The sequence below is a fragment of the Mucilaginibacter mallensis genome, assembly GCF_900105165.1.
GTDB classification, from domain to species: domain Bacteria; phylum Bacteroidota; class Bacteroidia; order Sphingobacteriales; family Sphingobacteriaceae; genus Mucilaginibacter; species Mucilaginibacter mallensis.
The window spans coordinates 4959748-5190433 of sequence record NZ_LT629740.1 but is presented as its reverse complement, the minus strand read 5'-3'; the positions used below and the strand labels follow the sequence as shown (position 1 = coordinate 5190433).

The following is a 230686-nucleotide window of genomic DNA, read 5'->3' as shown; positions in this document are numbered from 1 at the left end:
AAGAAATTATTATGTGTGATCTTGTAATCAATATAATATTCTATGCTTTAGGAATAGTTTTGACAACACTACCAATTACAATAGAATTTTATCTGAAAAAATCTCAGCAAATTAAAAAACCAAACTGGTATAGGTGTTTAATATTTATTATTGTTTTTTGTTTGTTTGGCTTGGGTGTTTTTAAAATTGTTAAAGATAACGATAGTCAACAATCTGAAATTAGTTACAAAAAGACAAATAAATTAAAGATTGATAGCTTAGAAAAAGGTATAATACACCTAACAGTCTCCTTTAATAATTCTAAAGATAGCACAAGGAAATTTCAAGATAGCTTATTGAAAGATTTCGGAATAATAAGAAATTCAAAAAATATGCCGGTTAAAAAAATCTTTAATAATAAAATGAGAGATGTTGGTACTCTTATTGAGCAATAGATAAAATGCCATCTACTCCCGAAACCTCAGTCGTAATTCTCTCTTTGCTTTTTATAATAAATGTTATTATAACGTGATTGTCTGGGTCTCTATTTATTTGTTGAGCTTTAAATACATAAGATGTTTTATCTGCTGAAATGCCAAAGCCCATTGCCGTTGCCGTAGAAAATCCTCCAAAATTTACAAACAAAACAGGCTTATTGAACTTCATAGTAATTTTTGCTCCAAATAGAGCAACTGATTGATTGTTTCCGAAGTTGAATTTAGTAACATAATAATTAGAATCGTCTTTTAATTGAGTCGAATTAATGAGATACAATTTAGTTTCTAAAGTTTCGTTTACAATAATTTTTCCAATTACTATTTTTGCATCACTTCCATAGATTTTTAGTTCTTTTACCTCGCCTATTTTATTGTTATAGGTATTTTGTGCACTTGCATGAAAAAGAAAGGCAGACAACATTATTGTGAAAAATGATCTCATTTTTGGTTTAAAGGTTTTATGAAAATACTAAAAATTATTGAGATTTTAATAAAATATTTTTTGCGCACTTTTACCTAAAGGATGGCGCACGAGTGCCGCGTGTGCAAATGAAGTTCCAATCAAGCCAATCCTTAAATCCGTTTAATCAAGGTTCAGACTAAATATGTTAGCGATGGCAGCGGATACCGGCCCCGCGCCTAAGGCCTGCAGCCGTATGAGCGTACAGCGCGGCCCGCAGGGAAACGCCCAACATAATTTTGTAATCAAGATACCTGGCTACCCAGCAGGTGGGATGCTGAAACAAGTTCAGCATGACGGGATTTATTTAAAAATCACATCCTATAAATCCTCAAAATCCCTCCAATCCCGGTTCAAATCCTTATTTTAGCTGCCAATTAACCCCGCATAATTAATTGCTAATACACGGGCAAAAAATGCCCGCCCTATATGAAGTTTAAAATACCCCAACTCCTCGCCGTTTGTACAATTTCCCTGGTTTTTTATTCCTGCGCCGTAGTAAAACCACCCGCGCCAACTGATGCCGGGGTTGATATTCCTAAGATAGTTCAGCCTGTATCAAACGTGGAAGTGCCCGTTACCGCTGAACTGAAAAGCTATTTTGTACAGGCCGAAAATTCGGTGCCCAATAAATATTCGGATAACCAGCAGCCCTGCGAGGGATTGCGCTATAACTATGTGTTTACCCGTACTCCATTTGCTATTACGGGCAGCAACAATGTGGTGAACCTGAAATTTACCGGCAGCTATGGTTTCACGGTATCGTATTGTGCCAAGTGTACCACATTTTTAGGTGCGCAGCAGTGTATTGTGCCGGTAGTTTCGGCGCAATGCGGTATGGGGGCTGAGCCGCCGCGCAGGATGGAGATCTTCTACCAATCCACCATTAACGTAACGCCCGATTACCACTTACGGTCCAAAACTATTTTATACCCGGCCCCAAATCCTATCGACAGGTGTAACGTGCTCATGGGCAATATTGACATTACCGACCGCCTGATCCAGTACATCAGCGGCCCGCTTAACGACCTGGGCAAGCAGGTGGATGCCCGCATTGCTACCTATAACGTAAGGCCGATGGTTGATCAGCTATGGAAAAACATAGCCACCGAAATTAAACTGAGCGATATCGGCTACCTGAACATTAACCCGCAAAGCGTGCGCCTGAGCAATTTTAGTTTAAACGGTTCGCAGCTTAATTTTTCGGTGGGCCTATCGGCAAAACCGGTGGTAACTGTGATGAGCAACCCGTCGCCGCCAAAGCCGCTGCCAAATTTATCGGCCTATACCCCGGCTAACGGCTTTAATATTTATCTCGATCTGCTAGAAAATTACGACCACCTCACCACCATAGTAAACCAGCAGGTAGTTGGGCAGCAAATGGATGCAGAGGGTAAGCATTTTGTTGTTGCTGCTACCAAAGTTTATGGTATAGGCAAAAAAATAGTGATGCAGGTTGATTTTACCGGATCAAACACCGGTACCGTTTACCTGGTGGGCACACCAACCTATAATGCAGCCACGCACGAGCTGTCGTTCCCTGATCTTACCTTCGATCTGCAAACCAGGGCGTGGATACTGAAGGCGGCGAAATGGATGTTCAACGCCAGGATAACTGAGATGATACGCGAGAAGGCTGTTTATAACTTCTCTTCATTTATTACCCAAAACAAAGCTAAATTGCAAGGCGAATTAAGCCGCGATCTGGGCAATAACATACACTCGGATGTAACTATAAAGGATATGGATATACAGGCCATATATCCAACCAGCGAAAAACTGATCATACGCACCCTGTCCGACGGGCAGATAAAGATAAAGGCGGTAATGTAGCAATACATTCTGGGCCGCCCCGTCATCCCGGCTTGATCCGGGATTTCATTATATATGTAGCCCGCATGCTGTTAACTTGGCGTGCGGGTTGCTGAAACAGGTTCTGCAACTGGTTTTTTCAATCGTCTTCACGTAATTTCAACGGTCCGTCATCCCAGGCATGCTTCGTGATCTCGTCATACAGATAATCTTGGTTACGCTGTGCGTACCTTGCCGTATTAGCATCTGTATACCCTGTATATCCGGAAGACGCTACCTTAACCGTCGCCACTTTTTTCTTACGCAGGCTGCTGTTCTGGCGGATGGCTATTTTATCGGCCCAAAAGTCGAGGTGCTTATCCCAGGCATGGCAGGCAAAGGGCATGCGTTGCCCGGTTAGTTCAAATGCCTGCTCAGGCTCATTTTCAATCGAAAAGAATACCGCGGTTTTATAACCAGGCATCTTCAATATATTTTTATGGCGGTTCAACTCAATGCTCCACCACACATCCTCATTAAAATAATGTTCGGGCCTATAAAGGTATTTTGCTGTTGATTGCTTGTGATTTTTTAGGGCATGATAAAAAGTGTGCACCTTTCTTAAGGATAAGCCACCATTGCCCACCTTATTTTCAAACTGTATGTCGGTAGGCAGGTCGGTGCCGGGTTGCGTGCGGTTAAAATGGGTATGTATAAATATTTTCAGTTTTGATTTAACGGCCTTAAACGTGTCGATATATTTAGCGCCCCTTAGCCATGGCGCACCAATATAATCATAACCCATTTTACACCAGTGCAGCAGCAGATCATTAAACACAAAGGCATCAAGTTGGTAAATGAGTATGTATTCGTAGGTAAAGAACCGGCCGTAAAAACCTTCCCAAAGCATCAGTCGGTTATAACCGCGCATATCATAAAAATAGGCGTCGTCAAAATCCATGTATTCAATGCCACTATAGCCATCAAGCACTGTTAAATGCAGTGATCGCGGTTTTATAACAATAATGGGGTATTTGCCCAGTACTGTAAAACATTGGTTTAATGATGCCGCCTCATAGTCTGATAGCTCATTTTTGTACATTGGTATCACAATGGCTACCCTTTCGGTAAAATCCTTTATTAAATACATATACTTTTCAATTTAGCTTCCAGCGCTTTTGCCGTTTGTAGCAACGCGTCGTCCTTTACAAAATGGTCTATATTATCAACCTGACTCATTAGGGTTGATTTGAAAATTAATTTGAAGTCACAATATTTAAGTTCAATCCTCCAATTATTAATCAGGGAGTTAAAAATTTGTTTATCGTGGTCCACCAAACTTAAGTGATCTATCGTCAGGTGCTTATCAGCAGGCAGAATTTCAATATTGTTAAGTATCTCCTGGTTATAGGCAACCCATATGCGCAAATAATAAGCGGTAAGCTGCCTGAAGAATTTGCGCCTGCGGCCTGCTTTTTTAAAGTGGGTCCATATAAACCGTTGCAGCCAGCCGCGTGTAAGGTATTTGGTTGCATGGTGATCAAAATCCCGCCTTACGAGTGAGCTTACGGTTGAAGTATAATCCCGGATGACATTCAAATAAAAAGCATTGGGCAGCAATTGCCTGTAGGTAGCAAAAAACAGGCAGGTACGTGGGTCTTTCCATCCCCACTGCGGGCTCATCTTATTTTTAAAGCTGATGATGCTCTTTAGCTTTTCCTGCTGGTAGTGATTAAGCGCCGGGGCAGCATGACTTATAAACCCATAGCGCGAAAGATTATTAGCAGCCAGCGTATCCTCATGAAAACGGTAAAAATCCACATCTTCATAATGTCCTTCAATATTACCGATATCAGGCCCCAGCAGTGTTTCGCCCAGGTTTAGCCCGCAGCTATCAAGCCAGTGGCTAATGAGCGATGTGCCCGAGCGGTGCATACCTGCAATTATCACTACACGATTATCCATTTAAGCGGGTATTAATTGGTTGGTTATTAAACTAAACAACAACTCTGTGCTTTCAGTAAGTGTTTGTATGCCGGTAAGTATATGCAGGTCGGGCTTAAGTACCACATCAAAGCGGTCATTAACGCCTGTAAGGTTATGTAATTTATTGGGGTGATTATCCGGGAGCTGCGCCCGGGCGTAAAGGCCTTTGGTATCGCGCCGGGTTAAAATATCAATGGGGCAGTCAACAAACACGGTTCTTACATCGTGGTAGGTATTAACCAGTTCATTTCTTATTTCCTGGTAAGGGTTTATGGCGCTGATAATGGTAATAATACCATGTTTTGATAGCTTGCCGGCAATAAAACCCAGGCGGCGTATATTCTCCATCCTGTCATGCTGCGAGTAGCCCAACTCTTTGAACAGCATTTTACGGTATTCGTCACCATCGAGTATTTCGGTGTGTTTTCCCAGCTCGTCAAGCTTATTTTTTACACTGTAGGCAAGGGTTGTTTTTCCAGCTCCCGATAGTCCGCATAGTAGTATTATCATAACAAATATTTTTAAATACGGATGTCATGATTGTCCATCTCAGTTAATAATTTCCCCTATTAAACAATAAAATAAGTGCTTTTTAACGAGGTTTATTCCTCCGGATTATAGGTGAGATGGCTATGTATCGATGAACGATGTATATGTATCGATGAATGATCAATTGTAATGGTATTGTTACTTTTTGTGTTGTAATGGGTTAACTATCATTGGATTGAAAAATGATTTGTGTTTGGGAGAACCGGGTAGGTAACAAATCCGAAACGACGGAGCCCTCTTGAACACCTTTGAAAAAAAACAAATTGTGAAAAATCGAAAATCCCACATCCGAAATCAAAGTATTACCTTTGCACCCGCATATGAGCAGGAACAAAGCCAACTACAATAAAATTTTTGAGGACGTTGAGATAATCGATATTGCCGAAGAGGGCAAAGGTGTGGGTAAAACAGATGATTTTGTATTATTTGTTGATAAGGCCATTCCCGGTGATATTGCCGATGTACAGGTATACCGCAGCAAAAAGAATTTTGGCGAGGCAAAGATCGTCAACCTCAAAAAACCATCCGAATATCGGGTTGAAGCTTTCTGTGCGCATTTTGGTACCTGTGGCGGCTGTAAATGGCAGCACATGACCTATGAGGCGCAACTAAAATTCAAGCAAAAGTCGGTAACCGATGCGTTGGGCCGTATAGCTAAAATTGATGTAGAAGGCATGATGCCTATAGTAGCATCGCCTGCCGATAGATATTACCGCAATAAGCTGGAATTTACCTTCAGCAATAAACGCTGGCTGATGGACGGCGAGAATCGTACTGATGAGCCGGCCGAAATGGACGCCCTGGGTTTTCACATTCCCGGCAGGTTTGATAAGATACTGAATATTCAGCACTGCTACCTGCAAGCCGACCCATCAAATGCCATCCGTAACAGTATTGATGAGTTTGCTAAACGCGAGGGCTACAGCTATTACGATTTGAAAGGCCATGCGGGGGCTTTGCGCAACCTCATCATCCGCACCTCATCAACTGGTGAACTGATGGTAATCGTAGTGTTTGCCTATGTAACTGAAGAAGAGATCAGCAAGATGATGAATTTCATTGGCGATACCTTTTTGCAGATCACCTCGCTGCTGTACATCGTAAATCAAAAGAAGAACGATACTATTTTCGACCAGGATGTGGTAGCATTTCGCGGCCCGGAGTATATATATGAGGAGATGAACGGCATCCGCTTCAGGATCGGCCCGAAATCATTCTATCAAACCAACTCCGAGCAGGCACTGCGCTTGTATGAAATAACCCGCGACTTCGCCGGATTTAAAGGTGATGAACTGGTTTATGACCTGTACACAGGTGCCGGTACCATAGCTAATTTTGTGGCCGGGCATGTTAAGGAAGTAGTAGGGGTAGAGTATGTGCCTACAGCGATAGAGGACGCGAAGATCAATTCGGCCATTAATAATATCACCAACACTAAGTTTTACGCCGGTGATATGAAGGATGTGCTAGTGCCGGAATTTATTGCCGAACATGGCAAGCCGGATGTGATCATCACCGATCCGCCGCGCGCAGGCATGCACCCCGATGTGGTTGCCCGCTTAATGGAAATTGAAGCCCCTAAAATTGTATATGTAAGCTGCAATGCCGCAACCCAGGCCCGCGATTTGCTGGTGCTAAAGGAAAAATACGACACCGTAAAAATACAACCGGTTGATATGTTCCCTCATACTCAGCACGTGGAAAATGTGGTGCTATTAGTGCTGCGGAATAATTAATGTGCTAATTTGAAAATTTGATGATTTGAAGATGTGAATATCAATTCACTAAATCACTCATTCACTAATTCAATAATTAAAATGGAACCCGAAGAACTTTTAAACGAATATAATAACGATAAAAAGCAGAGCCCGCTGTTGAGCCTGGAGACTGACCTCAGGTTTTTTAATGAATCAATAAAAGAAGTAGCTATTGAGATAATGGTTGAAGGCTTATCGTCATACCCTATTTTTATCGCGCACCAGCATGAGATAGCGCTGGGCGAGGTGATCCTGGACAGGCACGATATCAACAGCGAATGGTCTATCCACGCCTCAACCCTCGAGGAATTTATTGAGCGCGGCGTAATAAAAAAAGAGCTAAAACAACGTTTTATTGATACCTATAAAAACCCGCACGATTTTATGTGCGTATTTGTTATAGTACCTGAAGGCGCCAACTTTGTTTTCTTCCCATACGTTAAGGATTAGTTGTACGTTGAAGGTTAAAAGTTGAAAGTATTTTTTGTTTGATGAATTCACTTTTAACTTTATACCTTTAATTTGTAATATATAATAAAGAGGATGATAGCCACTTTCAACTTGTAACTTTCAACCTTCAACTCAAAAAATATGTCAGCAAAAAAACTCCTTATATTAAATCAGCAGCAGATACAGCAAAAGATTGATCGTATTGCCTACCAGATACTGGAAGACAATTTTGATGAGGAAGAAATACTGATAGCCGGTATACTGCCCCGTGGCAATCGCATTGCCGAGCGCCTTAAAAAGATCCTCGACGAGATTGCCCCCTTTAAAAGCAGACTGCTTACGATCGAACTGGACAAACAGAGCAGTACGCTAAAAGCTAAAATTGATTTTGATGTAAACGACTGCCGCGATAAGGCAGTTATTTTGGTTGATGATGTATTGAATAGCGGCAAAACCCTGGCCTATGGCTTTGGTGTTTTTATTGATGTGCGCCTTAAAAAATTGCGCACCGTTGTATTGGTTGACCGCAACCACAAAAACTTCCCCATGACCACCGATTATGCAGGTGTAGCTCTGTCCACAGTATTAAAGGAACGCGTTGATGTTTCGTTAATTGAAAATGATGCTGAAGATGCGGTTTATCTGATTTGATTTTTTATTTCCCCGATCCAGCTATTTTCCCAATAAAATTCCATCGATTGCAGACGTGTGTGTAATTTTTACCCGTAATTTGGGCAAGGAGTTCCACAAATAGAAAATGGCCTAATTTTGAACACTTAACTTTTAGCTTAAATTATAGTGTTTCAACAATTGGCATTGCTTTTGACTATACGATAATGCCCTTACTCAAAAAGGGTTGTTTTCATAGGTAGATGTAGGCCGAAAAACTGCGAGAGTCTTTTCGGCCTTTTTTGTGCAATCAACTTTCGTTTTAAATATTTTCGTTATACAGAATATCATCATTGTGCTTACCCTCTTTGCGCCCAGCGAAGAGAGGGTCGACGATCTGCTGGCTAGCGGAGTAGTCGGGGTGAGTCAAACGGAGCGCCGCAAAGTCAAATACAATGTCATGCTGAGGGACGAAGCATCTATTCTACAAGCGAAAGATCATCGCTTGTATATGAACGTGGGTAGGCTCTTCGCTGCCGCTCAGAATGACAAGAAAGAAGTATTACGTAAATCATAAGCATAGAGATTGAATTAGGTTAATATATGGGCGTTGCCTGCGGCCCGGGCTTTCCACTCATACTGCACAGGCCTTAGCCACGGCCAGCACTGAGGCCCTCTCCTGGCCGGTATCCGTTCCAATCCCTAACGCAAATTCCTTGCAGTAAAAACCTAATAGTCAGAAATAATAAAGGCAACTAATCACTAAATAGCGCTACTTTTTTTACTCAATCCCTGTTTACCAAAATCCAGCAGATCATTCACGCCCATATATCCGGCGGTACCTAAAACTGGTCTGCCTTTAGCGTCAAAAATAATTAATGTAGGATAAGCCTGTAATCGCCATGCAGTAGCCAGGCTGGGCCCGTCACCTTTCTCCATGTCAATAGATACGTTTACAAAATTGGCGTTAAAAAAGTCGGCCACCTTTTGATTACTAAACGTGTATTTCTTGAGCATTTTGCATGGGCCGCACCAACTGGCATAGGCATCAACAAAAATATATTTGTTTTGTAACGCAGCCTGTCGTAAGGCTTCATCCCATGAATCTTCAATAAAAACAATATTATGCGGGTTTTTGGTGTGCGTAGTTTTAGTCTGGGCATTGCATATAAAAGCACAGGCGGATATTATCAACACGAGAAATAGCCCGGCAATCTTGTTTGGGAATAGTTTAAGCATAATCAGTACACAAAAATAGCACATATAATTTTATTTATATGTGCTATCAATTAAAAAAGGTAATCAGCAATAATGCTATTGTTGCCCATCATGGGGCTGTGGCTTAGGCTGTTGCTTCTGCTGCTGTTGTTGTTTTTGTTGCTGCTGCCTTTGCTGCTGCCTTTGCTGAGCCTGCTGTTGCTGACGAGCTTGATTCTGCTGAGCCTGCTGCTGCTGTCTTTGTTGAGCTTGTTGCGCCTGCTGTTGCTGGCGTTGCTGCGCTTGTTGTTGAGCTTGTTGCTGCTGTCTTTGTTGTGCCTGCTGTTGCTGCTGGCGTTGCTGCGCTTGTTGTTGAGCCTGCTGTTGCTGCTGGCGTTGCTGCGCTTGTTGTTGAGCCTGCTGCTGCTGGCGTTGCTGCGCCTGTTGTTGAGCTTGTTGCTGCTGTCTTTGTTGTGCCTGCTGTGCCTGTTGCTGCTGCTGACGGGCCTGGTTCTGTTGTGCTTGCTGCTGTTGTTTTTGTTGCGCTTGCTGAGCCTGCTGCTGCTGGCGTTGCTGCGTTTGCTGCTGCTGACGGGCTTGATCCTGTTGCTGTTTTTGCTGCGCCTGCTGTTGTTGTTTTTGTTGCTGCTGGTGCGCCTGATTCTGTTGTGCCTGCTGCTGTTGTTTTTGTTGTGCTTGCTGAGCTTGTTGCTGCTGACGGGCTTGATCCTGTTGTGCCTGTTGCTGTTGTTTTTGTTGTGCTTGCTGCTGCTGGCGGGACTGATCCTGTTGCTGTTTTTGTGCAGCATTATTATCAGTTGCAGGCGTTTTTGGTACTACAGCCCCCGGTCCACGGCGGTCATTAGTATTTTGCCTGTCTAATTTATTTTGAGTATTTGGATTACTGCCCGGTTGTGCCGGGCGGGTGCCTGTAGCGGGGTTTGTGCCGGCATTTGGCTGGCGGTTATGCCCGTTGTTAGCACCACTAGCAGGTTGTTGCGGATTCGGTTTTGCAGCCGGTTGCCCCGGGCGGTTATTATTCGCAGGCTGGCCTGGCCTTTGATTATTTACCGGGTTTACCCGCACTACATTGTTATTAGGGTTATCGGTACGTGCTGTAGTGGCCAGTCTTTGTGCATTAGCGCGGTTATATGCGCCTGAGCCCGGCCTGCCTATACCCTGGTTAGGGTTGGCTTGTTTATATGCCGTTGCGTTTACAACCCTTGCAGGGCGTGCATCCGCCGATTTTCTAACCGCAGGTCTGTAAATATTCAGGGTATTATTTTGTACAACATTAGCACCCGGTCTGCTGGCATTATTAATTTTATACACTTGTACCCGCTGGCGTGTGATCCGCTGAATATCCTGCGGACGGGGGCCGGTTACATAGGTGCGGTTATTATATACATAGGTATTATTTATAATAGTTGTTCTGTTTATAATAGTTACTACACGTGTAGGCGGTACATAATAATTATAAATATTTGGCCTGTTTATATAAGCCTCCGGCGCGCATACCCAATAGCTATTTGGTACGCGGTAACTGCTGCCAAATGAAATAGCAATAGTTATGCCCGGCCCTAATGGCGCCCAGCCATAATAGCCACCACCATGGCGCCAGCTTACCCAGGCGGGTGCCCACTGATGGCCCGGTACCCATTCCCAACCATAATAATCATCATAGTGCCACCTGCCATAGTGAAAGGTTGCCCATCCCCACGGATAGTCTGATACCCATGTGCTGCCGTACTCAGTTTGTACCCAGTGCCCGCGTGAGGCATATGGCCTGAAATCGCCATCCACATCAGGTACCCAAACATTGCCGTAATTAGGGTCATCAACCCAGGTGCCGTATTGCTGCAGGTTGTCATAAAAATCCTGGTCAGATACGTAGCCCCCCTGCGCCATACTTTTATGCGGGGCCATTATAGTAATGAAAAAAGCCATAAGGCCAATTCCAAATATTTTTTTAAGCGTTTTCATAATATTTTTATAGATATATAATATATGTTTCGACTGAACATGATATAAATCGTTTAAACTAATAATTGTTTTATTCATTATAATAATTTATAATTCCTTTAATTTACAATCCGCTGATTAAATTTGAACAATTTCCTATCTATCATTTAACTGACCATGAGTAAAGTAAATATTCCACGTCTTGATCTGAACACCTATATACAAGGTAACGCCGATGAACGTAAACGCTTTTCGGACGAAATTGGCAAAGCTTTTAATGAAACAGGTTTTGTAACCATCACCAATCACGGCCTCAGCAAAGTATTAATTGATAAGCTGTACGAGCAGGTTAAAGAATTGTTCACCTTACCGGAGGATGCTAAGCTAAACTATGAGAAACCGGAACTTGCAGGCCAACGTGGCTATACCGGCAAAAGCAAGGAAACCGCTAAAGGCTTTAAAACTCCCGATCTGAAGGAGTTTTGGCAAATAGGGCAAACCGTTGCCGCTGATTCACCGCTTAAAGCGGATTATCCCGACAATATTATTGTTAATGAACTGCCTGATTTTAATACAACCACACAGGAAGTTTATAAAAAGCTGGAGCAAGCCGGTATCCATTTGTTACGTGCCATAGCCGTATACTTAAACCTGCCCGAAAATTACTTTGATGATAAAGTGCATGATGGTAATTCCATATTACGCACACTGCACTATTTCCCTATAACTAACCCCGATTCGATTCCTGATGATGCGGTACGCGCAGGAGCGCATGAGGATATTAACCTCATCACCCTATTAATAGGAGCCAGTGCCGATGGTCTTGAACTATTAACCCGTGAAAACGAATGGTTCCCGGTTAAAGCTTATGGTGAGGACCTGGTAGTAAACGTAGGCGATATGCTGCAGCGTTTAACCAATAACAAGCTAAAATCAACCACACATAGGGTAGTAAATCCACCACGCGACCAGATGAAGAATTCCCGCTACTCGGTGCCATTCTTCCTGCACCCGAAACCGGATATGGACCTTACCTGCCTGGAATCATGCATTGATGCCACTCATCCAAAACACTACACCGACATCACCGCCGGCGAATACCTGGATGAACGTCTCCGTGAGATTGGCCTGAAAAAATAAAATCTTTGGTTTGAAGATTTGAGGATGTGCTGATTTGAAGATGATAAATTCATTTTCAGATCAGCATTTTTTGTTCTTACCCTCTTTGCGGCTTGCCGCAGAGAGGGTGGTCGAGCGAAGCAAAGACGGGTGAGTCAACGGAGCGCGTTTTATGTGTTACAAAAACATGTCATTGCGAGGAGGAACGACGAAGCAACCTCGTCGCGTTCAATATGCAAGCGACGAGGTTGCCACGCTATCGCTCGCAATGACATGTTTAATAAATGCATGTCCTACCTCCCCTCATTAGTGCAAGTCTTGTGCTGTGGAGTGTGAGCGCGCTGACTTGTGCTTCTCCTTACCTCCGCGGCGTATAAATAATCACACAAACCCCAATCAAGGCTATAAGCGCACCGATAATATCATACTTATCGGGCTTGAAATCATCAACCTTCCATGCCCAAAGCAGGGCCATCACTATAAATATTCCGCCATAAGTAGCATACACCCGGCCGAAATTATTAGTTTGCCAGGTAGCCACCACGCCGTAAAAGGCCAGTACCACAGCGCCCAACGCGGCATACCACCAGGGTTTATCCTCTTTAAGGCAAAGCCAGATCAAATAACCGCCGCCAATTTCGCATAAGCCGGCAAGTATGAAAATAGAGAGAGATTTTAGTATGGCCATGTTATATTTATTTATAAAGAATTGTCATCTCGAACGATAGTGAGAGATCTTCTGCTATATGCAAAGCGAACTATGCAAGATGAAGAAGATTTTTCGCTCACACAAGCCAGGCACGTCCCGCTCAAGAGATAGTTTCTCCTCGTACCTCGTTCGAAATGACACTGTTGATAAGACAAAATTATCCTAAAACAACTCCACCAACCGCTCCAAAGCCATACCCCTCGAACCCTTTATTAGCACCGTTGAATTTTTTACCGGATGAAACTTTAAAGCCGTAATCGCATTCTCAACAGTAGCATGAAAGGTGGCATTTTTTAGCTTATCACCCTTAAATTTCCATTTCTGCGCTAAAAAGTCCTTGCCGATGAATATGCGCTCATCAACTTCAGTAGCTAAAGCCTTTCTGATAATCGCTTCATGTTCCGCGGCAGATTCATCGCCCAGCTCAAACATATCACCCAGTATCAATACTTTTCTATCGGCAGTAAGTTTGCCTATGTTTTCAATAGCCACAAACATGCTGCTGGGATTGGCATTATAGTAATCGCAGATAAGGGTATTGGTTGCAGTTTGCTTGATCTGCGAACGGTTGTTTTGCGGCTGATAGCCCTCCACACCTTTATTAATAGCATCGGCATCCAGTTCAAAATAAGTACCTATGCAGATAGCCGCTAATATATTATCAAGGTTATAAGCCCCGGTAAGCTGTGTTTTGATGGCATGACTTTCGCCGGATGAATTATTGGTCCATTGTAAAGACAGGAGCGGGGAGTTCTCGGTTAGTTTACCAACGATAGTATTATCCCGGTTATTGGTGCCATACATTACCACTTTTTTTAAATCCCGGGCCTGCTGCATCTCCATTAATACCTTGTCATCACCATTTACAAAGGCAATGCCCTGCTCTAAACTTCCGTCTTCCCGACTCAAGAAATCATACAATTCACCCTTACCTTTCTTAATCCCCTCAACTCCGCCGAAGCCCTCTAAATGCGCCTTGCCAATATTAGTAATAAGCCCATGTGTAGGCTGCGAAATACTGCAAAGTAGCTCGATCTCTTTCTGGTGATTAGCGCCCATTTCAATAACCGCCATCTCGTGTGTGCTGTTAATGCTTAAAATAGTAAGCGGTACGCCTATATGGTTATTCAGGTTACCCTGTGTAGCCAGGGTATTAAATTTCTGAGATAATACGGCGTTGATCAGTTCTTTGGTGGTAGTTTTACCATTGGTGCCCGTCAAGCCTACAACAGGTATGATTAATTGTTTGCGATGATAACGCGCCAAATCCTGCAAAGCAGTGAGCCCGTCATCAACCAAAATATATTTTTTATTAAGCTGATATGCCGGGTTATCTATAATAGCATAGGCCGCGCCTTGCTCAATGGCTTGCTCAGCAAAGGTATTGGCATCAAACTTATCGCCCTTCAACGCAAAAAACAGGCTGCCCGGCACAATCTTGCGGGTATCGGTGCTGATAACCGGGTGTTGTATAAAAAGCTGATAGATGTCTTCGGTATTCATTGGTGTAAATTTCAACAAAACATTTTACTTTTTGATTTGTCATCTCGAACGATAGTGAGAGATCTTCTGCTATATGCAAAGCGAACTATACAGAGTGAAGAAGATTTCTCACTATCGTTCGAAATGACAGGTGTTATTGAGTTGACGAGCTTCCCTTCATCCACGCAATCACCGCCTTTATCTCTGTATAACTATAATCCTCGCCCAAAATTTCTTTTAATGGCGATAACTTCTCATCGCCATAGCTTTCCACCGTATCCTGTATCACCGTTAACTTATCCTTGGTCACAAATTCCGATACATCAATATCACCGGTCTGCACATAATAGGTGAGGTGGCTCTCCACTGTCATTGGCGATAGTTTTCTTTCCTGGGCTATCTCCGCAATGCTTTTACCTCCTTTAAATAAGGTAAGGCTTGCCCGCCTTGTATCGCTCGATCTTTCGGGTCTCGGCTTGCGCTCGCGTTTCTGCGCTTTCTGCTTTATTTTGGATGAGAGGCCTCGCATACTGCAATAGTTTTTTACAGGCGCCAGCATTTCACGGCCATAACGCGCCAGTTTTATATCACCAAAGCCGGAGATCATCCTTAGCTCATCCAGACTTTGTGGCAGGTAGGTGGCTATCTCCACTAAAGTAGCATCAGATAATATTACGTAGGCGGGCACATTTTCATGCATGGCTATATCTCGCCTTACATTCTTTAACTCAGTCAAAAGGTCAACCTCAAAAGGTAATGCTTCAACAGTGGTATGTTTTTCTTCAACAGTTTCAGCAGCAATGAATTCTACTTTTTGCAGTCCTTTTAATACCGCTTCACTTTGGTGCGTTAATTTCAGGACCGGATATTCACCACCGTCAACCTGTAGATAACCCATAGCGCTTAGTTCACGCAGGTAACGCTGCCAGTCGGGTTTGCTGATATCGGCACCTACGCCATAAGTTTTCAATTGCTTATGTTCTTCCCTTATCTTCTCACTTTTCGATCCCCGCAAAAAATCGATCACATAATTACTGCCGAATCTTTCTTTTAACCTGTATACCGCCGACAATGCCTTTTGGGCGATCAGCGTACCATCAAAGCGCTCAAATTCCGTTAAACACACATCACATGATCCGCAGGTAGCATCCGATTCTTCGTCAAAATACTTTAACAAAAAATGCCGCCTGCAGGTTTGCAGTTGGCAATAATTTACCATATCATCCAGCTTTTTAAGCATGATACGGCTTTGCTCTTCATTATCCTCAACCTTTGCAAAGCCTTTAAGCTTCATGGCATCGCCCGGCGAGTAATATAATATAGCATCAGACGGCAAACCATCTCTGCCCGCTCTGCCTGTTTCCTGGTAATAACCCTCAATGTTTTTAGGCAGATCCATGTGCACCACATAGCGCACATTTGATTTATTGATGCCCATGCCAAAAGCGATAGTCGCCACAATGATCTTTACGTCATCACGCAAAAAAGCTTCCTGGTTGCGTGCCTTGATGGCGTTATTCAGTCCGGCATGGTAAGCCTCGGCTGAGTAGCCTTCTTCCTTCAGATCAGCTGCTAATGCTTCCGTTGATTTACGCGACAAACAATATATAATGCCCGATTCCTCCTTGCGTTCCTCCAAAAAATCAAGTAGTTGGTTAAAGCTGTTCTTCTTAGGGGCAACCGTATAATTTATATTCTCCCGGTTAAAGGAGGATATAAATATGGCAGGGTTTTTAAGATTTAATTTTTCGAGGATATCCTTTTGGGTGAGCTTATCGGCTGTTGCTGTTAAGGCTATAACCGGGATATTCGGGAAATAATCCTTCAACCCTGCCAGCATCAAATACTCCGGCCTGAAATCATGCCCCCAATGAGAGATACAATGCGCCTCGTCAATAGCGATCTGTACAACCGGCAGCGATTTTAAAAACTCAACCAGCTTATTTTCTGATCCAAACAAACGCTCGGGAGCAAGGTATAATAACTTGATCTCATTGTTCCTGAGTTTGCCCATCAGCCTTTGCTGCTCATCGGGGTTTTGCGCCGAGTTGAGGAAAGCGGCAGGTATGCCGTTAACATTCAGGCTGTCAACCTGGTCCTTCATTAAAGCGATGAGCGGGGAGATAACGATGGTTAGCCCATCTAGCAAAACCGCGGGCAATTGGTAACATAATGATTTACCGCCACCCGTAGGCATCAGCGCCAAAACATCTTTCTTATCTAAAACATGCTGAATAATAGCCCCCTGCTGGTGCCTGAATTCGCTGTATCCGAAATATTTTTGCAGGGCCTGTATAGGTGTCATAGCTATGCAAATATATTATTAGTTTGCTGTTTGCAGATAGCAGTTTACATTTAAAACTTTTCTTTTAGCGTCATTGCTAGGAACAAAGCAATCCCCGACTGTACAGGGCGAATTTGCAAGCGTGAGTGTCGCGCGAAGCCGCTCATGGGCGCGGAGCCCTAGTTCTTTTGTCTTGACACAAAAGAACCAAAAAGTCAAGACAAAAAGATCCTTCCACCCACAGGCAAAACACCCAGGCCCGCGCTTTTTGTCAGGCCATTGCCCGCTTTTGATTACGTTTCAATTAAAGCCCTCTCCCTTGGAGAGGGTTGGGTGAGGTTCGTCAGTAGAACAGCTTCGGGTGAAATCAGGCAAAACAATGGTGGGCTTGTGCGTAATGGCAGGGCATAGCAGATTTTTACAGAAGCGCAAAGGCCAGGTGCGTAGCGAAAGCAGGGTAAAAATATAGCAGCCCAGGTTTTGCCTGATTTGCGGGGCAAAGGCCCTGTGCGGCAAAGAAGCATTTCTGCTGACTTGATTTTTTGCTACCTTTTGTATCAAGACAAAAGTAGTAGCCTCCGCGGCAATGAGCGGCTTCACATGATAAGTATACTCGCGCATAGAGGGTCTGCATAGTAGGGGATTGCTTTGTTCCTCGCAATGACGCTCGGTGAAAAACTCAATGACGCTTGGTGAGAACGCGCTCCGCCAACTCACCCCGACTACGTTTCACTTGTCGCCCCTCTCTCCGCTGCGCGCAAAGAGGGGAGGATAGGGATTTTTAATTTCCTCCTTTTACCCTTCCACTTTCATCCTCAGCACCAGTCCTGTGCTCACGGGCTTTTATTTTATCGTTACCAAAATTATAAGTAAGCGTTAAACGGGCTATGCGTGTTGTGCTTTTTTGGTGAATGCTGAAATCATCAGTCTGGTAATTGGCGCTTAAGTTATTGGTGCGGGTATTAAATATATCGCTGACAGCAAATTTTATGTTCAATTTTTTATTGTCAAACGAGTGGCTGATACCGGCATCGGTTGAGTAGCGTGGCCTTAAGTGGTAGATACCGTAGGTCATCGCCGATTGGTAATTAGAGTATAGTTCAGCCTTAAAACCTGCGAACGTAAATGTTTGCTGCAGCTTTAAGTTGTATGCAAGCTGCCCGGTATTCAGGTTGCCGCCAAACAATGAATCCGACTTGAATTTCATATCAAATAAATAGCCCTCGGCATTACCAGTCCACCATTTGGCAATAGTAAAAGGGGAGTTGATATCTATGCTATAAGAATCCTGTGTTTGCAGGTTAAGATTGGTTTGGTAGGTCGCTTTGCGGGCTACGTCTGTTAGTATTATTTCAGTTATAGCATCGGTAGTATGGGCGTAGTTTAAGCTTACATTAATGGTTTTATTGTAAGTGTAGTCCAGCTCAAAATTATTGGTGTATTGTGGCTTTAAGAATGGATTACCTTTTGAATAAGTATACTGATCCAGATAATAGATAAAAGGGTTCAGATCCTGGTAGCTTGGGCGGTCAATACGGCGGCTGTATGAAAAGCTTACCTCATTCTTATCAGAGAAGGTATGGTTCAGAAAAAAGCTTGGGAACAGATTGAAATATTTACGTTGTGCAACGGAATCTTCTGTAACCAGGTCGCCTCTTGAGCTGGTGTATTCGCCCCTTAAACCCAACTGTACCGATGTTTTTTTATAGGTTTTACTTAAAGTAAAGTAAGCGGCATCAATCTTTTCATCATAAACAAAACGATTGGTACGGGTAGTATCGTTAACATATTGACCATTTTGGAGTGTTTGCGCTTGAAGGTCGTTGTCAGTTTTTACATCGCTGAATTTCACACCTGTTTCCAGTTTCAGCGTTTTTGTAAGCGGTTTGGTATAATCCAGCTTGGCGGTTTTTATATTAATGGTTGATGGTGTTTGTTCCTGCAAATATTGTGTCGGATGTTGTTCAGTTCCATCGGGCAATAAAAATGTAGTATTATAATAATTAAGGCTGTTATTGGTAAACTTTGAATAATCAAGATCAACGCCAATTTCCTGGCCAAGCGTGTCGATTTTCCAACGGTCGTTTAAGTTTACCGCAAAGTTTTTGTACGACTGGTTGAATTTACCCGGCGTTTTCTGTAACGAATCGTTGGCGGCAGGAGTGGAGCCTATATGAGTATCATCTGTATTGTTATCCTGTTCGGTATTGGAATAACCATTTACAATAAAACCTAATGTATTGGTTGGCGAGGTATCATAATCAGCGCCGAAACGGTAATTGTTCCAGTGCGAATCACTCTTCATGTAATTGTACTGATTAAAATAGGTTGATTGGTTGTTGGCATCGGTGACGGTGCGCATGATATCCAGGTTGCGCCCCTGCTCGTAATCGCCATGGGTAAAGCTGCCGAATACGTTAAGGTTACCTTGTTTATGATTTAAGGTAAGGGTTGAGTTATCATTAGGATAAGCGCCAAAACCACCGGTAGTTATTATACTGCCGTTAGTACCCGATTGGCTATTCTTTTTCAGTTTTATGTTGATAATCCCCGAGTTACCGGCTGCATCGTATTTTGCTGATGGATTGGAGATAATTTCAATTGATTGGATGGTATTGCCATCTGTTGATTTTAACAGTGTCGCCAATTGTTGTGATGACAAATAAGTAAGCTTATCATTTATCATTACCGTAACGCCCTGTTTGCCTTTAAGGCTGATGTTGTCATCCTTATCAACAGTAACACCGGGCGCGCGTTCCAATATATCCATGGCGGTGTTCCCCGCGGCAAGTACACTACCGGCAACGTTCATTACCACCTTATCAGCCTGGTGCTCTATCAGTGGTTTTGCAGCTGTTATATTTACTGTACCTAAGGTGCGGTTGGCAGCGGCCAGCTTTAAAGCAGGAACGTTATGAGTTGCTGTGCCATCGTTAATGGCAAAGGACTGGCTCAATGCCTTTGTGTATCCCACAGCTTCGGCCTTAACTATGTAGCTGCCTGCTTTTATACGGTCGAAGGTGTATAGCCCGGCCTCGGTGCTTAACGTGCCCATAACAACGGTTGAGTCCTTGGTGCGTAATAAGCTCACTGAAGCATAATCCATGGGTGCGCCCTGGCTGTTTACCAATGAGCCGGATACTTTTGCGCCATTGGCAGTTTGTGCAAATGTTATAGCTGAGCAGCTTATGGTTAAAATAGCTGTAAAAAATATTTTATATATAGACGATTTCATGATGTGTTAAAATTTTGGCAATAGTTCTCCCATTAAAGTTTCTTCATCTTTTTAAAAGATAGATCGGGAAAATTGGAGCTTGCCGGTTATTAGCCGTTATTTATTATAGATAGTATAGTTGTTGTATATAATTCAGTTATTAAATTGTTGTTTGTGTATAAGATGCACAAACCAGGGGTAAGGTTACAATTTAATTTAAATTTTTTAACACCGGGAAGAGGTTTTTAAGGATGTGCTTGTAGAAGAAAGGGGTATTTGTTGTGTGTTTGTGTGGTTTTTCGGCAGTTGTTTTCAGGAATACGGTTTTTACCGGCGCTGTTATATTTATATAAAGCGGAATAATGAGCCCGCTGAATATCAGCAGGCTCAGGTATTTTATCAGGAGTTTCATTATTTATGTTTTAACACGCTATCGGCCTTGCGGGTCGAATCAATTTGGGCCTGTAGTTTTGCAATAGTTTTTGCGCTGGTTGCTTTACGGGCAGAGTCGATCTGTGTTTGTGTCTTCACAGTTACAACGGTATCAACCTTGCATTGCAGGCCATTATCCGTCATAATAAAGGCTGCTGAGCTTGCATTATACTGTTTGTTCAGGTTTTTGCAATCATTAACGCTAACATTATTAAGGTTGATGCGGTTATTCAGTTCCTGGTCAATTATAACCTTTGAATTTAAAGGCAGCTTTATGGTAATATCCAAATATTCTGCATGCCATGATGAATTAGGGCTTCTTCGTAGCTTGTCGTCAAGTTTTAAAACCGAATCTTCCTGGATGTATATGTATTTGGTGTCGCGTGCATTTAACAGCGCATTTTCATAATTATGTCCCTTTGCTGTAAATGACTCTATCATAACAGGCTGGCTGATGTCACTGCGCTCAATACTAACGCTGATGTTGCGCGGCTCCGGATCATCCTCAAAATCATTAGTCAGTATCATATTGCGAAAATTGTTTTTCACATCCAGGCGCAAACTGTCATCGCGTGTGAGGTATTTAACGTTATCAAGTTTTAAGTAATAAACATTGTTGGGCGTAGCTTTTAAATTTACGGTTTGTGTAAAGCTGGCTGATTCCCTGAAATTGGAACCTACCTTGGCAATATAAAATACCAGTACGCTCACAGCACATATCCAAACTACCAATATAGTAGTACCTGTTGATCGGCTGATGGATGCTGTATTGAACACCGCGCTTATCAACATTAATATAATTGTAAGCACAGGTATAAAGGCGGTTAAGAACGCTGCTATATATATCCTGTCTGCATGCTCATTTACCCATATCGACATTGGGAACATGCCATTGCCATGCCCGGCGCCAAAACCTAAAAATGCCACCAATGTTACCACTAAGGCTATAGCGCCTGCAAAAAACGCCAGCAATATTATAACACCCAGTATCTTAATTAAAATTTTACCTGCACCATTAAAAAATAAGCCCAGGTGATGCGCAAAATCTGTTATAAAATCGCGCAGTTTATATACAAACGGGCGGGCCTCCTGGCCTAAATTGTTCAGGTGATTACGTACAGAGCTTAACTCTTCTTCAAGGTTATTTTTAAAGCCTTGTAAGTTCAGCTTTTCGCCTTTCATGGCCATGCGGTCGGCGCGGGTTAATGCTTTGGGTATCACTATCCATAGTATTATATATAGTAGCAGGCCCGATCCGGCAAAAAAGAATGATAAGGCAAATGCCAGTCTTATCCACACCGGCTCAATGTTAAAGTAATTGGCTATACCTGCGCAAACGCCGCTCACCAGGTGATCGTCCGGATCGCGGAATAACCTGCGTTCGCCGGTAGCATAGGTGTTAGTGCTATTGGTATCGGTTTTGGCGTCCTCGTAAATTTCGTCAAACTCATCTACGGTACCCATTTGCTCAATAACCGATTGTACATCCTGCTCAACAACAACCTGCTTATTCTCATGCGTTAATATTTCAGAGAACATTTCGGCAAGGCGGTTTTCAATGTCAGTGGTGATCTCCAGGCTATCGGCCGAGTTAAGGAAATGACGCTTCACATTCGTCATATACTCCTTTAGTATTTCGTAGGCATCCTCTTCTATATGGAATACGGTGCCGTTTATATTTATGATGATAGTTTTATTCATGATTGATAATTATTTATCGGTTTAGTCTTGTTATGTTAATATGCCGTGTAAGGCTGGTTAAATTTCAGGCTGATTTTTCTCATTATTCGCTTCCGGCTCATCTGGTTTATTCCTGTTGCCTATTGCGGTATGAACGGCAAACTCCAGCTCCGTCCATGTCTTATCCAGCTGTTCCAAAACCTTTTTGCCCTCATCAGCAAGTATATAATACTTGCGTGGCGGCCCCGATGTCGATTCTACCCAATTATAAGTTAGCAGGCCATTATTTTTTAGGCGCGTTAATAAAGGATACAGAGTACCCTCAACTACAAGCAGTTGGGCTTTTTTAAGTTCAGCAATAATGTCTGACGCATAAGTTTCGCCCTTGGCTATTATGGAAAGTATGCAATATTCTAATATGCCTTTCCGCATTTGGGTTTGTGTATTTTCAACAATCATACTGCAAAGATATATGTTTAAAAATGTATTATGCAATACATAGTACTATATTTTTTAAGTTTTTTTATGCAAATGCTTTTATTTTTAAAAAAAAGTCTTTTTTCTTGACTATTTGAAAATCTAACATTACTTTTATAATTAATTAACTATTAACTGATCTTATTATTAACAAAATGAAAAAACTTCTACTAGTAAGTTTGTGTTTCCTGATGTTAAGTATTACACAGGTGTTCGCACAAAACCGTACAGTTACTGGTACGGTTACGGCCAAAGACGATGGCTTACCCATTCCGGGAGTAACAGTAAGGGTAAAAGGCTCAACTGGGGGTGTAGTCACCAACAGTGCGGGTAAATACTCAATCAGCGCACCAGCAGGTGCAACTCTTCAATTCAGCTTTATTGGTTACAATGCACTGGCAGTTGCCCCTAAAGGCGGTGTACAAAATGTGTCACTTGAACCTGCTAGTACCCAGTTGGGCGAGGTTGTGGTAACCGGTGCCTTGGGTGTTAAAAAAGAAGCTAAAGAGTTAGGTTACTCAGTGGCTACCATTTCAACGAAAGAGCTTACCCAGGCTAAAGTTACTGACGTAGCTACAGGCTTGGCTGGTAAGGTTTCTGGTTTACAGGTAAACCTGGCCGATAACGGTGTTGACCCGCAAGTACGCGTTGTATTACGTGGTAACAGGTCAATCACCGGTAATAACCAGGCTCTTATAGTTGTTGACGGTGTGCCAATAGATGATCCTAACTATTTGAACACGATCAACCCTGAAGACATTGAAAGTACAACTGTATTGAAAGGTGCAACCGCTGCCGCTATCTATGGTTCAAAAGCATCAAACGGTGTATTGATCATCACTACCAAGCATGGTTCAAAAGTTGCTCCATCAATTACCGTAAGTAATACTACTTATTTACAACAGCTTTCTTATTTGCCAAAATTACAAAACCAGTTTGGTGGTTATGGTGGTGAAGGCGGCTCGTATGTAAATGCTAACGGTACGGTTAACCCGGTTGGTTATGAGAACGAAGCATATGGCCCCGCATTTGACGGTCGTCAGCTTTTAATAGCATTATCACCTATTTTTGCTGCTGACGGTACTACTGTTACCGGTTATGATTCATTATACTCTCCTTATACTTACAAAAAGAACGCGGTAAAAGATTTCTTTAAAACAGGCTTACAAAACCAGTTCAATGTTTCATATTCAGCAGGTACCGACCACGGAACATTTTATTTAGGTTTCCAGGATGCTACAACTGATGGTATTGTTCCTGATGATCATTCAAGAAGAGATAACATTACTATTTCAGGTAACCAGGATTATGGTAATTTCCATGCTGATTACAAAGTTTCGTATGACCAAAACAATGTTAATGTAGCTGGTAACAGTTACAACCAGGCAACTACCTCAGGTGGTTTAGAATCTGCTGGTGTATTCTCAGGCAGGCCTTTATATTTTGAGATAATTAATACGCCTCCAAATATTCCGCTTGAAGATTTTAAAGATCCAACCAGCCAGTATGGTAATCCTAACTCATATTACAGTGCATACTCAACAAATCCTTACTGGACTATTGCTAACTCAAGAAGGAAGCGTGATACTTATGACCTGTTAGGTACATTAAACCTTGCTTACAAAATAACTCCATGGTTGTCAATTGCTGACAGGATTGGTATTACACAAACTACCGAGCAGTTTAAGTACACAAGAGCCGGTATCACATTTGCTCCATGGGCAATTGCCGATCCGCAAAGTGCAGGTAACGTTCCTTCATCTCAGGGATACCTTGCTCCATCAGAATTTGATGAGACATATTTTGAGCAAAGACTTAATAATGACCTTTATGCAACCTTTAACAAAAAATTTGGTGACTTTAGCGTAAACGGCTTAGTAGGTTATAACATGGAACAACGTTACCAAAGAGGTATCCAACTTCAAGGTGATGCCTTACAGTTCCCGAATGATTATAACATTGGCAGCGTACTTGGTGTGCCTGATTATGCTGAGTTTAGCTATACACAAAGAGATTACTCTTTTTATGAGCAGGCAACTGTTGGTTATAAAGATTTCTTATACTTAACCGGTACAAACCGCGATGAGTGGAACTCAGTATTAGCTGCAGGTCACGACCATTTTGAATATCCATCTGTAAACGCATCTTATATTTTCACAAACAATATAAAGGCGTTAAAGGATAACAAAGTATTAAGCTACGGTAAGTTAACCGCTGCTTACTCAAAGGTTGCCAACATCAACATTGGCGGTACCAACGGTAACCCTTATGGTGCTTACTCTTTAATTAACCCTTTTGTTCCGCCAACAGGATATCCTTATGGTTCAATTGGTGGTTATTCTCAATCAACGCTATATTTAAATCCAGATATTCAGCCTGAAAAAACAACTGAATATGAGTTTGGTACTGAGTTAGGATTTTTGGATGGCAGAATCAGTTTAAAAGCTGATTACTATCAAAGTAAAACCAGGAACGAAAGCTTAACTGCTGACGTATCTGCTGCAACAGGCTTTACTCAAAAATTAGTTAACGCCGGTTTGGTTACCAACACAGGTGAAGAGTTTGACCTGAACGTGATCGCCATAAAATCAAGATCAGTTACCTGGGATATCGGTGCTACTTATTCACATTATCATAACCTGATTAATCAGTTACCTGGTGGAGAAGTTCAGTTGAGCTCATTCTCTGATGGTGTAGGTGGTGGTATATATGCTATACAAGGTCAGTCATTCCCTGTTATTAAAACTAATGATTGGACAAGAGACCCTGCAACTGGTAAGGTTATTGTTGACCCTACAACAGGCCGCCCAACAGTTGACCCTACTGAAAAAACGTATGGAAATACAACCCCAACACAAATCTTAGGTTTAACCAACTCAATCAGCTATAAAAACTTCACATTCTCTTTCGTGCTTGATTACCGTGGTGGTTACTCTATCATGAATGATATCGGTGCTTACCTTAACTTTACAGGTATTGGTGCTCAATCAGCTGAAAATGGTCGTCAACGGTTTATATTCCCGAATTCAGTTGTATCTCAAGGTGGTAAATATGTTACAAACACAAGCGTAGCTGTTAACAACGGTGGCAACATCGCAGGTGATGGTTTCTGGCCATTAGTTTACGGTAGCAACTTAGGTAGTATTTATGTAACTAGCGCGGCTTTCTGGAAAGTAAGAGAGGCTAACCTTACTTACGACGTTCCAAAGAGCTTTTTAGCATCCAATTTGCCGTTTATTAAAAGAGCCAGTGTGAGCTTGATAGGAAGAAACTTATTAATGTTTACGCCTAAATCAAATATTTATACTGACCCTGAATTTAGTGAATCAGGTAATGGTAATGCGGTTGGTGCTACATCTGATGGCCAGTTGCCTCCTACCAGATTTTATGGAGCTAACTTAACAGTTACATTTTAATCGCCTGGTTTAACAGAATATTAAAAATTACGATTATGAAAAAAACTATAATATTACTTTTTATTACCTCGGTGTTTGCATCGGGTTGTAAAAAATATCTGGATGTTAACAATAACCCTAACCAGCCAACAGTGGTTACGCCAAACGTGGTGTTGTCCGCAGCCTTAACAGGTTCGGCAAACGCGATGGGTACAGATTTTCTGAACGTTAACAGATATATGGGTTACTGGTCACGTAGTGGTAACTATGTAAGCGACCCAATAAATGAGCAATATCAGTTCAATAATAGTATGACTGATAATGATTGGGCAACTGAATATACTACATTAAACAGATACCATTACATTGAAACTGCTGGTACTATTAACGGCCTGCCATTTTATGTGGGTGTTGCCAAAGTTATGGAAGCACTTCATTTTTCAAGGTTGGTTGATATTTATGGTAATGTGCCATACTCTCAGGCATTTAACCCTACAAAATATCAAACACCTAAATATGATGATGCAGCTACTATATATGGCGAACTGATCACTAAGCTTGATAGCGCGGTAACCGTTTTCCAGGCTGCAACTGCCTATTACAAAATAGCTCCGAAAACACAGATTACTACTGATGACCAGTATGACCTTATTTTTGGTCGCGGTGCGGGCGTTGCGCCGGCAACACGTATGACAGAGTGGATACAGTTTGCAAATACACTGAAATTGAGTTTATTGTTACATGAAAATGCCATAATCACTACTGCTTATCGCACAGCGGAGATCGCAAAAATTACCGCAAATGGCGCAGGTTATTTACCTGCGGGTTTAAGCGCTGCTGTTAACCCAGGCTATTCAAATACCAGCAATAAGCAAAATCCTTTTTATGCCATATTTGAAACACCAACAGCTGTAAACGTTCAGCAAGGTTATTTCCGTGCAAATACATACGCTATAAATTTTGGTATCAATACCGGTGATGAAAGGCAGAACTTCTTTTATGGAGCGCCTTACGCTAGTACAGGATTTCCAGAAGGTAACTATGATGGTGACCCTAAATCTAATTCCAATTCATCTACCTCGCAAATTAGTGGTGATGGTAATCAAGCTGCGTTTGGTGTTACAATAACTGGAGCCACAGGTACATTGAAAAGCTCTTTACAGGATCAATTAATACTTTCAGATTTTGAAAGCTTATTTATACAGGCTGAAGCTGCACAAAGAGGTTGGATAACAGGTGATGCTGGAACATTCTATAAGGAGGCTGTTGAGCAAAACTTTGTATACCTGAATGCTCAATTATTCGAGGGAAGCCCGATTGCAGAAGCAGATTATTATTTACAAGGAACACACAATGCAAACCCTGGGCTAATTGGTAGTGTAAATGATGATACCTATTCTTATTTTCCGGGTTCAAGCAATCCTTTAGGTGTTATTCTAACACAAAAGTGGGCTGCACTAAACAGTATTAACTGGGTTGAAGCATGGACAGGTTACCGCCGCAGTGGTTACCCTGTAAAATCAATACTTGATATATCGCATGCTACAACACACGTACAAAACGCGATACCTACCAGGTACCTGTATCCTCAATCAGAACTAAACACCAATGCGGCTAATGTGCCGGTTATAACCGCACCTGCGCAGTATGGCAAAATTTTCTGGGATAAATAATTAAACGATGATTCACTCATTAAAGAAAAAGAAAATGAAAAGAAATAAATTTTTTAAAACGGGAGGATTTCACCTTGCATTAATTATGCTGGTTGCATCGTTTTCCCTTACATCTTGCCTAAAGGATAATGGGCCAGGATCTGTAAATTTTGGAGACAGTCCCGCGTTGGTAGGTTTCCAGTATGCTGGTATTGGCCCAGTACCTATGGTTACCAAAATATTGGGTAAATCAACAGATGCTTCTGATATAGAAGTAACATTATCAGTAGCTTCTTTAACGTTAAAAACACCAGTTACAGTTAATGTTGTTCCTGATCCTGCTGGGTTTAATACTTATAAAACCAATGTTGATACAAATGCTGTTCTATTACCAAGTACCCAATATGCTTTAGCTAATGGCGGTAAGGTAACTATTTCACCAGGGCAGCAAATAGTAAAATTGCATATAACTTTTACAGGTGATCAGATTAATTTTAATAATGATAACACTTTAGCTTTCAAGCTTCAGGATGCATCAGGCGCAACTATTGCCAGCAACTTATCAGAGATCATTCTGAAAATTTTATTGAAGAGTATTTATGAAGGTGCTTATACCAACAACGGTACTTTCTTTGATACTGGTGGTGCAATTACCCAGGGTGTTTATCCTGAAAAGATCGAATTGCTGACAGTTAGCAAATATGTGGTTGACTTTTATGATATCAGCGCTAACGTTGGTTACGGTCACCCTATATATTTAGGCGGCGCAAGCTACTTTGGTTCTTTCTCGCCAGAGTTTACAATTGACCCAACAACCAGTAAAGTAACCGGAGTTACTAACTATTATGGTCAAAACTCGGGAGCTCACTCCAGGTCAGCAGTATTGGACCCTACAGGTATTAATGCAACAAGCGGAACACCGGGTACTGTTGGATTTAAAATTTCGGTAAAATACATCATGGTTCAGGCCGGTACACCACGTGTTACATTTACGGAGGTATATACCTTTACAAATCCAATATAATCGTATAATACTTTTAATTAAAAAAGCCGCTCAAATACTTGAGCGGCTTTTTTGGGTTTAATTTTTTGTGATAATAATTATTCCCGATTTTTATATAAAAAAATTAGACTTTGCTGACGATAAAAATTTGCTAAATAATAATGAAATATTATCTTAGAGCTAAATATATATTTATGAAAAAAATATTTTCAATACTGCTTTTAGTAGTATCAATAGCCCAATTTGCAACAGCGCAAACTATTACAGTAACAGGTACCGTAAAAAATAATCTTGGCGATATACTGCATTATGCATTTGTGCAGGATAAACAACTTAAATATGCCACCTATACCGATTCATTAGGTAATTTTAGCGTTAGTGCCGGCCCTCAATCAAAGCTTGCCATTAGCTGCTATGGTTATAAGGATACCCTTGTAAATGTTGATAATAGTGCTCATTTTGATATTGTACTTTATCCAAAATCTGGTGAAGCTATTGCATCAACCCCAACAGTAGCTGCCGGCGGTACTGAGATGAGCAAACGAGCAAGTTTGGAGGAAGCATTTAGCCCAAGTACAAATAATGCTAATGGTGCTGGTTATAATCTTACGGCTGGTGCAACATTCCCGTCGTTTAGCCATAAGGACGCTACTGAAGGTAGCCGGTATTTGTTATCTGCATGGTCGCACGGATATGTGGTAAATGCGCAGGATTCCATCATTCAAAATCATACATTCTACTTTAATTATGATAAAATGGGAGGTGGCTTATTATTATCGCAGGATAAAAAATCAGCAATTGAAGTTGATAAAGGACTTGTAAAATCATTCACGTTAGTTGACGGGGCAAATGTATCATATACTTTTGAACGCATGCCTGATGTTGACCCAACCCATTATGTACAGATCCTGTCAACAGGCAAAAAATACAAGATATTCAGAACAGTAAAAACTAAGTTTGTAAAGGCTGATTACACCACAAACGGTATAGCTAGCACAGGCAATAACTATGATTCATACCAGGATAGCTACGAATATTATGTATTAGACCTGCACAATAACAGCCGCCAAAAACTTGATTTAAAAAAGAAATCGATAAAAGCCGATTTTGCTGCGGACGCCGATAAAGTAAATAAATTTCTAACAGATCATTCAGATGATACTATCGACGAAACTTATTTAGCTAGCTTAGGCTCATACATGAACGAATAATTCATTTAAAGCTTTACGAAGAAATGGCTTGCAGAAATATCTGCAGGCCATTTTTGTTTACAGCCTAAGTTTTAATTAAAAAATGCAACAATTGTGGAAAGTTTCCTTGATTAACTAATGGCTTAAACCTATCTTTAGTTAAACTTAAAAACCAATCCATATGAAAAATGTATTATTATCCTTAATTGCGGTTTTAATAATGACCGTATTATTTTCTTTTAGGAGCAATTCCCCTGTTCTTATAAAAAATAGAAGCACGAAATTTAAAGGGTCACCTGAAGAATTAGGTGATTTTCAATTAAAAGGCGTAGACTATGCTGTATATGGTGATCCAACTGATGGTATTACCTCGATAACATTTTTAGGTGGACCTGCAGTATATTCATTTTCCGGAACCTGGAGTGCCGGGGGCGGAGGCAGATCGGTGAATGTTACTTTTGAACCAACCAGTGGAGTAGGTCCTTATTCATATAATGGTCCAATTGTATATTATTGAAAATTATAAAGGGGCATCCCAATTAAGGGAATGCTCCTTTATTTCTTATCCACACTATATTTCCCCGGCCCTACAAACAACAGGCCAGCAAACATGATGCAATCCTCAATTGCATGTGCTGCTTCGCCTAAGCCACCGCCGGTACGTAAATGAAATAATGCCGCTACAATCAAATTTATCACCAGTAGTATGCACACTGGCCTAAACTGTAGGCCAATGATCAATAAAAACCCGCCAAAGGTATCAACAGCCGCAGCCAAAAAGCCCCATACTACCGGCCAAAAATGGATACCCACATATTTCATAGCAGCTCCAACACCTTCCCATGATTTTACCCCACCCATCAACATAGGGAAGCCATGGTAAATGAACATAATGCCCAAGCCAATGCGAATAATTAATAAGCCAAAGTTTTTGTAGTTACCTAATTTACTGAAAAGTGCCATGCTGCTGATTAGAGATTGATTTTAGTAATTTGTTTTTTTATTATAGATATTTTATTTCTACGTGTTCATTTTTTACTGATAGGCTGAGCATCCTGCCCAAAATAAGGCTATGGTTGTCGGGTATATGCCCGGCAGGGAAATCAAAGCATACGGGGTAATCGTACTCCTTTACAACATCCATAATAATTTCGGCTATGGTTTGCCCAAAGGGGATGTCGTTATCTTTGATCTCGGTAAAGCCGCCTACTATCAGGCCTGCCAGGTTTTTAAGCTTACCGGCGCGGTCAAGCGTGCGGATCATGCGGTCAACACTGTATAAATACTCGCCTACGTCCTCAATAAATAAGATTTTCCCGCTATAATCCATGTCGGATACAGAACCTGCCACAGCCGCTAATAAGGACAAATTTCCTCCAATTAAGACGCCCTTAGCATTGCCGCTCCGGTTATCGTTATGCGAATTAAAATGATAGCTGATATTCTCGCCAAACAAAGCCTTTCGCAATGTTTCCAATGATTTCGCGGATGCATCCTGAATATTTACCGGCATTTGGCCGTGGATGCTTTGAGTATTATAGTTGCTATATAAATGCGCGTGTAATATAGTGATATCGCTAAAACCCACTACCCACTTAGGGTGCTCAGCAAAGCGAGTAAAATCAACCTTGTCAATCATGCGGATTGTGCCATATCCGCCACGTGCTGCTATAATGGCTTTGATGCTGTCATCATCAATAAATTTTTGCATATCCCTGGCCCGCAGCTCATCGTCGCCTGCAAATTGGTGATAGGATGCCTCAACGGTTTCACCCAAAATAACCTCCAGCTCCCATGATTGCAGCAGGCTGATGGCATCCGCCATAGGATGAGGCAGTTTTTTTGCAGGGCAGGTAATGGCTATCTTGTCGCCCTTTTTTAGGTAGGGAGGCACTAGTCCGGAAGTAGTCTGAACTGCGGTTTTGTCAATCATCAACAATAAAAATAAAAAAACTTTCTTAGTTAGCTCCACTTTCAGTCTTTCCGTCTTGCCGACTTCCGGTCTTTCTAACTTAAATAAATTATCTTTGCCAAATTATTAATAAGGATGCATATTAATGTCACAACTTAATAAATTTAAACGATACACGATTACCTCGGCTCTGCCTTACGCTAATGGGCCATTACATATTGGGCACTTAGCGGGGGCATATATACCCGGTGATATTTTTGTGCGCTACCTGCGCCTTAAAAAGCAGGATGTAGTGTATGTATGCGGCTCTGATGAACATGGCGCTGCCATCACAATAAAGGCTAAAAAAGAAAATACCACACCGCAGGCTATCATTGATAAATACAACGCCCAGATAAAGACCAGTTTTGAGGAGTTCGGGATCTCTTTTGATATCTATCACCGTACCTCATCAGCTATTCATCACGACCTATCGCAGGAGTTTTTCCTGAACTTGTATGAGAAGGGTGAGTTTGTTGAGAAATACTCAGAGCAATATTATGATGAGGATTACGGGCAGTTTTTGGCCGACCGCTACATTGTAGGTACTTGCCCTAACTGTGGTTATGAGCATGCCTACGGCGATCAATGCGAGAACTGCGGCACTTCATTGAACCCTACCGACCTGATCAGCCCGATATCAACACTGAGCGGTAAAGCGCCTATTTTAAAGCTCACCAAGCACTGGTATTTGCCGCTGGATAAATATCAGCCATGGCTGGAGAAATGGATTGATGAGAAGGATGGCGAGTGGAAAGTGAATGTATTTGGACAGTGCAAATCATGGCTGAAATCGGGCCTGCAACCCCGCTCCATGACCCGCGACCTTGACTGGGGTATTGATGTACCCCTAGAGGAAGCCAAAGGCAAGAAATTGTATGTTTGGATGGATGCGCCTATCGGCTATATATCAGCCACCAAACAATGGGCCATTGATAATAATAAAGATTGGAAGCTATACTGGAAAAAGCAGGAGAACGAAGCGGATGAATCATGCCTGATCCACTTTATTGGTAAGGATAACATTGTGTTCCACTGCATAATTTTCCCGGCTATACTAAAAGCGCATGGCGAATACATTTTGCCACAGAATGTACCTGCTAATGAGTTCCTGAACCTGGAAGGGGAGAAGCTATCCACGTCACGTAACCACGCTGTGTGGCTGCATGAATATTTGGAAGAGTTCCCCGGCAAACAGGATGAATTACGTTATGTACTGACATCAATACTGCCCGAAACCAGCGACAGTGAGTTTACCTGGAAAGATTACCAGGCGCGCGTAAACAATGAGTTAGTAGCCATTTTAGGCAACTTTGTGAACCGCGTAATGATACTGATGCACAAGTTTTACGAAGGTAAAGTTGAAAGCAGCAGCGATGTAATTACATTAAACGATAACATTCTGAATGCGCAGATCGGCGAATTTTATGACGAGCTGGAGCGCAATTTAGAAAGCTATAAATTTAGGGCTTCCCTGCAAAACGTAATGGACATTGCCCGCTTAGGCAATAAATACCTTACCGAAAAAGAGCCCTGGAAAACCATCAAGACCAACCCCGATGATGCTAAGGAAGCATTGCATAACTGTTTGTTTATAATAGCACATTTAGCAACCTGTTTGCAGCCGTTTTTACCGGGCACAGCCAAAAAGATATTCGGTATGCTGAATGTTGAGGCGCTTGATTTTGGTGCGGATATTAAACTTGCAAACGGTCACCAGTTAAATCCTTCAGCTTTATTGTTTGCGAAGGTGGAGGATGAGGTGATAGGTCAGCAGATACAAAAACTGGCGGATAAAAAACAGGCCTCGGCCGCTGCAAAGCAACTGGCACTGGTGCCGACCAAAGAAAATATCGACTTTGATACGTTCGCTGCTTTGGACATCCGCACCGGCACTATTTTAACTGCCGAAAAGGTAGCCAAAACCAAAAAGCTGCTGAAACTTACTATTGATACCGGTATTGATCAACGTACAGTTGTGTCAGGCATAGCTGAATTTTATGAGCCGGAGGCCATTATTGGGCAGCAGGTGAGCATACTGGTAAACCTGGAACCGCGCGAAATAAAGGGCATACTATCACAAGGGATGATACTAATGGCCGAGACTGCCGATGGCAAACTCAGCTTGGTATCGCCGGTTGATGCCTTGCACAATGGCTCGGTAGTACGGTAATTTTGATGTTTTAGGATGTGCAGATTTGCGTATATGCAGATGTGCAAATGTTTTTGACTAACTCAAGGATAATTTGCACCTTTGCACTTCTATAATTTGCAGATCTGTATATACGCAAATCTGCACATTAAAAAAAGGTCCCGTAGTTCAACGGATAGAATAGGAGTTTCCTAAACTCTAGATATGAGTTCGATTCTCGTCGGGACCACAAAAAAGTTCGGTAGTACCCAATATTACTGAACTTTTTTATTAAATTATTTTATACGGTGAAATTCTGTAGTAATGGCCTAAAGTCTCGTGATTATAGCTGATGTAAGCCTTTGAAACCTAGCAGCAGGAGCGCCTTTTTATAATTTTCGCCAATCCGGATTTCATACTTCCCAATAAATACCCTGTTGACCTTGATATGTAATAGGACGCAATGTCACCTGGAGCCCCCCTATGAATTCCTGACCCGTGTCAATGAGATAACGCTGGATAAAGCGGTATTAGACAAGGTTTACCAGGACTATATCGGGAAGCAATTATATCTATCTGAGAGAATTGCCCTTCATTAGCGCTGAATACAGCCAAAACCGGGGCAACAAAAAAACTGGATCACATCATGTCCCAAAATGGTAGGCTATTTTGACGAGGAAGTTAAGAAAGTAGGAAAGAAAGTTTATTAACCCTTTAAGATGAGAATATTTTCCTTTTGTAACTTATTTGTGGTTCACATTGTCTTATGGTTATGAGGCAACTGAAAACGGGCGAGTTTTTTGGAGAGACTGATCAAACTTTAAAGCTGGATGGCCTGATATTGACCGATACCGTTTATACCCATTCATATGTCGACTGGCATTATCATGAACAAGCTTATTTTACCTTTATTTTGCAAGGCTCTGTGCTGGAGGGTAACCGCAAAGACGTCTTTCATTGTTCGCCTGGAAGCTTACTGTACCACCATCACCAGGAGCCCCATTACAATATCAAACCCGAGGGATTCACGCGTGGTTTTCATCTGGAGCTAGAGCCGGCCTGGTTCAGCCGGTTTGACTTGCATAGTCCGGAGGGCAGCTTGAATATCAAAAGTCCCGATGTAAAGATCCTATTGTACAAAATGTTCCAGGAAATGAAGCTGAATGACGGCTTTAGCAGCTTATCCATCGAGTGTTTACTACTGCGTTCATTTGGCAAGGACGAAGGCAAACCCCAATGGATGCCGCGGTTAAAAGAAATCCTTTACGAGGAGGCAATCATATCACTGGATTATTTGTCAAAAGAATTAGAGCTTCATCCGGTGCATATCTCCAGGATGTTCGCGAAATACTTTAACTGTACACTGGGCGAATATTTAAGAAAATTAAAGGTCGAACGTTCCATGAAGCTATTGCCGGATGCGGAATTATCCATAACAGAGATCGCCTTCAATTGCGGCTTTGCGGATCAGAGCCATTTTATCCGCTGCTTCCGGTCCCTTTTTGGCACTACGCCTTCGGTATACCGCAAATTGTTCGCATGTTAATCCTGTTCTATTTTATCAAACTTTTCCTTTTTACCTTTGCTGCATGAAAAGAATTTACACCCTAATTTTATTAATATATACCTTCCAATCCTTCGGACAGACCAAGGATACGATTACGTTAAGCAAAACTGACCTCACAGATACCACTGCTTTTGATATGCAGATAAAAATGGAAAAACCGCTGACGGCATATTTACAAGCCCTGGCCCCGGCCATGGCTCTGGACGGATTGGTCAGCAAAGGGAACTTCCAGTTTGTCTTTTATGTGGACGGGAAGCTGCTCTATACCGAAAACTTAAATGCAGGCGCCGGAACGCCGGAACAAAAAAAGACCAGGACCAGCTTTCGCGTCCCATTGGTTTCCAATACGAATGAAGATTCCTGGGGAAGGTTCCTCTGGATGCGTTTCACGCTTCGGGGCGGCGGCGAGGCTGCACTCACAGAAGGAAAACATGATTTCAGGATTGAAATGCGCCCCTACCTTCGTCTGGATTCCGTGATTACCGGCCCGCTGATCGCATCCGCGCACACGAAACTAAACATCATTAAGCCAGCCATTACAGATGCGCAGACCGCCATACAGCAGATCGGTGCCGGAAGCGGCTGGCCGGTTTCGGATGAAAAATATGACCAGGGGCTCATCAAACAAATGAACCGGGAGATCCTGCACCATGATTTTAAAAAGATCACCAGTATCGTCGTGATCAAAAATGGGAAACTTTTACTGGAGGAATACTTTAACGGTGCTGACCGTGCAACTTTGCACGATACCCGCTCGGCAAGCAAATCCTATACCTCGGCCCTGATAGGGATAGCCATTAAAGATCATTATATAAAAAACGAGGATCAAACCCTGAAGGACTTTTATGGCTTGAAAACTTATGCTAACTATTCCGCTAAAAAGGATAGCGTCAAGCTCCGGGACCTGCTAACTATGAGTTCGGCCTTTAACGGCTCCGACCAGAACCAGGACTCGCCAGGTAACGAGGAAAATATGTACCCGACCGATAATTGGGTCAAGTTCGCGCTGGACCTGCCGATGGACAGCGCCAAAATCAACGGCAAGCAATGGGATTACTTTACTGCGGGGGTCGTTTTGCTGGGGGATATCCTGAACAAGGCGGTACCCGGGGGCCTTGAAAAATTCGCCGACCAAAATCTATTTAAACCAATGGGTATCGCTAAATACCAGTGGGAATATACGCCGCAAAAAGTCGTTAATACCGCAGGCGGGTTACAAATGACCGCTTTGGATAATGCAAAATTTGGCCAGCTTTATAAAAACGGGGGGTCTTGGGAGGGTAAACAATTACTTCCGGCTCAATGGGTGGCCAGATCGCTCAGCAGGCAATTGCCGATCCCGGATAAAGACAATGAATATTACGGTTACCTGTTCTGGGATAAAACTTACACAATTGCCGGCAAGAGCTACGAAACCTGGTATTGTGCCGGTAATGGCGGCAGCAAGGTCTATATTTTCAAGGACCTGGCGCTGGTTGTTGTCGTTACAGCAACGGCCTATAATATGCCTTATGCGCATCCGCAGGTCGACCGCTTAATGAACAATTATTTGCTCCCGGCAGTGATCAAATAGCTATATTTTAGTGATTCATAAGCGGACGCCTATCGTTCGTTTTCGATACAATACGAAAGTTTTTTTGATTGCATATTACTGATATTCAATAAATTAAATATTGGCACCAAATTTACCCGTTATTTAGGCCGGTGTTTATTTAGGCCATTCACTTAAAGCGATCCAAATGTTCAAGAACTATTTTAAAACCGCCTGGCGCATCCTTTGGCGCAATAAAATTTATACTTCAATTAATATCCTTGGACTGGCTTTAGGGATATGTGCTTGTATTGCCATTTACCTGATCTCCGGTTACGAACTGAGTTTTGATACTTTCCATCCGGACAAGGATCGCATCTTCCGTGTAATGACCACCTCCCATTTTGCTGCCGGCGATCAGGATGTCATGAGTAAAGTGCCCTATTCTTCGGTGGCTGCTGTACGCAGGGAACTTCCAGGTGTGGAAGCGATCTCCGCGATCTATATGTATTCCGCAAAAGTAAGTGTGCCTGATGTGAATAAGCAAGCCAAAAACTTTGACAGTTCCATCGACGGTGCCTATTATCCGGGTACAGTCGTGGCAGAGCCGCAATATTTCAAAATATTTAGTTACCGCTGGCTTGCCGGAAACCAGGAAACTGCTTTGAACCAGCCTTACAAAGTAGTGCTTACCCTGAGCCGGGCACAAAAGTATTTCGGCAATGTTGATCCGGGAAGCTTGCTTGGCCGGGAAATTGTTTATGACGATTCGCTCCGTGTTCAGATTTCGGGAATTGTTGAAGACTGGAAGAAAAATACAGATTTCGCTTTTACCGACTTTATCTCTTACAGCACTGTTCAAAACAGTTTCTTAAAAAAAGCTTTTGCAGATGACTGGAACCATATGTCCACCCAGGCTTTTGTTAAATTGGCTCCGGGTACAGGCCCGGACAAGATCAATGCCGGGTTTGCCGCTATCGTTAAAGCCTATGCACCAAAAAACCCGGATGTCAAACTTAACCTGTGGCTGGAAGCCATTACCAAAGTGCATTTTGATGCGGATGTTGTGGAAAATCCGATTCGTACCGCTGACCTTCCCATTGTATATGGAATGATCGGTACTGCTGTATTCATCCTGCTGCTGGCCCTGGTCAACTTCGTCAACCTGGCCACAGCCCAATCCATTCAGCGGACCCGGGAAATGGGGGTCAGGAAAATCATGGGGAGCAGCAAGACAGGTATCATGCTGCAGTTCCTGATAGAAACATTCCTGGTGACTTTTTTTGCCCTGATCCTTGCCCTGTTATTGGTTAACCCTGTACTTTCTGCCTTTAAGGCATTTATCCCCCAGGGGGTCACCTTCAGGTTACTCGAAACCAATACCCTGCTTTTCATATTGTCGATAACGCTGATCACTTGCTTATTTGCGGGCCTGTACCCGGCAAGGACTTTAGCGGTTTACTCGCCCGCGCTGAGCCTGAGAGGAACGGGAACCCCTGGTGGTGGACATTGGTGGCTGAGAAAAGGACTAATTGTTTTCCAGTTCACCCTTTCGCTGGTTTTTATTGTCGGCAGCCTGGTCGTCCATCAGCAATTAAGCTATACCCGTGGCAAAGCGCTGGGTTTCAATACCGATGCCATTGTTATATTGCCAACCAGCCGCAAGGCTCCTGTAAAACAAATGAATGTACTGGCGCAGCAACTGAAACAGATCCCTGGCGTCAGCATGGTAGCCAGTGAACAATACACGCCTATGGACGGCAGGGATGGCAACATCGCGCTGAAATTGAATGGGATAAACGGAACGGAAACCCGCATACCTGAATTGTCGGGAGATGAGCATTATTTGTCCCTGTATGGTATGAAGCTGCTTGCCGGACGAAACCTTTTACCGGCAGACAGCTTAAAGGAGTATGTTATCAATGAAACCTTTTTGCACTTGCTTGGGCTTCGTGAACCACGGGAAGCTATCGGCAAAATGCTGCTTTATCAAAACAAGCCGTACCCTATTGTGGGTGTAGTTGCCGACTTTCATGAAAAGTCCTTTCACGAAACCATCAAGCCGGTTTGCATCGTGAATATTCCAAAGATGCAGCAGGATCTTACCGTTAAGTTGGCAGCCAGTGGCAAACAGGCTGCTGCGCTGAAGGTAACCCTGGCGCAGATAGAAAAATCATGGAAGGCTATGTATCCGGGAGAGGTGTTTGACTTTCGGTTTTTTGATGAATCGATAGCGCTTTTGTATGAAAAGGATTACCGGACAGCAAAACTGATTAACGCAGCAACATTCATCGTTATCTTTATTTCCTGCATTGGGTTATTTGGACTGACCATATTCACTACCAAAAGAAGAACGGCTGAGATCGGCATAAGGAAAGTACTTGGCGCAAGCGTAACTAATATTACCCTGATGCTCTCCAAAGATTTCGTCGTCCTGGTGCTGGCGGCATTGGTAGTCGCCTCTCCCGTCGCCTGGTATTTGATGGATCGTTGGCTGCAAAATTTTGTTTACCGCATTGCGATAAGCTGGTGGATGTTTGCTTTATCGGGTATCGTGGCAGTTGTTATTGCCTTATTGACCATTAGCTTCCAGTCGATCAAGGCTGCCATGATGAACCCTGTTAAAAGTTTGAGAAGTGAGTGATCGGCGGTAAACAGAATGAGCATAACAATAGTTTGAAACACTTCTCGTCGCCATTTTCCAAATCGGCCTTTATTGTGCCGCCAGGTCAATTAATAACTGTAAATTCTCAACAAAATAGTTTGAGATCGGAGCCTTTGAGACCACTAAATATCCCACCGTATGCCAAGCATAGGAACGTTATTCAAAAGCCTTTAGATGGAAATCTAAGGGCTTTTTTTTAGTTTTAACCCATAAATAATTGTAATACAGATAACACTATAATGGAAAGAACTAATGAGGCAAAAGATATTGAAAACATAATTGGCGAGATGGTGTCAATACCCGAAGGGGAAGTTACCTTAAGAGATGACCGTATAAAATATATCTGGAGTGTTAAAATACAACCGTTTTTGTTAGCCAAATATCCGGTAACACAAGCGCTTTATTATAAAATTACGGGCGAATGCCCCAGTGAATTTAAAGGGCAGGAAAATCCGGTTGAAAATGTATCATGGCGAGATGCTGTGCTGTTTTGTAATAAGCTTTCATTAAAAATGGAGCTTGAACCTTGTTATGCTATAGGTATATCGGGTGATATAGTATTTAACTTAAATACCAATGGATATAGACTTTCTTCTGAAGCTGAATGGGAGTATGCTTGCAAGGCGGGAACAACCGGGCCAAGATACGGCGAGATTGATGACATTGCATGGTATAAGCAAAACTCGGAACAAAAAACTCACAAGGTTGGAATGAAGACCCCTAATCCATGGGGACTGTATGATATGCTGGGTAATGTTTGGGAGTGGTGTTCTGACATATATGATGAGGCGGCTTATGGATCTTATCGTGTTTTCCGTGGTGGTGGCTGGTGCGATGAGCAAAGGGGCTGTATGGCAACAAATCGCAGGCGAAGTCATCCAACAAGTTTTAAAATTGACGATCTTGGATTTCGTATTGCGCGATCCATCAACCAAGTGTAGTGTTTTAGTTCTGTTAAAGCGGGAAATGAATCATCGAGAATTTTATATAGATCAATTATCCGCTAAATCCGCCGCACACTGTAAATCATCCATAAAAGAGTTCGAGTTTTATATCAGTATTCTTATCTGCGACAATATAGTTTGAAATACTTCTCATCGGCACCAAAATAGTAAAATCTAATTATACGATTATAATGTTTTCATTTTACGGATACAACATACTCATGAGCAAATTGTCTTAAGTTATATAAAGCAAGGTTGCTTCTTTTTAAAGGAATAACCAATGAGATTGGTTAGTTTGATGATTAACAAGGCTGACTTCGGCTGGTCTCATTTATGGAGTGCAGTTTCTATTATGATTAATTCATGCAAATGGCAACTATTTAAGAAATGGAAAGAATAGTAAACTAAAAAATTGAATTGTATGAAAAAAAAATACGCCACTATTATCACTATAAGTTTATTACTGCTGAGCCTTTCTGGTTTAACAGCCCATGCTCAAAAAAAGCCCAACATTATATTTATTTTGACGGATGATATGGGCTATGGGGATGTAGGTGTATTTTTTCAAAAACAACGGCAAGAATCAGGCGATAGAAGCAAGCCTTATGAGCTAACTCCTAATTTGGATATAATGGCAAAGAAGGGAGCCAGGTTTACCCAGCAATATTGCGATGCCCCCGTATGTGCGCCGTCAAGGGCGTCTTTATTAACGGGTGTTAACCAGGGGAATGCGAACGTTAGAGATAATCAATTCGATAAAGCGCTGGAGAATAACCATACCCTGGCAACTGTATTGAAACAGGCAGGCTATAATACGGTAGCGATTGGGAAATGGGGGCTGCAAGGCGTTAAGGAAGAAGGCCCCTATTGGCCCGCGCATCCTCTAAAAAGAGGCTTTGATACTTATTATGGGTATATGCGCCATATGGACGGGCATGAGCATTATCCGGTTGAGGGCGTATACAGTGAAAAAAAACAAGTATGGAGTGATTATAAAGAAGTATCGGCAGGTTTAAGTAAATGTTACACAACTGATTTATGGACTGCTGCTGCAAAAAAATATATAATAGCACATGAAAAAGGTAAGGATGCTGCAAAACCTTTCTTTATGTACCTGGCCTATGATACCCCGCACGCCGTTATAGAGCTCCCTACACAAGCCTATCCGCAAGGCGGGGGATTAAAGGGTGGCCTGCAATGGCTGGGCGAGCCGGGGCGCATGATTAATACAGCAAGTGGTCAGGTAGATTCATATACCTATCCCGAATATGCCAATGCTACTTATGATGATGATAATAATCCCGCCACACCCGAAGCGGCGTGGCCCGAAACCTATAAAAGATATGCCACAGCTACCCGCAGAATAGACGATGCTGTTGGAGATATTATGCAATTACTGGTCGACTTGAAGATAGATGATAATACCCTCGTTATTTTTACTTCTGATAATGGCCCATCTATTGAGTCATATCTGCCAGCCGCTTATATTGCCAATCATCCTACTTTTTTTGGAAGTTACGGCCCTTTTGATGGTATAAAAAGAGATTGCTGGGAAGGCGGCTTGAGAATGCCAACCATAGCTGAGTGGCCCAATCACATAACTCCCGGAAAAACGATCGCCACGCCCAGTATGCTGTCAGACTGGATGGCAACTTTTGCAGATGCAGCACATATTCAGCCTCCGGCCAGAACGGACGGCGTTTCTTTATTACCTGATTTAACAGGCAAGGGTAAACAACAAAACAGTTTGGTATATGTAGAGTATTATGAAGGTGGAAGGACCCCGAATTTTAAGGAGTTTGAAACCAGTCGTAGAAACAGGAAAAGAGACCAGATGCAGATGATACGGATGGGCGGCCTGGTTGGTGTACGGTACCAGGTTAAATCGGCTGATGATGATTTTGAAATATATGATGTAGTTAAGGACCCCAAAGAAGCTGATAACCTAGCCCTGAAACCGGGGTATGAAAAGATACAAGCGCAAATGAAAACTAAGGTATTGCAGGTACGCCACCCTGATGCTGAAGCACCTCGTCCTTATGATAACGTCCTGATTCCAGCAGATACAGTTGCAGGCGAATTAATATCAGGTGTTAGCTGGAAGTTTTACAAAGGGAATTTCCCCTGGGTAATTTCTGAAAAGAATTTGAACCCGAATGAAAAAGGTAAAAGTAAAAGTGTAAGCGGGCAAGAAGCCGACAATAAACCTGGGATGATCTGCTACGAAGGATTTATAAAAATCCAGGCTGATAGCAAATATACTTTCTCCATGCAAACAACTGGAAATGCCTATTTGCGCTTACATCAGGCGACATTAATTGATGAGGATTTCGGCTATCAACCTAATACAGAACTTACACGTGATGTTTATTTAAAGGCAGGTTATCACGCGATAAAACTAAACTATTTGTTGCAAAAAGGAATATCGCCACAATTGAAACTAAAATGGAAAAGTGATAAAGGCGATTGGACTGATATAGATGGAAAAGTCCTGTATCATTTGCAATAAACAAACACTTATTTAATACTAACTGATATAAATGGAAAAGCCAGGTTTGATGGTTATGAAAAAGGGCGTATTGCTTTTACTTGTTTTTTGCTTTCTTGTATTTACAACTAACGCACAAGATTTTGGTGGCATACAATCTTTAATTTCCCGTAGGCTTCCAGGGCTAAAAAACAAGGTCGTTTTTGAAAAAATACCCGGGGAAACTAAAACAGATACGGCAGTTTATTATACAAAAGACGCTAAACTGTTTATTAAAGCCAATACATTAAATGCCGCCTCATTTGCACTAAATGATTATTTGAAAAAGTATTGCAACAGCAGTTTCTCTCATACCGGTGATAATATACATATCCCTGAAATATTACCACAAGCTAATAAACCGTAACGCTCTCGTTAGCGATCTTTTCGGCCTACATGTATATCTGCACCTATCAATACGAGGTAGCATACCTCAAGGAGTTTAACATAGCAGATAATGTTATTACGTTGGATTTGAATACGATTTTGAAAGATGCCGTACATGTTTTAAGTTGTTTGGTTCTGTTTTTCATTACTTATTTTTTGATATTATCTCTATTTAGCGGCTTGTCAGCCAAGTCATATCGTCATAAGGCGTTTACTACTTTGATTGCACAATTAGTTGCAGCAGCAGCCGCGGCGAGAATTTTTCTTCCTTTTTCGATTAAAAATTTATCCTACATGGCATTCGGTATCATTGGATTTATTGTTTTGCTATTTGTTATTTGGATTATCGTGGCGTTGTCACACAAACCGAAGCCTGAAAAAACCGATGTTCAAATTAAACACCAAGCCGAAAAAGATCGATTATCAAACAATTATATTTCTCGGATGACTTACCTTATATCTTATCCATTAATGTTTTGTCAATGGTTTGGTGCCGGCGAAGCGTATCGTCAAACAGATTTCGCGGTTGTGCAAGACACCCTTAAATATGCGGTCGTTAGAAAATATGGCGAGCAACTGATTTGCGTTGAAATTGACAGTAACAAGATGCTGGGAAAGAAAATGGCAATTTATAAATTACCAATTGTCAGCCCAATCATTTTAAAGCATGAAACATTCGGGCCAATCAGCGCAATGTATCTTAACGATAATCCACGGTTCATTCCCCAAAAAAGAGCAATCCATAGATAATAAGTTATTTACCTATAGTCGATGTTGTTACCGCACCAGATGTTTACTACAAACTGGAAGCACAATGCAAATTAGCCATAAAAGAGTTCAAGTTTTGTAGTCTAAGGACCACATGATAAATCAAAAGCCTCCAGATGAAAATCTGAAGGCTTTTTGATTGTCAGGCAACGCCACACGAGTTGGTTAATTTAAAAGTTGGCTATATTTAGCATTCAAAGAAACATAAGAAATCAATCCGCTAAAATGGCCATGACGTTTTTTAGAAACATATTCCTCAGTATGAATGATAAAATAAATTGCGCACAAGAGTATCAACCTAACTTGATTAGGCTGGCAAGCAAAGCCATAGGCATTGTTATTTTTTTGTTTCTGCTTCAAAACGGTGTTGTAAAAGCCACTGACAGGCAATTTAAAATTGAAAAAAAATACCTCAACATCCCTGTTGGTAACCGGGCGAGGATGAAGCTTTTTAAAATAAACATCAATGGCTTAAGCAAACGGGAGTTCCCTGTTCAACTGGCAGAAGATGCTGTGAATTATTGGATTTTTATTGATGTCACTGAATTTAAGGGCAAAACAATTACGCTGTCATGCCCCACCACTGAAAAGGCGTTAAGCCGTATCTACCAGGATGACAGGATCAACGGGGAGGACAGCCTGTACAAAGAAAGTTTAAGACCCCAGGTCCACTTCACAGTTAAAAGAGGTTGGAGTAATGATATCAACGGCCCCATTTATTTTAACAATCAATATCATTTGTTTTGGCAGGCATTTCCGTTCGGCAAGTCATGGAATACGGGTTATATGTATTGGGGGCATGCTACCAGTAAGGATATGCTCCATTGGACCGAACATGAGCCCGCTTTGATGCTTGATAGTTTAGGTTCACCCTGGTCTGGAACAGCAGTTATTGATAAAAATAATGATGCGGGCTGGGGTAAAAATACCATGATATTATACTATACTGCTTTCGACCTTACTTCCTTTAAACAGGTGCAATGTATGGCCTACAGCACGGATGAAGGCAAAACATTTAAGAGGTATAGCGGAAACCCCATCATTGACAGCAATTGGGAGATGCAAACCAATGATACAAGGGACCCGAAAGTATTCTATTATGAGCCGGCTAAAACCTGGGTGATGGTATTGTTTGAAAGGGACGGGATGTCGTTCTATAACTCTACAGATATGAAGAAATGGCAAAAGCAAAGCCACTTCATGGGCCTGCATGAGTGCCCTGATTTCTTTGAATTACCTGTAGATGAGAATACAAATAATAAAAAATGGGTGTTACATGGCGGCAGTGCAGATTACTTTATCGGCAGTTTTGATGGAAAAACGTTCACGCCCGAAACGCCCAGAATGCGGTATGCCGTCGGTAAATCGGATCCGGATATTTTATATGCGGCCGAGTCTTTTGCTAACATGCCGGATAACAGGCGGGTACAAATTGCCTGGGGAAGGATAGCGCACCCCAATATGCCTTTTACCCAAATGATGTTATTTCCTACAGAATTTTCATTGCGCACAACTGCAGAGGGGATCAAGCTTGTGGCCAACCCTATCCGCGAAATAGAAACTTTGCACACCACATCCAATAAATGGGCATCATTAAAAGCAGGTGAGGCTAACGATAAGCTGGCAAAATTCATATCCGGTGCATATCATATCAAGGCAAAATTTACGATTGGTCAAAACGATAGTTTGCGATTGAATTACAATGGGAACGAAATTTTGAGTATTGCCGGTAATGAGTGTAAACCGGGTGACAACACTATTGAGATCATAATCGATAAAACTTCCTCCGAGATCTTTATCAATGGTGGCGAGCATTACGTTGTTGAAAGACTTTCAATATTTAATAAGCAAGGGTTAACATTTACCTGTTCCCAAAACTCTATCAATATTTTACAATTGGAGTTGTATGAAATGAAGTCTGTCTGGAATATCACAAATAAATAACGCGCCTGGTAGCCCCGGTCAGGCCAGCACGACTCGTTTAAGAGAAGCTTCAACGTGAATTTCAGCCTATCGTCAGTGTTATCACCGAACCATATCTACCCCACAGCATAATGCAACTCACCCATAAAAGAGTTTGAGTTTTGTAGTATAAGCACCACATTATTTAAAAAGCTTTTGGATGAAAGTCTAAAGGCTTTTTTGTACAAGTAGAATGCATGCAATATTTTAGGTCGAAGTTTACAAACTTCGACTAGTCGGGGGACAATGTCGCTCCATCCAAAACTGGGATAATAAAAATTAAGCCTACCTTTGATTAGATGACAAACAGCCGGAATATCAAACTCAAAGCGCTGATGGCAAAATGGTTGCTTATCTCAACCCTTGTCGTTAGTCTTTTTGCTGTTTCGGGCCCTGTTGGCCAGTCTATCTTTCAGTCACAAAAATCACGAACTGAACTTGTATTTTCCAATAATGCGAAGCCTGGTTACCGGGCCATTGCCTATCAAATACGGAGAGAACACGCTCGGCCCCAATTCATTTACAACGCCAGCCTGCTTCATTCGTGCCATTTATTAGCTTATGGCAGACTATCTAAGGTTAAGCTTGACCAGTTATTGCGGCAGGCCGATGGTTTACAAATCTGCCGGAGATCCCATCATCTCAAAATCATTCCTCAAAATCCAGGTGAAGACCCTGCTGATTGCTTTATAGCATAATTCTCCCAACAGTTTAAGCAGCTTTGACGGCCTTAAGGCAGAGCTGCGACCATTCATAATTTATTAAAAACATGAAAAGTTTCAAAAAGGCATTGAAGCTGGCATGCCTGGTGCTGATGATCTGTTTAGCAAGTATCGGTATCAGTATTGCCGGCGGCGCTCCTGTGCCTCTTTCCCGGAGAAAAGAAAACGACCCGCAAATCAAAATAGAATTGGTTGAATCAAAAGAAGAAACAACTGATTCAGTACAAATTGACATTAAATTATAAACAAAGTGCCCAGCATGAAGATATTAATCGAAAGGTATCAAGGTATATCGTAAATTCATGGATTTTGCAGTCTAATGATCACTTGAAAGCGGAGCATTAAAAATATGCTTCGCTTTTTTGTTTTTTATCCCTAAATATGTAACGAAACCAGATAAACCAGTGTCTTATGGTCATGAAACTGATCCGGATATTTCTTCCAGCCTTATTCACACTATTCCTAATCAACTTTGCCGGTGCACAAACAAGGGGCGGTAAAATTTCGGGCTTGGTTTTAGATAATACCAAAAAACCGCTCGACGGCGCGACCGTGATTTTGCTTGTCGCGAAGGATTCGACAGAGGTAAGTACCCAGCTTGTTAACCCGGATGGCAGTTTCACCTTTCAAAATCTAAAAGACAATACTTATATACTAAAAGTGACCTATATAGGCTATAAGGATTACCGTAGCAGCAATGTGGTAATCAGTCAGCAAAAACCGGTTGCTTTGCCGCCGTTTATTTTATCATCAACCGGGAAAACGTTGAATGAGGTAGCCGTGACCGCTCAAAAGTCATATGTACAGCAAAAGATCGATCGCACGGTAGTTAACGTAGGCGCGCTGATATCCAATACCGGCGCCAATGCTTTGGAAGTGCTGGAAAAGTCGCCCGGCGTACAGGTAGATGCCGATGGCAATATTACATTTAAGGGTAAAAGCGGTGTATTGGTGATGATTGATGATAAACCTACTTATCTTTCGGCTGCCGACCTGGCTACTTACCTGCGCTCGTTACCGGCTTCGTCGTTAGATCAAATAGAGCTGATGGATAACCCGCCGGCCAAGTACGATGCTGCGGGAAACGCGGGTGTGATCAATATCAAAACTAAAAAGAATTCCATCAGGGGATTTCATGCCGTGGTATCGGCAGATTACGCGCAGGGCTTTTATGGCCGCACTAATGAGAGCATTAACATGAATTACCGGGTAGACAAGGTTAACCTTTTTGCCAACATTGCTTACAATGGAAACCAGACTTTCAGGAGGCTGGAGATCGACCGGAATTATTTTGATGCGAACGGCGATCAAACCTCTTCGCTAAAAGATATTTCGTATTTCAGGCCGGTAAATAACAATACAAATATTAAGGCAGGTATGGACTTTTATGCATCGCCGAAAACAACCTGGGGCGTAGTATTTACCGGTACCATAGCACCCGATCATGACAATAGCCCGGTATACAGCTTGCTCTATGGCAAAAACGGCGAACTGGATTCAACCATCAATACCCAAAATACATCTAAAGATAAGTTTAACAGCAAAGGCATAAACCTGAACTATACCCATAAGTATGATAGTACGGGCAGGCAGCTAAATTTCGACCTGGACTATATCCGTGATGTATCAAACAGCAACCAGTTGTTTGTAAATAATACCTTTTTACCCGATGGTACTTTAACAAATTCGCAAACCCTGAGTGATAATTTGCCATCAACCATCAATATCTATTCTGCCAAGGCCGATTATGCCCACCCGCTTAAAGGCAAAGCAAAGCTGGAGGCCGGTGTTAAGAGTAGCTATGTAAACACGGATAACGCCGCAAATTACTATAACGTGGTTGATGGCGTAAGCACCATTGATTATAACAATACCAACCGCTTTTTATATAAGGAGAATATAAACGCCGCCTATGTTAATTTTAATAAGGATTTCGGCCGGTTCTCGTTACAAACAGGTTTGCGGGTTGAGAATACCAATGGCAATGGGCATCAGCTGGGGAATGCCGAAAAGGCTGATTCATCATTTGCTAACCATTATACAAACCTGTTCCCGACCGCGTATTTTTCCTATAATCTGGATACAGCGAAGCATAACGTGTTGGTGCTTTCTTATGGTCGTCGCGTAGGCCGGCCTAATTATAGCAGTTTAAACCCTTTTACTTTTTTTGTGGATGAGTTCACCTACTTTTCGGGTAACCCCTTCCTGAAACCGCAGTTTACCGATAATTATAAACTGGCCTATAGCTTTAAAAGCCTGTTTACAGTTGCGGTTGCCTATGATTATACAACCGATGTGCAAGGTGAAACTATACATAACGATGGCAACGTGTTCATCAGCACCACCGGCAACATAGGGCAACTGAAAACATTAGATTTTTCAATAAACACAAATTTGCAGCCTGCCAAATGGTGGACGGTTAACCTATATGCCGAATTCTATAACAATACTTACCAGGGGCAATTTTATACAGGCTACCTCAATCAATCCAAAAATACATTTGATTTCAATGGCAGTAACCAGTTCACGATATCAAAAACCTGGAGTGCCGAAATCAGCGGCTTTTATGATAGCGGCGGGGCTTATGGTCAGTTTATTACCCTACCCAAGGGCATGCTGAATGCAGCTATTCAGAAAAAAATATTGAATAACAAAGGCTCCATCAAGTTAAATATGCGCGATATCCTGCACACCTTTAGCCCGAGCGGCACTATCACCAATATTGAGAATGCAACTGCAACGTTTCACAACTTTGTGGATACGCAGGTGGCAACCCTGGCATTTACCTATAGCTTTGGCAAATCAACCAACAACCCTCCAAAACGGGAAACCGGCGGGGCGGATAGTGAGCAGGGGAGAGCACATTAATAAGTTTTTTGCTCAAGCAGGATGCTTGTAGTATTTTAGGTCAAAGTTTTTAAGCTTCGACTCTTTGTTCATACAATCTTTTAGGCTACAAACGCTTATGCTATATTATTATTTTTTGTGTAATATTAGAAGAAATTAATAATTTATCATGGCGAAGAGAAAGCTTCAAGAAAATAACCTGGCAGATATACTTTTTCCAACTCTTTCGGAAGAGGAGCTAAGTGAGTCGATAATCAATATTCCTCCTGAGCAGAGACGTCTACACACTGAAACATTGGATTTCTCTATATCTACGGTTATTGATTCATTAACAAAAGGAGATATGTTTATTCCAGAGTTTCAAAGGAGATATGTATGGAGTGAGGCTCAAGCATCAAGATTGATTGAATCATTAATTATACAATGTCCAATTCCTGTTATTTATTTAAATCAAGAGAAGGATGAAAAACTATCGGTTATAGATGGAAATCAACGTTTATTGAGCCTTCAAAAATTTATAAGAAATCAATTCGGATTAAAGGGATTAACAGCTTATCCAGAACTTGAGGGTAATAAATTTTATGATTTAGATCCTAGATTTCAAAGACACATACTCAATCGTACCTTGAGATGTATTGTAATAGCTAAAGACACCCATCCTCAAATAAAATTTGATGTTTTTGAAAGACTTAATTCCGGTTCTGTCAAGTTAACTGCACAAGAATTACGCCACGGTCTCTACCACGGTTCCTTTATGAAGCTTGTTAATGAACTGGCGAAAGATAAAAATTGGCAGAAGTTAATTAATCTAAGCGCTAACAAAAGAATGAAATCCGAAGAGCTCATAATAAGGTTTTTTGCATTTCATTACAATCTTGAGAATTATAAAAAACCATTGGCTAATTTTTTAAATGAATTTTGTGATGCTAATAAAGAATTAACAGAGGATAAGAAATTAGAATATACGTTATTATTCAAAAGGACCATTCAAAACATTCTACTTTTATTCGGAAGTCTAGCTTTTAAGATATTTGACAAGCAGTTAAAGCCTGTTAATAATTTTAACGCGGCACTTTTTGATGCTGAAATGTTATCAGTAAGCTCATATTCAGAGGCATTGGTGGTAAAGCCTAGCGTTAGTAAGATTTTAATAAAGAATTTAGGAGAAAAATTCGATGAAGAAGAATTTATCAAAACCTTAAGTGTTTCAACAAGCGATAAAAATCCTATAAACAAACGAGTATCGATAGTAGATGAATTAGTAAAAGCAGTACTTTAATGCCATATACAAAAAGCTTAGCTAGGAAAACCATCGATATTGAAATTGTTAAGATGATTTCGATAATTAAGGATACATTAAAAAATAAATCAATCAGTTCTGATACAAGAGATTATGTGTTAAGTTGCTGCATTATGCTCGGTTCTGCAAAAATGGAGGTGTATTTCGAGGACTTTTTCGATTCTTGGATACAAAAAGTCAATGCACTCAATTTGACTTCAACACAATTACCTAAAAACTTACGGGCAGTTTATCTGAATCAACTGTTTTTAGTCAATGGTTTTAAAAAATTACTTTTTGAAAACAACGAACCTAATTATATCGAGCTTATTTCCAATGGACTTTCTGATGTACACTTTCATTTGACTGATGAATCTAAATGTCTTCCAAGATTAAGTGCAAAAAAGATTTATCAAAATAAAAAGTATCCTTCACCAGATAATTTAAATACAATGTTCAAAAGAGTAGGAATTAATAAGGTATTTAATGAATTGAATAAGAGTGCAAAGTTGGATATTAAAAATTTACTTCAATCATATAATGATTTTCGGACTGCAATAGCACATAATGGCATTCCAACTGGGATAAATCAAAGAGATGTTATTGATAAATTAAAGGATCTTCAAATCATCGTTTATCATATAGATAAAATGCTCTTCAGGCACTTGATTAAGTATACTACAATGGCTTCATGGACAATCTAATTTGTCGTTCACTGTACTCATTCATCCTCATGCTGGCGCACGCATATCGCATGTGCTTAAACTTACAATAACTCAAGGTTTCCCACCCGTCTGCATCTTCTTTATCATATCCGTAGCATTAGTATTTTTAGGATTGAGCTTTAGCGATTTTTCATAATTCTTGATCGCCTGTTTATTATCACCCATATCCATATAACCCTCGCCCAAACTGTCATACGCGTTGTATGATTTTGGGTATAGCTTCACATTCAGTTTGAACAATTCCACGGCATCAGCCGGGTATTTCTTAATGAGCTCATAGCCTATACTATTCAGATCATCTTCGGATACGTACAGGTCCTTAAACTTTGCTTTCTTTAGCGTATTAAAAGTTTTAAGCACGGTATCTATTTGCGGCTTCGAATCTGCGGTAACCGGTTTTGCAAAAAGTATGCTATCCAAAACCATACCTAATGATTTTGCTTTGGTATCCAATAAGGTTATGTCAAAAATGAGTGTCGAGTTTGGTGGGATTGTGCCGGTGCCTTTTTCGCCATAAGCTATATTTGATGGTAGTATAAATACGGCCCTGTCACCAATATGCATTAACGGTATGGCTTCATTAAAGCCCTTTATGAGTTTACCTGGCACCTGCGCTGCAAATGGTGTCCCGCGATCTGCGGTCGCGTCTATTTGTTTGCCATCGGTCAGGGTTAAAATGTAATCAACTATGGCCAGTTGCCCGGGGATAAATGCGGCCCCGCTGCCTTTGGTTTTAAAAAAATATTTCAAGCCGGATGCTGTCGTAATGGTATCTGTTTTTTGTGCGAATGCGATGCCGCAGAAACAAACGGTACAGATAAGGGTGAGTAGGTTTTTCTTCATCAATTTGGTCAATTAGGTATAACTCAAATATAATTATTTAGCCTGAATACCATTGAATTACTTGATGGCAAATTCTGTATTCCACTAAAGGATTTCCACTCTTAATTATTGATAATTCACCTTAAAATATCATATGATAGTAAAAAACAAATCTTAAACATCTGATGTTTAAATAAAACATCGTATGTTTGTAATGGAAATTAAGACAATGAAACAAAAGAAATTATCGCATAAAGCTTTGGCAAGGATCAGGCAGGATAGAAAATACGCGGGTATCATCAGGGATATTTTAGAAAACATTTATTAATACCATATATATCATGACAATTCTAACATTCACATTAATTTTGCTTGCCGGGGCATACCTGGCCGGGTTGGTGGGCTCGCTCACCGGCTTAGGGGGCGGGGTGGTAGTTATACCTTTGCTCACCCTGGTTTTTCATGTCGATATCCGTTACGCTATAGGTGCCGCCTTACTGGCATCAATTGCCAACTCATCGGGCGCGGCAAGTGCTTATGTTAAGGAGGGCATCACCAACATCCGTTTAGGTATGTTTCTTGAAATTGCTACCACCGCAGGCGCGGTTGCGGGAGCTGTAATAGCCGTATACACACCTACTAATACTATTGCTATACTTTTCGGGGCCATATTACTGTTCTCTGCCGCCATGACCATCCGCAAGAAAAACCAGGAGGCACTAACAACCGGCAGCGCTCTATCCTTAAAATTAAAACTCGATAGCAGTTACCCCACTAAAGAGGGCCCGGTAAGCTACAAATTAAAAAATGTTGGTGCAGGCTTCTCCATCATGGCCCTTGCAGGCATCATGTCGGGATTATTGGGGATAGGTTCGGGGGCGCTAAAAGTGCTGGCTATGGACTCAACTATGCATATCCCTTTTAAGGTTAGCACCACTACCAGCAATTTCATGATCGGCGTTACCGCCGCTGCGAGCGCGGTTGTTTACCTGCAAAGAGGGTATATGGACCCTGGCATTGCCTTTCCGGTGGTTCTGGGGGTTCTGGGTGGTGCATTCACCGGGGCGAAATTGTTGAAAAGGCTCGACCCTAAAGTATTAAAATACATCTTTTGTCTTGCTATTTCTTTTGTAGCGGTTGAAATGATCTACAACGGTTATAACCATCAATTTTAATAACAACAGCCATGAAAAAAATTATTTCGAAACATTTATTTGCCGATCGGGATATAGAACAATTTATCGGGTTGCAGCTCAGGTATGGCGTAATTATTTCCAGCCTGATAGTGCTTGCTGGTGGATTAATTTATCTGCAGCAGTCGGGCGGATTGGCTTTGCCGGCATATAGCCAATTTATTGGTACAAAAGCCGGGTTTACCAGCATTGGCCAAATTATAACAGGTTTAGGCACATTAAATGCCCGGGGTATTATACAATTTGGCGTGGTAGTACTTATTGCAACGCCCATATTACGCATTGCGTTTTCTCTTGTGGGCTTCGTAATTGAAAAAGACAGGCTTTATATTTTAATAACTTTAATCGTGCTATCTGTTATGATGATAAGCATTTTCGGTGGATTAAAAGTTTAGCTTACAGATCATCTAAAAATAAAAATCTATTACCATGAAAAAATCAATTTTAAAAATGGGGATCGCGCTGCTTTGCGCCATCATCTTTAGTTCAGTCATTACTCTTACTGCTGATGCACAGCAACCGGCAGGTATCAAAAATATTGTTCTGGTTCACGGTGCTTTTGTAGATGGATCGGGCTGGAAACCGGTGTACGATATTTTAGTTAAAAAGGGATATCATGTTAGTGTAACCCAACAACCGCTCACCTCATTTGATAATGATGTTGCCGCAGTAAAAAGGGTATTAGCTATGCAGGATGGCCCGTGTATTTTAGTTGGACATAGCTACGGAGGAGCCATTATTACAATTGCCGGTAACGACGACCATGTTGCGGGCCTGGTTTATATAGCTGCGCATGCACCTGATAATGGTGAAAGCGAGGGCGGCAATGGAAAGCTTTATCCATCTGCCTATAAATCACTTCAAAAGGGTGCCGATGGGTTTGATTATATAGCTCCGGCAAGTTTTTATGCTGATTTTGCCGCTGATCTTCCAAAATCAATTGCTGAGTTTACAGCCAATGCGCAAATGCCGGTAGCAGATGCCGTATTCCATGCTATTATCCAGAATCCCGCCTGGCGAACAAAGCCAAGCTGGTATATGGTAGCCAAAGCCGACCGTATTATTAACCCTGATCTGGAACGTATGTATGCCAAACGCGCTAAAAGCACCACCGTGGAAATTGAAGGTGCCAGTCATTCAGTTTATGAATCGCACCCTGAGGATGTAGCAAAGCTAATTATTGCCGCAGCTACAGGCGCCACAGCTAAAAAGTAACACAAAGATCACAAGATAATCAAAGCCTTTAGACGAAATTCTGAAGGCTTTTTTATGTGAGGATATTTATTGATAACTTGGCAGCATGCACAATCATTTACTAAATATCATATCTCAAAAGGTACCGTTAACTGAGTATGATATTGATTTGTGTAAACTATATTTTGAACCGGTACTGTTTCCAAAAAACAGGATTATTGAAGAAGCCGGCACGGTGCCCCAATACCTATACTTTGTTGTAAAAGGCTTTATGCGCCTGTTTCATTATAACGAAAATGGCGACGAGGTAACCACCCACATCAATTGCCCGCCAGGATTTTTAACTTCTTATTCTCATTTTATCAATCCAACAAAAGCAGATGAAAATGTAGAATGCATAACCGAATGTGAGCTACTCAGGATCACTAAAAATAATTTAGACCTATTAACCCAAAAAAGTGCCGCGTTTAAAGATTTCAGTATCGGCGTGTTTCAGCAGTCTATCGCTTATAACGAGAACCGTTCAAAAGAACTGGCGACATTAAGCGCAGAACAGCGGTATAAAAAACTGATCGAAAACTACCCGGGTATTATACATCATGTGCCGGTTCAATATATCGCATCTTTTTTGGGGATGAAACCGGAAAGCCTGAGCCGGATACGCAAGCGGATGAATTCCTAACATTTGTCAAGTGGTTTCGGTGCAATAGTCGGGAGATTTGTGCCATTAATTATTAAAAAAATAAGCAAATGGCAAATCAGCAATTATCACTCGTTAATGGTGCAAACGGGCACCTCGGCAATAATTTAGTAAGGCTACTGATCAGTAAAGGTATCCTGGTACGGGCCGCCGTCAGAAATATCGGCAACAAAGAACCTTTTGCAGGTTTGGATTGCGAAGTTGTTCAATCAGACATTACCGATAAGCAATCATTAATAAAAGCATTACAGGGTGTTGAAACTTTTTACGCAGTAGGGGCCGCGTTTAAACTTTGGGCAAAGGATCCTCAAAAGGAGATCTATGATGTGAACATCCAGGGCACCCGAAACATGATTGAAGCAGCCGCGGAGGCGGGAGTGAAAAGGATTGTATATGTGAGCTCGATAGCTGCCTTAAATTATACTGCTATACCGGCTAAAGAAAACTATGGGTATAACCCCGACCGGAGGGATACGTATTACAACTCAAAAAACGATGGCGAAAAGCTGGCTTTTGAACTGGCTAAGAAATATAATATTGAGTTGGTAGCAGTTTTACCTTCAGCCATGATAGGGAGCGAGGCCTTTGCGCCATTAAATGTATCGTACAATATCCTGAAGCTGATCCTGCAAAAGGAGATCCCGGTTGAAACAAATATTGCACTTAACTGGGTTGATGTGAAAGATGTTGCCGAAGGCTGTTATTTAGCAGCAACAAAAGGGATCAGCGGAGAGCGGTATATACTGGCCAATGAAAAATGCACCTCTATTAAGGATACCACTAAAATTGCACAACAGCTTTTCCCCGGGTTAAAGATCAAATTGCCGGTTGCCGTACCAAAGCCTGTTTTATTTGTTATTGCCTGGCTAATGGAGCTGGGCAGTAAAATAAGCGGCAAAGCACCTTTACTAAGCACTAAAGACATTGCCATGTTTTCGGGTTTACAACAGGACTTTGACCTGTCAAAATCAAGAAATGAGCTGGGCTATAATCCTAAAAACCCAACCATGGCTGTAGAAGAGGCGCTGGGATATTTGATTGAGCATCAATTAGTGCCATTAAAAAATCCTGACAAGTAATTACGCTCGTTTGCAACGAGTGCTTACATGGGTTAGCGATTGCATCGCCCTCGTCTACTGACGTACCTGCTGCGCATTTTAACGCAAATTCTTCCGCAATAAAGGCAGCACCAATAGCTTTACGATTAAATGCGCGGTTAACGAAAGGGCAAATGTAAAAACCAGGATCATCGCCTTTTTCAATGGGGTGTTGAAATAATCTAAAAAGGCTGACTGGCCGGAACCGGCGTACAAAACGGCCAGTATAAATACAGTTATACCGGTGATCCATAAGGTTAAGTGCGAATAAAAATAACGGGTGCGGGCCAGTTCTGATTTAGGGAATGCAGTAAGCAATAATGCCACATGTGTAATAAAAAAGATGATTGCGATAATAATTAGGCTATAAAACATTGGTTAAGGGGGTTTAAACCGGGAAGATAAAAAATCTTTATGAGAAAATATCCAGAGCAATAATTAATTTTTTATCAATTCAATCTTTCAACCTGACCCGTATATATCGATTGGCTTTTATTTTAATGGTCGAAAGTGTTTCGTAGCTTTATTGCAGTAAGATGGTCATCTCAGCAATACAATCACATATCAGGTCAATAGAAAAAAACGAGGTCCTTTACGAAGAAAAGAATTTCGATAAGCGTATAGAGGCTATCGACTTTATTGAATTTCATATTATTGATCAGCTGGAAGATCTCCTGCAAAAAACAACTGCACCTGATGAACTGCATTTACTAAAAGATCGCGCTGAAAAAATAAAAACTAAGCTCGAAGAAATTGATAGTAAGCTTTTTCAAAAATTGCGGGCAGATATCCGGTCGGTCGGGTGTGCGGGAAATGAATTTAAAGCAATGATCAATAAATACATTGATCTGGATTTAAGTGATAGTCAGCACCAGCAAGAAGCAGGCTATGATAACCTTGATATCTTTATCAATGGCTTATTCTCGCTGCAAGCTATGCCCGAGCAGACCAAAGAGCTGGAACTGGAAATGGTGTATTATCAGAAAACGCCAGCCCGGGTAGTTTTTGAAATGGCAGAACAGGTTTCCTTAATGCAGGAGGATATTTTTTTCGATTTAGGATCAGGATTAGGCCAGGTAGCTATATTGGTAAATCTGCTCACCGGGGTCACCGTAAATGGTGTAGAATTTGAACCTGCTTTTTGCGATTATGCAAGGGATTGTGCCACGGAGCTTAATTTACCGGAAGTAAAATTTATAAATACTGACGCCCGGCAAGCCGATTATTCTGAAGGGACTATATTTTTTATGTTTACGCCCTTTAGGGGTGAAATAATGCAGGAGGTTTTGGCGGCTTTGAGGAAAGAGTCGCTTCTAAGAAAAATTAAGATCATTACTTATGGGCCCTGTACTGCTGAAGTTGGTTTACAGGGCTGGTTAAGCCCTGTAAGTATGAAAGATGATAATATGTATAAGCTGACTGTTTTTACCAGTTGTTAACCGCACATTTTTTTATCGTAATTTAGTGATGTATCCCTGATTAATAACATCAATGAATTTTAGGCATCTCTCAACCAAATATCTATCTGTTTTATTATTAGGATGCCTTGCATTAAATAGTTTTTCTCAAGGTAAACCTGCCATATCGCATGGCTCCATCCCAAAAACTGATGATGAATTTGTTGGCCCATTTAGCAGCTGGTTAAATGCAAAAACAGGGTTTGGCGCCAAAGGCGATGGTGTAACCGATGATACCCGTGCCTTGCAAGCGGCGCTTGATGCAGTGGCAACATGCGTTGTTAATAATACGCTTTATTTGCCCGCAGGTACCTATTTGATCAGTTCAACATTAACCATCAACCATCACATTAATGTTTCTGTTATTGGTGCCGATCCTGCCAATACCATTATAAAATGGGGAGGAGTCGCTCATGGTACAATGTTACAGGTTAATGGTACGGCGTATTCAAAGTTTGATCGCCTTACCTGGAATGGGAACCGCATTGCCGATGTGGCCGTAGAGCAATCATGGGATGGCAACCAGCCGCATTTTGATACCGGTAATGAATATGCCGATGACGTTTTTATTGATGTGGCGTTCGGTATTCACGGCGGCTCGCTGGGCCATGGCTTTGCCGAAACATCCATTCTGCGCGATCATTTTATACGTAATACAAAGGCTGGTGTTAGCCTGGGTAATTTTAACGCGCTCGATATTTGGGTGCGTAATTCATCGTTTCAGGATTGTGGTGTTGGGGTAACGAATACCTATGGCGCGGGCAATTTCAAGGTATATAACTGTGTTTTTCGCAATTCGGCCATTAGTGATATGTCCATGAACAATACCGGCGATTTTTCTGTTCGCGGCAATACTTCCATTAATTCCAAACAATTCTTTTCTGCCGCTAGCAGCCGTAACCCATCATCTATAATTATTGAAGGGAATACCATTATTGACCCTGTAAATACCCAGGCGATAACCACAGGCAATCAGGGGCCAATTATTTTTATAAATAATATTGTCAGGTCGCGAAATTCGGCAAATGGTACGGTAGCTGCATTCAGTTCAAATGCTTTCTGCATGGGTAATGAATTTACTGTTGCTGATCCGATTTCTATAGGTAGTAATAGTAATACCTATAATAATAAAACAGCTTCCCGGGCCAGCCTTATAAATCTTTCGGCACCAATACTCTCGGGTGCAGAACCAAATCTTAAGCGCCGGGTGTTTGAGGTGCCTGTTGGGGCTGGTTATTCCGTTATTCAGTCTGTAATTAACCAGGCGGCTAAATTTTCCGGAACGCGGCCCGTTGTTCATTTTCCTTATGGTAATTATAATATTTCGGGTACTATCTTCATCCCTGCCAATAGCGATATCCAGCTTGTGGGCGATGGATTTGGTGATCGGTATGCCAGTATGTTAACCTGGAGTGGTACAACAGCCGGGCCTATAATATCTATTGCAGGTCCATCAAAAGCAACCATACGCGATATAACATTTAAAGGGAATACGGTAAGCACTAATATCCTGATCACAAATGCTGATGAAAAAGGGTCAAGAATTTTTATGCAGGAATTTCACCAGGTTGGCGGGCAAACAGGCTTATTGGTAAACCAGCTTGATCATACGGTCATATTCGCTTATGACACCCAGTTTTCCGGTTTAAAAAAAGCGGTGAGTATTATTGGTGGTCCGCTAGCCGATCAGGGAAAACCCGCTGAAGGCAGAACAATTATTTATAGCGGGGCATCATCAAATAACGATCTATCCAACGAAATAATAAACGGTAACCTGATGGTGCAGGATTTCTGGTACGAAGGGAGTATTAAAAGCACCTGGACTAAACTTTCAGGTAAGAGTGTTTTTATAGGCGATGGCGATCATATTGCTACGCCACTGCATGTCGTGCTGCCTTCGGTTATGATGAATGATTTTACAGGTGAAGCATTATTTATAGCCGGTGACATAACCGGCCATTTTTTAATAAGCGGCAAAAGTGCGCAGGCAAAAATACTGGCACTGGGTATTATGGCTGAGAATGATTCTGTGCTTATGGATACATCCTCCCCTAAAGCGGATGGCAGATTGCTGACGAGTCGTACCCGTAATTATAGCATGCAATGGCTTAAAGGCGGCAGCTCTGCCATGCCCGATATTGGTACTTATGATCCTCAATTTATAAGTAATATGATGGCTGATATGCTAAAGGTACGCCCTATTATACTTACAACTTTACCACACAGCGTGAGTGATATTCGCTTATACAGGGTAATGTCGATTAATGGTGCCAAAGGTATTGATATTGAGGTTGATCCGGGAGTGTCTTCAAAAAAATCAAAATCAAATTGATCGTATTAGTTGTTCATTTACAAAAATTTCAGAATTGTAGTTGTGACGCTTTTTAAGTTGGATAAATTGCTATAACTTTAAGAAACCAATTTATCAATCAAGATGAAGATATCTACCGAACCTATAGGCAGCATCCCGAGATCTCCCGAATTATTAGCAGCTATTACTTCAGCAAATGGTGGAGCTGATCTGCCAAAACAATATGAAAAAGCCATTCGCGAAACGGTAGCAGCGCTTGAAAAAACGGGCTCCCCGGTTATTACCGATGGTGAACAAACCAAATCGAGCTTTGCAACCTATCCGCTTGAGGGCCTCACCAATTTAACAGCTGAGGGTATGAAAATTAGTTTCGAGGACGGGCATTTTCGTCAATTGCCTTTCTTAACTAAAGGGCCTTTTAAGTATGGCAACTATGCCGTAAAGTACCTTGATGCAGCTAAGAAACTAACCGATAAGCCGGTTAAGCAAGCGGTCATTTCTGCATCAGCATTAAGTTTGATCTATCCGCCGAACGGCATTGAAGGTTATACGCAGGAGCAATTTATAAGCGATCTGCTAAATGAGTGTGAAAAGGATATCAGGCAATGTTTACAGCAGGGAGCCTATAAGGTTCAGATGGATTTTACTGAGGGCCGGTTATCGCTTAAGCTAGACCCATCGGGTGGTGTATTAAAGCATTTTATTGATCTGAATAACCAGGTTTTTAATCGTTTCACCGCCGAAGAACAGCAAAAATTAGGGGTTCATGTATGCCCCGGTGGCGACCATGATTCAACGCACAGCGCGGATGTTGATTATGTTGATCTTTTACCGCATCTTTTTGATTTGAACGTTGGCAGCTTTTATTTACAATTAGCCAGCGAGCCAGACAGGGTAAAGGTTTTAAAAACCATAAAACAATATCTTAAGCCCAACCAAAAGGCATTTATAGGTGTTATAGATGTACTTAACCCGGCAATTGAAAGCGCGGAAGACGTTAAGGAAAGAATATTGGAAGCAGCTGAATATATACCATTAGCGCAGTTGGGTACAACCGATGATTGTGGGTTCTCGCCTTTTTGCGATGATGTTTCAACAACTCGTGAAACAGCTTTCGCTAAAATAAAGGCCCGGATAGATGGTACCATACTTGCGGAAAAACAATTGTCGGCTTAAAACATAGCGTACTTAAATAATAGTGGCGCTGGTATAATATTATGGCTTACTTATGATAAGTGCCTTGCCTATGGTACGTATGATTAGTTTTATATTTGACTGCACGCGGTACTAGTATCGAAGTTATATAACTTAATAATCATAGCGTGATGAAAGCACTAACCTTTTCAACATTCGGTAATTCAGATGTACTTGAATATCTGGATATTCCGGAACCTGTATTAAAAACTAATGAAATTCTGGTTGAAACGGAGGCAATAGGATTAAACTTTGCAGATATTTATCGCAGAAAAGGCAACTATCACCTGCTTGGGCAGCCACCCTATATTGCGGGCTATGAAGGTGCGGGTATTATAATAGACGCAAATAATAATGAGGGCTTTAAACAAGGTGACAGAATTGGCTTTGCTGATGTTCCATTTGCTAATGCTGAAAGGGTAGCCGTGCCTGCTACTCATGCCATTCCATTGCCTGAGGAGATTAGTTTTGAAACTGCTGCCTCTGTTTTATTGCAAGGCCTCACTGCTCAGTACCTTGCAACGGATAGCCATAAAACTAAATCGGGAGAAACGGTACTTATACATGCCTGCGCCGGTGGTGTTGGGATTATATTAACTCAAATAAGTAAGTTATTGGGCGCTACAGTTGTTGGCTTAACATCATCTGAAAGTAAAGCGGCCATTGCATTAAAACATGGGGCCGATCAGGTATATTTATATACAGATGATTGGAAAAAAGAGGTGCTGTCTTTCAGCCTTGGCGGTGTTGATGTAGTTTATGACAGCATTGGGAGTACTTTAAAAGATAGTTTTTCCGTAACAAAAGACTGCGGACAAGTGGTGTTTTTTGGCATGTCGGGCGGGATGCCGGATTTAGTAGACCCGAGAATGTTAATGGATACCTCAAAAACAATTACAGGCGGCGATTTATGGAGTTATCTTACCTCAAGGGAAGAAAGACAAAAAAGAGCGGCCCAGTTATTTAATTGGATAATTAATAAAGATATCATGATTCCATCCCCGGCTGTATTTAGCCTTTCAGAAGGGAAGCTGGCGCATGATTATTTGGAAAGCAGAAAAAGTTCAGGAAAGATAATTTTAATTCCGTAAGTGAATCAATTGTATAAATACGCGGTAAATATAATAGTCAATCTAACATTAAAACTATGGCATTAAATTACGGATTATTAAGAGGTGAAGTAATTAACTCCATCCCCTACAAAAATACCGCCGATCATTACCAGATTGAAGTTAAAGCCGACCAGTTATACCGTTTGGCTATTGATGTTTATTCAGAGATAGCAGGCGCGCAGGTCCATTATGCTAATGGGGGCAGTACAAAATTGGATACCGACAGGATATTGCTGTATTACAAGGATGAGAACTTCGTTCATCCCTTAACAGCGCAAATGTTGCAGGCGAAGGTTGGTTTTACGCCAAAAACAGCTCTGCCCGGCGGGTTAGGGCTTGATTATTTGCGTACAACACCGGCGCTGTTCCCCATAGGGGCAATGACGCTGGTGCCGCCTGCAGCTATAGGTACTAATGGTAGCGACCTGAATGATGATCTCAATCCCTGGGTATTAAAGGCAACCAATAATCCCAACGCCGAGGTTTTTGCTTTTGGCTCGGGCTGGGATGATAATACCTCGGGCAGTATAAAAGATAATACCCAATATTTTAACCCCGACCCGGCTTTGGGCGTGCATGATGTGCACATGAACCAGGGCGATTCGGGCAAAGAGGCAGCAAATAATGGTGTATACCAGGATGGCGCGCTTTTCTTTTATTTTAAGGATACCGATCTCTGGGTAGCAATGTTTTTCCGCTTTCAGAATCAAAGCATTAAAACAGATAATAACGGGAACCCGGTTTAATAATTTACTAAATATCTTTCTGAAAAAGATGAAGCCTTGATTATATAATTCGATATTAAAAATTCGTTTTATTTTTTGAGATATCTCAATTATGAAAAAAGCACTGATTTTTGATCTTGACAATACAGTTTACCCTGTGGCTTCTATTGGGGCGCAATTATTTGAATCGGTATATGCCCTGTTGGAGCAAAAGCTGGATAGCGATACTTATAAAAAGGTTCAGGAGGATGTTACCAGGATGCCTTTTCAAAAAGTTGCCAAAATTTATGCCTTTAGTGAGGACTTGAAACAGGATAGCTTACAATTGCTCCGCGGGCTGCGATGTGATGAAGCAATTGAACCTTATGAGGATTATCTGCAAACTAAGGACCTGAAAATCGACAAATTCCTGGTAACTATAGGTTTTACCGAGCTACAGCTAAGCAAAATAAGACAGCTACAGATTGAAAATGATTTTAAAGAAATTTACATAGTAGATCCCGATAAATCGGCCATTACCAAGAGGGATATCTTTCAGCAGATCAAGGAAAAGTACAATTATACTTTTGATGAAATGCTGGTAATAGGCGATGATCCAGAATCTGAAATTGCTGCCGCGACAGTACTTGGGATTGATACTTATTTGTATGATCCCGAAAAAAGGCATTCAGCCACTAATGCGGTTCACCATAGCGATAGTTTTACCGGGTTAAAGGATATTTTGAATTAGTAGATTATAATTAATTGATGTATGAAGAATCAATGTGTTAAAAGCTTTGTCCTATTGAAAGATAGAATGTAATGGTTTTAAATTCGCTCACATCATAGCCAGTGTTATTTTTTTGCAGGATGTTGGTAAAGCCCCAGTCAAGATTACCGCTTATGGTCCATCCCGCTGCACCCTGAAATCCCAATACGCCGGTCGCGCCAACATCGGTTGATTTAAAATCGCCATTTTTTCCGTAGGTGATCTTCTGCTTTACGGGATCATCCGTGTAAAGCGTTTGGTTATTTGTACCATTTAAACCCAGCGAAAAATAGGGGCCTGCACCTAAATAAATATTTGCACCATCTCCAACTGGTAAATGCCCAATAAAGGCAATCGGGATTTCAAGATAATGCAATTTATAGTCGTCGGTAACTGAAATATTGTTTTCTTGCTGGTCGACATATACAGCGTTCATAGTTCCACCCTTGCCCGCATAAAGTATGCCGGGCCTTATAGAAAAGTAATCGTTGAATTTAAAATCGGCATTAAAACCTAATGAGAAAGGTGCTTCTGAATTCGTATATACCTCGTCTCTGTATGGCGATTTTACTTGTATAAACGCAAAGCTGGTCCCCCCGGCTAATCCAAATGTTATAGTACCGTTATTAGTGTTGCCATAACTTTGTGCAAAAGCAATAATAGTTGAAATCGTAAAAAGGGTGGTAAGTAGTAGTTTTTTCATATTATGAATAAGGTGCCGCGAAGATAGAATTATCCCCCTTATTTCTTAGTTATAAGAACTACAAAAATACAAATCTTATAAGGTCTGCTTTTGTAATTAAAATGCCGACCTTCGCTACAAAGATATCAGCCTTAAAATGCCATCAGAACCAAAACAGCCTGCTGCCGAAAAAGAAAACTTACATCCGCGTAATTTACACCGGCAAGGGTATGATTTTGAACGGCTTATTAAGGCTACACCAGCGTTGCGGCCATTTGTAAAACCCAATAAATTCGGAACAGAATCTATAAATTTTAGTGACCCGGATGCAGTAAAAACGCTGAACAGGGCCTTGCTAAAGCAGTTTTATGGCATTGATTACTGGGATATCCCGGCAGGATACCTTTGTCCGCCAATACCCGGTCGGGCTGATTATATTCATTATATGGCCGATCTGTTGGGGGAGAGCAATAAAGGCGCTATCCCGACAGGCGAACAGGTAAATGTATTGGATATTGGTACCGGCGCTAATTGTGTGTACCCAATAATTGGTAACAGCACATACGGCTGGCAGTTTGTGGGTACTGATATTGACCCGGTGGCTATACAATCAGCGAATAAGATCATTACTGAAAACCCGAAGCTGAAAGATAATATTGTGTGCCGGTTGCAAACCAATAAGGCCGATGTTTTTAAACGCGTTATTAAGCAAGGCGAAGTTTTTGATCTCAGCATGTGTAACCCGCCTTTCCATGCATCATTGCAGGAAGCGCAATTGGGTACCAACAGAAAATGGGATAATTTGAATAATACCAAAGCGCCTAAAGCGGTGCTTAATTTTGGCGGAAAGAACAATGAGCTTTGGTGCCCCGGTGGCGAGGCCATGTTCATCAGGCATATGATTGAGCAAAGCGCTTTATTTACAAAAAGTGTGCTTTGGTTCTCAACGCTGGTATCAAAAAAAGATACCCTGCCCGGTGTTTATAAGGCTTTGAGGAATGTATCGGCTATTGATGTTAAAACCATCAGCATGTCGCAGGGCCAAAAAGTAAGCCGCATTGTTGCCTGGACCTTTTTGAATGAACGGGAACAGGCTGCGTGGAGAGCAAGTCATGGGAATAAATAAACACGAATAATACCAAGAATTTTAAGCCTGCGATAAATCTATTGCAGGCTTTTTTGTGTTCTCATCAAAAGAACAATAAAAACATAGCATTGCTATTGTACATTGTATTGCTATGTATTATATTTGTTATATGAATAATGAATTTGTGCAGAACTGGTTCTCCCAGGTAAAGAAAGGGACACTATCCTATATCATCCTCATCATACTTGATGAAAAGGAGTATTATGGCTATGAACTGGTGCAGGAGATAAAAATTCATACCACGCTTGAGGTAGCGGAAGGTACCTTATACCCTTTATTAAACCGACTGAAAACCGAAGGCATTGTCGACGCCAAATGGATAGAGCAGGAATCAGGTATACCACGTAAGTATTATACATTGAGCAAGGAGGGGAGAGAAACTCTAACTGAAATGAAGAAGATCTGGTCGGCATTAGGAACCGCCATTCAAAAAATACAGAAATGAAGAGAATAATTTTTAATAACCCAACCGCACAGCGCATTTATGATGATTATTTTGTCCGTGTTAATCGCTGTATAAGCATATTATCAGCCGAGGATCAGCGGGAATTGCTAATGGAATTTAACAGCCATATTTATGAGGCCACGCACACAGCCACACCCGAAAATGAGGTTGACGTATTGATGGATACCCTCGATAAATTAGGTGCGCCCGAAGTAGTATTGCAACCCACTGTTGCTCATAAAAAAGTGCGGCAGGCCGCGCGTTCCTTCAATCCTAAACATGTGATACAAGCTATATATCTTAATATTTTTAATGGATTGGGTTATTTTATCCTTGGTTTGATCTATCTGTTGATCTTAGCTTTTGGATCGTTGGCTATCATCAAACTAGTTGCGCCAGATCATACCGGCTTTTTTGTTAAAGACGGGCATTATTTTGTTTTCGGTTACACCAGCAATTTACCATCAGGAACTACCGAAGTATTGGGCGACTGGTTTATCAGTACAGTTATCATCTTAATGTGTATGTTCTACTTTTTTAACACCTTGTTGTTTCGGTTGTTGAAAGGGAAATAGCTTATTTCGCAAATCCATTATAAGATTTATTCCGGAGCATGGCCCAAGTCCTGTCGTATGATACCGCGTAATGCACTATCACAATTGCGGCTATGATATAGCTTAAGGTGATGTGATTCAGCGTAAATAATATCCACACGGTTAGGGCAAACAGGCTCAGTTCCATCAATAACCTGATCAATCCCGGTGTTTTTACCGGGGCAGCTCCGGGGTCATTCGGTATTCTGAAAACGCCCCATAATGTTGCAGCTATTGCAGGGAGTATGAGTGCTGCTGCATATTGTTCCCATCCCACAAATAAATGCCAGCCCCACATGCCGAGTGCGGCTAATATCACCAGCTCTAATAAAAATCGTACTGCAAGGTTTATCGGGTTTTTGTTCATATGGGTGTTTAAATTATTCCGCTTACTTTTTTAATTGCCTTGCTAAAAATAGCCACGGCATCTTCCAGTTCCTGTTCGTTTAATGATGCAAAGCCAATGCGTACCGAGTTGCATTTATTGCTCCTGTCGTGATAATAATCCTGACCAGCGCTAATGGTAAGTCCCAACTCCGAGGCTTTTTGTGCCACTTTTACCGGGTCGATACCCTGTTTATAATTTACCCAGATAGCAAAGCCACCATCAGGAACCTTGAATGTAATATAGTCGCCCAGGTGCGCATTTAGAAGCCCGCAGAGAATGTCACGCCTTTCGTGGTATAGTTTGTTGGCTTTTTTCAGATGGCGGCTTATATCGCCGTTCTTAAGTAAATTAGCCATAGCTTCCTCCAGTAAATGCTCTCCCTGCCGGTCTATTAGTTTGCGCAGCTTTATTGCCTGTAGTAAAAAATTTGGCGGGGCTATCATAAAGCCAATGCGGATACCGGGTGCTATGGTCTTACAAAAAGAACCAACATATATAACATTGCCGCAGGTATCAATACTGGCTAAGGGCAATATGGGGCTGCCTGAGTATTGAAAATCGAAATCATAATCATCCTCAATAATGGCGAACTTATATTTTTTGGCCAGTTCCAGCAATCGGATGCGCCTTTCGGAACTCAATGTAGCCGTTGTAGGGGTATGGTGATGGGGGATCACATACAGCATCTTCACCTTTTTACTTTTACATATTGTCTCAACCGCATCCATATTCAAACCATGTTCATCAATGGGAACTAATTCAAGTTTTGCACCGCTATGCTCAAATATCTCGTTAGCGCCCGAGTAGCCGGGATCGCCCACAATTACTACATCATTTTTTGATAACAGCACCTGTGCTGTGAGGTATAGCGCCATCTGCACGCCCTTTGTGATCAATATATCAGCAGCCGTAACATTTAATCCCCGCGTGGCCGACAGGAATTTAGCTAGTTCGGTTCTGAAATTTAAAGAACCCTGCTCGAGACCGTACATCAGGTAGGTAGGGGTAAAGCGGTAATTGGCAAACCTGCGGTATTCCCGCACCATTAATTCAACCGGGGCAATGCGTGTATCGGGGAAACCATCATTAAAAATAAGATTGCCATCGGCAGGTTTATTAAACAAACTGGCAACATGTATTTTATCAGGAACGGGGAAGGAAGTCTCCGAAGCCAGTGCATGGCTCTGAATAGTAGCAGCCAGGCGCCTTGGTACAACATCAGGCAGGTTTTTAGCTACAAAAATTCCCTTGCGGGGATAAATATCTATCCAGCTTTGCGCGTATAATTCATCGTAGGCTGATACCACGGTTTGCCGGTGTACATGTAAATTTTTTGCAAGCACCCTGCTGGCCGGTAATGGTGCTCCCGGTTTTAAGATCCCCTGGCGTATATGATTGATTATGCCGTTTGAAACCTGCAGGTAAACAGGTACGGCAAGTGTTTTATCAATGGTTAGGGAGTTTTCTATCAATGCCATATCATACCGGAATAATTCATTTATGCTGGCTATAGTTTAGCTTAAAGTCAGCGTATTGTAAATTGAAATACTAAAGTATGTATAATATTTATTTCCTGCATGCTGGACTATCTGCTTTGTTGTTTCTGGACTAGTTGTATAGGCCAGCCTATGCCTAACTTTATACTAACAAAAAGAGAAATATTATGATTAGTCAGCAATATAAATATCAATCGGTATACCTGAGGTTAGCTATAGGCAGCGCCTATTTATGGGAAGTAGCCGACAGGCTTGGGTTGTTAGGTGCCCACGGGCAACCACATGTAGGCTGGGGCGATTGGCAGCATTTCCTGGACTACTCAAAACAGGTGATGGCATTTTTACCTGTTAGCATTATCCCTTTCCTGTCAGTTTTAGCCACTCTGGGCGAGGCCACTTTTGGCATATTGTTAATTATCGGCCTGTTTACCCGTTTCGCGGCTATAGGCAGCGGAATATTGAGCTTTTGTTTTGCCGTATCAATGGGTATCTCATTTGGTATCGATTCGCCATTGGGTTATTCGGTTTTTACGCTGAGCGCAGCCAGTTTTTTACTCGCAGGTGTGCCAAATTACAAATGGAGCATTGATGCCTGGCGCTCATTAAGATCATTGAATAATCAATTGGCTGATTACCAGCAAAACGCCATATTAAATTAAATCTTAACCTTAAAATTATCATCATCATGATACAGTCTTCAAATAAAACATCAGCACTTTTAGTAATTATAGCCTTTGCCATTGTTTACGTGGTATGGGGCTCCACTTACTTTTTTATACAAATGGCCATACATGGCTTCCCGCCAATGCTTATGGGGGCCTTCCGTTACTTTACAGCCGGCATTTTAATGCTGATATGGTGTCGTATAAAAGGCGACAAACTTTGGGTGTGGAAAGATATAAAAACATCGGCCGTTTGTGGTTTGCTGATGCTGTTTGTTGCTACCGGCGTAGTTATTTGGGTTGAACGTACCTTGCCCAGTGCCATGGTCGCCATAATGGTTTCGGCCAACCCCGTATGGTTTGTAATACTTGATAAAGCAAACTGGAAGATCAACCTAAAAAACAGATCAACCATAGCGGGCATCATCCTGGGCTTTTCAGGCGTACTTTTACTTTTTGGCGAAGCTATTGAAAGATCATTGAACGGCTCATTAGGTCAGGCGCAATTAATAGGTTTATTTTTATTGATCCTGAGCCCTATCGCATGGTCGGCAGGTTCATTATATTCAAAAAAGAATGCCGTTAATGCCCCCGCACGTTTAAATGTTGCATGGCAAATGATCATTGCCGGGTTAGCGTTTATCCCGGCAAGTGCTTTGCATAATGAATACAGCACATTCCATTTTAGCCAGGTGCCTGCACAGGCATGGTTCGCGTTGGTTTACCTTATTTTGTTTGGGTCGATAGCTGCCTTTAGCGCTTATGTATGGTTGCTGGGTGTAAGACCAGCCACACAGGTAAGTACGCACTCTTATGTAAACCCTGTTATTGCGGTATTGCTTGGCATGGGCTTTAATAATGAGCACATCACGATATTACAGATATTCGGTCTGCTGGTGATATTGGTGAGCGTGTTACTGGTTAATCTGTCGAAATATGGCCCGGCCTTTAAAAACCGGATCTCAAGTATTTGGGTTTCTATTAAGGGCTTAAATCCATTCGCGAAAAAAGATAAAATGGCGGATGTATGCTGCCAGTCGTAATTACCAGGCAAAACTAAAATAGTTCACCATGACTGTAAATAACTTATGTAAAACCTGCGGCACGGAATACCCGCAGGCAGATGGATCGCCCAAAACTTGTCCGATCTGTGATGATGACCGCCAATATTTACCTGAGGATGGCCAGCAATGGACTAATTATGGCGAGCTCAGCACTAATCATAAAGTTGTAATAACTGAATTAACTCCGACATTATACGCCATTAAAATAGAACAGGCATTTGCTTTGGGCCAAAGAGCTTTGCTGGTACTGAGCGAGCATGGTAATATTTTATGGGATTGCATACCATTGTTGGATGAAAAGGCAATTGAGTTTATCAGGTCAAAGGGTGGGTTAAAGGTAATCGCTTTTTCGCATCCGCATTATTACAGCACCATGAACCGCTGGGCCGAAGTATTTGATTGCCCTGTATATATTCACCATTTAGATGATCAATGGGTATTTAATAAGGGCAGCCATATTGAATTTTGGCAGGGCGATGAAAAGCCTTTGTGGGATGGTATGAAGATAATTCATATCGGCGGCCATTTTCCCGGTAGTTGCATTTTAAAGGTGGATGGGCTGTCAGAAAAAGGAACTTTGCTTTGTGGCGACAGCCTGTACCTAGCCCGGAGCAAAAGGCATATTGCTATTATGTACAGTTATCCCAATCAGATACCATTACCGGCGAATGAATTAAAGGAAGCTATAAGAAAAGTTTCGGAACAGGAGTTTGATACCATTTACGGGGCATTCGACTGGCAAAACCTGCGTGGTAATGCAGGAGAGGTATTTAAAAACTCGGTTGAGCGCTACCGGGAGAGCTGTTTACAATATTCATAATACATGTTAAACCATTTATATTGCTTTCGGTCATAATATTATAGCATTTATACTAAATATTAAGACCATGAAAGCGATATTAAACAACATAAAAGAAAACCTTTATAACGTATTTATAATGGGTAATGCCAGCAATATGCAAATAGTAAAAGTTTGGGCCTTATTGGCCGTTCCGATGTTAACATTATACGTAGCTGTGGGTCATTTCCCCCGCTAATTGTTAAAACCATTTGAGTGATTTGATATAAGCCTTTGGATGAGAAATCCGAAGGCTTTTTTGTTTGCGTTCTTTTTTTAATGGGTGATAATACCGTGTTTTAACGGTAGCTATTTCAATAATAAACATTTAACTTTCAGTAATATAAGCCTAAAAGTAAGTCTGGTTCATCACGATTTCAAAAATCTTACGGATCATGAAAAAGCAACCAAATAATGATGAGCAGGATATGGTGATATCCTACCTAACCATCAGAAAAGCCGTAGGCGTATTAGGCATTGCCCTGCCTGTTGTTTTACTCCTGGGCACATGCCTCATTAGTCATTGCCCTTGCATAAGGGGGGCTATAAGTGATTACTATTATAGTATGATGAGTAGTTATTTTACGGGCACTTTGTGTGCTGTTGCCCTGTTCCTTTTCAGCTATAAGGGTTATGATAGTGCCGATCAGATATCTACCAATATAGCAGGCGTTTTTGCGCTGGGAGTAGTTTTCTTTCCCTCAAACATGGGTAAAAACTGTACGGAATGTAATTTACTATTCCTGCCTGATAATTGCTTAAGAAACGTTGTTCATTATGGTTCTGCAGCAGGATTCTTTTTTACACTGGCTTATGTGTCAATAATATTGTTCACCAAAACAAATAAGGATAAGCCCACACCTCAAAAATGCAACAGGAACATCATCTATAAAACATGTGGGTATGTGATAGTTGCAGCTATGGTTTTGATAGGGATTTTGAAAGCCACCGGTATTGAGAAGGTATTAAATGCTTACAGACCTACGTTTTGGCTGGAGTCGCTGGCGCTTTGGGCATTTGGTTTTTCGTGGTTAATAAAGGGCAAAACAATATTGCAGGACGAATAATTACCTGCCGAAATTGTAAATTTGCTAAAGCCCGATTAATAAAGTGCCAGATACAGCCCGTCAATATACTCAAACCCGTATAGCACCAACCCCCAGTGGTTTTTTGCACCTGGGTAATGTACTGTCATTTTCAATCACCGCGGCACTGGCCCAAAAGCATGGCACCAAGATATTGCTACGCATAGATGATATTGACCGCGCCCGGGTTACACGGCAATACTTACAGGATATTTTTGACACCCTCAATTTTTTAGAAATCCCATGGGATGATGGCCCGCGGGATGTTGATGGGTTTGAAAAAAACTACTCGCAACTACAGCGCATGCCTATTTATATGGAAGCATTAGAACAACTGCGCAGTAAAGGACAAGTTTTTGCCTGCACTTGCTCGCGTAAGCAGATAAGTAACATTGATGGATCATATGATGAGTCGCTTTGTACCTGCTTTGATCAGCAGATACCTTTATCAACTGAGCATGCAAACTGGCGGCTGATCACCAATAATGAAGAACTGGTAATTAAAGATTATTCAGGAAAAGATATCCGCGCCACCCTACCTGCCGAAATGCATAATTTTATAGTGAAGAAGAAGGATGGTTCGCCGGCTTATCAGCTTACGTCGGTAATGGATGATCTTTTATATGGTGTTGATCTGATAGTGAGGGGGGAAGACCTGTGGCCATCAACACTGGCGCAGCATCAGCTGGCCGCGACATTAGGAGAAAGCGATTTTAATGATATTGTGTTTTATCACCACCCTTTAATGATGGAACCATCCGGCAAAAAATTGTCAAAATCTGCAGGGTCAACCTCTATAAAATACCTGCGCGAAAACGGTAAAAGCAAGGCTGATGTTTATACTATAATTGCTGGTATGTTGGGAAGTAAGGAAAGTATTAGCAACTGGCAGGAGTTGGCTGAATTAGTTAACTTGTAATGACATATCCCCAGGCGTCATTGCGAGGGGGTTTACTGACTTCAGTTTGCAACTTAAGCCTTAGGATGACGATGTTTTCGGGTACTGAATGATCATTTAGTTTGCAACTGGATAGCGGTTTCTTTTCGCATGGTATCGCTCATAGCCGCTAGGCCTAGTCCTTATTGTCTTCGACACAAAAGGACCAAAAAGTCAAGTCAGTAGAAATGCTTCTTTGTCGCACAAGGCCATTGCCCTGCAAATCAGGCAAAACCTGGGCTGCTATATTTTTGCCCATTGCTTCGCCGCGCATGGCCCAGGCTTCTGTAAAAATCTGCTATGCCCTGCCATTGCGCACAAGGCCACCATTGTTTTGCCTGATTTCACCCGAAGCTGTTCTACTGACGGAAGCTACATAACTTATTAGAATGAGAAAACTTTAAATGAACCGCGATTAAAAGCGGGTAAATGCCCGACAAAAAGCGCGGGCCTGGGTGTTTTGCCTGTGGGCGGAAGGATCTTTTTGTCTTGATCTTTTGGTTACTTTTGGATCAAGCCAAAAGTAACTAAGGCTCCGCGCCTATGAGCGGCTTCACGCGATATTCACACTTGCAATTCGCTCTGTATAGTCTAGAGATTATTAATATTGTGTTTGTTTTTCAATGGTATTAATGAGCTCCCTCCGGTCGGTTGTCTTCGTTCCTCGCAATAACGCTTTTTAATAACGAGTTTACAACGGCAACGTAAAATAAAAAGTCGAACCCTTGCCCGATTCACTTTCCACCCATATCTCCCCATCATGCCGGTGAATGATCTCGGAACTTAAATACAGGCCTATGCCAAAGCCCGATATGTGACGGGTATGAGCAGTTTCTACACGATAATAGCGGTCGAAGAGTTTATCAATATCCTGTGGTTTTATGCCCATGCCTTCATCCTTCACACTCACCTGTATATTATTGCCGGTTACCACGCATTTCACCTCGATATGTTTGCCTTTGGGCGAATATTTAACGGCATTGGTAAGCAGATTGGAAATAACAGAACCTATCTTATCACGGTCGGCATACACCTCAACATGCTCATGAGGGGCCAGACTGATGTTATGGCTCGACACGGTAAGCTTCACTTCGTCCATCATCTCGGTTAACAGTAGCACCATATCGAAATGCTCTTTTGCAACATGGATCTTACCAGATTCCAGCCTTGAAATATTCAGGAAGCCGTTGATCATGGTCCCCATTTTTTTTACCTGTATATTAGCCTTATCCAGAGCACCGGCAATGAAGCTATCCTCGCTGTTTTTAAGCTTCATGTTAAGCACCTGCACAATGGCCGTAAGCGAGGTAAGCGGCGTTTTTAGCTCATGGCTAACCATACCTATAAAATCGCTCTTGCGCTGCTCGTCCTGCTTTTGTTCGGTAATATCCATTACCACACCCGAAAAGGTGGTAAACTCATTTTCATGATCCCTGGAAAGTTTACCTAAGGACCGGAGCCATATCAGTTGGTCGTCATTAAACCGCCGCATGGTGTAGGTAAAATCATAGTTGCCGCCATTTTCAATGGCGGCGTTAATTTGTTCTAAGATCTTATCCCTGAAATCTTCGGTTACCTGGCCAATCGCCTCATCAAAGGTCATTTCCTTATTTACATCGTAACCAAATAATTCTCTGAGGCGGGGCGTAGTTTTTAGTTCCCTGGTGTCGGAATTTATATACCAGGTTCCTATATTGGCAGCCTCTAAAGCAAAACGCAGCATTTCTTCTGCCTGCTCTACCTTTTTGCGGGCGTTAACCTGCTCCGTAACTTCAATGGCCACAATCATTACAGCTGTAGTTATACCATCTCTGTTTTTTATAGGCTGATAAATAAAGGTAAAGTAACCGTTTATCAGCTGCCCCTTATGATTAATAACAGCAGGGGTTTCATTGCCATAATAATTTTCGCCGGTAGTGAATACATCGTCAAGCAATTTAAAAAATGGCTGTCCTTTTAATTCAGGAACGGCTTCTTCAAAAGGTTTGCCAATAATGGCTGCATCCTTACCCAACATAAACTGTATTTTATCATTAGCAGCTTCAAATACCAGTTCACGCCCGCGAAGCAGGCAAATAGCAACTGGTGCCTGCTGTACCAAATTGCGGAAACGGGATTCACTTTTCTCTATCTCAACAACTAATTGCTGAAGATGCCATTGCGTTTCCGTTAATTCTTCATTAGTGGAGGCCAATTCCTCGTTAGCGCCAACCAACTCTTCGTTAATAGCCTGAAACTCTGTTGCGCTTTCTTCAATTCTTTTACGAGTGAGTACTTGTGTTGTAACTTCGGTACCAATAGTAATAATGCCATTAATATTGCCTTCGGCATCATATAGGGGGTCATAAACAAAATCAATATAGGCGGTTGTCATTTTCCTGTTCCGGAACAGTTGAATAGGTAGTTCTTTAACCGAAAAAACTTCACCTGTATTAAAAACATTATCAAGCAGTTGTTTTATGCCCTGATCAAGCAGTTCGGGCATGGCTTGCAGTATGGGTTTGTTCAATACCTGGGGAAGTCTTCGGCCCCAAAGTTCCAATGCGCGGGCATTGGCGATCTCCACCACGTACTCGGGCCCTCGGAAAATAGCGATGGCAACCGGTGCCTGTAAAATAATAAGGCGCAGGTTGTTATCATTTTCCTGTAGCTTTTTTTGAATAAGCCTGTCGGCCTCACGCGCTGCTTTTAAATGGCGGTTTGTTTCTTCGAGCTGTTTATTTGCTACTATTTTTGCAGTGGTTTCGGTACAGGTTACAAATACACCGGCTACTTCCCCTGATTCATCAGCTACCGGACTATAGCTAAATGTCCAGTAAACATCTTCTATTTTACCGTTACGGTATATGGGGATCAATTGGTCCTCACTCCAGGTTGATTCTCCTCCTGCAAGCACCTGGCTTATAAGTGGTTTAATAGTATTCCATATCTCCGACCAGGCCAAATGGGCAGGCATGCCTAAAATAGACGGGTGTTTGCCATGTTGCCCCAAACTAGGGCGGTAAGCATCGTTATAAAAACAAATAAGCTCAGGGCCCCACCATAAAAACATAGGGAACTTTGAGTTTAAAATAATACTGAGCGTTGTTCGTAAGCTTTGCGGCCAGGTATCAGGAGTACCCAAAGCAGTAGCCGACCAATCGGTGGTTCGCATTAACTCACCCATTTCGCCGCCCCCTTTCAGAAACGGATAGTCCTTATTTTTTGGTTGATCTGCTTGCTGCATGGAAAATATAAAGCTATGATAAACATAGGCAGAATAAAAGTACTGATTTACAGAGAAAACACGGATTTGTATAACCAATAAATTAATTTGATTGTTTAGCCGGGAAACAGTTTTTATAATTACGGGGACTTTCAAATTATAGGACAGCGGGGTTAATTTATTTTGCTAATTTGATCGCATCAAACATTCATCTATGATAAAGAGGAGCTGCCTGCTTATTTTACTTATTTTTCCCCTGTTGCTGCAGGCACAAAGTAAACTTCCCGAGAATATGTTCTATCGCACGCTGCCTAACGGGCTTGCTGTGCTGGTGATTGAGGATAACAGCGTACCGCTGGCCACAATAATGATCACTTGTAAAAACGGCGCTTATACCGAAGCCCCGGAGTTTAACGGGCTGAGCCATTTATATGAGCACATGTTTTTTAAGGCCAATAAAAACTATAAAACAGTCGACGATTTTTTGCAACGAATGAGCGAATTGGGCATAAGATCAAACGGTTCCACATCATTTGAAAATGTGAACTATTACTTTACCCTGCCCGATTATAATTTAAAGGATGGGCTGGATTTTATGAACTCAGCTATTCGCTACCCTAAGTTTGATAAAAAGGAGATGGCGCATGAAAATGAGGTGGTTGATGCAGAGTTTCAACGGAATGAATCAAACCCGGGCTATGCACTCTCCAACGCGATGGATCACCATATGTGGGGCGACCTATTCAGTCGCAAAAATCCGATTGGCGATCACCAGGTAATACGTTCGGCCACGCCGGCTATGATGGATTCTATCAAGAACAAATACTATTTTCCCAATAATTGCCTGCTGACCATTGCCGGCAATGTTGAACATGATGATGTATTTAAGCAAGTAGAGCATATATATGGCAGCTGGAAACCATCAGGCTTCGATCCGTTCCAAAAATGGCCAATACCGGAGTTTAAGCCGCTACAAAAAACAGATTATTTTATCGTGGAATCGCAGTTATCACGTGTACCATTGCTTATGCTGGAGTGGCAGGGGCCCGATACCCGTAACGATGTGCATTCAACCTACGCGGCAGATGTGTTCTCTTACATAGTAAATCAAAATTCATCAAAATTAAAAAAGGCACTCGTGCAATCGGGGCTGGCCTTGCAATGTAATATTGGCTATTTAACCATGAACCACGTGGGGCCAATCAGCATAATGTGTGTGCCAAACCCTATGAGGGTTAAGGAATGTATAGCAGAGCTGAAAAAACAAATTGATATGATGGACAGCGATGATTATGTAACCGACGAACAGATTGAAACAGCCAAACGAAAACTGGAAGTGGCCCAGATAAAGGAGAAGGAAGTTACCTCTGATTTTACAGAAGTAATGTCGTTTTGGTGGGCATCATCGTCTATTGATTATTATACCGGGTACCAGGATAATCTTAAGAAAATTACCCGTGCCGATCTGCAAACTTATGTGCGCAGGTACATCAAAAATAAGCCTTACTGCGCCGGTTTACTTATCAGTCCGGAGTTAAAGGACAAGATACACCCTGAAGATTTTTTTACAGCATCAAACTAAATAACCGCATGAAAAAAATATTTTTATTAATAAGTATGCTATGCCTGGTGATGCCGGGGGTATTTGCGCAATCGGCTACTACTTCGTTTGATGTAGATGGTATAAAGGTGATATTTAAGCCGACTGTAAAAGAGATCATCAATGTACGTGTATTTTTCAGAGGAGGTGTAAGTAATTATAAACCGGAGCAGGCTGGTATTGAGAATTTTACCCTTGCCGCCATTACACAATGCGGCACTCAAAAATACAATGGCAATGCCTTCAGGAATATGGCCGATACGTATAGCATAGATATTGGTTCCGCAAGTAATTATGATTATGGTGATATAGATATGGAATGTATTTCCAAATACTTTGACCAGGCCTGGGACCTGCTTGCTGATGCCATAGTTACCCCCACTTTTGATAGTAATGAAATAGAATTGTTGCGGAATAAATTAATTTCAAGGGTACGGCAGGAAGAATCAGATCCCGACAATCGCGCCGAACAACTGTTGATGCAAAATGCTTTTGAGGGCACGCCCTATGCTATAGATCCCAGTGGTGATGAGGCCAAATTATCTAAATTTACTGCCGATGACCTTAAAGCTTATTACAAAAGCATCCTCAACAAAAATCAACTGTTTATAGTAGTGGCAGGCAAAATAAGTAAGGATGAACTGGTAGAAAAAATACATGCATCATTTGCTGCGCTGCCCTCAAAGCCATATACGCAGGTTAATTACAAAGAACCCATTTGGAACGATAATAAGGTTGTTGTTGAAAGCCGCAACCTATCAACCAATTATATTAATGCGATTATGAATGCCCCGCCTGTTTACAGTGCTGATTATGTGCCTTTCAGGCTCGGTGTTTCTATACTGGCCGGGGCTTTGTTCAGCGATTTGCGTACTAAGCTCAACCTCTCATATGATCCGGGTGCGGTTAGCGAGATGCGGCAGATGCCATTTGCACGTATGTATGTAAGCACTAATCAGCCAAAAGTGGCCGTAGAGGAAATGACCCGCATGCTTAACCTGGTGAGGGTTTATGGTGCAACAAAAGAGGGGCTTAAGCACCTAAAAAGTGGTTACATAGTTAGCAATTATCTGAAACAACAAAGTACAGCGGCAATTACCGGCAGCCTGGGTATTGCCGAAATTTTAGGCGACTGGCAGATGGACGAAAAATTGCCCGAGCTGATCAATAGCGTAACTGTTGACCAGATAGATATAGCGCTGAACCAATATATAGTTGGCCTGCGCTGGGCATATTTAGGGGATGCCGACCAGGCTAAGGACGCGGAGGAGGCTTTTAAACAAAAGATAAGGTAAACAAATCACCTTTAGACACCCACAAAATAACGGGCCAGGCCAAATAAAAGGCTCAGTAAAATCAGGTAAACTACATTCATCCTAAATTTTAACATCAGCAATAAGGAAGCGCATATGCAGCTGAGGGAAACGATGTTAAGGTTTTCTAACAATACACCGCCCGGGAAAACGATGTCTTTACCTAAAAAGAAAGTAAGGTTAAGGATAACGCCCACCACCGCAGCTGTAACTAATGTTAAAATTGCACTGATAAGGGCATTGCCGTGGGTTTTTTCAATAATAGGGCCGCCTGCAAAAATAAACAGGAAACAGGGTAAAAAAGTGTAAAAGGTAGTAGCAATAAGCCCGATGCTCCCCATCCACAATGAGGCGTGAAAATGATTATAAGCGGCCATAAATCCTACAAAACCTACTACAATAATTAAGGGGCCGGGTGTGGTTTCTGCAAGGGCAAAGCCATCAACCATTTGCATTTTTGATAACCAATTTAGTTTGGTAACGGCAAACTGTGCTACATAAGGTAAAACGGTATACGAGCCGCCTATGGTAAAGAATGCTGTTTGTGTGAAAAACAGTATCAGGCCCTTCCAAAATAAATGATCATGTGAAAACAAATAAAACAATAGGAAAGGAATCAGCCAAAAAATAGAAAAGGTGGCCAATTGCTTTAATAATTGTTTAATGCTGAAACCTGTACCCGGTATTGTTGAAACACTATTGATATAGTAATCCTGCTCATCATCATATTTATTGTCATCCTGTTTGTTTTCAATGTTTAATAAAGATGGTTTAACATACCTGATAAATAAAGCCAGCACTATTGTACCGGCAATAATGGCGGGCAAAGAGATATTGTAAAAAAAGATGCATATGAAAGCTATGGCAGCTACAACGTAATGCAACAAACTATGCAATGCCTTTTGCCCAACTTTAAACAACGCGATAATGATAATAGCAATAACGGCTGGTTTTAACCCGTTAAACATGGCATATATCCAGGGCAGGTTGCCGTATGATACGTAGATAATGCTTAATGCAAGCAATATGAACATGGATGGCAGAACAAACAATATACCGGCTATTAAGCCACCTTTTTTGCCATGCAGTTGCCAGCCAATATAAATGGCTAATTGCTGCGCTTCGGGGCCGGGCAAAAGCATACACAGGCTAAGCGCATGAAAAAATCGACTGTTGCTTATCCACTTCTTTTTGTCCACCAAAAAATCATGCATTAAGGCGATGTGCCCGGCGGTGCCGCCAAAACTTATCCAACCTAGTTTAAACCAAAATTTTAATGCTTCTTTAAATAGGGGGTTTTCCGGCAGGTTGGTGTTATCCATATAAATCTCTTTATCACAATACAGACTTCCGCTCTTCATGGGTGCAAAAGAAGTTCAGTTACATCCAAATGAATGTATCAATTATTTGGCAATAAACCGGGGTGAAATCTGTAAGGTCTGTGTTCTTTTCTACTTAAATAAGCTTATAATCAATGCTATAATACAGCTTTGTAAAGCTATTAAAGATACAAAAACAGCAGGATTTTATCAAATTCCGGTTGAGAAAAACAGTGATTAAATGGTGCTTTTTGAGGCGATTTTGCCTAGATCTCCTTTACATCTGTAGCTGCTATCCAGCCGGCATTACCGTTGGGTAACTCAACCTCTATCCACTGGCCGTTATCCTGCACCACGTTTACTTTAGTGCCCTCATGCACCACAAAAATTGGTTTTGAGGTAGGATTGGGTGAACCTGTAGCCGTTACTGAATTGCTGAATACTATGGCCTGGTGATGATTATCAAAATAACTTACCTGCCTGTTGGCAATAAATATGGCTATCAGCCCTAAAACCAGCATGCTGATACCTGTAAAGAATGATGCCTTTTTAAGCAGCATAATATGGGTAAAAAGGTATAGCACCAGCACTAAAAAGCCAACAATAAAAAGTAAAACACTCGCTACTGATAGGGTACTCGCTGAATAATACAGGATGATATTATGCCACCATTGGGTAGCAAAAAACTCCGGTTGCGGCTCAACTTTATCGGTAGTTTTTGAGTTGGCGAAGTAGATGTTAAAGTTGATGTCCTCATCGCCGGGCGAAAGCTTATGCGCCTTTTCATAATACAGCAATGCAGATGGGATATCGCCTTGTTTAAAATAGGCATTGCCCAAATTAAAATACAGCACGGTTGATTGGTAGCCGCCATAAACTATTTGCTGATAGGCTTTTATGGCTGCCGGGTATTGTGCTTTTGCATAGGCTGTGTTGCCTTTTTCAAAAAGCGCGCTGTTGTCATCGGCCAACGAAAACAATGGCAAGGCAAGCAGCAAAAGTAGGTACAAGCCGCGCTTTACGGGGTTATATCTTGTCTTCAATTTCATTGATAATGTTTTTTGCGTTTTCAAATACTTCCTGTTGTGCAATGCTTGTTGATGGCGCGAAACGGGCCATCTCGCACATATCCATCGTGTCTTCTAATTTTTTGATCAGTGTGCCATCCAGCGATTTGGCCTTCATCTTATCAGCAATGTTTTCCCTGTTCAGATCAGCTGCCGGGATGTTGAGCTTATCACTCAGATAACCAAACAAACCTTTGGCAATAGCTTCATAAAATGCTTGTTTATTGCCTGTAGTTAATTCCTTTTGGGCAGCGGCTAAATGTTTGGCAGCAATTTTATTGGCCAGCCTGCTTTTTACCAATACCGCATCACTATTATATTGGGTGAGCCAGCTTCGGTAAAAGAATGCCCCTGCAAAAAGGGTAGGGCCTAACAACAGCAATACGTAAAACAATGCTGAATTATAAAAGCCATCGCCCTCTTTGTATAAGCCAGGTGATGATGATTTTATATAGCGGATATCATTGCCCAGCATCTTAATATCCTGCTGATCTGCCGAGTTAAATGCCGGGACATTTACCTGCACATCGCCTTTATTAACTTTTATGCTGAAAGCCTTTGACGGTAAGGTTACATACCTTTTTGTAGCCGGGTTAAAGTACGAGAAATCAACAGAGTTAAGCGTATAATCGCCCTGGTGCCTTGGTATCAGCAGGTAGCTGTATTTTCTGCTGCCTGAAACGCCGGTAGCATCAACCGTAATATGATCGTCTGTTTTTGGATCATACTTTTCAAAATCAACGGGAGGGTTAAGTTTTGGCGCGTTTATGAGGTTAAGGTTACCCTTTCCTGTGATCTCAAAAGTGTAATTAAGCGTTTCGTTGGCTTTCAGCTCTCTCTTATCTGCATCAGCATAAACAGCGAACTCGCCTACAGCGCCACTGAAATTTGCGGGTTTACCAGCCTCAGGTAATGGGTTTACGTGTATAGTGAGCGGAGTGCTTTTAGCCTGGTACTTCACATTTTTAACATTGCCATACATATCATCAAGCATATTGCGTGATGGCAGTTGTATCTGCGCTAAAAAGGTAATGGCAAATGGGTCAATGATCAGATCGCCGGCATGTTCAGGGAACAGCACGGTTTGTTTGATTACAACGGTATTATATTTAAGCCCCTTGTACATTTCTGTTTTCCACACCGGGTGCTGCTGGTCTTTATTTACCACATCCTGGTTCCAGAAACCGTTCAGGTCAGGCGCTTTATCCGGCTGACTGGCCAATATGCCTACACGGGTATATAATTTATAATCAAGGGTGATTTGCTCACCTACATAAACATTGCTCTTATCAACCTCGGCCCTTATAAATAATTGTTTGGACAGATCCTGCGTGGCCGGTTGCGCGTCATCAGCCGGGGCAGATGCTGCAGGTTGTATACCCTGTTGTTGCTGCGCTTGCTGCTGGGCCTGTGTAAACTGCCCTTTTACTTTTATTTTTAAGGAGTTTGTGGTTAATGTATGCCCTGCGGATATAATAGCTGCTGCATCAATAGTCAACGTTCCCTCTTTGGTGGCAGTTACAATATAACCATAGGTGGTATTGTAGGTAGTAACACCATTGATGGATGTCATACTGGTTGACGGGTTAGGGCCCGACAATACCTGGAATCCACGAAAGTCAGGCGGTATAAAATGCTCGCCGCCTCCATCTAATGAAAAATCAACCTCGAATTGCTCCCCTACGGCTACCTCGCTCTTGCTTGCGATTGCTGTAAACTTGGGGTCGGCAAACAGCAATGTTGTCCATAACAGTAGGAAAGATAATATGTAGTATCCCTTTTTCATTTATTGGTACAAAATAATAAGATTACCAGTCTTTATCAATATGCGCTTTACCGCCTTTTAGTTTTTTATTTTTCAGTTTATCCTGCGTGCCCTGTTCCTGGTTATTCAGGGCATCCAGCATGCGTTGGGCATCATCTTTTGATACCTTATTGGGCTGCTGCTGATTTTGCTGGTTCTGCTTGTCCTGCTGATCTTTATTTTGCTGGTTCTTGTCCTGATTGTTCTTATCCTGATTGTTCTTATCCTGGTTCTTTTTATCCTGGTTGTTCTTATCGTTCTTGTTTTGATTCTTGTTATTCTGATTGTTTTGGTTGTTCTGGTTATTTTGATTGTTCTTATTTTGTTGCTGTTGTTTTTTAAGCATTTCCTGCGCATAGGCCAGGTTATAACGGGTTTCGTCGTCCTTTGGGTTGTTGAGCAGCGCTTTTTTATAGGCATCGATACTCTCATCATATTTTTTGCCGGATAGTAAAGCGTTACCCAAATTATGATACGCCCCTGCCTTAACTAACGGGTTTGCGTTTGTGGCGGCGATATTGTTAAAGTTCTTTACCGCGTCGTCATACCTTTTTTGCTTGTACAGGGCATCGCCAAGGTTAAAATTACCCTCCAGGCTCTGGTTCTTTTTTTCTACCGATTTACGGTAATCTGCTTCGGCATCCTTGTATTTTTTCTGACTATACAATTCATTACCCTCGTGGATATATGTTTTCGCATCCTGCGCAAAAAGTGCAGAACCGGTAAATAACAATAATATGGCTATAATAAACTGCTTCATGGTTTTTTCACTTCAAACAATTTCAACCTGCTTAACCTTAAACTTTTCCTGTTGGAGATAAAGAACTCCGCAACCAGCAACAGCATCGCTATCGCCAGGAAAAACTGGAAACGGTCCTCAAAATCCTTAAACTGTTTGCTGTCATAAGTTTTTTGCTGCATTTTACCTATCTGGTCCATCACAATGCCCAAACCACTGTTGGCACTGGTGGCCCTGATATAGATACCATGGCCTGCGGTAGCAATTTCCTTACACATATCCTCACTCAGCTTGCTTATAACGGTGTGGCCCGCACTATCAGTATGGAACCCGATTTGTTTTCCGTTATCATAAATCGGTACAGGTGCCCCCTGCGGCGATCCAAAGCCAACCACATGTATAACTACAGCTTTATCGTGGGCGCTTTCAGCAGCTACAACGGCATCATCCTCATGGTTTTCACCATCTGTCATGAGTATCATGGCTTTGCTGGTGTTATCCTTAAAGTCGTATGATTTCATGCCCATATCAATAGCCGCGCCAATGGCTGTGCCCTGCACGGGCACTATATTGGTGTTGATGGTATTTAAGAATAATTTGGCTGCCGAGTAATCGGTAGTCATGGGGAGCTGTACGTAAGCCTCGCCCGCGAAAACGATGATACCTATACGATCATCATGTAAGTTATCGATCAGCTGGGATAAGGCCCTTTTTGCGTTCTCCAAACGGTTTGGAGGGAAGTCCTGTGCAAGCATACTGTTTGATACATCCAGCAGGATCATAATATCGGCGCCCTTGCTCTTTTTCTCCTCGGTACGTGTACCTATCTGCGGGTCGGCGAGGCCGATGATGAGCAAAGCATAAGCGACGATGAAGAAAATGAATTTTAACGTCGGCCGTGAGAAAGATACCTCGGGCATGATGCGCCCGATAACGGCTCTATCGCCAAAAGCAGCAAGCGCTTTCTTTTTCCACCTGCGCATCAGCATAAACAGCACCACAAATAGCGGTACCAATAGGAGGGCCCATAAAAAATAAGTATGTGCGAAACGTAGCATCAGGTTAAAGCTCCTTTAAAAATTGTATTACTTAATAAAAACTCAAGCGATAACAGTATGAGTGCAATTATGGCAAAAGGTAAAAAGCGTTCGGTTTTTTTATGATATTGTGTAACCGCTATTTTAACTTTTTCCAGTTTATCTATCTGCTGATAGATCTGCGATAGCTCTGTATTGTTATGCGCCCTGAAATATTTACCGCCGGTTATGCTGGCGATTTTTGAAAGCGTACCCTCATCCAGATCAACCGGGATCATCTGATAATGGGTATTGCCAAACTGATCTTTAAACGGATACGGCGCCGAGCCATTGGTGCCCACACCAACGGTATAAACCCTTACACCAAATTGTTTGGCAATTTCTGCACCTGTTAATGGCGGGATAGAACCAGTGTTATTTACACCATCGGTAAGTAATATAATTACCTTGCTTTTTGCTTCGCTATCCTTTAAACGGCTAACCGCTGTGGCCAGACCCATGCCTATTGCTGTACCATCGTCGATCATCCCATTCTTGATATCGCTGAATAAATTGATCAGCACATCATGATCGATAGTTAAAGGGCATTGCGTAAAGCTTTCACCACTGAACACCACTAGACCAATACGGTCGTCCGGACGGTTTTTGATAAAATCAATGGCGATATTTTTACCGGCTTCCAGGCGGTTAGGCTTAAAATCCTCGGAGAGCATACTGCCCGAAATATCGGTGGCGATCATAATGTCGATACCCTCGGTAGTTTCATTATCCCAGCTTAAGGCGGTTTGAGGCCTCGCCAGCGCAAATATGATAGCTATAAATGCCAGCGACCGCAGTACAATGCCATAATGCCTGAAAATACGCATGGAGCTTTTGGGCGATACACCAAAACTTTTGGTTGTGGACATGCCCAGTGTGCCCTGTAACTGCTGGTTGCGCCACCCATAATAGGCTATCATTAAAGGGATGATGAGCAGCAGCCAGAAAAAACCGGGGTATGCAAATTCTATTCCGCTAAACAAACTCATTTCGGCAAGTCCTCCTTATTATCAACAGGCTTAGGCTGTGGCTTTGTATGCACAATAAAGCCGATAGCATCTTCCATGCTTTTTTCGTTCTCGGCAGCAATAGGTTTTTCCTTGGCGAATTTCACCAGGTCGGCAAGTGTTAATATTTGCTTTAATGTGGCCCTGCTGTCCTTAGGGATATCGCGGTTCTTCAAGCTGATAAAAATTTCATCAGTAGTTTGCTCATGGGCTGTAATCTGGTACCGTTTTTCAAGGTACTCGCGCAGCACATCGGTTAGCTCGCTGTAATATTGTTTTACCTCGTTCTGTTGCCAAAGCTTTTTATCGCGCAGCGCCTGTAATTTATTCAGGATGAGGGTATCCAGCGGCAGTATTGGCTCGGGTTTTACATATACTTCGGCCTTAGGCTTGTTTTTGATGTAGTAAATAATGCCCAGCACCAATAATATGATCGCTAGTATTATGGTTACCAAAAGCCAATGCTGTTTCAGCCAATCCAAAAACGTCCATGATACAGCAAAGGGCTGCTTAATGTCATAGAATGCTTTGGTGGTATCAACAGGTACTGCTTTTATCTGCAAGGTTACAGTGCCTGTTTTAAAATCGCCTGATGGGGTATGGATGGTAAACTCGGGCAATGTATACACGCCGGTATCAAACGAGGTAACAGTATAGCTGTGAGTTATAGTTTCCAGGCTGGCGTTATTCTTGTCGACAACGGTATCAGGCTTTAACGCTTTTACGATCTTTACCTTGCCAATACTATCAACCAAGGCCTGGAAAGTGGCGTCAGTTTTAACCGGCATATGCGCGCTGATATGCAGCACGGTTTGATCGCCGATAGGCATGGTAGATTTATCCAGCCTTGCTTCAGGCTCGATGGTTTGTGCGCCGGCCTTTAAGCAGAAAAGGGCCAGTGCTACGGTTAAAATTATAGTGAAATTGAAATATCGTTTCATATTACCGCCTGCTCTCACGTTTTTTAAATAGTGTCATAAGTGGTTTAACATATGATTCATGGGTGCCGATGCTGGTATAATCAACCCCGGATTTTTTGAAGGTATTAGCCAGCTCAGCGTTTCTCTTTAGCGCTGCTGCCTTGTAAGCCGTACGTATATCTTTATTGCCCGTATTTATCCAGTGCAGCTCGCCGGTTTCTTCATCACGCATCGGTACAAGGCCCAGGTTAGGGAATTCCTCCTCATGCCTGTCATATAATTTAAGGGCGATGATATCGTGCTTTTTGTTGGCGATCTTCAGCTCATCATCAAACTTAGGACTGATAAAATCTGATATAATAAAGGCCGTGCTCCGTTTTTTGATAGCGCTGGTAAAATAGCGCAGTGCCTCGGCTACGTTGGTGCCTTTATTTTCAGGCTGAAAATCTATCAACTCACGAATGATCATCAGGATATGGCTGCGGCCCTTTTTGGGTGGGATAAATTTCTCTATCTTATCGCTAAAGAAGATCACACCCACCTTGTCATTATTCTGTATAGCTGAAAATGCGAGTACGGCGCAAAGCTCGGTAGCGATATCCTGTTTTTGCTGGATGATGGTGCCAAAGTTTTCCGATCCGCTCACATCAATCAATATCATTACGGTAAGCTCGCGCTCCTCATCAAATACCTTAACATAAGGGTGGTTAAAGCGGGCGGTTACGTTCCAGTCGATAGTGCGGATCTCGTCACCGATTTGGTACTCGCGTACCTCGCTAAAAGCCATACCACGTCCCTTGAAAGCCGAATGATACTCGCCCGAAAATAAGTGATTGCTTAATCCCCGGGTTTTTATCTCGATCTTCCTTACCTTTTTTAGCAGATCCCTGGTATCTTTTGCCATTTTTATAAGCTAAAAGCTAAATGCTCAAGGCAAAAAGCTTTTTTGTGGTTCGAAATTAAATTAATGATCTATGGAACTTCTACCGCGTTTAAGATGCCAGTGATGATATCCTCTGAGGTGATGTTCTCCGCCTCAGCCTCGTAGGTTAAGCCAACACGGTGCCTTAACACGTCATGACTTATCGCCCTCACATCCTCAGGAATTACATAACCGCGCCTTTTAATAAAGGCATAAGCCTTTGCAGCCAGCGCCAAATTTATACTCGCCCTTGGCGAAGCGCCAAAGCTGATGAGGTTTTTATATTTTGCTAGTTTGTACTGCTCCGGATAACGGGTGGCAAAAACTATATCAATAATATATTGCTCAATCTTTTCATCCATGTACACTTCACGTACCACCTTGCGCGCCTTTAGTATCGCATCAGGATGTACTACAGGATTGATCTTTGGAAAGCCTTGCGGCGATATGCTGGCACGAACAATTTTCTTTTCATCTTCTTTGTTCGGGTAACCGATAACTACTTTCAGCATAAAACGGTCGACCTGTGCCTCTGGCAGCGGGTAAGTACCTTCCTGTTCAATAGGGTTTTGGGTTGCCAGTACCAGGAAAGGTTCAGGCAGCTTAAAGGTAGTATCACCAATGGTAACCTGGCGCTCCTGCATGGCTTCAAGTAATGCACTTTGTACTTTAGCAGGTGCACGGTTAATCTCATCCGCCAAAATAAAGTTGGAGAATAACGGGCCCTTGCGCACCACAAATTCTTCCTTCTTTTGGTTATATATCATTGTTCCCAGTAAATCGGCAGGGAGCAGGTCGGGTGTGAACTGTATGCGGCTGAAACCGGCATCAATAGCTTTTGAAAGTGAGTTGATGGCCAGGGTTTTTGCCAGGCCCGGAACACCTTCCAGCAGGATATGCCCATCAGCCAGTAAGCCGATCAGCAAACGCTCAACCATATTTTTTTGGCCAACGATCACTTTATCCAATTCCATTTTTAACAGGTCGATAAAAGCGCTCTCCTTTTGGATCATCTCATTTATAGCGCGGATATCTGTCCCGTATGATGAATTCCCCGGCAGTGCGTCGGGCGTAACAGGCTGTGTGCCACTATTTATTTCTTCCATGCGTATACTTTTTTTGAGGGGCGAAATTTAAAAAGACAATGCCCTTTCCGCAACCTTAAACGTTAAGTTTTTTGTTAAATTTTGTTAAATATGTTTTGAATCTAAAATTTCCGGAAGCTACCATTTTTATAGAGGAAAATAAGCAGGGTTTGTGTAATGATTTTATTGCAGAATACACCTATAAGGAAATTTCTTTGTTAAGAATTATGTTGTTGGATGAAATTAGTATGTTTATACAAAAATTATCAGACCATTAAAATGAAGAAAGTAATTCTGGTTACGGGAGCCTCATCAGGTTTAGGTTTAGCTACGGCAAAAGCGCTGCAGGCCCAGGGCCATACGGTTTACGGAACCTCCCGCGACGCGAAAAAAATTAAAGACGTACCGTTTAAACCACTTAGCATGGATGTTACCGATGATGCATCGGTACAAACAGCCATTGATACTATTATTAAAGCCGAAGGTAAAATTGATGTACTGGTTAACAATGCAGGTAATGGCATAACCGGTCCGCTATATGCTATGCCTGTTGATATTGCTAAAAAACAATTTGAGGTTAACTTTTTTGGCGTAGTGCGTGTAAGCAGCGCGGTATTACCGGGGATGATTGAAAAGAAACAGGGGTTAGTTATAAACATAGGTTCATTAGCAGGTTTATTTGGCCTGCCTTACCAGGGGTTATACAGCGCGTCGAAATTTGCTATTGAAGGTTACTCTGAAAGCCTGCGTATGGAGCTGCAAAATACAGGTGTTAAAGTGGTAGTGGTAAATCCGGGTGATTTTAAGACTGACTTTACCGCCAGTCGCGAAAAAGCACCATTCCCATTAAAAAACGAGCAGCTAAATAAAGAATACGATGCAGCCGTGGCAGCCATGGAAAAAGATGAAAGCATTGGTGCTGATCCATCAAAATTGGCTGACCAAATTTGCAAGATAGTTGGCAAATCAAGCCCTAAACATAGTTACTTAGTTGGTGCTATTGGTCAAACCATTGTGCCCACGTTAAAAGCAATTTTGCCTGGTGGTGTGTTTGTTAAGCTGATGAATGACCATTACGGTATAAAATAGTTACAGATGACTTTGCAAACTGTCATCATCTTTAGGCTTCAGTTATAAACTGAAGCCAGTGAGTGAGAATAATAAAAGAAAAAAAGAAATACTGGTTTCAGTTTATAACTGAAACCCCCGGATCAGGGCAGTTTGTAACTGCCCTTTTTTTTTACCTCAAATTCTAATAGAGTAAATTCTTAACTTAGACTGTTAAATAGAGTATGTACTTCATCCTTTCCAAAGTTTTACTTTTCCTGCTTTTTCCTTTGTTATGGGTTTTCGCATTGGTTATTGCGGGGCTCGTAACTAAAAATAAGAAACGCAAAAAGCGATTGTTTATATCATCTGTTGTTTTACTTTTTCTGCTTTCTAACTCCTTTTTATTTAATGAATTTGCAACACTGTGGGGTTACCAGCCTTATTCCGGAAATGAAAAATATAGTTGTGCCATTGTATTAGGTGGCTTTTCATCGGCGGATAAAAACGGTAACGGTTATTTTAATGAAAGCGCCGACCGATTTATACAGGGTGTGAGGCTGCTGGAAACAGGCAGAGTAAAGCGGATACTAATAACGGGCGGCAACGGTAATCTGATCGCAGGTAATTACCGTGAAGGTACCTGGACAAAAGAGCAATTAAAGGATCTTAATATTCCTGATAGCAGTATACTGATAGAAAGTAATTCACGGAATACCATTGAGAATGCAGATTTTTCAAAAAGAATACTCCTGGCAAATCATGTGCAGCCACCTTATTTATTGGTTACTTCTGATTTTCACATGAGGCGCTCCATGATGATATTTAAAAAACACGGATTAGATGTAGTGGCCTATCCATGCAATTACATGGCTGGGCATGGCGATATTAGTATAGCCAGTTTCCTTATTCCGGATGCCAACGCCCTGGATGGGTGGAGCATCTACCTGAAAGAAATAGTAGGCTATGTGGTTGATTATTGGAAATAGTCCTTTATGTCATTGCGAGCGATAGCGCGGCAATCTCGTCGCTTGGATATTGAACGCGACGAGATTGCCACGTCGTTCCTCCTCGCAATGACATAAGGATTATTTCATCTTAATGTACCGGTTCCAAAGTTACCGGGTCAACTCTTTTTAGCAGGATGTTGCTTACCGGTTTTACTACTAACGGAATCTTCTCAACATAAGTTTCGCTGGTATCCAAACCGAATGCTTTTGCTTCGCTTTGGGCCAGTTTCTTAATACTGAAATAACTGTTCAATATAAACGATTCAGATATACTGAACAGGTTATTGTATGACAGGAATTTCTCCAGTATCACAAAACGGAAGTCGGAAACTACTTTAAACTGCTTAAGTGATTCGTACTTGCTGGTAATATCCAGTTCGCCGCGGGCAACCATATCCTCAACTACTTTTCTGAACAATACGTTAACCCTTGGCTGTATACGGAAACCGAGTCGGAAATCAACCCTGATGATCTTGCCGTGTTCTACCTGGTCAACACTGTATTCCATGGTATAAGGCTCATCTGTAGTGTCAATATGGATAAACCAATAAGTATCGGCACGTTTTGGGCTCCGGCTCATGATAGAGTAAATTACCTTTTCCTCTATCTGCCTGCTGTTGTTTGCCTTGGTTAAATAAATAAGCTGACTTGAATATTTAGGGATAGTTTCATCAGCGCTTAAGGCGTTCAGCATCGGGATCTGGTCTTTAAGATCGATAAAATGCAAGAAACGGTTATTGATCTTACGTGCCCTGAACCAAACATACATGGTAAATATCAACCCTATTTCAAAGAAGACAAAGAATATACGTTTCAATAATTTAGCTGCGTTTGTTATAAAGAAACTAAACTCTACACATAAAAACACGCACAGTATAATGGTTACCAGCCATATAGGCCAGTGTTTTACATAGCGCATAAAGTAATACATTAAAATAGTGGTCATGAGCATGGCTATGGTGATGGAGAAACCATAGGCAGCTGTCATGTGCTCTGATGTTTGGAAGTACAATGTTACGGCCACACAACCAAAACACAGTAACCAGTTAATGCTGGGTATATAAATCTGCCCGCGAACGTTTGATGGATATTTTATGGTGATACGCGGCCAGAAGTTCATGCTCACTGCCTCACTAATTAAAGTGAATGATCCGCTGATGAGTGCCTGGCTGGCAATAATGGTGGCCAGGGTAGCTAAAGCAACGCATGGAATCATTAATAGATGCGGGTTGGGCACTATCTGGTAAAATGGGTTAATGCCCGAGTAGTTTGTATTGGCCGGTTGTGTTAAAACCCAGGCCGCCTGCCCCATGTAATTTAATAATAAGGTGATTTTTACAAATATCCAGCTCATCTGGATGTTTTTGCGGCCGCAATGCCCAAGATCCGAATATAATGCCTCAGCACCAGTGGTACATAAGAATACCGCGCCTAAAAGCCAGAAACCATGCGGATGTTCAATCAGTAATTTTGCACCATAATAGGGGCTTAGCGCCTTTAAAATAGAAAGATTATGCGCCAGTTGTAAGGAGCCTAAAAGACCTATCATTAAAAACCACATCAGCATAACAGGGCCAAAGGCCGAGCCTACTACCTTTGTGCCAAATTGCTGGAAGAAGAACAATAGCAGTATAATACCAATAACAATACCTATAATAAGGGTATTGCCCGGCACAAATTTGGATGCTAATGACGGTACGTTGCTTAACCCTTCAATTGCCGAGGTAACGGATATTGGGGGAGTGATAATACCATCGGCCAGTAATGTACCTGCGCCAATTATTGCGGGTATAGCCAGCCATTTACCATAACGCCTAACCAGGGCATATAGTGAAAATATACCACCTTCACCTTTGTTATCGGCTTGTAGGGTGATGAAGATATATTTAAAGGTGGTTTGCAGGGTTAGTGTCCAGAATATACAGGAAATACAGCCTAATACAAAGGCCTCGTTAATTGTGCTGTCCTTCGCGCCCTCCGTTAACAGGGTTTGGAAAACATACAGGGGCGATGTTCCTATATCGCCGAATATGATGCCTAGGGTGATCAGCAATCCGGCCGCCGTGACTTTCTTAAGATGGGGGTTCATTTTTTTACTTTTTGTTTGTTTGAATTGTACTTACTTTTTGTTGATGTTACTTTTTGTTTTATGCTTTTTATTAGGTGTTGTTAATATTAAGGCTGAAGTAAAAACGGCTTCCTTCGCCTGCTTCGCTTTCAACGCCTATGGTACCGCCTTGCGCCTCAATAAAATCTTTGGCTATAGCTAAACCTAAACCAGTGCCGGTTTTGTCGGCCGCGGCACCGGGGATCCTGAAATAGCGTTCAAAAATTCTGGCAAGGTATTTTTCGTCAATACCCTGACCTGAGTCCTTCACTGAAAATTCTATAATGTTGTTCTTACTCTTTTTAACGTCGAGGTTAATGGTCGACTTTGTTGGGCTGTATTTTACTGCGTTTGATAACAGATTGATGAGCACCCAGGTGGTTTTATCCAGGTCGGCCATAACATTTGGCAGGGTATCAGGGCAGTCAATGGCTATGGTGAGTTCTTTTTGGTCTGCCAGCGATTTGATGGCCTGCACGGCATAACTTACAATGTTTTTTGGATGAGTGCTGCCAAAATTCAGATTAATCTTGCCTGTTTCAACCTGCGCCGCATCCAGCAGTTCGGCTGTTATGTGCAGCAGGCGGTGCGTATCATCATCAATGTTTTTTAATAATTGTTTTTGCTCAGTGTTGATCTCGCCTACACGTGCATCCTCCAATAATTTAAGGCTCATCTTAATTGATGACAACGGAGTCTTTAGCTCGTGCGAAATAGTGGCTATAAACGTTGTTTTTGCATCGTTAAGCTGCTGAAAATCAGTTATATTTTTAAGGATAATAACCTTGCCTATAACCTTGTAATCATTGGTTACCTCCAGCACTTCCTTTTCAAAATAACTTTCGCGGTTATCAGCAAATATTTTCATCTTATGCTGATCTACAAATAACATATTACGTAGCAGATCATTTTCCATTGCTATGTTTGGCGCATATTGCGCCGTGAGCTTATCTTCAGGCAAACCAATTAGGGTACAGGCCACTTTGTTGGCAAAGATAATAAACATCTTATCATCAATGCCGATAATAGCATCATGCATTGAATTGATAATGGTTTCTATCCTTCTTTTCTCAAAAATGATACTGGCCAGGTTGCTGTTTTCATATTCATTAAGCTTGCCTGCCATCTGGTTAAAAGCATCGGCCAGGTCACCAAATTCATCCTTGACAGGAAAAATAAGACGTTTGTTATAGTTTTTGTTGGCAATCTCTTTTATACCCTGTATCAGCTCCTTTACCGGGTTAGCTATGTAACCGGGGAAATTCCACACAAAGCTAAAAGCTATTAAAAAACAAAGCGAGCCAATTAGCGATACCAGTATGATGCCTTTATCTGCCGTATCCTGTGCAATAGCATTCCTGCGTTCAATACCGGCCATGTTTAATTGCATAATGTTGTACAGCACATTACGCATCTTGATGTTTAGCCCGTTAATAGCTTGTTGATTGTTTAGCGAGAGCTTGTATTGTTCAAAATTACCGCGCAGCGAATCAGCCAGCTGCCCTTCACCAGGTTCGGTAATGTTTTGCTCTTCCTTGCTTACGTTGGCTTCGATGATTTGCAATTTGGTAGCTGTATTTACCGACGTTGGATAATCAAGCGCCTGCTGAATATTTTTAGCATAGACAAGTGAGCGGTAGTTATCTTTTAAAATAGCTTTTGAATCGTTGGAGAGGCGGGTTAAATAATAATCGGCCATCCCCGAACTAATAAGCGCCATCAGGAAAAGGAAACCTATGCCGGCGCGGAGTTTATTTTTTATATTCATGATAGTATTACCAGGTCGATATTTGTTTTCGACATTTTATTTAGTAGTTGAGTAAATACAGCGGTACGCATTACCAGCTGGTAGAATTTAAAGCGAGGCTTACCAATACATATGGTGGTGATATCGTATTTTTCGGCGGTTTCCCATATTGATTTTGCTATTTCATCGCTTTTTACCTTGATAACCTCGCCGCCTAACTGGGTGGCCAGTTTCATGTTATTAATGAGGTGTCGCTGTGATGCCAGGTTGATCTTATCACTGCTCTCGTTGGAGCGCTGTACATACAATATATACCATTTTGAGCGGTAATAAGAAGCCAGCCGGGCAGTTTTACGAATAATTATTTTAGCCGATTCCTCGTTGGTACTGATGCAGCCCAGGAAAAGTTCGGGGCGTAATTTTATAGTTTTGGGTACCTCGATATCAATTTTTCGCTCCACCTGGTGTGCCACTTCGCGCAGGGCCAGCTCACGTAACTGCAATATCTTTTCAGATTGGAAGAAATTGTTCAGCGCCAGCGGCACTTTTTTCTCGTCGTATATTTTACCGTCTTTTAAGCGGGTTATCAGTTCATCGGCGGTAAGGTCAATGTTCACCACCTCATCAGCCATTTGCAAAACCTTATCGGGGATGCGCTCATTAATGGCGGTACCGGTAATTTCCTCTACCTCTTCATTCAGGCTCTCAATATGCTGAATATTAACCGCGCTGATCACATTGATGCCCGCATTTAAAATGGTCATCACATCCTGCCAGCGTTTTTCATTCTGGCTGCCCTCAATATTGGTATGGGCCAATTCATCAACCACAACAACTTCTGGGCGCAGGTTCAGGATGGCGTTGAGGTCCATCTCATCCAGCTCCTTGCCCTTGTAAAACAGTTTGCGGCGGGGGATAATGCTCAGTCCCTCCAGTTGCTCTTCTGTTTCCTTACGCTTATGGGTTTCAATATACCCAATTTTTACATCAATACCACTACGCATTAGTGCCTGTGCCTCCTGGAGCATACGGTAGCTTTTACCTACACCCGCACTCATGCCAATATAGATCTTGAATTTGCCCCTGCGCGATTTTTTGATCAGCTCCAGGAAATGTTTAACCGATTGCTCTTTTTCTGGTATCATATCTTTTTAAACGACATATCCGGCTGCCGTCTTTTTATGGACAACAGCCGGAATATTTATATTTTTTCTTTAAAGTTCCCCTCTTGAGAGGGGGCGCGTGGCTACTGTGGTTGGAGGGGTGTGTTTATTCGCTTTTCATGTCGACGAACACACCCCTGCCCCCTCTCGAGAGGGGAACCGCACGGGCCTTTGCTCTTTTTTCTATTTCAACTCGTCCAATGCTACATTCATTTTTAATACGTTAACTTTTGGCGGCCCGAACAAGCCAAACAATGGTTGCTCAGTATTTGCTGCGATTATCGCATTAACCTTATCTATAGAAATATTCCTGATTTTGGCTATACGTGCAGCTTGTATTTGTGCCCCGGCTGGTGAAAGGTCGGGGTCTAAGCCACTACCTGATGAAGTAACCAGTTCGGCAGGGATCTGCTCACGGGTTATACCCGGGTTGTGCTTTAAAAATGTATCGATTTTGGCATTCACATCCTTTAAATAATCAGGATTTGACGGGCCCTTGTTTGAACCAACACCACCATCGGCCTGGTAATTAGCGGCAGATGGGCGTGAGTAAAAGTATTTATCCTTGGTAAATTTTTGGCCGATGTTGGCATAACCAACCACGCGGCCTTTATACATAACAGTTACACCATCACCGTTACCGGGAGCAAATTTGCCTATACCGGCAATGGCTAAAGGATATATCCCTGATAACAATACTATCAGTATAAGTGATATTTTAAGGGATGGTAATAGATACGTTTTCATTTTATTTGATTTTAATATTATTATATAAATAGTGATACGGCAAGATCAATCAATTTGATGCCTACGAATGGGATCAATACACCACCTAAACCGTAGATCAACAAGTTGCGGCGTAATAATGCGCTGGCACCAATCGGTTTGTATTCCACACCGCGTAAAGCAAGTGGGATTAGCATCGGTATAATTATCGCGTTAAAAATAACGGCTGATAATATAGCTGATTCCGGGCTATGCAGATCCATGATATTTAATGCCCTTAAGGCAGGAATTGATACCATAAACAATGCCGGAACAATAGCGAAGTATTTAGCCACATCATTAGCTATAGAGAATGTGGTTAAAGTACCACGGGTCATCAATAATTGCTTACCAATTTCCACGATCTCGATCAGCTTGGTAGGGTCATTGTCAAGATCCACCATATTACCAGCCTCTTTTGCAGCTTGCGTACCACTGTTCATGGCCACACCAACATCGGCTTGTGCAAGTGCGGGGGCATCATTTGTGCCGTCGCCCATCATGGCTACCAGTTTACCACCTTGTTGCTCTGCTTTTATATAGTTCATTTTATCCTCAGGCTTGGCTTCGGCAATAAAATCATCCACGCCAGCTTTCTCAGCTATAAATTTAGCAGTTAAAGGATTATCACCGGTAACCATTACGGTTTTTACACCCATTTTACGTAGGCGCTCAAAACGCTCATATATGCCCGGTTTAATGATATCCTGTAACTCAATAACACCCAGTATCTGCTCGTTTTGTGATACTACCAGCGGTGTACCACCATTTGATGCGATAGTTTTTACATTCACTTCCACATCAGATGGGAACTCATTGCCGGCTTTCAAAGCCATGTTGCGGATAGAGTCAAACGCACCTTTACGGATGCGTAAGCCATCAGGAGTATCCAAACCGCTTGAGCGGGTTTCGGCAGTGAACTTAATGAACACTGAATCAGCAGGTGCTTTAACAGATACTTTAATTTTACCTTCCTCGGCCAGTTCAACAATTGATTTACCTTCGGGAGTTTCATCGGCCAGTGAGCTTAATACGCAGGCGGTGATGAAATCCTTTTCGTTAATACCGGCGGTTGGGTAAAAGTTGGTAGCCTTACGGTTGCCTATGGTGATGGTACCTGTTTTATCTAATAATAGAACATCAAGGTCACCGGCAGTTTCAACGGCTTTACCTGATTTGGTGATCACATTGGCACGTAATGCCCTGTCCATACCGGCGATACCGATGGCCGACAAAAGGCCACCGATAGTCGTCGGAATCAAACAAACAAAAAGTGAGATGAAGGCTGCTATGGTTATAGGGGTGTTAGCATAGTCGCCGAATGGTTTTAAGGTAACGCAAACAATCACAAATATTAAGGTGAAGCCTGCAAGCAATATGGTTAAAGCAATCTCGTTAGGTGTTTTCTGGCGTGATGCACCTTCAACTAAGGCAATCATCTTATCCAAAAAGCTTTCGCCGGGCTGGGTAGTAACCTGTACTTTAATACGGTCGGATAATACTTTGGTGCCACCTGTTACTGATGATTTATCACCACCTGATTCACGGATAACCGGGGCAGATTCACCTGTAATGGCTGATTCATCAATGGTAGCAATACCTTCGATGATCTCGCCATCGGTAGGGATGGTATCATTGGTTTCGCAGATGAATACATCGCCTTTTTTAAGTTGTGACGACATTACCTGTTGTTCCTTGCCATCAACCAGTAAACGGGCTGGTGTTTCTGAACGGGTTTTGCGCAGGCTTTCAGCTTGTGCCTTGCCACGTGCTTCGGCAATAGCCTCAGCAAAGTTGGCGAATAGTACAGTTAAGAACAGTACAAAGAATATAGTGAAGTTATAGCCCCAGCTTCCTTGCCCTGTATTGGAGAAGGAGAAAATAGTTACGATAAGCATTACTACGGTACCGATCTCAACAGTGAACATCACCGGGTTGCGGACCAATATGCGGGGATCAAGTTTGATGAACGACTGCACAAATGCATCCTTCATTTGATCGCCCTGGAATAACGTGTTTTTATCAGATTTCATGATTGAATTCTATATAATATTATTATTTGATTGAGAAGTGTTCGGCTATAGGGCCAAGGGCCAGTGCAGGGAAGAAAGACAGTGCTGCGATAATAAATATCACCGCGAATATCATCACCCCAAAGGTGGCGGTATCTGTTTTTAATGTACCTGCCGACTCCGGCACAGTTTTTTTGCTGGCCAGTATACCTGCAATGGCTACCGGGCCTATGATTGGTAAGAACCTGCCTACAAATATTACAAGGCCGGTAGTTACGTTCCAGAAAATGTTGTTGGCTGTTAAACCACCGTAACCTGAACCATTGTTGGCCGCGCTTGATGCATATTGATACAGCATTTCAGTAAAGCCGTGGAAGCTTGGGTTATTTAACCATGCTGATGGTTTTGTACCCCAGTTTGCATTTGGGAAATGAACCAGTACGTATGAAGCTAAAGATGTACCTACCAATATGATGAATGGGTGCAGCAAAGCTATCAACGATGCGATCTTCATTTCACGGGCTTCAATTTTGTGGCCCATGAACTCAGGCGTACGTCCTACCATCAAGCCGGAAATGAATACAGCTATGATAACAAAGATGTAGAAGTTTAGGAAACCTACGCCTATACCACCGTAAAAGGCGTTGATCATCATATCAAACATTTGCGCTAAGCCCGATACCGGCATCATGCTATCATGCATGGCGTTTACCGATCCGTTTGAGGTTACAGTAGTTGTGATACCCCAGTAAGCAGATGCTGCGGGCCCGAAACGCACTTCCTTGCCTTCCATTGAACCGCCGGGCTGACTGATGCCCATGTGTGCGATGTTAGGGTTGCCACCAACTTCAGCAGTTACCGATGGGAACAGCATGATGAGGAAACCGATCGTCATCACCCCGAAAACTACCAAGGCCAGTTTCTTTTTATTGAGATAGAAACCCAATGCAAATACTAAGGCGATAGGGATAATGATGATGCTGATGTTCTCAACTATGTTGGTTAAGTAATTAGGGTTTTCAAAAGGGTGTGCCGAGTTTACGCCAAACCAGCCGCCACCGTTGGTGCCTACCTGTTTAATAGCGATCATGGCTGCAGCAGGGCCGCGTGATACGTGTACGGTATCGCCCTGTAAACCTATAACCGTGTCTTTACCTTTATAGCTGGTTGGTGTGCCGTTAAAGGCTAATATAACAGCTACTACAAAACTGATTGGCAATAACACCCTGGTAATAGATTTCAGGAAGAAATCCCAGTAGTTACCCAATTTCTCGGTAGTCTTATCCTTCATGGCTTTAAATACAACCATCATAGCTGCAAAACCAGTCGCGGCACTCACAAAGTGCAGGAACATGAATACAAAGTGCTGTGTAAAGTAGGTAGCACCCGATTCGCCTGAGTAATCCTGTAAATTGGTGTTGGTTAAAAAGCTAAGGGCTGTATTAAATGCCAGATCCGGGGTTTGGTTAGGGTTTGCATCCGGGTTAAGCGGAAGGTGACCCTGGAACAACAGGCAAAAGAAAGCATAAAACAACCACAGTAAGTTAATAGTTAGCAATGCTTTTAAATGCTGTTTCCAGTTCATCTCGCGATGAGTGTCGATGCCACTGAATTTAAAGATGAACCTTTCAAGCGGTGCCATAAAGTCCATCCATGTTTTTTCACCTTTAAATACTTTGGCTATGTATTTTCCCAGTGGGATGGCCAGGGCTATGGTAGCCAGGTACATGAAAATTATACCTATATATTCTGTGTTCATGGTTTAATAATTAGAATTTTTCGGGTTTAAGAAGCACATAAACCATATAGAAGAATACGGCGATGGCTACGATGAATAATGCGATCATGATGATTATTTAAATTTTTTCGAAGTAATTAACACATTTGAAAAACAGCCAAAACACGACTGCGAAAATGATGAGGTAAACGATGGTGAGTATGGTATCCATAACATTGTTTGATTTGCGATGGGGTATACCAAGGAGATGCCAATAATTTGACATGATTATTAATTTCTTGTAAATCAGTATGTTAAATTGATTTTGGATAATCTTAGTGTATGTTTTACACTGGCGATGCTATCATTTTGATAGGGTGGATTATCATTATGATTGGTGGGGAAGGTATTCTAAAATCGTCATTGCGAGGAACGAAGCAATCTCTATGCGATACAGAGCGAATCTACAATCGTGAATATCGCTTCAAGCCGCTCATAGGCGCGGAGCCCTAGTTCTTTTGTCTTGACACAAAAGAACCAAAAAGTCAAGACAACAAGGATGCTTCCCCGCTCCCTGCCGGTTCTTTACGCTTTTTTCGCTGTTCGGTACTTCGTACCTTACATCATCCAAAAAGCTAAACCGGCATTCCCGCCAACGCTGGCCCGCCCTTGTTGTCAGGGCCACGCTTTTTATTTACGTTATTTAAAAATGTCATTGCGAGGAGGAACGACGCAGCAACCTCGTCGCGTTTAAATATACAAGCGACGAGGTTGCTGCACTAACGCTTACAGCAATGATATGTAGGATATATTGCTTTCTTTTTCTTTCACCGTCAGTAGAACAGCTTCGGATGAAATCAGGCAAAACAATGGTGGCCTTGCGCGTGGCAGAGCATAGCAGATTTTTGCAGAAGCGCAAAGGTCAGGTGAGTAGCGACAGCAGGGTAAAAATATAGCAGCCCAGGTTTTGCCTGATTTGCAGGGTAATGGCCCTGTGCAGCAAAGAAGCATTTCTACTGACTTGACTTTTTGGTCCTTTTGTGTCGAAGACAAAAGGACTAGGCCTTAGCGGCTATGAGCGATACCAATGATAGGTAATCATTACTCTAACCCATATTCCTTTAACTTCCTGTACAGCGTAGCAATCCCAATATTCAACAGCCTTGCAGCTTCGGCGCGGTTGCTTTGGGTATGGTTGAGTACACGCTGAATATGCAGTTTTTCAACTGATGAAAGATCAAATGCTGATAAATTACCATTGGATTTGGCTGGGGCTGAGTCGAACTCATAAGGCAGAAGCGAAGCATCCAGCTCATGAGTATCGCACAGGATAACTGCACGCTCTATAATGTTTTTCAACTCACGCACGTTGCCGGGCCAGTTGTAGACTTCAAGTTTATGCAAAAAATCATCGGTAAAACCTGTTATTTGCTTATTAACTTTTGCGGCGAAATACTGTACAAAGCTTTTAGCTATCGGGCCGATATCCTGTTTGCGGTCGCGAATAGCAGGCAGCATGATCTGGAAAACAGAGAGGCGGTAAAACAGATCAGAGCGGAAATGCTCTTTCGCTACTTCATCCTGTAAATTACGGTTGGTTGCGGCCAGTATGCGCACGTTTACTTTGGTGGTCTTGGTATCGCCGAGCTTAATGAATTGTTGAGATTCCAGCACCCGGAGTAGCTTGGCTTGCAGGTCATGGTCCAGTTCGCCCAATTCATCCAGAAAAATAGTGCCGCCGTTGGCTTCTTCAAAAAGACCTTTTTTGTCTTTAACAGCCCCGGTAAATGCCCCGGCTTTATGGCCGAATAATTCGCTCTCCAATAACTCCTTACTAAAGGCACTGCAATTGATAGCCACAAATGGTTTATTACTGCGCGGACTAGCCTGGTGGATAGCCTCGGCAAAAACTTCCTTGCCGGTACCGGTTTCGCCCAATATCATTACGGTAGTATCAGTAGTAGCCACCCGTTGAGCCAGTTTAATAGCCGCTGTAATAGCCGGTGATGTACCGATAATACGGTCGAACCCAAATTTGTTGTTCAGCTTGCTTTCCAGTTCGAGTACACGGCGTTGCAATATGGCCTTGTCCATAGCCTTGTTTACCAGCGGGATTATCTTTTCATTATCGTCACCTTTGGTGATATAATCGAAGGCGCCGTTTTTAATGGCAGTTACGCCATCGTTAATAGTACCATAGGCAGTTAGTACAATAATTTCTATTGCGGGATAGGATGCCTTTATTGTTTTTGTAAGTTCGATGCCATTAGCATCGGGCAGTTTTACATCGCTGATGACCACATCAACTACCTCATGATCCAGTTTGCGCAGGCCATCTTTGGCATTTGCGGCTTCCAGTACCTCAAAATCTTCCAACTGTAAGATACGGGCCAGCAGCTTACGTAAGCGCTCCTCATCATCAATAACCAGTAATTTACCTTTCGACATGGTATAGATCTTTCTGCAAATGTGAGAATTTAATTGGGGATTGGAAATAAAGCAGGATGCTTTATCATTTTGGGTCTAAGTTCGCTTCGCTAAACTTAGCCAGTAGGAGTCAGAAATGGTAGATTGTCAATCTTTAATACATAAACTATTTTATTAATTGAAGTAGGCCCTGATAATAATTATCAAAGCCATGTTCATGGCAGTTTAAAAATAAATATGGCTCAATAAGCTCAAGCTCCATTAAAACAAAAGTTCCATTTGATATTATTCCATCTACCCTGGCGTATAAGGTAGCTCTACCATACTTTTCAACGTATTTGCTGACTGCTTGTTGATGAGCAATATCTGTGGTTATTTTTTGAACGGTACCGCCATGTTCACTTTGAACTCTAAAATCCCCTGTTTTAGGAACTTTCAAAATACTATGACTAAAATTGCCGTTAAAAAATATAAAAGAGAATTCACCGTGTAAAATTTCTTCCATGAACGGTTGAACTAAAAAGCTTTCATTAGCTAAAAGGCCATTAATTTCATTCTGTATTAATGAAACATTATCAAGTGTAAGTAATATGGTGTTTTTAGCGCCTGCACTTATGCATGGCTTAATGATCAGTTTTTTGTATAAGGATTTATTAAGTAATTCTGCCAGGTCTGCTGCAATTCCTTTCTCCAGAAATACAGATTCAATCACAGGCAGGCCATCGTCTGCAATTTGTTGTAAATAATGCTTATCACTATTCCATAATATTGTTTTGAACGGATTTAATATCTTGATTCCAGCCTTATCCAAATCACTTATCCACATTATAAATGAATCAAAATTATCATGGTAATCCCAGGGTGATTTCAATATGACAACATCAAATTGTTTCCAATCAATTTGCAAATCGTTCCATGCTGCTCTCTTAACAATCAAACCCTTGTTTTCAAGGAATTTAGACAGCTGAAAATCTTCTTCTAAATGCGATTGAGTTAATTTTTTATTTTGGTAACTGACTAAGGCTATGTTCATTTTCATCAAGAAATAAGGCGTAAACTTAGGATGATCTTTAGCGATCTGCCGATAAAGCATTTACAAACGGAATTATACATTTTGCGGTTAGCAAAGTACTGATTGTAATCAGTAATAAATCAGCATAACATATTTGATACGTATTACATAGTTCATCCTGCAAGCGATTGCCTGTTGGTGGTACAATAGATGCTTAGTTCAGCATGACAATATGGATCTAGGAAAAGGCCTTACGAAGTTTTTAAAACTTCGTAAGGATAAAATATGCTAACTACTGCCAACGGAAACCTATCCCCAAACCGTATCAAACCCATGCGATTTTAGCACATCGGCGGGTACGCCTTCCCATTTGTTGGGGGCATTTCCTACATAGCCAATGTCCTTCATGCCCATTTGTGAGCTAAAGAAGCCGGTGGCGGTAAGGTCGCGCATGCGGTTAAAGAAGCTTACGCCCTGTGCCATTTCGGGTGTGGCTTTTTTGGGGTAGGCTATCAGGGTAACCATATCTATTTGCTGTTGCGATGATGATTCTCTGAAAGTATTGTTATAACGATTTAAGCATTGCAGATCGAGCCAGCGCAGACCGCCGCGCAGCGGGGTTTGGTGCTCGGGCATATCTTTTACAATAAACTCAATAAAATCGGGCACCTTAGCATCCGATGCGCTGCCTGATTTATCGTCCTTGGGGATGATGATATCAACCAAAACAGTAATGGTTTTCATCTCATGCTCGTTGAAGAATTTTTCGGCGTTCAGCTTTTTCTCACGTTCAAGTTCGTAAGGTGTACGGGCAGGATCGGCAGCCGCAGTTTCCTCCGGGGTGGTAACTTCACCACCTTGTTTTTTGGTATCCGTTTTACAGGATGCATCAAGCAATAAACCTGTTGCAAGTGTGCCTATACCAATAGTTCTTAGGGATTCACGTCTGTTCATGATGCTAAACGTTTAATTTTTTTCTTTGAGATAAAATATATTCCGCGGTGCGCATGGATAGCGCAAGGATGGTCCATGTGGCATTTTTATCGCCCTGCTGTACAAATGGCGCAGCATCAACCACAAATAAGTTGTTGCAGTCATGCGCCTGGCAGTATTTATTCAGTGCTGATTTTTTAGGATCATCGCCCATGCGTACGGTACCTACTTCGTGTATAATAACGCCTGGTGCTTCCAGTCCGTAATTGGTATCTTTACCCGCAGGAGCATCAGCAATGGCGCCCATGTGGTGCAGGATCTCCTGAAAGGTATCCTGCATGTGCTTGGCTTGTTTGATTTCTTCCGGAGCCCACTTGTAATGAAAGCGCAGTACCGGGATACCAAATTTATCAACCACATCAGGGTCTATCTCGCAATAATTATCCTCGCGGGCTATTGCGGTACCACGACCGGCCATGCCTACGTTAACGCCATAAAAACGACGGTAATCGTCTTTTAATCCTACGCCAAAACCTCCGGCTTCTTTCATTTTACCATCGCGGCCAGGTATCATGCCGTTCATTTGCTGTATGCCGCCACCAAAGCCGTAACCTGGCATGTGCAGCCCGCCGCCGTACTCAATATGGTATCCACGCGGGAAATCCAGTTTCTTATTATCAAGCCACCATGGCGAATAGATGTGAACGCTGCCCACACCATCCTCATTATAACGTTTGCGGTCGATTAGTTGCGGCAACCAGCCGCTGGCCCCTGAGCCGGTTGAATCATGCAGGTATTTACCCACTATACCGCTGCTGTTAGCCAAGCCACCGGGATGTGCCGCTGATTTAGAGTTAAGCAACAAACGAGCAGATTCGCAGGCACTGGCACCAAGAATAACTATCTTGCCGTTTACCTGGTACTCCTGCATATCATCTTTACTGATATAAGATACGCCGGTGGCTGTACCTTCCTTATTCGTTAACACTTCGCGCACCATGGCGTTGGAGATCACCGTTAAATTGCCCGTTTTCATGGCCGGGATAACCAGGCATGATGATGATGAGAAATCACCATAAATTTTACAGCTGCGGTTACATTGTCCGCAAAAGAAACAAGCGCCACGGTCTTTATTACCCGGCAACGCTTCGGTTAAAACCGAGCCGCGGCCTGCAATTACAGTAACACCGGCCTTTTTAGCACCGGCTTTAATATATAGTTCATTTAGTCGTGGTTTTGGTGGAGGTAAAAAGATACCATCCGGTTCGTTTTCCAAGCCCTCAACCGTGCCGAATACGCCTATCAAGCGGTCAACCTTATCATAAAAAGGTTTCATGTCATCATAAGTGATGGGCCATTTTTCAGTCAGCCCGTCTTTTGGCTGAAAATCATGCGGACCCATACGTAATGAAATACGCCCCCAGTGATTGGTACGGCCACCCAGCATACGCGAGCGGAACCATTGAAAGTCTGTATTATCCTTTGTGGTATAGGGCTCGCCCTCCAAACTCCATCCGCCGAAGGCTGCATCAAAATCGCCAAAATTACGGGAGTCGGTGCTTGCACCGCGTCGTGGTGATTCCCATGAGAACTTTAACTGCGCCGAATTTTTCTGCGGGTCGAAGAACGGGCCCGCTTCCAGCATTAATACTTTTAAACCTGCATGGGCTAAAACATAGCCGGCCATGCCGCCGCCTGCACCCGAACCTACAATTACTGCATCGTAGGTGGTTGATGATTTCTTGATTTGCAAATCGCTCATACGTATATGTATGTACTTAAATTACTTTAAATAAGATGGAAAATGGAATAAATGGATTGATGCTAAATATATTGAAGGAAATTGTTATTCCAGCAAATAATAGTAAAAATTACAATTGTTTTATCCGGATGTTACGGAAAGCTACTGCCGCGCCATGTGCCTGCAGCGAGATGTGCCCCGTTGAATAAGTGGCAAATGCTTTCCATGTTTTAAACTTACTTTGCTGGAGCAGATCATTCCACTCTTTGCTGCCAATTTGTGTCTCCACAACTTTTTGGCCGTTCATGTAAAAAGTAAGGTGATTGTTTAGTTTACGGATGATGATGGAGTTCCATTCGCCAGCAGGTTTTGCCGGGTGTGCAGGAGCCATCAAGTCATATAATGAACCGGCCAGGTGGTTTGCCTTTTTGTTATCTTCAGCACCCTTGTCATCAAGTACCTGCATTTCAATGCCGGTTAAGAAAGTATATGCAAATTGCGGGTCTTCATGGATATCAAAAATAACGCCGCTATTACCGCCAACAGGTATTTTCCAGTCGAGTTTTAATTCAAAATTTGTGTATTCCTTATCGGTTAGCAAGTCTGCCTGGCCTTTAGCCGCGGTATCTAGTTGTAATGCGCCACTAGTAACGTGCCATGCCCCGGCATCCTTGCCCAGGTAGGTGTGCCAGCCATCAGTGGTTTTGCCATCAAAAAGCAGGGTATAACCGTCTTTTTTTTCGGAGGCAGATAAAGTGTTTTTTGTTTGCGCTAAAAGCGGAGAAGATAGTGCGGCCATTGCTGCAGTAATCAGAAAGATTTTTTTCATTAGTTAAATGTTTAGAACAATATAATTGGGAGTATAAATGTATTGCTTTTTTATGTCTGCACATAGTTAAAAAAAATCTTGCAAAAACGATTAACCTATTTGTATTAATCTTATTACGATTTTAATAAACATCTGTTATTGTATTTTTTTCATTTTGCTTTATTGATTTTGTATATTTGGTATAACCACTATTAACCAAATGATTGCCTGTAGATTATGAAAAAAGTTTCGGATATCCTTAACCGTAAAGGTGTCAGTGTTGTCACAATTAGTGCAGATACCACTGTTTTAGATGCGTTGAAGCTGATGGCCGATAGAAATATAGGCTCAGTAGTTATAATGGAAGATGGCGAATACCTGGGCCTGCTTACTGAAAGAGACTATGCCCGCAAGGTGATACTGCATGGCAAATCATCACATGAAACCCCGGTACGCGAAATTATGAGCACCGGCCTGCCACGCATCGTACCTGAAAGCTCGATAGAAACCTGTATGCATATTATGAGTGAAACCAATATCCGCTATTTACCGGTATTTGTTTCGGATCAGTTATCGGGTATTATTTCTATCAATGACCTGGTTACCGAAACCATTTTATCGCATTTGGAAACGATTGAGCATTTGAAGAGTTATATACAATCGTAGACGAAAAGAGGATCTTTCTCCGAGCGTCGTTGCGAGGAACGAAGCAATCCCTTACTGTGCAGAGCGGTTATGCTTATCGTAGACTTGTCTTGCGCAGCCGCTCATTGCCGCGGAGGCTACTACTTTTGTCTTGATACAAAAGGTAGCAAAAAATCAAGACAACAAGGATGCTTCCGCCCGCCCTGCCGGTTCTTCACGCTTTTTTCGCTGTTCGATACTTCGTATTCTCACATCACACAAAAAGCTAAACCGGCATTCCCGCCTCTACGCTGGCCCGCCCTTGTTGTCAGAGCCCACGCTTTTTTGATTCATTGGTTAAAAATAATGCCTGTTCTTCGTCAGCCGGGAAGCTTCGGGTGAAAACGGACAGAACTATGGTGGCCTTGTGTGGTTGCAGGGCATAAGGAAATTTTGCAGAAGCGTAAAGGCTAGGAGTGTGCGAAGCAGGGCAAAAGATTCCAGCCCAGGTTCTGTCCGTTTTGCAGGGGTAAAGGCCATGAGCGCAAAGAAGCATTCCGGCTGACTAGCCTTTTTGGTCCTTTTGTGACGAAGACAAAAGGACTAAGCCTCCGCGGCTATGAGCGGCTTCATGCGATAAGGAAGCCGCTCTGCACAGTAGGGGATTGCTTCGTTCCTCGCAATGACGCTTAGAAAGAATTATAGATAATACCCCCAAATCACATTCATGTAAATTATTTACCCTTATTTGGATTTAATTTAAATAAGCGTACATTTGCTTAGGTATTAGATAATAAACATGAGGCTGTCACAACTTGAAGTAGGCGAAAAAGGGATCGTAAAGGAGTTTACTGATCTGGAAATGTCGGTAAAGCTAATGGAAATGGGTTGTTTACCCGGTGAAGAGATAAAGGTTGAACGTATTGCCCCGCTTGGCGATCCAATTGCCATTAAAGTTTCAGGTTATCAGTTAAGCTTGCGCAAACGCGAAGCATATACCATTGTTTTGCAGTAGTTTTTTTAGCAATTGAAAGCTGATATAAGAGTTGCGCTTGTAGGAAATCCCAACACCGGTAAATCAACGCTCTTTAATGTTCTTACCGGTTTAAATCAGAAAATAGGAAATTTTCCCGGAGTTACCGTTGATAAAAAGGTAGGTTACTGCACTTTGCCTGATGGCCGCCGCGCCGAAATCATTGATCTTCCCGGTACTTATAGCATCTACCCAAAAAGTCAGGACGAATCTATCGTTTTTTCTGTTTTGGCTGATAGGTCGAACCCGCATAGCCCCGATCTGGTGGTTGTGATCCTCGATGCATCAAACCTTAAAAGAAATTTACTGCTCTACTCGCAGGTCGCCGACCTTAAGATACCCGTTGTTATTGCCCTCAACATGATGGACCTGGCAAAGAAAGCAGATATCAATATTGATGTTAATCTGTTTGCCAAAAAGCTTGGCGTTCCTGTAGTACCCATTTCGGCCAGAAAAGTTGATGGCATTGATGGGCTTAAAAATGCTATATCATACGCCAATAAAATTGCTTTGCAGGAAGACAGCATTGATGTTGCCTCCATCGCTCCCGAACTGGTTGAAAGCATTGGCAGGGAGTTAAATATTGACAATCCATACCTTGCCCTGCAGCTTGCCCATCAGCATGAAACCTTAACATTTTTAACCCCCGAGCAAAGTAACCGTGTTGAAGAACTTGAAAAAGAGTTTTCTTTCAACTCACAAAAAGCACAGGGGGCTGAAACCATTGCCCGTTATAGTTTTATTAATGACCTGCTTTATGATACGGTAAGTAAACCCGTTACTGCTCATGAAGAAACCGTCAGCAATAAAATTGATAAGGTATTAACGCATAAAGTATTTGGCTTCATCATATTTTTCGCGGTATTGATGTTCATGTTTCAGGCGATATTCTCCTGGTCGTCATACCCAATGTCATTAATAGCCGATGCCTTTGTATGGATCCAGGATTCATTGCACCATGTTCTGCCTGCCGGGCCGCTTACCAGTTTACTGGTTGATGGTGTGATAGCCGGACTAAGCGGCGTAATGGTATTCATTCCGCAGATCGCTATCCTGTTCGCCTTTATTTCCATATTGGAAGATACCGGCTACATGTCGCGCGTTACATTTATGATGGATAAGCTGATGCGCAAGGTAGGCCTTAATGGAAAATCAGTTGTACCTCTTATTGGTGGTTTCGCCTGCGCCGTACCTTCCATCATGAGCACCCGCACCATTGAGAACTGGAAAGACAGAATGATCACCATAATGGTTACCCCACTGGTAACCTGTTCGGCCCGTTTGCCTGTTTATACTTTACTTATAGCGCTGGTTGTACCTAACCGTAATGTTTGGTGGCTATTTAACCTGCAAGGTTTGGCTTTAACAGGGATGTATGTTTTCAGCCTGATATCAGCCATTGTGGTAGCATGGGTGTTTAAATTTATATTAAAAGCCAAGGAACGCGGCTACTTTATTATGGAGTTACCTGTTTATCGCATGCCTCGCTGGAATAACGTATTATACTCCATGTATGAGCGATCCAAAGCATTTGTTTTGCAGGCGGGAAAGGTAATTATAGCTGTATCTGTAATATTATGGGTAATGGCCTCTTATGGCCCGGGCGACAGGTTTGCAAAGATCGACAAGCAATATAGTCAGCCGCAATACGCACAGCATATGAGCGCCGATAGTTTGAGCAGAACCATCGCGTCAGCAAAATTAGAAAACTCTTATGCCGGGGTATTGGGCCATTCCATTGAGCCAGTTATCCGTCCGTTAGGATTCGACTGGAAAATAGGCATCGCCTTGATTACCTCCTTTGCTGCCCGCGAAGTATTTGTGGGCACTATGGCTACTATCTATAGTGTAAACGGCAGCGCCGAAAAAATGGAGTCGGTATATGAAAAAATGCACCAGGCCAAAAACCCTAATACCGGGCAGCCCGTGTTTACCCTCGCTGTCGCCTTTTCACTCATGATGTTCTATGCCTTTGCCATGCAATGTGCAAGTACGGTAGCGGTAGTATATCGCGAAACCAAAAACTGGCGCTGGCCCGCCTATCAGTTCGCCTATATGACAGCGCTGGCTTACCTGGCTAGCTTCATAGCTTATCATGTTTTGAAGTAGAGCTGAAAGCGCAAGGCAGAAAGTCCAAAGCTTTTCTTTTATCGTTAGCTTGTAAAATCTTACATGAGCACGTTCGCCTTTCAGTTTTAGCCTTTTACCTTTCAGCCTAAAACACCTATATTTGTAATAGAGGTAGAAATTGGATAAAGTAAAAGTTTTAGAAAAGTATCTTCCGCCTGAGGCTGCTCCCCTGATCGGCCGCTGGATTGATTACTTTAAATGTGAGTTTAAAATTTCACGCAACCGCAACACCAAATTTGGTGATTATCGTGCGCCGCATGGCGACAAGGGGCATCGCATCTCCGTTAATTTCGATTTAAATCCATACGCATTCCTGGTAACCACCGTACACGAATTTGCACATTTGCATACCTGGAACGAGCATAAGCACAAAGCCAAACCGCACGGCACTGAATGGAAAAACAATTTCAAAAAAATGATGCAACCTTTCTTTGAAAAGGATGTTTTCCCGCCGGACATAAAGCATAGCATCACCAACTATTTAAATAATCCAGCAGCATCCAGTTGCTCCGATCTGTCGTTATACCGGGCATTGCGCCAATATGATGCGCCCAAAGAAGACGTTTATACCGTCGAGAAGCTACCGCTTAAAGCCCTGTTTAAATTAAAGGATGGCCGTATTTTCCGCAAGGATGAAAAGCTGCGCAAACGTTACAAATGCACGGAAGTGAAAAGTAAGCGGATCTATTTGTTTAGTCCGGTTGCTGAGGTGGAGTTGATTGAGGAGTAAGAAAGTTTCAAACTTTCTTTGATCAATAGGCTTCTTTGCAAACTGAAGCCAGGCGCAGGGAGGCTTAGGGAGTAGTAATGTATAATTTTCATTACACCACAAACTAACATTCTCATTATCAAAGCGCTATGAAGTAATGTCGTTTGTAAGCGAAATGTTGCTAAACTTTTCGCATTTCTGCAATATCTTACCAATAAATATTATTCAACTTAATACTTTATCACCATGAAAAAGCTACTCGTTCTGGCGCTTATTATTTTCGTTAAAAGCGCCTTCGCACAAAAAGATACCGTCGGTTTAAACGTTCCATTTGTTAATAATACCGTTGTTTATGAAAAGGTGTTCGATGTACCAACGGCTCCTAAAAATCTGCTCTATAGCAATGCCGGGCTTTGGTTTGCAGAAACTCATCCTTATGTGCAAGATACCCAGCTGCAATTGGTAGACCCGGTTTTATCGCGGGTTGTAGGCAGGGTAAAATCTTATACTGTTGTTGTGACCGATAAAGTTCTTTGGGACACTTATTATGGTAACATCACCTATAATTTTACGCTGCAAGTAGATTGCAAAGACAATAAATACAGGATACGTATTTATAATATCCAGGATGTGCTCGGTAACACGTATACACCGGTAGACAACCTGATGTTCGCGCTCATCAGCTCAAAGTCGTATACCTTAGCTAATGCCGCTGTTTTAAAAGTGCCGGATTTGAAGCAACGTTTCCAGGCGTTAAATACAATTGTAAACAATGTTATAGCCGATCTCACCAAAAGCATGTTAGTAGATAACAGTTTTTAAATGGCAGCACCACACTGGTTTCCCTATACTGGTTTCAGTTTATAACTGAAACCAGTGATAATGACAGTTTGTAACTGTCACGTTACCCAATCACTCACAATTTTAGCTGATAGCAAACAAAGCGGTATCCCACCACCCGGATGCACACTCCCACCGCAAAAATACAAACCATCAATTTTTGATGATTTGTTAGAATGCCTCAAAAATGCTGCAAATTGACTGTTTGAACTTGTGCCATAAATAGAACCCTGGTATGAAGATGTTTTATGCTCGATTCCTCGCGGGTCGAGGATAGTTTCGCTGATGATGAGCTGACTAATATCCTCATCCAAACTTTTACTGAGTTTAACTATAATGTTTTTACGGGCATCTGCTATCAGCTTATCCCAATCCTGGCCGGTATTTGCAGGCACGTTGATCATTACAAACCAATTTTCGCATCCCATAGGTGCATCATCTGGTTTATACTTTGAGCTGATATTAACATAAACCGTTGGGTCATCATAAATATCCTTTTGCTGCCAGACATGATCGAACTCCGCTTTATAATCGGAACTAAAAAAAATATTATGCAGATCGAGATCAGGGAACTGCTTACTGACCCCCCAATAAAATATCAGTGCCGAACTGCTCCGCTCCTGTCGCAATATTTTTTGAGGGTGAAGTTTGGGATGATCTTTCAATAGCTTGTGATAAGTGAACCAAACATCCATATTGGAAACTACGGTATCAGCTTTATGCAATTCACCTTTTACCTTTATTCCCTTAACCTTTTGCCTATCCAAAACTGCCTCATCAACAGGGGAATTATAATGAAAACTCACCCCCAATGATTCCGCCAGTTTAACGAGGCTACTAACAATGCTGTACATTCCCCCATCAGGGAAATAAGCGCCGAAATACTGTTCAATATGCGGTATAACATTCAGCGTGGCGGGGGCAGCATAAGGGTTTGAGCCATTGTAGGTAGCATACCTGTCGAAGAATTGTACCATACGCTCATCATTAAAAAAGCTGGTGTTTGCCTTATGCATGGTACGCATGGCATCAATTTGAGGCAGGCTGAATATGGATTTTATCGCGTTCCAATTCAAGTAAGTTTTGAGCTGATGCAATGATCGCTCTAAAAACACATGATTGGTGATATTGTATATTTTACGACTATTTTCCGCATATTTTTTGATAGCTTTTTCAGACTCACCTGTTGCTCGCGAGACTTCAGTGGCAAATTTACCCTCATCAGCATAAGCCTTTATACGGCTGCCGTTTTCAAAAAAATAATTGCAAACCACATCCAGCTTCTGGTAGTTGAAATAGTCGGATGGTTGTTTTCCTGCCAGCGTGAAAAGCTCATCAATATATTGCGGCATAGTAAGCAGGCTCGGCCCTGCATCAAATCTAAAACCGTCCTTTTCAAATTCGGATAGTTTACCGCCGGGGTAAGTGTTCGCCTCAAAAACCTCCACATTATGGCCCTTAACCGCCAGTCGGATAGCCGTTGCTATCCCGGCTATCCCGGCACCTATAATAAGAGCTTTCTTTTTTGGCATCGGGTAAAGATAATGGCTATTCAACAAAAAAGCAGAACTGCTTTTTGCATAGTGTCATTCTGAGCAATAGCGAAGAATCTTTATATCGGTTAACCACCGGACAGATTCTTCGCTATTGCTCAGAATGACAATTTGTTTTTTAGAGACATGCCAAAATATGTTTTCAATTTTTAAAAGTTTTTTGTTTTTATATTTGACGCATGGCCCGCAAACTCATCATCGCTTATTTTGTATATACCGTACTGATATTTTTATCAAACACCTACATTTTTAAAGAGGCCTATGCTGATGCCATTATAAAAGCAGTGCTCTCGGGTGTAGTATTTACCGCGGTATACGCTTTTATTATTATCAGGAATGAGAAAAGGCAGAATGATGAGAAAGCCGCTGAGACTCCGCCAAAGAAAAAGCGTTAAGATTTGGGCCCCCAATAAAATAAAAATAGGGATAATCTCCCGACCATCCCTATTCAATAATTCTATAATTCAGTAAATCAATAATTGATTTACGCTTCTACAGTCTGCCCTATCAAATGATTTGCAGCTAAATACTCAGCTATCTGCACGGCATTGGTAGCGGCACCTTTACGCAGGTTGTCGGCTACTATCCAGCAGTTTAAAGTATTGGCCTGGCTCTCATCACGGCGCAGACGGCCTACAAATACTTCGTCCTTATCATGCGCGTCAAGCGGCATTGGGTATTTTAAGTTAGCTACATCATCAGTTACGATAATGCCTGGCGCTTTTTCTAAGATCGCTCTTACTTCAGCCAGGTCAAAATCCTCAGCAAATTCAATATTTACCGATTCAGAGTGGCCACCCATAACCGGGATACGTACAGTTGTTGCTGTAACCTTGATGCTATCGTCGCCCATTATTTTTTGGGTTTCTTTAATCATCTTCATTTCCTCTTTAGTATAACCGTTTTCGGTAAACACATCAATATGAGGCAATACGTTCAGGTCTATCTGGTACGGGTATGCTTTAGGGCCGTCAATACCTTTACGCTCGTTAAATAACTGCTCAACAGCTTTAACGCCTGTACCGGTTACTGATTGGTAGGTTGATACCACTACCCTTTTAATTTTATAACGATCGTGCAATGGTTTTAAGGCCACTACCATTTGTATGGTTGAGCAATTTGGATTAGCTATAATTTTATCTTCGGCAGTTAATATGTTAGCATTAACCTCTGGCACAACCAGTTTCTTGGTTGGATCCATGCGCCATGCTGATGAATTATCAACTACGGTAGTACCTGCTGCCGCAAAAAGCGGAGCCTGCTCCAATGAAGTGCTGCCACCCGCTGAAAACAAGGCCAGATCAGGCTTCATCTTAATCGCATCCTCTACAGAAACTACCTTGTATTGCTTACCCTTAAAAGTGATCTCTTTACCAACACTCTTAGCTGAAGCTACCGGAATTAATTCTGTTACGGGGAAGTTGCGTTCTTCAAGAACCTGCAACATTTTGGTGCCCACTAAGCCTGTGGCACCTACTACTGCGATTTTCATTTTAATAATTTGTTTTTGATTTGTAATGAATCTTCCTTGCGGAGGTTCCATTTTTTTAAATTGTTATGTATAAATAAACTAAACCACAAATATGCGATTTTTTTTAATTTTTTAAGCCCATTATTTCTATCAATCCGGTATACAAATATTGTCCTCCTTAAACAACATTTCATTTTGGTTAATGCCTGATGGTCAGTATTTAACCACGAATGTTGTTCTATAGGGTATTATTATTTAAATACATATCTATTAAAATAAATATTTTATATTGGCGTAACCATTTATTAAACTTAACAATTACTAACACAATTAATGAATGTAATGAACATCGTTATCTGTGTTATAACCAGTTAGCTTTATATTTAAAAATAATTATTACATGGCGTATTTGTTACTCTTATTGCCTCTTTTTTTATTAATATTATCCTATAAAAAGAGGCAGCAATTCAATAAGTTAAAAGGCACCGGACGTGTGCCTGATATTATGAGTGCACAACGGCAAATGACACTATTTACAGTATTGGCTGTACTATTTCTCATTTGCATAGTCTTTTTTATAGCACAGCTGGAATTTTGAATCAAACGTTTGTGCGGTAAAACATTAATTGATTTCGCTCAAATTTTTACCTTTGCAGCTTAACTGCACCTCCGCATGAGCGAAAAGATATTAGTAATTGGCGCCAACGGCCAAATTGGGACAGAACTGGTAAGTTCTCTGCGTAATATTCATGGATCAGAACAGGTAATCGCCTCTGATATTAATGAACCTGCCAAAGCTATCAAAGATACCGGGCCCTTTGAATTTGTAAACGTACTTGATAAGGAGAATCTGCACCAGATATTTACAAAACATCAACCTACTCAAATCTATTTACTCGCCGCTATACTATCTGCCGTAGGCGAACAAAAGCCTAAATTAGCCTGGGACTTAAACATGATTGGCCTGATACAAGTGCTTGATCTGTCTGTTGAGTTTAAGGTTTCAAAGGTTTTTTGGCCAAGCTCTATTGCTGTTTTCGGGCCGCATTCACCGGTTTATAATACACCGCAATATTGTGTGATGGACCCTAATACCGTTTACGGCTTTAGCAAACTGGCAGGCGAACGCTGGTGCGAATATTATTTTAACAAACACGGGCTTGATGTACGCAGCATACGTTACCCCGGCCTTATAGGCTGGCGGGCAGCACCGGGCGGTGGCACAACTGATTACTCGGTACATATATTTCACGAGGCATTAAAAAGTGGCAAATATGAAAGCTTTCTTTCTGCGGATACTGCCCTGCCCATGATGTATATGGATGATGCCATACGTGCAACATTAACACTAATGGATGCACCTGCGGAGAAATTGAGCATACGGTCGTCATATAACCTGGCGGGTGTAAGCTTTACCCCGGCACAACTGGCCGATGAGATAAAGAAAATATTGCCTGAGTTTGAGATAAGCTATGCTGATAATGACTCGCGACAAGCCATTGCCGATAGCTGGCCAAAATCAATTGACGATAGCTATGCGCAAAAAGACTGGGGCTGGAATATAGAATATGACCTTGCTGCAATAACGAATGATATGCTTACCAACCTTAAAAAGACCATTTAAGCTGAAAGGCAAAAGCAAAAAGGCAATAAGATTACTACATCTCTGAAACAAACATTATATTTAACGGCTCGTTAACAATGGTTTTTACCATGAACTGCGAGCCATTAAAACCATGAACTAAAAAGATATGGGAAGAGCATTTGAGTTCCGTAAAGAGAGAAAATTTAAGCGTTGGGCCAAAATGGCCGTACAGTTTACCCGTTTAGGTAAGGAAATAGTAATGGCCGTTAAAGCAGGCGGTGGTGATATTAATACCAACTCGCGCCTCAGGACTGCCGTACAAAACTCCAAGGCAGTAAATATGCCGAAGGACCGTGTTGAAGCTGCTATAAAAAGAGCAACCAGCAGGGATGAAAAAGATTACGAAGAACTGGTATATGAAGGCTATGCGCCTTACGGCGTTGCCGTACTGGTTGAAACAGCTACCGACAACATTAACCGTACAGTAGCTAACGTGCGCAGCTATTTTACTAAATATGGTGGTTCATTAGGTAAAACCGGGTCGCTTGATTTTATTTTTACCCGTAAATCTGTTTTTACATTTGAGCCCGGCAATCGCGACCTGGAAGAACTGGAATTTGAACTGATTGATGCCGGCCTGGAAGATCTTTTTGTGGAGGCGGATGAAGAGGGCAATGATATTGCGGTAATTCACACCGCATTTGAAGATTTCGGCAAAATGCAAAAGATGCTGGAAGAGATTGGCATCGAAGTAAAATCGGCCAAACTGGAGCGTGTGCCGCAATCATTTCATGAGGTAACTGAAGAACAGGTTACCGATATCATGAAACTAATTGACCGTTTGGAAGAGGATGACGACGTGCAGGCGGTTTACCATAATATGGCGGAATAAATAGATTTCGGAATTCGGATGTTCGATTTCGGATTTATCCAAGCGTCATTGCGAGGAACGAAGCAATCCCCGATTAGCAGGTCCGCCTTGTATCGTTTGGGAATGCTGCGTTCCTCGCAATGACATAAAGAAATACCCAATGGCACAATTCACATCACGCAAGCAGGAAAAAAAAGTTAAGGTAACATTTGCCAACGGTTTGCTTTTTGTTGAAAAAGCTGATGGTAAGCAACAGGTATTCCCGCTGGAATGGTTCCCGAAATTACTGAACGCTACCGAAGAAGAACTGGAAGACTGGGAACAAACCGGCAGCGGTATACGTTTTAATAAGCTGGATACAGATATTCCGATTTGAAGATTATGCACATTCATTTTCAAATTTTCAAATCACCAAATTTTCAAATTAATGTTGTTCGAGGAGTTTTTTAAGAAGAAAAGAGTTGACATGGATGCCCTGCAAAAGGGCAGGCCTGAGCTATTTTCTGAATTTAAAACACACTATGAGCAAATGGGCGAAAAAAGCTTTGATCACACCAAAAAATACTGGTTCAATAAATTAAGGCACGATTATCCTTTGGCTGTTGAGGCAAAAACTGAGAAAGTAAAGATAGATAACCCCTTAGCAGAGCAAACAGTTACTGAAAGTTTGGTTGAAAATGCTTCACTAGCGCCTAAATTAGGTTTTGTGCCGAAGTTCAAAGCTACATCGGCTCCAAAACCTGCAGGTGAAACTCCTGAAGAAAATAAAGCTACAGAAGCATCTGGAACTACACCTGCACCTAAATTAGGCTTTACGCCCAAATTTAAAGCGGCAAGTATTCCCAAACCTGCGGAAACTGAACCAACAGAAGAAAACAAGACGACTGCAGAGCCTGCACCGGCTCCGAAATTAGGTTTTACACCGAAGTTTAGAGCAGCCAGCATGCCAAAACCTGCTGAAACCCCTGAAGAAACTAAAAGCGAAGAAACACAGGCACCCCCTGCGCCAAAGTTAGGTTTCACCCCTAAGTTTAAGGCTGCTAATATGCCGCCAAAGCCTGCGGAAACTAATCCGACTGAGGAAGATAAAAAAGAGGAGGCGCCCGAAACACCTTCCGCACCTAAATTAGGTTTTAAACCCAAATTTAAAGCGGCTAACATGGCTAAGCCTGTTGACGCTACCGAATCAGCGCCATCAGAAAAGTCCGAAGAAACACCGGCATCTACTGAAGAATCAGCCCCAAAGCCCGCTTACAAGCCGCGCTTTAATATGAAAAATTTGCCGAAGAAAGAGGAAGAGTAAAACCCCAATTTCACCACGCGTCATTGCGCATTGCCTGTCCTGAACTTGCTTTGGGAAAGTCCCTGACTGTGTAGATACGCTAAGTGAGCCGCATGGTATCGCTCATAGCCGCTAAGGCCTATTTCTTTTGTCTTGACACAAAAGAAACAAAAAGTCAAGTCATTAGAAAGGCTTCTTTGCCGCACAGGGCCTCTGCGCTGCAAATCAGACAAAACCTGGGCTGCTATATTTTTACCCCGCTGTTGCTACGCACTTAGCCTTTACGCTTCTGTAAAAATCTGCTATGCCCTGCCACGCACAAGGCCATCATCGTTTTGCCTGATTTCGCCCGAAGCTGTTCTACTGACGGGAAGAAAAAAAGAAAAAGCATGGGCCCTGACAACAAGGGCGGGCCAGCGTAGGCGGGAATGCCGGTTTAGCTTTTTGTGTGATGTGAGGTACGAATGTACCGAACAGCGAAAAAAGCGTAAAGAACCGGCAGGGAGCAGGGAAGCATCCTTGTTGTCTTGATTTTTTGGTTACTTTTTGTATCAAGACAAAACGGCGGAGCCCTCTTGAGCGCCTTAAAAAAACAAACAACTTGCGAAAAAAGTGACGTCTTAGCGACAAGCGATACCATAGGATAGGTATTCGATCTGCATAGTAGGGGATTGCCTAATGCCTTACAGCATTGATTGGGGGGCTATTATTGACTACTATTCCCATCCCACAAAAAAACACTAAATTTATTGTAAGGAATCTGCCGTACCATCGTCTAAAAATAAAATTCACATTTAAATTAGATATAATGAGTTCTGTAAGATATATGGCTTTAGGGTGGCTAGCAGTTACCATAATAGCGGTTACCGCGGTTGTATGTAAAGCGCATACAAAAAAGATTACTGATAATGGCAAAGGTTTTGCCGTAGTTGAATTATTTACATCTGAAGGCTGCTCAAGCTGTCCGCCTGCTGATGCGGTTGTGGCAAAGATCCAAAAAGAAAGTAATGACAAACCTATTTACATATTGGCCTTCCATGTTGATTACTGGAACCGGTTGGGCTGGAAGGATGTTTTCAGTAGTGCCGATTATTCGCACAGACAAAACCAATATGCCAGCTGGTTAAACCTTAGCGAGGTTTATACCCCACAAATAATTGTTAATGGTAAAACAGAATTTGTTGGATCGGAAGAAGGTACGCTGCGCAATGCCATAAAAGCAAACCTGCAAAAAGATGCAGTTGCCGGGATAACTTTGAGCGATATTAAAGTTGATGGGGACAAAGCCAGCCTAAACTATCAAACAAAAGGGAACATAAGTAATACTGCGCTATTAGTTGCTGTGGTTCAAAAATCGGCTCAAACAAAAGTTGAGCGTGGCGAAAATGCCGGGCACACCCTATCACATGTGCAAATCGTTCGCTCACTACAGAGCCTGAGTTTAAAAAACAGTAGCGGCACAGAAAGTATTATCTTGCCAAAAGGCTTTGCTGCAAAGGGCTCTGAACTGGTTGCCTTTTTACAGAACACCTCAACCGGGGCAATTATTGGTGCTACAAAAGCGGAGTTTTAACAAACATTTGATGAACCATTCCAGGTAATTTCACGTACTTATTATTATGAAAGTAATTAAAGAGAAACATTCATTAGCCATGCGGTGGTGCCATTGGGTAAACTTTCCTATACTCACCATTATGATATGGAGCGGAATGTTCATCTACTGGGCCAATGACGAATATAGTATCACTCTCTTCGGCCATACTTTTGTGCGCTTTTTCCCCGACTGGTATTATAATCTGCTGCATATCCCCAGTCGCTTAGCGGAGGGCATGGCATGGCATTTCCTGTTTATGTGGTTCTTTACTTTAAATGGGATATTTTATATCCTGTATACCCTGATCTCAGGAGAGTGGCGGGAACTCGTTCCGCAGAAAAAATCATTTAAGGAAGCTTTCCTGGTGGTACTACATGACTTGCATATCCGTAAAATGGCGCCGCCGCAAAACAAATACAATGCCGCCCAACGCATAGCCTATACCGCCATTATTGTTATGGGCATTGGCTCTGTAATAACCGGGCTGGCCATTTATAAACCTGTACAGTTTTATTACTTGACATGGATATGCGGCGGCTATCATTTTGCCAGGATCATACATTTTGCCCTCACATTGGGCTATGTATTTTTCTTTGTGATACATATTGTACAGGTAATATTAGCCGGCTGGAATAATTTCAGGTCGGTTATCTCAGGTTTCGAGGTAGTAAATAAGCAGCCAAAAATGGTAACACAACCCGTGGTTGAAATAAAAGACGAAGATGAAAAAGCCAGTCCAAAAGAATAAAAAACCGAAGAAAGAGCTCACCATTGATCAAAAGATCAACAGGCGCAACTTTATTTCCTTTACCACATTCGCGGTATTGGGCGGAGCTGCTTTTGGCGGATGGCGATGGTTATATAATTCGCCATTGGAAACTCCCGGCATTACTGCCGGAACAAGGGCTCCCTTACGACGGGCGCTCAATAAAACGGAGTTGGCTTTCAGGCGGATATTCAGCAATAATAACCTGGTTAAAACCTATCCAAAATCAATGGCGGCTAAAAACGTGCGCCATAATACGGATATAGGCTCCGACAGTAAAATTGATATGGATGCCTGGCGCTTAAATGTAAACAAAAGCACCGGCGAAAAGCTGCAATTTACCATCGATCAAATAAAATCCTTGCCTAAAACCGAGCTGGTGTTCAGCTTTAAATGTGTGGAAGGCTGGGACCAGATACAATATTGGGGCGGTGTGAAGTTTATTGATTTCATTAATCATTTCGGTCTGCAGGACCAAACTCAGCTTGGCTATGTAGGCATGGAAACGCCTGATAAGGGGTATTACGTTGGCCTCGATATGTCCAGCGCCATACACCCGCAAACCCTGCTGGCTTACGAGCTTAATGCAGAACCAATACCCTTTAAGCACGGGCAACCATTAAGGCTCATTATCCCGGTTAAATACGGCATAAAAAACCTGAAACGCATTGGTACCATCAATTTCAGCAACCAGCGCCCGCGCGATTACTGGGCCGAGGAGGGATATGATTATTATTCGGGACTGTAGGTGTTCAGTTGGAAAGTTTAAAGTAGAAAGTTCAAAGTGTTTGAAAAAACGAAGTGGCTATCTAGCATCAAATCACTCCTGGAACCACAAAAGCTTACAATATTTTACTAGCTTGCTTTATATTCATATAATTTAATGACATTTCAGTTCACTAAGTATAGTTTAGTTAATGCACTGTTAAGCCTGATACCTATTTTTCCTATTTGGACTTTATTTCCCATAATAGGTATCGAATCAGGCATTGAAAATTATACGGGAGATTGCATACTCAGTTATAAAATAACCTTGGGTATATGTATGCTTTTAATTGCTGTTTCTATAATAGTATATTTATTCAGCATCAAAAAAATCTTACTTAAAGAACCTAAAGTTATTAAGCGAAACTTCAGATGGTTCAGTCTCCTTATTTATACATTTATCAATTGTAGTGGTTTGATAATTATTTTGGGGCCATACCTTGCATGTAATGGTAGTAGCATGTCAATAATGGTTTGTATATTTTCAGGACCAATAGCAAGTGTTGTACTTATAATCTTAGGCCTTTTAATAGACTTAAAAGTTAAACAGATATCGTCAAATAAACTTTAAACAGTTTTGGGCTTAGAGCAATTCTCTCATCCAATTTTCATCTAATATTTTGCATATTGCAGGTAAATGCCTGCTGAAAGATTCCCGCTCAGAAAACAGATAGCTTATGCCTGCGGTATGATAGGGTGGAGTATGATGACCAATATTATCATCGTGATGCTGCCTTACTTTTACCTGCCGCCAAACAATGCCGGTTTAAAGCCGCTCATTCCGCAACTGATGCTTTTCGGTGTATTGAATATCATGTCGGTTATTGCAGCATCAGGCAGGTTTGTTGATGCCATTTTTGATCCTTTCATCGCTTCGCTAAGTGATAAGAGCACCAACCCCAATGGCAGGCGCATCCCTTTCATGAAATGGGCCATTTTGCCCGCTGTAGTGTTTTGTTGCTTAACATTTTGCCCGCTTACCAAGACCGAAAGCACCCACAATGCCATATGGCTAACGTTTACGCTCATTTGCTTTTTTATGAGTGTAACCAGCTATATTATCCCATATAATGCTTTATTACCAGAAGTTACCGAAACCGCTGCAGAAAAGGTAAAGCTATCATCATTTCAGCAGGTTGGCTTTGTGTTGGGGATGGTAATTGCCGGACTGGTAAATAATTATGCCGATTTGGTGCAGCATTTTCTTAAAGTACAAAGCAGGGATTCTGCCGTGCAATACACTATTTGGGGTCTATGTACTTTCGCCGGACTGGCAATGCTGGTGCCGGTGTTTTTTATTGATGAAAAGAAATATTCCGCAGGTAAACCTTCACATCTGCCTTTGTTGCCTGCCGTGCGTGCTACGTTTAGTAATCGTAATTTCAAGTATTACCTTATCTCTGATTTTTCGTTCTACATGGCACTCAGTATCATATCAAGCGGACTGCTGTTTTTTGTGACGGTACTACTTGGCTTACCTGAATCAGAAGGCGGCCCATTATTGGGTGTAATGGTTATTATATCACTCATGTTTTATCCGCTCATCAATTACTTGTCGAAAAAGATTGGCAAAAAACCTATTGTGTTATTCTCTTTTGGCTTATTGAGTCTTGTTTTTGTTACCATTTATTTCCTGGGAAAATTCCCCATATCACCACATGCACAGATCTATTTTTTGTTGATCGGTGCCAGTTTCCCGCTGGCGGCACTTGGCATATTACCCAACGCCATACTTGCCGAAATAGCCCAGGATGATGCCAAACGCACCAAGGAAAACCGCGAAGGTATGTTCTTCGCTGTAAAATACCTGTTTGTAAAGCTGGGGCAAACATTAGGCATTGCCCTATTTGCATTGCTTACCGTTTATGGTAAAGATCCCGGCAATGATTACGGCCTGCGCCTGAACGGCATCTGCGGCTTCGCACTCTGCCTGCTGGCAGTAATTTTCTTTACCCGTTTCAGGGAGAGAAGAAGGGCGTAAATTTGCAGTTCTCAGTGGGCAGTTCGCATTCTCTGAGTATTGAAAACTATTTAGTGGTTGTATTTAAAAATTGCAATACCGCGTAAGTTGATAATTGTCCGCCCGGCCCATTCAAGGTAAAATCAAAGCCATGAGTGGCCCAGGGTAGTTTGAGCCAATAGTGTTTTATGCCGTTCTGCTGTAGTTTCTCGTTTAATCTGCGGCTGTGCTCGTAAGCTACCAGCACATCATTTTCACCATGCAGGATGAGTGTAGGCGGTGATTGCCTGTCAACAAACTCAATTGGAGAGCAGGCTACATACTTCTGCGGCACCTGTTCATAAGTACCGCCAATATAATTCACCATTACCTTGCGTGAATCCATCACTAACGGGTTTGAAGGGATGGAATAGCCCCAAACCATATCGGCAGGGCCGTAAAAATCTACCACCCCTTTAATTGAACTATCATGCAAAGTATATGCAGCCAGCAATGCTATCTGTGCCCCGGCTGAACGGCCCAGTAACACAAATTGGTTGGTATCAATATGCAGTTCAGTTGCATGTTGTTTCAGGTATTTAATGGCATTGGCTACATCTTCAACAGGCGCAGGTGTTTGCCATTTCAGTGCCAGGCGGTAATTGATAGCAGCTATGTTATAACCGTTCCAGGCCAAAAAACTGTTCAGCTCAGGCAATTGCTTGCTATCGCCACTGCTCCATGAACCACCGTGAATTACAATAACACATGGCCTGTTGGGAGTTTCTGTTGGATAATAATCCAGTGTCAGCGAAGTATCCTGATAAGTAACGTACTTCAAGATGCTCATTGAAACAGCATCATGTGATTCAATTTGTTTAGAGAGATTTAACAGATTCCAGAAATCAAATGGCTGCAAGGGATTGACTCTTGCCACTGATCCTAATGATTGCTCCATATCAGCTTTTAAATTTGTGGCAATGATGTACGCCCGCACAATTGGCGACAGGAAAAGTACAACACTAACAAACCCGATAACTGTACCTGCCAACTGGTATTTGTGCACCCATTGCCCGCTGCCTATCAGCAGCAAGGTTATAAATGCAAAAACTAACGGAAACTCCGTTACACCAATAGCCAGCAGCCAGAAATAATAAGCCGGGGCCCTGAAAATGGCCAATAACGAAATCAAAAAGAAAATTACAATGAATACTAAACGGATCATGCCTGTTCTTTATAAATAATGACTTACCATCGGGTTTTGACCGTAAGTATGTCCAAATAACGGCATAATTTCCGCTTTGCTGGCATCAATATTTAAGTCATGTCTCAGAAATGCGATCATTACTGTTTGGCATTGGCTGCTTTAACAAATTGCAGGGCATCATCGGCATGCTCCTTGCCCTCAAGCATGGCTTCATGGGTATAAACTATTTTGCCGGTCAGGTCGATCACAAAAGTTTCACGACCGCTGAAGAACATTTTACCTTTTACGCCAAATAGGTTGTACACCTTGTTATCCGGATCGCTTAATAAAGTGAAAGGTAGTTTATAGTGCTGCTGAAATTCTTTATGACTAGCAACGGTACCTCCATTTACACCAATAACCATCGCACCGGCTTTGGTGAACTGGTCAAAACTATCGCGGAAAGCACAGGCTTCCTTGGTACAAACCATGCTTTCATCCTTGGGATAAAAATAAATTACCAGCACTTTTTTGCCGATATAATCATTCACAGTAAATGATTTTCCATCTTGGTCGTACAAAGTAAATGCGGGAACATGGTCGCCCACGTCAAGCTTTTTACTGCTTTGCGCATGGCTGCAGCTGCAAAAAAGTACCAGCATACAAGCCAAGGCCATGAAAGAATTTTTAAGGTTGATAGTTTTCATATACACATATACGATAGATTTAGCCTGTAGGTGATTGATTTATTAAAATATTTATTGGACCAATTGTCATTTCGACCGGAGGGAGAAATCTTCTACAACCTGCATAACCGCTTTGCAAATCGAAGAAGATTTCTCCCTCCGGTCGAAATGACAATGAGGATAAAACTATATCTGCGAATAACCTGCCGGCACCAGCATGGTTGATGTTATGTGCGATACAATCTCATTGGGATACTCGGGCGAGGTGCTTATCTTTTTCCAATCCGGGTCATTTCCAAAGGCTTTCCATAAATGATCGTGCGCATCCATATCATCAAAGGTGATCATATAAACCAAATTCGGGCGGAAAGTTCCTATTAGTGTTTCACTGTAGAAAACTGGTTTAAAGCCAAGTCGTTTAAATATGCCTATTTCACCTGCTTCATTAAACATCTCTATTTTCTTTTTGCCCGATGCCTCGGTGGGGCTCTCATAACGGCGCAATTCAAATATCCGCTTTTGCTGTCCGGGTGTTTCCAGCTTGGGCATATCTTTAAATGCCTGTAGCAATGAGCTTTCAATACGATCATAAGCCGGGGCGCTTAACGGCGCATTCAGGTAGGCCGATGCTTGCTGCAGATATGTACTATCGGCCATTAGCTTGTCCTGAACTTTCAAAAAATCATCAGCTGATTTATAAGGAATCAGCACAAATATCCTGGTTTGCACATCGGGTTTTAGCTCAGTAAATACACCTATGGGGTTACTACCTAAACGGTTCAGGGCCGGTATGGCGGCGTTTTGCAGATAATCTTCCACAAGCTTTTGCTGTGTGTCAGTTTTCAGGGTATATACCCGCAGCTCATACAATTGCTGACCTGATTTTTTGCTGCTGTTTGCTGCCATTGTGATACCGGGTAATACAGTGCTTGCTGCGCCGGTTAATATAGATGCCTTTACAAATGAACGCCTTTTCATGGTTGGGATAATTGGATGCTCTAAATTAAGTATCAAGTAGCTAGTATCAGGTATCAAGACAAAAAATAATAGCAGAATCGTTATCTGTCAGTTCAAAATAAAAAAATCTTGATACCTGATACTAACTACTTGATACCAAAAAAGTATTTATACTTTTTTAAAAAGCTACTGACATACTGCTGTCACTAGCCCATGGTTTATTTGTATTGTAAAACTTAAACAATTAAAATTATGGAGATCATCAAGATGTTTTTAAAGGAATTTGACGAAGAAGCTCAAACCGTTCGCAAAATGCTTGAACGCGTTCCGAATGACAAATATGACTGGCAGCCACACCCAAAAAGTATGACCATCCGTCGCCTTGCAACCCATATTGCCGAGCTGCCGGCTTGGGTGACTATGGCGCTTACCACTGATGGACTTGATTTTGCCAACAACCCGTATGAGCCTGTAGTAATAAATAACAACACCGAACTATTGGCTTATTTTGAAAAGAATTTTGCAGATGGAAGGGCGCAATTAGCGGCCACCAGCGAAGAAGTTCTGGAACAAAAATGGGTGTTACGCAATGGCGATGCCGTATATATGACCAATACTAAAGCCGAAGTAGTAAGGGTGTCCATAAGCCAGATAATTCATCACCGGGCGCAATTAGGCGTATTCTTAAGGTTATTGAATATCCCTATTCCCGGTAGTTATGGTCCAAGTGCCGATGAAGTGGAATTTGAATTGCAGGAGCAGGAGTAATGTTTGAACATGCTTACGAAGTTTCGAAAACTTAGTAAGCCGGGTTTTAGCCCTTGTCATTTCGAGCGATAGAGAGAAATCTTCTACGCCTTATATTAACGCAATTGCATAAGGAAGAGGATTTCTCCCTCCGGTCGAAATGATATTTTGTCGGAAACACTACTGTTTCCTCGGACCGCCCTTACGCCTGTTTTTACCACCACCACCGCCACCTCGTGGTTTATGCGGGGCTTGTTTTATCAGCGTAGGATCACCCAGCACTTCGGGTAATGGGATGCGACGGATTTGTTTATCAATCATATCCTCTATATTTTTCAGCTTACGCTGGTCGCGGTCATTTACAAAAGTAATGGCAGTACCTGTAGTTTCGGCACGCGCAGTACGGCCTATACGGTGGATATAATCCTCCGGATCGGATGGCGCGTCATAGTTGATCACCAGGTCGATACCTTCCACATCAATCCCTCTTGAAAGCGCGTCGGTACCGATGATAACCGGCAATAACTTATTCTTGAATTTCAGGAGGATCTCTTCACGTTCGTTCTGCTCAAGGTCGGAGTGGAAAGCATTTACTTTTATATGCACAGCCTTTAGCTGTTTATAAACCTCTTTTACCTTGTCCTTAGTCGATGCGAATATGATGGCGCTAACATAGCCGCCTTCTTTTAAAAGCAACTGTATCAAAGGCGTTTTCTGGTGATCGTTCACCAGGTACACCTGTTGATCGATACCTACTGCGGGTTGTGATATCGCGATATTTATTTGTTGCGGATTATGTAATACAGCCTTTGCCATATTGCGGATACGTCCCGGCATTGTTGCCGAAAACAGCAGGGTTTGCCTGTGCTTTGGCAGATAGCTTACAATACGCATAATATCGTCAGAGAAACCCATATCCAGCATGCGGTCGGCTTCATCCAATATTAGATATTTAATATGGTTAAGCTTTAACACACCCGATGTTAGGTGGGCGATCAGTCTGCCCGGCGTAGCTATAATAATGTTCACATTATTCTGTATGCCACGGCGCTGTTGTTCATAAACTATACCATCGCCACCGCCAAAAACTGCTATGGAGCTGATGCCGGTAAAGTAGGCAAGCCCTTCAACCTGCTGATCAATTTGCTGGGCAAGTTCGCGGGTTGGCGTTAATATAAGGGTGCTGGTTTTTTCTTCGTGATTATTGCTGATCATGTTCAAAACAGGCAATAAAAATGCTCCTGTTTTTCCGGTGCCTGTTTGCGCGCAGGCTATAAGGTCGTCGCCTTTTAAAATAGCCGGGATGGCCATTTCCTGTATAGGAGTAGGGGTGGTGTACCCCATGCTTAGAACGCCTTCTAATAAATGTTCGTTAAAATTGAAATCCTGAAATGTCACTGTCTTTTTAAGGTGAGGTAGGCAAGATAGGAAAAATTGTTGGGTTGGTAGTAATGTGTGGTAGTTAAGTTGTTGGAATGATGATGGGTTTGAGTGATAAGTTTGTTGAGCTTGCTTATTAAGTCGCAAGGTATCGCTCATAGCCGCTAAGGCCTATTTCTTTTGTCTTGATACAAAAGAAACAAAAAATCAAGTCAGTAGATTAGGCTTCTTTGCCGCACGGGCCTCCCCTGCAAATCAGGCAAAACCTGGGCTGGAATCTTTTTGCGGCCATATTGCGCGCACGGGCCCATGCGCTGCAAATATTTCCTATGCCCTGCCGCCCACAAGGCCACCATTGTTTTGCCTGATTTCGCCCGAAGCTGTTCTACTGACGGGGGAGAGAAAGCAAATATACCCTTTTGTCATTGCGAGCGATAGCGCGGCAATCTCGTCGCTTGCATATTGAACGCGACGAGATTGCTTCGTCGTTCCTCCTCGCAATGACAATTTTAAGTGAACCGTGATTTAAAAAACGTAGGCCTCTGACAACAAGGGCGGGCCAGTGCAGGCGGGAATGCCGGTTTAGCTTTTTGTGTGATGTAAGGTACGAAGTACCGAACAGCGAAAAAAGCGTGAAGAACCGGCAGGGAGCGGGGGAAGCATCCTTGTTGTCTTGATTTTTTTGGTTACTTTTTGTATCAAGACAAACGGCGGAGCCCTCTTGAGCGCCTTAAAAAACAAACAACTTGCGAAAAAAAGTGACGTCTTAGCGACAAGCGATTCGAAGCGATAAGGCAACGGCATGCAAATTCGCCCTGTACAGTTAGGGATGACTTCGGTCCTCGCAATGACACTTGGGAAGAAATTTCAAATTACATCACTTCCCAAACGTTGGACAGCCGCAGCCTTTAAATATACCGCATGATGACAGGCCTATTAAAAGCACGATGAGTAGTAAAAATATGATCTTATTTTTTGACATGATTATTAATAGCTGCTGCTGTAACTAAAACACTATACATCCCCATTAAAACACCAACGGTATCGGCAAAAAGGTCATCCCAACTGCCATCACGCCAGGTAAATACATATGCTTGTAGTAACTCAATCCCACCACCAAAAAGTATGGCGGCTACCACAATAAGTAATGCGTATTTAAACGGTAAAAAGGGGTAATTATGTTGCCTTATGATAGCAGTACTAAAAAAGACAACAAAAACAAAGAAAAAACCGCAATGTACCAGTTTGTCAAACCCGGGGAAGAAGAGGGAGGATTCCGAGACCTTCCCCATTTTTATGGAGCACATTAGTAAAACAAATAGGGCCCACAAAATAGTGAGCCCGTAATATTTGAAAATGCGGTTCATTTATTCGCCAATGATTGCTTTGTATTCATCGGCAGATAAAAGAGCATCAACATCGGCAACATTTTGCAGGCTGATCTTCACCATCCAGCCATCACCGTAAGGGTCGCTGTTTACCAGCTCTGGCTGGCTGTCAAGCTTAGGGTTGATCTCACTGATAGTGCCGGTTATAGGCATAAATAGGTCTGATACTGTTTTCACAGCTTCAACTGTACCAAAAACTTCTTCCTGGGCAACCTCTTTTCCTAATGACGGGATATCAACATAAACAATATCGCCCAGTTCGCGCTGTGCAAATTCGGTTATGCCTATGTAGGCGTCGTTACCTTCAACTTTTATCCACTCGTGGTCTTTTGTGTATTTTAATGCTGCTGGGAAATCCATATCGTTTATTTTATGCGGTCAAAAATAATAAAACTTAATTGAACAGAATAATTTAAGCTATATTATGGCTCAATTAATTAATAAAAACCTAATACTCCGCTGACTGTTAATAATTAATCAATATTAGTCTAAAAATGAAAGGTTTACGGATAATAATACTTGTTTTATTTACTGTCTGTGCATTACAGGCTTGTAATCATGTTGCAAAAAATTATAATTCAAAGAGTGCGGATAGTGCTACTGTAGAGGAGGATACTTCGGATGATGATGCATCAGCAGATACTTCCACCACATTAAACCTGGCGGTTGATAAGGAAGATTCGCAATTTGCTGTCGAAGCCATTAATGGGGGTATGACCGAAGTTGCCCTGGGTAAGCTGGCCATACAAAAAGGCAAAAGCAAAAAGGTAAAGAATTTTGGAACGATGATGGTGAAAGACCACAGCAAAGCTAATGATAAGCTGACGGCTCTTATAAAATCAAAAAAAATAGATTTGCCCATGACTCCCGATCCCGCGCAGCAGAAAATGATTCAGGATCTGTCGCGAAAATCAGAGAGTGATTTTGATAAGGCTTATATTAAAGCCATGATTGATGATCATCAGGAAGATGTGAAAACCTTTGCAGAGGAAGCCAAAAAGCTGCAGGACCCCGACTTAAAGGCTTTTGCCATTAAAACGCTGCCCGTTTTGCAAAAACATCTGGATGACATAAACGCCATACACGATAGTATGGGTGATAATTAATAGATAGGTTGATACTTATTTAAGTTAAAAGACAGCTATTTTTACCGCTATATTAAGCATCCATCTAAAAAAGAAAACATAATGTCAAAACCTATAGTAACCGGTATATTGGCCTACGGCATGTCGGGCCGTGTGTTTCATGCGCCGTTTGTAGCCACCAATCCTGCATTTAAATTTAAAGCCGTAGTTGAGCGGCATGAAAAGAAAGCCGCGCAGCGCTACCCGGATATTATCAGTTATAATTCTATTGATGAGTTGATAAACGATGATGAAATTGAACTGGTAATAGTAAATACGCCCAACTACATGCACTTTGATAATGCTAAACAGGCATTACTGGCAGGTAAACATGTATTGATAGAAAAGCCTGCAGCAGCAACAAGTGCAGAGGTGAAAGAGTTATTTGATTTGGGTAGAAAAGTTGATCGCCATGTAATGATCTACCATAACCGCAGGTGGGACAGTGGCTTTGTATCGGTAAGGGAAGTAATTGAAAGCGGCCGCTTGGGTGAGCTGATAGAGGTACAGTTTAGGATGGACAGGTATAAAGCCGCCATTGGCCCTAAACAATTTAAAGAGAAGAAGGATATGCCGGCTAATGGTATTGTTTATGACCTGGGGTCGCATTTGGTTGATAATGTGATCAGTTTGTTTGGTAAGCCATTGTCGTTTGATAAAGTAACAGCTACGCACCGCGAAGGATCAGAGGTTGCGGATTATTGCAGTTTCAGGATCTCGTACCCCAATCAGCTGAATGTTTATTTATCGGCAAGTTTACTTAGCCTTGAGCCGCTTGCCGGTTTTGTGGTGGTAGGTACTTTGGGCACTTATATTAAAAACCGGAGCGATGTGCAGGAAGATCAACTGGTTGCAGGTATGCTGCCAACCGACCCCGGTTATGGCGTTGAGCCGGAGGGCAGTGAAGGTAAGCTGGTAACCATTGGGGTAGATAATGAGAAGATTGTAGAGTGGATGCCATCGCACAAAGGTGATTATACCCTTTTATTTAACGATGTGTATCATACAATCCGCAATAATGCGTTATTCCCGGTAACGGAGGAGCAGGTTGCCTGGCAATTGGAGTTGCTTGAAAAATAAAAATATCGTAACTATGCTTGTTATATCATTAAACAGATAATGCATTACCTCAACACAATGAAAAAAATACTCCTTTTTTTAAGTTTAATTATAGCTGTTGGCTGCACCCAGGCACAAACAACACAAGCACCTGCCAAGCCCAGTATTGATAATATACCCAACTTCAAGCTTTTAAGCCAGGATAGTGTTTACATCACGAATGCCAACCTGAAAAAAGGTAAAGGCGTAGTGATTATCTATTTTTCGCCGGATTGCAGCCACTGCCAGCACATGATGACGGAGCTGAAGCCTGACATGAAAAAATTCTCGAACGTAACCGTAGTAATGGCAACTTTTATCCAAACCAGCATGCTTAAAATGCTGCGCGATTTCCGCAGGGATTATAAGCTGGATGAGTATCCAAACTTCATTACCGGTACCGAATTCCCTAACTACATTTTGCAGCGCTATTACCAGGTAGCAACAACGCCATATATTGCTATATACGACCGCAAGGGCAAACTGGTAAAAGCCTACGACAAAGCACCAAAAGTTGCCGAGTTGTTAGAAACAGTTAAGAAGATCTGATTTTTCCTAGTATCAAGTAGCTAGTATCAAGTATCAAGATTTGAAGCTTCGCCCTTTTTGTCTTAATTGATAATCCAAATAATCAGACATCAGATTTGAAGCCATGTTTTTATTTTGTCTTGATACCTGATACTAGCTACTTGATACCAAAAACCTATTGCTGTTGTTGCTGTTGAATCATTTCCATATAGCGCTGGTAGCTGTTTTTTGAGATCTCGGTTACATGGCTGGCGGTGGTTACTTCAATAACCTGTTTGTCATTACCATAATAAGTGTCTTCTTCATCAACAGTTACGGCAACCTCCAGTTTATGGTGAGCTGAGCCTTTGTATACACCTTTTACTGGCGAACAATCGGAAAAATTACGACCAACAGCTAAACGTACATGCGTTTCATTGGCTATGCAATTATTGGTTGGGTCGAGGCCGAGCCAGCCGTAGTCGGGGATATAAGCTTCGGCCCAGGCATGGGTAGCGCCTTCGCCTCGCATCCCGTTTTGCCCGGTGCAAATATATCCACTCACATAGCGCGATGGGATGTTGATGATCCTTAGCATCTCCATTAAAATATGGGCAAAATCCTGGCATACGCCTGCTCTTATCTTCCATATCTCGTCGAGGGTGGTATCCACAGTGGTTACGCCTTTTATGTATTCAAAATTATCGTAAACATACTGGCAAAAGCGCAAAGCCACCTGGTAGGGGGTATCATCTTTTGCTTTTTCTGATTCAACAATAGCTTTTAATTCTGCCAGCCCTTCAAAATACTCCTGTTTCAAAAAATCAATATAAGGAACTATATTTTGCAGGCGTTTTAGGTCTTCCCATTGGTGCGATGGAAAAATATCATTTACGGGCAAGGATCTATGGCGCGTATTAACCAGTATTTTTGAACTGATCATCATCACCATATGTGGTTCTATATAAGTAAAGCTACCCACCTCATTGCCATAATAATCAACATGTTTGTCAACAGCCGGGTTGCCGGTTATGGTTATTTCCTGCTTCAGCACATCCTGGTATTCATCCTGTATGGGGAATAATATGATCTGGTTTGCGCTGTCGCGCACCGGGCTGTCATAAATATATTTGGTGATGTGTTTTATCTCTATCTCTGGCATAACAGTTCAATTTATTGATTTGGCGATTTGAAAATTTGAAGGTTCGTTTCGCTGGTGGTTAAAGGTTTGGATGCATGATATGTTTTATATTAATTTTCAAATCTTCAAATCACCAAATTTTCAAATCAGGAATGAGCAAAATAATATTCATTTAATTTGTTGGCTATACCATAAAGCTCGCTGCGTATTTGTGTAAGAAAAGTGTGTAACCCTTCTTCACGAATACTTTTTACCGAACTATATTTAATACGGCTCTGCAGTCTGCCTATCTGGAACGACATTTCCCTGAAATCATCCACATTGCTATCGTTCTTCAACCTTTCAAAATAGCGGTGGATGTTGTTTACCGAATAAATAACCGAACGCGGGAAATCATTGTTTAAAACAACTTGTTCCAGGATGTTTTCAGCCTCAAAACCTTCACGATATGTTTTAAGATATAGCTCATAACCACCTAATGATAGCAATAAATGTTTCCAGTAAGTGGTATCGGTTAACAGGTCGGGGTTATCATCTATCGAACCAAATTTGGTATCCAATATATCTACCGACTGTATAGCGCGCTCCAAATATTTGCCGATATTCATAAAGCTGCGGCCTTCTCCACGTTCCATGGTAATTTCAACAGTACCATAGTATAGCATTGCCTGTTTTATAAGGATATCCAATATACCTATAGGGTCTTCACGCTGCAATGCTTTTTCAAGTCTTGGATCTTTTACGGTATGGTAATACTCATTCAGGCATTGCCACAGGTCCTTTGTGATATGCTCCTGCACCCCGCGGGCGTTTTCACGTGCCAGGGTAATAATGTTTAAAACAGAGTTACTGTTGGTTTTACCCGTAACCATATATTTTAATACCGCGCGACTATCATTATCCAGCCTTGTGCTTGCATCATCTTCCAAACCTGCAAATATCCGGATCACCGGTTCCCAGGTAAATTCCTGTACCGTATCCTGCGATGAAGCATAGTTTATTTTGAGCATCCGCAGCATACCATCACTGCGCTCAATATAACGGCTTAACCAATAAAAACTTGCTGCTACCCTGCTTAACATATGCCCCCTAACCCCCTGAAGGGGGAATTATTTTGGTTTACTTTTTTTGTTAATTCTCTCATGTGCTATAATTATTGCATACTCACTCCCCCTTCAGGGGGTTGGGGGGCTCTACGCCAACACCCACGTATCCTTACTGCCACCGCCTTGTGAACTGTTCACCACCAGCGATCCTTCTTTAAGGGCCACCCGTGTTAAACCGCCCGGTACTATTTCAATACCATCCGGTCCGTATAAGGCGTATGGCCTCAGATCAATCCTTCGTGGTTGTAATGAACCCTGCATATAGCATGGTGCTGCCGACAAACTGATAGTTGGTTGCGCGATGAAATTGCGGGGGTCCTTTAATACCTCAATTTTGTAATCCTCAATTTCCTGCTCCGTTGCCGCGTGACCCATCAGCATGCCGTAGCCACCACTGCCATTGGTTTTTTTAATTACCATTGTGTTCATGTTTTTGAAGACATATTCACGTTCATCACGGTTGCCCAGTTGCAATGTTGGCACGTTTTTAAGGATAGGTTCTTCGTTCAGATAATACCTGATCATATCCGGTACATAAGTGTAAACCGCCTTATCATCGGCAACGCCATTGCCAATCGCGTTTACAATAGCCACATTACCTTTACGGTATGCACCCATTATGCCTGCTACACCCAGCATACTGCCCGGGTTAAACACCAGCGGATCGAGGTAATCATCATCAACCCTACGATATATAACATCAACCTGCTGTAAGCCGGTGGTGGTTTTCATGTATACTTTGTGGTTATGCACCACCAGGTCGCGCCCTTCAACCAGTTCAACACCCATTAAACGGGCCAGCGTGGTATGCTCAAAATAAGCCGAGTTGTATATACCCGGACTGAGTAACACAATTGTAGGGTTGTTTATTTGCCTTGGCGATAATGCCAGCAGGTTTTTATACAATATGGTTGGATATTCTGTAACGCTGCGCACCCCGCATTGCGGCAGCAGATCGGGGAATAAACGTTTGGTGATCTCGCGGTTCTCCAGCATATAGCTCACGCCAGATGGTGTGCGCAGGTTATCTTCCAATACATAAAAAGTACCGTCGTGATCACGGATCAGATCGATGCCTGAGATATGGATATAAATATCATAAGGTACCTGCAACTGGTGCATCTCGCGCAAAAAGTGTGGGCATGAGTAAATAATATCAATAGGTACTATGCCATCCTTTACGATGAACTGGTTATTGTAAACATCTTTAAGAAACAAATTGAGCGCGGTTAAACGCTGCTTGATGCCTTTCTCCACAAAAGCCCACTCGCTCGCGGTGATGATGCGGGGGATAATATCAAAGGGGAATATCTTTTCAATTCCCTCGCCGCTATTGTAAACCGTAAAAGTAATACCCTGGCTCATAAAAAGCCTTTTGGCCAATTCTTCCTTCTTGTTCAGATCATCGGCAGATTCTCTTGAAATATATTCAATAACCTTGCGATAATGATCCCTTATTTGAGAATCTTCACCGTACATTTCATCCCAAACGCCATTAATTGGGGAATATTTATCAAAATAAGCTGATTCCTGCATGTAAAATTGCCCTCTAAACTAAAAATATGTTAACCAGTTATTTTCAGAAAGGTAATTTATGAAGTGTTTTTGATAAAAAGGCTAATTATTTTTATTTTTTTTTGAAATAAAGAGATGTTATTATGAAAATACTTTATTAAATGAGGTTTTTTAATCAATAATTTATAAAAAATGCCCCAAATTTTCAATTTCGACAAGTATCGATTTGAAAATTTGAGGCATAAAGATTGTGAATCAGCCGGTAGCGACTACCGCTTTAAAATACTGCTGAATTTACTTTCGTAATCCGTTACCTGTGCAATCAGTTTGCTGTTTAGTTCGGTTTGGTTATTATCCTTGGCAACTCCCGCCATCCCGTTTAAAAATTGCAGGCCGATCTGCACATCGCGGTAGCTTAACTGGGCCGTGTTGTTTTGCAGCAGGTAATAGTTGTAATTAAGCTGATCAGTAATATAGCCATCAACACTATTAATTAAGCGGTTGCCCAAGGCAATGTCATTCAGCTTAAACGAGGTATCGGCAATAGATACTTTGCCTTGCGCGGCCGAATAGTTAGGATTGATATTTGGCGCTACACTATCAAACTTGTGGATGGTTTGCAGGGCCAGGTCATTACGACCATCCTTCATCAGTCCAACAGCCAGATCGGCAAATGAGTTAACCAGCTGCGGGAAAAATACCTGTGTTGATTGCTGATCAAGATATTTTGCTGTTTTATAATTACCCCATTTAAATTTATTCATCATGTTGGCATACATCACCAGGCTATTTGTTTTTGATTGCTGGTCGCGAACAGATGGCTCTGGTTTTAGCGGCATCAGGTGATAAACAAACCCCTCCTTGTATAGGTATTGATCTAAGCCGAACAGGTTTTCCTCGCCAATTGACGTAGTAAAGCAGATGGGCCTTTTCCAGTGGTTATGCGTTATCATATCCAGTATGGCCAGTTTCTCCTTGGTAACATAATTACCCGGGAATTTCCATTTAATGGTATCGGCAATCATATTTTGCTGCGCTGTGGGCACTACGTTATTTTTAATAACCTCGTCAGCATTCACGGTAAGCTTCAGGTTTTTTGTAGGCAGATAATTGCTGCTGGTACCGTCCTGGTATTCAACCTGTGTACGTTTATCATCTGATGTTAAAAAATCAAATACATCCTTAACCTCCACAAAGCCCGGAATTTTAGCATCGTTATAAGGTAGCATATCGCGCACGCCTGCTTTATATTTATCATAAGGCATGGTGATAGGTAATGCATCGGCTTCATTAATTTTCCGTTGCATCTGTTTTATCGACCAATCGCCGCTCAGCAAGCTCAAATTAACAATACGCACGTCAGGCCTAACGTTTAATACTTCCTGGTCGGCCCATAGCGAGTAGGTGTCATTATCGCCAAAATCAAACAAAATAGCATTCTTAGGGCAACTCATCAGGTAATCATAGGCCATATCGTGCGCGGTAAGTTTGGTTGATCGGTCGTGGTCTTTCCATTCTTTGCTGGCCAATAACACAGGGCCAACCAGCAGGCATATAACCGTAGCGCCAATAGTAGCATATTTTAAGCTCATTCTTTTTTGGGCGATATTAGCTAACGCGATAACCCCCAAACCTATCCATATAGCAAAAGCATAAAACGAACCTACATAAGAGTAATCCCGCTCGCGGGGCTGTACGCCAGCCTGGTTCACATATAATACAATAGCCAATCCTGTGAAGAAGAACAACAGCGCAATGATCAATGCGTCCCTTTTACTGCGTTTAATATGGTAGGCCATACCCAGTAAGCCTAATATTAGTGGCAAAGCATAAAGCGGGGTATAGGTGGTGCCGTGTAATATGTATTGCGGCAGGTTTTTAGCGTTATCAAAAATGCCGGTGGTCCAGTTGCCGCCAACACCGTTCATATTGGTTTGGCCCTCAATATCATCATCACTGTAACGGCCAGCAAAGTTCCACATAAAGTAGCGCCAGTACATCTGGTACATCTGCCAGCTGAACATAAATTTCATGTTATCAGCAAACGTAGGCGCTTGTCCATCGGCTAATTGCAGCCAATCCTTATAAAACTGTGAATCCTGCTCAAAGCCTTCGCTGCCCTGTGTGGTCCACATGCGGGGCAGTAGGGTATTATGGTCATATATATAATTCTGCTGTTTGCCTATAACTTCGTAATTGGTTTTGCCCTTGCGGTAAAGATTGCCGCTTTCTTTTTCATCAATTATTTTGGCATCAAACAGTGGTCCGTATAATAAAGGTGTTTCGCCGTATTGTATGCGGTTTAAATAGCCATAAAGTGTAAAGGCGTCGCTGGGGTGCGCGTTATTAAGATTGGTACCGGCTGTGGCCCTGATGGGTATATATATAAAGGAGCTGTAGCCGAAATAAATAAACACCACGCATAAAAATGCCAGGTTAAGCATCGGCTTTTTGTGGCGGATACTGTACCAGATGCCAAATGCCAGCAGACTTATAAGTAACACCAGGAAGAAGATAGCCCCGCTACCAAATCCAAAGCCTAAAGTGTTCACAAAAAACAGATCCAAATTGGCTGCTACTGCAACGGTATAACCCCTTATACCATATTGTACCAGTGCCAGTATACCTATGCTGATTAAAAATGCTACAATACCTGTTTTCAGGTTGATGTTTTTATACCTGCGGAAATAATATACCAGCACCAACGCAGGTATGGTTAATAAGTTAAGCAGGTGTATGCCTATTGAAAGGCCCATTACATAAGCAATAAATATGATCCATTTATCAGCGCCGGGTTCATCGGCATGGGCTTCCCATTTTAATATCGCCCAAAAAACTAAAGCGGTACATAATGACGACCATGCGAACACAATATATTCTACTGCCGAAAACCAAAAGGTATCGGTATAGGTGAATGCCAGCGCGCCAACCAAGCCTGCGCTCATGATCAGCCCGGTGCGGGTTTCATCTAAAGCTTTATTGCCGGCTGTCAGCATTTTTTTAGCCATCGCTGTAATGGTCCAAAACAGGAACATAATAGTTGCCCCACTAGCCAGCGCCGATCCCATATTAGCAAAATACGGCACTTTATTCCTATCGCCTAATGATAGCAGCGAGAATGCTTTTCCCAGCATAGCAAACAGCGGATAGCCCGGCTGGTGCGAAACCTGCAGGCGATAGGCGCAAGCAATAAACTCGCCGCAATCCCAAAAGCTAACAGAGCGTTCTAAAGTTAAAATGTAAGTTGCTGAGGCTATAACAAAGCAGAGCCAGCCTAAAAGGTTGTTTATTCTATTGTATTTCATAACGGAAGGAGTAAGGTTTTTACCATATTTTGTTGGTTAAATTTCAGGCTAATATTTTGTAAATGACTGATGCTTAACATCTTTTAACAAACATTAACATTTGCATTTAACACGTAATTTTTTGCGTAATTGGCTGATAATCTTTATATAAACCATTGAGAAGGCTCGAATTAAGGCGTTTTTAACGATTTAGCGTTGTAATTTATTTGTTAATAAACGTTAAACATGTTGCATACCTAAAAAGTTAGTTATACTTTAGGATCACTAAAACCTAACAATGAAACTTACCATTATCCTAACCTTGTTTTGCTTAAGTTCATTATCATTATTTGCACAAAGCCCCTATTCAATTAAAGGAGCAATTACTGATACTACTGAAAAAGTTAAGCTTACTAACACAACTGTGGCGGTATTAAACGCCAAAGACTCCATCCTTCGCAAATTTGTTTGGACAGGTAAAGACGGCAGTTTTGCCATGACTAACCTGCCTAAAGGCAAATTTATTTTATTGGTAACCTATCCTGGCTATGCCGATTATGTAGACAATTTTTCGCTGGATTCACTGCACAAATCGGTTGATTTCGGTAGCCTGAACATGATCCTTAAATCGCGACTTTTAGAGGGTGTGATCATTAAAGGCCAGGTAACCGCCATAAAAATAAAAGGCGATACCACCGAATATAATGCCAAGGCTTATAAAATAAACCCGAACGACAAGGTGGAGGATCTGTTAAGGCAGCTGCCCGGTATTGAGGTGGATAAGGACGGGAAGATTACCGCGCAGGGGCAAACCGTAAGTAAGGTTTTGGTTGATGGGGAAGAGTTTTTTGGGGATGATCCCACATTGGTAACCAAAAATATCCGTGCCGACATGGTTGATAAGGTGCAGTTGTATGATAAAAAGAGTGATCAGGCTGCCTTTACCGGCATCGATGATGGTGTAAAGACCAAAACCATAAACATCAAGCTAAAAGAAGACAAGAAGAACGGCTACTTCGGCAAAGTTGATGCTGGTGGCGGCACCGACGGTTATTATGAGGAACAAGCTTTATTTAATAAGTTTACGGCTAAAACCAAAGTATCCATATATGGTACATTAAGCAATACCGGCAAAACAGGTCTCGGCTGGCAGGATGCCGGTAAAGCCGGTACAACCAATCTGCAATCTGATGATAACGGAGGTATATATTTTAGTAATGGCGGCAGTGACGAACTAGATTCATTTAATGGCCAATATAATGGGCAGGGCATACCGGTTGCACGCTCAGGTGGTGTACACTACGATGGTAAATGGGATGCCGATAAGCAATCCATCAATGCCAATTATAAAATTGGTTCCATCGGCATCGACGAAAAGGATAGCACATTAACTCAGAGTAACCTGCCCGGTAGCATTATCAATACAAATACTGATGCAAATTCGCATAAATACCTGTTCAGGCAAAAGGCAGATCTGACCTATAGTGTTAAATTAGATACCACGCAAACGCTAAAAATTGCTGTTGACGGTACTGATAAACACTCAAATGTTTTGGAGGATTACTCATCAGTAAGTAAAAGAAATATGGATACGTTACTAAACCGTAACAACCGTACCGTAACTAATGATGTGTACACCAAAATATTTGATGCGAGCGCTTTCTATACCAAAAAGTTTAAAAAGGTTGGTCGTACATTGTCATGGAATGTTAGCGAATCTATTAATAACAGCAATTCAAAAGGTTACCTGAGATCCAATACTGATTTCTTCAATAGTAGCACCGGGGGTTTAGATAGTTCACAAAGGATCGATCAATATAAAACTACCAATATTAAAAGCTCGGTACTCAACTCAAATATAACCTATACTGAACCCCTTTCAAAAAGAGTTGCCGTTGTATTAAACTATGGTTTGAGTGTAAGTAACGGCGAGTCGGATAGGGTATCATATGATTCAACGGCTGTAGGCAGGTATGATCATATTGACACCGCGCTAAGTAACGATTATAAATTAACCCAGCTCTCGAACCAGGTAGGCGCGGTATTTAATTATAAGAAAGATAAAACTATCATTAATTTCGGCACAAAGGTTGCCGATGTTACTTATCGCCAAAGTGAGGCCTTTAGTGGTGATATATTTAAGCGGCACTTCATTAACTGGGCGCCACAGGCAAATTATCAATATAAATTCTCGCAGCAGCAATCCATAAGCGTTAACTATAATGGTACAACCACGCAGCCCACTATTGATCAGATACAGCCGGTAGTAAACAATAGCGATCCATTGAATCTTACCATTGGTAATCCTAATCTTAAACCATCGTTCAGCAATAACATCAATTTTAATTATAACTCGTATAAAGTTATATCGGGCCAGAACCTATATGCTTACGGAGGCCTGCAATTTACTAATGACCCGATAGTAAGCAATACTGCGACAGATAATACAGGTAAATCAATATTTCAATCAGTCAACCTGCCGGGCAAAATACCTTATAACTTTTATTTCGGAGCTTACTTTGGGCAAAAGATAAAAGGTGATTATAATGTAGGCTTTGAGCCGAATATTAACGGCAACACCTCATATAATTATACCAACGAGGCCTTAAACACTACCGACTCCTATACCTATGCCGGGCGCTTAACCTTGTCAAAGTATGTAGCCAAAAAGTATAATTTCTATGTCGGTTTTGGTCCAACCTATACTGTTCAGAAATCATCATTACAGCCGTTGATAAATAATAATGGTTTAGGTTATACAGGTAACATTTATTTAAATATTTATCTGCCGGGCAAATTTCAACTGGGATCAAATTCTGATTACCAGTATAATCCAAAAACAGCATCGTTTAACGAATCACTTTCTAAATACATCCTTAACGCATCGCTCATAAAATCCTTCTTTAAGGATGATAACCTTAAGTTATCCGTCAGCGGCAATGACCTGCTTAACCAGAATATAGGTTTCAACCGGAATGCTGGCGGTAATACCATTACGCAGAATAGTTATACTACTATTAAAAGATATTTTATGTTCTCAGTTATATGGGATTTCAACAAATTTGGCACCACTAAATCAGCAAAATAATAGCCATGAAAAAGATACTGTTTACACTTACCTGTTTATTATTTAGCACCAGCTTATTGCTTGCGCAAAACGTGCGTTTCCCTTCATCAGGTACTATTGAGTTTAATAAAACCGTAAATATTTACGGCCTTATTAATAAGCAAATGAATAAGAATAACGAGGATTTTTGGATGCAAATAATGGATGCTTACAAAAAGAACCATCCGCAATTCAAGGTTCTGAAAAGCGTCCTCACTTTCTCGGGCAATAAAACATTGTATGCACCACTTGAAGACACAGAGCCTACAACTGATTTCTTCGATTTCCCTATGGCCGATCAAAACAATACTATTTATACTGATCTGGCTGCCAGCCAAAGCATCATACAGAAAAAAGTATTTGAGGATGTGTTTTTACTGAAAGACAGTACCCGCAAAATAAACTGGAAAATAACCGATGAAACCCGCGAAATAGCAGGCTACCCATGCCGCCGCGCCAATGCCATAGTGATGGACTCTATTTATGTGGTAGCATTTTATACCGATAAGATCCACATTTCCGGCGGCCCGGAAACTTTTACCGGCCTGCCCGGTATGATATTGGGCGTGGCCCTGCCGCATGAAAACGTTACCTGGTTTGCTACCAAAGTTAATGATATGAGTATTGAAGATAAGGCTCTAACGCCACCTAAAAAAGGGAAACCGGTAACTAATCAAACTTTCCAAACCACGCTACAGCCTGTAATGAAAAATTGGGGAGATTATAAACAGATCTATTTAAAGGCGTTTTTGCTGTAGCTAGAGAATTTCAATCATTCCATTTAACTAAATCTGAAAACACATGAATTTTGTGATTTCAGATTTAGTTTTCTAAATTTGCGTAATTGATTACGTAATTAATATTGTATTATGGAATTTTATAATAAAACAGGCAAAATGGCTTTAGGTAGCAGGCTCAGGAGGTTGAGTGAATTAATCACAGAACAAGCGGGCAAGGTATATGGGTATTATGATGTTGATATGCAGCCCAAATGGTTCCCCGTGTTTTATGTGCTGTCGGCAGGTGAAGAAAAATCAATTACACAGATAGCGCAGGAAATAGGCCATTCGCACCCATCAGTAAGCACCATTGTAAAGGAGATGATGAAAAGAGGTTTGGTTCAGGAAAGCCCGGGTAAAACTGATGGTAGAAAGAATTATATTAAATTATCAGTACAAGGCCTGGCCATAAATGATCGTATACGGGATCAGTATACCGATGTAAATGCTGCTATTGAAAACGCGTTGAATGAAACCCAGTATAACATATGGAAGGCGATTGAAGAATGGGAGTTTTTATTGGAGCAAAAAGATCTGCTTAGCCGTGTGCAGGATGAAAGAAAGTTGAGGGAGCGCAAAGATGTAGAAGTAGTTGCTTATGAGCCCAAATATCAAACGGCATTTAAACAGCTTAATGTGGATTGGATCAGCCAATATTTTAAAATGGAGGAAACTGACTATAAATCGCTGGATCATCCCAAGGAATATATTTTAGATAAGGGCGGACATATTCTTATTGCCTTATATAAAAATGAACCAGTGGGTACATGCGCGCTCATTAAGATGGATGACCATACTTTTGAACTGGCTAAAATGGCTGTGGGTGCTAACGCTAAGGGTAAAGGGATTGGCTGGATATTGGGCAACGCGGCTATTGAACTGGCAAAACAACACAGCGCTAAAAAATTGTACCTGGAAAGCAATACCATTTTAAAACCAGCAATTAACCTGTATCACAAATTAGGCTTTAAAAAGGTTACGGGTACCCCATCGCCATACGAGCGTTGTAATATACAAATGGAACTAAACCTATAAGTTGGATTGATATAAAAACATAAATTAAGTATTGTTGGTACAGGTGAACATGTATTTGTTATATATTTAACTTTGGCAAAATATTAATCCACCAATTATACAGGCTGCATGTATCGCAACAACGGGAAACGGATATACTTTATATTATTTTTTTTGCTGCTGTCATGCATCGCCGGGGCTACCGAGATAAAAAATATCGGTGTGCCTTATGTGCAAAATTATTCAAAGGCGCTGTATCAGTCGGGTAATCAAAACTGGTCGATAACCAAGGATGAGCACGGCATCATGTATTTTGGCAATGCCGATGGCCTGCTATCATTTGATGGTAAATACTGGCAGATGCATACTATGCCCAATGGGTTAATTGTTAGGTCGGTAGCTGCTGATGGCAGGGGTAAGATCTACGTTGGCGGGTTTGGCGAATTTGGTTATTGGGAAAACACCAGGGGATTTTTAACCTACCACTCGCTTATAGCACGCGTGCCTAAAAAATATGTTCCTACCGAAGAGATCTGGAAAATATATATCGACGGCAATCGAGTTATATTCCAATCGTTTGGTTCCATATATATATATGCCGATGGTAAAATAACGGTTATCAAATCGCCTAACCCATATTTATTCTTATACCAGTCGGGCAAGCGCTTTTTTGTGGAACAAATTGGTTACGGCTTATTCGAACTTAAAAGCAATCACCTGAAGTATGTTGCAGGCAGCAATATATTGGGCAACAGCGGGGTTTTATCCATACTGCCATTTCAAAAGGATAAGTTTTTAATCGGTACGGCAAAAACAGGTTTATTTATTTATGATGGCAAACAGGTACGGCCCTGGGCCAACCAGGCCAATGATTTCCTGAAAACCTATCAGCTGAATAACGGCGTTGCCATACGCGGTAAATATTTCGCTTACGGAACCATATTAAACGGTGTGGTAATTATTGATACTGCCGGCAATGTGGTACAGCACATCAATAAATCGAGCGGTTTGCAGAACAATACGGTACTAAGCTTATATATTGATAATGAAGAGAATCTTTGGGCCGGTTTAGATAATGGTATCGACCGTATTGAGCTGAACTCCCCGTTGTATTTCTATTTTGATAAGACCGGTAATTTCGGAACCGTATACTCAAGCATTATCTATAATAAAAAAATATACCTGGGTACTAACCAGGGCTTATTTTATAGCGATTGGATACCCAACAACGGCAATCATCTTTTCCAGATATTTGAATTTAAGCTGATCCCCGGTTCGCAGGGCCAAGTTTGGGACCTGTCTATTCATGATGGTAAACTGCTTTGCGGCCATAATGATGGTACTTACCAGGTTGATAATGGCGCCATAAATAAAATATCGTCAGCTAATGGTGGCTGGATACTGAAACCGTTAAATAACAATCTTTTAATACAAGGAACCTACAATGGCTTAGTTATTTACCATAAGGATGCCAGTGGCAATTGGGTGTTTGATCATAAGGTTGATGGTTTTAGCGAGCCATCGCGTTATGTAGAGCAAGACAATAAGGGCGAAGTATGGATCAGCCATGCCTATAAAGGGATTTACAAGGTCACCCTAAGCACCGATCTGAAAAAAGCAGTAGCCGAAAAATACTATGATGAACGCTCGGGGCTGCCGGGGAGTTACAATATCAATGTATTTAGCCTTGATAACAGGATAGTGTTTTCATCCGACTCAGGTTTTTATGTGTATGATGATATAACCGACCGGTTTTATAAATACCAGCAATTGAATAAAAAGCTGGGTTCATTCGCATCATCCAACAAAATAATACCTGCCGATGGTAAAAAATACTGGTTCATAAATCATGGTCGTGTTGCTTTGGCCGATCTTTCATCGCCAGGTAATTTGCGTATTGATTCAAACAGTTTTACGATGCTTAATGGGCAAATGGTGCAGTATTATGAAAACATAAGCCGCATAAACAACCGCATTTACCTGATAAGTATTGATGATGGTTTTGTGATATTTAATGATGAAAATGCAAATCCGCATAACAAGGTAAACCTGCCTGCAGTGCTAATAGGTAAGGTTGAGAATGTGACGGATAAGATCACATCCATAAGTGAGAATGGGGGCAATACAGAGGATGAGGTTGATATTCCTTTTGCCAAAAATAACATACGTATAGCTTATTCGCTGCCTTATTACAGGCAGGCTAAAATTAAATACCAGTATTATTTAAAAGGCTACTCAACACAATGGTCCGACTGGACTGCGCAAAGCCAAAAGGAATTTACCAACCTTGGGCAGGGTACTTATAATTTTAGCGTAAGGGCTAAAATTAATGATGATAATATAACCTCTGCAACTGTTTTCACATTCACCATTTTGCCGCCCTGGTATAGCAGCAAACCGGCAATGGTCTTTTACCTGTTGCTGGTTATTTTAGCCTATTATGTGTTCAGGCATTTTTATCGCTTAAAATTAAAGCGCCACCAGGAACACATCCATCAAAAGCTGCAAAAAGAGAAAGAAGAATTTCTAAAACAGGAAGCTATTGCCAATGAGCAGCAGATAGTAAAAATTAAGAACGAACAATTGCAGGCCGATCTGGCTGGTAAAAGTCGTGAGCTGGCAAACTCGGCCATGAACATTGTTTATAAGAACGAGCTACTGCAAAAAATAAGCGACGAGATATCCCATTTAAAAGATAGTACCGGTAAAAAATTACCTGATGAACAATTAAGAAGGATACAAAAGGTAATTAACGAAGGCATGACTGATGAGCGCGACTGGAACTTATTTGAAACCAGTTTTAACGAAGCGCATGAAAGCTTTTTCATCAAACTAAAATCCCACCATCCCGATCTTGTTCCTAACGATTTAAAGCTTTGCGCCTATTTAAGGATGAATATGAACAGTAAGGAAATGGCCTCGCTTTTAAACATTTCTTTACGCGGCGTTGAGATAAGGCGCTACAGACTGCGTAAAAAGCTCAATCTGGAGCATGACAAGAACCTGGTTGAGTTTCTCATGGAGCTATAACACTACATCATTACCTCTCATAGCCTTGTTTATTCCTGATTGTAAAAAATACACCATTGTAGTAATAATTTTACAATTAACTTATTATAAGTAATTCTTTATCAAGTTGTTGTAGTTCTGCTTTCTCTCCGGTGAGAAAGTGTTTTTGTGTTGGTGTAATAATGTATAGGTGCATTATTTGTTAAAATTATATTATCTCCTCAATTTCGATCCAAGCAAAACCAATTATTTTTTATTCACCTATTTTAAATTACCCACATGAAGAGAATTTTTACAATCTCAGGGTTTATCTTATTGTGTTTCTTTTTTGTTAACACTGCCTTTGCACAGAATAGTACTGTAAAAGGTAAGGTTACTGATGCTGCAACCGGCGAAGGCCTGGTTGGTGTTTCAGTATCAATACAAGGAACCGATAACGGAACCCAAACCGACGCAAATGGTGCATTCACACTAAGCGTACCCCCAAAAGCAACACTGCTTGTTTCCTATATAGGATACACTTCGCAGCATGTTGCAGTAAGTAATGCCGGCCCTATTTCAATTAAACTGGAAGCTTCGGCCAATGAATTACAGCAAGTTGTTGTAATAGGTTACGGTACACAGCGCAAAGTTGATAATACCGGTTCGGTAGCTACTGTAAAAGGTGCCGATCTGGCTAAACAAGCATCAACCAATGCAGTAAGTGCGTTGGAAGGAAAAGTTGCAGGTGTTGAAATTATTAATAACGGCCAGCCGGGCTCGTCACCTACCATTAACATACGTGGTGTAGGTACAATTTACGGTAGCGGTCAGTCATTGTATGTTGTTGACGGCGTTTGGTATGATGATATCAGCTTTTTAAATAGCAATGATATTGAAAGCATCAGCATTTTAAAAGATGCCTCAAGCACTGCTATTTATGGTATCAGGGCTGCTAATGGAGTAATATTGGTTACCACCAAACGCGGGAAGACAGGAAAACCAACTGTTAACCTTAATTCATATTTTGGCTGGCAAGCGGTTACTAACCAGGTAAAAATGGCAAATGCTACCGAATATGCTACTGCTATTAATGAACTAACAGCACTTAATAACACGCCTAGTGATTATAACCCGCCGGTGTTCGCCAATCCTTCAAGTTATGGCACTGGTACTAACTGGTACAATCAGATATTACGTAATGCCCCGGTAACTAACAACGAGATTTCATTAGCTGGCGGTACCGACAAGTACACCTATGATTATTCATTTGGTTATCTTGATCAGGATGGTATTGTGAAAGACAATAATTATCAAAGATATACCTTTCACGTAGCTAACGATTTTAAACCTGTAAAGAATTTAAAATTAGGCTTTAGTGCCAATATATTATCAAGTAATTCAAGAGACGTCAATGGCCAGATATTCCACCAGTTGTATACAGCTGCACCGGTGGTGCCGGTTTACTATAACAACGGTAAATATGGCGATCCTGCTGATTACAATGTTGGTGGCGGTGCCAATTACAACCCGCAGGCTACAATTGACTTTTACAATCAGCACTCAAAAAATAAACGTTTTACTGGCTCAGTTTATGGCGAATATAACATACTGCCGGATCTGAAGTTCAGGACAAGTTTTGGTGGCGACCTAGCACAAGCTGAGGTTAGAAATTACACACCTGTTTATTTTGCTACAGGCGGCCAGCAGAGCACTACATCCTCACTGAATCTGAGCCATACCGAAACCCGTAACTGGATCTGGGAAAATACATTAACCTATGATAAAACCATCGGCAAAAATAAAATAACTGCTTTGCTGGGTTATGGCTCGCAACGTAACGAAGGTACTTATATGAATGCTTTTGCTGATAGCGTAGCCTATGCAAAAAGCGGAAATTTACATACTTCTTTTCCTGCAGGTACTAACGTAACTTATACACAGCCAACAGCAAATCAGATCCTTACAACAGAAGTATCGCAATTTGGCCGTATTAACTACTCATATGATGATCGTTATCTGTTAAATGCCTCTATCCGCCATGATGGTGCTTCTGAGTTTTATCCTAACGTATATGCCTGGCTTCCGGCAGTAGGCGCAGGTTGGGTTATAACTAACGAAAGTTTCATGAAAGGGCAGCACATTTTTGATAACTTAAAACTGCGTGCCAGTTATGGTATGGTTGGGAATGCGATAGTTCCAATTAGCCCAACTACATTAACTGTAACTAATGATCCTACCTTATACACCGCCATTTTTGGTAACCCGCAAACTACTAATGCCGGTGCAAGTATTAATACAGTTGTGCCACCTACCATTACCTGGGAAAAATCAGAGGCGACAGATTTTGGTATAGAGGGATCTATCTTAAATCATAAGCTGTCATTTGAGGCTGATTATTATAATCGTTTAACCAAAAATGCGATATTCAATATCCCAATACCGGGCTCAACCGGCGAGAACGGTCCGAATGGCGGTATACTTGGTAATCAAGCTGATATCAGGAACAGGGGTTTTGAATTTACCGTAACCTGGAAACAACAGATCAGCAATGATATTTCTTACTCAATTAGCCCTAACCTGGGTATCAATAATAATGAGGTTACAAAGGTACTTTCGGGCAATAACCCTATATATAGTGGTGGTGCCGGCATTGCAAATGGCGCATTGGCTACACGTACTGTGCAGGGACAACCAATTGGAGAGTTTTACGGTTATAAGGTTCTGGGTATTTTCCAAACAGCCGAACAGGTGGCGAAATCACCGCAGGCAGCAACCGCTAAACCGGGTGACTTTATTTACCAGGATACCAATGGCGATGGACAGATCTCATCAACAGACAGGGTTAACTTAGGCAATCCGAATGCTAAGTATGGTTATGGTGTAAATATGTTTTTAAAGGTTAAAAATTTCGACTTTACTGTTGACCTACAGGGCCGTGCCGATGTGAGCGTATTTAACTCAAACCTGGGCTACCGTTTCGGTAATGAAAACATCACCCAGGATTTTTATGACAACCGCTGGCACGGAGCAGGTACTTCTAATACCTATCCTTCTATGAATATCGGATCAACGCTTAACAGCGCGCCAAACTCATTCTATGTTTCAAGCGGTTCATATTTCAGGGTAAGAAATGCGCAATTTGGTTACACACTTCCAAGTGAACTAACCAGGAGATGGAGCATACAGAGCATCAGGTTCTTTGCAAATGCCCAGAATGCCATCAACATATTCGGGTATAAAGGCTTTAGCCCTGAAATTGGCGGAGGTGTGCTTAATGAAGGTATCGACTCTAACGTATATCCATTATATGCAACTTATAACTTTGGCGTAAACGTTACATTTTAACTCAACTTACAATGAAAAATAGAAAATATTATATACAAAACGCGATCGGGTTAAGTATGATCGCTGCCCTTTTTGTATCGCAAGGATGTAAAAAGAGTTTTCTGGATGTACATCCGGCCACTACTACAACAGCTGCACAATTCTGGAAAACTTCTGCCGACGCAACATCAGCCATAAACGCTATGTATGCTGATCTGCACACTTATAATGAGATCGCCTTCCCTTCAATCGCGCTTGAAAGTATGGGATCAGACGATGTTACCAAAGGATCGGTACCAACGGATGCGAGCTATATGAATGAATACCATACTTTTTCGGTTACCGCTGGCGAAGGGCAATTGGAAGGCTTTTGGTTGGGAATGTATGGCAGCATCAACTTCGCTAACCAGATATTGGATAATGTTCCGGCTATCAGCATGGATGCTTCATTAAAAGCAAGGTATTTAGCCGAAGCGCAGTTTATACGCGCCTATGATTATTTCAGGCTGGTAAATGCATTTGGCGATGTTCCTCTACGTATCCACGTTCCAAAATCAGCAACGGATTATAATTTGGCCCGTACACCTAAAACACAAGTTTACGCACAAATTGAGACTGATTTAACAGCAGCTGCTGCTGTGTTGCCTGCTACTTACAGCTCGGCTGATATTGGCCACGTTACCAAAGGTGCTGCATTAGCTTTACATGCAAAGGTTGCCTTATACCAAAAGAAATGGAGCGATGTGGTAACCTATACTAATGCTGTAACCGCTTTAGGCATTTACTCTTTATTCCCTAATTATGAGAAGATGTTCAGAACTACCAACAAAAATAATGTTGAATCAATCTTTGAAATTCAATGTATGTTAATACCAAATAACCCAGGTGCATCAAACTCACAATACTCACAGGTGCAAATGCCAAGGGGGACCGAGCCAGCAACCGGCTGGGGTTTTAACGACCCAAGCACAAGCCTAATAGCTGAGTTTGAATCGGGTGATCCGCGCCTGGCGGGAACGGTTATTTTCACCGGCCAAACTACACCAGAGGGTGATTTGATTGATGCGTCTGCTCCTAACCCGTATTATAACTTAAAATCATATGTGCCTTTCAGCTTATATGTTTCAGGTTATAACCAGGGCTGCCAGCAGGATAAGATCGTTTTACGCTATGCCGAAGTATTATTAATGAATGCCGAAGCTAATAACGAATCAGGCAATTCTGCTGCTGCATTAGCCGATATTGAACTAATAAGGGCAAGAGCGAGAGAAGGTAGCACTACCATTTTACCAAAAGTTACTACTACCGATCAAGGGGCTTTACGTACTGCCATCTATCATGAAAGACGTGTAGAATTAGGGATGGAGTTTGATCGCCATGCTGATGTTATACGTACAGGCAGGGGAACTGCTGTATTTGGTTCATTGGGTTTTGTTGCAGGCAAAAGTGAAGTTTGGCCTATACCACAAACTGAGATCGATTTGAGTGCCGGTACATTGGTACAAAACCCTGGTTATTAATTTATCAAATAAATAAAGAGATGAAAAGAAATCATAATATACTTATAGCTGTGCTTACGGGCCTGGCAATAGTATTCACAATATCAGCATGCCAAAAAAGCTTCGACCCTAAATCGTATGCTCCGAAAAAGCCGGCACCTACATTTGGCGGCTACAGCTCATCAAGCCAAATTGAGGCAGATAGCTTAGTTGCTTACTGGAACTTTAGCAATACGCTAACTGATAGTATTTCAAAATTAACAGGTACTGCAACAAACAGTTCTTTTGCCGCGGGTATTTTTGGCCCGGCATACCAGGGGTCGCTTACCGGCTATGCGGTATGTAAATCATCGCCTGCATTGGCAGCCCTGCAAAAGTTTACAGCTAGTGTTTGGGTGAATACTACCCCTCCAACAACCGGTCTGTTAGACTATTTTACGCTTTCAAATACGGTTAACTTTTGGGGTAATGTTGAAATGTTTTTTGATAACGGCAGTACCAATACCGATGCGCATGTACGTATTCACTTATCGCAAAGTGGCACTGATAATACTTTTGCAGCAGAAGTACCGGGATGTTTTAATGGCTGGGTGAATTTAATTTTCAGCTATGATGTAACTGGTGCCTGTACGTTATACATGAATGGTAAGTCGGTGGCTACAGGTAAGGCAGGTACATTAACTGGTCCGCTGGTGTTTCAAAATGTGGGGAATGTAGTGTTTGGCTGTACACAGTTTACGACTGTTCCAAGTCAAACTGCAGGTTCAGGGGCACAACCCTGGGCAGCTAACCTGCCGGGTAAAATAGATCAGGTTAGGGTTTATAATAAAGTGCTTTCAGCTAATGAAGCATCGGCATTATACAACCTTGAAAACTTAGGAAGATAGTATTGGGTTAAAATAAGGGTTGCCTGGTGTGAGCTGGGCAGCCTTTTTTACAAATGTTTAATTTGGTGGGTTGGCCATTCTGATGATTAGTAAACCGGGCATGAGATATATAAAAATTTGTTTAGGGTTGATGGGTTTCGCGGGGATGTATTCATGCTCAAAAAGCAGCGATGGGGCAAATACTACGCCTACCCATCCGGTGCCGCCAACATCTTCGTTTACGTTTAGCTCGGCAAAGGTTAATGGTGTTAGTAATGGCCTTACTTATATAAATGTTAATGCTACGCCGGTTATAAAACTGTCATTTGCCGCAGCGATTAGTACGGCCTCTGTAAACAGCAGTATAGCTTTTACAAGTTCTACAGGTACTACAGTAGCTTATACAGCTATCTATCAAAATGGTGATAGTACGGTGGTTATAACGCCATCAAAACTATCCTATCTAACCAAATATACTATTGCTGTTTCCACTGCGCTTAAGTCATCAAAAGGGGGCAGCCTGGAATCGGCTTATAATATCAATTTAACTACCTCCATTGATTCAATAAACAAATTCCCAACTATTACTGATGATGCCTTGCTTACCCTGGTACAGCAGCAAACTTTCAAATATTTCTGGGATTTTGGCCACCCCACCAGCGGCCTGGCACGTGAGCGCAATACATCTGCCGATGTAATTACTACCGGTGGTTCAGGATTTGGTATTATGGCCATAGTTGTGGGTGTAAACCGTGGCTTTATTTCAAGAGCGCAGGGCTTAACGCGCATGCAAACTATAGTTGGTTTTCTAAAAAATAACGCGCAAACATTTCATGGCGCGTTTCCACATTGGTTAAATGGGGTAACAGGTGGGGTTGTTCCTTTCAGTACACAGGATGATGGCGCTGATTTAGTGGAAACTTCCTACCTGATGGAAGGCCTGCTTACCGCCCGCCAGTATTTTAATGGATCTGGCACCGATGAAACCAATCTGCGGACTGACATCAACACTTTATGGAATAATGTGGAGTGGGACTGGTTCAGGCAGAACGGGCAGAATACCTTGTACTGGCATTGGAGCCCTGACTATGCATGGTCAAGCAATCAAACTATATCAGGCTGGAACGAGGCATTGATCACTTATGTTTTGGCGGCATCGTCAACAACACATTCTGTGCCTAAAATTGTTTATACAAATGGCTGGGCAAATAATGGCGCTATGAAAAATGGCAGCAGCTATTTTGGCGTAACATTGCCATTGGGCCCGGTGGAAGGTGGTCCGCTGTTCTTCACGCATTATTCGTTCCTGGGTATCAACCCTAATGGTTTAACCGATGCTTATGCCAGTTACGATGTGCAAAACAAAGCACACGCCATGATCAATTATGATTATTGCGTAGCAAACCCCAATAATAACCAGGGCTACAGCGCCGATTGCTGGGGATTAACCGCCAGCGATATTGAAAACGGTGGTTATAATGCAAGTTCACCAACCAGCGATGTGGGCGTAATTGCACCAACAGCGGCTATCGCTTCACTGCCTTATACGCCAACGCAATCAATGGCGGCGTTGAGGTTCTTTTATTATAAATTGGGCGATAAAATGTGGGGGCCATATGGTTTCTATGATTCCTTTGATTTGAATGATGCCTGGTTCGCGACATCTAACCTGGCAATTGACGAAGGGCCGATAATTGATAATATTGAAAATTACCGTAGCGGTTTGCTCTGGAACTTATTTATGAGTTGCCCCGAAGTAAAAACCGGTATGAAGAGTCTGGGTTTTACAAGTCCTAATCTCTAGCTATATAACACTTAAATGAAAAAAATACTTATATCCTCTTTTCTAATGCTAACGGCAATTTTTTGCCGTGCACAATCATCGGCAACAACTTCAGCTGAGAGCATAAAGCCTGTCGGTATCATAAAAAATCTGACTGATAGCGCTTTGCTTGATGTGGTACAGCGTCAGACATTTCGCTATTTCTGGGATTTTGGCCACCCTATAAGCGGCCTGGCCCGTGAGCGCAGCAATGTAGCCTTTAATTATGGCAACGAGGTGGTGACCATTGGCGGCTCAGGTTTTGGGGTGATGGCCATGATAGTAGCCACGGAAAGAAAATGGATAACCCGTGAACAGGCTGATGACCGTATGCTGAAGATCGTCGATTTTTTATACAAGGCGGATTCCTATCACGGTGTGTTCCCGCATTGGCTGAACGGTGCAACTGGTAAAGTGATCCCTTTCGGGCGTAAGGATGATGGCGCTGATCTGGTGGAAACCTCTTATCTGTTCCAGGGCCTGCTATGCGCAAGGCAATATTATAATAATGATAACCCAAAAGAGCAACATATCCGCGATGTGATCAACTGGATGTGGAACGATATTGAGTGGAGTTGGTTTACACATGATGGCAGGGATAACCTATACTGGCACTGGTCGCCTAATAATGGCTGGGCCATGAACTTCGCCATTCGCGGGTATAATGAATGCTTAATAACCTATGTGCTTGCTGCCTCAGGCACACGTTACCCGGTTACAGCCAATGTTTACCATAACGGCTGGGCACAAAGCGATTTCTTTAAAAATGGCAAAACTTTTTACAATATAAAACTGCCGCTGGGCTTTGATTATGGCGGCCCGTTGTTCTACACCCATTATTCATTTTTGGGCTTAAACCCTAAAGGTTTGAAGGATGAATATGCGGATTACTGGGAGCAGAATTTAAATCATACCCTCATTAATAGGGCATATTGTATTGATAACCCCAAAAAATACAAAGGCTACGGCGAAAACTGCTGGGGGCTAACCGCCAGCGATAATTACGAGGGCTATAATGCACACTCGCCAACTAATGATTTGGGGGTGATAACGCCAACTGCGGCTTTATCCGCATTTCCATATACACCGCAATATAGTATGCAGGCGCTGCGACATTTTTATTATGATATGGGCGATAAGATCTGGGGCGAATACGGCTTTACCGACGCCTTTAGCGAATCGCATAACTGGTATTCAAAATCGTACCTGGCTATTGACGAGGGGCCTATTGTGGTGATGATTGAGAACTATCGTACAGGCTTATTATGGAAATTATTCATGAGTTGCCCCGAAGTAAAAGGTGGCCTGCAAAAACTGGGTTTTGAAAGCCCCGCAATAAATTAAATATATATTCTACCCAAATAAAAACTAAAAAATCAATACCAATGATACGTAGGCTTATCTGTTGTTTTCTGCTTATAGCACCTTTTACAAATTCCTTTGCCCAGTCCGTTTCACCGGCACAACAAAAAAAGATGGACGCTTTCATCACAAATTTAATGTCGAAAATGACATTGGATGAAAAGATCGGCCAGCTAAACCTTGAAGCAGTGGGCTTTGATGTAACGGGCCCGATAGTGAGCAAGAACGTAAACGAGAATATACAAAAAGGCAACGTTGGCGGTGTATTTAATACCTACACGCCCGATGCTGTACGCAAATTGCAAGAGATTGCGGTTAACCATAGCCGCTTAAAAATACCATTGTTTTTTGGTTACGATGTGATACACGGCCATAAAACAATTTTCCCGATCCCATTGGGTTTAGCCTCAAGTTGGGATCTGGATATGATACAAAAATCAGCGCAAATAGCAGCTTCAGAAGCCAGCGCCGACGGCCTGAACTGGGTGTTCTCGCCAATGGTTGATATTGCCCGCGACCCACGCTGGGGTCGTATTGCCGAAGGTAATGGCGAAGATACCTGGCTGGGCTCACAGATTGCTGCAAGAATGGTTAAAGGCTACCAGGGCAATAATTTGTATGATACCGATCATGTAATGGCTTGCGTAAAGCACTTTGCCTTATATGGTGCGGCTGAATCAGGCCGCGATTATAACACGGTTGATATGAGTGAGCGCCGTATGTACCAGGACTATTTGCCGCCATATAAAGCCGCTATTGATGCCGGTGCAGGTAGCATCATGTCGTCCTTTAACGAGATAAACGGTGTGCCGGCAACTGCCAACAAATGGCTGATGACCGATCTGCTGAGAAAGCAATGGGGCTTTAAGGGCTTTGTAGCTACCGATTACACCGCTATGATGGAACTGATACCACATGGTATGGGTAAAGATGGTTATGCCGTTGGTAAAAAAGCTATTGATGCCGGTATTGATATGGATATGGTGAGCGATATTTTCCTGGATAACCTTAAAAAACTGGTTAATGATGGAAAAGTGCCTGTGTCAGAGATTGATATTGCTTGTCGCCGCATACTGGAGGCTAAATACAAAATGGGTTTGTTTACCGACCCATACCGTTACTGCAATGTACAACGTGCAGCAACAACCATCATGAAACAGGATTACATTGATGCAGCGCGTGATGCCGCTAAAAAGAGTATCGTACTATTAAAGAACAACAACAGTGTATTGCCACTAAAACAAGGCGGTTCTATAGCGTTGGTTGGCCCGCTGGCGGATGACCACAGGGATATGATAGGCCCATGGAGCGGCGCTGGCGACTGGCATAAATCGGTATCGGTTTTAGATGGTATAAAGCAACTGGCAGGCTCAAACGTGCAGATCAATTATGCTAAGGGCGCAAATATTACTGACAGCGAATGGCTGTTAAAGCGTTTAGGCAAAGATGAACTGAGCTTTGATAAACGTTCGCCGCAGGAAATGATAGACGAGGCGGTAGCGGCAGCTAAAAAATCAGATGTGATAGTGGCTGTAGTTGGTGAAGCGGCTACCATGTCGGGCGAAGCTGCAAGCCGCTCGGATATTGGTATTTTCCCTAACCAGGAGGACCTGCTGAAGGCCCTGAAAGCAACCGGCAAGCCATTGGTAATTGTATTAATGAACGGCCGCCCGCTTACACTAAACTGGGAGAATGACAACGCCGATGCTATGCTCGAAGCCTGGTTTGGCGGTACTGAGGCAGGCAGTGCTATAGCCGATGTGTTGTTTGGCGCGTATAACCCGTCAGCAAAAATTACAGCTACTTTCCCGCAAAATGTAGGGCAGATACCTTTGTACTATAGCCATAAAAATACAGGCCGCCCTTATGCAGGTGATTTTGTTGATCGCTACAAATCACGTTACCTGGATGTATCAAATGATCCATTATATCCGTTTGGCTTTGGGCTAAGCTATACTACATTTACTTATAGCCCTATCAAACTAAATACAACCAGTATTAAACCTGGTCAGCCTTTACAAGTAAGTGTAACTGTTAGTAATACGGGTAAATATGATGGTACAGAGATAGTACAGCTTTATACCCGCCAAATGTATGGTTCGGTAACACGCCCGGTTGAGGAATTGAAGAACTTTAAAAAGGTATTCCTGAAAGCAGGGGAGAGCCAGGTAGTGAATTTTACCATCACTTCGGATGACCTGAAATTCTATAACATCGATATGAAATACACCTACGAACCGGGAGATTTCAAGGTATTTGTAGGCACCAACTCACGTGATGTTAACAGTGCCGATTTTAAATTAACGAATTAAATATTTAACTGATCTTATATTTATATCAGGGTCCTTTAGCCATAGCTAAGGACCCTTTTTTGTGCTGTGGATTTTAAAGTTTAAGTCAAATTTGATGTGCTGTAGTAATTGCTAATTGAAAAAAGCTGAACTTGCATTGCATAATCAAATGAAAAGGACAGAAAAGCCATATACCCATATACTTGCCGATAAGGATATAAAAGATTCCTTTTCGATAAATTATTGGGATGCAAGGTCATTTGAAGCAGAGCCGCATTACCGAAGTACCTATAACCGCGTGTTTTTAATTAAGGCAGGTGAGGGCGGGTTGCAAATAGACGGAACTACCTATCTAATTTCTGCCAACGACTTATTTTTAATATCCAAGGGCCAGGTTTATAACTTTAACAAAGGTGCCGTTATCAGCGGTTATGAAATAAGCTTTGGTGATTGTTTTTGGGAAAAAGCTCCTGCAAGTGCGAATAACTGTAAAGCTGTGTTATTTAATAACACCACTACTGATCAGCAGGTAGCTGTTAGTAATGCTGATCTTACGGATCTGACCGTTAACTTTAACCATCTGCATGCTGAATACGTTAAAGATGATTATATAAACAAGCCCGATGTGTTGGCAGCCTACCTAAAGATCATCATGATAAAAATAGCCAATTTAAACGCGCTGTTAACAAAAGGTAGCGATAGTTATGAAAATAAGCTTTACCGCGAGTTCCTGTACCTGGTAAATAATAAATACCAAAGCACGCATGAGGTTGCCGATTTTGCCAGGGAACTGGGTATCACCACAAGAAAACTAACCGACCTGTGCAACCGCTGCAGCGGCAAAGGCGCAAAGGATATTATAAACGGGCAGCTTATTGCCGAGGCCAAGCGATCTTTGCAGTTCTCTGCCAAAACAATTAAGGAGGTAGCGTATCAGCTTAATTTTTCTACGCCCGATCAGTTCAGTCATTTTTTTAAAAAGAATACACAGCTTTCACCTCATCAATACCGCGGCAATTTTGCACAAATTGGCATGTGATTAGCCATTTTTAACATTCTCCCAAAGGCCATATAATCCGAATTTTGAAGAAATAAAAAATCAAAATTATGGCTGTTAATAAATTAAAATCAGTTGCCGGGATAGTTATACCGGATAGCACCATCGCCACACAAGCTACCGAACTTTTGCTTGAGCATGGCACCGAATTCATTTACAACCACTCGCTAAGAGTTTTCCTTTTTTCATCGTTGAATGGTCAAAGAAATGCTTTAAAGTATGATCCCGAATTGCTGTATGTAAGCTCCGTATTTCATGACCTGGGCTTAACCCCGCATTATAGCAGCCCTGATAAAAGATTTGAAGTTGATGGTGCAGATGCCGCGCGTGATTTTTTAAAGAGCCATGGCTTGCCTAAGGAATCGTTACAACTGGTTTGGGATACGATTGCTTTACACACCACTATAGGCATTGCCGAGCATAAGGAAAATGAAGTTGCATTGATGTATTCGGGTGTTGGTTTGGATGTTATGGGAGAGGGCTATGAAAACCTGAGCGAGCAAAACAGGGAAGAAATTATAAGTGCATTTCCGCGTAATGATTTTAAGAAGAAGATCATCCCTACTTTCTTTAGTGGGTTTGAGCATAAAACAGAGACAACATTTGGAAACATTAAGGCCGATGTTTGCGCTTACATGATCCCGAACTTTCACCGTAAGAATTTTTGCGATTGCATTTTACATTCGCCTTGGAGTGAATAATTTGCATAAAATTTGACCGTAAGCCTTTAGCAATTGTTAAGGGCTTTTTTATTGCAGGAAAATCAAGATCGTAAACATTATATCTAAGTAATTATCCTCAACTTTATTGCAAAGTATTTGTTCTCAATTCATTCTCTGCTAAATAATGTACGGCACAATTTTCAAATACATGCTTACGGCTATAATACTGTTTTGCCTCATAACGCAAGCAGGGCTTGCCGGTGCACAATCTCCAAATATTACCGGAATGGTTACCGGCACTAATGAAAGATTAAGCGGAGCGATTATAAAAGATATTACAAGGCATCGCCAGATTGCGAGTGATCCTAGGGGAATGTTTTCTATTGCTGCGCAGAAAGGTGATACACTTGTAGCCGTAATGCTTAATTATAAAACCGATACACTGGTTTATAATCAACAGGATTATTTGATTATCCAATTAAAGCAAATCTCAAAAATGCTTAAGGAAGTGGTTGTTAATGATACGCTGTCAAATCCCTTAAAAGTGTATGATCAAAATAAAAAAGAATATAGCGACATATACTGGAAGGGTGATAAAAGTAAGATGGTTAGTGTATCGGTTGGTACAATGCCGGGTGTTGGCCTAAATATAGATAAGCTATATAGTGCGCTAAGCAAACAAGGACATGATGCAAGGCGCCTGCAGCGAGATTTTGCACAGGATTATAGAACCAGTATTGTAGACCAGCGTTTTAATAAAACAATGGTAAGCAAGGTAACGGGTTATAAAGGGCAAAAACTGGATGATTTTATAGTAAAGTACAAACCTTCATATGACTATGTAATTAAGGCTACCGATTACGATCTTGTGCAATACATCAAAAGAAAAATGGCGACAGATTCAAATACTACGGCTTCATTATGATTATCAATATAGCTTATGGATGCTAAAGGAGTTATTACACGTTCAAGCCCATATACGGTAAAAGAAACTATCGAGCGCTTGCAGGCCTTTTTACAGCAAAAAGGTGTAACTATTTATGCCCGGATAGATCAGCAAGCGGAGGCTAATAATGCGGGGTATAATCTGCTGCCATTGGAGTATCTCCTGTTCGGTAACCCGAAGGCAGGGGGCGTTATAATGGCAGCAAATCCGGTAGTTGCGCTTGATCTGCCTCTGAAAGTTATTGCCTGGGAAGATGATCAACAAAAAGTTTGGATAGCTTATAACGATCCTTTATATATTCAGGAACGGTATGCTTTGCCTGATGGTGTTATTGCTCCGCTTAATCTTGCGCCAATTATTACGCAGGTATTGCAATAGCCATTTCAACTTGTTTATATTTGGTATGTATTTGAATTTTGCAACAAATTAAAAATATGGCCATTATTTCGCTTGAAGAGTTTTACGATGAAACATCATCATTAATGCCTAAGGGTATTAACAAGGAAATAGGCCATTTTAATGTGTTTAAAATAGAAGATCTTGTAAGTAGCAGTAAAAGGGGAGTGATGCCCTACAACAGGCGGGCTTATTATAAGATCAGTATCATCAGCGGGCGCAACAAGGCTGAGTATGCCGATAAGGTAATTGATATTGAGAAGAATGCCCTGCTATTCGCCACGCCAAAAGTGCCTTACCACTGGCTGCCGCAGGATGATAAGCAGTTTGGCTATTTCTGCATTTTTACCGATGAGTTTTTGATCCACAGCAAAAGTGGCGTAGTACTGGATGACCTGCCGATCTTTAATCCGGGCGGTTATCCTATATTCCAGCTTTCAGATGAGGAAACAGAGGAGATCACAGCCATCTTTAAGAAGATGTATAAGGAGTTGGCCTCCGACTATGCCTATAAATATGATCTGCTGCGTAATTATTTGCTGGAGCTGATCCATTACGGGCAAAAGCTGCAACCGGCAACAGCTTTGTACCCATCACATACAGCCTCGGCACGGGTATCATCTTTATTTATAGAGTTATTAGAAAGGCAATTCCCGATAGATTCACCGCATCAAAAGCTAAGTCTGCGTACAGCTAAAGATTATGCCGACCGATTGGCGGTACATGTAAATCACCTGAATAAAGTACTGAAAGAAAACACCGGCCGAACTACAACTGATATTATCAGCAGCCGTATAGTACAGGAAGCAAAGATCCTGCTAAAACAAACCGACTGGAATATTTCAGAGATCTCCAACAGCCTTGGGTTTGAGCAGGTGGCGCATTTCTCTAACTTTTTCAGGAAACAAACTTCCTTTGCTCCGGTAGCTTTCCGCGCATAGCGATATTTGAATTTTGCAAACTATAGTTTCTGCTTGTTTTTGGATATTATGTGTATGAATGACATTTTAAAGCCACATTTAACCGTGTAGCTTTAATTAGGAGGGATAAAAGAGTATGCTTTTTATCAGATCTCGTAACTTTGCATACTTAATAAAATAAGTGATCATGCAAGCAGAATTAGATGCGCCCGCATCCCTGTCAAAAATAAGGGTAACAATTATTGGCTTCGTAATCTTTACCTTCTTCGGATACTTTACCATAGGTTTAGCGCTGGCTATATTACCGGTATTTATTCATCAGCAATTAGGGTACAGCGCCATGGTAGCGGGCGTTATCATTAGTCTGCAATATGTAACCACTTTCCTTTTCCGGGGGTATGCCGGTAATATTGTTGACAAGCGGGGGCCAAAACCTGCGGTTATTTTAGGCATGATGGGTTTTGTTGCCAGCGGCGTTTTATTATTCATAGCCTATCTGTTCCGGGAAATTCCAATGCTGAGTTTAGGCATACTGGTTATTACACGTTTGGTTACCGGCTTTGGCGAGGGTCTCATCGGCGCCAGCCCAACAAACTGGGCCATATTTGCTGTTGGCGATCAGTATACAAGCAAAGCCATATCGATGAACGGCATTGCCAGCTATGGAGCATTGGCATTAGGCGCGCCTTTAGGCGTGATCATTAACCACAGCATCGGGATGGGCGCAATAGGTATTCTAATCATAGCAGTTTCATTGGGCGGCTTTTTTTATGCTAAAAGTAAAAGACCATACAGGGGTAAAAGGAATGCACCACGCCAATCGTTTTTACAGGTATTTAAAATAATAGCACCTTATGGTATCTGTTTGGCGCTCGGTGGCTTAGGCTTCGGTACTATTTCAACCTTTATAACGCTGTATTACGCATCGTTAAACTGGTCGGGTGCAGTGTTGTGCCTGTCGGTTTTTAGTTTATTATTTATACTGGGCCGTATTTTCTTCGAGAATTTCATTGATACCTATGGTGGTACCAAAACGGCCATTATTTGCCTTGCTCTGGAAACCGCAGGTTTGCTCACCATTTGGCTGGCCAATCAGCCCCATGCGGCACTTATCGGAGCGGGGATAACTGGTTTGGGCTTTTCACTGGTGTTTCCTGCATTGGGTGTGGAGGCAGTTAAATTGGTATCGGGTTCAAATAAAGGGGCCGCGCTTGGTGGTTATGGATTGTTTATTGATATGTCGCTGGGCGTTACAGGTCCGTTGGTCGGTGGTGTAGCCAGCCGTTTCGGTATGGAGTATATCTTTCCGTTTAGCATGGCAATGGTATTTATAGGGTTTGTATTTGCGGTGGTGCTTAATTACCGAAAGACAATCATGCCCGAAGATTAGCCTATCCTTGCTTCGTTAAAAATTTCATACTGAATTAATATCAGCATAGCTACTTTTATAAAAAATTTAAGGAGTATGGAAAGAAGATCGGCTATTAAAACGCTTGGCGGCGCATTATTGATTCCCTCGTTAGCTTTAGGTAATACCACAGCAGACAAAAAGAAAGTTTTACGCATAGCGCACCTTACCGATATTCATCTCAAAAATCAATTCAACGCTCCCGAAAGATTTACCAAATGCCTGCATCATGTGCAACAGCAATCGCCTAAGGTTGATTTTATATTGAATGGCGGCGATATTGTGTTTGATATCAACAAAGAGAACATCAACGCTATTAATGATCAGTGGAAATTATCGCACCATATCATGCAATCGGAGTGCAGCCCGCCGGTACACTATTGTTTGGGCAACCATGATATTTGGTGGAATGAGGACGATAAGGGCCAGGCTTTATACGGCAAGCAATATTCAATGGATCAGCTTAAACTGGTAAAACCTTATTACAGCTTTGTTAACAGCGGCTGGAAGTTTATTTTATTAGATAGCGTTCATCTGGATATCGACGGTACATGGTATATCGGTAAATTGGGCGATGAGCAGTTTTCCTGGCTGGAGAATGAACTGAAAACGACCGATCCGACAGTGCCGGTATTGGTTATGTCGCACATTCCCATCCTTACGGCCACTAATTTAATTGAGGACGATATTGTAAATAAATGGGTAATGACTGGCGGCGATATGCATACCGATACCTCAAAAATAATTGAGCTGTTTTATAAGCATCCCAATGTTAAACTATGCCTGAGCGGCCACATCCACCTGCGCGAAAAGCTGGTTTATAACAACGTAACCTACCTATGCAACGGTGCTGTTAGCGGTGCCTGGTGGGAAGGTAACCGCCGCGAAACTGCTCCCGGCTATGGGTTGATTGACCTGTATGCTGATGGTAGCTTTGATGAGCAGTATGTGAATTATTGAATCTAAAAAAGTAGCTGGCTAGATAGAAAACCTCTTTTACCGCAAGTCTTGTGTTGGGGAACAAGCGCTGGCTGACTTATGCTTTCTGGCATATTGGTAAGCACAAGTCAGCCACTTCACAGCCGATTGCACAAGACTTGCGCTAAAAACAGAGGCCAGATCTTTAAAAAAATGTCATTTCGAACGGGGTACGAGGAGAAAACTTCTGCACCTTGCATAACCGCTTTGCAGATCGAAGAAGATTTCTCACTATCGTTCGAAATGACAGCGTTTCTTTGTCTCCGCAGGATCTCTCGCAGAGAACCCTGCGGAAATACATTATCCCTTCTTCTTCCCTTCAATATTCGGCAACAAGCTTGTAAAAATGCCTATCAATGGTAAGAACGCGCAGATCTTGAATACATAGGCAATGCTGGTCATATCCGCTATTTTACCCAATATTGCCGAGCCTAAACCGCCCATGCCGAATGCCAGGCCGAAGAACAGGCCCGCGATCAGGCCTACTTTGCCCGGTACCAGTTCGGTAGCATAAACCAATATGGCGGAGAATGCCGAAGACAGTATAAGGCCGATGACAACCGATAAAATACCCGTCCAGAACAAGGAGGCATAAGGCAACATCAGCGTAAATGGCGCTACCCCAAGTATAGAAATCCAGATGATATATTTACGGCCAAAGCGATCGCCTAGAGTTCCGCCCAGTAAGGTTCCTGCTGCTACCGCACCTAAAAATGCGAACAGATAGATTTGTGATTGCTGCACAGATACATGGAATTTATCGATCAGGAAAAAAGTGTAATAACTGGTAATGCTCGCCAGGTAAAAGTATTTGGAAAAGACCAGTACCAGTAAGATTCCCAACGAGAATATAACCCGTTTTCTCGACAAGCCATGTGGTATTTCGTCGCTGATAATAACTTTCTTGGCCCTCAAATCTAATTGCTCACGATACCATTTTGATACTACAAGCAGTATAACTATGCCCAGTGCCGCTATCAAACAAAACCATATCACATTAAACTGGCCATATGGCACTACAATTAACGCTGCCAACAGCGGACCGATAGCGCTCCCTGCATTCCCACCCAGCTGAAAGATGGATTGTGCCAAACCTTTTTTACCGCCCGATGCCATATGAGCCACACGTGATGATTCGGGGTGAAATATGGATGAGCCTATACCAATTAAACTTACCGCGGCTAATATATAGCCAAACCCTGGCGCTAAAGACGCTGCGAATAAGCCGATTAACGTAAATCCCATGCCTATAGCCAATGAATAGGGACGTGGATGTTTATCGGTATAAACCCCTACGAATGGCTGTAAAATGGAGGCTGTCATTTGGTAAGTAAAAGTGATGAGCCCTATTTGTGTAAAAGTAAGATGGAATTTATCCTTAAGAACAGGGTAGATGGAAGGGATAATAGATTGCAGCATATCATTTATTAAATGCGACAGGCTGATAGTAAAAAGGATACTAAATACAGTTTGCTGGGCAACCTGTTTAACGTTTATAGTACTGGTGGATGGTGTTGTGTTCATTTAGAATTATTAATTAGATCAGATCATCTGATGAATTAGATTAAATTTTTAGTGATATACGTTACCTATAATTTTCGCGGCTGTATTCCAGGCTTGTTTTGGGTCGTTTGCTATGATGCTTTTCAGGAGTTGCTTGTGTAAGTGATGGGTGTCAATAAATATCTGCGTATCGGGATAAATATGCATGAACCACGTTTTAAGGTGCAGGGAAACGGACCGGTACAGGTCGACCAGTATTTCATTTTTTGATGCTTCCGCGATAGCTACGTGAAACTGGATGTCGGCATCAATACATTCTTCAATCAAGCCTGCATATGCAGCGTGTTTTCGGGCCGCCAGGCAGTTTTTCATCGTAATGATATCTTTCTCAGATCTGTTGATGGCGGCTTTCTCAGCAATTTTCATTTCCAGTAATTGCCGTACCTCGTCCAGATCTTGAACATTGGCGCGTTTCAAGCGTTTATCCATAGGTTCATTGCCGGAGGCCTGTATTACGAAAGTGCCTACACCCTGCTGTACACTCAGTAACCCGGAATTAACCAGGCTCTTGATAGCCTCACGTATAGTTGAGCGACCTACGCCAAAAGCTTTCATGAGCTCAGGCTCAATGGGTAATTTTTCATTGATCTTGTACTTACCCAATGAGATTTGCTCCTGTAATTTAGAGGCGACCTCATCGGCTAATGATTTTCTAACTATTAAATCTTTCATAGATCATATCATCTGATGAATGTAAAGGTAAAATGTTTATTTTGGAAATCAAAATTTAAGTATTTTTTACGATGATTGGGTCCTCACTTTTGTGTTCGGAAAGTGTTTTTTTTTACAACAATTGAGCGTGGAGTCACCCTGAGGCACTCGAAGGGTAAGCGCAGAGGCCTCTGCCCACATGATTCGAGTGCCTCAGCATGACACCTTTTTTATCTTCCGAATGGCTATGGTTTCTCATCGGATATTTCAATCATCCTAAAATCTGTTACCCATAAATTTACTAAAACTGCATCTGTTTTATTGTTTTAATAAGCGTTTACTTTGTTTTACATAAATGATACAAGACAATGGCACTACAGTTAATTGATTACCAACACCAATACCAGCCCTACTTTGAAAAGCTAAACAAAGCCTGGCTCGAAAAATACTTTACGGTTGAACCTCTTGATAAATGGGTGCTGGAAAACCCTGAGGAGGCACTGTTGCAACACGGAGGTAAAATATATTTTGTAACGCTGAACGGCGCAATAGTAGGTACAGTAGCGCTCCGATTTATCGAGGATGGCGTTTATGAAATGACAAAAATGGCCGTGGATTTCAATTGCCATGGTGCGGGAGCAGGGCAGTTTTTATGCCAATCAGCAATTGATAAAGCCCGTGAGATGGGGATGGAAAAATTGATGCTATGGTCGAACCGGGTATTGGAAAACGCTATACATATCTATCGCAAATTAGGGTTTATTGAGGTGCCTGTAGTAAAGGGCGCTTATGGCAGGGCAGATATACAAATGGAAATCAACTTTAAATAATCACCGATATGGGAATTAGACCTTTTAACGAACAGGAAATACAACAATTCAGGGCCGAAACCAAAGGTACAGCACAAAGATTGCATTTTAACAATGCCGGCTCATCATTGCCGCCTGATGTGGTGCTTGACACTGTTGTAAATTATTTAACTGAAGAAGCAACCTATGGTGGTTACGAAATTGAGTACAAATACAATGCTGAATTAAACAATACCTATGCGCTTATTGCCAGGTTGATTAATGCGGATACAGACGAGATCGCCGTTGTTGAGAATGCGAGTACCGCATGGTGGCTGGCTTTTAATGGTATTGATTTCAAGGCTGGGGATGAGATCATCACATCTGAAATGGAGTATGTAACCAATTTAATAAGTTTTATCCATGCCAAAAAAACATATGGAATTGAAATAAAGGTTATACCCAATGATAAACATGGTAACTTTTCACTATCAGCGTTGGAAACTGCCATATCGCCGCAAACCAAACTGATCGCTATAACACATATTGCTTCAACAACAGGTGGGATGATGCCTATTGTTGAAATTGGTAGGGTAGCCCGTAAGCATGGTATTTTATATTTGGTTGATGCCTGCCAGTCGGCGGGGCAGGTGCCGGTTGATGTGCGGGAGGTAGATTGTGATATGCTATCGGTAACCGGCCGTAAGTACCTGCGCGCTCCACGTGGGACCGGCTTTTTATATGTGCGAAAAACTGTTCAGGATAAGTTGAAACTCCAGTTTATGGATGGCTTTACCACGCAATGGGTAAGCGAAACAGATTACAAAATCAGGGACGACGCCCGCCGGTTTGAAATGTATGAAAAGAACCGCGCCCTAATCCTCGGCCTGGGAAAAGCTGTGGAATATGCTTTAAATATTGGTATCGACAGGATCTGGCAGCGCGTACAGTATTTAGCCAATACATTGCGCGGGCAACTGAGAAATATTGAAGGTATAAGTGTTCATGATTTTGGTGATGAGCAATGCGGCATAGTAACATTTACTGTAAATGGCGTGGATAGTGCAGCAGTAAAAGCAAAACTTGCCGAAAAGCAAATCAATGTATCTGTTGGCCTGGCGAAATCAACCTTATTTTTTATGAATAAAAACCACCTGAGCAGCGTGGTAAGGGCATCGGTACATTATTATAATACTGAGCAGGAGATAGGAGTGTTGTGTGATGCCTTGCGCTATCTTATAAGTTAATTTACAGCATGACATTAGATAAATTATTACAAATTTGAGTTAAAATTGCTATTGATAATAAGGTGCTTAGGAAACTTTGTATACTTTTAGTCCGTTGTATTTCAAACCAACCTTATTATGAAAAAAATACTTTGGACTAATTTTATAGCTGCTATTCTATTACTTTCTTTCTCCGTTTGCAAGGCGCAGGATAATTACCAGCCCGGCTATATCATTCTTAACGATGGCATCCGCGTGGCGGCTTTCATCACTTTAAATGACGATGCCCCGTGGTACAATCAGCGCTATATCCGTTATAAGGATTCTACCGCTTTTGCAGCTGACCCAAATGTGAAATCGAAAAAGATTAAGGTTGATGATATGAAATGTTTCCAGGCAGGTACACGTATTTTTGATAAGATACACTATGTAAACATGGAAAACCTGCAGCTTAAAAGCATGGGCACCAATGATCATATGATGGAAAGACTGGCAATGGGCCGCATTAACGCGCATAGGTTTTATCAATACCCACAAGATTTTGTAGTATATCTGGCTTCTGATGATGAAGTTGCGCAAAAAGAAGCAGAGAAAAAGAATGACCTGATAAAAGGGTATAAAATACTGGTACAAAAGGACGACGAAACTAAATTGCATGATGCCTTTGATTTCGACCTGCAAAAATATTTTAAGGACACGCCCGAAGTATTGGAAAAATTCCAAAGCGGCGGTTATGGTAACCAGCCAATTGCTGCCCACATGAGCCTTGCACAACGGATGATTTCCCTGGCAAAAAAATCAGCCTTTAAACCTGAGGAAGCAGATGGCATTATAGCAGCCTTAAATGATTATAACGACAAAAACGTAGGTAAGAAATAAGTATAAATACCCGTTTTGTAAAAGCGCCTTCAACAACCGGAGGCGCTTTTTGTATTTAATGGCGGATTATTTAATAGTATGCTAATGCTTAAATAAATTAAACTTTACTTACTTTGCCCTGAACAATACATCAACATAAATTTAAACGATACAACTATGAAACAAGGCCTTTTGATTGATATGGATGGCGTAATTTACAGCGGCGAAGAACTGATATTTGGTGCTGATAAATTTATCAAACAATTAATTGATAAGGATATCCCCTTTACGTTTATGACCAATAACAGCCAGCGCACCAGCTTGGAGGTGATGCGCAAGCTTAAAGGATTGGGTATTACAGTTGAAGATAAACATATTTATACCAGTGCCATGGCAACGGCAAAGTTCCTGGCCGACCAGGGGCCAAATGGTACCGCCTATGTTTTAGGGGAAGGCGGCTTGTTAACCAGTTTGCATGATCATGGCATTACCCTTGTAAACACCGATCCTGAGTTTGTGATATTGGGTGAAGGCCGCAATTTTACACTGGAAATGGTACAGCGCGCGGTTGATATGATTTTGGCTGGTGCCAAGTTCATCACTACCAACCGCGACCCATCGCCCAAAAAACCAGGATGGAATAACCTGGGCATTGCGGCAACTACCGCCATGATTGAGGAAGCCACAGGTGTAAAAGCCTTTGTAACCGGCAAGCCAAGCCCGGTAATGATGCGCTCAGCCCGTAAATTTTTAGGACTGGAAACGGCTGAAACCACCGTAATAGGTGATACCATGGAAACTGATATACAAGGCGGCGTACAAATGGGGTACAAAACAATATTAGTACTATCAGGCATAGCCCGCAAAGATGACCTGGGCAAGTATGCCTTTAAACCAGATATGATTGCCAGCTCGGTTGATGAAATTGAGCTGCCGTTAAAATGGTGGTAAAGCTTATCAATAGCGAATTATAATTGTGGATGTAAATGATCATACATTATTTACATCCACCAGCTTCCTTAAAAAATGCCAGTGTTTGCCATCAATTCCCGATTTCCAGTGTATGGATGATGGTGTGAGTAACGAAAGCTTTTTAAACTCTCGTACAAGATGCATCTGGTCGGTATAGCCGGCTTCAAAAGCAATGTTGGTCCACTTTTTTTGGGGGATCCTTTCTTTTAATTTCAGGCAGGTTTCAAAGCGGTTTATGGATTGCAGTTTCATGGCTGATATGCCCACAAATTCCTTAAATATCCGCTCAAACTGCCGCGGACTCAAATTGCAGTCGCAGGCCAGTTTCTTTAAATTTAGTGTTTTGGCCGAGCTTAAAATACTTTGAGAAGCAAAAGCGATCGAAGATCTTTTGACCTGTATTTGCTCAAGCTTTTTTATAAAATAGTTATTCAGCAGGGTGGCCTGGTCGCACAGGTAGCCTATCCTGCTCAACTTGTCGGCAAGTTCTGTTAATTCCTTCCCTGCCTTGCCTTCTAATGAGAAATAATGATCGGTTATACTGGCCGGCGAAATGTTGAAGATATCATAAAAACCATGCGGCTTAAAAAAAACTACCAGGCTATTATATAAGGTGTTCTTTTTCAGGATCAGGTCAAAATTCCTTTTCGTTTGCAGGCCTAAAATAACATGCGCAGCTGTTTTTACCGGCGCAAGGCTCTTCTCTCTTATGTCTTTTATAAATGCGCAGTCCGCAAAATTAAAACTGAGTTTTATATCGGATGAGGGCATCATATAAATGCATTCATCCTCCGGTATAAAGGATTTAAAATAGGTATAAAAATAAATATGATCCTCTAACAAACTCTCCGGCTTAATGAGCTGATAAATTGGTCCCATAACTTTTTAGTTAATATTATATACATATTAAAATAATATAACTTAAAATCAACTAGGGTTGGGGGGATTGATTTTTAGTTTTAACAGGCTTGTTATCAGTTAGATGGTTTGGTGTTGTAAAAGTAGCATTTATTTAAATATTCCAAATAGTGATAAAAAAATAAATTATGTCGCTTTTGTACTATTTTCCATAAGGTTAATATCCATAGTTTTAAAAAACCTAAAATGAAAACACATGATCGATACGGCACTCGATTTTATAAGCAAACGGCTTAACGCCTTTTTGCGCGTAAAATATCAAGATCAATCAAACTCCATTGACTATATCCAGCTTAATAATATAGCATGGAATGACCAATCTATTAGCCAGCCAACCACCAATAATGCTTTTATAACACTGGTTAACATTGAAGAGGACAGAGTCAGTAAATCCCCTGATAATTATGTACGCACAAACACTGGCATAGTATACCAAAACCCCACCATTTTCCTTAATCTATATGTGCTTTTTGCTGCCAATTTAAATTCCTACGAAGAATCATTAACAAGACTGTCTTATATCATCCAGTTTTTTCAGTTTCAAAATGTTTTTACAACGCTTGATTCCCCGGGGCTGCCGCAAGGCATCGATAAGTTAATATTCGACCTGAAAACGCTCTCCTTCCAGGATCTGAATAACCTGTGGGGGATTTTGGGTTCCAAATATTTGCCATCAGTGGTATATATACTCCGGCTGGTTACTATTACCAGCGACTTTGAAATGGGTAATGTGCCATTGCTGCATGAAATAGTTGTTAACGATAAAACCCTGCAGCAATGATAGATGTAAATTTTAAGTTATTATTTACACTTCAAATATTACATAAGTATTATTTTGCTGACCAGGTATGCAATGATTTCAGCATTACATCATCAGCCACAACAAATGCTGTAGCAAGCGGCCACCGGCTTGTAGTGAGGCAGTATAACAATCAATTATATGTTGGAACACAGTTTATTAACACACAGCCGCCACCTCCACCCAACCAGGATACGCCTTTAGTGCCGGTAGAGAAAGGAATGCAGATGACCTTTTATATGTGGCTCAATAATCCCCTGTTCTTCAATTATACTAACCTGCCTTCATCATATGATACTAGTAAAATATATTATTTCACCAACAGAAATAATAACAATATCCCGGGGATGAACTTTTTATCGGCGCCCAAGTCCAGCTTACTTTATAATAGCGCCAATACCTATTTACCCGGCGATATTGCTGCAAATGGTGCCGGGATGATCTTTAGTGCTATTGCCCCCAGCGATCAGGCCAATCAGCATGGGTTGAGTGATACCGCTTTTTGGGTACAGGTTGATAACAACGGCTATGCATCGGCAGCTGATGTTTTGCAATGGAGGTTTTCTGTATCAACCTATAATTTTCAGTCGGCACAACCAGGTGCTGCTATAGCTGTTTCGGGCTATAATGCTGCTACTAATGATTATACACTTTCGGTACTGGCAAGCACCATTACTTTTAATAGTCCGGTATCGTCTTTTCCGCTTGATCTTACCTTGTTAAAACCCGGTAAGTACCTGCTTACGGTAAATGCCGACCCGCCGCAATGGATCTATATAAATGATGAGCTAAACACCTCGCGGCCATTTGCGGTGATAGATATTTTTAATGAGCCGAGTCCGCCATCATGTAACCTGGTTGATACTAACGGGTATATTTTATCGCCCGCATACACCATTTACTTCATGAACCGGGCAACCAAATGGAAATACATTATAAACAGCGGTAACAGCTATAGTATAACCGATGGCTCGAGTGTTTACCAGTTTACCCCGGCGGCAAGTACGGTAACATCATTAACACCTATACCCTTAAGTGATCAGCCGTTGGATATGAAAGTAAATGTTAACAGCAACGCGATAGCCGTAGCCAGTGCCGACCCGCAAAGGTTAGCCTCGGTGGGCGACAGTTATTTGTACTCAGAAATATATTTAAATTATTAAAATCAAAAACATATGTCACAAATAAACGAAAGCGCTATTCAAACCCCGGGGGTTTATGTAAATGAAATTCCATCATTTCCGCCATCAATCGCGCAGGTGGCAACAGCAATACCAGCGTTTATCGGGTATACGGCTATGGCAACAGACTCGAGCGGGAACAGCGTGATCAATCAGGCTGTAAGGCTATCTTCGCTGGTTGAATTTGTAACCTATTTTGGGGCAGGCCCCCCCAACCTAACCGCCAATGTTGCGCTAAATCCGGATAATAGCGTTGCTTCGGTATCCATTTCCCCAACCTACCAGTTGTTTAATTCCATGTGTATGTACTTTAACAATGGCGGGGCAGATTGTTATATCATTTCTGTGGGCCTGTACTCAACAACGGCCCCCAATATATTGGATTTCATTAACTCGGCCAGTATAACACCCATGTGCCTTGATGTACTGAAACTGGAAGATGAGCCAACCCTCATCGTAATACCCGATGCGGTATCGCTGGGTAACAATTACTATACGCTGATGGTGCAGGCTTTAGTACAATGCGGTGCTCTTCAGGATCGCTTTACCATACTCGATGTTCCGAATGGCACTGTCCCACGGTCATATGATAACAACGATGTAATTACCCTGTTCAGGGATGGGATAGGGAGCATGAATCTTAATTATGGCGCTGTTTATTACCCGTACCTTAAATCAAGCCTGCCGGTTACTATTTCATACAGTAACACAGTTTTGAGTCAGGGTGGCTTTGCTACCAGTTTAAATTTAATTGTATCAGGCAATCCTTTTATCACCCAAATAACAAATACCAGCGCTGATTTTACCGGTAAAGTAAGCCCATTATTAACATTGGCTACTACTACCAACATACTACCACCCAATATTGTTACTAAAGCGCAGCTTATAAGTGCAATAACAGCAATTTATGCTAATCTTAAAGCGTTTGCAGGGCTTACCGGCCTTACTGATACTACACCAGCACCAACCACACCACCAATGCCTCCGGGTAAAACTATCAGCGGTATTTACGCGGGATATATTACGCCAAGTACTGCCAGCCCGTCAACACCGTTTGAGTATTTATTGGAGCAACTGTTTCTTATTGATAATCAATATCCCGTTGGCGCCAAACCCGGCGTGGTGAAACCCACTGTAGATTTTCCTTTATATACCAATCTCCCAACGCCTGCTATGGTACTGCCTCCGGGAATAACCAGTATATATGGCAACACTGTGCCTTCTGATCCGGTTGCTTTTATAGCCGCTACAGTTACCTCACTGGCCGCTAAGGTGGTAAGCCTTATTACCAGTTTTTATAATGATTCATTAAACCTGATGAATGGCCTGGAACAACAGGTAATTTCATCAAGCGGGATTTATGCCAATATTAAAACCGCGATAGCCAATGCCGGTATAGTAGTACCGCCGAGTGGCGCAATGGCTGGTGTTTATGCATCTGTTGATAGCTCACGCGGGGTATGGAAAGCGCCTGCCAATGTAAGCCTTAACACGGTTATAGCACCAATGGTAAATATTGATGATGATACGCAGGGCGATCTGAATATTGATACCAACGCCGGTAAATCAGTAAACGCAATTCGTGCATTTACAGGTAAGGGCACCCTGGTTTGGGGCGCGCGCACGCTTGATGGTAATAGTAATGATTTCAGGTACATATCTGTACGCCGTTTTTATATAATGGTTGAGGAATCGGTAAAACTGGCTGCCATGCAGTTTGTGTTTGAACCGAACGATGGCACTACCTGGGTTCGGATCCGTGCCATGATTGAAAACTACCTGACCAACCTTTGGCGCCTGGGCGCATTGGCCGGCTCAAAACCTGAGCAATCATTTTATGTAAAAGTGGGCCTGGGGCAAACCATGGTATTTGATGATATACTTAATGGCCGCCTGATAGTTGAAATTGGTATGGCGCCGGTTCGCCCTGCTGAGTTCATCATACTGCGCTTTTCACAAATACAGCAAACCTCTTAATTCCTTACTAATCAATTTCACATTCTTAAACTAAAAATATTATGGCTACAGCTAATTATCCACTACCCAAGTTTCACTTTAGTGTGGATTGGGGAGGTACACGTATAGGTTTTACCGATGTAAGCGGACTTGACATAACAAACGACATCATAGAATACCGCGACGGCGCGAGCCCTGAGTATCACAAAATAAAAATGCCCGGGCAACGTAAGTTCAGCAACATATCGCTTAAACGCGGCGTATTTAAATCAGACAATGATTATTATAACTGGTTCAACACCATTAATATGAATACGGTGGAGCGCCGCGATATAACCATCAGTCTGCTTGATGAAACACTTGCGCCGGTTATTGTATGGAAGATCAAAAATGCATGGCCAACAAAAGTTACCTCAACCGATCTGAAGGCTGATGGCAACGAGGTTGCTATTGAAACGCTTGAACTTGCACACGAGGGCCTCACCATACAAAATGATTAACCATGTTTGATTATCCATTTACCGGGTTTCACTTTGTGGTGATGTTCGAGATATTTCCGCAGTTGCCCAATGATTTCCGTTTCCAGGATGTCACGGGCTTGAGCGTGGATGTAAACCTCGATACCTATCCCGAAGGTGGGGAAAATCGCTTTGTACATCGTTTGCCCGGCCGTAATAAATACGCCGACCTGGTTTTAAAGCGGGGGATGACACTGGTATCAGGCGTTACCGCGTGGTGTTTGGATTGTATTGAGAATTTCAACTACCAGCCAACCAACATGATCGTATCGCTTTTAAATGAGGATCATTTGCCGGTATCATCATGGTATATAACCAATGCCATCCCCATACGGTATGAGGTCTCGGGCCTTGATGCCATGCAAAACCAGATAGTTATTGAATCCATGACGCTGCGGTATGAGTACTATCGGACACTCAACCTATCAGCCGCTGTAGACGCCGCTATAGGGGCGGTTGCCGGCTTGCTTGGTGGTGGCAGCGCGGCGGCAACAGTAACCATATCGGTGCCTTAAAATGTACATAACCAATTAATGCCATGCCAGTTGAAATACGCGAATTGCAAATTACAGCCAATGTACAGGATGGCGGTAGTAAACCATCCTCCGGCTCCTCATCAAAGGGGGCCTCAGGCGGGGGATCAGATGATATGATCGCTAAATGTGTTGAACAGGTGCTTGATATATTAAGAGAAAAAAATGAACGCTGATGAGTAGTACAGGCGAATTACTGAAAATGCAGATCGTAGCCTACGACGATGATAGTTTCTCATCGGCTACAGGGCCCGATTATGTTTATGAAGTATTGATCAACCCTGAATCATACGCGCTTACCTATGCCTCAATAATTAATGATAAAAGCACGCAGGGCTCGAGCGAAAGTACGGTCACCCAAAATAAAAGGGCTCCGCAAACGGTAACTTTTAAGTTTTTGTTTGATGGTACAGGCGTAATACAAAGGGGCGGAGGCGGGTTACTGTCGGGCCTGGCGGTGCCGGGTTTACCCACCAACAAGCCTGATGTAATGCAGGATTATGAAAAGTTTAAAAGTGTAGTTTATCAATATGGCAGCGATACGCACCAGCCGCGCTATGTGCAGTTACAATGGGGATCATTGATGTACAACTGTCAGATGATTAACATGACCATCACTTTTAAGCTGTTTAACCCCGATGGAACACCCTTACGCGCTGAAGCCAACTGTACCTTTCAGAGTGTAATTAATGAAACTACACTGGCGGCTATTGAAAACCGGCAGTCGCCTGATTTAACACATGTAAGAACTGTAAAAGCCGGCGATACGCTGCCTTTGCTTTGTTATAAGGAGTATGGGGATAGCCGGTATTACTACCAGATAGCACAATTTAACAGGCTTACAGATTTTAAAAAATTAATACCGGGAGCGAAAATAATTTTTCCTCCTATTACTACAAGCTAATTATGCCGTTAAGCCAAACACTACCCGGAACACAAAAAACCGACCTGGTTACCTACACCATTAAGGTAAATGGAACTGCTCTCGGTACAACATATAAAGTTGCTTCAATGAGTTTTACCAACGAGATAAACCGTATACCTATGGCTAAGATCATAATTAATGATGGTGACCCGGCTAAACAGGATTTCCCTGTTAGCAACGAGGCTACATTTATACCGGGTTCTACCATTGATGTTACGGTGGGTTATCACTCCGATGAATCGCCGATATTTAGCGGGATAATTTTACGGCACAGTATAAAAATAAGGAACAGCGGTTCACCAATCCTGGTATTGGATTGCCGGGATAAAGCTGTACAAATGACCGTTGCCCGCAAAAATAAATATTTCTACAACCAAAAGGATAGCGATGCCGCCAGCGAGATCATCGGTAATTATGGCTTAACGGCAGCTATTGAAGATACCAGCGCACAACTGGAATCCATTGTACAATACGACAGCACCGACTGGGATTTCATCGTATCGCGCATGGAAGCGAATGGCAAACTCTGTACAGTTAGCAATGGCACTGTCACCGCAAAAAAACCTGATTTTACTACCGCAACGGTGCTTGATGCCGTATTTGGCGCTACCATGGTTGAGTTTGATGCCGACCTGGATGCCCGAAATCAGTACCAAAGCATTGTAGCCAAAACCTGGGATTATACCACCCAGGCGGTAGCAACAGCCAGCGCCGCGGAACCCGGATTTACCGAAAACGGTAACCTATCGAGCAGTGATTTGGGCAGTGTGTTGAATATAGCAGAATATGACCTGTATTCGGGTGAGGATGTAACATCGGATGAACTGCAAAGTCTCGCTGACTCCCGTTTGCTGAAGGCACGATTATCACGTTGCCGTGGTAGGGTGCGTTTTAGGGGATATGGCGGAGAATTGAGTCCGGGTGATCTGATCAACATTGGTGGTGTTGGCGACAGGTTCAACGGACCGGTATTTATATCGGCCGTTAGGCATGATATCACCGAAGGTAAATGGAATACCGATGTGCAGTTCGGCATGTCGAATGATTTGTTTATGGCGCAGCCGGATATAAACTCAGCACCGGCAAGCAATATGCTGCCTGCCATACAGGGCCTTCAGATTGGTGTGGTTACCGATCTGGAAAGTGACCCCGACAGCCAGGACCGCATCCGTGTACGGTTGCCCATCATCGATGCTAATGAAGATGGTGTCTGGAGCCGCATAGCCAGTTTGGATGCGGGCAATAACCGGGGGATGTTCTTTCGGCCTGAGATTGGCGACGAAGTAATAGTTGGTTTTTTAAATAACGACCCGCGCCACCCGGTAGTACTGGGTATGCTGAACAGCAGTGTTAAGCCCGCGCCCTTAAAAGGTTCAAACCAAAATGATCAAAAGGGTTATACATCGCGCAGCGGCATGACCATGATGTTCAATGATTCCGAAAAATCGCTAAAGATCCAGACTCCCGCAGGTAAAAAATTAACCCTTAGCGAGCAGGATGGGGTGATAGATATTGAAGATGAGAACGGCAATAAATTTTCAATGGACTCATCATCCATAACCATGCAAAGTGCAGCGGATATAAACATAACAGCAAGCGGTAATTTAAATGTTACCGCTACCAATATAAATCTTACGCCTTCATCCAGTTTAGCGGTAAGCGCAGGCGGGGCCACAATAAACGCGGGGAGTGGTAGTGCAAGTATATCGGCACCATCAGTAAGTGTTGAGGGCTCGGGCACGGCAACAATAAAGGGTGGGGTTGTAATGATCAATTAAAACAAAGAAAAATTATGCCATTTGCAGCACGGGTTTCAGATATGCACGTTTGCCCAATGTTTACCGGGCCGGTACCACATGTGGGTGGCCCTGTGTTGCCGCCATGTAGCCCAACGGTGTTAATCGGTGGTTTACCTGCGGCCTGTGTTGGTGATATGTGTGTTTGTGCCGGTCCGCCTGATGTTATTGCCATGGGTTCATCAACGGTATTAATTGGCGGTAAACCAGCGGCCCGCATGGGTGATACAACCGCGCACGGCGGTACAATAGTTTTAGGATGTCCAACAGTAATTATAGGAGGCTAAAATGAACACGGATTTTTTAGGAACAGGCTGGGGTTTCCCGCCAACGTTTGATAATGCGACCAATAAGGTAGCCATGAGCAGCGATGAAGCTGATATACAGCTCAGTCTGCAAATACTACTATCAACTCGAAAAGGCGAACGCGTTATGCTACCCGATTATGGCTGCAACCTTAACGAAATGCTTTTTGAGCCGATGAACACCACCTTTAAAAGCTATATAAGTGAAATGATACGCACCGCCATACTTTATTATGAGGCGCGAATAGACCTGAATAGTTTGTTGATAGATGACAGTCAGGATGCAGAGGGGATCATCATAATCAACATCAGTTATACGGTGCGCACTACAAATTCAAGGTTCAATTTTGTATATCCTTTTTATAAAAGAGAAGGAACAGAACTAAATTAATGGCAAAAACTTGTACAGATACCACGTTACTAACCAATAGCGGTACCAGTCAGGTACAGCGGCCTTTAGGCGCGCTGATAACTGATTGCCCGCTGGTGGATGAGCGTACTGATGCCGATCTGATTTTACTCACCAAACGATACGCCGCCTACTTAAATTATTATGACCTCACTAATGCCATTGTGGGCGATTGGCAGGCACTAATGAGCAATGATGTTGCCGTAGTAATTGCCACCATTGCCGATTGGCGCACACAGGATTATGCTAGCTATATACAAAGCACCATTGATAATGCCCTGAACGCCACCACCGATCTTGAAGCCCAGGAATACTTTAAGGTGCTATTTGATTTTGTTTTTTCATTGGCGGTAGGGCTTGATAATGCTTATCGTCAATTGCCTGCGAAATTGGATTATACCACCTTCTTATCGGTTTCCATTGCATCAAACCTGGCGGCTGCTTTGAGTACTTTGGTGTATTACTATAATCAGTTTAAAACCAATCCGCTTGTACTTATCGATGAAGCACTGACTTTTACCGATGGCCTTACCCCGGTTGATCCGCTGATACTTTCACAAAATTTCAACATAGCCTTGTTGAGCGATCCGCCATTTACAAGTGCTGCCCCTGCTACCGTATATCCAATAACACTTACCGGCACAACCGCCCTTGCCGATATTAAACATATCCTAACCCATAATCTATTTATAGGGGCATACCAGGCATTTATTGATGGGGTTACCACCATTGTAAGCCGTACCCCGGCGTATTTGCAGGAGGTATTAAAAGAATATCCGAAACATTCGCCGCATTATGCCTTGTATTTGGCTTTTTTGAGGTTGTTCACTTATGCACAACAGCATTTGAATGGCTATACTAAAAGGCATCTCGATTTTTATTACAAAGATGTATTGCAGCTCACCAACAGCCCCGCCGAGGCGGATTATGTGCACCTGCTTTTCACCCTGCAAAAAAATATCGACCAGCACCTGTTAACCCAGGGCACACAGTTTAAGGCAGGTAAAGATGCCAATGGCAACAATCTGTTTTATGCACTTACGGATGATATTGTATTACAAACTGCCAGTGTAACGGCATTAAGATCAATTTATCTGGATGAATATGCAGGATCACCGGTTACATTATATGCATCGTCAATCGCTAATTCACAGGATGGGCAGGGAGGCAAGCTCTTAAGTGCTGATGGCTCATGGCCCGCGTTCGGCAATCCTGAAAACAATATTCAGACTGCCAACATAGGTTTTGCGCTGGCATCAAACGTGCTTTACCTGAATGAAGGCACGCGCGAGATCGACATCACTTTTCAATACACGGCTAATACCGCTCTTACGGCGGCAATGCTTACCGGAACATCGGCCTTGCCTGCCTTTACTATACAGCTAACAGGCAAAAAAGCGTGGTATACTGTGCCATCTTATACCATCGCTGTAAACAGCACCAGTTCATTTACGCTGACCGTTACCTTGGAGGGCGATGCGCCATCTATAATCCCTTATTCTGCTAAAATACACGGCGGTACTTTCCCGCAGGAGCTGCCCATGGCGCAGATAATGCTTACAGGAGGTTTTGCATCGTACACAACAATAGCACAGCTCAGTATAACTGAAATAGATATAGCGGTAATTGTACAGGATGTTAAAAACTTGTCGCTCCAGAATGATGATGGTAAAATAAACACTTCAAAACCATTTAAACCTTTTGGCGACTTTCCCGAAGCAGGCACCGCGTTTATTATGGGCAGCAAGGAGATCTTTCAAAAGAAATTATCCGTCCTGTCGCTGGAGATAGAATGGTCGCAGGCACCGATTGCAAGTACCAATGTGGATAGCTATACCCTTGTAAAAGGCGACTGGCAGGAACTGGGTGTTATAGGCCTGGGTACTGATATGGCCATTGATACCAGTGAAATGGTACAATCGCCGCTTGATTTTACCGCTAATGATGATTATTCAGTTACCGAAATAGATGGCTTTATAAAGGTGGAATTGCAGGGATCGGCTTATAGTTTGAGCACTTATCTCGGCAATATAACCCCGCCATCGGTTACAGTAAATTATGTTACCGGTAGTACAACGCAGGTTTCGGGTTATACAGTAAGCAAGCCTGATGTAACAACCCCTCCGCATCCTATTGCCAAAGCGTTAACGGTAAACTATACCGCTGCCGATACCATCAGCTTAAATACAAATACTGCGGCCCAGTACAATGCCCGTACTAATTATTTTTATCATGTGGAGCCTTTTGGCTTCCGCGAGATGCACCCGACCATCATAGCAAAAGATCCGCTTACGTTGCTGCCGATCTTTAACCTTACCCCGGTTGTAAGCGGGAATGATGGCGGGGAGCTATGGATAGGATTAAGCAGTGCTTTGCCCGATGAAACTTTCTCGGTATTGTTTCAGGTATCTGATGGCAGCGCCAACCCGTTGCAACCTATGACTACTGTAACCTGGTATTACCTGAGCGCCAATAACTGGTTGCAGTTTGATGATACATCGGTGGTTGATTATACGAGCAACCTGACCACTTCGGGCCTGGTGGTATTTTTAGTGCCCGATACAGCCACGCTTGATAATACCCGGGCCGATGCTGCATTGCTATGGATAAAAGCGGTTGTAGTACATGAAACAGATGCCATATGTAACCTAATTGCCGTAGATGTTAATGCCGCCAAAGCACAGTTTGTACAGGACATACCCGATGGTATCGAGTTTACGCAAACCCTGCCGCCAAATACCATCAGCAAGCCCGCCGTTGCCGATGCTGCTTTAAAGCAGACGCAGCAACCCTATAATTCCTTTGATGGCAGGGTGGCTGAAACCGACGATCAGTTTTATGTGCGGGTGAGCGAAAGGCTGCGCCATAAACAACGCGCCATTACCACCTGGGATTATGAGCGGATTGTACTACAGCAATACCCCGAAATTTTTAAGGTAAAATGCCTTAACCATACCGGGATGATCACCGATACAATCACCAATCTGCCCAAATATTCGGAAACATTGGCGGGGCATGTAATGGTGATCACTATACCTGACTTGACCAATATAAATACGGTTAACCCGCTCAGACCGTATACCAGTATCGGGCTGCTTACAAAAATACAGACCTACCTGGCCACTTTAACATCGCCATTTGTGCAGTTGGATGTTACCAACCCGCAGTTTGAGGAGGTGCAGTTTAAGTTTCATGTGGTGTTCATTGGCTTGTCGGATCCGAGCTTTTATGTTACCCAGTTAAATAACGATATAGAACAGTTTTTAACACCCTGGGCTTTTGGCAACCCACAGGCTATTGAGTTTGGCAACACGGTTGAAAAATCGGTAGTGCTGAATTTTGTTGAAGAGCGGACTTATGTGGATCATGTTACCTGCTTTAAGATGAGCCACATTATACGCGATGGCGATACTGTCATCTCTATACAAAAAGATATTGAAGAAGCGGTGCCAAGTACGGCACGGTCGATCATCGTATCGTACTATAACGAGAAAACTAAGGTAAAACACAAGATAACACCTGGCGATAAATGCGATTGCAATGGATAAAGACTTTATAGATAAAAACCCGGTACTAACTACCGATCAGGACTATGCTGCCCTCCGTGCAAAAGGTTTGCATTATATTGAGGAGCTGAGCCATAAGTACTGGACGGACTACAATGAGCATGACCCCGGTATAACCATTATGGAGGCCCTATGCTATGCCATTACCGAGCTGGGCTATCGCATCGACCTGCCCATGCAGGATTTGCTTACCAATCCCGATGGCACCATCCCCGATACGCAAACACTATACACCGCAAAAAATATCCTCACCCAATCGCCATTAACTATTGATGATTACCGCAAGCTGCTGATCGATATTGTTGGGGTAGAGAATGCCTGGCTTACAGCGGTTGATTATAACACGGTTAACGGTGTAAACATCGCGGTAAATGAAGTACCCATATATGCCGATTGTAGCGCAGATACATTATCCTATACTGTAACGCCTCACCCGGTTTACCTGTCGGGTTTGTACCAGGTATTGCTTGATCTGGATGATGACGACCAGCTCGGCGACCTGAACAATGGCGAAGTGCAAATATTAAACCCTGTATTTGGTGCATTTACTGAGGGCGAGGTGAGTCTGACGATAGTTTTCCCGATATGGAATGATCCATCTGTTGAAAAATTATTACTGGCCAGTCCGGTAAAGGCGGTTAATGTGAGTGCCACATTTAGTGCTGCCGGCAGCATTATCACTGCCACTATAAACGTTAAATATTCAATTGGCAGCGCGCACTATACCATAACACTTATACCCATTGTAAACATTGACCTGCAGCCAGCGGATCAGACAATTGGCCCTGCCGAACTTGCGAACTTTTTTACGCCGGAGTTTACGGCCCAGGTGGTGAATTTGTATTTGTTAAAGATCCAAAAGGCAAAAAACATCGTTCAAAAAGCTATCCGCAGATTAAATGAGAACCGTAACCTGTGTGAGGATTTTGTAAGTGTTACTACAATAAAAGATGAGGAAATAGCCTTTTGCTGTGACATTGATATAACGCCATCAACTGATATGTCGGAGGTGCAGGCCGAAGTGTTTTTTGCCATTGAGGAATACCTGAATCCACCGGTAAACTTTTACCTGCTGAGCGAAATGCAGGCCATGGGTTATACTACCGATGAGATCTTCTCGGGCCCGGTTTTAAAGCATGGCTTTATTGATACGGTGCAGTTGGAGCAAACCCAGTTAAAAACGGAGATCTATGCCTCAGAGATCATCAGCCTGATTATGAATATTGAAGGCGTATTGGCTGTACGCAGTTTCAGGATGACAAAGTATGGCACCGATGATCAGCCTGTAACAGGTGAAACCAATAAAAGCTGGTGTATGCCGATCACCCTGGGATGTAAACCTGTTTTTTCGGAAACCAAATCAAAAATGGTGTTCTATAAGAACCAGTTCCCGTACCTGCCAAATATGGATGAGGTGAATGATATTTTGCGTTGGCTGCGCGCCACCCGGGCACACAATAAACTATCGGGCCATGAGGATGATATTCCTATCCCGTCAGGTACTTATTTCCCGTTGGATAGCTATACCTCTATTGAAGAACTTTTCCCGGTAACCTATGGTATCGGGCAACCAGGCCTGCCGCCAACAGCTACCGATCAGCGAAGGGCGCAGGCAAAACAATTGCAGGCTTACCTGTTGCTGTACGATCAGTTGCTGGCCGATTTTCTGTCGCAACTGGCAAATGCCAAAGAGCTGTTCTCGACCGATACAACGGTGCAGACCTATTACGCCCAGTTTATTGATAGCGTTAAAAATATCATGCTCATCTACAAGCAGGATAGCAGTTCAAAAACCATTAATGAACTGGTGATGCAAAACCAGGATTCGGCAGCAACTACGGTAAACGACTGGCAAGCGTTATACGAAAAAAATGAGCTTTTCCTCAACCGCCGGAACAGTTTCCTCGATCACCTGATGAGCCGCTTTGCCGAATCATTTAATGAATATGTTTTGCTGATGTATAGTCTGGATTATACCACGCAGCAGGAAACCGGTATCACCCTTGCCAGCATGATCGAGGATAAGATCCAGTTTTTGCAGGATTACCCGGTAATGAGCTATGAGCGTGGCAGGGCCTATAACTATTTCCCGCAAAAGCACGATTTTACAATTGATACCTTAAAACTATGGGATACCGATAATGTAGCAGGCGTTGAAAGAAAACTGAGTCACCTTGGTGGTTTTAAAAGCAATATCCCGGGTGTCGAAGCATATTTCCGCAGGTTTCTATACTGTATTGGCAATGCAACCATTACCTCCAGCGGTACACCTGCCAAGTATAATTTTGTATTTACGGAGGGCGCGAACGCACTTACCTCTGTTAAAAGCTATAACACTAATGCACAGGCACAAAAGGCACTCCCTGCATTTATGGATCTGCTGTTAACAACCGATAATTACGCCATCACCCAAACCGGTATCAATTGGAATGTATACGTAGTTGATAACAATGGCGTTAACCAAGCCATCAGTAATAATTTTACATCCGAAGCGGATGCAGAAACAGCCATGGCGCAATTCATCAGTACATTTAGTACCATGTGTGATAATGAAGGTCTGCACCTTATTGAACATATTTTGCTAAGGCCACGCGATAATACTTTCGACCTTGCGCCGGTATGCCTTGATCCCAACTGCGATTTTTGCGGCGATGAGGACCCCTATTCATTCCGTATTTCAGTGGTGATGCCTTACTGGCCCGCCCATTTCCGGAGCATGGCTTTCAGGGAGTATTTTGAGGATATCGTCCGTCAGGAAGTGCCCGCTCATACTATTGTTAAGGTTTGCTGGATAAATGATGAATCCATGTATGAGTTTGAAAGGGAATATAAGGCATGGATAACTGCGCTGGCTAATTACTCATTGGATAAGGTAACCGGCCTGCACAAATTCGAGGTCGCCAATAATAAACTGCTGAAGCTGCTCTTTAGTCTGCATAGCGAATACCCTGTGGCTACTTTGCACGATTGTGAGGATAGCCAGGGCACCAACCCGGTACAATTAGGAAAAACTGTTTTAGGATCTTATAAAACTTGAGATATGATAAATTCAAATGAATACATCTTCTTTGAAGCGGATCAGGTGCTCACTAATGACCACCTGAATGAGTCATTCAATTACCTGGATCACCAGGCCCGCTGGACACGCAACAAGCTGATTGGGATAGGTATTGCTTGTGGCCTGGAGATCGTTATTCACAGCAATGGTATTGAAATAACCAAGGGCTGTGGTGTTACATCTCAGGGTTACCTTATTGTGCAGCCAAAGGAAAAGTATACCTGGTACATGAACTATTCGCAGATACCGATCCCTGCTGACCTGCCCTTTAAGCATGGCACCGACCTGCCTTTTTATGAAGGTTATGGTACCAGTGGCACGCAGATCTATTTGTTGCTTACGGATGATCAGCAAAAGGCGCTTGATCCAGCCAAAAAAGCCAGCGCAGTAGCCATAAATACTACCAATGGCTTTTTGGATAATTACGCGGTAGCTTTGTTTCTGGAAGCAAAGGAAACCGACCTCAAGAATTGCGATATGCTGGATTGCAATAACATGGGCGAAAAAATGGTGTTTACGGTAAGGCCGCTGCTGGTGCCTACAGCTGATCTGCTCACATTAAGAAACGGGATGCCTGATAAGATCACGTTAACACAAAACGATTACCAGATCAACCTGAAACGTTACAATGTGCCTTACAAACCATTAAAAACAAGCATAGAGGTTTTAGAGGCATTTTATGCAATTGTTGATAATGCTGTTTTAACTGAGTTAAGCGATGCCTTAAATTATCTTTATGAGGAATACGGCACGTTGTTAAAGCTCAACACAAATCCCTTTGTGTTTTTATTGGCTGAGCTGAAACTAATGCGGGAGCGCATATTTAAGCAGGTGCCGTACTTTATAGAGTACTTTTATGATTTTATAGATGACCTGATCAAAGCTTATTATGAGCTTTCGGAAAAGGTAGCCGACCTGTCAGAATGTTGCCCGGACGTTAACCTGTTCCCGCTGCACCTCATATTGGGCAGCGCTTCGCAATCAACTGACGCGTTTTTAAAGGACCCTTACCGCGATTACTTTATCTATTCGGGCCTGTTTTCAAAAATGGATGGCGATGCCGCCGAAGCAACGCTGCTGTTTAAGCGCATAATTGTAATGCTGCGGGAGTTTGCCATACAAACAGAAAAAGCCATCATCATTACACCGAGCCAGTATGAGTGGCCGCCGCTTTCGGCGCGGGCCATCCCTTATTACTATTTTAAAGCGGGTGTTCATATGAAACCGTTTGGTACAGAGAAGCTTAATCAGGTATTTAATTTAACGGGTAATGGCGACACTGAATTATACAAATACTGGAATTACGAAAAAACCCTTAAAAATGAAGAAACGTTAAATTTAAGCTATCATGCCAATAGCTATACCAGCAAAAAGCCTGTGGTAGACCCGCTTTTGTATGATATAGAAAAGTATAATTTTTTCAGGATAGAGGGTCATATCGGCCAAAACTACAGGATTGCCTTAGAGCGCATACTATTACAACGTGCCGAATATAACCTGCCCTTTGATGTAGTAGCTGTGTCGGCCGATCAGTTGACTTTGAGTGCTCCGCTGCCCGAATGCAGTATGCAGGACCTGGATACGGCCTACAAGCTGATAATAGGCGATGCCGCCTGTAAAATTCACACCCTGTTTTGTTATATCAGCAATATGCCTTTCAGGTCTGGTTATGATGAGGCCGGGAATGATGGTACTGTAATAGTCGACAAGGCCCAGGAGAATACGAATACCGGGGATACGGAAATAAATCAGGGGGTATACACTTTAGGCAATGCAAGTTTTTCAAGCTATAAGGTCAAAGGTGCGTTGGAGTTTGAAACGCCAATAACTATCAGTGCGACTTATAAAAGAGGTGATTTTTTAAGGAAAAATTGCCCCCCTGCCGAAAGAACACTGGGCTGGACCTACTTACGATCATTAGACAGTAATGGGGAGTTCAGAAACCCCCTGCAGTCCAGTTTGATCAGGGCTAATGGGGATAAGTTACTTGTTGCTGAATATCACTTCTTTCAGTTTATAGAATTTGTTGAGGACCTGATGTTCGTTTTATACACTCATACCCTGGCCGAAATTAATATTGAATTGCTGGTGAGGATATACCGTGAGTATCTGGAAATGGCCGTAATAGTGATCAGGCTGTTGTTAGAGGCTGCCGACGTGGCTGCTGATAATAGTACCACTGATTCCGCTGGTAATACCACTGATTATGTTTCATTTGATGAAGCAGGTGAACTAATACTGCTTACCGATGAGCTGAGCTTGCTGCTATCGCTGTGTGTTGATGAGCGTATAGATGTATTAAAAAGAGAATATATGCTGCGGCTCCGCAACTATCAGCAGCAGCTTACATTTTTTAACTACTATAAAAAGCACCCGGGGCTTGAACATAAGGCAGGCGTACCCAAAGGCGGCACATTTGTACTGGTTTATGATGGAGAATCACGCGAGCTGCGTGAACCGGTTAACGCGGTAGGTATCATTGTAGAAAGGGGAAGCGCAGAGGTATTAGGTACTACAACCGGTGAGCCTGTAGCCACACCATCGCCGTACAGCACGGAGCTTACTAAAATGATTATGAAGTTTGTTGAAGATTGTAAGGATGCGCCCCCTAAAACAAAAACACCAATTATAACCGCATTAAACCCACCGGTAATAGGAACCAGGCGCGGATTAACTGAAGGCGCTGTAATAGCTGATTTTTATATCCCTTACCTATGCTGTTCGGATTGCCCGCCGGTGGCGTACATTATGCCGGAGCCGAGGCCGTTAAAAATTGTTAAACCAATTAAGCCTGTAGAGCAGCCTGTAATAAATGCAGCAGGCCCTTTTTGCAGTAATGATAGTAGTACAGCACAACTTAGCGGCACGCCAACAGGCGGCACATTTGGTGATAGTACAGGGGCGGCAATAACAGGCATAAACGCCAATGGGTCATTTGTGCCTGCTAATTTAACGCCGGGTTCATATGATGTTTATTATACAGTGGCGCGTGTAACATCCGCCAAAACAACTATTGTGATAACTGATGCCGGGAGTGATTTTACATTCCCTGCCCAGGTTAATGGTGTACAGCCATCGGAGATCGAGTTTGATGCGAGTAATGTTGAAAGCGGGGTTACTTATCAATGGCAGATCACCCCTGAGAATAAACAATTAAAGGCTAAAGATTCAACTACCGATGCAAAATTCCTGGCGATACTAAGTCCGCAAGTGCAAAATGAGAACCCCGACGGCGTTTCGGTAACTCTTACAATAGCTAATGGTGCTTGTAAAAGTACTACCACTAAAACTTTTAAATTCACTATTAATGGTAGCCAGAGCGGCGTTACAGTAACACAACTAGGCAGTTAAAAAATGGTAAGGCATATCATTCACCGGCAAAAAATAATCCTCAATCTCTCAAAACGGGAGCATGCGGGTGCTTTGCAGGCAAGTGTAAGCAACCTGATGCAGCATGATTTAAAGGCCGGTATTGATGTCATTTTTAACAATGCTTTTCCCGAAGATAAAATTATACGCATTGATAAGCTGCAGCTTAACCTCGGCACCATAAATCAGCAGAATTTTGAAAACGAGTTTAAGGCGCAACTGCTGAGCGAACTGGCCAAAGGCTTATCACAGCAAAAAGATAATTTAAGCTATGCCGATAGTGCCGAGGAGTTAAATAGGGAACAATCGTTAATAAATGCCCTTATTTATTTTTTAGAGAAAGGCTACTTACCCTGGTACCAGGCTATCACCACTATGGATGATTGGGAAACAGAGATCCTGAATAATTTTACAGATCGCGAATACCAGCAGTTTTTTAGCAAGGTATTATTAAAGCAGCATGCGAATGAGGTAGTTGTTCAGCGATTAATCCTGCAGTTTTCCGATAAGTTTTTAGGGAGATTATTATCTGGAGCAATGCCTGAGTTTGACTTTTCATGGGAACTGATCTATAACGATATGGCCTTAGTGATACACAGCTTTGTGAAGCACTCAACAACTACCGTGCGCAACCGGATATGGCAATATATTTTGCAGGCTTTGCCCGATAGAAGGAGCAATGATATCAGCTTTCATGTTTTAAATAAACTTTCTGTTTACTTTGGTATTAGCGGCAGTGATATCACCCCAAAAAAAGAAAGTAAAATAATAAGCGAGCTAAAGACCAATATTATACAGTCTGATTTCAAAAAGCTGATCGTTTGTTTAAAACAAAAAGTTAAAAAAGATCATCATAAAAAAAATAGAAAATCTGCTAAAAACATCGGAGGATTTAATGAAGATCAAAGCGTAGCAGATGATGTTAAAGTAGCTGCTGGTGTAAGCACCGATCCGGTTGATGAAGGCACTATTTTAAGCGGGACTGATACTATCCCCGATAGTGAAAGCGCGGCAATAAATGAGCCCGATATTGCCAAGGATGAACAATCATCTGAAAAAAAGGAAAAACCAAAGCCAGTACAACGTAAAAAAGATGCGCAGATAATTGCCGGTGATATGTTATTTGTTAATAACAGCGGCACCATAATACTACATCCATTTTTAAAAGCTTACTTTGAAAGTTTGGGGCTTTTGGCCGAAAAGAAATTTATAAGCGATGAGGCCTGCCAGCGCGCTGTGCTATTACTGCATTACCTTGCTACCGGCGAAACAAAAGTTGCCGAATTTAACCTCACCCTGCAAAAGGTAATGTGCGGCTATCCGCTGGATGATACATTGCCTGATGAAATACGCTTAACCGAAAAAGAGATCACCGAATCAGAGAATTTATTGGGTGCTGTAACTAATTATTGGGTACCTTTAAATAACACATCTATACAAGGGCTACGCAGCTCATTTTTGCAGCGCGAAGGTAAGCTGGAACTAAGGGAGAACGGTTGGTTGCTCACCATTGAGCAAAAAACACTGGATATATTACTGGGCAAACTGCCCTGGGGAATTTCAACCATCCGCCTGCCATGGATGGAACAGTTATTAAACGTGGATTGGTATTAACTTTATATCTATGAAGGAAAGCAAGCAATCATCACAGCAGGAAAATAACCCTTTAAAAAGCAGTAGTCTGTTTTTTAAGGATCATACTGTACAGGCCAAACTTACCATAAACCAACCTAATGATGTATATGAGCAGCAGGCAGACCATATGGCCGACCAGGTAATGCGCATGCCCGATGCATCAGTAAAACAACCGGGCTTTTTTAAACCGGCCATCAATCCGCTGCAACGTAAATGCCATGAGTGCGAAGAGGATGATAAAAAACTACACCGTAAGGAAAACTCGACAGGCGAAGTACATGCCGATAGCCAGCTTAATAATTATGTGAGCTCTTTGGGTGCAACTGGCCAGTCGATGTCATCAACCGCGCGCAAGTTTTTTGAGCCGCGGTTCGGCTATAATTTTTCAAACGTTAAGCTCCATACCGATTCGGTAGCGGCAAAATCGGCACAATCTATTAACGCGCTGGCCTATACCAGCGGCAATAATATAGTTTTTAATACTAACCAGTATTCGCCCGAAAGTGATAGCGGAAAAAAACTCATAGCGCATGAACTTACGCATGTTGTACAGCAGGGGCTAACTAACCAAAGTATCCAACGGCAATTGGACCCATTGGATGGCGGCTTACCTCCTGGCGGACTGCCTCAGCAACCCCAGGCACAGCCCACTGATGGCGGGCAGCAAGGTGCGGTCCAACAGGGCTCCTCGTCAAGTGGCTCTAGTGGCGGCGGCGGTGGTGGCGGCCCGGTAGTTTCAGGGGATTGCCGTGTGGATGTAAGGGCAACTAAAATTCCGGCTTTGCATGGTATACCAATTTACCATCTTTTTGTTATACTGCATAATAAAGGAACAGGCGAGGAAAGTTATTACCGTGGCGGGCCAGCTGGCAGCGGACCTTTTGGCAATATTGTTACCATGTATGGCAGATACCTGCCCGGTACTATAGACTGGGAGCCATCAGCACCTTCGGTTACTGCACAAGATCCGGTGGATTGTACAACAACCGATGCCTGCTTGGTTAGAGAATTAGCGCGTATTGATGGTACAGCCACTCCATATGCACCTACCGGCCCTAATAGTAATACTGTGGCACGGACAATATTACATAATTGCGGTATTCCGGAAGTTAAACCAGTTTGGGTAGCACCAGGCTGGGGCGATCCCGTTCTATAAAAAAGAAGAAATATGAAATTTAAATCAAGGGAAGAACTGCAACAGTATTTGGTAACGCAGTTCCCGGTAAATACAACAGATCATGATACAATAACCAATTGGTTAAAGGATAATGGATTTGAATATTCCGCGCTTACTGATAATGTAGTATACGCATCAGTTATCAGCGAAAGGAAGTTTTTAACTATCACCAAATTGCTGGTCAGGTTTGTTTTTACACCCGATAAATTATTGAAGGAAATAGCTGTTGAACAGGGAATAATAGCACCATAATGGATGCGATAAATATTTGATGCTAACGAATTGTAAATGGATTGGATATGGGATCAATAACATGCAAAACCAGGCGTTGTGAATCGGCACGGTCAGGTACCGGCCGGCCGGCGTTTTTTCAGGCTAAACCTGCCATAAACCAGGAAAACGATGTTTATGAACAGGAAGCCGATCATATGGCTGATAACGTTATGCGGAGGGGGGATAATTCCATCAACCAAAAAAGCTTTTTCAAGCCCTCAGCCATACAGCGTAAATGTAATGCAGGGAACGCGGGTCAGGGTAGCAATGCCGTGGATAGTTATGTTGGTTCATTAAACTCATCAGGCCAGGCAATGCCTGAAAGCAGCCGTAAATTCTTCGAACCCAAATTCGGGCGTGATTTTTCGGAGGTCAAATTACATACAGATTCAACAGCAGCAAAATCGGCACAAGCCATCAACGCGCTGGCCTATACCAGTGGTAATAATATTGTTTTTAACACCGGCCAGTATTCACCTGACAGCGAAAAAGGCAAAAAATTATTAGCACATGAGTTAACCCATGTTATGCAGCAAAGCAGTAGCACTACCACTCCCGGCGTACAAAGAATGCTGGCCTGCCCTACCCATTTAAATGACAATGACCCGGTGCCGCCAGGCTTTAAACCTTATTTCGGTAGTACGAGTGTCTTTCATTGCGGTTTCAGAACAATTCTTGAGGATAGGGCGCCTACACCATCCGACCCGATGAATGAATGTGTTTATGACCATTCAGGAGTTCTTGTTACCGATAGCCACAAGTACTCCGGCTGCCAGGGAACGCCTGATCAGTATGACTCCAAGGCAGATCCGATAAAACATACTGTTCTTGATTCAGGGGGTATTGTGCGGGCCGGAGGCCCTGCATTATTATCATCAGTGGGCCATGCTGCAGGCGAGGCTGTAGATGCCGTAACACAGCCAATAAGGGACGTTGGCAGTTGGCTGGAGCGTGGGGTTAGGGGTATTTACGGTATGTAATAGATCACCATATATAAGAAACATTTAAAAAATGCTGGCCACACAACAACAGTCATCCGTAACCGAAGTGAAAAATAGTTCACCTCAAAAAGGTCATTTTTTTCAGCCCAAACTCAGCATCAACCAACCCAATGATGCCTACGAACAGGAAGCTGATCATATGGCCGACCGCGTTATGCGCATGCCTGATCCCTTTGCAAGGCAGGATAGCTTTTTTAAGCCTGCGGGCCACGCCATTCAGCGTAAATGTGCTCATTGTGAGCAGGAGGATAAAATGCTGCACCGTAAAGAGAGCTCAACAAGTGAAGTTGGGGGCAGCAGCCAGTTAGATAGCTATGTAAGTTCGCTAAGCACAGCAGGGCAATCTCTTTCTACAAACAGCAGGCAGTTTTTTGAGCCACGTTTTGGGCATGATTTTTCCAATGTGCGTATCCATACTGATCAGGTAGCCGCAAAATCAGCGGAATCAATAAATGCGCTGGCTTATACTACGGGCAATAATATAGTTTTTAACAGCGGACAGTATTCGCCTGAAACCGCCACAGGGCAACGGTTAATGGCGCATGAGCTAACGCACGTAATACAACAGGGTGGAAGCGCTGTATCAAAAATTCAAAAAGTAGATAAGGCACCCGGTCCTCCGTGCAACCTTGTATCGGTCGTACCTTCGAATGACCGGTATAAATTTGTAGTAGATACCGATAATTTTGAAGAGGGACAGCAGAAGGCGTTAACAGACAAATTAGCAACAACCAGCACCGCTTCACCAATTGATGTATTAGGAATGGCAAGTGCCGAGGGACCCGAAGCAAATAATGTTACATTATCATGCAAAAGGGCTAGTAAAGTAGCAACAATAGTGAGGGGATCGGGGCATACAGTTGGCCTGGAAAATGCCACCGGTGGATACCCGGGCTCGGAGCATGATAAGAATTACAGGGCAGTTGCCCTAAATATTCAGGCAGCGCCGCCGCCTTGTGTCCCACCGCGAACTCCGGCGCCCGGATCATGGCATGGTACAGTAAGAGTACCTGAATTAACAGATCCGCATATTCGCAGTACATCAACATGCAGGGGAGCATGCGGGCCTGATTGCCCGCCTACCTGCACTCATGCACCCGATGTGGTACTATGTATACCTGATGCAACACGAAGTTGTCATTACACCTTTACTTATCACGATGTTCAGGAATGTGGCTCGCACCTGGGTTGCAGGATACATGATGACTGTTATGATGCCTGCGACTGTGTAGGGACTTGCTATACTGATCCATGTCATCGCAATTGCGACCTTCAGTGTTTTGCTGTATATGGCAGCAGTCAATGTAACGAATGGAGGAAGGGAAATGGACCTTTTGACAGCCGTATACAATACTCTATGCCGCCAGAAATTTCAGCAGCAATTCCAGGGCCATGCCCTCCTTAACTGAACCGAAGAAGGATGGGTATATTTTAAAGGTTATTATAAAGATGAATGCAGGAAAACAAAATCTTACACAACACAAAAATCCGACAAAGGCGCCGGATGTAAGATCTGTATTCTTTCAACCCAAGCTTACCGTTAACCAGCCCAATGATGTATATGAGCAGGAAGCTGACCACATGGCAGACCAGGTTATGCGTATGCCCGTTCCCTTTGCAAACCAGGACAGCTTTTTTAAACCAGCCGGCAAACCCATACAGCGTAAATGTGCTCATTGCGAGCAGGGAGAGAAAATGCTGCACCGTAAGGAAAGTTCCGCAGGAGAAGTTGGGGGCAACAGTCAGTTAGATAATTATGTGAGTTCATTAAGTACAACAGGGCAAACCCTCTCTGCCGGCAGCCGGCAGTTTTTTGAGCCGCGTTTTGGGCATGATTTTTCCAGGGTGCGCATTCACACTGATTCAGGAGCTGCAAAATCGGCACAATCCATTAACGCTTTAGCTTACACAAGCGGCAATAATATAGTTTTTAACAGCGGGCAATATTCGCCTGAAACATCATCGGGGCAACGGTTAATGGCGCATGAGTTAACGCATGTAGTACAGCAGGGGAAGGATGTTGTAAGAAGATACGGGCACGATAAATTTTGTGATGATGACAAACACCTGAAGCCATTTATATGGCCGGGGCATGCAGCGGCACTTACCATGTTGAGCAATGTAATACAGGCTTTTCAAAGTAATGACCCAAGGGTAGATCAGCTCATCCCATTATTGTTTTGCGGAGATGCCATTAATCACAAGCAAACAATTAAAGATACATACATCACTATTCAACAAAAAATAGCGGAAAACTATATGTATCACTGTAATGATGCCGGCAATCAAAATTCTGATGCAAAAAAATGTCGTGGCCAACGTGCGGAAACAGATTTAGGCTGGTTTTCAGGTCTTCATGATATCACCTTATGTTTTGATGTTATAAATAGTAGCTGGACCACCGCCGATGTGGGGGGCTTGATTATTCATGAAAATTGGCACAGGGCTTTTGGTACGAGTGATCACCCCTGGGCTTTACGCGGAAATCCTCCGGAATGCGGTTCTGGTTGTAGTAATAGCGCCGGCTCATTATTAAATAACCCGGATTCATATGCCTGTTTGGCAAAATTGTTTTTGAATGGATAAAATGGAAAAAGCAACAAAAAATGTAAATAATTTATCGGTTAATAATAGCTCCGCTGAAAAAAAACATGCCCCATTTTTTCAGCCCACGTTTGCCATGAACAAACCTGATGCTGCTGCGCGTATGCCCGTTCCCTTAGCAAACCAGGACAGTTTTTTTAAACCTGCCGGCAAATCTATACTGCGTAAATGTGCTCATTGTGAGCAGGAAGAGAAAATGCTGCATCGTAAGGAAAGTTCCGCAGGAGAAGTTGGGGGCAACAGTCAGTTAGATAATTATGTGAGTTCATTAAGTACAACAGGGCAAACCCTCTCTGCCGGCAGCCGGCAGTTTTTTGAGCCGCGTTTTGGGCATGATTTTTCCAAGGTGCGTATTCACACCGATTCAGGAGCTGCAAGATCGGCACAATCCATTAATGCTTTAGCTTATACAACCGGCAATAATATGGTTTTTAACAGCGGGCAATATTCACCTGAAACATCATCAGGGCAACGGTTAATGGCGCATGAGTTAACGCATGTAGTACAGCAGGGGGCAACAAAACAAAGCATTCAAAAGGCAGATGCGGGCCCTTCAGATGGTGGCCTTCCACCGGGTGGGGTGCCGGAAAACGTACCGCCGCCAAGGCCGATTCCCGATCAATCCAACAAAATATGCGGCCCCAAAATAGATGCCCCCTTAAAAAGGGTTTTGGACGAAGTTAGCACTGAATTCGCGGGTTGGGACGCAGATAAGCAAAAGGCCAATTGTGATGCCTTAACGAGCCTTTTCCATATCCATAATGAATGGGATATAGAACACCTGCATTTAGCGGGCATAATACCGGCTGCCATAGGGTGCGGAATACCGGAAATGGGCGAGGACAAAAATGTGTGCAGCTTAACCGTAGAGGTTGATGGCAAATGCTATTTGGCTGGCACAGTAAACTATGCATTATGGGGGCGTGCATGCAGGCTGTGTAATGATAAGATGGGGCATCCTTCTCATGCTACAATGAGTAATTTATCAGCTATTTATAATGTAGTGGGAATTGATGATCCGGGACCGCCGGGAGCATGGGCAGAAACCGGGTGGAATGGGTTTACAGGTACAGCGCCTGATAATCCTAACAGGCCTACTTGCAAAACCACATGCCCAACTGTAAGCAAGGGGCCATTTAGCTGGCAATGGTTGCCAACACATAAAGGCTTTAATTATTAAGTGTAAAAAGCCGCTAATATGTATGACAGATTAAATAACGCTATGATACCAGTTTCCGCAAATAATAAGGCAGCTTCACCTTTTTTTAAGCCTGTCAATAATATTATACAGCGTATGCCTGCAATTATTCAGCGGAAAATGGAGATGACCGGTAATGATGCAGCGCATTGCATGCAAAAAGCAGAAGAAACCCTCAGGAAGCTGGAAACAAATATGCAGGGTAATAGCTACGGTAAACAGGATTATATAACAGGTGCCGTAAAAATGCTCCGGAGCAAATGGGATGCGAAAAAAATTAAATGCTATCATTTTGATGGGATGGTACATGGCGAAGATGACTACTCGGGAGATGAGATATGGCTGGATGGTGATAACGATAATTTTTTGGATGAAGGAACGCTGCTGCATGAAGGTGTGCATGCTTACCAGGCATCGCAGCACAAGGATATTGCAGCTAAATATGCTAGTGCTTTAAACACACAAAGGCCGCTTGATCCTACCAAACCTGCAGATCTGAAATTATTGAAATGGAAAGCATGGACGGAGTATTGGGCCTACCGTGCTAAATACGATTATTTTAATCCCACCCGTAAGCAGGCGATGAAGGAGGATGAGATAGACAAGCTGGTAATGGATACGCCCGATGTGAGGAAATCCACAGCGAAAGTATGGGAGTTTGATCAGTCGTTCATCCCCAAAACATATAATCCTTAATCAATCACCATGCTGCAAGCGATCGAAACATATATTCACCAGTTTTCAGGCTACCTTCAGGCTATCATCCAGAAGGATCATAGCGCTGAGTGGGATTTAACAGCATTGATAGAAGCGATTACCCAAGAATTTAAAAAGTACGGCGTTCAACTGGCACCACCGGAAGGGCTGATCTTCCTGATGGTGTATATACCGCATATATACCCTAATTTTTATGATGAAGTAATGAAGGAAGCCATGCCGCAGGGCGGTGATTTTCCCGAGTTTGGAGGAGTGAGGGGAAGCAGTCACCGGGGATTATTGCCTACCGGCGAAACTGCCCAGTTTATATTGGCTGGTGATGATATAGAAAAGCGCTTATTCGTGCAGCAATTGCTTACCGGCGGAACACTTGTAAGATACGGAATCCTCTATCTTGAAACAGTAAAGGAAGGCGAGCCGATCATGAGCGGAAGGATAATTGCTGAACAGGAATGGATAAGCCGTTTGGTAATGGGAGTGGAGATCCCGCCGCGCTTTGGTCCCGAGTTTCCGGCTAAGCGGATAATTACAGAGATGCAATGGGACGACCTGGTGCTTAACCCCTATACCTTTAGTCAGATCAACGACATTAAAACCTGGCTGATGTATAATGCTAAGCTAATGGAAGACGAAGTATTGAAAAGAAAGGTGAAACCAGGTTACAGGGTGCTGCTGCACGGCCCTCCCGGTACGGGTAAAACACTTACAGCGTCATTGTTGGGCAAGCAGTTTAATAAGGATGTATACCGTATTGATCTTTCGCAGATCGTATCGAAATTTATTGGGGAAACGGAAAAAAACCTGGAAAAAGTTTTCTCGAAAGCGGAGAACAAGGGCTGGATATTGTTTTTTGATGAGGCAGATGCGCTATTCGGCAAGCGAACACAAACCCAAAGCTCCAACGACCGGTATGCCAACCAGGAGGTCTCCTACCTGTTGCAAAGGATAGAGGATTTTCCCGGCCTGTTAATACTGGCATCAAACTTTAAAAGCAATATGGATGAGGCCTTTTTACGGCGATTTCATACGGTAGTGCATTTCCCTGCGCCCAATCCTGCGGAGCGCTTATTGCTGTGGCAAAAATCGTGGCCGGCATCTTATAAAATGGAACCTACATTCAGTCTGAAATTAATCGCTGATAAGCATGAGTTGAATGGTGCCGCTATAATTAATATTATGCATTATGCCTGCCTTAAGGCCATAGCCAGGGACGATGAATACATTCGTCATGATGATATTCATGAGGCCATAAAAACGGAGTACCGCAAAGAAGAACGAAGTATGAAGTAGCGGTAATTGCCCTTTGTGACAATGCAATTACAGTATTAACGCCACTTATACAAAACGTATCATTAATACCCACTTTTGTATAAATCTACCCTGAAAATTGACCATAATTTTGACTCAACAAAAAAACTTAAAACAATGGCAAAAACAATTTTTATAACAGGTGCATCCAAAGGTTTTGGAAAGATCTGGGCAGAAGCACTTTTAAAACGTGGCGATAAGGTTGCAGCTACTGCAAGAAACTTGGACACACTTAACGACCTGGTAGCTGAATATGGCGATGCTATATTACCTATCAAATTAGATGTAAACGACAGGGCCGCAGGTTTTGCAGCTGTTAAACAGGCAAAGGAAAAATTTGGTAGTATTGATGTATTGATCAACAACGCAGGTTTCGGCTTATTTGGCGCTATTGAAGAAACTACCGAGCAACAGGCACGCGAGCAAATTGAAACCAACGTATTTGGTTTATTGTGGTTAACACAGGCCGTATTGCCAATTATGCGCGAGCAGGGGCATGGCCACATTATACAGGTATCAAGCGTGTTGGGTATAACCACCTTGCCTGTTTTAGGCTTGTACAACGCGTCAAAATTCGCGGTTGAGGGTTTAAGCGAAACATTGGCTGCTGAAGTAAAAGACTTTGGCATAAAGGTATCATTGATCGAACCTAATGGTTTTTCAACCGACTGGGCAGGTGCATCAGCATTCAATACTGAACCAATACCGGCTTATGATGGTGTAAGGGCAGCATTCCAGGCTGGGCTTACTGATGATGCTTTTGGCAAACCAGAAGCTACCGTTGATGCGGTTTTAAAACTGGTTGATAGCGAAAACCCTCCGTTAAGATTGTTCCTGGGTAAAGTTGCTTTCCCTTGGGTTAAACAAGTTTACGCAGGTAAACTGGCTGAATGGGAAGAATGGGCCGATGTGGCAACAGCTGCGCACGGTCACTAATTTAAATGGTATTTAACTGACAAAATCTGCGCTTAATTTAGCGCAGATTTTGTGTTATTTGTATGATTATGAAGCACTTTAAAAGTCTTGCCGAAATGCACCGTTTCAATGGTTTCCCGCCACCGGAAAATCCACTGATCAGCCTGCATCATTGCAGAACTGATAACGCCTGTATGCTTGGCGAACGGGAATTTACTGCCGACCTGTATATGATCGGTTTTAAAAAGATAAAGTCGGGTGTGGTGATGTATGGCCGTACTAAATATGACCATGAAAATGGTTCCATGATATTTACCAAACCACGGCAGATCATCCAGTTTAAAAACCTGGAGTTTGAGGAAGACGGCTTTTTGATCTTTATCCATGAGGACTTTATGAACGGGCATCCACTGCATTCCGAGATCCAGAAATACGGTTATTTTGATTACGAGGCCAACGAGGCCCTGCACCTGTCGCCACGCGAAGAAGAATTGATGTGGGACCTGTACCATAAGATCGACGCAGAGTATAACAATAACCCGGATGAATATAGCCGCGATATTATGCTTACGCATATTGATTCGCTATTAAAATACGCGCAGCGTTTTTACAAGCGCCAGTTCATCAACCGTACTGAATTATCGGGCAAAACGGTCTCAAAATTCAACCATGCGCTGGCTGTTTATTTCGAAAGCAATTCAATTGCCAACAAAGGGCTACCAACTGTAAATTATATTGCTGATCAGCTGAATCTGTCGCCACGTTATTTGAGCGATCTTTTAAAACAGGAAACAGGTAAGACGGCAATGGAGCTTATACATATCTACTTAATGTCCGAAGCTAAAAACCTGCTTAAAACCGCCGATCAAAGTGTGTCGGAAATAGCCTATACACTGGGGTTTGAGAACCTGCCTTATTTTTCGAGATTGTTTAAAAAGGAGGTGGGTATCAGCCCTAATCAATTCAAGAAACAGTTATTGAATTAGTCCTGTTTTAGGAATGATATGGTAAATGAATGGTAAGGTTCAATGAACTGGTAATTCAATGAAAAACCAAAGTTTTCGCATATCTGGCGTGATATCGTTAGCCCTAAACCAGTACCCTCTGATCGTGATGATTTATGAAAACGTTTAAATATATCATCATTTGGTAATGCGGTGTTTTCGCCTGTGTTGGCTATGGTAAGGCTTTGTTCGGTAAGCTCAATGTTTATCTCACCACCAATATGGTTATGCCTTATGGCGTTACTTACCAGGTTGTTCATTAAAATATCAACCAGATACCTGCTGGCATAAATGTATTTAGGGCCTAACGAACAATTGAGTTTTAATTTTTTATCCTGGAATATCTCATCGAACTGAACAATCATTTCCATAATAAGCGCGTGCAGATCAATTTGCTCGCGGCCGTGGTCCAGTCTGTTCTCTATTTTAACTAATAATAATAAAGATTGGTTAAGGCGATTTAAGCGGTTAACAGAGGTATAAAGATCATTCAATATAGTGCTTTGCCGTTCACTAAAATTATCGGTCTGTATCAGCGTATCCAGCTTTGAATTTATTACAGCTATAGGCGTAAGCAATTCGTGCGAGGCATTTTCGGTAAAGGTTTTCAGATCCTTATAATCATGTTTTACCCTCGATGCCATGCTGATAACAGCAGTATTCAGCTCCTTAAACTCATCAATATGGGTGTCAACCTTTTGCAGCTCATTGGTGTCGGTAACATTAAACATTTTCAGGTCCTTTGTTATGGTGTAGAATGGCTGCCATAAGCGGGTTAATAATAAGCGGTTGATGATTAGCAAAATCACTAACAGCAGCAGAATAACCCCTATAGTGATGGCGAAAATAATGCGTATCAGATCCTCGGTTTCAACTTTTGATTCTACAACCAGTATTTTGTAATACTTGTCTTTAACCATAACAGCGCTGATCAGTCCGCGGCCCGATTCATAGCCCTTTTCATTAATGTTGTAATAGTTAGTATTGATGAATTGCCGGGTTACGGAATTGACCGGAACGGAGAAAAAGCTGATCTGCTGGTCGTCCGACTTAAAAACCTGGGGTAAATGATGATTAAGATTTACATAGTCAAATATCTCATTTTCTTCCACCACCAAATCTTTATCAATCTGGTTGGTTAATATCCAACTGATGGTTTGGTAATAAATAATACCGGTGATCATCATCACAATAATGGTGGTGATGAGGGTAACGCGATTATACCTGTCTAAAAGCCTCATGATTCCGTAAACTTATAGCCCATGCCATAAGCTGCCTGTATATAATCCCTTGAACCCGCTTCAACCAATTTTTTCCGGATGTTTTTTATATGCGAATAAATGAAATCAAAATTATCGGCCATATCCACACCATCGCCCCATAAATGTTCGGCAATGGCATTTTTTGAAACCACCTTGCCTTTGTTAGCTATAAAATAAAGCAAAAGCGCGAATTCTTTACGGGTAAATTTAATGCTTTGTTTGCCTACTTTTACCTCTTTGCCCAACAGATCAATGGTAATTTCATTAAAAGTGAGGATGTTGCTGCCGTTATATGATTTGCGGCGAATAATGGCGGTTACCCTTGCCTTTAACTCCGATAGGTGAAAAGGCTTTACCAGGTAATCATCGGCGCCAAGGTCTAAACCCTCCAGGCGATCATCGAGGGAGTTTTTGGCTGAAATAATAAGTATACCGTCGGTGTAATTATGTTCTTTAATGATCTTGAGGAGGTCAATACCATTGCCGCCGGGTAAGGTTATATCCAGCAAAATGCAATCATAACGGTACACGTTTACTTTTGTTAAAGCTGTTGCGTAATCGGCAGCGGTTTCGCAAATATTGCCGGCCTCGGTAAAGTACTCCTCAATACTTTCACGCAAACCTTGCTCATCTTCAATGATTAATATCTTCAAAGCAGTTTTTTTACAAAGTTATCATTCAATACTGTAAATTTTCTGGAATAATAGCAACATGCTGAAAATTATCCCGGTGCAATTATTTTATAATCTTTTGTTTGTAATTAAGTTGTTGCAATTGTGTTACAACAAAATTTATCCAAAGTTAAACAGCACATTTGGCGCAAAATCGATTTTTCAAATTATCATTATAATGCGCAACATTGCTCTCTCATTCCTTTTAATTGTACTTTCTATAAACGTATGGGCTCAAAATAATACTGCTAAAGGTAAAATTAGCGGTAAAGTTATTGATGCCAGTAATAATACCCCTGTTGATTACGCTACTGTTAGCCTTTTTAAAGATGGCAGTGCAAATCCGTTTAATGGTATGAGTACCGACCCCAAAGGAAATTTTACTTTAAATCACCTGGCTGATGGTAACTATAAACTAACTATTGACTTTATAGGTTACCAGAAAAAGGTTATTGATCATATTATTATCAGCGGCTCAAATACTATTGCATTGGGCGAGGTAAAACTGGTGCCGGTACAAACCCAGTTACAGGCTGTTGTGATTACCGCTAAGGCCCCAATAGTTGAAAATAAGATTGATAAAATGGTTTACAACGCTGCAAATGATGTAACCGCGCAGGGTGGTGTAGCGCTTGATGTGCTGAAGAAAGTTCCGCAGGTTAGTGTTGATATTGATGGTAATGTGGAGCTGCAGGGTAACTCAAACATCAGGTTTTTAATAAACGGAAAGCCATCCAGTATTTTCGGGGCGAGTTTGGCCGATGCGCTGCAATCTATTCCTGCCAGCCAGATCAAGAGCATTGAGGTAATAACAAGCCCCGGTGCAAAATATGATGCATCAGGAACAGGCGGTATCATTAATATTATTTTAAAGGAAAGCAATGTACAGGGGATAAACGGTAGTGTAAACCTTTCGGCAGGTACACGTTTGGAGAATGGCTCATTTAATTTAAACGCCAAAAAAGGCAACTTCGGCGTAAACGCCTATTTCAGCGGTAATGAGCAGCTTAACTCCACTACCAAAACCACCACTAACCGTACCTCGGTTGATAGCGCGAATAATGTAAGCCGCCTTATCCAAAGTGGCAGCAGCGCGTTTAAAAGGAGTGGTTACCAATCAGGGATTAGTTTTGATTGGAGCATCAGCAAAAAAGATGAGTTAACCGGTTCATTTGGCTTTAATCATTTTGGTAATCATGGTGAGGGCCCAACCAGCCAGTTGCAGGAAACTACTGATGCAAGTGGGGCTACAACGTTATATCTGCCCAGCCTGCGTAATTCAAGCAGCCGTTTCAGCGCCAATTCATCAGATGTTAGCCTGAGCTATAAAAAGACATTTGATAAAAAAGATGAGGAACTGGATGTATTGTATACATCAAGCTTTGGAAATAACAGTAATAATTTTTCGCAGGTGCAGACTTATCAGTCAGGGGGCTATTCTGCATCGGGACAGTCGGGCACAAACCCTGGAACGGACAGGGAAACCGATATATCAGTAGATTATACCAATCCGTTCAGCAAAAAGTTCACACTGGAAACCGGTGCCAAGGCAGTTATAGAAGGCATCAGCAACAGCGTTGTTACCGATACCCTTTTAAATGATGGTGAGTATGTAAACAATCCCAATCAAACTTATAGCTTTAATTATCATCGCGATATATTTGCCTATTATTTATCGGGCACGTTTTCATTATTCAATGATTTTATAGACGGCCATGCAGGGCTGCGTTATGAGTATACAACAACTACTGCTGATTTCCCGGGGACAAGCATCCCCGACTATGGCACTTTAGCGCCATCGTTTACCATACAGCATAAGCTTAATGGAACGGAGTCGATAAAATTTAGCTATAGCTACCGTATTGAGCGCCCTGATTATGGCGGTCTGAACCCTTTTTATAATATCAGCGATCCGCACAATATCAGCACCGGTAACCCCAATCTAAAACCGGAAATAGGCCATAATTTTGAATTAGGCTATAATAAATCATTTGAGCAGGGGACTAATGTTTATGTAGCAGCATTCTATAGGTATAATACCAATGATATCCAATCATTCACTACTTATTACCCTACATTAGCTATTAATGGTACGGACTACAGCGATGTTTCACTTACCCAACGATACAATATCGGGTCCGAAAAAAATGAAGGTGTTAACTTATATGTTTCAGTACCCGTTACAGGAAAATTCAGCCTGCGCTCAAACATGTTTGTTGCCGACAGGATATCAAATAACCCCGGCAGCCCGCAGGTAAGCGGGGTTATATACAGGGTTAACCTGAATGCTTCTTATGATTTTGGGCATAACTTTATTGCTGAAGTTTTTGGTAATTACCGATCATCACAAAGAACCATACAGGGCACTAATCCGGGTTTCGGGTTTTATAACCTGGCGGTACGTAAACAGTTCCTTAACAAAAATGCCAGTATAGGTTTAACTGCGGCCAATCCGTTTAACAAGTATGTGAGCCAAACAGCTACTACTACAGGTGCCAACTTTAACCAGATATCAACCCGCGAGATCCCTTTACAATCGTTTGGTATAAGCCTGAATTACAAATTTGGCAAGCTCGAATTTAAAAAGGATAAAGAGAAAGACAGCAACCAGGATGTACCGCCAGAGGCTAATTAACCTTTAGCGATACAGTAGCGCTTTTGCCAAAAACTATTTTCTGTGCCGGATCTGTTGGGTTTGTATTCCACAAACACTCCCTTACGGTCAGGATCTGTTTTTTAGCATTCAGCGATATTAACTGGAATGATTGCAATGTTTCGTCCTTGGCTGAGTAAGCGCCTTTCATAGGTGAATCAACCCTGAAAGTATTCAGGCTTATGTCGTTATCCGGGCCTTTATAAGCATAAAACTGGTTCCAGTTGCTATTGCCGTGGAAATATGCTTTAATGTTTGGATGGGCCTTTATAAATTTCACAAAGCCGCGCTGTTCAATATTGGTAGCTCCATCATCCTTTGATGCTATATTCCCTTCTTTGTAATGCTCGGCAACCAGGTTCTGGAATTTATTTTCGGCCGTCATGTTATATGGCGGCAGGGGATTAGTGAAGTGTTTTGATTCGCAGGTAGGCTGATCATGGGTAAAAATAATTACCGGGGTATTGGCGGCAACGGTATCCAGGTCCTTCTGCATCCATATCCGCTCGGCTGAATCGGCCCATAGGGTGATGAACATAAAGTGTATGCCATCTATATTGTGCGAGTAATTGATCTTATCCTTCGTGAAATCATAAGCCTCATTGGTCATAGGTGTTTGCGGCTTAAGCATCAGGTTATAAATGCCAACCATTGATGTTGGATCGGTTAAGGGCTCCAAAGGTGTGGGAAAACCAATAGCGTTTGAAATATCATGATTGCCTGGTACCATCAATAATTGGGCAGGTTTGCCATTGTGCCCGGTTACATGCAGGCTGCCCATGTAATCCGTTTTAAATTGATCCCATGATGCTGCCGCGCTTTGTATAGGTGCCTCCATACGGTTGGCAATATCGCCGCCTTCAATTACATAATCTATTCCGCCTGTTACATTACCGGCATTAACCCCGCCATCGGCAGGGAGGGTGAGTGAGGGTAGTGTATTCATTTGCTTCACCATTGCAGCATTTACGGTATGACCGCTAACGGCAGTATCGCCCCTGAATTTTGCACGGGTTATGCCATAATGCGCATCCGAAGTAAAGATCATTTGCACAACCTGGGCATGCGCCAATTCAGGGCCGTTTAACAAAACAGCGGCAATAAAGATGGCTTTAAAAAGCTTTTTACAAGTATGACTCATTTTTAAATATGTTAATTTTTTTCAACCGGGTCGGCAATACTATACGCATTTCTGTTTGCCTTAACCAGCAACTTAATAGTAACAGGATATTTGTTTGAAAATTGAAACAGCGCGTTAATAACCGCGGCTGGTGCTGATGTATTTACCTGTGGCGTTGGGCTGGTAATATCAACACCAATGCGGTGCCCGTCATTACCAATGGTTTTGTAGGAGTTAGGTACATAAGTCACGTAATTTGTGCCTTTAACCAGCCATGGCGAAATAAAAATATGGTCGTACCAGGATTTTGCCCCACCGCCTGTACCGCATGAGTTTGGTACAGTTGTAAGTGCCCTGGTTGTTGTTGTCAATTCTGAGGCATAAGATCCTGCATTATCTTCCCACTCTGCCGGGTATTTAACCGTTTGGTCGGGATAGAAAGGAGGGTCGCTCATGCGTTTTGTGGAATCAGTTGAGGTAATGATATTTTGATACCCGGCCTCATAACTATTGGCGGTGTTAAAATCGCCCATGTTAATGAGATTAGGGAAATAGGCAAACTTAGCGCGTAAAGTAGCCATATAGTGCGATACCTGCATATCGCGTATAGTGCTTGATGTACCTGACTGGGTATGGTTTACTACTACGTACAAATAAGTGGTATCGTGTGTAATAGCTAAGTTAGGGTCGTTATAGTATAATTTGTAAAGATCAAAATCAGTGGCATATAAATACAGGCTCTCTGTTTTTACATAAGTTAGTTTCTGTTTGTTATAAAACAGTACAGACATGTTACTGCCGCCGCTTGCATCGGTAGGGGTTGCATAAGCATAACGGCCGGGAAACACCGTATTTAGTACGCTGTCGGTAATATTATCAGCAAGGTTAGTCGGCAAGGCCGATGTAGGGACAAAAGCATTCATCTTTTCGCAACTCATCAAATCGGGCTGTGCGTATTGAATAATTGTTCTGAAATAACCGTTTAATGCTGTTGTGGTACCCTGGCAATCATCGCCATAGCTTAATACATTGTAAGCCATAACATTTAAGGTGTCGGTTTTATCAACAGTATTTGCCAGCGGCGGCCCGGGCTTTGTTGTTACCGGGGGAGGTGTTACCGTAGTAGTGGTATCGGTTTTGGTAACCGGCTTAGTTGCCGTTGATTTTGAGCAGGATGCGAATAGAAATATCCCGGCTGTTAAAACGGTTAATAATGTTGCTTTCATTCGGTTATTCAGTATATGTGTTAGGGGATTTAATAAATAAAGGCAGTTACGATTACGTAACTGCCTTTATGCAATGTTTTTAAATATTAGTGTTGGTTACCTGTACCATTTAACTGGTAGCAACCCATATCTTTTCCAGGCAATGTTATACCGCTTGAACCAAAGTTAGGATCGATAGGTATACCTGTAGTTATAGGTTGGAAAGCTGTAGTTGTTCCTTTACTGGCAGCAGGTGAGCCACTTTGTAAATGGAAGTTATAGCTATCAACTGAACATTGGGTAACCCATGCATTGTTAGCTGCAGGCAATGGGAAGTTAACAAACATTGGATTGTTTTTGCCAACTAATGAACTACCGTCATAAACTAAGCCAAAGGTATATGATGCACCTAAGAAAGCTGCCATGTTAGGGATATCTGTAGCTTGTGGATGAGTAACAACCGGCTGAGCTACGTTTGTAGGTACAAACTGACCAGCTATTGAAGCATTATCAGCATAATAGAAGTTGTAACCGTATGCAGTTTTAGTAATAGCGTCAGAAGCATTGTATGTTGTATCGGCCAAATAAACCTTTGCACCACCCGGGCCACCTGCTATACGCACGCCGAAATCACAGTTAACAATAAGGTTGTTATATACTAATGCTCTTGAGTTGTTCTCAATTTCAACTGAACCGCTTCTTGCACCGTAAACACCATTGTTTCTGAAACCATCATTTACATAAGTGTTGTTATACATAGTAAACTGGCATTCGCCGGCTGTAGTACCATCACTTGCTGTTTTTGTACCGTTGGTTGCACCACCTATAATTAAGTTATAAGCCATGTTACCAATTGCACTGCCTTTGGCATTGAAACCGTCACCACCATTGCTACCGCATTTTTCCATAGTGTTTCTCATAATGTTGTAGAAACCGCCATAAAAACGTGTTGCATCATCAGGTGAGCCATACATCCATGAATCCTCCATAATAAAAACACCGTTAGGGTTCATGAAGTATAAAATGTATTGGGCACCAACTTTTAATGAGTTAGCGTTAGGGAAAGGAAGCGCTTTTAAAGCAGCACCACCAAAATCAAGGTGAGTCCATTTAAGTACTACCAGTTTACTGGTTGGGCCGGCATATATACCACCCCAGCCACCTACGTAAGCTGAATCCTGACCTACAGTTGAAGAACCTGTTGTTTTAACCCTGCGTGGATCGGTAATAGTTACAGGCGCGTCTTTTGTACCAAGACTTACCAAATCACCGTTTACAATAATGTTTGCTCCGTTGGTCATGTTAAGCTTAACACCTTTTTGTATCAAAAGCGTATCGCCGGCATTAATGGTAATGTCACCACCAATGGTGTAAGTTTGGTTTGCAAGGAATGTACCTTTATAAGTTCCTGCTGGTAAAGTCCCGGTGTTAGGAATTGCTTTACCTATCTGGATTTGTGGTACCGATACCACTGCTTTATCGCTGCTCTTGCTGCACGCTGCAAGCGCTAAAAGCGATATTCCTAATGTAAAAATTTGTAACTTTTTCATAAAAATGATGAACTGAATAGTGTTTAATTAAATGTTATAGTTGTTGTTTTGGGTTTTAAAAATTGTACTTAACACCCAGGTTGTAGCGTGCGTAAAACTGATCATACTCAACAGTAGTGTATGAAGCGCTTTCCTGGTGCGGGTATTTGGCTATGCCTGTATAGTTATAGGTGTTATTTTGTTTAATGATCAACTCGTAAGGTGTGTTCAAAAGGTTATTGACCTTAGCGTATACGATGAAGTGATGGCCGATCTTCTTTTGTGCAGAAGCATCAAGATAGGTTGTTGGCCTTTCCCAGGTATCAAGTCCGTAATAGTTTGATACAGCCTGTATACGCTCACCAATATAGGATAAGGATAACTGCCCATCTAAACCAAGTTTCAGGTCCTTATACAGTAACGAAGCATTGCCTATGTTGGCTGCCTGCCCTTGTAATGGCCTGGTTTGATCAACATGAGTAATTTGGCCATCCAGTGAAACGCTTTTTAATGTGGTAATTTTAGAGTTGGTATAAGTATAATTAATTTCGCCTCCTATATTGCCAAAGAATTTTTTGGCTTCCAACTCCAGACCATAATTCTGAGCATTGCCAAAATTGTTTGGTACATAATATAAGCTTGCACCGCCCTGTGACTGCTGAAGCACAGTTTCAATAGGGTTGATTAACTGTTTGTAAAAGCCACCCAACATAAATTCATCAAAAACAGCCGGGAAAAACTCGTACCTTAAATCAAAGTTGTTAATCACGGTATGTTGCAGATAGGGGCTACCCATATGAGAATAATTCTCATCCGCAGTAGGGTCCGAAGCGGGGATAAGATCAGCAAAGGCTGGGCGAAGTATGGATTTAAAATAGGCTGCTCTTAATGCCTGATTATCTTCATCCGTAAGCTTATATTTAACATTAATGCTTGGCAAATAATCAGTATAAGTAATAGTTGCTGTTTTACCCGGGAAGGTTACCGGTAGATTAGAGATATAATATTGATAAGTATGCTCAGCTCTTAAGCCGGCTATTACATCCAGTTTATCACTGATATAATATTTTACCATACCGTAAACCCCTTGTACATTTTCTGTAAAAGTGTAAACTCCCGGATCTGTGGCTGATGATCCTTTTGCATTTACAGTATCGGCACCTATAAAAATGAATTTAGCGTTAGGGATAGTGGTATAAGTTTCAGGCACACCGTTAACTATTGTATTAGGCAAATTGTAGCTATCTACAAAATTGTCACGTGTTTTGTGCCTTATCATGCCACCGGCAGAAAATATCGCCTCGCGGCCAAATATCTTGACTTTATAATGCAGGTTTAAATAAGCTGAAATATCCTTATCTGTATTATGCATCCATATCCGCGATTCGTTTTGTACTAGTGTAGGGCCGTTGGTTATGCCATCAGCAACTGATACATTGGGTTCCGCCGGGTTGCCGGTAGCCTGGCTTGTTGTTGATGTTGGGCTTGTGCCATATTGGGTATCAAACTCTGCATCATCGGGTAGTTTATGTTGGGCCTCTGAGCCGGCAATAGTCCATTCAAATGAAAATGGATCACTTATTTTATGCTTGCCACTAAGAGTTATATTAGCGATATTTTGAAGATCAGACCTGGTTTCGGTTAAATTATCAACAGAAAAAGTACCGCGATAGCCCTGGTAGGTGTAGCCGCCATAAGTATCATCCTGGGTTTGACGAACCCTGTACTGGTTTAATGCCAGGTAAGTGGCAAATAAATTAATGACGTTATTCGAGTCAATTTTATAATCGATAGAAGCTATAGTTCCCAAGCGTTGAAGTTGGGTTGAATACTGGCGATTATAAGAACTTTGAAAAGCAGTTTCCTGGTTTTGATTACTACCTGCTACCGGCGGCCCTACTGTATTTGTTTGCAATACTGCAAAGCTGTTTTGGCCCTGATATAGGTTTTGATAACTTCCTGAGAAAAGCACGCCCAGCTTATTGTTCAAATAACGGTTACCTATAGTTAAGCTCGCATTTAAGTTTGGAGCAGGGTTTGCTGTTTTAGTTAACAGGTTTTGATAAGGGAAGTCAGCTGGTGTTGCAATTCCTCCGGGGTTTATTTCGCCTGGCGCTTTGCTGTTTACCGTGCTGCGGTCAAAACTTGCAAAGGGGCGGTCAAAAAATATCTGGCTGTAACCCGTACCAAACTCACCATCTATCTTTAATTTGTCGGGAGCGGTTTTCATTACCAGGTTTACAACACCACCGGTAGCATCGCCTTCCATATCCGGCGTAAGTGTTTTGTAAATATCAATCCTGTCAACCAATCCGGCCGGGAAAATATCCAGTGGTATATACCTGTTTTTGTTGTCAGGGCTTGGGATCTTAATCCCGTTTATTAAGGTGGTATTGTATTGTTTATCCATACCGCGGATAATAACGTGTTGCGCATCACCGGTACTGTTCCTGTCTACAGATATACCTGATACGCGGGCAAGCACGTTTGATACCAGTACATCCGGAGATATGGCAATTGCCTGTGCTGAAACTGCGTTGATGGTATTGTTGGAATTCTTTTCATCATTCCTGGCTGATTTTTCGCTTCCCCTGCTTGCATGTTCAGTAATAGATACTTCAGTTAGGGCGGTGGCATTATCAGCCATGGCAATGTTTAATACGGCAGTTTTTTCTTTGGTTACCTCAACCGTATAGTCCTGGGTTGTTTTGTAGCCTACAAAGCTTATATGCAGTTTGTAGACACCGGCGGGTACATTTTTAAATGTATAAACTCCATCCAGTTTAACTGTAGTATTCTCTTTGAAACTGTTATTTTCGATATGAACAGTAGCGCCAACAAGCGTTTCCGCAGTTTTTGCGTCGGTAACGTTCCCTTTAACAATCTGCGCGGATGCCGAAAAGTAAAAGCCGGTGAGTAAAAAGAATAATATTAGATAATTTTTTTTTTGTAGAAGTATTTTCATGAACAAGGGGATTTTAATACAGATGATCGCCATCTTTTGTCGATTTATCTGCAAAAACACCCTTTAATTCTGTGCGAATTCTGAATTTTTTACTAATTTGTGTTTTGTTAACACAATGATTTTTTTATGTTAACACCGGGGCTGAAAAATGATCAAATCCGGTATTTTTGTTTATAATTTATTAACATAAAATTTCCCTTTTAGCATTCGGAATTCACAAAAATCCTCAAAAGCAAAATATACTTTTGATTTTGAGGTAGTGCTTTATCGTGGAGGAAAATAGTCTGTTGCTTTATGTGGTAAAATGAATTAAGATATTGAATACCAGTATTTAAGATATTGTGAAAACAAAAGGCCATCCCAACAGGAATGACCTTTGTGCATTGAACCTAAATAGATGCTAATTGCTTTTACTATTGACCGATCTTAATATCGACGGCTGATTTTGGTTTGATCAAATTAAAATCAAGTACCACATTGTTTTCATTTACCCAGGTAAGGTATTCCAGCGAGAGCTTTTTTACCACATCAGGGTATTTTGCGGCAAGGTTTGTGGTTTCACCACGATCTACGTCAAGGTCGTACAATTCCCACTGATTGGTTGGAAAAGCTGACACCAGTTTCCATTTGCCTTCGCGCATGGCACGGTTGCCCCAAAGCTCCCAGAATAATGGTTTATCCCGATTAATGGGCTCACCCTTAAAGAACAAACCGGTTAAGCTTTTACCAATAAGTGGGTTGATCTTATGCCCGTTATAAACAGCCGGATATTTTGCACCTGCAAGATCATAAAAGGTAGGAGCAAGGTCAACCAAATGCGCTGTACCTGTGACAATGGTGTTTGGCTTTATCCTGCCCGGGAACCAGGCGATAAGCGGTGAGCTCATGCCACCTTCATACAATGCCCCCTTAAATGAGCGCAGCGGGGAATTAGAAACAAACGACCAGTTTTTGCCCTGTGATTCAAATGAACCCGATGTACCAACCGGCCCTAAATTACGGGCGGCATGTATCTTGCCATGTGCCACATCCTCGGCAGGTGCGCCGTTGTCTGATATAAATACGATGAGTGTGTTATCATCCTTTTTTATCTTCTTCAGTTCCTCCAGCACTTTGCCTACATTTTGGTCCATACGATCAACCATAGCCGCGTATACTTCCATTTTGGATTTCCATAGCTGCTGCTCGTCATAGGTTAGGTTGTCCCAGTTAGGTACATCAGCATCTCGTAAAGCAACTGTTTGTGAAAGATCGCGGATACCCAGCTCAACCTGTTTTTTTATACGCTCCTTGCGCAGCGAATCCCAGCCGATATTGTACCTGCCTTTGTACTTGGCAATATCCTCGGGTAATGCCTGCAATGGCCAGTGTGGCGCGTTAAAGGTTAGATAGAGGAAGAATGGCTTATCGCTTTTGCTTTGCTCATCCAGGTATTTAACGGCATGGTCGCCTATTTCATCGGTCATGTAATAACTGTCATCAGGTTTATGCCAGCGCTTGTTATTCTCTTCAATTATTACCGGGTACTTACCACCGCCCAAAGGCATATAGCCTGTATTGAAATAGTTAGCGGCACCGCCGATAATCCCAAAGAACTTATCAAAACCACGCTGATTTGGCCAGCCCAGACTATCATTACCTACATGCCATTTTCCCGACATGAGCGTACTATAACCATCCTGTTTCAATACCTCGGCCAGCGTTACCGATTCTCTATTAAGATAGCCTTGATAAGCAGGTAAGCCCAGGTCAACATCAAAGTAACCAATGCCTGCTTTATGCTGATCCTGCCCGGTTAAGATGGATGAGCGTGTTGGTGCGCATATGGCATTATTGTAAAACTCCTTTAAGCGCAAACCCTGCGCTGCGAGCCTGTCGAGGTTGGGCGTATGGATCTCTGAACCGTATGAGCCCAAATCAGAATAGCCCATATCATCAACCACAATAAGGATGATATTGGGCTTTTTTCCTTGGGCATATAACTGCTGCTGTACCATAATGGCCAGCAGCAGTATAAATGCAATTTTAATTTTCTTCATTATCTATTGATTACCTTGAGCGGCCTTTTTTATGCCTTCAGTTAATGTTTTCGGTGCATCTGCTGTTCTGTGGATCCTGCGTTTGATCACATCGTCCCAATCAATCAACGGATACAGGTTGTTGTTTTTTGCCTGAGCATCAAACAGATCCTGTAACTCCTTTAATTTTTCAGGATATTTTTTAGCCAGATCAATGCGTTCGTTAAAATCTGTGTTCAGGTTATATAATTCCCAAACATCAGTACTGAAACCGCTTGATGGGGCAGGTTGATTTGCGCCAGCGTTGCCCAGGTCGGTAAAATCAGGATGGTGATAAACTTCTGCTTTCCAGCCATCTTTGTAAATAGACCTTGAGCCGAAGATATAATAGTACTGAACATGATGCTGCGATGGTGCATCAGGATGATCAAAAGAATAAACCAATGAGGTACCTTGTATGGTATCCTGTTTAATTCCCCTTATATATTCCGGAGCTTGAATGCCCAGGAACTCTAACGTTGTTGGCAAGAGGTCAATAACATGGCCGTATTGTGTACGTATAGTACCCTTATCTTTTATTCCTTTCGGATAGAAAACGATCAGTGGGTTACGTGTACCACCTTCGGAGTTGGCATCTTGCTTCCAATATTTAAATGGTGTATTTGCGGCCTGTGCCCAACCCAGCGGGTAATTACCTTCAACAGCATCAGGAGTACCTATTTCACCTATTTTCGCCAGGTTATATTTTATATTTTCCTCTTCAGAAAGGGGCTTGCCAAACAATTGTCTGTCGATATCACCGTTGGCGGTTCCTTCCTTACTTGCGCCGTTATCACCAATAACAACATAAATTAAGGTGTTATCCAACTGACCGCTTTCTTTCAGGTAATTGATTAAACGTCCAACTTCATGATCGGTATAGGTTAAATAACCGGCATATACTTCCATAAAACGAGCATAGAGTCTTTTCTCGTCTGCCGATAGGCTGTTCCATTCTTTTATGCTTGAATTACGGGCAGGCAATACGGCATTAGCAGGTATAATACCCAGCTTTTTCTGTCTTGCAAAAACCTCTTCTCTAAATACATCCCAGCCGGCATCAAACTTGCCTTTATATTGGTCGCTCCACTCTTTTGCTACCTGGTGCGGTGCATGTGTTGCGCCTGGTGCATAGTACAGGAAGAATGGCTTATCAGGCGCTACTTTGTGCTGGCGTGTAAGATAAAAAATAGCTTTATCGGTGATCTGCTCATTTAAATGGCGGCCATCCGGAGTTGCGTGGGCATTGTCCTCAACCAGATCGGGTTTGTACTGGTCTGTTTGTGAACCCAGGAAACCAAAGTTATGGTCAAAGCCCTTTCCGCTTGGCCATCGGTCAAACGGACCTGCATCGGTTGCATCTTCATCGGGTGTTAAGCCATATTTACCAACCTGGAAGGTGTTGTAGCCATTTTCGCGCAAGATCTCGGCAATGGTACCTTTATCCGAGGGGATACGGCCATCCCAGCCAGGGAAACCAGCCGACAGCACAGTATGCGCGAAACCAGCCATGTGTACCCTTGACGAGTTACGCCCGGTTAACAAAGCCGCACGGGTTGGGGCGCAAATTGCTGTGGTGTGGAAGTTAGTGTATCGCAGACCGTTGTTTGCCAAACTATCAAATGTAGGTGTGCGTATTACACCGCCAAAGGTGCTCGATGCGCCGAAACCAACATCATCCAGCAAGATCCAGATAACGTTTGGTGCTCCCTTGGGCGCTTTTATAGGCGGTGTCCATGATTCCTTCGATTCGGCCAGGGTTTTGCCGATCACCCCCTGAAAGGGCTGCTGTTGCTGCGTTATGTTTTGTGCCTGTGCCTGTTGCAGTGCGGCCCCTGCCAATAGCAGGGAGGCAATAATTGTCTTTTTCATTTTTGTATCTGAGTGGTTTTATATTGATTTATTTAGTTTCAAGTGTTTATATTCTTAAATCGCGTTTGCTATCCCTGTTTTTTTATGGGCGGATTTACCCAAGTGGTTTTATCATGCAGGTACTCATCCGTGGGTACATAAATGCGCAGGATAACGTTAAAGCTATCTGCAGGTGCAGGCAGCCAGTTGCTCTGTTTATCTGCTCCCGGATCATTATGCTGCAGGTATATATCCAGCGAACCATCAGCATTAAACTTTAATTTGTTGCGGTCGCCAATGGCATACCTGCGGATGGGATTATCAGATAAATACCTGTCCTTATCATACATGGTAAGCGACCAGAAAGCCTTTGCAGGGGGGAGTTTACCTGCCTCGAAATGGATAACGTAATTGTTATTACCATTTAACGGCGCTTTCTCAGCATCAGCATTATAGCCAATATATGTTGCTTCTTCGGGCGGTAAAGCGCCCAATCCTTTATAGGCTACAGCAGCCCTGGTCAGGTAATCATTTCCGTAATGGCCTATTTGTGTGCCATTCTGTGGTTTAAAATCTGCTGAGGCCTTTACATTATCAAAAGCGGCATATATTTCATTGGGTACATTTTTTAATGCTTCCTGTGTATCCTTATCAAAATCATTGAGATCGAATTTTCCATCGGGCTTAACGCCAATTTTTGCCAGTCGTTGCAAAATTCCTGAGTCTGCCGCCAGACCGGGATTTTTTACCAGCAACGCGTTCAGGTAATTAAAAAAGCGGTCGACAGGCAGTTGTTTTACCGCCTGAACCAGGGTTAACTGGTGGGCCTGCACTTCTTTAATTTCAGGATCGACCACATCATAATGGGTTGTTTTTTTAACACTTGCAGCGCCGGATTTGCCCCAGTCGTTTAGCAAAGTGATCTTAAATTGATCCTGTATAGGGCTTACAAAATTCGCCTGGTCTTCAGGGCTGTTTACCTGTATGCGGCCAATTATCCAAACCAGGTCGGTAGGTGATTTTACTTCCTGTAAACCAGCAGGGATAGTGCCATGCCAGCGCGGCCCGGTAATAACATAGGTTTGCGCATGTGTGCCCGTAGTTCTTTTACCAAAGGATGTGAAAACGTTGGTCCATGCATCCATCAGCGGCACTACAAAATAGCGGTCCTTGGTATCGGGGATGGTGAGCACAACAGCATCATCCCCCAGATCTAAAAATGCTGATGAGTAATTGGTGTCATTATTTGGCGCTACCACCAGGCGTGAGGTATGGTCAGGAAACTTGTGCCCATGTATAAACACATTGTTGGGTACGCCACTTACCTGCCTGGTGAGGTCTGTTAATATTACCGGTAAGCCATAAATGTATGCAGCTTTCGCTAGTTTAATTATCTCCTCATTCTCTGCCCGTGTATACTTGTGTACAGGGTTGGCCGGAGTAATAAATGCTATATGATGATAACTTTTAGCATCGCTGTTCAAGGCCGACAATGTGCCTAATAACAGCAATGGGGTTATTCCAGAGAATTTTTTCATATGATTACAATTGAAATCAACGAGCTTAATACAACACGAAAACATCATCACTCTTTTAATGGAGTAATGATGTTTTGCGTTGTTATATATGTTTTATAATGTTCATAATTAAATGAAAGTCATTAGTTAGTATAACCGGGGTTTTGTGTTAAGCCGGGATTTAAACTGATCTCGCTTTGCGGGATCGGATATAGGTAGTTTCTGGTTGCGACATTTGTTTTAGATGATACCTTTGACACTGCCTGTACCAATTGACCTGTGCGTACCAGATCAAACCAGCGCTGGGCCTCCTGCACAAACTCGCGCCTTCTTTCGGCATACAGCGAATCGCGAAAAGCGGTTTGGGAAAGGCCTGTTGTAAGCGTGCCGGTATTTGCACGTACCCTAACCTGGTTAATGGCAGTGTAAGCATCAGCAACCGGGCCATTAACTTCGTTCAGCGCTTCGGCATACATGAGCAGCACATCAGCATAACGCAATACCGGGAAATTGATATTGCTTTGGCCGGGGGTCAATAGTTCGCTTCTGTCAACATATTTACCGAAATAGAAGGTCGGGAAATTATAGACTAAACCTGTAGTCGGGTTAACCAGCGAAGTATAAAAAGTAACAGCCTTGCGGGTATCGGTACTACTGAACTGTTTGTACACCGAGCTATCCGCCGGGATATCCGCCGGAACGTTACCAACAAAGCCCGCGAAGTTGGCGCCCATTAATGAGCTGCTGTTGCCCAATCCGCCGTTTGAAGAGATCTGTGCCGAGAAAATATGCTCTACACCGTTCTTGGTTGATGGGTTAAATACATCAGCATAATTAGGGAACAGCGCGTAGCCATAGTTTCCGTTAATTACCTCTTTTGCTTTGCTTATGGCGTCGGTCCAATCCTTTTGGGTAAGGAATATCTTTACCAATAGTGATTTTGCCGCGCCTCCGGTTGCCCGGCCAATATCTGAACCGGAATAGGTTGAAGGCAGATTTTGCGCGTCGGTAAGGTCCGCAATTATTTGCGCATAAACAGTGGCCGCAGGTGATCTGTCGACCTTTAAACTGTTTAAGTTCGAGGCATCAGCCGGGTTATGCAATACTAATGGTACATCGCCATAAAACCTTACCAGGTTAAAGTAGAACAATCCCCTTAAAAATTTTGCTTCGCGAACATAGCGGCTTCTTAATGTGGTATCAAACTGTATGGTTGGTATGGCGTCGATAGCAGCATTGGCACGGCTTATACCGGTATACAATTGCCTCCAGATTACCTGCAGTCTGTCATCAGTAGCGGTATAGGTTATGGAGCTTAATGCCCTTACATTCGGGTTGATAGCCGATGGGCCTGCGGATAGGTCATCCGTAGTCATATCAGCCAGGAAATTGATCTCCCTGCCATAAAGTGGCTGCTCGGAGCCATCGCTGGTGAGCTCGCTGTATATACCGGTTACACCTGCAGCGGCATCCGACTGTGTTTTGTAAAACCGACTGGCGGTTATATATGATGTTGGATTTTCATCCAGCTTATTGCAAGCGGATAAGCTACCAGCTGCAATTAGTATTAAGAATATCTTTTTCATTGTTGTAATGGATAAAAATTAAAAGGTTACGCTTAAGCCAAGCAAATACGTTTTATAGTTAGGGTAGGCGCCATAGTCAATACCTTGCGCAGTATTGTTTTGCTCAAAGCTGCTCACCTCCGGGTCGTAGCCGGTGTACTTGGTCCACGTTACCAGGTTTTGCGCTGATACATAAAGCCTTAATTGTTTTGCATGAATTTTTGAGGCTAAAGTATTATTGAATGTGTAACCTAATACCAGGTTTTTCAAGCGTAGGTAAGAGGCGCTTTCAATAAACTGGTTTGACATTTGGGCAACAGGGTTATTTGATGCCCGTGGAATGGTGTTGCTTGGATTGCTGGGGGTCCATCTGTCAGCAACTTCTCCCCATGCATTTTGCGATAGGTTGGTGATCTCCATTTGCTGGCGTAAGGCATTGTAGATTTCGCCCCCGTATGAGCCCTGTAAAAATACCACCAGGTCGATCCCTTTATAGGTAAATGTATTTGTTAAGCCGCCTGTAAATTTTGGTTGCGCGCTGCCTAAATTTGTTTTATCGGCAGTGGTAATTACACCATCACCGTTTAGATCCTGGTACCTAACATCGCCCGGTTTAGTATTGGCTTTGCTGTTTAAGGTTGGATATTGTGCTATCTGAGCTGCGTTTTGGAATATTCCGGCAGTTTTATATCCCCAGAAAGTACCCAACGGCAAACCAACTTTTATGATCTCAGGCTGTAAAACGCCTAATGTAGTACCAGGGATGGTAGGGAAGAATGAAGTTTCGCTGTTACCCAGGCTCAATACCTTATTGCGGTTAAGGGAGTACACCAATGATGTTTTCCATACAAATGAGCTGCTGTTTATATTTTCGGTATTGATGCCCAGCTCAATGCCTTTATTTGCAACAGCGCCAATGTTCTGCAGTGATTGCGAATAACCTGACGACAGCGGAACAGGAACGGCCAACAACAGGTTAGTGGTTTTTTTGTAATAAGCATCAAAAACCAGGTTAATGCGGTTATCTAATAACCCTAAATCGAAGCCACCGTCATATTGCGCTGTTTTTTCCCATTTTAGGTTAGAGTTAGCCAGCTGAGTTTGAGCAAGGCCTACCAGTTGGGTATTGTTAAATGTATAGTTGAAAGGGCTGAACAAGGCTAACGACTGGTATTCGCCGATTTGTGTGTTACCGGTTTCGCCGGCGCTTACCCTGAATTTTAAGTTGCTGATGGTAGGAATACTTTTAATAAAATCCTCCTCGCCGGCATTCCATGAAAAACCTGCTGATGGGAAATAGCCCCATTTATTGCCTGAACCAAAGCGTGATGAACCATCGGCCCTTGCTGATACGGTTAGGTTATATTTATGCAGGTAAGAATAATTGATCCTTGCCAAATACGAATCAAGCGCCCAGCTATACGCGTTTGATGTTGGGGTTAAGATCTGCGAACCGCTTTGCAGGCTGTTATAAGTTGTTAAGTTACTTACAAAGTTTTTTGAACCTGCTGTTACCGATTCATTATCAAAATACTGGGTGGTGTAGCCTACTAAAACATTCAGATCATGATCCTGGTGAATAGTTTTAGTATAAGTAAGGGTATTTTCATTAAGCCAGCTGTTTGATGTAGATGAACCTACAGTAGCGTAACCTAAAGTTGAATAGCCATCGCCAGTGTATGATGGTGCGTAGAAGTTAGATTTTGAATTCAGGAGATCGGCACCAACACTTACCTTGGCTTTTAAGCCGGGTGCAAGGGTGTATTCGCCAAACAGATTGCCCAGTGAGCGGGTAACCTTTGTTTGATTTATTATTGAAAGCAAATCCTGAATAGGGTTTGATGGCGTGGTTGAATAAGGGTTAAGCACATAATTACCATTAGCATCCTTAACAGGTAATATAGGTGGGGTTGTTAATATATTGGTGATAATATTAGGGCTGTTAAGACTGTTGGATGCTATGTTGGATGCCGCGCCATTTGAAATAGAATAGCTGGTGGTTGCATTAATACCAACATGAAATTTGGTTGAAATATCCCTATCGTAATTATACCTTAATGAGTACCGCTTAAAATCAGTATTAAGCAAAATACCCTGTTGGTCGAAATAATTGCCGGCAATGTTGTATCTTGATTTTTCATCGCCACCTGATAGGGTTAACTCATGACTTTGAACCGGTGCATTTCTGAAAGCAGCGTCCTGCCAGTTGGTTCCTTGCCCGAAAGCGGCAACCTGTGCGGATGTGAATGACGGCGTTTGGCCTGAGCTTGTCTGTATGTCGTTCCTTAATTGCGCCCATTGTGAGCCGTCTAAAAGTGGCACCTCCTTGCTTAATTTTTGTGTGCCATAATAACCCTGGTAGCTAACATCGTTTGTACCTCTTTTTCCTTTTTTAGTGGTTATTATAATAACGCCGTTAGCACCTCTTGAACCATATATCGCGGTAGCAGAAGCATCTTTTAATACTTCAATTGATTCAATATCGGCAGGGTTTATGGTTGATAAGCCGTTTACCGCAGCTCCTGAACCCGCGCTTGAGCTGATGGTTGAGTTATCGTTATAAATAGGGAAACCATCAATTACATATAATGGTTCGTTACCACCGGTAATGGAGTTACCACCACGGATACGCACACTTGCCGAGGCGCCCGGCGCACCCGAGCTTTGGGTTACCTGTACGCCCGGCGCTGCACCGCGCAGCAGGTTATCAACCGATGATGAAACCTGTTTAAGGTTGTCTTTTGGTATGGTTGATATAGCGCCTGTTATGTCGCTCTTTTTCTGTGTGCCGTAGCCCACAATAACCACATCATTCAATTGTGATACCTTATCAGATAACTGAATAACAACCGGGCTACCGGTAGCATAAACCTCCTTGGTTTTATAGCCGATGAAGCTCACTACAAGCGTATAGGGTAATTTTTGGCCGGTAACAAATACAAAGCGCCCATCGGAGCCGGTAGCTACCGAGTGGGTTACACCCTTAATACGAAGCACTACACCGGTTATGGGCTGGTGGGTGGCACTATCGGTAACTATACCTTCTAAGCGGGAGTTTATGAGCGGGATTTCTGTTTGTGCAAAAACGGTGTAGGGGATCACTAAGAATATAAAGAGACTTAAGGCCTTAGTGAGCACATGTTTGGCATGGATATATATTTCCATATATTTAAATGTTTTATGTTAATGATTCGTTTCGTTAGTAAAGCTTTGATGATCAGTATGTGATTCGCAGTCAGGGCTGATCCATCATATAATTTACCGGCAAGGCTTCCTTGCCGGTTTGTTTTTTTATGGGGGAGTATACTATTGTTTCATGCTGATAAATTAAAAAGGGGTTGAAAAAGTATGGTCAATTGCGCATGGCGTTGCTGTTCGCCTAATGCGGTTTAATGTATTAATCAATAAAAGATTAGTGACGATGTGTTGCTTTGCTCAACAACAACACATACAGCAGTTCAGCTGTAAAGAGGATACGCCGGTGATGGCATAAAAAGTAGAACCAGAATGTAAAAATGCTTTCATTGCTTTTGTTTTACGACGCAAATATATAAAATTATTTTATATTCTACTAAATATGTAGATTTAATAGAAATTATAACTAATTCGATGAAAATCAAAGCCTCTCTGGCATTAAACAGATAGCCGGTTTTGTTTAGCAGAGGGATTGTTGCGAAGCGCCTTTAGCTGAATGCTATATTATATGAGTAATATTCAGAATATATTCATTATTACATTTTAGCTTTGCAAAAAAAAATCGTTGAAGATCCTAATCATTGAAGACGAGCAGAGCCTGCGGGAAAGTATTGAAGAATACTTTAAAGGGACTGGCAATATTTGCGAAACGGCCAGCGATTATTCAACGGCATTAGAGAAGATCAATCTTTACCGCTACGATTGTATCTTATTAGATATTACCCTGCCCGGCGGTAATGGGATTAACCTGCTTAAAAATTTAAAAGAAAACAATCATAGTGATGGCATACTCATCATATCAGCCAGGAACTCACTTGACGATCGCTTGGAGGGTTTGGACCTCGGCGCTGATGACTATCTTGTTAAACCCTTTCATCTATCTGAATTAAGGTCAAGAATAACAGCAATAACCCGCCGTAAAACCTTTAACGGGAATGGCAGCAACGTGCTAACAGTTAATGAAATCAGTATTGATTTAGTTGGAAAAGAGGTTAAAGTAAAAAATCAGGACGTAAAGCTTACCCCAAAGGAATATGCGCTTTTACTTTATTTTATTGCAAACAAGGGTAAGGTGGTTTCAAAAAATGCTATTGCAGAACACCTGTGGGGCGATGGTGTTGATATAACTGATGATTTTAACTTCATTTACGCTCACATTAAAAATATACGTAAAAAATTAATGGAAGCCGGCGGTAAGGATTACATACGGGCAGCTTATGGAATGGGGTATAAATTTACAGGTTAATGAAGCTTTTAGCAAGATATAATCGTGTAACCCTGATGACCACCGTCATCATCATGCTTTTAACCGGCATCGCTTATTACCAGGCCATTAGCTGGACATTTACCAGGCAAAAAGATAAAGATCTAACGGATGAGGAAACAGAGATTAATGAATATGTAAATCTTAATCATCGCCTGCCGGAAATTTTTGAAACCGAACACCAGCAAGTAAGCTTTACCAAAATAAATATAGGTCCGGTAAAGCGGGTGTTCGTTGATACAACTTATTTTAAAATATGGGGAAAGAGTAATCCCAAAAGGCAAGAATTTCATGCAATAGGAGGATATGAGCCTGCCAGGGGACTTATAACCTCGGTTATAGTTGCACATCAATATTATAAGGTAGCTATCATCCATTCAAAAGTAGAAACAGAGGATTTGATCCAGATTATCTTCTCAATCACAATAGGTGTTATCCTGCTCTTACTGATTATATTATTTGCAACCAACCGGTTCATCCTGAATCGGCTATGGAAGCCTTTCTATAATCTTATGCAAGAACTGGATCTGTTTAATATCACGGATAAAAATATAATCCCCAAAATTGATACCTCTATTGATGAATTTAAGCGGTTGAATAATTCAGTAGCTAATATGAGCAGTAGGGCAAAGCGTGATTACCAAACGCTGAAAACCTTTACCGAAAATGCCGCGCATGAACTCAATACCCCAATTGCTATCATCAACTCAAAATTGGATCTGCTCATACAAACCGAAAATTTTAGCGAATGGCAGGGTAAATTATTAACAGAATTGTATGGCGGCGTTTTACGTTTAAACAGGTTAAATCAATCCTTATTATTATTAGTTAAAATTGAGAACCAGTTGATGGATGAATATCAACAGATCAACTTACATGAGCTGATTGAAGGAATGATCATTCAGTTTGATGACATATATCGCGATAAAGGATTAACACTTACCTATAAGCTGGAAAAAAAGGAAATTTTTGCAAGCCGGTATTTGATGGAGATCTTATTGAGCAATCTTATTATTAATGCAATAAGGCATAATTATCCCGGCGGCGAAATCATTATCAACTTGACCGCTGAAAATTTTATTATACAAAATACTGGGGATGGTGAGCCGTTGAACAAAGAAGAAATATTTATAAGGTTTCATAAATCATCCGGTTCAGAAGGCAGCGGATTAGGTTTAACCATATCCAGGCAGATATGCGAAAATTTCAATTTTTTGTTGGATTATGGATTCCATTCGCCATATCATGCTTTTATAGTAAGCTTCTCAAATCAGGCTTAATTCATTAAGTCAGTGTTAATTAATTGCTATATAAAAACCCTTGTTTCTGCCCGTTCTTCCTTGATTGTTAAGTGTCCGTTACCATATAATTAAGCGTTAAATTCCGACCCGGATATTCAATATTTATTCAGAATTGGCCCTGTGTTTTGCCTTTATATAAGCAAAACACATGATCAGAAAGCTTTACTTTTTTATATTTTTCGTACTGTTTACAACCGCCGCCTGGGCTCAGAATGCTACGTTAAAAGGCCACATTACAGATAAGCAAACGGGTGAGGTTTTACCCGGCGCGGTAATACATTTTGATGATTACAAGAATGCCGTTTCGGCAAACGAAAAGGGTGAATATACCTTAGCCAATATTACTCCCGGCGAGTATAAGGTGAAGGTTAAATTTATTGGTTATTCAGAATTCGAGCAAAAGATCAAGATTGGCGCGGGCCAGGTAATGCTGCTCGATATTAAACTGGAATCAAAAACCAATGATCTTAAAACAGTAACCGTTTTCGGAAAGCTTGATAAGGAATCAGAAGCTGCCGGGCGCACATCCGAAAAAAATGCAGATAACATTACCAATGTGGTTACCGCTAAAGTTATGGAGCGATCGCCGGATATTAACGCGGCCAATGTGCTGTCGCGGGTATCAGGTGTAACCATACAGCGCAACACCGGCGGCGATGAAGCTTATGCCATTATCCGCGGACTCGAACCTCGTTATAACAACACACTTATTAATGGTGTAAAGGTTACCAGCCCTGATGAAAAATCAAGATATGTATCGCTTGATATTGTGCCATCAGACATGCTGCAACGGATAGAGGTAAGCAAATCATTACTGCCCGAAATGGAGGGTGATGCTATTGGTGGCACGGTGAACCTGATCTTTAAGGATGCTCCTGATACCATGCTGCTAAAAGCAACCGCGCAGGTTGGTTACAGCCAGATCTTTCTCGACCGTAAGTTCTATACCTTCTCAAAACAGGATATTCAGCAGCAGAGCCCCTCTGCGCGTTATGGGAGTAGTTATACAGCCCAGCCCGGTGATTTTAGTCGCTCAAATCTTGATTTTGAACCCAAAACGGCGCTGCCATCAACTGTAGTGGGACTAACCTATGGCAAACGTTTCCTGGATGGGAAATTGGGTATCATGTTATCTGATAATTTTCAAAACCAATATTATGGTTCTAATTCCCAATTTAACCCGGTAGTGCCTAATCCGCAGAATGACTTTAAGCCGGGCATAACTGATGTTTCAAACCTTACCTATTCAAATCAGCAATTAAACAACGGTCTTTCATTTCATGCTGATTATAAGATTGATGATCATAATCAGATCTTAGTAAACAATGTTTTGTTGTACAGCTACCTGGCACAGGCCCGTCTGAGTATTGATACCTCAATAGTGGGTGGTAATGGCGGTAGGGTTGGTCCCGGGACAGGCTCGGTTGTTAATGACGACCGGTCGCTAACCCAAAAGGAGTTCCTCGAGAACCTTAAGCTGGAGGGTAAACACATCCTTTCAAAACATTTTTTGTTTGATTGGGCCGGCGTATTTTCTACATCAACCAAAAAAGTACCTGATGAGGCTGATATCTCCATCGACCATAAAATAAATGCTGACTTTACCAGCACCCCCTATTATTTTGATGGCATAAGCCATACATGGCAGCACAATAATGATAAGGACGAAAGCGGCCTGGCCAACCTTACGTATAGGGCCAGGGTTAAAGATATACCGGTAGAGATAAAGGTTGGTGGTTTATACCGCCATAAGGACAGGTATAATGCCGAGGATCAATATAATTTAAAGCCAGATACCGATGCCAGCGGTAAAAAGCAGCAATTCACCAGCATTTATAATGCACAATGGACCGTTTACAATGCAAAGGGCACAGCCGGTTACGATGTAAATAATTATACCGCTTTTGAAGATATATCGGCAGGCTATGCGGAGTTTAAAGTTTCATTCCCTAAGCTGGATATTTTTGGCGGGGTTAGGGAAGAGCATACTTCGCAGGGATTTGACTATATTACCTTTATTCCAACACTGGAAAATGATGTAAGAAAGAACTATACCGATATGCTGCCCAGCTTGCAGTTAAATTATAAATTAACTGATAAAAGTCAGCTTAGAGCTTCCTTTTTTGAATCCATTTCGCGGCCCAATTATTATGAGCTGGTGCCTTATACTATTCAGGGTGTAAGCGGTATTAATGAAATGGGTAATCCGGCCCTAAAACATGCCACAGCAGACAACTTTGACCTTAGGTATGAGCTTTATCCAAAGGATGATGAGCAGATATTTGTAAGT

Annotated in this window: 187 protein-coding genes and 1 tRNA gene (1 of these 188 cut by a window edge); 118 read left to right on the top strand and 70 right to left on the bottom strand. The window is 42.2% G+C overall.

All coding sequences use genetic code 11. The features are described from left to right. The first annotated feature begins 11 nt into the window (after nt 1-11). Nucleotides 12-434, top strand: coding sequence for a hypothetical protein (locus BLU33_RS21190; RefSeq protein ID WP_091377954.1), 423 nt, complete (start codon nt 12-14; stop codon nt 432-434). On the opposite strand, the gene BLU33_RS21185 is transcribed toward BLU33_RS21190, so the two are convergent. Next, the gene (locus BLU33_RS21185) at nt 421-918 is read right to left on the bottom strand and encodes a hypothetical protein (RefSeq protein WP_157682305.1); all 498 of its coding nucleotides are present in this window, start codon (nt 916-918) and stop codon (nt 421-423) included. The genes BLU33_RS21190 and BLU33_RS21185 overlap by 14 nt on opposite strands. 166 nt (nt 919-1084) lie before the next feature. Beyond that, a complete protein-coding gene (locus BLU33_RS25240; RefSeq protein ID WP_157682303.1) occupies nt 1085-1231 on the bottom strand; it encodes a hypothetical protein in 147 nt (48 codons plus the stop codon). Between the two features lie 134 nt (nt 1232-1365). Here BLU33_RS25240 and BLU33_RS21175 point away from each other — a divergent pair, with 134 nt between their 5' ends. Continuing rightward, nucleotides 1366-2769 (top strand): DUF4403 family protein, encoded by a 1404-nt coding sequence (locus tag BLU33_RS21175; protein ID WP_091377944.1) that lies wholly within the window; start codon nt 1366-1368, stop codon nt 2767-2769. Nucleotides 2770-2887: 118 nt separating this feature from the next. Here the strand turns inward: BLU33_RS21175 and BLU33_RS21170 are convergent, their stop codons facing one another. From BLU33_RS21170 to cysC, 3 genes are read right to left on the bottom strand one after another with little or no spacing between them, the layout of a single operon-like run. Further along, nucleotides 2888-3877 (bottom strand): DUF5672 family protein, encoded by a 990-nt coding sequence (locus BLU33_RS21170; RefSeq protein ID WP_091377941.1) that lies wholly within the window; start codon nt 3875-3877, stop codon nt 2888-2890. Then, nucleotides 3868-4692 carry a sulfotransferase gene (locus BLU33_RS21165; RefSeq protein ID WP_091377938.1) on the bottom strand — a complete coding sequence of 275 codons (825 nt, stop codon included), beginning with the start codon at nt 4690-4692 and terminating at the stop codon, nt 3868-3870. Before BLU33_RS21165 ends, BLU33_RS21170 begins: the two co-directional genes overlap by 10 nt. Next, nucleotides 4693-5223, bottom strand: coding sequence for an adenylyl-sulfate kinase (gene cysC / locus BLU33_RS21160; protein WP_091377935.1), 531 nt, complete (start codon nt 5221-5223; stop codon nt 4693-4695). It lies immediately after the preceding gene. A 359-nt stretch (nt 5224-5582) separates the two neighbouring features. Here cysC and rlmD point away from each other — a divergent pair, with 359 nt between their 5' ends. From rlmD to BLU33_RS21145, 3 genes are all read left to right on the top strand, one after another. Beyond that, nucleotides 5583-6998 (top strand): 23S rRNA (uracil(1939)-C(5))-methyltransferase RlmD, encoded by a 1416-nt coding sequence (rlmD, locus tag BLU33_RS21155; protein WP_091377932.1) that lies wholly within the window; start codon nt 5583-5585, stop codon nt 6996-6998. A gap of 81 nt (nt 6999-7079) precedes the next feature. Then, nucleotides 7080-7469 carry a hypothetical protein gene (locus BLU33_RS21150; protein WP_091377929.1) on the top strand — a complete coding sequence of 130 codons (390 nt, stop codon included), beginning with the start codon at nt 7080-7082 and terminating at the stop codon, nt 7467-7469. A gap of 141 nt (nt 7470-7610) precedes the next feature. Then, nucleotides 7611-8120 carry a phosphoribosyltransferase family protein gene (locus BLU33_RS21145; RefSeq protein ID WP_091377926.1) on the top strand — a complete coding sequence of 170 codons (510 nt, stop codon included), beginning with the start codon at nt 7611-7613 and terminating at the stop codon, nt 8118-8120. Between the two features lie 720 nt (nt 8121-8840). Here the strand turns inward: BLU33_RS21145 and BLU33_RS21135 are convergent. Then, on the bottom strand, nt 8841-9317 hold the full coding sequence (locus tag BLU33_RS21135; protein ID WP_091377920.1) for a thioredoxin family protein: 477 nt from the start codon (nt 9315-9317) through the stop codon (nt 8841-8843). 75 nt (nt 9318-9392) lie between these two features. Then, on the bottom strand, nt 9393-11258 hold the full coding sequence (locus BLU33_RS25235; protein ID WP_157682301.1) for a DUF6600 domain-containing protein: 1866 nt from the start codon (nt 11256-11258) through the stop codon (nt 9393-9395). A gap of 156 nt (nt 11259-11414) precedes the next feature. Here BLU33_RS25235 and BLU33_RS21125 point away from each other — a divergent pair, with 156 nt between their 5' ends. After that, entirely contained in the window at nt 11415-12377 is a 963-nt protein-coding gene (locus BLU33_RS21125) for an isopenicillin N synthase family dioxygenase (protein WP_091377917.1), read from the top strand. A 337-nt stretch (nt 12378-12714) separates the two neighbouring features. Here BLU33_RS21125 and BLU33_RS21120 read toward each other — a convergent pair whose 3' ends face one another. The 8 genes from BLU33_RS21120 to BLU33_RS21085 all read right to left on the bottom strand — a co-directional run bounded on the left by BLU33_RS21120 (nt 12715) and on the right by BLU33_RS21085 (nt 22616). Then, a complete protein-coding gene (locus tag BLU33_RS21120) occupies nt 12715-13044 on the bottom strand; it encodes a YnfA family protein (protein ID WP_091377914.1) in 330 nt (109 codons plus the stop codon). A 183-nt stretch (nt 13045-13227) separates the two neighbouring features. After that, a complete protein-coding gene (locus BLU33_RS21115) occupies nt 13228-14568 on the bottom strand; it encodes a UDP-N-acetylmuramoyl-tripeptide--D-alanyl-D-alanine ligase (protein ID WP_091377911.1) in 1341 nt (446 codons plus the stop codon). 133 nt (nt 14569-14701) lie between these two features. Continuing rightward, on the bottom strand, nt 14702-16852 hold the full coding sequence (gene recQ / locus BLU33_RS21110; RefSeq protein WP_091377907.1) for a DNA helicase RecQ: 2151 nt from the start codon (nt 16850-16852) through the stop codon (nt 14702-14704). 279 nt (nt 16853-17131) lie between these two features. Continuing rightward, nucleotides 17132-17452, bottom strand: a complete 321-nt coding sequence (locus BLU33_RS21105) for a hypothetical protein (protein ID WP_091377905.1) — start codon at nt 17450-17452, stop codon at nt 17132-17134. A 160-nt stretch (nt 17453-17612) separates the two neighbouring features. After that, nucleotides 17613-20066 carry an outer membrane beta-barrel family protein gene (locus BLU33_RS21100; protein WP_091377902.1) on the bottom strand — a complete coding sequence of 818 codons (2454 nt, stop codon included), beginning with the start codon at nt 20064-20066 and terminating at the stop codon, nt 17613-17615. Between the two features lie 190 nt (nt 20067-20256). Beyond that, entirely contained in the window at nt 20257-20457 is a 201-nt protein-coding gene (locus BLU33_RS21095) for a hypothetical protein (RefSeq protein WP_091377899.1), read from the bottom strand. Then, nucleotides 20457-22178, bottom strand: a complete 1722-nt coding sequence (locus BLU33_RS21090) for a PspC domain-containing protein (protein ID WP_091377895.1) — start codon at nt 22176-22178, stop codon at nt 20457-20459. Before BLU33_RS21090 ends, BLU33_RS21095 begins: the two co-directional genes overlap by 1 nt. A gap of 57 nt (nt 22179-22235) precedes the next feature. Continuing rightward, complete coding sequence (locus BLU33_RS21085) at nt 22236-22616, bottom strand: PadR family transcriptional regulator (RefSeq protein ID WP_091377892.1); 381 nt, start codon at nt 22614-22616, stop codon at nt 22236-22238. 173 nt (nt 22617-22789) lie between these two features. Between BLU33_RS21085 and BLU33_RS21080 the strand changes: the two genes are divergently transcribed. From BLU33_RS21080 to BLU33_RS21060, 5 genes are all read left to right on the top strand, one after another. Next, a complete protein-coding gene (locus BLU33_RS21080; RefSeq protein ID WP_091377889.1) occupies nt 22790-26050 on the top strand; it encodes a SusC/RagA family TonB-linked outer membrane protein in 3261 nt (1086 codons plus the stop codon). Between the two features lie 35 nt (nt 26051-26085). Beyond that, complete coding sequence (locus tag BLU33_RS21075; RefSeq protein ID WP_091377887.1) at nt 26086-27702, top strand: SusD/RagB family nutrient-binding outer membrane lipoprotein; 1617 nt, start codon at nt 26086-26088, stop codon at nt 27700-27702. Nucleotides 27703-27736: 34 nt separating this feature from the next. After that, nucleotides 27737-28705: a DUF1735 domain-containing protein gene (locus BLU33_RS21070; protein ID WP_157682299.1), complete on the top strand. Its 969-nt coding sequence runs from the start codon at nt 27737-27739 to the stop codon at nt 28703-28705. Nucleotides 28706-28878: 173 nt separating this feature from the next. Next, complete coding sequence (locus BLU33_RS21065) at nt 28879-29895, top strand: peptidase associated/transthyretin-like domain-containing protein (RefSeq protein ID WP_157682297.1); 1017 nt, start codon at nt 28879-28881, stop codon at nt 29893-29895. Between the two features lie 160 nt (nt 29896-30055). Further along, complete coding sequence (locus BLU33_RS21060) at nt 30056-30391, top strand: hypothetical protein (RefSeq protein WP_091377880.1); 336 nt, start codon at nt 30056-30058, stop codon at nt 30389-30391. 38 nt (nt 30392-30429) lie between these two features. Here BLU33_RS21060 and BLU33_RS21055 read toward each other — a convergent pair whose 3' ends face one another. Together BLU33_RS21055 and BLU33_RS21050 are read right to left on the bottom strand one after the other, a co-directional pair. Continuing rightward, on the bottom strand, nt 30430-30837 hold the full coding sequence (locus BLU33_RS21055) for a DoxX family protein (RefSeq protein ID WP_091377877.1): 408 nt from the start codon (nt 30835-30837) through the stop codon (nt 30430-30432). Between the two features lie 40 nt (nt 30838-30877). Continuing rightward, nucleotides 30878-31807 (bottom strand): S66 peptidase family protein, encoded by a 930-nt coding sequence (locus BLU33_RS21050; RefSeq protein ID WP_091377874.1) that lies wholly within the window; start codon nt 31805-31807, stop codon nt 30878-30880. A gap of 124 nt (nt 31808-31931) precedes the next feature. On the opposite strand from BLU33_RS21050, the gene metG reads away from it, so the two are divergent. The 15 genes from metG to BLU33_RS20975 all read left to right on the top strand — a co-directional run bounded on the left by metG (nt 31932) and on the right by BLU33_RS20975 (nt 51859). Then, the gene (metG, locus tag BLU33_RS21045; RefSeq protein ID WP_091377871.1) at nt 31932-33998 is read left to right on the top strand and encodes a methionine--tRNA ligase; all 2067 of its coding nucleotides are present in this window, start codon (nt 31932-31934) and stop codon (nt 33996-33998) included. Nucleotides 33999-34134: 136 nt separating this feature from the next. Next, nucleotides 34135-34206: transfer RNA gene (locus tag BLU33_RS21040), tRNA-Arg, on the top strand. Nucleotides 34207-34728: 522 nt separating this feature from the next. Next, nucleotides 34729-35502: a helix-turn-helix domain-containing protein gene (locus BLU33_RS21035; RefSeq protein ID WP_091380868.1), complete on the top strand. Its 774-nt coding sequence runs from the start codon at nt 34729-34731 to the stop codon at nt 35500-35502. A gap of 43 nt (nt 35503-35545) precedes the next feature. Beyond that, nucleotides 35546-37096: a serine hydrolase domain-containing protein gene (locus BLU33_RS21030; RefSeq protein ID WP_091377870.1), complete on the top strand. Its 1551-nt coding sequence runs from the start codon at nt 35546-35548 to the stop codon at nt 37094-37096. A gap of 166 nt (nt 37097-37262) precedes the next feature. Beyond that, nucleotides 37263-39698: an ABC transporter permease gene (locus tag BLU33_RS21025; protein WP_091377867.1), complete on the top strand. Its 2436-nt coding sequence runs from the start codon at nt 37263-37265 to the stop codon at nt 39696-39698. Nucleotides 39699-39958: 260 nt separating this feature from the next. Continuing rightward, nucleotides 39959-40660, top strand: a complete 702-nt coding sequence (locus tag BLU33_RS21020) for a formylglycine-generating enzyme family protein (protein ID WP_197684528.1) — start codon at nt 39959-39961, stop codon at nt 40658-40660. Between the two features lie 424 nt (nt 40661-41084). Next, nucleotides 41085-43172 (top strand): sulfatase-like hydrolase/transferase, encoded by a 2088-nt coding sequence (locus BLU33_RS21015; protein WP_091377864.1) that lies wholly within the window; start codon nt 41085-41087, stop codon nt 43170-43172. Between the two features lie 31 nt (nt 43173-43203). Beyond that, a complete protein-coding gene (locus BLU33_RS21010) occupies nt 43204-43557 on the top strand; it encodes an alpha-N-acetylglucosaminidase N-terminal domain-containing protein (RefSeq protein WP_091377861.1) in 354 nt (117 codons plus the stop codon). Nucleotides 43558-43676: 119 nt separating this feature from the next. Then, on the top strand, nt 43677-44327 hold the full coding sequence (locus BLU33_RS21005; RefSeq protein ID WP_157682295.1) for a hypothetical protein: 651 nt from the start codon (nt 43677-43679) through the stop codon (nt 44325-44327). Between the two features lie 279 nt (nt 44328-44606). After that, nucleotides 44607-46289, top strand: coding sequence for a glycoside hydrolase family 32 protein (locus BLU33_RS21000; RefSeq protein WP_157682292.1), 1683 nt, complete (start codon nt 44607-44609; stop codon nt 46287-46289). A 317-nt stretch (nt 46290-46606) separates the two neighbouring features. Beyond that, the gene (locus BLU33_RS20995) at nt 46607-47005 is read left to right on the top strand and encodes a hypothetical protein (RefSeq protein WP_091377852.1); all 399 of its coding nucleotides are present in this window, start codon (nt 46607-46609) and stop codon (nt 47003-47005) included. A 71-nt stretch (nt 47006-47076) separates the two neighbouring features. Then, nucleotides 47077-47274: a hypothetical protein gene (locus BLU33_RS20990; protein WP_091377849.1), complete on the top strand. Its 198-nt coding sequence runs from the start codon at nt 47077-47079 to the stop codon at nt 47272-47274. A gap of 172 nt (nt 47275-47446) precedes the next feature. After that, a complete protein-coding gene (locus BLU33_RS20985) occupies nt 47447-49897 on the top strand; it encodes an outer membrane beta-barrel family protein (RefSeq protein ID WP_172829278.1) in 2451 nt (816 codons plus the stop codon). A gap of 148 nt (nt 49898-50045) precedes the next feature. After that, a complete protein-coding gene (locus BLU33_RS20980) occupies nt 50046-51155 on the top strand; it encodes a DUF262 domain-containing protein (RefSeq protein ID WP_091377843.1) in 1110 nt (369 codons plus the stop codon). Beyond that, the gene (locus BLU33_RS20975) at nt 51155-51859 is read left to right on the top strand and encodes a HEPN domain-containing protein (RefSeq protein WP_091377839.1); all 705 of its coding nucleotides are present in this window, start codon (nt 51155-51157) and stop codon (nt 51857-51859) included. Before BLU33_RS20980 ends, BLU33_RS20975 begins: the two co-directional genes overlap by 1 nt. A 72-nt stretch (nt 51860-51931) precedes the next feature. On the opposite strand, the gene BLU33_RS20970 is transcribed toward BLU33_RS20975, so the two are convergent. Beyond that, nucleotides 51932-52723, bottom strand: coding sequence for an FKBP-type peptidyl-prolyl cis-trans isomerase (locus BLU33_RS20970; protein WP_091377836.1), 792 nt, complete (start codon nt 52721-52723; stop codon nt 51932-51934). Between the two features lie 320 nt (nt 52724-53043). On the opposite strand from BLU33_RS20970, the gene BLU33_RS20965 reads away from it, so the two are divergent. The 5 genes from BLU33_RS20965 (at nt 53044) to BLU33_RS20945 (ending at nt 56868) form a co-directional block, all read left to right on the top strand. Next, nucleotides 53044-53877 carry a sulfite exporter TauE/SafE family protein gene (locus BLU33_RS20965; protein ID WP_091377833.1) on the top strand — a complete coding sequence of 278 codons (834 nt, stop codon included), beginning with the start codon at nt 53044-53046 and terminating at the stop codon, nt 53875-53877. A gap of 11 nt (nt 53878-53888) precedes the next feature. Next, a complete protein-coding gene (locus BLU33_RS20960; RefSeq protein WP_091377831.1) occupies nt 53889-54290 on the top strand; it encodes a DUF1634 domain-containing protein in 402 nt (133 codons plus the stop codon). A gap of 34 nt (nt 54291-54324) precedes the next feature. After that, the gene (locus tag BLU33_RS20955; protein WP_197684527.1) at nt 54325-55110 is read left to right on the top strand and encodes an alpha/beta fold hydrolase; all 786 of its coding nucleotides are present in this window, start codon (nt 54325-54327) and stop codon (nt 55108-55110) included. An 85-nt stretch (nt 55111-55195) separates the two neighbouring features. Further along, nucleotides 55196-55771, top strand: a complete 576-nt coding sequence (locus BLU33_RS20950; RefSeq protein WP_091377828.1) for a Crp/Fnr family transcriptional regulator — start codon at nt 55196-55198, stop codon at nt 55769-55771. 68 nt (nt 55772-55839) lie between these two features. After that, nucleotides 55840-56868, top strand: a complete 1029-nt coding sequence (locus BLU33_RS20945) for an NAD-dependent epimerase/dehydratase family protein (RefSeq protein WP_091377825.1) — start codon at nt 55840-55842, stop codon at nt 56866-56868. 78 nt (nt 56869-56946) lie between these two features. On the opposite strand, the gene BLU33_RS20940 is transcribed toward BLU33_RS20945, so the two are convergent. Beyond that, the gene (locus BLU33_RS20940) at nt 56947-57261 is read right to left on the bottom strand and encodes a hypothetical protein (RefSeq protein WP_091377822.1); all 315 of its coding nucleotides are present in this window, start codon (nt 57259-57261) and stop codon (nt 56947-56949) included. Between the two features lie 161 nt (nt 57262-57422). On the opposite strand from BLU33_RS20940, the gene BLU33_RS20935 reads away from it, so the two are divergent. The 6 genes from BLU33_RS20935 (at nt 57423) to BLU33_RS20910 (ending at nt 64415) form a co-directional block, all read left to right on the top strand. Beyond that, on the top strand, nt 57423-58325 hold the full coding sequence (locus tag BLU33_RS20935; RefSeq protein WP_091377819.1) for a class I SAM-dependent methyltransferase: 903 nt from the start codon (nt 57423-57425) through the stop codon (nt 58323-58325). A 52-nt stretch (nt 58326-58377) separates the two neighbouring features. Beyond that, on the top strand, nt 58378-60675 hold the full coding sequence (locus BLU33_RS20930) for a right-handed parallel beta-helix repeat-containing protein (protein WP_091377815.1): 2298 nt from the start codon (nt 58378-58380) through the stop codon (nt 60673-60675). 102 nt (nt 60676-60777) lie between these two features. Continuing rightward, nucleotides 60778-61830 carry a cobalamin-independent methionine synthase II family protein gene (locus tag BLU33_RS20925; RefSeq protein WP_091377811.1) on the top strand — a complete coding sequence of 351 codons (1053 nt, stop codon included), beginning with the start codon at nt 60778-60780 and terminating at the stop codon, nt 61828-61830. 149 nt (nt 61831-61979) lie between these two features. Next, nucleotides 61980-62939, top strand: a complete 960-nt coding sequence (locus BLU33_RS20920; RefSeq protein ID WP_091377807.1) for a quinone oxidoreductase family protein — start codon at nt 61980-61982, stop codon at nt 62937-62939. Between the two features lie 56 nt (nt 62940-62995). Next, nucleotides 62996-63706, top strand: a complete 711-nt coding sequence (locus BLU33_RS20915) for a YukJ family protein (RefSeq protein ID WP_091377805.1) — start codon at nt 62996-62998, stop codon at nt 63704-63706. Between the two features lie 91 nt (nt 63707-63797). Beyond that, on the top strand, nt 63798-64415 hold the full coding sequence (locus BLU33_RS20910; RefSeq protein WP_091377802.1) for an HAD family hydrolase: 618 nt from the start codon (nt 63798-63800) through the stop codon (nt 64413-64415). A gap of 37 nt (nt 64416-64452) precedes the next feature. Here the strand turns inward: BLU33_RS20910 and BLU33_RS20905 are convergent, their stop codons facing one another. Beyond that, a complete protein-coding gene (locus BLU33_RS20905) occupies nt 64453-65136 on the bottom strand; it encodes a porin family protein (protein ID WP_091377800.1) in 684 nt (227 codons plus the stop codon). A gap of 136 nt (nt 65137-65272) precedes the next feature. Between BLU33_RS20905 and rlmF the strand changes: the two genes are divergently transcribed. From rlmF to BLU33_RS20890, 3 genes are all read left to right on the top strand, one after another. Continuing rightward, a complete protein-coding gene (gene rlmF, locus BLU33_RS20900) occupies nt 65273-66241 on the top strand; it encodes a 23S rRNA (adenine(1618)-N(6))-methyltransferase RlmF (protein WP_091377797.1) in 969 nt (322 codons plus the stop codon). A gap of 130 nt (nt 66242-66371) precedes the next feature. After that, the gene (locus tag BLU33_RS20895; protein ID WP_091377794.1) at nt 66372-66707 is read left to right on the top strand and encodes a PadR family transcriptional regulator; all 336 of its coding nucleotides are present in this window, start codon (nt 66372-66374) and stop codon (nt 66705-66707) included. Then, entirely contained in the window at nt 66704-67282 is a 579-nt protein-coding gene (locus BLU33_RS20890; protein ID WP_091377792.1) for a hypothetical protein, read from the top strand. The genes BLU33_RS20895 and BLU33_RS20890 overlap by 4 nt, the downstream gene beginning before the upstream one ends. 1 nt (nt 67283) lies before the next feature. Here BLU33_RS20890 and BLU33_RS20885 read toward each other — a convergent pair whose 3' ends face one another. Further along, nucleotides 67284-67667 (bottom strand): YrdB family protein, encoded by a 384-nt coding sequence (locus BLU33_RS20885; RefSeq protein WP_091377789.1) that lies wholly within the window; start codon nt 67665-67667, stop codon nt 67284-67286. A gap of 8 nt (nt 67668-67675) precedes the next feature. After that, entirely contained in the window at nt 67676-69166 is a 1491-nt protein-coding gene (gene pdxR / locus BLU33_RS20880; protein WP_091377786.1) for a MocR-like pyridoxine biosynthesis transcription factor PdxR, read from the bottom strand. Nucleotides 69167-69351: 185 nt separating this feature from the next. Here pdxR and BLU33_RS20875 point away from each other — a divergent pair, with 185 nt between their 5' ends. The 6 genes from BLU33_RS20875 to BLU33_RS20855 all read left to right on the top strand — a co-directional run bounded on the left by BLU33_RS20875 (nt 69352) and on the right by BLU33_RS20855 (nt 73752). Next, a complete protein-coding gene (locus tag BLU33_RS20875) occupies nt 69352-69843 on the top strand; it encodes a DoxX family protein (RefSeq protein WP_091377782.1) in 492 nt (163 codons plus the stop codon). A 26-nt stretch (nt 69844-69869) separates the two neighbouring features. After that, complete coding sequence (locus BLU33_RS20870; protein WP_091377779.1) at nt 69870-70889, top strand: EamA family transporter; 1020 nt, start codon at nt 69870-69872, stop codon at nt 70887-70889. A gap of 28 nt (nt 70890-70917) precedes the next feature. After that, the gene (locus BLU33_RS20865; protein ID WP_091377777.1) at nt 70918-71730 is read left to right on the top strand and encodes an MBL fold metallo-hydrolase; all 813 of its coding nucleotides are present in this window, start codon (nt 70918-70920) and stop codon (nt 71728-71730) included. 67 nt (nt 71731-71797) lie between these two features. Next, nucleotides 71798-71947, top strand: coding sequence for a hypothetical protein (locus tag BLU33_RS25230; RefSeq protein ID WP_157682290.1), 150 nt, complete (start codon nt 71798-71800; stop codon nt 71945-71947). A 196-nt stretch (nt 71948-72143) separates the two neighbouring features. Continuing rightward, the gene (locus BLU33_RS20860) at nt 72144-72815 is read left to right on the top strand and encodes a hypothetical protein (RefSeq protein ID WP_091377774.1); all 672 of its coding nucleotides are present in this window, start codon (nt 72144-72146) and stop codon (nt 72813-72815) included. A 43-nt stretch (nt 72816-72858) separates the two neighbouring features. Further along, nucleotides 72859-73752, top strand: coding sequence for a glutamate--tRNA ligase family protein (locus BLU33_RS20855; RefSeq protein WP_197684526.1), 894 nt, complete (start codon nt 72859-72861; stop codon nt 73750-73752). A gap of 709 nt (nt 73753-74461) precedes the next feature. On the opposite strand, the gene BLU33_RS20850 is transcribed toward BLU33_RS20855, so the two are convergent. Further along, a complete protein-coding gene (locus BLU33_RS20850) occupies nt 74462-76996 on the bottom strand; it encodes an ATP-binding protein (protein ID WP_091377768.1) in 2535 nt (844 codons plus the stop codon). A 193-nt stretch (nt 76997-77189) separates the two neighbouring features. Here BLU33_RS20850 and BLU33_RS20845 point away from each other — a divergent pair, with 193 nt between their 5' ends. Beyond that, nucleotides 77190-78557: a M16 family metallopeptidase gene (locus BLU33_RS20845; protein WP_091377765.1), complete on the top strand. Its 1368-nt coding sequence runs from the start codon at nt 77190-77192 to the stop codon at nt 78555-78557. Nucleotides 78558-78565: 8 nt separating this feature from the next. Further along, entirely contained in the window at nt 78566-79870 is a 1305-nt protein-coding gene (locus BLU33_RS20840) for a M16 family metallopeptidase (protein ID WP_091377762.1), read from the top strand. An 11-nt stretch (nt 79871-79881) separates the two neighbouring features. On the opposite strand, the gene chrA is transcribed toward BLU33_RS20840, so the two are convergent. Beyond that, nucleotides 79882-81249: a chromate efflux transporter gene (chrA, locus tag BLU33_RS20835; RefSeq protein ID WP_232009340.1), complete on the bottom strand. Its 1368-nt coding sequence runs from the start codon at nt 81247-81249 to the stop codon at nt 79882-79884. Between chrA and BLU33_RS20830 the strand changes: the two genes are divergently transcribed. Further along, entirely contained in the window at nt 81248-81448 is a 201-nt protein-coding gene (locus BLU33_RS20830) for a hypothetical protein (protein ID WP_091377760.1), read from the top strand. The two genes, chrA and BLU33_RS20830, sit on opposite strands and share 2 nt — an antisense overlap. A 25-nt stretch (nt 81449-81473) precedes the next feature. On the opposite strand, the gene BLU33_RS20825 is transcribed toward BLU33_RS20830, so the two are convergent. The 8 genes from BLU33_RS20825 to BLU33_RS20790 form a co-directional block, all read right to left on the bottom strand. Beyond that, nucleotides 81474-82256: a tetratricopeptide repeat protein gene (locus BLU33_RS20825; protein WP_232009339.1), complete on the bottom strand. Its 783-nt coding sequence runs from the start codon at nt 82254-82256 to the stop codon at nt 81474-81476. Beyond that, nucleotides 82234-84060, bottom strand: a complete 1827-nt coding sequence (locus BLU33_RS20820) for a BatD family protein (RefSeq protein WP_091377756.1) — start codon at nt 84058-84060, stop codon at nt 82234-82236. Before BLU33_RS20820 ends, BLU33_RS20825 begins: the two co-directional genes overlap by 23 nt. 22 nt (nt 84061-84082) lie before the next feature. Further along, the gene (locus BLU33_RS20815) at nt 84083-84838 is read right to left on the bottom strand and encodes a tetratricopeptide repeat protein (RefSeq protein WP_091377754.1); all 756 of its coding nucleotides are present in this window, start codon (nt 84836-84838) and stop codon (nt 84083-84085) included. Beyond that, nucleotides 84835-85875 carry a VWA domain-containing protein gene (locus BLU33_RS20810; protein ID WP_091377750.1) on the bottom strand — a complete coding sequence of 347 codons (1041 nt, stop codon included), beginning with the start codon at nt 85873-85875 and terminating at the stop codon, nt 84835-84837. Before BLU33_RS20810 ends, BLU33_RS20815 begins: the two co-directional genes overlap by 4 nt. Beyond that, nucleotides 85875-86882, bottom strand: a complete 1008-nt coding sequence (locus tag BLU33_RS20805; protein WP_091377747.1) for a vWA domain-containing protein — start codon at nt 86880-86882, stop codon at nt 85875-85877. The genes BLU33_RS20810 and BLU33_RS20805 overlap by 1 nt, the downstream gene beginning before the upstream one ends. Next, nucleotides 86879-87841, bottom strand: a complete 963-nt coding sequence (locus tag BLU33_RS20800) for a hypothetical protein (protein WP_091377745.1) — start codon at nt 87839-87841, stop codon at nt 86879-86881. Before BLU33_RS20800 ends, BLU33_RS20805 begins: the two co-directional genes overlap by 4 nt. Before the next feature lies 1 nt (nt 87842). Further along, nucleotides 87843-88724, bottom strand: coding sequence for a DUF58 domain-containing protein (locus tag BLU33_RS20795; RefSeq protein WP_091377743.1), 882 nt, complete (start codon nt 88722-88724; stop codon nt 87843-87845). 68 nt (nt 88725-88792) lie between these two features. Beyond that, nucleotides 88793-89848: an AAA family ATPase gene (locus BLU33_RS20790; protein WP_091377740.1), complete on the bottom strand. Its 1056-nt coding sequence runs from the start codon at nt 89846-89848 to the stop codon at nt 88793-88795. Nucleotides 89849-90106: 258 nt separating this feature from the next. On the opposite strand from BLU33_RS20790, the gene BLU33_RS20785 reads away from it, so the two are divergent. Both BLU33_RS20785 and BLU33_RS20780 read left to right on the top strand, forming a co-directional pair. Next, nucleotides 90107-90916, top strand: coding sequence for an SDR family oxidoreductase (locus BLU33_RS20785; RefSeq protein ID WP_157682289.1), 810 nt, complete (start codon nt 90107-90109; stop codon nt 90914-90916). A 203-nt stretch (nt 90917-91119) separates the two neighbouring features. After that, nucleotides 91120-91863, top strand: a complete 744-nt coding sequence (locus tag BLU33_RS20780) for a YdcF family protein (RefSeq protein ID WP_091377735.1) — start codon at nt 91120-91122, stop codon at nt 91861-91863. 109 nt (nt 91864-91972) lie between these two features. On the opposite strand, the gene BLU33_RS20775 is transcribed toward BLU33_RS20780, so the two are convergent. The 12 genes from BLU33_RS20775 to BLU33_RS20720 form a co-directional block, all read right to left on the bottom strand. Next, complete coding sequence (locus tag BLU33_RS20775; RefSeq protein ID WP_091377732.1) at nt 91973-93973, bottom strand: KUP/HAK/KT family potassium transporter; 2001 nt, start codon at nt 93971-93973, stop codon at nt 91973-91975. A gap of 70 nt (nt 93974-94043) precedes the next feature. Continuing rightward, nucleotides 94044-95759 (bottom strand): HAMP domain-containing sensor histidine kinase, encoded by a 1716-nt coding sequence (locus BLU33_RS20770; RefSeq protein WP_091377730.1) that lies wholly within the window; start codon nt 95757-95759, stop codon nt 94044-94046. Then, a complete protein-coding gene (locus BLU33_RS20765) occupies nt 95756-96883 on the bottom strand; it encodes a histidine kinase (protein ID WP_091377728.1) in 1128 nt (375 codons plus the stop codon). The genes BLU33_RS20770 and BLU33_RS20765 overlap by 4 nt, the downstream gene beginning before the upstream one ends. A gap of 201 nt (nt 96884-97084) precedes the next feature. Continuing rightward, nucleotides 97085-97648 carry a potassium-transporting ATPase subunit KdpC gene (gene kdpC, locus BLU33_RS20760; protein ID WP_091377726.1) on the bottom strand — a complete coding sequence of 188 codons (564 nt, stop codon included), beginning with the start codon at nt 97646-97648 and terminating at the stop codon, nt 97085-97087. Nucleotides 97649-97668: 20 nt separating this feature from the next. Further along, complete coding sequence (gene kdpB, locus BLU33_RS20755) at nt 97669-99699, bottom strand: potassium-transporting ATPase subunit KdpB (protein WP_091377724.1); 2031 nt, start codon at nt 99697-99699, stop codon at nt 97669-97671. Between the two features lie 22 nt (nt 99700-99721). Then, on the bottom strand, nt 99722-101437 hold the full coding sequence (gene kdpA, locus BLU33_RS20750; RefSeq protein ID WP_091377721.1) for a potassium-transporting ATPase subunit KdpA: 1716 nt from the start codon (nt 101435-101437) through the stop codon (nt 99722-99724). 10 nt (nt 101438-101447) lie between these two features. After that, nucleotides 101448-101525 (bottom strand): potassium-transporting ATPase subunit F, encoded by a 78-nt coding sequence (locus BLU33_RS25725; RefSeq protein WP_091380852.1) that lies wholly within the window; start codon nt 101523-101525, stop codon nt 101448-101450. A gap of 971 nt (nt 101526-102496) precedes the next feature. Beyond that, nucleotides 102497-103843: a sigma-54-dependent transcriptional regulator gene (locus BLU33_RS20740; RefSeq protein ID WP_091377719.1), complete on the bottom strand. Its 1347-nt coding sequence runs from the start codon at nt 103841-103843 to the stop codon at nt 102497-102499. A 145-nt stretch (nt 103844-103988) separates the two neighbouring features. Next, on the bottom strand, nt 103989-104855 hold the full coding sequence (locus BLU33_RS20735) for an ATP-grasp domain-containing protein (RefSeq protein WP_157682286.1): 867 nt from the start codon (nt 104853-104855) through the stop codon (nt 103989-103991). Between the two features lie 288 nt (nt 104856-105143). Next, nucleotides 105144-105788: a gluconate 2-dehydrogenase subunit 3 family protein gene (locus BLU33_RS20730; protein ID WP_091377715.1), complete on the bottom strand. Its 645-nt coding sequence runs from the start codon at nt 105786-105788 to the stop codon at nt 105144-105146. Between the two features lie 4 nt (nt 105789-105792). Continuing rightward, nucleotides 105793-107529 (bottom strand): GMC oxidoreductase, encoded by a 1737-nt coding sequence (locus BLU33_RS20725; protein WP_091377713.1) that lies wholly within the window; start codon nt 107527-107529, stop codon nt 105793-105795. Between the two features lie 109 nt (nt 107530-107638). Then, complete coding sequence (locus BLU33_RS20720) at nt 107639-108337, bottom strand: 3-keto-disaccharide hydrolase (protein ID WP_091377711.1); 699 nt, start codon at nt 108335-108337, stop codon at nt 107639-107641. A 216-nt stretch (nt 108338-108553) separates the two neighbouring features. Here BLU33_RS20720 and BLU33_RS20715 point away from each other — a divergent pair, with 216 nt between their 5' ends. The 5 genes from BLU33_RS20715 (at nt 108554) to BLU33_RS20695 (ending at nt 113634) form a co-directional block, all read left to right on the top strand. Then, entirely contained in the window at nt 108554-108982 is a 429-nt protein-coding gene (locus BLU33_RS20715; RefSeq protein WP_091377708.1) for a CBS domain-containing protein, read from the top strand. A 757-nt stretch (nt 108983-109739) separates the two neighbouring features. After that, a complete protein-coding gene (locus BLU33_RS20710) occupies nt 109740-109955 on the top strand; it encodes a FeoA family protein (RefSeq protein ID WP_091377706.1) in 216 nt (71 codons plus the stop codon). 12 nt (nt 109956-109967) lie between these two features. Continuing rightward, on the top strand, nt 109968-112082 hold the full coding sequence (gene feoB, locus BLU33_RS20705; RefSeq protein ID WP_091377703.1) for a ferrous iron transport protein B: 2115 nt from the start codon (nt 109968-109970) through the stop codon (nt 112080-112082). Nucleotides 112083-112221: 139 nt separating this feature from the next. After that, a complete protein-coding gene (locus BLU33_RS20700) occupies nt 112222-112833 on the top strand; it encodes a SprT-like domain-containing protein (protein ID WP_091377701.1) in 612 nt (203 codons plus the stop codon). 225 nt (nt 112834-113058) lie between these two features. Further along, a complete protein-coding gene (locus BLU33_RS20695) occupies nt 113059-113634 on the top strand; it encodes a DUF4468 domain-containing protein (protein ID WP_091377699.1) in 576 nt (191 codons plus the stop codon). 77 nt (nt 113635-113711) lie between these two features. On the opposite strand, the gene crtD is transcribed toward BLU33_RS20695, so the two are convergent. Continuing rightward, nucleotides 113712-115184 carry a 1-hydroxycarotenoid 3,4-desaturase CrtD gene (gene crtD / locus BLU33_RS20690; protein WP_091377696.1) on the bottom strand — a complete coding sequence of 491 codons (1473 nt, stop codon included), beginning with the start codon at nt 115182-115184 and terminating at the stop codon, nt 113712-113714. Between the two features lie 200 nt (nt 115185-115384). Here crtD and BLU33_RS20685 point away from each other — a divergent pair, with 200 nt between their 5' ends. Further along, nucleotides 115385-115600 (top strand): hypothetical protein, encoded by a 216-nt coding sequence (locus BLU33_RS20685; RefSeq protein ID WP_091377694.1) that lies wholly within the window; start codon nt 115385-115387, stop codon nt 115598-115600. Between the two features lie 89 nt (nt 115601-115689). On the opposite strand, the gene BLU33_RS20680 is transcribed toward BLU33_RS20685, so the two are convergent. After that, complete coding sequence (locus tag BLU33_RS20680; protein ID WP_091380849.1) at nt 115690-116697, bottom strand: aspartate-semialdehyde dehydrogenase; 1008 nt, start codon at nt 116695-116697, stop codon at nt 115690-115692. Nucleotides 116698-117349: 652 nt separating this feature from the next. Between BLU33_RS20680 and BLU33_RS20670 the strand changes: the two genes are divergently transcribed. The 8 genes from BLU33_RS20670 to BLU33_RS20630 all read left to right on the top strand — a co-directional run bounded on the left by BLU33_RS20670 (nt 117350) and on the right by BLU33_RS20630 (nt 125520). Next, nucleotides 117350-118300, top strand: coding sequence for an NAD-dependent epimerase/dehydratase family protein (locus tag BLU33_RS20670; RefSeq protein ID WP_091377689.1), 951 nt, complete (start codon nt 117350-117352; stop codon nt 118298-118300). Nucleotides 118301-118427: 127 nt separating this feature from the next. Next, nucleotides 118428-119153, top strand: coding sequence for a YebC/PmpR family DNA-binding transcriptional regulator (locus BLU33_RS20665; protein ID WP_091377687.1), 726 nt, complete (start codon nt 118428-118430; stop codon nt 119151-119153). 139 nt (nt 119154-119292) lie between these two features. Further along, the gene (locus BLU33_RS20660) at nt 119293-119508 is read left to right on the top strand and encodes a DUF2442 domain-containing protein (protein ID WP_091377685.1); all 216 of its coding nucleotides are present in this window, start codon (nt 119293-119295) and stop codon (nt 119506-119508) included. Nucleotides 119509-119559: 51 nt separating this feature from the next. Then, nucleotides 119560-120435 (top strand): hypothetical protein, encoded by an 876-nt coding sequence (locus tag BLU33_RS20655; protein ID WP_157682284.1) that lies wholly within the window; start codon nt 119560-119562, stop codon nt 120433-120435. A gap of 787 nt (nt 120436-121222) precedes the next feature. Further along, a complete protein-coding gene (locus BLU33_RS20650) occupies nt 121223-121987 on the top strand; it encodes a DUF1223 domain-containing protein (RefSeq protein WP_091377680.1) in 765 nt (254 codons plus the stop codon). A gap of 46 nt (nt 121988-122033) precedes the next feature. Next, on the top strand, nt 122034-122756 hold the full coding sequence (locus BLU33_RS20645) for a cytochrome b/b6 domain-containing protein (protein WP_172829277.1): 723 nt from the start codon (nt 122034-122036) through the stop codon (nt 122754-122756). After that, on the top strand, nt 122731-123522 hold the full coding sequence (locus BLU33_RS20640) for a molybdopterin-dependent oxidoreductase (RefSeq protein ID WP_091377679.1): 792 nt from the start codon (nt 122731-122733) through the stop codon (nt 123520-123522). The genes BLU33_RS20645 and BLU33_RS20640 overlap by 26 nt, the downstream gene beginning before the upstream one ends. 654 nt (nt 123523-124176) lie before the next feature. Continuing rightward, complete coding sequence (locus BLU33_RS20630; protein ID WP_091377675.1) at nt 124177-125520, top strand: MFS transporter; 1344 nt, start codon at nt 124177-124179, stop codon at nt 125518-125520. A 46-nt stretch (nt 125521-125566) separates the two neighbouring features. Here the strand turns inward: BLU33_RS20630 and BLU33_RS20625 are convergent, their stop codons facing one another. The 3 genes from BLU33_RS20625 to BLU33_RS20615 form a co-directional block, all read right to left on the bottom strand. Further along, nucleotides 125567-126703, bottom strand: a complete 1137-nt coding sequence (locus BLU33_RS20625) for an alpha/beta hydrolase (protein WP_091377673.1) — start codon at nt 126701-126703, stop codon at nt 125567-125569. Between the two features lie 119 nt (nt 126704-126822). Beyond that, entirely contained in the window at nt 126823-127371 is a 549-nt protein-coding gene (locus BLU33_RS20620) for a peroxiredoxin (protein WP_232009338.1), read from the bottom strand. Nucleotides 127372-127536: 165 nt separating this feature from the next. Beyond that, the gene (locus tag BLU33_RS20615) at nt 127537-128328 is read right to left on the bottom strand and encodes an NIPSNAP family protein (RefSeq protein WP_091377671.1); all 792 of its coding nucleotides are present in this window, start codon (nt 128326-128328) and stop codon (nt 127537-127539) included. Between the two features lie 231 nt (nt 128329-128559). Here BLU33_RS20615 and BLU33_RS20610 point away from each other — a divergent pair, with 231 nt between their 5' ends. Beyond that, entirely contained in the window at nt 128560-129075 is a 516-nt protein-coding gene (locus BLU33_RS20610; protein ID WP_091377669.1) for a DinB family protein, read from the top strand. 159 nt (nt 129076-129234) lie between these two features. On the opposite strand, the gene BLU33_RS20605 is transcribed toward BLU33_RS20610, so the two are convergent. From BLU33_RS20605 to gcvH, 3 genes are all read right to left on the bottom strand, one after another. After that, on the bottom strand, nt 129235-130452 hold the full coding sequence (locus tag BLU33_RS20605; RefSeq protein WP_091380839.1) for a DEAD/DEAH box helicase: 1218 nt from the start codon (nt 130450-130452) through the stop codon (nt 129235-129237). A 950-nt stretch (nt 130453-131402) separates the two neighbouring features. Then, a complete protein-coding gene (locus BLU33_RS20600; RefSeq protein WP_091377667.1) occupies nt 131403-131726 on the bottom strand; it encodes a VanZ family protein in 324 nt (107 codons plus the stop codon). 75 nt (nt 131727-131801) lie between these two features. Next, complete coding sequence (gcvH, locus tag BLU33_RS20595; protein WP_091377665.1) at nt 131802-132182, bottom strand: glycine cleavage system protein GcvH; 381 nt, start codon at nt 132180-132182, stop codon at nt 131802-131804. 134 nt (nt 132183-132316) lie between these two features. Between gcvH and BLU33_RS20590 the strand changes: the two genes are divergently transcribed. From BLU33_RS20590 to BLU33_RS20580, 3 genes are all read left to right on the top strand, one after another. Continuing rightward, nucleotides 132317-132928 (top strand): DUF4142 domain-containing protein, encoded by a 612-nt coding sequence (locus BLU33_RS20590; RefSeq protein WP_091377664.1) that lies wholly within the window; start codon nt 132317-132319, stop codon nt 132926-132928. Between the two features lie 81 nt (nt 132929-133009). Next, nucleotides 133010-134026 carry a Gfo/Idh/MocA family oxidoreductase gene (locus tag BLU33_RS20585; RefSeq protein ID WP_172829276.1) on the top strand — a complete coding sequence of 339 codons (1017 nt, stop codon included), beginning with the start codon at nt 133010-133012 and terminating at the stop codon, nt 134024-134026. Between the two features lie 57 nt (nt 134027-134083). Then, the gene (locus tag BLU33_RS20580) at nt 134084-134593 is read left to right on the top strand and encodes a TlpA family protein disulfide reductase (protein ID WP_157682282.1); all 510 of its coding nucleotides are present in this window, start codon (nt 134084-134086) and stop codon (nt 134591-134593) included. Nucleotides 134594-134747: 154 nt separating this feature from the next. Here the strand turns inward: BLU33_RS20580 and BLU33_RS20575 are convergent, their stop codons facing one another. The 4 genes from BLU33_RS20575 to BLU33_RS20560 form a co-directional block, all read right to left on the bottom strand. Then, the gene (locus tag BLU33_RS20575; protein ID WP_091377658.1) at nt 134748-135713 is read right to left on the bottom strand and encodes a transglutaminase family protein; all 966 of its coding nucleotides are present in this window, start codon (nt 135711-135713) and stop codon (nt 134748-134750) included. A gap of 125 nt (nt 135714-135838) precedes the next feature. Then, a complete protein-coding gene (locus BLU33_RS20570) occupies nt 135839-136774 on the bottom strand; it encodes an alpha-E domain-containing protein (RefSeq protein ID WP_091377656.1) in 936 nt (311 codons plus the stop codon). A 111-nt stretch (nt 136775-136885) separates the two neighbouring features. Beyond that, nucleotides 136886-138334 (bottom strand): circularly permuted type 2 ATP-grasp protein, encoded by a 1449-nt coding sequence (locus BLU33_RS20565; RefSeq protein ID WP_091377654.1) that lies wholly within the window; start codon nt 138332-138334, stop codon nt 136886-136888. A gap of 248 nt (nt 138335-138582) precedes the next feature. Then, nucleotides 138583-141618: a glycosyltransferase family 117 protein gene (locus tag BLU33_RS20560; protein WP_091377652.1), complete on the bottom strand. Its 3036-nt coding sequence runs from the start codon at nt 141616-141618 to the stop codon at nt 138583-138585. Nucleotides 141619-141895: 277 nt separating this feature from the next. On the opposite strand from BLU33_RS20560, the gene BLU33_RS20555 reads away from it, so the two are divergent. The 17 genes from BLU33_RS20555 (at nt 141896) to BLU33_RS20475 (ending at nt 167000) form a co-directional block, all read left to right on the top strand. Next, on the top strand, nt 141896-144685 hold the full coding sequence (locus BLU33_RS20555) for an outer membrane beta-barrel family protein (protein ID WP_091377650.1): 2790 nt from the start codon (nt 141896-141898) through the stop codon (nt 144683-144685). A 5-nt stretch (nt 144686-144690) separates the two neighbouring features. Next, entirely contained in the window at nt 144691-145461 is a 771-nt protein-coding gene (locus BLU33_RS20550; RefSeq protein ID WP_091377649.1) for a GLPGLI family protein, read from the top strand. A 111-nt stretch (nt 145462-145572) separates the two neighbouring features. Then, on the top strand, nt 145573-146517 hold the full coding sequence (locus tag BLU33_RS20545; protein ID WP_091377646.1) for a bifunctional helix-turn-helix transcriptional regulator/GNAT family N-acetyltransferase: 945 nt from the start codon (nt 145573-145575) through the stop codon (nt 146515-146517). A 108-nt stretch (nt 146518-146625) separates the two neighbouring features. After that, nucleotides 146626-149526: a ligand-binding sensor domain-containing protein gene (locus tag BLU33_RS20540; protein WP_091377641.1), complete on the top strand. Its 2901-nt coding sequence runs from the start codon at nt 146626-146628 to the stop codon at nt 149524-149526. A gap of 258 nt (nt 149527-149784) precedes the next feature. Beyond that, entirely contained in the window at nt 149785-152832 is a 3048-nt protein-coding gene (locus tag BLU33_RS20535; protein ID WP_091377638.1) for a SusC/RagA family TonB-linked outer membrane protein, read from the top strand. Nucleotides 152833-152843: 11 nt separating this feature from the next. Continuing rightward, nucleotides 152844-154331 carry a RagB/SusD family nutrient uptake outer membrane protein gene (locus BLU33_RS20530; protein ID WP_091377634.1) on the top strand — a complete coding sequence of 496 codons (1488 nt, stop codon included), beginning with the start codon at nt 152844-152846 and terminating at the stop codon, nt 154329-154331. A 20-nt stretch (nt 154332-154351) separates the two neighbouring features. Further along, nucleotides 154352-155197, top strand: coding sequence for a LamG-like jellyroll fold domain-containing protein (locus BLU33_RS20525; protein ID WP_091377632.1), 846 nt, complete (start codon nt 154352-154354; stop codon nt 155195-155197). Between the two features lie 100 nt (nt 155198-155297). Then, the gene (locus tag BLU33_RS20520; protein ID WP_232009337.1) at nt 155298-156980 is read left to right on the top strand and encodes a glucoamylase family protein; all 1683 of its coding nucleotides are present in this window, start codon (nt 155298-155300) and stop codon (nt 156978-156980) included. A 15-nt stretch (nt 156981-156995) separates the two neighbouring features. Continuing rightward, nucleotides 156996-158342 carry a glucoamylase family protein gene (locus BLU33_RS20515; protein ID WP_091377627.1) on the top strand — a complete coding sequence of 449 codons (1347 nt, stop codon included), beginning with the start codon at nt 156996-156998 and terminating at the stop codon, nt 158340-158342. Nucleotides 158343-158383: 41 nt separating this feature from the next. Beyond that, nucleotides 158384-160672 (top strand): beta-glucosidase BglX, encoded by a 2289-nt coding sequence (bglX, locus tag BLU33_RS20510; protein ID WP_091377624.1) that lies wholly within the window; start codon nt 158384-158386, stop codon nt 160670-160672. A 148-nt stretch (nt 160673-160820) separates the two neighbouring features. Beyond that, nucleotides 160821-161690: an AraC family transcriptional regulator gene (locus tag BLU33_RS20505; protein WP_157682280.1), complete on the top strand. Its 870-nt coding sequence runs from the start codon at nt 160821-160823 to the stop codon at nt 161688-161690. A gap of 68 nt (nt 161691-161758) precedes the next feature. After that, nucleotides 161759-162409 (top strand): HD domain-containing protein, encoded by a 651-nt coding sequence (locus BLU33_RS20500; protein ID WP_091377618.1) that lies wholly within the window; start codon nt 161759-161761, stop codon nt 162407-162409. Nucleotides 162410-162554: 145 nt separating this feature from the next. Beyond that, complete coding sequence (locus BLU33_RS20495; protein ID WP_091377615.1) at nt 162555-163295, top strand: hypothetical protein; 741 nt, start codon at nt 162555-162557, stop codon at nt 163293-163295. Between the two features lie 15 nt (nt 163296-163310). Next, nucleotides 163311-163694 (top strand): DUF302 domain-containing protein, encoded by a 384-nt coding sequence (locus BLU33_RS20490; RefSeq protein ID WP_091377611.1) that lies wholly within the window; start codon nt 163311-163313, stop codon nt 163692-163694. Between the two features lie 56 nt (nt 163695-163750). Next, nucleotides 163751-164653, top strand: coding sequence for a helix-turn-helix domain-containing protein (locus BLU33_RS20485; RefSeq protein WP_091377607.1), 903 nt, complete (start codon nt 163751-163753; stop codon nt 164651-164653). A 166-nt stretch (nt 164654-164819) separates the two neighbouring features. Further along, the gene (locus BLU33_RS20480) at nt 164820-166022 is read left to right on the top strand and encodes an MFS transporter (RefSeq protein ID WP_091377604.1); all 1203 of its coding nucleotides are present in this window, start codon (nt 164820-164822) and stop codon (nt 166020-166022) included. 75 nt (nt 166023-166097) lie between these two features. Next, a complete protein-coding gene (locus BLU33_RS20475; RefSeq protein ID WP_091377601.1) occupies nt 166098-167000 on the top strand; it encodes a metallophosphoesterase family protein in 903 nt (300 codons plus the stop codon). Nucleotides 167001-167318: 318 nt separating this feature from the next. On the opposite strand, the gene BLU33_RS20470 is transcribed toward BLU33_RS20475, so the two are convergent. Both BLU33_RS20470 and BLU33_RS20465 read right to left on the bottom strand, forming a co-directional pair. Next, nucleotides 167319-168542, bottom strand: a complete 1224-nt coding sequence (locus BLU33_RS20470; protein ID WP_091377598.1) for an MFS transporter — start codon at nt 168540-168542, stop codon at nt 167319-167321. A gap of 48 nt (nt 168543-168590) precedes the next feature. Continuing rightward, nucleotides 168591-169253 carry a FadR/GntR family transcriptional regulator gene (locus BLU33_RS20465; RefSeq protein ID WP_091377595.1) on the bottom strand — a complete coding sequence of 221 codons (663 nt, stop codon included), beginning with the start codon at nt 169251-169253 and terminating at the stop codon, nt 168591-168593. A gap of 347 nt (nt 169254-169600) precedes the next feature. On the opposite strand from BLU33_RS20465, the gene BLU33_RS20460 reads away from it, so the two are divergent. The 4 genes from BLU33_RS20460 to BLU33_RS20445 all read left to right on the top strand — a co-directional run bounded on the left by BLU33_RS20460 (nt 169601) and on the right by BLU33_RS20445 (nt 173055). Next, nucleotides 169601-170062 carry a GNAT family N-acetyltransferase gene (locus BLU33_RS20460; protein WP_091377592.1) on the top strand — a complete coding sequence of 154 codons (462 nt, stop codon included), beginning with the start codon at nt 169601-169603 and terminating at the stop codon, nt 170060-170062. Nucleotides 170063-170070: 8 nt separating this feature from the next. Continuing rightward, nucleotides 170071-171267 carry an aminotransferase class V-fold PLP-dependent enzyme gene (locus BLU33_RS20455; RefSeq protein ID WP_091377589.1) on the top strand — a complete coding sequence of 399 codons (1197 nt, stop codon included), beginning with the start codon at nt 170071-170073 and terminating at the stop codon, nt 171265-171267. Nucleotides 171268-171384: 117 nt separating this feature from the next. Continuing rightward, the gene (locus BLU33_RS20450) at nt 171385-172125 is read left to right on the top strand and encodes a hypothetical protein (protein WP_091377587.1); all 741 of its coding nucleotides are present in this window, start codon (nt 171385-171387) and stop codon (nt 172123-172125) included. A gap of 156 nt (nt 172126-172281) precedes the next feature. Then, nucleotides 172282-173055 (top strand): HAD-IIA family hydrolase, encoded by a 774-nt coding sequence (locus tag BLU33_RS20445; protein WP_091377584.1) that lies wholly within the window; start codon nt 172282-172284, stop codon nt 173053-173055. A 39-nt stretch (nt 173056-173094) separates the two neighbouring features. On the opposite strand, the gene BLU33_RS20440 is transcribed toward BLU33_RS20445, so the two are convergent. Then, entirely contained in the window at nt 173095-173955 is an 861-nt protein-coding gene (locus tag BLU33_RS20440) for a helix-turn-helix domain-containing protein (protein WP_091377581.1), read from the bottom strand. A 235-nt stretch (nt 173956-174190) separates the two neighbouring features. Between BLU33_RS20440 and BLU33_RS20435 the strand changes: the two genes are divergently transcribed. The 24 genes from BLU33_RS20435 (at nt 174191) to BLU33_RS20325 (ending at nt 204223) form a co-directional block, all read left to right on the top strand. Further along, nucleotides 174191-174775, top strand: coding sequence for a DUF4255 domain-containing protein (locus tag BLU33_RS20435; RefSeq protein ID WP_091377579.1), 585 nt, complete (start codon nt 174191-174193; stop codon nt 174773-174775). Beyond that, nucleotides 174772-175956 carry a hypothetical protein gene (locus tag BLU33_RS20430; RefSeq protein ID WP_091377575.1) on the top strand — a complete coding sequence of 395 codons (1185 nt, stop codon included), beginning with the start codon at nt 174772-174774 and terminating at the stop codon, nt 175954-175956. Before BLU33_RS20435 ends, BLU33_RS20430 begins: the two co-directional genes overlap by 4 nt. Before the next feature lie 12 nt (nt 175957-175968). Continuing rightward, nucleotides 175969-177951 carry a phage tail sheath family protein gene (locus BLU33_RS20425; protein WP_091377573.1) on the top strand — a complete coding sequence of 661 codons (1983 nt, stop codon included), beginning with the start codon at nt 175969-175971 and terminating at the stop codon, nt 177949-177951. Between the two features lie 41 nt (nt 177952-177992). After that, complete coding sequence (locus BLU33_RS20420) at nt 177993-178430, top strand: phage tail protein (protein ID WP_091377570.1); 438 nt, start codon at nt 177993-177995, stop codon at nt 178428-178430. Nucleotides 178431-178432: 2 nt separating this feature from the next. Beyond that, nucleotides 178433-178963 (top strand): phage tail protein, encoded by a 531-nt coding sequence (locus BLU33_RS20415; protein WP_091377568.1) that lies wholly within the window; start codon nt 178433-178435, stop codon nt 178961-178963. A gap of 23 nt (nt 178964-178986) precedes the next feature. Continuing rightward, complete coding sequence (locus BLU33_RS25225) at nt 178987-179157, top strand: DUF5908 family protein (protein ID WP_157682278.1); 171 nt, start codon at nt 178987-178989, stop codon at nt 179155-179157. Continuing rightward, nucleotides 179157-179885, top strand: a complete 729-nt coding sequence (locus BLU33_RS20410) for a CIS tube protein (protein ID WP_091377564.1) — start codon at nt 179157-179159, stop codon at nt 179883-179885. The genes BLU33_RS25225 and BLU33_RS20410 overlap by 1 nt, the downstream gene beginning before the upstream one ends. Nucleotides 179886-179887: 2 nt before the next feature. Further along, nucleotides 179888-181684 carry a type VI secretion system tip protein VgrG gene (vgrG, locus tag BLU33_RS20405; RefSeq protein WP_091377561.1) on the top strand — a complete coding sequence of 599 codons (1797 nt, stop codon included), beginning with the start codon at nt 179888-179890 and terminating at the stop codon, nt 181682-181684. A 14-nt stretch (nt 181685-181698) separates the two neighbouring features. Continuing rightward, entirely contained in the window at nt 181699-181989 is a 291-nt protein-coding gene (locus BLU33_RS20400; RefSeq protein ID WP_091377558.1) for a PAAR domain-containing protein, read from the top strand. 1 nt (nt 181990) lies between these two features. Beyond that, on the top strand, nt 181991-182398 hold the full coding sequence (locus BLU33_RS20395) for a GPW/gp25 family protein (RefSeq protein WP_091377555.1): 408 nt from the start codon (nt 181991-181993) through the stop codon (nt 182396-182398). Then, nucleotides 182398-185964, top strand: coding sequence for a hypothetical protein (locus tag BLU33_RS20390; RefSeq protein ID WP_091377552.1), 3567 nt, complete (start codon nt 182398-182400; stop codon nt 185962-185964). Before BLU33_RS20395 ends, BLU33_RS20390 begins: the two co-directional genes overlap by 1 nt. Then, complete coding sequence (locus BLU33_RS20385) at nt 185957-189019, top strand: hypothetical protein (protein WP_091377550.1); 3063 nt, start codon at nt 185957-185959, stop codon at nt 189017-189019. Before BLU33_RS20390 ends, BLU33_RS20385 begins: the two co-directional genes overlap by 8 nt. Before the next feature lie 3 nt (nt 189020-189022). Continuing rightward, nucleotides 189023-192391 (top strand): hypothetical protein, encoded by a 3369-nt coding sequence (locus tag BLU33_RS20380; protein WP_091377547.1) that lies wholly within the window; start codon nt 189023-189025, stop codon nt 192389-192391. Between the two features lie 3 nt (nt 192392-192394). Then, nucleotides 192395-194023, top strand: a complete 1629-nt coding sequence (locus BLU33_RS20375) for a contractile injection system tape measure protein (protein ID WP_091377545.1) — start codon at nt 192395-192397, stop codon at nt 194021-194023. 10 nt (nt 194024-194033) lie between these two features. After that, nucleotides 194034-195200 carry an eCIS core domain-containing protein gene (locus BLU33_RS20370; protein ID WP_197684525.1) on the top strand — a complete coding sequence of 389 codons (1167 nt, stop codon included), beginning with the start codon at nt 194034-194036 and terminating at the stop codon, nt 195198-195200. Between the two features lie 12 nt (nt 195201-195212). Next, complete coding sequence (locus BLU33_RS20365) at nt 195213-195473, top strand: hypothetical protein (protein WP_091377542.1); 261 nt, start codon at nt 195213-195215, stop codon at nt 195471-195473. 47 nt (nt 195474-195520) lie between these two features. After that, nucleotides 195521-196474 (top strand): eCIS core domain-containing protein, encoded by a 954-nt coding sequence (locus tag BLU33_RS20360; protein WP_091377539.1) that lies wholly within the window; start codon nt 195521-195523, stop codon nt 196472-196474. A 31-nt stretch (nt 196475-196505) separates the two neighbouring features. Beyond that, nucleotides 196506-197900, top strand: a complete 1395-nt coding sequence (locus tag BLU33_RS20355; RefSeq protein WP_091377536.1) for an eCIS core domain-containing protein — start codon at nt 196506-196508, stop codon at nt 197898-197900. A gap of 44 nt (nt 197901-197944) precedes the next feature. Next, entirely contained in the window at nt 197945-199081 is a 1137-nt protein-coding gene (locus BLU33_RS20350; RefSeq protein ID WP_157682277.1) for an eCIS core domain-containing protein, read from the top strand. Nucleotide 199082: 1 nt separating this feature from the next. Then, nucleotides 199083-200279, top strand: coding sequence for an eCIS core domain-containing protein (locus BLU33_RS20345; RefSeq protein WP_197684524.1), 1197 nt, complete (start codon nt 199083-199085; stop codon nt 200277-200279). Between the two features lie 18 nt (nt 200280-200297). Continuing rightward, nucleotides 200298-200993, top strand: a complete 696-nt coding sequence (locus BLU33_RS20340; protein ID WP_091377526.1) for a hypothetical protein — start codon at nt 200298-200300, stop codon at nt 200991-200993. A 9-nt stretch (nt 200994-201002) separates the two neighbouring features. Further along, nucleotides 201003-202304: an ATP-binding protein gene (locus BLU33_RS20335; RefSeq protein WP_091377523.1), complete on the top strand. Its 1302-nt coding sequence runs from the start codon at nt 201003-201005 to the stop codon at nt 202302-202304. 135 nt (nt 202305-202439) lie between these two features. Then, the gene (locus BLU33_RS20330; RefSeq protein ID WP_091380829.1) at nt 202440-203258 is read left to right on the top strand and encodes an SDR family NAD(P)-dependent oxidoreductase; all 819 of its coding nucleotides are present in this window, start codon (nt 202440-202442) and stop codon (nt 203256-203258) included. 68 nt (nt 203259-203326) lie between these two features. After that, the gene (locus BLU33_RS20325) at nt 203327-204223 is read left to right on the top strand and encodes a helix-turn-helix domain-containing protein (protein WP_091377519.1); all 897 of its coding nucleotides are present in this window, start codon (nt 203327-203329) and stop codon (nt 204221-204223) included. On the opposite strand, the gene BLU33_RS20320 is transcribed toward BLU33_RS20325, so the two are convergent. Both BLU33_RS20320 and BLU33_RS20315 read right to left on the bottom strand, forming a co-directional pair. Beyond that, complete coding sequence (locus BLU33_RS20320) at nt 204220-205482, bottom strand: sensor histidine kinase (RefSeq protein ID WP_091377515.1); 1263 nt, start codon at nt 205480-205482, stop codon at nt 204220-204222. The genes BLU33_RS20325 and BLU33_RS20320 overlap by 4 nt on opposite strands. Next, complete coding sequence (locus BLU33_RS20315; RefSeq protein ID WP_091377510.1) at nt 205479-206156, bottom strand: response regulator transcription factor; 678 nt, start codon at nt 206154-206156, stop codon at nt 205479-205481. Before BLU33_RS20315 ends, BLU33_RS20320 begins: the two co-directional genes overlap by 4 nt. Before the next feature lie 196 nt (nt 206157-206352). On the opposite strand from BLU33_RS20315, the gene BLU33_RS20310 reads away from it, so the two are divergent. After that, nucleotides 206353-208809, top strand: a complete 2457-nt coding sequence (locus tag BLU33_RS20310) for an outer membrane beta-barrel family protein (RefSeq protein WP_172829275.1) — start codon at nt 206353-206355, stop codon at nt 208807-208809. Here BLU33_RS20310 and BLU33_RS20305 read toward each other — a convergent pair. From BLU33_RS20305 to BLU33_RS20265, 9 genes are all read right to left on the bottom strand, one after another. Next, nucleotides 208802-209968, bottom strand: a complete 1167-nt coding sequence (locus BLU33_RS20305) for a metallophosphoesterase family protein (RefSeq protein WP_091377503.1) — start codon at nt 209966-209968, stop codon at nt 208802-208804. The two genes, BLU33_RS20310 and BLU33_RS20305, sit on opposite strands and share 8 nt — an antisense overlap. Nucleotides 209969-209979: 11 nt before the next feature. Next, a complete protein-coding gene (locus BLU33_RS20300; protein ID WP_091377500.1) occupies nt 209980-211173 on the bottom strand; it encodes an exonuclease/endonuclease/phosphatase family protein in 1194 nt (397 codons plus the stop codon). An 86-nt stretch (nt 211174-211259) separates the two neighbouring features. Next, nucleotides 211260-212702, bottom strand: a complete 1443-nt coding sequence (locus tag BLU33_RS20295) for a hypothetical protein (RefSeq protein WP_091377497.1) — start codon at nt 212700-212702, stop codon at nt 211260-211262. 55 nt (nt 212703-212757) lie between these two features. Continuing rightward, the gene (locus BLU33_RS20290; RefSeq protein ID WP_172829274.1) at nt 212758-215646 is read right to left on the bottom strand and encodes a TonB-dependent receptor; all 2889 of its coding nucleotides are present in this window, start codon (nt 215644-215646) and stop codon (nt 212758-212760) included. 413 nt (nt 215647-216059) lie between these two features. Next, nucleotides 216060-217685 carry an arylsulfatase gene (locus tag BLU33_RS20285; protein ID WP_091377490.1) on the bottom strand — a complete coding sequence of 542 codons (1626 nt, stop codon included), beginning with the start codon at nt 217683-217685 and terminating at the stop codon, nt 216060-216062. Nucleotides 217686-217688: 3 nt separating this feature from the next. Further along, nucleotides 217689-219575, bottom strand: a complete 1887-nt coding sequence (locus BLU33_RS20280) for an arylsulfatase (RefSeq protein ID WP_091377487.1) — start codon at nt 219573-219575, stop codon at nt 217689-217691. 68 nt (nt 219576-219643) lie between these two features. Then, on the bottom strand, nt 219644-221092 hold the full coding sequence (locus BLU33_RS20275) for a DUF1254 domain-containing protein (RefSeq protein WP_091377483.1): 1449 nt from the start codon (nt 221090-221092) through the stop codon (nt 219644-219646). Between the two features lie 122 nt (nt 221093-221214). Beyond that, complete coding sequence (locus BLU33_RS20270) at nt 221215-222657, bottom strand: RagB/SusD family nutrient uptake outer membrane protein (RefSeq protein ID WP_091377479.1); 1443 nt, start codon at nt 222655-222657, stop codon at nt 221215-221217. Nucleotides 222658-222675: 18 nt separating this feature from the next. Continuing rightward, complete coding sequence (locus tag BLU33_RS20265) at nt 222676-225801, bottom strand: SusC/RagA family TonB-linked outer membrane protein (RefSeq protein WP_091377477.1); 3126 nt, start codon at nt 225799-225801, stop codon at nt 222676-222678. Between the two features lie 595 nt (nt 225802-226396). Between BLU33_RS20265 and BLU33_RS20260 the strand changes: the two genes are divergently transcribed. From BLU33_RS20260 to BLU33_RS20250, 3 genes are all read left to right on the top strand, one after another. Next, nucleotides 226397-227077 carry a response regulator transcription factor gene (locus BLU33_RS20260; protein ID WP_091377474.1) on the top strand — a complete coding sequence of 227 codons (681 nt, stop codon included), beginning with the start codon at nt 226397-226399 and terminating at the stop codon, nt 227075-227077. After that, nucleotides 227077-228375, top strand: coding sequence for a sensor histidine kinase (locus BLU33_RS20255; RefSeq protein ID WP_091377471.1), 1299 nt, complete (start codon nt 227077-227079; stop codon nt 228373-228375). The genes BLU33_RS20260 and BLU33_RS20255 overlap by 1 nt, the downstream gene beginning before the upstream one ends. 169 nt (nt 228376-228544) lie before the next feature. After that, a protein-coding gene (locus BLU33_RS20250) for a TonB-dependent receptor (protein ID WP_091377468.1) crosses the window boundary here: on the top strand, nt 228545-230686 show its 5' portion. Its footprint extends 579 nt past the window's final position; only the first 2142 of its 2721 coding nucleotides appear in the window; it begins with the start codon at nt 228545-228547; its stop codon lies beyond the right edge, outside the window.

What these genes read in the sequence shown, in the direction of transcription:
- BLU33_RS20340 (WP_091377526.1), top strand. Translation starts at nt 200,298, where the DNA reads ATGTATGACAGATTAAATAACGCTATGATACCAGTTTCCGCAAATAAT.
- BLU33_RS20555 (WP_091377650.1), top strand. Translation starts at nt 141,896, where the DNA reads ATGAAACTTACCATTATCCTAACCTTGTTTTGCTTAAGTTCATTATCA.
- BLU33_RS20400 (WP_091377558.1), top strand. Translation starts at nt 181,699, where the DNA reads ATGCCATTTGCAGCACGGGTTTCAGATATGCACGTTTGCCCAATGTTT.
- BLU33_RS20685 (WP_091377694.1), top strand. Translation starts at nt 115,385, where the DNA reads ATGGCCCGCAAACTCATCATCGCTTATTTTGTATATACCGTACTGATA.
- BLU33_RS20720 (WP_091377711.1), bottom strand. Translation starts at nt 108,337, where the DNA reads ATGAAAAAAATCTTTCTGATTACTGCAGCAATGGCCGCACTATCTTCT.
- BLU33_RS20280 (WP_091377487.1), bottom strand. Translation starts at nt 219,575, where the DNA reads ATGAAAAAGACAATTATTGCCTCCCTGCTATTGGCAGGGGCCGCACTG.
- BLU33_RS20425 (WP_091377573.1), top strand. Translation starts at nt 175,969, where the DNA reads ATGTCACAAATAAACGAAAGCGCTATTCAAACCCCGGGGGTTTATGTA.
- BLU33_RS20640 (WP_091377679.1), top strand. Translation starts at nt 122,731, where the DNA reads ATGAAAAAGCCAGTCCAAAAGAATAAAAAACCGAAGAAAGAGCTCACC.
- BLU33_RS20765 (WP_091377728.1), bottom strand. Translation starts at nt 96,883, where the DNA reads ATGATACCAGAAAAAGAGCAATCGGTTAAACATTTCCTGGAGCTGATC.
- BLU33_RS20850 (WP_091377768.1), bottom strand. Translation starts at nt 76,996, where the DNA reads ATGCAGCAAGCAGATCAACCAAAAAATAAGGACTATCCGTTTCTGAAA.
- BLU33_RS20345 (WP_197684524.1), top strand. Translation starts at nt 199,083, where the DNA reads ATGGAAAAAGCAACAAAAAATGTAAATAATTTATCGGTTAATAATAGC.
- BLU33_RS20380 (WP_091377547.1), top strand. Translation starts at nt 189,023, where the DNA reads ATGATAAATTCAAATGAATACATCTTCTTTGAAGCGGATCAGGTGCTC.
- BLU33_RS21135 (WP_091377920.1), bottom strand. Translation starts at nt 9,317, where the DNA reads ATGCTTAAACTATTCCCAAACAAGATTGCCGGGCTATTTCTCGTGTTG.
- BLU33_RS20630 (WP_091377675.1), top strand. Translation starts at nt 124,177, where the DNA reads ATGCCTGCTGAAAGATTCCCGCTCAGAAAACAGATAGCTTATGCCTGC.
- BLU33_RS20370 (WP_197684525.1), top strand. Translation starts at nt 194,034, where the DNA reads ATGAAGGAAAGCAAGCAATCATCACAGCAGGAAAATAACCCTTTAAAA.
- BLU33_RS20320 (WP_091377515.1), bottom strand. Translation starts at nt 205,482, where the DNA reads ATGAGGCTTTTAGACAGGTATAATCGCGTTACCCTCATCACCACCATT.
- metG (WP_091377871.1), top strand. Translation starts at nt 31,932, where the DNA reads ATGTCACAACTTAATAAATTTAAACGATACACGATTACCTCGGCTCTG.
- BLU33_RS20845 (WP_091377765.1), top strand. Translation starts at nt 77,190, where the DNA reads ATGATAAAGAGGAGCTGCCTGCTTATTTTACTTATTTTTCCCCTGTTG.
- BLU33_RS20805 (WP_091377747.1), bottom strand. Translation starts at nt 86,882, where the DNA reads ATGAGTTTGTTTAGCGGAATAGAATTTGCATACCCCGGTTTTTTCTGG.
- BLU33_RS21150 (WP_091377929.1), top strand. Translation starts at nt 7,080, where the DNA reads ATGGAACCCGAAGAACTTTTAAACGAATATAATAACGATAAAAAGCAG.
- BLU33_RS20520 (WP_232009337.1), top strand. Translation starts at nt 155,298, where the DNA reads ATGAGATATATAAAAATTTGTTTAGGGTTGATGGGTTTCGCGGGGATG.
- kdpB (WP_091377724.1), bottom strand. Translation starts at nt 99,699, where the DNA reads ATGAAATCTGATAAAAACACGTTATTCCAGGGCGATCAAATGAAGGAT.
- BLU33_RS20795 (WP_091377743.1), bottom strand. Translation starts at nt 88,724, where the DNA reads ATGGCAAAAGATACCAGGGATCTGCTAAAAAAGGTAAGGAAGATCGAG.
- BLU33_RS20585 (WP_172829276.1), top strand. Translation starts at nt 133,010, where the DNA reads ATGTCAAAACCTATAGTAACCGGTATATTGGCCTACGGCATGTCGGGC.
- BLU33_RS20790 (WP_091377740.1), bottom strand. Translation starts at nt 89,848, where the DNA reads ATGGAAGAAATAAATAGTGGCACACAGCCTGTTACGCCCGACGCACTG.
- BLU33_RS20840 (WP_091377762.1), top strand. Translation starts at nt 78,566, where the DNA reads ATGAAAAAAATATTTTTATTAATAAGTATGCTATGCCTGGTGATGCCG.
- BLU33_RS20415 (WP_091377568.1), top strand. Translation starts at nt 178,433, where the DNA reads ATGTTTGATTATCCATTTACCGGGTTTCACTTTGTGGTGATGTTCGAG.
- BLU33_RS20680 (WP_091380849.1), bottom strand. Translation starts at nt 116,697, where the DNA reads ATGAAAATCGCAGTAGTAGGTGCCACAGGCTTAGTGGGCACCAAAATG.
- BLU33_RS20990 (WP_091377849.1), top strand. Translation starts at nt 47,077, where the DNA reads ATGAAAAGTTTCAAAAAGGCATTGAAGCTGGCATGCCTGGTGCTGATG.
- BLU33_RS20930 (WP_091377815.1), top strand. Translation starts at nt 58,378, where the DNA reads ATGAATTTTAGGCATCTCTCAACCAAATATCTATCTGTTTTATTATTA.
- BLU33_RS20355 (WP_091377536.1), top strand. Translation starts at nt 196,506, where the DNA reads ATGCTGGCCACACAACAACAGTCATCCGTAACCGAAGTGAAAAATAGT.
- BLU33_RS20580 (WP_157682282.1), top strand. Translation starts at nt 134,084, where the DNA reads ATGAAAAAAATACTCCTTTTTTTAAGTTTAATTATAGCTGTTGGCTGC.
- BLU33_RS21085 (WP_091377892.1), bottom strand. Translation starts at nt 22,616, where the DNA reads ATGATTGTTGAAAATACACAAACCCAAATGCGGAAAGGCATATTAGAA.
- BLU33_RS20830 (WP_091377760.1), top strand. Translation starts at nt 81,248, where the DNA reads ATGGGTGCAAAAGAAGTTCAGTTACATCCAAATGAATGTATCAATTAT.
- BLU33_RS20550 (WP_091377649.1), top strand. Translation starts at nt 144,691, where the DNA reads ATGAAAAAGATACTGTTTACACTTACCTGTTTATTATTTAGCACCAGC.
- BLU33_RS20515 (WP_091377627.1), top strand. Translation starts at nt 156,996, where the DNA reads ATGAAAAAAATACTTATATCCTCTTTTCTAATGCTAACGGCAATTTTT.
- BLU33_RS20440 (WP_091377581.1), bottom strand. Translation starts at nt 173,955, where the DNA reads ATGGGACCAATTTATCAGCTCATTAAGCCGGAGAGTTTGTTAGAGGAT.
- BLU33_RS20960 (WP_091377831.1), top strand. Translation starts at nt 53,889, where the DNA reads ATGAAAAAAATTATTTCGAAACATTTATTTGCCGATCGGGATATAGAA.
- BLU33_RS25240 (WP_157682303.1), bottom strand. Translation starts at nt 1,231, where the DNA reads ATGCTGAACTTGTTTCAGCATCCCACCTGCTGGGTAGCCAGGTATCTT.
- BLU33_RS21020 (WP_197684528.1), top strand. Translation starts at nt 39,959, where the DNA reads ATGGAAAGAACTAATGAGGCAAAAGATATTGAAAACATAATTGGCGAG.
- BLU33_RS20715 (WP_091377708.1), top strand. Translation starts at nt 108,554, where the DNA reads ATGAAAAAAGTTTCGGATATCCTTAACCGTAAAGGTGTCAGTGTTGTC.
- BLU33_RS20330 (WP_091380829.1), top strand. Translation starts at nt 202,440, where the DNA reads ATGGCAAAAACAATTTTTATAACAGGTGCATCCAAAGGTTTTGGAAAG.
- BLU33_RS21190 (WP_091377954.1), top strand. Translation starts at nt 12, where the DNA reads ATGTGTGATCTTGTAATCAATATAATATTCTATGCTTTAGGAATAGTT.
- BLU33_RS20730 (WP_091377715.1), bottom strand. Translation starts at nt 105,788, where the DNA reads ATGAACAGACGTGAATCCCTAAGAACTATTGGTATAGGCACACTTGCA.
- BLU33_RS20610 (WP_091377669.1), top strand. Translation starts at nt 128,560, where the DNA reads ATGGAGATCATCAAGATGTTTTTAAAGGAATTTGACGAAGAAGCTCAA.
- BLU33_RS20540 (WP_091377641.1), top strand. Translation starts at nt 146,626, where the DNA reads ATGTATCGCAACAACGGGAAACGGATATACTTTATATTATTTTTTTTG.
- crtD (WP_091377696.1), bottom strand. Translation starts at nt 115,184, where the DNA reads ATGCCAAAAAAGAAAGCTCTTATTATAGGTGCCGGGATAGCCGGGATA.
- BLU33_RS20480 (WP_091377604.1), top strand. Translation starts at nt 164,820, where the DNA reads ATGCAAGCAGAATTAGATGCGCCCGCATCCCTGTCAAAAATAAGGGTA.
- BLU33_RS20885 (WP_091377789.1), bottom strand. Translation starts at nt 67,667, where the DNA reads ATGAACAAAAACCCGATAAACCTTGCAGTACGATTTTTATTAGAGCTG.
- BLU33_RS20975 (WP_091377839.1), top strand. Translation starts at nt 51,155, where the DNA reads ATGCCATATACAAAAAGCTTAGCTAGGAAAACCATCGATATTGAAATT.
- chrA (WP_232009340.1), bottom strand. Translation starts at nt 81,249, where the DNA reads ATGAAGAGCGGAAGTCTGTATTGTGATAAAGAGATTTATATGGATAAC.
- BLU33_RS20535 (WP_091377638.1), top strand. Translation starts at nt 149,785, where the DNA reads ATGAAGAGAATTTTTACAATCTCAGGGTTTATCTTATTGTGTTTCTTT.
- BLU33_RS20995 (WP_091377852.1), top strand. Translation starts at nt 46,607, where the DNA reads ATGACAAACAGCCGGAATATCAAACTCAAAGCGCTGATGGCAAAATGG.
- BLU33_RS20490 (WP_091377611.1), top strand. Translation starts at nt 163,311, where the DNA reads ATGGATGCTAAAGGAGTTATTACACGTTCAAGCCCATATACGGTAAAA.
- BLU33_RS20980 (WP_091377843.1), top strand. Translation starts at nt 50,046, where the DNA reads ATGGCGAAGAGAAAGCTTCAAGAAAATAACCTGGCAGATATACTTTTT.
- BLU33_RS20620 (WP_232009338.1), bottom strand. Translation starts at nt 127,371, where the DNA reads ATGAAAACTATCAACCTTAAAAATTCTTTCATGGCCTTGGCTTGTATG.
- rlmD (WP_091377932.1), top strand. Translation starts at nt 5,583, where the DNA reads ATGAGCAGGAACAAAGCCAACTACAATAAAATTTTTGAGGACGTTGAG.
- BLU33_RS20525 (WP_091377632.1), top strand. Translation starts at nt 154,352, where the DNA reads ATGAAAAGAAATCATAATATACTTATAGCTGTGCTTACGGGCCTGGCA.
- BLU33_RS20385 (WP_091377550.1), top strand. Translation starts at nt 185,957, where the DNA reads ATGGATAAAGACTTTATAGATAAAAACCCGGTACTAACTACCGATCAG.
- BLU33_RS20970 (WP_091377836.1), bottom strand. Translation starts at nt 52,723, where the DNA reads ATGAAGAAAAACCTACTCACCCTTATCTGTACCGTTTGTTTCTGCGGC.
- BLU33_RS20950 (WP_091377828.1), top strand. Translation starts at nt 55,196, where the DNA reads ATGCACAATCATTTACTAAATATCATATCTCAAAAGGTACCGTTAACT.
- BLU33_RS20530 (WP_091377634.1), top strand. Translation starts at nt 152,844, where the DNA reads ATGAAAAATAGAAAATATTATATACAAAACGCGATCGGGTTAAGTATG.
- BLU33_RS21170 (WP_091377941.1), bottom strand. Translation starts at nt 3,877, where the DNA reads ATGTATTTAATAAAGGATTTTACCGAAAGGGTAGCCATTGTGATACCA.
- BLU33_RS20935 (WP_091377819.1), top strand. Translation starts at nt 57,423, where the DNA reads ATGGTCATCTCAGCAATACAATCACATATCAGGTCAATAGAAAAAAAC.
- cysC (WP_091377935.1), bottom strand. Translation starts at nt 5,223, where the DNA reads ATGATAATACTACTATGCGGACTATCGGGAGCTGGAAAAACAACCCTT.
- BLU33_RS21115 (WP_091377911.1), bottom strand. Translation starts at nt 14,568, where the DNA reads ATGAATACCGAAGACATCTATCAGCTTTTTATACAACACCCGGTTATC.
- BLU33_RS20955 (WP_197684527.1), top strand. Translation starts at nt 54,325, where the DNA reads ATGAAAAAATCAATTTTAAAAATGGGGATCGCGCTGCTTTGCGCCATC.
- BLU33_RS21070 (WP_157682299.1), top strand. Translation starts at nt 27,737, where the DNA reads ATGAAAAGAAATAAATTTTTTAAAACGGGAGGATTTCACCTTGCATTA.
- BLU33_RS20740 (WP_091377719.1), bottom strand. Translation starts at nt 103,843, where the DNA reads ATGTCGAAAGGTAAATTACTGGTTATTGATGATGAGGAGCGCTTACGT.
- rlmF (WP_091377797.1), top strand. Translation starts at nt 65,273, where the DNA reads ATGCCATCAGAACCAAAACAGCCTGCTGCCGAAAAAGAAAACTTACAT.
- BLU33_RS20735 (WP_157682286.1), bottom strand. Translation starts at nt 104,855, where the DNA reads ATGAACATAGCCTTAGTCAGTTACCAAAATAAAAAATTAACTCAATCG.
- BLU33_RS20300 (WP_091377500.1), bottom strand. Translation starts at nt 211,173, where the DNA reads ATGAAAGCAACATTATTAACCGTTTTAACAGCCGGGATATTTCTATTC.
- BLU33_RS20660 (WP_091377685.1), top strand. Translation starts at nt 119,293, where the DNA reads ATGGCACAATTCACATCACGCAAGCAGGAAAAAAAAGTTAAGGTAACA.
- BLU33_RS21185 (WP_157682305.1), bottom strand. Translation starts at nt 918, where the DNA reads ATGAGATCATTTTTCACAATAATGTTGTCTGCCTTTCTTTTTCATGCA.
- BLU33_RS20465 (WP_091377595.1), bottom strand. Translation starts at nt 169,253, where the DNA reads ATGAAAGATTTAATAGTTAGAAAATCATTAGCCGATGAGGTCGCCTCT.
- BLU33_RS20945 (WP_091377825.1), top strand. Translation starts at nt 55,840, where the DNA reads ATGGCAAATCAGCAATTATCACTCGTTAATGGTGCAAACGGGCACCTC.
- BLU33_RS20305 (WP_091377503.1), bottom strand. Translation starts at nt 209,968, where the DNA reads ATGAGTCATACTTGTAAAAAGCTTTTTAAAGCCATCTTTATTGCCGCT.
- BLU33_RS20860 (WP_091377774.1), top strand. Translation starts at nt 72,144, where the DNA reads ATGAAAAAGCAACCAAATAATGATGAGCAGGATATGGTGATATCCTAC.
- BLU33_RS21055 (WP_091377877.1), bottom strand. Translation starts at nt 30,837, where the DNA reads ATGGCACTTTTCAGTAAATTAGGTAACTACAAAAACTTTGGCTTATTA.
- BLU33_RS20350 (WP_157682277.1), top strand. Translation starts at nt 197,945, where the DNA reads ATGAATGCAGGAAAACAAAATCTTACACAACACAAAAATCCGACAAAG.
- BLU33_RS25235 (WP_157682301.1), bottom strand. Translation starts at nt 11,258, where the DNA reads ATGAAAACGCTTAAAAAAATATTTGGAATTGGCCTTATGGCTTTTTTC.
- BLU33_RS20895 (WP_091377794.1), top strand. Translation starts at nt 66,372, where the DNA reads ATGAATAATGAATTTGTGCAGAACTGGTTCTCCCAGGTAAAGAAAGGG.
- BLU33_RS20820 (WP_091377756.1), bottom strand. Translation starts at nt 84,060, where the DNA reads ATGAAAAAGGGATACTACATATTATCTTTCCTACTGTTATGGACAACA.
- BLU33_RS20865 (WP_091377777.1), top strand. Translation starts at nt 70,918, where the DNA reads ATGACTGTAAATAACTTATGTAAAACCTGCGGCACGGAATACCCGCAG.
- BLU33_RS20905 (WP_091377800.1), bottom strand. Translation starts at nt 65,136, where the DNA reads ATGAAAAAACTACTACTTACCACCCTTTTTACGATTTCAACTATTATT.
- BLU33_RS21065 (WP_157682297.1), top strand. Translation starts at nt 28,879, where the DNA reads ATGAAAAAAATATTTTCAATACTGCTTTTAGTAGTATCAATAGCCCAA.
- vgrG (WP_091377561.1), top strand. Translation starts at nt 179,888, where the DNA reads ATGCCGTTAAGCCAAACACTACCCGGAACACAAAAAACCGACCTGGTT.
- BLU33_RS20915 (WP_091377805.1), top strand. Translation starts at nt 62,996, where the DNA reads ATGGCATTAAATTACGGATTATTAAGAGGTGAAGTAATTAACTCCATC.
- BLU33_RS21095 (WP_091377899.1), bottom strand. Translation starts at nt 20,457, where the DNA reads ATGAAACTCCTGATAAAATACCTGAGCCTGCTGATATTCAGCGGGCTC.
- BLU33_RS20655 (WP_157682284.1), top strand. Translation starts at nt 119,560, where the DNA reads ATGTTGTTCGAGGAGTTTTTTAAGAAGAAAAGAGTTGACATGGATGCC.
- BLU33_RS20645 (WP_172829277.1), top strand. Translation starts at nt 122,034, where the DNA reads ATGAAAGTAATTAAAGAGAAACATTCATTAGCCATGCGGTGGTGCCAT.
- BLU33_RS21010 (WP_091377861.1), top strand. Translation starts at nt 43,204, where the DNA reads ATGGAAAAGCCAGGTTTGATGGTTATGAAAAAGGGCGTATTGCTTTTA.
- BLU33_RS20295 (WP_091377497.1), bottom strand. Translation starts at nt 212,702, where the DNA reads ATGAAAAAGTTACAAATTTTTACATTAGGAATATCGCTTTTAGCGCTT.
- BLU33_RS20800 (WP_091377745.1), bottom strand. Translation starts at nt 87,841, where the DNA reads ATGAAACGATATTTCAATTTCACTATAATTTTAACCGTAGCACTGGCC.
- BLU33_RS20470 (WP_091377598.1), bottom strand. Translation starts at nt 168,542, where the DNA reads ATGAACACAACACCATCCACCAGTACTATAAACGTTAAACAGGTTGCC.
- BLU33_RS20625 (WP_091377673.1), bottom strand. Translation starts at nt 126,703, where the DNA reads ATGATCCGTTTAGTATTCATTGTAATTTTCTTTTTGATTTCGTTATTG.
- BLU33_RS20670 (WP_091377689.1), top strand. Translation starts at nt 117,350, where the DNA reads ATGAGCGAAAAGATATTAGTAATTGGCGCCAACGGCCAAATTGGGACA.
- BLU33_RS20565 (WP_091377654.1), bottom strand. Translation starts at nt 138,334, where the DNA reads ATGCAGGAATCAGCTTATTTTGATAAATATTCCCCAATTAATGGCGTT.
- BLU33_RS20395 (WP_091377555.1), top strand. Translation starts at nt 181,991, where the DNA reads ATGAACACGGATTTTTTAGGAACAGGCTGGGGTTTCCCGCCAACGTTT.
- BLU33_RS20590 (WP_091377664.1), top strand. Translation starts at nt 132,317, where the DNA reads ATGAAAGGTTTACGGATAATAATACTTGTTTTATTTACTGTCTGTGCA.
- BLU33_RS20920 (WP_091377807.1), top strand. Translation starts at nt 61,980, where the DNA reads ATGAAAGCACTAACCTTTTCAACATTCGGTAATTCAGATGTACTTGAA.
- BLU33_RS21035 (WP_091380868.1), top strand. Translation starts at nt 34,729, where the DNA reads ATGAGGCAACTGAAAACGGGCGAGTTTTTTGGAGAGACTGATCAAACT.
- BLU33_RS20445 (WP_091377584.1), top strand. Translation starts at nt 172,282, where the DNA reads ATGAAACAAGGCCTTTTGATTGATATGGATGGCGTAATTTACAGCGGC.
- BLU33_RS21015 (WP_091377864.1), top strand. Translation starts at nt 41,085, where the DNA reads ATGAAAAAAAAATACGCCACTATTATCACTATAAGTTTATTACTGCTG.
- BLU33_RS20500 (WP_091377618.1), top strand. Translation starts at nt 161,759, where the DNA reads ATGGCTGTTAATAAATTAAAATCAGTTGCCGGGATAGTTATACCGGAT.
- BLU33_RS20485 (WP_091377607.1), top strand. Translation starts at nt 163,751, where the DNA reads ATGGCCATTATTTCGCTTGAAGAGTTTTACGATGAAACATCATCATTA.
- BLU33_RS21075 (WP_091377887.1), top strand. Translation starts at nt 26,086, where the DNA reads ATGAAAAAAACTATAATATTACTTTTTATTACCTCGGTGTTTGCATCG.
- BLU33_RS20360 (WP_091377539.1), top strand. Translation starts at nt 195,521, where the DNA reads ATGGGATCAATAACATGCAAAACCAGGCGTTGTGAATCGGCACGGTCA.
- BLU33_RS20825 (WP_232009339.1), bottom strand. Translation starts at nt 82,256, where the DNA reads ATGAAATTGAAGACAAGATATAACCCCGTAAAGCGCGGCTTGTACCTA.
- BLU33_RS21050 (WP_091377874.1), bottom strand. Translation starts at nt 31,807, where the DNA reads ATGATTGACAAAACCGCAGTTCAGACTACTTCCGGACTAGTGCCTCCC.
- BLU33_RS21165 (WP_091377938.1), bottom strand. Translation starts at nt 4,692, where the DNA reads ATGGATAATCGTGTAGTGATAATTGCAGGTATGCACCGCTCGGGCACA.
- BLU33_RS20910 (WP_091377802.1), top strand. Translation starts at nt 63,798, where the DNA reads ATGAAAAAAGCACTGATTTTTGATCTTGACAATACAGTTTACCCTGTG.
- BLU33_RS20275 (WP_091377483.1), bottom strand. Translation starts at nt 221,092, where the DNA reads ATGAAAAAATTCTCTGGAATAACCCCATTGCTGTTATTAGGCACATTG.
- BLU33_RS21080 (WP_091377889.1), top strand. Translation starts at nt 22,790, where the DNA reads ATGAAAAAACTTCTACTAGTAAGTTTGTGTTTCCTGATGTTAAGTATT.
- BLU33_RS20365 (WP_091377542.1), top strand. Translation starts at nt 195,213, where the DNA reads ATGAAATTTAAATCAAGGGAAGAACTGCAACAGTATTTGGTAACGCAG.
- BLU33_RS20420 (WP_091377570.1), top strand. Translation starts at nt 177,993, where the DNA reads ATGGCTACAGCTAATTATCCACTACCCAAGTTTCACTTTAGTGTGGAT.
- BLU33_RS21000 (WP_157682292.1), top strand. Translation starts at nt 44,607, where the DNA reads ATGAATGATAAAATAAATTGCGCACAAGAGTATCAACCTAACTTGATT.
- BLU33_RS20650 (WP_091377680.1), top strand. Translation starts at nt 121,223, where the DNA reads ATGAGTTCTGTAAGATATATGGCTTTAGGGTGGCTAGCAGTTACCATA.
- BLU33_RS20375 (WP_091377545.1), top strand. Translation starts at nt 192,395, where the DNA reads ATGGTAAGGCATATCATTCACCGGCAAAAAATAATCCTCAATCTCTCA.
- BLU33_RS20785 (WP_157682289.1), top strand. Translation starts at nt 90,107, where the DNA reads ATGAAGAAAGTAATTCTGGTTACGGGAGCCTCATCAGGTTTAGGTTTA.
- BLU33_RS20290 (WP_172829274.1), bottom strand. Translation starts at nt 215,646, where the DNA reads ATGAAAATACTTCTACAAAAAAAAAATTATCTAATATTATTCTTTTTA.
- BLU33_RS20505 (WP_157682280.1), top strand. Translation starts at nt 160,821, where the DNA reads ATGAAAAGGACAGAAAAGCCATATACCCATATACTTGCCGATAAGGAT.
- BLU33_RS20475 (WP_091377601.1), top strand. Translation starts at nt 166,098, where the DNA reads ATGGAAAGAAGATCGGCTATTAAAACGCTTGGCGGCGCATTATTGATT.
- BLU33_RS21025 (WP_091377867.1), top strand. Translation starts at nt 37,263, where the DNA reads ATGTTCAAGAACTATTTTAAAACCGCCTGGCGCATCCTTTGGCGCAAT.
- BLU33_RS20435 (WP_091377579.1), top strand. Translation starts at nt 174,191, where the DNA reads ATGATCGATACGGCACTCGATTTTATAAGCAAACGGCTTAACGCCTTT.
- BLU33_RS21120 (WP_091377914.1), bottom strand. Translation starts at nt 13,044, where the DNA reads ATGGCCATACTAAAATCTCTCTCTATTTTCATACTTGCCGGCTTATGC.
- BLU33_RS21145 (WP_091377926.1), top strand. Translation starts at nt 7,611, where the DNA reads ATGTCAGCAAAAAAACTCCTTATATTAAATCAGCAGCAGATACAGCAA.
- BLU33_RS20460 (WP_091377592.1), top strand. Translation starts at nt 169,601, where the DNA reads ATGGCACTACAGTTAATTGATTACCAACACCAATACCAGCCCTACTTT.
- BLU33_RS20410 (WP_091377564.1), top strand. Translation starts at nt 179,157, where the DNA reads ATGAGTAGTACAGGCGAATTACTGAAAATGCAGATCGTAGCCTACGAC.
- BLU33_RS20810 (WP_091377750.1), bottom strand. Translation starts at nt 85,875, where the DNA reads ATGCTACGTTTCGCACATACTTATTTTTTATGGGCCCTCCTATTGGTA.
- BLU33_RS20985 (WP_172829278.1), top strand. Translation starts at nt 47,447, where the DNA reads ATGAAACTGATCCGGATATTTCTTCCAGCCTTATTCACACTATTCCTA.
- BLU33_RS20390 (WP_091377552.1), top strand. Translation starts at nt 182,398, where the DNA reads ATGGCAAAAACTTGTACAGATACCACGTTACTAACCAATAGCGGTACC.
- BLU33_RS21125 (WP_091377917.1), top strand. Translation starts at nt 11,415, where the DNA reads ATGAGTAAAGTAAATATTCCACGTCTTGATCTGAACACCTATATACAA.
- BLU33_RS20940 (WP_091377822.1), bottom strand. Translation starts at nt 57,261, where the DNA reads ATGTTTTATAGCCTAATTATTATCGCAATCATCTTTTTTATTACACAT.
- BLU33_RS20815 (WP_091377754.1), bottom strand. Translation starts at nt 84,838, where the DNA reads ATGAAGCAGTTTATTATAGCCATATTATTGTTATTTACCGGTTCTGCA.
- BLU33_RS20545 (WP_091377646.1), top strand. Translation starts at nt 145,573, where the DNA reads ATGGAATTTTATAATAAAACAGGCAAAATGGCTTTAGGTAGCAGGCTC.
- recQ (WP_091377907.1), bottom strand. Translation starts at nt 16,852, where the DNA reads ATGACACCTATACAGGCCCTGCAAAAATATTTCGGATACAGCGAATTC.
- BLU33_RS20560 (WP_091377652.1), bottom strand. Translation starts at nt 141,618, where the DNA reads ATGAAATACAATAGAATAAACAACCTTTTAGGCTGGCTCTGCTTTGTT.
- BLU33_RS20310 (WP_172829275.1), top strand. Translation starts at nt 206,353, where the DNA reads ATGCGCAACATTGCTCTCTCATTCCTTTTAATTGTACTTTCTATAAAC.
- BLU33_RS20325 (WP_091377519.1), top strand. Translation starts at nt 203,327, where the DNA reads ATGAAGCACTTTAAAAGTCTTGCCGAAATGCACCGTTTCAATGGTTTC.
- BLU33_RS20615 (WP_091377671.1), bottom strand. Translation starts at nt 128,328, where the DNA reads ATGAAAAGGCGTTCATTTGTAAAGGCATCTATATTAACCGGCGCAGCA.
- BLU33_RS20780 (WP_091377735.1), top strand. Translation starts at nt 91,120, where the DNA reads ATGTACTTCATCCTTTCCAAAGTTTTACTTTTCCTGCTTTTTCCTTTG.
- BLU33_RS21090 (WP_091377895.1), bottom strand. Translation starts at nt 22,178, where the DNA reads ATGAATAAAACTATCATCATAAATATAAACGGCACCGTATTCCATATA.
- BLU33_RS25725 (WP_091380852.1), bottom strand. Translation starts at nt 101,525, where the DNA reads ATGATCGCATTATTCATCGTAGCCATCGCCGTATTCTTCTATATGGTT.
- BLU33_RS20285 (WP_091377490.1), bottom strand. Translation starts at nt 217,685, where the DNA reads ATGAAGAAAATTAAAATTGCATTTATACTGCTGCTGGCCATTATGGTA.
- kdpA (WP_091377721.1), bottom strand. Translation starts at nt 101,437, where the DNA reads ATGAACACAGAATATATAGGTATAATTTTCATGTACCTGGCTACCATA.
- BLU33_RS20665 (WP_091377687.1), top strand. Translation starts at nt 118,428, where the DNA reads ATGGGAAGAGCATTTGAGTTCCGTAAAGAGAGAAAATTTAAGCGTTGG.
- BLU33_RS20575 (WP_091377658.1), bottom strand. Translation starts at nt 135,713, where the DNA reads ATGCCAGAGATAGAGATAAAACACATCACCAAATATATTTATGACAGC.
- BLU33_RS20965 (WP_091377833.1), top strand. Translation starts at nt 53,044, where the DNA reads ATGACAATTCTAACATTCACATTAATTTTGCTTGCCGGGGCATACCTG.
- BLU33_RS21105 (WP_091377905.1), bottom strand. Translation starts at nt 17,452, where the DNA reads ATGCGCGAGTATACTTATCATGTGAAGCCGCTCATTGCCGCGGAGGCT.
- BLU33_RS25225 (WP_157682278.1), top strand. Translation starts at nt 178,987, where the DNA reads ATGCCAGTTGAAATACGCGAATTGCAAATTACAGCCAATGTACAGGAT.
- BLU33_RS20875 (WP_091377782.1), top strand. Translation starts at nt 69,352, where the DNA reads ATGATTAGTCAGCAATATAAATATCAATCGGTATACCTGAGGTTAGCT.
- kdpC (WP_091377726.1), bottom strand. Translation starts at nt 97,648, where the DNA reads ATGAAAACGTATCTATTACCATCCCTTAAAATATCACTTATACTGATA.
- BLU33_RS20270 (WP_091377479.1), bottom strand. Translation starts at nt 222,657, where the DNA reads ATGAAAAAGATATTCTTAATACTAATTGCAGCTGGTAGCTTATCCGCT.
- BLU33_RS20265 (WP_091377477.1), bottom strand. Translation starts at nt 225,801, where the DNA reads ATGGAAATATATATCCATGCCAAACATGTGCTCACTAAGGCCTTAAGT.
- BLU33_RS20600 (WP_091377667.1), bottom strand. Translation starts at nt 131,726, where the DNA reads ATGGGGAAGGTCTCGGAATCCTCCCTCTTCTTCCCCGGGTTTGACAAA.
- BLU33_RS21100 (WP_091377902.1), bottom strand. Translation starts at nt 20,066, where the DNA reads ATGAAATCGTCTATATATAAAATATTTTTTACAGCTATTTTAACCATA.
- BLU33_RS20725 (WP_091377713.1), bottom strand. Translation starts at nt 107,529, where the DNA reads ATGAGCGATTTGCAAATCAAGAAATCATCAACCACCTACGATGCAGTA.
- BLU33_RS20455 (WP_091377589.1), top strand. Translation starts at nt 170,071, where the DNA reads ATGGGAATTAGACCTTTTAACGAACAGGAAATACAACAATTCAGGGCC.
- BLU33_RS20430 (WP_091377575.1), top strand. Translation starts at nt 174,772, where the DNA reads ATGATAGATGTAAATTTTAAGTTATTATTTACACTTCAAATATTACAT.
- BLU33_RS20870 (WP_091377779.1), top strand. Translation starts at nt 69,870, where the DNA reads ATGATACAGTCTTCAAATAAAACATCAGCACTTTTAGTAATTATAGCC.
- gcvH (WP_091377665.1), bottom strand. Translation starts at nt 132,182, where the DNA reads ATGGATTTCCCAGCAGCATTAAAATACACAAAAGACCACGAGTGGATA.
- BLU33_RS21030 (WP_091377870.1), top strand. Translation starts at nt 35,546, where the DNA reads ATGAAAAGAATTTACACCCTAATTTTATTAATATATACCTTCCAATCC.
- BLU33_RS20695 (WP_091377699.1), top strand. Translation starts at nt 113,059, where the DNA reads ATGAAAAAGCTACTCGTTCTGGCGCTTATTATTTTCGTTAAAAGCGCC.
- BLU33_RS25230 (WP_157682290.1), top strand. Translation starts at nt 71,798, where the DNA reads ATGAAAGCGATATTAAACAACATAAAAGAAAACCTTTATAACGTATTT.
- BLU33_RS21175 (WP_091377944.1), top strand. Translation starts at nt 1,366, where the DNA reads ATGAAGTTTAAAATACCCCAACTCCTCGCCGTTTGTACAATTTCCCTG.
- bglX (WP_091377624.1), top strand. Translation starts at nt 158,384, where the DNA reads ATGATACGTAGGCTTATCTGTTGTTTTCTGCTTATAGCACCTTTTACA.
- BLU33_RS20450 (WP_091377587.1), top strand. Translation starts at nt 171,385, where the DNA reads ATGAAAAAAATACTTTGGACTAATTTTATAGCTGCTATTCTATTACTT.
- BLU33_RS20335 (WP_091377523.1), top strand. Translation starts at nt 201,003, where the DNA reads ATGCTGCAAGCGATCGAAACATATATTCACCAGTTTTCAGGCTACCTT.
- BLU33_RS20925 (WP_091377811.1), top strand. Translation starts at nt 60,778, where the DNA reads ATGAAGATATCTACCGAACCTATAGGCAGCATCCCGAGATCTCCCGAA.
- BLU33_RS20495 (WP_091377615.1), top strand. Translation starts at nt 162,555, where the DNA reads ATGTACGGCACAATTTTCAAATACATGCTTACGGCTATAATACTGTTT.
- BLU33_RS20255 (WP_091377471.1), top strand. Translation starts at nt 227,077, where the DNA reads ATGAAGCTTTTAGCAAGATATAATCGTGTAACCCTGATGACCACCGTC.
- BLU33_RS20770 (WP_091377730.1), bottom strand. Translation starts at nt 95,759, where the DNA reads ATGAATATAAAAAATAAACTCCGCGCCGGCATAGGTTTCCTTTTCCTG.
- BLU33_RS20570 (WP_091377656.1), bottom strand. Translation starts at nt 136,774, where the DNA reads ATGTTAAGCAGGGTAGCAGCAAGTTTTTATTGGTTAAGCCGTTATATT.
- pdxR (WP_091377786.1), bottom strand. Translation starts at nt 69,166, where the DNA reads ATGGCATTGATAGAAAACTCCCTAACCATTGATAAAACACTTGCCGTA.
- BLU33_RS20890 (WP_091377792.1), top strand. Translation starts at nt 66,704, where the DNA reads ATGAAGAGAATAATTTTTAATAACCCAACCGCACAGCGCATTTATGAT.
- BLU33_RS20710 (WP_091377706.1), top strand. Translation starts at nt 109,740, where the DNA reads ATGAGGCTGTCACAACTTGAAGTAGGCGAAAAAGGGATCGTAAAGGAG.
- BLU33_RS21060 (WP_091377880.1), top strand. Translation starts at nt 30,056, where the DNA reads ATGAAAAATGTATTATTATCCTTAATTGCGGTTTTAATAATGACCGTA.
- BLU33_RS20775 (WP_091377732.1), bottom strand. Translation starts at nt 93,973, where the DNA reads ATGAACCCCCATCTTAAGAAAGTCACGGCGGCCGGATTGCTGATCACC.